Below are 196,225 nucleotides of genomic sequence, written 5' to 3' on the forward strand. Positions count from 1 at the left end.
GGGCACGAATGTTATCCGGCTGCAGGGCGTGCTGGTGGGCGAGGTCTGGCTGTGCTCGGGGCAGTCGAACATGGAGTACACCATGCGCAAGAACAGCAAGGCCACGGTGCCGCCCCAGCCCGAGCCGAGCCCCCTAACCGAGCTGGAGCGCGCCCACAACCCGCAGATCCGCATTTTTCTGGTGAACCGCAAGGAGCTGGTAAAGCCCGACTCCCTGCACCGCGGCTGGAGCGTGGCCCAGGATTCGGCCTTGCGTTCCTTCTCCGCGCCGGCCTACTTCTTCGCCAAAGAGCTGCACGAACGGCTCGGCGTGCCGGTAGGCGTCATCAGCTCGGCCGTGCCGGGCAGCCGCATCGAGCCCTGGATTCCGGAAGCCGCCTTCGGGGCCGACAGCTACTACCAGCCGCCCGTCGGCGGCGACCCGGGCAAGTTCTACGAGTCGATGATCCGGCCGCTGGCCCCCTTTGCGCTGCGCGGCTTCTGCTGGTACCAGGGCGAGTCGAACTGCTTTCTGGCCGAAACGAGCAGCTACTCGCGCAAGATGCAGACGCTCATCGGCAGCTGGCGCGGGGCCTGGCAGGATGCGCAGCTGCCCTTCTACTACGTGCAGCTGGCGCCGTTTAAGTACTCCGAGTCGAAAGAGCCCAAACAGCCGCTGACGCCCGAGACGCTGCCGCTGTTCCGCGAAGCCCAGGAGGCGGTGCTGGCCCGGGTGCCGCGCACGGGCCTCATCGTGACCACCGATTTGGTCACCAAGCTCGATGACATTCACCCGCCCTACAAGTGGCAGATTGGCCGCCGCCTGGCCTACCTGGCCCTGGCCGATACCTACGGCCGCCGCGAGGTGGCCGCCCGCGGGCCGGTGTTCCAGCGCCTGAAACTCAAAGGCCACCGGGCCGAAATCAGCTTTGAGCCCCTGCAGGGCCGCCTCATCAGCCAGGACGGCCAAGCCCTGACCGGCTTCACCGTGGCCGGCGCCGACGGCCGCTTCGTGCCCGCCGAGGCGCGCATCAAGGGTCGGAAAGTGGTGGTATCGGCGCCGGGCGTACCGCACCCGACGGCCGTGCGCTTCGCCTGGCACGAGGCCGCCCAGCCCAACCTGTTTTCCGACCGCGGCCTGCCCGCCCGCCCCTTCCGCACCGACAAGCCCGCCGAGGCGCTAAGCCACGCGGCGCGGTAGCGCGAACCGCAGGTCAGCGGAGCTAACTTTCAGTGCGCGCGTCGTTGAACGTCATCGTGGAACGATAATCGTGCGGCCTTTCATCGTCCAGACATCAGCAACGATACGCGAACTGAAAGCTCGCGCTACGACGCGCACGACGCAGATGGCGCAGCAGCCCACATTTCCGCTCATTTCTCACATTCCGCCCATTCGATAGCCATGCTTTCCCGCCGCGACTTTCTTTCCGCTTCCCTGCTGGCCGCCGGTGGCCTGCTGCTGCCCGGCTCGCTCACGGCCCTGGCCAAGCCCAAAAAGCTGCGCTACAAGATTGCCGTCGTGGATTTGATGATTCTGAAGCGCCAGAAGCTGGGGGCCTTGCAGCTCACCAAGGACATCGGCGCCGACGGCGTGGAAGTGGACATGGGCGGCCTGGGCAACCGCGACACCTTCGACAGCCAGCTCAGCAAGCCCGAAATCCGCCAGCAGTTTCTGGACAAGGCCAAGGAGCTGAACCTGGAAATCTGCTCCCTGGCCATGACGGGCTTCTACGCCCAGTCGTTTGCCACCCGCCCCACCTATGAGCGCATGGTGCAGGACTGCATCGATACCATGGTGCAGATGGGAGTAAAAGTGGGCTTTCTGCCCCTGGGCAACCAGGGCGACCTGGTGAAAAACCCCGAGCTGCGCCCGGCCATCGTGGAGCGGCTGAAGGTGGTGGGCAAGATGGCCCAGAAAGCCGGCGTGGTCATCGGCATCGAAACGGCCCTGGACGCGGCCGGCGAGGTGCAGCTGCTCAAGGACATCGGCTCCAGGCACGTGCAGATCTACTTCAACTTCAGCAACCCGCTCAAGAACGGCCGCGACCTGCACCAGGAGCTGCGCACCCTGGGCCGCAAGCGCATCTGCCAGATTCACTGCACCGACGACGACGGGGTGTGGCTGCAGAACAACACCCGCCTCGACATGAACCGCGTGAAGCAGACCCTGGCCGACATGGGCTGGGAAGGCTGGCTGGTGATTGAACGCTCGCGCGACGCGGCCGACCCGCGCAACGTGAAGAAGAACTTCGGGGCCAACACGGCTTACCTGAAGTCCATCTTCCAACCTATATAATATAGAAGAGCACGATCTTATTCGCCGGGTGGGGAACCTTCGGCCGGCCGCGGTGCCTTTGCACAGCCAGTGAGTAAGCACTTACCGGCAAAACCCGCCCCTGCCATGCCAAGCGTTGCTTTCAGCACGTTCCCGCGGGCGTCTACCCAGGCCGCAGCGGCTATAAAATCCCTGACAATCAACAGTACTACTATACCACCGGCCCGTTCGGCGCATGAGCGGTAGCCGCCCCGGTTTATACTCGTGCGCACTCACGACAGGAGCCGGCCGGCGGGCAGTTATGGCGGATATTATCCCGCATTCCGGCCGTGGCCCCAGGGCATGATAATTTAGTACAATAAGTTGGTCAAAAGGTGCATTCTGGCCTTTCTAACTGCTTGTAATTTGCTTCCTGTACAGAAGTTACAAGTCGTTCATGCCCACGCTCCTCAAACGTTTGTTGTTCGCCGGCCTGCTGGCCGCCGCCCCGGCCCCGCTGGTGCTGGCCCAAACGGCCCCCGCCGAATCGAAAGAAGCGGCTTACACCCGCACCATCACCGAGCGCGCCGACAAGATTGTAGCCAAAATCGAGGGGCTGAAGCCGGGCAAAACCACCAAGGTGCGCGACATCATCGTGGCCCAGTACCGCACGCTGAACGACATCCACGAGGCCCGCAAAACCCGCTTGGCAGCCCTGAAAGCCCAAAACCCCGACGAGGCCACCAAAAAAGCCGAAACGGAGAAGATTGAAGCCGAAACCACGGCCGCCCTCGACAAGCAGCACCCGAAGTTTCTGGCCCAGCTGGGCCGCCACCTCTCGGCCCCGCAAGTGGACCAGGTGAAGGACGGGCTGACCTACGGCGTGCTGCCCATCACGGTGCGCGCCTACAACGACATGCTGCCCAACCTGACGGCCGAGCAGAAGGCCCAGATTCTGGCCTGGCTAACCGAGGCCCGCGAAAAGGCCATGGACGCGGGCAATTCCGAGCAGAAGCACGCCTGGTTTGGCAAGTACAAAGGACGCATCAACAATTATCTGTCGGCCGCGGGCATCGACATGAAGCAGGCCGGCAAAGACTGGCAGGCCCGCCGCACGGCGGCCGAGGCCCAGGGCGGCAAGTAAGCAGCAGATTCCTAGCATTCCCACACACCAACCTCATATGAAAAACCTTTTACCCACGCTTCCCGCTGCCGGCGCTCCGCGCCTGGCCGGGGCCCTGCTCAGCGGCTTGTTGGTAAGCGCCGGCGCGGCCACGGCGGCCACGCCCGGCACGCCCACCCCCCCGCCCGCGTCGGCCGACGCGCAGATTAACGTGAACGTGACCGGCACGGTGCGCGACGCCAAGGGCGGCGTGATTCCCGGCGCCAGCGTGGTGCTGAAAGGCACGACCACCGGCACCTCCACCGACGCGGAGGGCGTCTTCCGCATCAACCTGCCCACCGGCAACGAGACGCTGGTCATCAGCTCCGTCGGCTTCAAGAAGCAGGAAGTAGTGGTCGGCGGGCGTACCACCGTGGACGTGACGCTGCAGGATGAGATGTCGGCGCTGGATGAGGTAGTGGTGGTGGGCTACGGCACGCAGACGAAAATCAGCCTGACCGGCTCGGTGGCCCCGGTGGACATGCAGAAGGTGCAGGATCTGCCCGTCGGCTCGCTCTCGACGGCCATTCAGGGCCAGCTGCCCGGCGTGGGCGTATCGGGCGGCAACGGCCGCCCCGGCGACCCGGGCCAGATTACCATCCGCAACCCCCAGCTGCTCTCCAAGGACGGCGGCACGCTGCGCCCCCTGTTCGTCATCGACAACGTGGTGCGCACCGAGGAGGACTTTAACCTGCTCGACGCCTCGGAAGTAGAAGCCATTTCGGTGCTGAAGGACGCGGCCGCGGCCATCTACGGGGCCCGCTCCAGCCAGGGCGTGGTGGTGGTGACGACCAAGCGCGGCAAGGCCGGCGCGCCGAAATTCAACTACAACACCTCGCTGGGCTACACCGACGCCGTGCGCCTGCCCGACATGATGACGGGCCTGCAGCACGCCACGTACCTGAACGACATGAACCAGGAGGGCGGTAAACTGCCCACCGACCCGGTGATGTACACGCCCGACGAGCTGGAGCACTTCGCCAACAACAACTACAACTGGCTGAAGGAGGCCTGGAAACCCTCGCTGCTGATGCGCCACGCCCTGAACGTGAGCGGCGGCACCGACAAGGCCACCTACTTCGCCGGCATCAGCTACACCGGCCAGGACGCGAACTTCGAGAACATCAAGTCGAACAAGTGGACCTTCCGCGCCAGCGCCGACGTGACGGTGGCCCGGGGCCTGAAAGCCGGCCTCTCGCTCAGCGGTGACCTGTCGCAGAAGCGGATGTACTACCTCAAGCAGGGGGGTGAAAACCCCGAAAACGACATGAAGTCGCTGCTATACTCGCCGCAGTTCAGCCAGCCCTACGTGAACGGGCTGCCGGTGCTGCTGAACCCCGTCAGCAACCCCAGCAACGACTTCGGCGCCTTCCACTTCTTCGAGGTGCAGCGCTCCAACAACTACACCGCCACCCGCGGCACGGGCCTGAACCTGACGGCCAACGTGGACTACGAGGTGCCTTTCCTGAAGGGCCTGAAGCTGCGCGGCCTGTTCGGCAAGACGATGGATAACACCTTCGGCAAGCAGTACGGGACCAAGTACAACGTGTACCAGTTCTCGATGCTGGGCCAGAACAAGCACATCTACGGCGGCGACGTGCAGAAAATCGTGACGCTGAACAACGGGGACCGGGTGCGCATCAACCCCGGCTTCTACGACAGCTACCAGCTGAACGGCTACCTGACCTTCGACCGGGACTTCGGCAAGCACCACGTTTCGGCCATTGCCTTCTACGAGCAGTCGGAAGTGCACCGCGACGAAGTAGCGGCCATGGCCGAAGGCGTCATCATCGGGGGCCTGGACAACATGCGCTACGCCACGGGCGCGCAGACGGCCAACGAAACGGAGTCGGAAAACGGGCTGGTGTCCATGGCCGGCCGCCTGAACTACGCCTACGACAACAAGTACCTGCTGGAGTTTGCCATCCGCCGCGACGGGTCGACCAACTTCGCGCCGGGCCTGCGCTGGGGCACCTTCCCCTCGCTGTCGGTGGGCTGGGTGATGTCGGAGGAAGGCTTCTTCCGCGACAACGTCCACTTCGTCAACCTGCTGAAAATCCGCGCTTCGGGGGCCCGCATGGGCAACGACGCCACCAAGGCCTACCAGTGGCTGACCAGCTACAACATCCAGACGGGCAAGGCGCCCGTGTTCGGCGGCAACACCGACCGCGGCCTGGTCATCAACCCGGCCACCGCCATGGCCAACCCCCTGGTGCAGTGGGACGACGTGAACAAGTTCAACGGGGGCCTGGACATGGCTTTCCTGGAAAACCGTCTCTCGTTTACGGCCGACGCCTACTACAACCACCACTACAACATGCTCACCAATCTGACCAGCGGGGTGCCGCTGCTGATTGGGGCCACGGTGCCGTCGGAAAACTTCTCCACCGTCAACGCCTTCGGCTACGAACTCTCGGTGGGCTACAACGGCCGCGTCGGCAACGACCTGAGCTACAAAATCAACTCCTTCTTCACCTGGTACGACAACAAGAACATCAAGGTGGACGTGGAGAAGGGCAAGATTGGCACCTACCAGGACCCCACCGGCCGCTCCAGCGACATGGGCGTGCTGGGCTACAAGTACCTGGGGATGATCCGTACGCAGGCTGATCTGGATGCCTGGATAGCGGCTACCGGCTACACCCCCACGAACGGGCGCGGCACCATCTTCGGGGCGCAGCCGAAGCTGGGGATGCTGACCTACGAGGACGTGCGCGGCCCCAAGAACCCGCTCACGAACGAGTACGCCGGTCCGGACGGCAAAATCACCGAGGAAGACCTGCAGTACCTCACCAAGAAGGCCAGCAACCACTACTCCGTGGGCCTGAACCCCTCGATTTCGTGGAAGGGCCTGAACGTGTCGGTAACCATGGGCGCCTCCTTCGGCGGGCAGGACGTGATTGAGTCGACGGCCCGCTCGCAGGCCACGGCTACGGCCAACCGCCCGGCCTTCTGGGCCGACCACTGGACGCGCGAAAACCCGGACGCGAAGTACCCGAGCCCCTTCTACAAGGACAACTACAACGTGACCTCGGACTTCTGGTTCCGCAGCTCGTTTACGGCCGGCATGCGCAACGCCAACGTGTCGTACACCTTCCCGACCACGCTGACCAGCAAGGCCGGCATCGGCAGCCTGCGGGTGTACTTCGTGGCCCTGAACCCGGTGAACTTCTACAACCCCTACGACTTCAAAGTCTACTCGGGCGCTTACGACGCCTACCCCACGCTGCGCTCCATGTCGCTGGGCTTGAACATTGGCCTGTAATTCCCCGTCCCACCCATGAAACGTACCTATTTCACCGCGCTGGCCCTCGGGGCGGCCCTGTTCACCACGCTGACCGGCTGCGAAGACGCGCTGGATAAAACCAACCTGGGCTCGATGAGCGAGGACCTGGTTTTCAACGACTCGACCCTGGCTCAGCTCAACGTCGACTTCATCTACGACCAGAACCTGCCGAACTGGGGCGGGCAAACGACCATTGGCCTGGGCAACGTGAACCCCAGCACCCTGTCGGAGGAAACCAGCGGCGACACCAAGTACTTCGAGGGCACGCTGACCACCAACGACGTGCAGGACTTCGGCACGGCGCTGAACGCCAGCAACAACTACGGCAAGATCCGGAACATCAACATGTTCCTGGCCGGCATGCGCAAGGGCAGCGTGGCGCAGCGCTCCAAGAACCGCCTGATGGCGCAGGCTTACTTCTTCCGGGCCTTCCGCTACTTCGACCTAGTGCGCATCTACGGCGGGGTACCGCTGGTGCTGACGCCGCTGGAGGCCGTGGGCGTGGAGGCCCGCGAAAAGGCTTACCTGCCGCGCAACACCACCACCGAGACGTTTGCCCAGATTGTGAGCGACCTGGACTCGGCCGCCATGTTCCTACCCGGCAAGTGGGCCTCCACCAACGACTGGGGCCGCATCACCCGCGGGGCCGCCGCGGCCATGAAGGCCCGCGTGCTGCTCTACCAGGCCAGCCCGCAGTTTAACCTCAGCGACGACGCCAGCCGGTGGCAGGCGGCCTACGCGGCCAGCGTAGATGCCAAGAACAAGCTCTCGGCCGCCGGCTTCGCCCTGCACGCTTCCTACGACCAGCTGTGGTTTCAGGAAGTAAACAACCCGGAGGCCGTGTTCCTCACCGGCTTCAACACCGCTACCGGCGACCAGAGCAAGCGCAACAACAGCTACGACAACTCCACCCGCCCCCGCTACACCGGCACCGGCGGCGGCTCGAACCAGCCCACCTGGGATTTGGTGAAAGCCTACCCCATGCTGGACGGCAAGAAGCCCACCGAAGCCGGCCGCTACACGTTTAACACCCAGCTGTTCTACAAGAACCGCGACCCGCGCTTCGCCAAGACCATTGCCTACAACGGGGCTACCTGGCCGCTGAACGGCAACACCTCGTACAAAATCTGGACGTACTTCCAGACCAACGGTACCACCAGCACCGAGCAAACGGCCAGCAACACCGGCTTCTACACCCGCAAGGCCATCAATCCCACCGTAGCGGCCGGCGACGCGCAGTTCTCGGGCACCGACTGGATTGAAATCCGCTACGCCGAGGTGCTGCTGAACCTGGCCGAAGCCGCCGCCGGCGTGAACAACCTCACCGAGGCCTACACCCAGCTGAAGGCCATCCGCCAGCGCGCCGGCATCGAGCCCGGGGCCGACGGCAACTACGGCCTGCAGGTGGGCATGAACCGCCAGCAGATGTTCGACGCCATCCTCTACGAGCGGCAGATTGAGTTTGCCTTCGAGGGTAAGCGTTTCTGGGACCTGCGCCGCTGGCGCAAAATCGAAAGCACGCTTAATGGCAAGCGCCGCAAGGGCCTGATCATCAAGCTGACCGCCGCCGCACCCAGCAACTTTGCCACCACCCGCGACGGGGTAGATCTGGACCTGGCTTACAACACCTACTTCACCTTCCAGGAAAAAGACCTGGAGCCCTCGCGCTACACCAACGGCATCAACTGGAAGCCGGAGTACTACTTCTTCCCCATCCCGCAGTCGGCCATCGACAACAACCCGCAGCTCCAGCAGAACAACGGGGTGTGGGGCGGCACGTTCAACCCGCTGCAGTAAGCGGGTAGCCGGCTGGCCCGTTGCCAACCGCCCGCTTACTTCTTCCAACAAAACGCGGCTCCGGCCGGGTGGGCTCAGGAGAGCTGCCCGAGGCCGGAGCCGCAGCTTTGTGGGGTAGCCGGAGCCCAGCGCCCGGCCGCTCCCACTAACGACCGACTACCCATGAACACTCTGGTTTGCCGCGAGCCGGGCCAGCTGGCCTACGAGCACCGCCCCGCCCCCACTGCCGCGCCCGGCCACGCCCTGCTGCGCATCCGCCGCATCGGCATCTGCGGCACCGATCTGCACGCCTACGAGGGCACGCAGCCCTTCTTCAATTACCCTCGGGTACTGGGCCACGAGCTGGCCGGCGAGCTGGTCGACGCCGGCGGGGCCGAGGGCTTCCGGCCCGGCGAGGCCGTCACGTTTATCCCCTACTTCAGCTGCGGCCACTGCGTGGCCTGCCGCAACGGCCTGCCCAACTGCTGCACCCAGATCAACGTGTGCGGCGTGCACGTGGACGGGGGCATGACCGAGCTGATGGCCGTGCCCGCCAGTACGCTGGTGCACGGGCAGGGCCTGAGCTACGACGAGCTGGCCCTGGTGGAGCCGCTGGCCATCGGGGCCCACGGGGTGCGGCGCGCGGCGGTGCGGCCGGGCGAGTTTGTGCTGGTGGTGGGCGCCGGGCCCATCGGGCTGGGCGTGATGGAGTTTGCCCGCATTGCCGGCGGCCGCGTTATTGCCCTCGACCTGAACCAGCAGCGCCTTGATTTCTGCCGGGAGCGGCTGGGCGTGGAGCACGTCATCAACGCCGCTTCGGCCGACGTGGCCGAGCAGCTACGGCAGATAACCGGCGGCGACATGCCCACGGTGGTCATCGACGCGACGGGCAGCCTGCGGGCCATCAACGGGGCTTTTCCGTACCTGGCCCACGGCGGGCGGTTCGTGCTGGTGGGCCTGCAGAAGGGCGACATCAGCTTCGCGCACCCGGAGTTCCACAAGCGCGAGGCCACGCTGATGAGCAGCCGCAACGCCACCCGCGAGGACTTCGAGCACGTCATCCGCTCGATGAAAGCCGGGCTGGTGCAGCCGACCACCTACATTACGCACCGCGTGGCCTTTGGCGACGTGCAGCAGCAGTTTGCCGGCTGGCTCGACCCGGCTACGGGCGTTATCAAGGCCATGGTGGAGCTGAGCTGACGGTGCAGGGGCCATTTCCCGCAGAGGTTCGCTGAGGTTCCGCGGAGGTGCGCAGAGGCGGCTGGTTGTAGGAAGCTTGCATGTGGCCGGCAGTGCGGCCACGGGCCCGGTCCCGGCCACCACGCGGCGGCTCGGGCTGATTAAAGCTTTTTCATCGGATTGGACGGAATCAGCCCTGGTAGAACGCCCGCTGGCCGGGGCCGCAGGACCGTGCTAACATCCTACAACAACTTGCCAAACGGCGCCAACGGGTGGGAATCGGGGCGGTTACTTTTGTAAAGGCTCCAACTCCGCCGACGCGGCAAACGCGGCCCGGCGCCGGCGCTTCGCCCCCAACGCCCCTCCCACCCGCCTGCTCATGCCCCGTTTTCGCCCGCTTGTTGCCGCTTTGCGCCCGCTGCCTTTGCTAGCCGGGGCCCTGCTGGGCGGGCCGACAACGGCCTGGGCCGGCGCCCCCACAGCCGGCAACCTGCGCTGCGGCTACCGGCTCAGCCCGCTGGGCGTGCAGCAAGCCGCCCCGAACCTGAGCTGGGAGCTGACGGCCGACCACCGCAACGCCCGCCAGAGCGCCTACCGCGTGCTGGTGGCCGACGACGAGCAGTTGCTGCGCCGCAACGTGGGCAACGTGTGGGACTCGCAGAAACAGGCTTCGGCCGCTTCCATCCAAGTGCCCTACGCCGGCCCGGCTTTGCAGGCCACCAAGACCTACTACTGGAAGGTGATGGTGTGGGACGAGCGGCAGCAAGCCTCGGCCTGGAGCCCGGCTGCCCGCTGGCAGATGGGTCTGCTCACGGCCGCCGACTGGCGCGGCGCCCAGTGGATTGCCTACGACCAGCTGCCCGCCGAGCACGTCACGGTGCTGCCCGTCGACGGCAAAAAGGACATGTACCAGGGCAGCAACGTGCTGCCGCTGCTGCGCAAGGATTTCCGGGTAGCCAAGAAGCTGCGCCGGGCCACGGCCTACGTGTGCGGGCTGGGGCAGTTTGAGCTGCGCCTGAACGGGCAGAAAGTCGGGGACCATTTCCTCGACCCGGCCTGGACCAAGTACGACCGGCACGCCCAGTACGTGAGCTTCGACGTGACCGAGCAGCTGCGCAAGGGCGACAACGCGGTGGGCGTCATGCTCGGCAACGGCTTTTACTACGTGCCGCCGGTGAAGGGCCGCTACCGCAAGCTCAAAACCGCCTTCGGCTACCCCAAGCTGCTGTGCCGCTTCGTGCTCGACTACACCGACGGCACGCAGGAAAACGTGGTTAGCGACGCCTCGTGGCAGACCACGGCCGGCCCGGTAACGTTCAGCAGCATCTACGGCGGCGAGGACTACGACGCGCGTAAGGAACAGCCCGGCTGGGACGCCCCGCGCTTCCGCCCCGCGCAACCGTGGAAACCCGTGCTGCTGGTGGACGGCCCCGCCCGGCTCGACGCCGAGCAGGCCGAGCCACTGAAGGTGCACGAGACGTTTCAGCCCAAGCAAATCAGCCAGCCCCAGCCGGGCCGGTTCGTGTACGACTTCGGGCAGAACGCCTCCGGCATCGTGGAGCTGCGGGTGCAGGGCCGCGCGGGCGACACCGTGCGCCTGGCGCCGGCCGAGCTGCTGGGCCCGGATAAGCTGGTGAGCCAGAAAAACAGCGGCCGGCCCTACTACTTCACCTACGTGCTGCGCGGCGCGGGCGTGGAAACCTGGCGCCCGCGCTTCAGCTACTACGGCTTCCGCTACGTGCAGCTCGACGGCGGCGTGCCCGCGGGGGAAGCCAATGCAAAAAGCCGCCCGACGGTGCTGGGCCTCACCATGCTGCACACCCGCAACGCGGCGCCGCCGGTGGGCACGTTCAGCTCGTCGAGCCCGCTGCTGAACCAGACCAACACGCTTATCGACTGGGCCGTGAAGAGCAACATGGCCAGCGTATTTACCGACTGCCCCCACCGCGAAAAGCTGGGCTGGCAGGAGCAGAATCACCTGATGGGGGCCTCCATCCGCTACGGCTACGACATTGCCGCCCTCTGCCGCAAGGTTATTCGGGATTTGCAGGTGTCGCAGCTGGAGAATGGGCTCATCCCGGAAATTGCGCCCGAGTTCGTGAAGTTCGAGTGGGGCGGCGACATGTTCCGCGACTCGCCCGAGTGGGGCAGCAGCGCCATCCTGCTGCCCTGGTACGCCTACCAGTGGTACGGCGACCGGCAGGCGCTGGTGGAAAGCTACCCCATGATGCAGCGCTACGCGGCCTACCTCGCCACCAAAGCCAACGGCCACATCCTCACCCAAGGCCTCGGCGACTGGTACGACCTCGGCCCCAAGCCACCCGGCGTCTCCCAGCTCACGCCCATGGGCGTGACGGGCACCGCCATCTACTACTACGACCTGGTTACGCTCAGCGACATTGCCCGCCTGCTCGGCAAGGCCGACGACGCCGCGAAATACGCCCAGTTGGCCGCCGAGGTGCGCACCGCTTTCAACGCGAAGTTCTTCAACCCCACCACCAAGCAGTACGCCAGCGGCAGCCAGGCCGCCAACGCCGTGGCCGTGTACATGGGCCTGGTGGAACCGCAGCATAAGGCAGCCGTCATCGACAACCTGGTGCAGGACATCCGCCAGCGCAACAACGCGCTGACGGCCGGTGACATCGGCTACCGCTACGTGCTGCGGGTGCTCGAAGACGCGGGCCGCTCCGACGTCATCTACGCCATGAACAGCCGCGCCGACGTGCCCGGCTACGGCTACCAGCTGGCCCAGGGGGCCACCGCCCTCACCGAAAGCTGGGCCGCCCTGCCCACGGTATCGAACAACCACCTGATGCTGGGCCACCTGCAGGAATGGCTGTACGGCGGCCTGGCCGGCATCCGCCCCGCCGCCGGCTCGGTGGCTTTCAACCAGATTGACATCCGGCCCGAGCCGGTGGGCGACGTGACCTCGGCCCGGGCCACGCACCTGTCGCCCTACGGCCCAATTGGCAGCGAGTGGCAGAAGACGGCCGCCGGCTTTGAGCTGACGGCTACCATCCCGGTAGGCACCACGGCCACGGTGTACCTGCCGGCTTCCTCAGCCGCCACCATCACCGAATCGGGCCAGCCGCTAAGCCAGCACCCGGAGCTACGGCTGCTGGGCGTGGAGGGTGGCCGGGCGCGCATTGCGGTGGGCTCGGGCACTTACCGCTTCGCGGCCCAACCTCTGGAATAGAACGTCATGCTGAGCTTGTCGAAGCATCTCTACCGCTTCGTTGAGTTTACTATCTGACAAAGCGGTAGAGATGCTTCGACAAGCTCAGCATGACGCCCTTCATTACTTTTTCTGACGTCCGCATGAAACTCAAACTCGCCAGTCTGCTACTGCTGGGCCTGCTCGGCCAGCAGGCCCACGCCCAATCGGCCAAGCGCCGGGAGGTATCGGCCCAGGTGATGCAGCGGGTGTACGAGGAGGTGAAGACGCCCCACAAGTACGGCCTGGTGCTCGTCACCGACGACAACAAGAAGAAGATGGACTGCCCCAGCGTGTTCCGTAAGGGCAAGCAGTGGTACATGACCTACATCATCTACGACGGCCGGGGCTACGAAACCTGGCTGGCGCAGAGCAAGGACCTGCTGCACTGGGAAACCAAGGGCAAGCTCATGGCCTTCACCGACACCACCGACTGGGACACCAACCAGAAGGCCGGCTACGTGGCCCTGCAGGACTACAAGTGGGGCGGCTCCTACGCGTGGCAGCCCTACCAGGGCCGGTACTGGATGTCGTACTTCGGCGGCAAGTCGCGGGGCTACGAGAAGGGCCTGCTCTCCATCGGTATTGCCTCCACTGACAAAGACCCCAGTACGGTGCACCCCTGGCAGCGCCTGCCCCAGCCCGTGCTCCGCCCCGACGACAAGGACGTGCGCTGGTGGGAAAACCACACCATCTACAAAAGCTCCGTCATCTGGGATAAAAGCAAGCTTACCGGGCACCCCTTCGTGATGTACTACAACGCCAACGGCGACTCCGTGGATGCCAAGCGCGGGGCCGAGCGCATCGGCATGGCCGTGTCGGACGACATGGTGCACTGGTCGCGCTACTTGCGCAATCCGGTGCTGAACCACCACAAGGGCATCACCGGCGACGCCTACCTGCAGAAGGTCGACGGCATCGACAAGGACCTGTGGGTGATGTTCTACTTCGGCGCCTTCTACCCCGGCATCAAGGGCGCGGTGAACCGCTTCGCCTGCTCCTACGACCTGGTGAACTGGACCGACTGGACCGGGCAGAACCTCATCGAGCCCTCCGAGTCCTACGATGAGCTGTTTGCCCACAAGTCCTTCGTGGTGAAGCACAAGGGCGTGGTGTACCACTACTACTGCGCCGTGAACAAGCCCGACCAGCGCGGCATTGCCGTGGCCACGTCGAAGGATTTGGGCAAGAGCAAGGTGTCGTTCATCGCGCCGCCGGAAAAGAAGAAAAAGGAAGCCAAGGCATCCACGAACTAGAAAACTAAGGCTAGTTCCCCGCCTCAGCTGAGGAGGGGCCAGGGGTGGTTGGCCCGCTAGCAGAACGACAGCTAGCTCTTACCCTTTTTTAGCTCTAGTCTTTCAACCACCCCTAGCCCCTCCTTATCCAAGGAGGGGAACTAGCCCTAAATCTAGCAATAGCATCAGTCCTGCCAACCCACCCGCCATGCGCCAGCTTCTCCCCTTTCTGCTGCTCCTGCTGCTCAGCCTCGCCCGCCCCGCGGCGGCGGCCCAGCCACCGGGGCGCGGGGTGGAGAACTTCAACAAGGGCTGGAAATTCTACCTCGGCGACGAGGCCCAGGCCAAGGAAGCTGGTTTTAATGACGCCGGCTGGCGGCCGCTCACGCTGCCCCACGACTGGAGCATCGAGGGCCGGTTCGACGAGAAAAATCCCGCCAAGCCCGAGGGCGGCGGGCTGCCGACGGGCATTGGCTGGTACCGCAAGACGTTCACCGCCAAGGCCACCAAAAACCAGCGCGTCTACATCGAGTTTGACGGGGTGTACCAGCAGAGCGAGGTGTGGCTGAACGGGCAGCTGCTCGGCCGGCGGCCCAACGGCTACATTTCCTTCCGCTACGAGCTGACCCGGCACCTGCGCCCCAACGGGCAGCCCAACGTGCTGGCCGTGCGCGTCGACAACTCGGCCCAGCCCAACTCACGCTGGTACTCCGGTTCGGGCATCTACCGCAACGTACGGCTGGTAACGACTTCGGCCATTGCCGTGGACCACTGGGGCACTTTCGTCAGCACCATGCGGCTAGCGCCAGTAACCAAGGAATTGTCGCCCATCGGCATCGACATTCAAGTAAGCAACGCTTTCGACCGCTCGATACTTGGGAACATCGAAACCGTTATTCTGGACGCGCAAGGGCGAAAAGTGGCGCGGGACTTGAAGAGAGAAGTCAGTCTGTCCAGTGGCAACGCTAACTCATTCGGCCAGTTGCTTTACGTCAAGCAGCCGCAGCTGTGGTCGGTGCAGCGGCCGTATTTGTACCGGGCCCAAACCCGCATTATCGTCGGCGGCAAGGTTTGGGATGAGTACGAAACCACGTTCGGCATCCGCACCTTCGCCTTCGATGCGCAGACGGGCTTTTCGCTGAACGGGCAGCCCCTGAAGATTCTGGGCGTAAACCAGCACCACGATTTGGGGGCCTTGGGCGCGGCCTTCAACCTGCGGGCGGCCGAGCGGCAGCTGCAGTTGCTGCAGCAGATGGGTTGCAACGCCATCCGCATGTCGCACAACCCGCCCGCCCCGGAGCTGCTGGACCTGTGTGACCGGATGGGCTTCCTCGTCATGGACGAGGCCTTCGACATGTGGCAGAAGAAAAAGAACGGCAAGGACTACCACCAGGACTTTAAAGCCTGGCACCGCCGCGACCTGCAGGACATGGTGCGGCGCGACCGGAACCACCCCAGCATCATCGTCTGGAGCATCGGCAACGAAATCCGGGAGCAGTTCGACAGCACCGGCGTGCGGCTGACCAAAGAGCTGGTAGCCACCGTGAAGCAGCTGGACTCCACCCGGCCCGTGACTTCGGCGCTGACCGAGCAGGAGCCGGAGAAGAACTTCATCAGCCAGGCCGGCGTGCTCGACATCCTGAGCTTCAACTACAAGCACGAGGGCTACCCCAAGCTGCCCCAGAGCTTCCCCGGCAAACCCTTCCTGGCCACCGAAATTGCCGCGGCCTTCGAGACGCGCGGCCACTACGACTTGCCCTCCGACAGCGTGCGGGTGTGGCCCCTGGATGGCAAAACCAAGCTCACCACCGGCAACGCGGACTTCACCGCGTCGTCGTACGACAACGCCCGGCCCTACTGGGGCTCGACGCACGAGCCGGCCTGGCTGGCCGTCAAGCGCAGCCCGTTCATCGCCGGCACCTTCGTGTGGTCGGGCTTCGACTACCTCGGCGAGCCGCTGCCCTACCCCTGGCCGGCCCGCAGCTCCTATTTCGGCCTGATCGACCTGGCCGGCTTCCCGAAGGACGCCTACTACCTCTACCAGAGCGAGTGGACCGACAAGCCCGTGCTGCACCTGCTGCCGCACTGGAACTGGCGCGCGGGCCAGACCGTGGACGTGTGGGCCTACTACAGCCAGGCCGACGAAGTGGAGTTGCTGCTCAACGGCAAGTCGCTGGGCACGAAAAAGAAAAGCGCCGACCAGCTGCACGTGATGTGGCGGGTGCCCTACGCGCCCGGTACCCTGCAGGCCGTGTCGCGCAAAGCCGGCAAAACCGTGCTGACGCGCACCATCAAAACCGCCGGGGCACCCGCCCGCATCGAGCTGACGGCCGACCGCAGCGCCCTGCGCGCCGACGGCCTGGACCTCTCCTTCGTGACCGTGCGCGTGCTCGACGCCCAGGGCAACCTGGTGCCCGACGCGGCTAACCAAGTGAAGTTCGACCTCAGCGGCCCGGCCAGCATTGCCGGCGTCGACAACGGTTACCAGGCCAGCCTGGAGCCCTTCAAGGCCACGGAGCGCAAAGCCTACAACGGCCAGTGCCTGGCCATCGTGCAGACCTCGGAGCAGGCCGGTACCATCACGCTGAAGGCCTCGGCCGACGGTTTGCAGCCGGCCACCATCACCCTGAAAAGCGGCGCCAGCAGCTCCGCTTCCACCAAGAATAACCCGGCCACCTCGGTAGCTACGGGCAACTAAGTACCAGCATGAGTCAGCAGAACCACCCCACATCCAGCAGCCGCGAAAATCGTCTGGCTCCCCCTCTCCATTTTCGGAGTGGGCGCCGGGGGGTGAGGCGCACCGCTTGGGCGGCTATGCTCGGCTTAGCGTCCCTTACCGCCCAGGCCCAGGAAGCTAGCGTGTACTTTTTCCCCGGCGTCTCGCACCCGCCGCAGGTGTACCAGGGCCCGGAGGCCGACGGCTGGCAGGTGCCGCAGATAACGGAGCTGAACCGCGACCGGGCCCGGGCCACGGCCTATTCCTTCGCCTCGGAGGCTGCCGCGCTGGAAGGTAACCGCGAGAAATCCGGCCGGCTGCTGAGCCTGAACGGCCCCTGGGACTTCAGCTTCGCCCAAAAGCCGAGTGACGCGCCCAAGGACTTTCAGCGGGGCCGCGTGCAGGGCTGGAAGCAGCTCACGGTGCCCTCGAACTGGGAGATGAACGGCTACGACCTGCCCATCTACAAATCGGCCAAGTACCCTTTCCGCCCCGTCGACCCGCCCTTCGTGCCCCAGGACTACAATGGCGTGGGCTCGTACCAGCGCAGCTTCTCGGTGCCGGCCGATTGGCGCGGCATGAACGTGACCCTGCACTTCGGCGGGGTCAGCTCGGCGTTTAAGGTGTGGGTGAATGGCAAGTTTCTGGGCTACGCCGAGGACAGCTGCCTGCCCTCGGAGTTCAACGTGACGCCCTACCTGCAGGCCGGCGAAAACACGGTGTCGGTGCAGGTCATGCGCTGGTCGGATGGCTCTTACCTGGAAGACCAGGACCACTGGCGCCTCTCGGGCATCTACCGCGAAGTGCTGCTGCTGGCCGAGCCCAAGCTCCGCCTGGCCGACTTCCACTGGCAGGCCAAGCTCGACAAGCAGTACCAGGACGCGACGTTGAGCATCCGGCCCCGCCTGGAAAACTTCACCGGTGACAACGACCTGAAGGGCTACGAAGTCAAGGCCCAGCTCTACGACCGGGCGGGCAAGCCGGTGCTGGCCCAGCCCCTGCAGCGCACCGCCGAAAGCATCATCAACGAGCCCTACCCGCGCCTGGATAACGCCAAGTTCGGACTGCTGGAAGCCAAGATTCCGAACCCGCTGAAGTGGAGCGACGAGGCGCCCAACCTCTACACCCTGGTCTTGACCTTGACCGATAAGGCGGGCGCGGTGCTGGAAAGCAAGAGCTGCAAGGTGGGCTTCCGGGCCATCGAGTTCGACAAGCAGACGGGCAAGCTGCTGATTAACGGCAAGCTTACCTACCTCTACGGCGTCAACCGCCACGACCACCACCCGACCAAGGGCATGGCCGTGAGCCGCGAAGACATCCGCAAGGATGTGGCGACGCTCAAGCAGTTCAACTTCAACTGCATCCGCACCTCGCACTACCCCAACGACCCGTACTTCTACGACCTCTGCGACGAGTACGGCATCCTGGTGATGGACGAGGCCAACCTGGAAACCCATGGCCTGGGCGCCAAGCTCAGCAACGACCCGGCCTGGACCACCGCCTACCAGGAGCGCAGCATGCGCATGGCCCTGCGCGACAAAAACCACCCCTCGGTGGTGTTCTGGAGCCTGGGCAATGAATCCGGCCGGGGGCCCAACCACGCCGCTATGGGCGCCTGGCTGCACGATTTCGACATCACCCGCCCGCTGCACTACGAGCCGGCCCAGGGCGACCCGCACCTCGACGGCTACATCAGCCCCTCCGACCCGGGCTACCCGAAAAATCACGCCTACCGCATCCAGGTGCCGCGCGACCAGGCCTACGTGGACATGGTCAGCCGCATGTACCCCGGCATCTTCACCGCCGAATTGCTGGCGAATCAGCAAAATGGTGACAACCGGCCCATCTTCTTCTGCGAGTACGCCCACTCCATGGGCAACGCCACCGGCAACATCAAGGAGTTCTGGGACGCTTGGCGCGCCACCAAGCGCATCATCGGCGGCTGCATCTGGGAGTACCGCGACCAGGGCCTTTTGAAGCGCGACTCCGTGGGCACGGCCTACTACGCCTACGGCGGCGACTTCCAGGAGAAGTACTACGACGACTTCACCATCAAGGGCATTGCCGACTCGGAGGGCAATCCGAAAGCGGCCCTCTACGAGTGCAAGCGGGTGAACCAGCCGCTGGAAACCACCCTGGCCGACGCCGCGCAGGCGCTGGTGAAGGTGCAGAACCGCCACGCCAGCAAGTCGGCCGCCGACTACCAGCTGACGCTGACCCTGCGCGAAGACGGCCGCGTGGTGGCTACCAAGCCCCTGCCCCGCCTGCGCCTGGCCGCCCAGCGCGACACCGTCATCAGCCTGCGGCCCTACCTGCCCAAGCTCAAAGCCGGCGCCGAGTACCTGGCTACTGTTTCGTTCACCCTGCCCGAAGCTACCATGTGGGCGCCGAAGGGCCACGAAGTAGCCGCCAACCAGCTGGCCCTGACCGGCCTGGCCCAGCCTGCAAAATCCGCCAAGAGCTTCCCGGCCGTGGCCGTACGCGACGACGCTAAAGCTTATACCATCAGCGGCAAGGGCTTCGCGGTAAGCATCGATAAGGCCACCGGCGCGCTGACCAGCTACCAGCAGAACGGCGCTGAGCAGCTGGCCGCCCCGCTGCTGCCCCACTTCACCCGCCCGCTCACCGACAACGACCGGCGCGGCTGGAAGGCCCCCAAAAAGCTGAAACCGTGGTTTGAGGCCCAGCCCAAGCTCGAAAGCCTGACCCTGGATAAATCTGCCGGCCTGGCCAGCCTCACCAGCACCTACAGCCTCATCGACGCCACCACCAAAGTGCGCGTAACCTACACGGTAAACGGGGCCGGGGTGCTGAAAGTGGACTACACCCTGACGCCCACTGCCGGCCTGCCCAACCTGCCCCGCGTGGGCCTAAAGGGCGGCATCCGGCGCAGCTACGACCAGCTCAGCTACTACGGCCGCGGCCCCTGGGAAAACTACCTGGACCGCCGCTACGGCATCGACGCGGGTATCTACAGCCACGCCCTGCCCACGGCCGCCGACTCCTACGTGGTGCCCCAGGAATTCGGCACCCGCACCGATATCCGCTGGCTGCAGCTGGCCGATAAGCAGGGCCGGGGCCTGCTGGTAGTGGCCGATTCGCTGTTGAGCATGACGGCTCTGCCCTTCACCGAGCAGAACATCCAGACCGCCCGCCACACGAACCGCCTCAAGGACGCCGGCTTCATCGCGCTGAACCTCGACCTGGCCCAGATGGGCGTGGGCGGCAACACCAGCTGGGACGACCAGGCCGCCCCGCTGCCGCAGCACCAGCTGCCCGCCAAACCCTACCGCTACAGCTTCTACCTGCTGCCGGTGGACGGCAAGAAAAAGCCCGGCGAACTGGCCCGCCGCATCCAGTTCCCTACGCCGACTGCCCGGCCGACCACCATGCCGCCCGCGGGAGCAACTGGCTCCCTGCGCTGAGTTCCTACAATTCATTTCATCAAAGCCGCTGAATCCTGCGTCTGGCCCACCTCCCCATTTTCGGAGAGGGGGCCGGGGGGTGAGGCGCAACGTCAGCACGCGAGATGCTTCGGCTGCGCCTTTGCATGACGTTCTGTATTGACTTCAACCGCTCGGAAATAACCCGTCCTCAATGTCCGCCGACCACATTCACCTGAAAGGCATTACCTGGAACCACAGCCGCGGCTTCGTGCCCATGGCCGCCACCGCGCAGCGCTTCTCGGAGCTGCACCCCCACGTGAGCATCACCTGGGAAAAGCGCAGCCTGCAGCAGTTTGCCGACGAGTCCATTCAGCAGCTGGCCGAGCGGTTCGACCTGCTGGTCATCGACCACCCCTGGGCCGGCTTCGCGGCCCGCACCGGCTCCATTCTGCCCCTCGACGAGCACCTGCCCGCCGCCTTTCTGGCCGATCAGCAGCAGAACACCGTGGGCCACTCCTACGAAAGCTACAGCTTCAGCGGGCACCAGTGGGCCCTGCCCATCGACGCGGCCACGCCCGTAGCCGCCAGCCGCCCGGACTTGCTGGCGAAACACGGATTAGCCGTTCCGCAGACGTTTGACGAGCTGCTGCAGCTGGCCGACCGGGGCCTGGTGGCCTTCGCGCTGATTCCCATCGACACGCTGATGAGCTTCTACATGTTCTGCTGCTCGCTGGGCGAAGACCCCTGCCAGCGCGAGGACGAAGTGGTGAGCGAAGCCGTGGGCGTGCGGGCCCTGCAGATGTTCCGCGAGCTGGCCCGCAAAGTCGATCCGGCCTGCTTCCAGCGCAACCCCATCCAGGTGTACGAGGCCATGACGCAGACCGACTCTCTGGCCTACTGCCCCTTCGCCTACGGCTACAGCAACTACGCCCGCCGCGGCTACGCCCGCCAGCTGCTGCACTTCCACGACCTGGTGAGCCTGCAGCCCGGCGGCCCCGGCATGCGCAGCACCCTCGGCGGCACCGGCCTGGCTATTTCGGCCCAGTGCCAGCACGTGGAAGTGGCCGCTCAATACGCCGAGTTCGTGGCCTCGCCTGCCTGCCAGCAGACCCTATACTTCGACAACGGCGGGCAGCCCGGCCACCTCGCCGCCTGGCAGGATGCGCACACCAACGAGCAGAGCCACGACTACTTCCGCGCCACCCTGCCCACCCTGCAGCGCGCTTTCCTGCGCCCGCGCTACCACGGCCACATGTTTTTCCAGGACCACGCCGGCGAGCCGGTGCGCCAGTACCTAATGCACGGCGGCGACGAGCGGGCCCTGCTGCAACAGCTGAACCAGCTCTACCGCGAGTCGCGGCAGATGCAGGCAGCTGATGCCACAGCCACCGAAGCCGCTGCGCAACGCTAACAGAACCACCTAAAAAGAACGTCATGCTAAGCCCCGCGAAGCACCTCTACCGCTTTGCCTGAACGGAAAAAGAAGAGCCTCATGTCGAGCTTGTCGAGACATCTCGCGTGCTGACGTCCGATAGTAGACTCCACACCAGAACAATACTCCCAGGCGTCAGCACGCGAGATGTCTCGACAAGCTCGACATGACGACCTAGCGAAGACCGAATACACTCCTATGTCACTTCCCCTGGAAGGTCTGCTAGTCATCGAGTTCAGCCAGTTTCTGGCCGCGCCCTCGGCGGGCCTGCGCCTGGCCGACCTCGGCGCCCGCGTCATCAAGATCGAGCGGCCGGGCGCGGGCGAGGCAGGTCGGCAGATTGCCATCAAGAACCTGTTCGTCGACGGCAGCAGCCTGGTGTTTCACACCATCAACCGCCACAAGGAATCCTACGCGGCCGACCTGAAAAACCCCGAGGACCTGGCCCGCGTGAAGCAGCTGCTGGCCCAAGCCGACATCATGACCCACAACTTCCGGCCGGGCATCATGGAGAAAATCGGGCTGGACTACGACGCCGTGCGCGCCCTGAACCCGCGCATTGTGTACGGCGTGGTGACGGGCTACGGCCCGACGGGCCCCTGGGCCACCAAGCCGGGGCAGGATCTGCTGGTGCAGTCCATGTCGGGCCTGACGTGGCTGAGCGGCACCGCCCAGGACGGCCCCACGCCCTTCGGCATTGCCGTGGCCGACATCATCTGCGGCTCGCACTTCGCCCAGGGGCTGCTGGCCGGCCTGCTGAAGCGCGGCAAGACGGGCCGCAGCGTGCTGGTGGAAGCCAGCCTGCTGGAGTCGGTGCTGGATATGCAGTTTGAGCTGCTGACCACCCACTTCAACGACGGCGGGCAGCTGCCCCGGCGCGGGGCCGTGCGCGGCACCGCCCACCCCTACCTGAGCGCGCCCTACGGCATCTACCCCACCCAGGACGGCTACCTGGCCCTGGCCATGGGCAACCTGCCCCAGCTCGACGCGACGCTCGGCTGCGGCATCCTCGAAGCCTATCCAGAGCCAGCTTCCTGGTTTGAGTTCCGCGACGCCATTGCCGAAAAGCTAACCGCTGCCCTGCGCGAGAAGCCCACGCAGGAGTGGCTGACCGCGCTGGAGCCGCTGGGTATCTGGTGCGCCGAGGTGCTGAATTACCAGCAGGCTACCAGCAGCCCCGGCTTCCAGGCCCTGGGCATGCGGCAGCGGGTGACCTTGCCCGACGGCCAGCAACTGGCCACCACCCGCTGCCCCATCCGCATCGACGGCCAGAAGCTGTACTCACCCCAGGCTGCCCCGCGCCCCGGCCAGCACACGGCCGAAATCAACGCAGAATTTCACCTGACCAGCCACTAATTCACCGTCTCAGAACGCCCCCACAAAAGGCCTCCCGCGGTCATCAGGCTCCCCCTCTCCTTTTTGGAGAGGGGGCCGGGGGGTGAGGCGCCACGTCAGCACGTTCTAAAGCAAACTCCCCATGAAGCCGCTCGAAGACTACTTAGTGGTTGATTTCAGCCAGTTCCTCTCTGGCCCCTCGGCCGCCCTGCGCCTGGCCGATTTCGGGGCGCGGGTCATCAAGATTGAGCGGCCGGAGACGGGCGACATCTGCCGGCACCTGTACACCTCCAACGTCATCATGAACGGGGAGTCGTCGGTGTTTCACGCCATCAACCGCAACAAGGAAAGCTTCGCCGCCGACCTCAAAAACGACGCCGACCGCGCCCGGGTGTGGGAGTTGGTGCGCCGCGCCGACGTGGTGATGCACAACTACCGCCCCGGCGTGATGGAGCGCCTGGGCTTCGACTACGACTCAGTACGGGCCCAGAACCCCACGGTGGTCTACGGCGAAATTTCCGGCTACGGCCCCGACGGCCCCTGGCGCGACAAGCCCGGCCAGGACTTGCTGTTGCAGTCCGTCTCGGGCCTGACCTGGCTGAGCGGCAACGAGGGCAGCGGTCCGGTACCCATGGGCCTGTCCATCGTGGATATGCTGGCCGGGGCGCACCTGGCGCAGGGGCTGCTGGCCTGCCTGCTGCGGCGCAGCCTGCGCGGCGAGGGAGGTTTGGTGCAGGTGAGCATGCTCGAATCGGCCATTGATTTCCAGTTCGAGACGCTGACCACCTTTTTCAACGACGGCGGGCAGCTACCCCAGCGCACCCGCCACAACAGCGCCCACGCCTACCTCGGCGCACCCTACGGCATCTACCAGACCCAGAACGGCTACCTGGCCCTGGCCATGGGCTCTATTCCGAAGCTGGGCGAACTGCTCGGCTGCCCGGCCCTGCTGAATTATCCCGAGCCGAAGCAGGCCTTCGAGCAGCGCGACGACATCAAAGCCACCCTGGCCCAGCACCTGCGCACCGCTACTACCGAAGCCTGGCTGGCCGTGCTCGAACCGGCCGACATCTGGTGCGCCAATGTGCTGACCTGGGATAAGCTGCTGCAGCACGAAGGCTTCCGCGGCCTCGATATGGTACAGACCGTGCAGATGACCGACGGCTACCAGTACCAGACCACCCGCTGCCCCATCCGCCTCGACGGCGAGCTGCTGACTTCGCCCATTGGCTCCCCGCAGCTGGGTCAGGACAACGCCCGCCTGCAGCGGGAATTTATGACCACCAACGCCCGCCAAGATGCCTGAGCAACAGCCTTTCCGCGTGGCGGTGCGCAAGTTCGCACCCTTCGAAGCCCATCTGCAGAAGCTCTGGGCGGCCTACTGCGCCCACTCCGGCTGCACGCTGCCCGCCGAGTTCGTGCCCATGGACCTGCACCCGCTGCACCAGAGCCTGCTGACGGATAAGGGCCTAGCAACCGGCGCCTGGGACCTGGCCCACATCAACACCGACTGGCTGCCCGAAGCCCAGGCCGCCGGCGCGTTGCTGGATCTTGCCTCGCTCATCCAGCAGAACCCGCCGGCCGATTTTCCGCAGGGCTGGAGCCCGTCATTGCGCCAGATGCAGCAGTACGGCGCCACTACGCTGGGTCTGCCCTTCCACGACGGCCCGGAGTGCCTGATTTACCGCCGGGACCTGTTCGACAGCCCCGAGGAACAAACTGCTTTTCAGCAGCAGCACGGCCGCCCCTTGCAGCCGCCCGCCACCTGGGCCGAGCTGCAGGAAGTAGCCCGCTTCTTCCACCGCCCCGCGCAAAACCTCTACGGCTTCGTCGCCGCTGGCTACCCCGACGGGCACAACACCGTCTTCGACTTCTGCCTGCACCTCTGGACCCGCGGCGGCCGGTTGCTCGATGAGCAGGGCCGCGTACACATCGACTCCGAGGCGGCGCGGGAAGGGCTGTCGTTTTACCGCCAGCTGCTGCGCGACGCGGGCGCCATCCACCCGCAGTCCATGCAGTACGAGTCGGTGCAGGCGGGGCAGGCTTTTGCCCGGGGCGAGGCGGCGCTGATGATCAACTGGTTTGGCTTCGCGGCCGTGTGCGAGGTGGACGACGCCTGCCCGGTGCGCGGCAAAGTGGATATTACCGCCGTGCCGCGGGGCGAAGGGCCGCTGGGCCGCTCCGCCTCGCTGAACGTGTACTGGCTGTACGCCATAGCCGCCGGCAGCCGGCATCAGCAACTGGCCTACGACTTCATCCGCTTCGCCGTCAACCAGGAAAACGACAAGCGGCTGACGCTGGAAGGCGGCATCGGCTGCCGGCTTTCCACCTGGCACGACGCGGGCATCAACGCGCAGGTGCCCTACTACCACAAGCTGGCCGCGCTGCACGAGCAGGCTGAGACGCTGCCCGCCAAGGCTAATTGGGCGCAGCTGGCCTCGGTCATCGACGAAGTGGTCCTGCAAGCCATCAATACCGAAGAGCCGGTAGCCGGGCTGCTGGCTGCCGGCCAAGCCAACATCAACGCCCTGGAAAACACCCTGGACCATGTTTAGCATAGCCGACACCCCGATTCCCTACCAGCCCCAGCGGCCCGCCCGCCCGCTGCCCATCGTCATCATCGGCGCCGGCGGCATCGTGGGCGACGCGCATTTGCCGGCCTACCGCAAGGCGGGTTTTGAGGTCGTGGGCATCACCAACCGCACCCGCGCCCGGGCCTCAACGCTGGCCGCCGAGTGGAACATCCCGCACGTCTACGACTCGGTAGCCGAGGCCGTGCGGCACGCCCCCGCCGACGCGGTGTACGACGTGACCATCATGCCCGAGCAGTTCGTGGCCACCCTGGAGCAGCTGCCCGACGGCGCGGCGGTGCTCATCCAGAAGCCCATGGGTGACTATTTCTGGCAGAGTCAGGAAATTCTGGCGGTCTGCCGCCGCAAAAACCTGGTGGCCGCCATCAACTGCCAGCTGCGCTTCGCGCCCTACGTGGCCGCCGCCCGGCACATGCTCGCGCAGGGGCTCATCGGCGAGCTGTACGATCTGGAAGTGCGCGTGACCCTGGAGACGCCTTGGGAGTTGTTTCCGCACGTGATGGTGCACCCGCGCCTGGAAATTCAGTACCACAGCATCCACTACATCGACCTCGTCCGCTCCTTTCTCGGGGAGCCCAGACGCGTCATGGCCAAGACGCTGCGGCACCCGGCCAAGGCGCTGTCATCATCGCGCTCCACCATCCTGTTCGACTACGGCGACACCGTGCACGCGGTCATCAACACCAACCACGACCACTCCTTCGGGCCGCACAACCAGGAAAGCTTCATCAAGTGGGAAGGTACCAAGGGCGCCATCAAAGCCCGCATGGGCCTGCTCATGGACTACCCCCACGGCGTGCCCGACAAGTTTGAGTACTGCCTCGTGCGCGAGAATGAAGCCCCAACCTGGCACACGGTAGCGCTGGAAGGCTCCTGGTTCCCGGACGCTTTTATGGGCACGATGGGCACGCTGATGCAATTCAAGAATGGTGAAACCAGCGTGCTGCCAACCAGCGTGGAGGACGTCATCAAGACCATGGCCGTGGTAGAGGCGGCGTACGCGTCGAGCGACGGGCAGGCGGGCACCCCGAACGCAACGGCGCCCGCCGCCGCGGCAATTACCGGCGAAAAGCGGTAGAGAGCAGGAGACTTGCCCGACTTTACGGCTGCATCTTACCCGCTCAACAACCTTTCAACCCCACTTAGCAACTCCCTGCCAACCCGAGCCGGTAGCAGTTAAAGCGGCCCGCACCGCTTTGACTGCGCTGCGTCATCAGGCTCCCCCTCTCCACGGGAGAGGGGGCCGGGGGGTGAGGCCACTCCGCATGTACTTCAAATCCACCTTCTTCGAAGACTACACCCTTGGCGACAAGCGCGTGACGCTGGGCCGCACGCTCACCGAAACCGACTTCGTGGTCCACGCCGGGCACACGGGCGACTTTTTTCCCCACCACCTCGACGCGGAGTGGTGCAAAACCCAGCCCTTCGGCCAGCGCATTGCCCACGGCACCATGGTGTTCAGCATCGGCATCGGGCTGACGGCCTCGGAAATCAACCCCGAGGCCTTTTCCAAGGGCTACGACCGGCTGCGCTTCATCAAGCCCGTGTTCATCGGCAACACCATCCGCTCGGAAGTCACGATTTCGGAGAAAACCGAGGGCAAGAAGCCGGGCTACGGCCAGGTGACCGAGCACGTGGAAATATTCAACGAGCAGGGCGAAGTGGTGCTGGCCTGCGACCATCTGCTGGTGGTGAAGCTGCGGCCGGTCTAAGCGCCTATTTGCCCGTCATGTCGAGCGAAGCCGAGACATCTCGCTCGATAGTAATTCCCTCGTTGAACTGTTGAGTTACTATCTGACGTCAGCACGCGAGATGTCTCGGCTTCGCTCGACATGACGGCCTGAAGTCCGTTCCAAACCCAACTCTGCCCCCACTCAAACCCGCCCCTGCCCGATGGCCCTTGCCCCCGCTCCCACCCCGCCGCCGGTTGCCACCGGCCCTGCCGCCAGCGCCCGCACCTACTTGCTCCCGTTCATCCTGGTGGTGGGCGTGTTTTTCCTCTGGGGCATGGCGCACAGCCTGGATTCCATCCTGATTCCGCACCTGCAGAAAGCCTGTCAGCTCAACAACCGGCAGTCGACGCTGGTGGATACAGCCGTGTTCCTGGCTTACTTCCTGATGGCCATTCCGGCCGGCGTGCTGCTCAAGCGCCTGGGCTACAAGACCACCATCATCCTGGGCCTCTTGGCCTTTGCGGGCGGGGCCTTCCTGTTCATTCCGGCCGCCGATGCCCGCTCCTACGGCCTGTTCCTGACGGCCCTGTTCATCATCGGCTGCGGGCTGACCACGCTGGAAACGGCCGCCAACCCCTACGCCGCCGTGCTCGGTCCGCCCGAAGGCAGCACCAGCCGCCTGAACCTGGCCGCCTCGTTCAACGGGCTGGCCGTGTTCGTGGCCCCGATCATCGGCGCCAACATGATCCTCTCAGGTACGGAATACAGCAAGGCGCAGCTGGCGGCCATGCCCGCGGCCGAGCGCATTGCCTACCTCAACCACGAAGCCGCCGCCGTGAAGCTGCCCTACCTGGTGCTGGGCGCGGTGCTGGTGGCCGTGGCGGTGCTGTTCTTTTTCAGCCGGCTGCCCGAAGTGAAGGCCGCCGAAGCCGAGCCCTCGGAGGGCGGGGGGTTCTTCGCGGTGCTGCGGCACCGGCACCTGGCCTGGGCCGTGGTAGCGCAGTTTTTCTATGTGGGGGCGCAGGTGTGCGTGACGAGCTTCTTTATCCGCATGGCCAAGCAGGGCGCGGGCGTGGATGAGAAAACGGCCGGTTACTACCTGGCCGTGTACGGGCTGCTGTTCATGCTCGGGCGCTTCGCCGGCACGGCCCTGCTCAAGTACGTGGCCTCGCAGCGGCTCTTGTCGATTTACGCCGTCGTGGCCGTGGCCTTGTGCGCGGTGGCCGTGTTCGGCGACGGAGCCTACGTCATCTACGCGCTGGGCGGCATCGGCTTTTTCATGAGCATCATGTTCCCGACCATCTTCGCCCTAGGCCTGGTCGGCCTCGGCGACGACACCAAGCCGGCGTCTTCGTGGCTGGTCATGTCCATCGTGGGTGGGGCCATCATGCCCTACCTCATGGGCACGCTCATCGATATGCGCGGCGACAATATCCAGATCGGCTACCTCATCCCGCTGGGCTGTTTCCTGGTGATTCTGCTGTTCGGCCAGTACGGCTACCGCATCCGCCACAAGCTGGTGTGATACAGCCTGCATTCATTTCGAACGTCATGCTGAGCCTGCCGAAGCATCTCTACCGCTTCGCCAGATAGTAAAATTCTCAGCCAGGTAATCTGAACCGAGCCCAACGAAGCGGTAGAGATGCTTCGACAAGCTCAGCATGACGTGCTAGCAAAACGCATACAAAACCATGCTCCACCGGCGCACTCTTCCCCTGTCCCTGCTGACCCTGGCGCTGCCCGCCCTGAGCTGGCTGCTGCCGGTACCGGCCTGGGCGCAGTCCGGGGCGCCGCCTACCGCGGCAAACTTGCAGGCCGCTTTCCAGAACTCACCCGACGCGGCCAAGCCCTGGGTGTTCTGGTACTGGATGAACGCGGCCGTGACGCCCGAAGGCATTACGGCCGACCTGGAAGCCATGCGGCAGGCCGGTATCGGCGGGGCCTACCTGATGCCCATCCGGGGCGCCGACGACAAGCCGCTCGTCACGCCGCCGGCTGAGCAACTCTCGCCCCGCTGGTGGCAGATGGTGCGCCACGCCATGGCGGAAGCCGACCGCCTGGGCCTGAAGCTGGCCATGCACGTCAGCGACGGATTCGCCCTGGCCGGCGGGCCCTGGATTACGCCCGAGCTGGCCATGCAGAAGGTGGTGTTCAGCGAAACCCGGCTGACCGGCGGCCGCAAGCAAAGCATCCAGCTGCCGCAGCCGGCGGCGGTGAAGGGCTACTACCGCGACATTGCCGTGTACGCCTACCCCACGCCCACCGGCGGCGGGGTATCGACCTACACCACCAAGCCCACCGTAACGAGCAGCGCCAAGGAGGGCAAGCCCGAGCGGCTGACCGTGGCCGGCAACAAGGACGGCTTCAAGCTCACCGAGCCGGGCTGGATTCAGTACGCTTTCGACAAGCCCTTCACGGCCCGCTCGCTGCGCATCCGCTCCAACGGCTATAACTACCAGGCCAACCGCCTCATCATCGAAGCCAGCCAGGATGGGCAGACTTTCCGGCCCGTGCTGCGCCTGACACCGCCGCGCAGCGGCTGGCAGGACAGCAGCGCCGTCACGCACGCGCTGCCGACCACCACGGCCCGGTTTTTCCGCTTCCGCTACGACCCGGCCGGCTCCGAGCCGGGCGGCGAAGACCTGGACGCGGCCAAGTGGAAACCCTCGCTGAAGGTGTCGGAAATCCGGCTGTCGGCGGAGGCGCGCATCAACCAGTACGAGGGCAAAAACGGGGAAGTCTGGCGCGTGAGTCCGCGCAGCACCGCCCGGCAGTTGCCCGACTCCTTGTGCGTGCCGCTGGGCAAAGTGCTCAACCTTACCGACAAGCTGGGTGCCGACGGCCGCCTGAGCTGGACGCCCCCGACCGGGCGCTGGACTATCCTGCGCGTGGGCCACACCGCCACCGGCTACACCAACTACACCGGCGGCGGGGCCCTGGGCCTGGAGTGCGACAAGTTCAACCCCGTGGCCGTGCAGCTGCAGTTCGACAGCTGGTTCGGCGAGGCCCTGCGCCAGGGCGGCCCCGAATTGGCCGGCCGGGTGCTCAAAACCCTGCACGTCGACAGCTGGGAGTGCGGCTCCCAGAACTGGTCCCAGAACTTTGCGGCCGAATTCCAGCAGCGCCGGGGTTACGACCTGCTGCCCTACCTGCCGGTGCTGGCCGGCGTGCCCCTGCAGAGCGCCGAGGTGTCGGAACGCGTCCTGTTCGACGTGCGCCAGACCATTGCCGAGCTGGTCAATGACAAGTTTTACGTGACGCTGGCGGCCGCCGCCAAGGCCAAGGGCGTGAGCTTTTCGGCCGAAGCCATTGCCCCCACCATGGTCAGCGACGGGCTGCTGCACTACCAGCACGTGGATGCGCCGATGGGCGAGTTCTGGCTGCGCAGCCCCACCCACGACAAGCCCAACGACATGCTCGACGCCGTGTCGGGCGCGCACATTTACGGCAAGCAGGTGGTGCAGGCCGAGTCGTTTACCGAGCTGCGCATGGCCTGGGACGAGCACCCGGCCATGCTCAAAGCGGTGCAGGACCGCAACTACGCGCTGGGCGTCAACCGGCTGGTCTACCACGTCTTCGCCCACAACCCCTGGCTGGACCGCCAGCCGGGCATGACGCTCAACGGCGTGGGCCTGTACTTCCAGCGCGACCAGACCTGGTGGCGCCCCGGCCGCGCCTGGGTTGACTACGCCCGCCGCTGCCAGGCGCTGCTGCAGCTCGGCCGCCCGGTGGTCGATGTAGCGGTGTTCATCGGCGAGGAAACCCCGCGCCGCGCCGTGCTGCCCGAGCGCCTGACGGCCACTTTGCCCGGCATTTTTGGCCCCGCGAAGGTGCGTAGCGAGCAAAAGCGCCTGGCCAACGCCGGCGTGCCCATGCGCGAAATGCCCGAGAAAGTATCGGCCACGGCCGGCAGCTTCACCGCCGACATGCTGGTGGACCCGCTCCACGGCTACGCCTACGACTCGTTCAACCCCGACGCGCTGCTGCGCCTGGCCCGGGTGCGCAACGGCCGCATCGAGCTGCCCGGCGGGGCCAGCTACGGCCTGCTCGTCGTGCCCGGCGCCACCTCGCTCTGGCCCGACAGCACCTCCATGACGCCGGCAGTGGCCCGGAAGCTGCGGGAGCTGGTGCAGGCCGGCGCCACCGTGCTGCTCGACCGGCAGCCCGCCCGCTCCCCGGAGCTACGCAACTTCCCGCAGGCCGACCAGCAGGTGCAGCAGCTGACCGCCCAGCTTACCAGTGCAAGCGGCGCCCAGGCTTCCGCCTCGTCTGGCGCCCCTTCGGCGGTTGCGGCAACGAAACCGGGAACGGAGGCGCCCGGTCACCTGCTACGCGGCCCCTATACCGTCGACTCCTTCGAGCCGCTGGGCCTGCCGCGCGACGTGACGGCCCACTACGCCAGCGGGCAGCGCGCCCGCGGCCTGGCCTGGACGCACCGCACCGCCGAGCAGTTCGACCTCTACTTCATTTCCAACCAGCTCGACTCGGTGCAGACCGTGGAGCTGTCGTTGCGCGTGGCGGGGCGGCAGCCGGAGCTGTGGGACGCGGTAACCAGCGAAATCCGGCCGGCGCAGGACTGGACGCAGGAAAACGGCCGCACCCGCCTGCCGCTGCGCCTCGAACCCAGTGGCTCGCTGTTCGTCGTATTCCGCCAGCCGACCGCGCAGACAACGGTGCACAGCGGCCCGAACTGGCTGACCACCGCGCCTGCGCAGCCGCTCGGCGGCCCCTGGCAGGTGCAGTTCGATACTAAAGCCGGCGGCCCGGCCCAGCCCGTTCCGTTCCCGCAGCTGACCGACTGGAGCAAGCACGCTGACGCGGCCATCCGCCACTACTCCGGCACCGCTGACTACACCCAGAGCTTCCGCTACAGGGCGAAAAAACGGCCCGGCCAGCGCGTGTACCTCGAACTCGGGCAGGTAAACAACCTCGCGGAAGTCGAGCTGAACGGCCAGCCTGTCGGCACGGCCTGGACCGCCCCCTACCGCCTCGACATCACCGCCGCTGTGCGCAAGGGCGACAACCAGCTGCGCATCCGCGTGACCAACACCTGGGCCAACCGCCTCATCGGCGACGCCGCTTTGCCCTTGGAGCAGCGCCGTACCAGCCTCACCACGGCCCCCGCCCCGGCTGCCACCAAGGCGCTGTTGCCGGCCGGGCTGCTCGGGCCGGTGGTCATCAGCACGGCTACTGAAACTGATTCAAAGACCTCAAAATAGAACGTCGTGCAGAGCGCAGCGAAGCATCTCGCCGGATAGTAATTTCTACCTGGCATCAGCACGCGAGATGCTTCGCTGCGCTCTGCATGACGACTTGGTTTTCTCCGCAAACGCCATGAATTTCCCCACCCATAAGCTTCTCACCGCCGCCCTGCTCACCGGCCTGGCCGTGGCCGCCCGCCCGGCGGCGGCCCAGGACAAAGGCCTTGTCAATACCACCGCCAGCAAGCACGCCCGGCTCAGCGCGGTGGACCTGGGCGGCGTGCAGTGGCAGCCCCAAGGCTTCTGGGGGGAGCGGTTTCAGGTCTGCCGCGAGTCCATGATTCCGACCATGTGGGCCCTGTACCACGACCCGGTGCGCAACCACGCCTTCCGCAACTTTGAAATTGCGGCCGGCCTGGAGAAAGGCACGCACATGGGCCCCTCCTTCCATGACGGCGACTTTTACAAGCTGCTGGAATCGGTGGCGGCTACCTACGCCCAGACCAAGGACCCGAAGCTCGACCAGATGATGGACGAGGCCATCCGCGTCATTGCCAAGTGCCAGCGGCCCGACGGCTACCTGAACACCCAGGCCACCATTGCGGCCATCAATACGGGCCAGAGCACCGCGTTTCAGAACCGGCTGAACTTCGAGAGCTACAACCTGGGCCACCTGATGACGGCCGCCTGCGTGCACTACCGCGCCACCGGCAAGACCTCGATGCTGGACCTGGCGAAGAAGGCCACCGACTACCTCTACGCCTTTTACAAACGCTCCTCCCCCGAGCTGGCGCGCAACGCCATCTGCCCCTCGCACTACATGGGCGTGGTGGAAATGTACCGCACCACCAAAAACCCGCGCTACCTGGAGCTGGCCCGGCAGCTGATTGACATCCGCGGGCTGGCCGGCGACATCGGCACCGACGACAACCAGGACCGCCTGCCCTTCCGGCAGATGCAAAAGGCCGGCGGCCACGCCGTGCGCGCCAACTACCTCTTCGCCGGGGTGGCCGACGTGTACGCCGAAACCGGCGACGCCACCCTGCTCACGACCCTCAACAAGATGTGGGACGACGTGACCCAGCACAAAATGTACGTGACGGGCGCCTGCGGGGCTTTGTACGACGGCGTGTCGCCCGACGGCACGGCCTACAAGCCCGACACGGTGCAGAAAATCCACCAGGCCTACGGCCGCGACTACCAGCTGCCCAACCACACCGCCCACGGCGAAACCTGCGCCAACATCGGCAACGTGCTCTGGAACTGGCGCATGCTGCAGCTCACCGGCGACGCCAAGTACGCCGACGTGCTGGAAACCGCCCTCTACAACAGCGTGCTCAGCGGCATCAGCCTCGACGGCAAGAAGTTTCTCTACACCAACCCCCTGGCCTACTCCGACGCGCTGCCCTTCCACCAGCGTTGGAGCAAAGACCGCGTCGACTACATCAGCCTCTCCAACTGCTGCCCGCCCAACGTGGTGCGCACCGTGGCCGAAGTGGGCAACTACGCCTATAGCGTGTCTGACAAAGGACTGTGGCTGAACCTCTATGGCGCCAACGACCTGACCACCAAGCTCAAAGACGGCGCGGCCGTCAAGCTCCGGCAAACCACCAACTACCCTTGGGACGGCGCGGTGCAGCTAATGATCCAGGAAGCCCCGGCCGCGGCGTTTTCCGTGTTTCTGCGCGTGCCGGGCTGGGCCGAGGGCGCGAAGGTGCTGGTCAACGGCAAAGCGCAGCAAGTGGCCCTGACGCCCGGCAGCTACGCCGAAATCAACCGCAGCTGGAAAGCCGGCGACCAAGTGGAGCTGCAGCTGCCCATGCCGGCGCAGCTGGTAGAGGCCAATCCGCTGGTGGAAGAAACCCGCAACCAGGTAGCCGTGAAGCGCGGCCCCATCGTGTACTGCCTCGAAACCAAGGACTTTCCAGCGGGCCAGCCGCTCTCGGCCCTCACCATCCCGGCCGGTACCAAGCTCACGCCCAAACCCATTACCATCGAGGGCAGCCGGGTGATGAGCCTGACCGGCAAGGGGCTGCTGAGCGCCGAGGGAAAATGGTCGGGCAGCCAGCTCTACCGCCCGGTATCGGCGCGCAAGCCCACTGCCGTGCCGCTGACGCTGGTGCCCTACTACGCCTGGGGCAACCGCGGCCACGCCGACATGGAAGTGTGGATTCCGCTGAGCCGGTAACGTCTACAGTTAGAGCTAGAATTAGCTCCCCTCCTCAGATGAGGAGGGGTTGGGGGTGGTTGATCCGCCATCCGAACATCATCTAATTCTAAATTTTAGCCCTAACCTTTCAACCACCCCCGACCCCTCCTCATCTGAGGAGGGGAGCTATTCTTAGCTCCCTTTCCTGCATGAACACCCGACCCTTCCTGCTTTCCGCCGCCCTGCTGCTGGCCCCGCTGCTGCTGCGGGCCGAGCTGCGCCTGCCGTCCATCTTCACCGACAACATGATTTTCCAGCAGCAGGCCGAGTGCGCCGTCTGGGGCTGGGCCCGGCCGGGCAGCAAAATTACCGTGGCGCCCTCCTGGGCCAAGCAGAAGTACCAGGTCCAGGCCGACGACAAGGGCCGCTGGAAGCTGCGGGTGAAGACCCCGGCGGCCGGCGGCCCTTATACGCTCAGCGTCAGCGGCGACGACAAGCCGGTGACCCTGCAGAACGTGCTGGTGGGTGAGGTCTGGATCTGCGGGGGGCAGTCGAACATGGAAATGCCGATGAAGGGCTTCAAGGGTCAGCCCATTCTGGGCTCCAACGAGGCCATTCTGCATTCGGCCAATCCTAATATCCGCCTCTACAACGTGCCGCGCTCCTCCCGCACCGCGCCCAAGGACAACAGCAAGCCTTTCGCCTGGAAGGTAGCCGAGCCCGAGGCCGTATCGAACTTCAGCGCTACGGCGTACTTTTTCGGGCGGCTGTTGCAAGAGCAGTTGCACGTGCCGGTGGGCCTGATCAACTGCAGCTACGGCGGCTCCACTATCGAGGCGTGGATGAGCGAAGAAACCCTGCGGCAGTTTGCGGGCGTGACGATTCCGCCCCGAACCGACTCCATCAAGGTGGTGAACCGCACGCCCACCACGCTCTACAACGGCATGCTGCACCCGGTGGCCGGTTACGGCATCCGCGGGGCCTTATGGTACCAGGGCGAGTCGAACTACGAGCACCCCGACGAGTACCCGGACCGGCTGCAGGCGCTGGTGAAGCAGTGGCGCGCCGAATGGGGCCAGGGCGAGTTTCCGTTCTACTACGCCCAGATTGCGCCCTACAACTACGCCCAGCTGCCGCCCTACAACAAGGGCGGCAAGTTCAACTCGGCCTTTATCCGCGACGCCCAGCGCAAGGCGGAAAGCCAGATTCCGAACGCGGCCATGGCGGTGCTGCTCGACGTGGGCGAGGAAGCCGGCATCCACCCCATGCGCAAGGAGCCCGGCGGGCAACGGCTGGCCTTGCTGGCCCTGCAGAAAACCTACGGCCGCAAGGGCTTCGGGGCGGTGAGCCCGGCGTATGAGTCGCTGGAAATCAAGGAAGGCACGGCCGTGGTCCGGTTCCGCGACGCACCCAACGGCATGACCAGCTTCGGCGAGGCGCTGACGGGCTTCGAGGTGGCCGGCGCTGATCAGCGGTGGTACCCGGCCAAAGCCAGCATCGACGGCAGCGTGGTGAAGGTGTCGGCTGAGCAGGTGAAGCAGCCGGTGGCGGTGCGCTACGCGTTCCAGGATTTTACCCGCGCCACCCTGTTCAGCACCGAGGGTTTGCCGGTGTCGTCGTTCCGCACTGACGATTGGGCGCAATGAGGGTTCCTGACGTCATTTCTCGCAGAGGTTCGCGGAGGTTTACGCAGAGGTGCGCAGAGCTGTTCTGGCACGTCCTCTGCGAACCTCTGCGTCTCTTCTGCGGACCTCTGCGAGAAACCTGTATCTGGGCATTCCTGCTCCTGCTGACCAGCCTCCAAGCCGCTGCCCAGAGCCCCGAGCTACCGAGCAACAACATCACCTGGACCAGCCCTAGCCGGAACGCCGCCGAATCTATGCCCTGCGGCGGCGGCGACGTGGGCATGAACGTGTGGAGCGAAGCCGGGGACGTGCTGTTCTACGCCGCCCGCAGCGGCACCTTCGACGAAAACAACTCCCTGCTCAAGCTTGGCCGCGTGCGGCTGCGCCTCACCCCGAACCCGTTCGACAACGGCGGATCCTTCGCGCAGACGCTGAACCTGCAGCAGGGCGACGTGACGCTGACCGGGGAGAAAAACGGCTTAAAAGCCCAGGTGCACATCTGGGTGGAGGTGTTCCGGCCGGTCGTCCACGTCGAAGTCAGCAGCAATAAGCCCCTGACCGCCGAAGCCCGCTACGAAAGCTGGCGCTACCAGGACCGCGTGCTGAAGGGCAAGGAAAACAACCAGAACTCCTACAAGTGGGCGCCGCAGGGCGAGGTAAAGACGCGTCACGACAGCCTCAGCTTCCGCAATAACGCGGTGGAGTTCGTGCACCAGAACCGCCCCGCAACGGTATTCGACGTGACCGTGCGCCAGCAGGGCCTCGAAGCCGTCAAGGCGCAGCTCTACAACCCGCTGCAAAACCTGATTTTTGGCGGCGCGCTGACGGGCACGGACATGCAGCCCGCCGGCACCACCGACGCCCAGTACCTCGGCACGCCCTACCGCGCCTACGCGCTGAAAAGCCGCCGGGCCGCCCGCAGCCACAGCCTCACCCTGGCCCTGCACACCAGCTACGCGCCCAGCCTGCCGCAGTGGCAGCAGCAGCTGCTGCAGACGCAGAAAGCGGCCCAGCAGAACCCCAAAGCCGCCCGGCAGCAGACTTTGGCCTGGTGGCGCAGCTTCTGGCAGCGCAGCTTCGTCCACGTGCAGCCCGGAAAAGCCGCGCAGAACCGCCCCGAGTGGCAGGCCGGCCGCAACTACCAGCTGATGCGCTACCTGCTCGGCTGCAACGCGCTGGGCCAGTGGCCCACCAAGTTCAACGGCGGCCTGTTCACCTACGACCCGGCGCTGACTGACAGCACGCTGAAGTTCACCCCGGATTTCCGCAACTGGGGCGGCGGCACCCACACGGCCCAGAACCAGCGCCTGGTGTACTGGCCCCTGCTCAAAAGCGGCGACGCGGCCCTGCTGAAACCGCAGTTCGACTTCTACCTGCGCATTCTGCGGAACGCCGAGCTGCGCAGCCAGACCTACTGGCAGCACCCCGGCGCCTGCTTTACCGAGCAGCTCGAAAACTTCGGCCTGCCCAACCCCGCCGAGTACAACTGGAAACGGCCGCCGGGCTTCGACAAGGGCCTGGAGTACAACGCCTGGCTGGAATACGAGTGGGACACCGTACTGGAATTCTGCCTGATGATGCTCGACGCGGAGCAGTACGCCGGCCAGGACGTGCGGCCCTACCTGCCCTTCATCGAAAGCTGCCTGACCTTTTTCGACCAGCACTACCAGCAGCTGGCCCGGCAGCGCGGCGCCAAGGCCCTCGACGGCGAAGGCCACCTGGTGCTCTACCCCGGCTCGGGCGCTGAGACGTACAAGATGGCCTACAACTCCACCGCCACCATCAGCGGCCTGCGCACGGTGCTGACGCGCCTGCTGGCCCTACCGCCACAGACCGGCAGCGAGGAGCAGCGCAAAGCCTGGACGGCCATGCTCGGCCGCCTCCCGGCCATCAGCTTCCGCGAAATCGACGGGCATAAGCTGATTTCACCCGCCAAAAGCTGGGAACGAGTCAACAACGTGGAAAGCCCGCAGCTGTACCCGGTGTTTCCCTGGGACCTGTACGGCCTCGGCCGGCCCGACCTCGAAACGGCCCAAAACACCTACCGCTTCGACCCGGACGTGCAGAAATTCCGCTCCTACGTGGGCTGGAAGCAGCACAACATCTTCGCCGCCCGCCTCGGCCTTGCCGACGAAGCCGCTCTGCTCACCGTGCAGAAGCTGCAGGACTCGGGCCGCCGCTTCCCCGCCTTCTGGGGCCCCGGCTACGACTGGGCCCCCGACCACAACTGGGGCGGCTCGGGCATGATTGGCCTGCAGGAAATGCTGCTGCAGACCCACGAGCGGAAAATCTACCTCCTCCCCGCCTGGTCCAAGAGCTGGGACGTGCATTTCAAGCTCCACGCGCCGTATCAGACCACCGTGGAGTGCACCGTGAAAGATGGCAAGGTGACGCAGCTCCAGGTGACGCCCGAGGCGCGGCGGGCGGATGTGGAGGTGCTGCTAAAGTAGCCCCACGCCCCCCCATTTTGCTCATCTCCAATCGTTCACAGCCGCATAGCGGCGCTACGTCAATAGCTTAAGCGAGTATGCAAAATAACCGAGCTCCGTAGGAGCGGCACCCGACCTGCGCGGTCAAGGTGCCGCTTCTACGGAGCTCGGTTGTTCAACGTATTTCTCGTTCTATTGACGTGGCGCCGCTACGCGGCTGTATCCCCGCTCGTTCTGACAACTATTCGCTAACTCACCACTTCACCATCTCATCATTTCACCGCCTCAGTGCCCGTTGAACACCAGGTACAGCGCCACCATTACCACGGCCAGGGCGGTCCAGAGCAGCTTCACCCGCGGCGTGGTGGCGGGCAAGGCGGTGCGGTCGAAGGCGGGCCGGGGCTGGTGCGTGCCGTCGAGCAGGGAAATGACGACGGCGGCCAACAGCAGCACCGCGAACAGCAGGAACGAGAGGACCAGGTAGTGCGGCCAGAACGTGTACTTGCTCGGCGGCAGCACCCAGAGGTAGACGACGCCCACGCCCAGGCTGAAGGCGGAGCCGAAAGAGAGCGTGAAATTGACGGCCCGGCGGGTGGTGCGCGGCCAGAATACCGTCAGCAGGAACACGGCCGACAAGGGCGGCGCGATGAAGCCGAGCACGGCCTGGAACACGTCGAACAAATTCAGGCCCTTCACCGCGTCGATGGCCAGGGCCATGAGCACGGCAAAGGCGCAGCCCACCAGCACCGTGAGGCGGCCGATGCGCACCACGTCTTTCTCGGAGGCGTCGGGGTTGATGCGGCGGGCGTACACATCGAGGGCGAAGACGGTGCTCAGCGCGTTCAGCGAGGAGCTGATGGTGCCCACCAGCACGGCAATCAGCACGACGATGACCAGGCCCTTGAGGCCGGCCGGGAACAGGCTCGTGACCATCGTCATGTAGGCCTGATCGGGGCTGGCCAGATTGGGAAAGAGCACGAAGCAGAGCACGCCGGTAAGGATGAACAGCGGCAGCGACAGGATTTTCAACCAGCCGATGAAGTTGACTCCCAGCTGGCCCTGCTCCAGGCTGCGCGCGCCCAGCACCGACTGTACCATGGCCTGATCGGTGCAGAAAAAGGCCACGGCCGACACGGGGTAGCCCAGCAGGATGGCGTACCAGGGGTATTTCGGGTCGGCGGCGGGCTGGATGAGGTTCCAGTAGTGGCCCGGCACGCTGTGCCAGAGCTGAGGGAGGCCGCCCACTTTCAGCACGCCGATGATGGTGAGCGTGAGCGAGACGCCGATGAGCAGCAGCATCTGGAACACGTTAACCTTGGCAATGGCTTTCAGGCCGCCGGCGAAGGTGAAAAAGCCCGCGAACAAGACCAGCACAACCACCGACTGCCACATCGGGATGCCCAGAATCTGGCGCACCAGCACCCCGCCGGAGAACAAACCCAACGACAGCCAGGAAATCAGAATCTTGATCAGCGCGTACCAGGCCAGGATATTCTGCGTCGAGCCGCCGTACTGCTGGCCCATGAAGCCCGGCATGGTGCTGACGCGGGCCGCCAGGTAGCGCGGGGCAAACACCGTGGCCAGCAAAAACAGGAACACGAAGGCGTACCACTCGAAATTCACCGCCACGATGCCGGTGCTGTAGCCGATGCTGGCAAACGCCAGCAGCATGGACGGCCCCACGTTGGTGCCCCACATATTGAAGCCGATGCTGGCCCAGCCCAGCGACTTGCTGGCCAGAAACTGAGAGTCCTCGGTCTGCTCCTTCTTGGAGGCGCTGGCCCGGTAGCCGATGCCCACGAGGATGACGACGTAGGCGGCCACGATGGCGTAGTCCCAGGGGCTCAGGTGGCCGAGTAGATTGTTTGCCATGCGGAGGAACCCCACCCCCGGCCCCTCCCCTCCGGGAGAGGGGTGCCAGACGCAAGGCTAGAATTTCAGGGTGATTATTCTTGGTGCATCAGAACGCACCCCTCTCCCGGAGGATTCCGCGCATCAAGCGGAGAAGGGCCGGGGGTGGGGTCACAGCCCGTGCTCGTCGAGCAGCTCCTGTACCTTCACCGGGCGGCCGGTTTGCAGGGAGCGGTCCATGGCTTGCAGCAGGGCGATGGTGCCGATGCCCTCGCGCACGTCGGGGTAGGCGGTGAAGCCCTCGGTGATGGAGTCGGCGAAGTATTCGAGGTAGTTCTGGTACTCGCCGGCGTGGTGGCTTTTGCCTTCGAAGCGGAAGTAGTGCTTGAGCTTATGCTCCCAGGTGACGATGCGCTCCTCGCCGGTGCGGTCCGTTATGGCGTAGCGCAGGTCCATGTAGTCGCCCTGGCTGGCGCCCTCGGTGCCGCGCAGCACGCAGCTCATTTCCGAGTCGCGGGTGACGGGCTGGACGGGGCCGGTGTAGCAGCCGCTCACGCGGGCCACGCGGCCGTCGGTGGCCCGGAAGATGAAGTGCATGGTGTCCTGGTGCTTGAGGCCGCCTTCGCGTCCGTTCGAGCTGAGCATGCCGTAGCCCATGACTTCCTCGATGTTGGGCAAATACCAGCGGATGAAGTCGACGGGGTGGCTGAGGCCGCCGTAGAGCCATTTGAAGCTTTCCTGCAACGACCAGCCTTTGGCCAGAAACCAGCGGTGGTCGGCGTGGTAGTAGCTTTCCACCGTTATCAGCTCCCCGATGAGGCCGGCTTCGTAGTCGGCGCGCTGCCGCTTCATGGGCTCGAAAAAGCGGGAGCTTTGGCCCACAAACACCTTTTTGCCGGTCTGCTCCACCAGCGCCAGCAGCTCCTTGGCCTGGCTCAGGTCGTCGATGAAGGGCTTGGTGCAGACCACGTGCTTGCCGGCCCGCAGGGCCTGGCCCACGTGCTGAGCGTGCAGGTGGTCAGGGGTGTAGATGGCAATGATGTCGATTTCGGGGTCGTCGAGCAGGTCCTGGTAGTCGGGCGTGACGCGGCCCTGGAACTGAAACTCGGCCACGCGGTGGCGGCACAGCTCCTCGTTACGGTCGCAGATGGCGCGCAGCTCCAGCTTCTCGCTCTGCAGGGCGGCCGACATGGTGCTTCTCCCCTCGCCCAGACCCAGAATGGCAATTTTCAGCATTGATTGGTAGTTGATTGTAGCACGGGCTTCAGCCCGCGTCCGCCCGAACGGTTGCCGCGGCACGAATCCCGGGCGGATGATTGAGGTTACTATCTGAGGGACGCAGGCTAAAGCCCGCGCTGCTTCCGGACCGGTTTCGGCTGGGCCAGCGGCGGCACGGGCTGCGGAAACACCCAGACTTCGCCGGGTCTGGTGCCGGGCAGCCCTTCCTGGTACTGGCTCATGCGGCGGTTCCATTCGTCCACGCGCGGGTTGTTGCGGGTGGTCAGCGGGTTCAGCTCAGCCAGCGTTGTGCCCTTCGGAATGCTGATGACCAGCAGCAGGCGCCGCCCCTGCCGAAACAGCAGCAGCTGCTGAAACCGGGCATTGCAGAAGCCCTGCGACACTTCCGGCCACTGCTCAAACTGGGTGGCGTGGTACTGCATATACTCGTTCTGCTTGACGGTATCGGCTACCAGCTGCGCGGTCAGCAGGATGTTGGTCCACTGCCCGGCGGTGCCCTGGTCCGTGCAGCGCCGCCGGTCGAAGCGGTAAAAGGGAGCCGCGTAGAGCTTGATACCGGCCTTGGGGTACGCTTCGTGCAGGGCACGTGGCAGCTTGGCTACCCCGGCGGCGGGGCCGTACACGTACAGGTGGTTTTGCCAGCGGTAGAGGCTGCATCCAGCTACGCCCTGTTGCCGGCAGGCGGCTTCCACCACGCTGCTGCTGGGTAGCTTGTGGTCGAAGGTGGTCAATACCAGCACCGAGGTTTCGCCGGGGCTCTGGGCGGGGGCAAGCAGCGGCAGCAGCCACAGCAGGAGCACTGCCAAGACGCGCGGGCGGCGTTTCTCGCAGAGGTTCGCAGAGGGTTGCGCGGAGGTTCGCAGAGGTCGTTCCATCTTACATGGCCTGATAGGTCACCACGTACTCGCGGCCGGGCTGCAGCTGCAGCTCGTAGTTGCCGTTGCCCTTCGCCTGGATGTTGGCGCCTTTGCACTTCGGTTTCGATTTGCTTTTGAAGCGCAGCGTGCCGGTGCCGCTGGGGCCTTTCACTTTCAGCTCCCTGGTGGTGGCCCGCACGGCAATGTCGCCCTGGGGCGTGGGCACCGAGCCTTCCATCCACTGCAGGCCGCCGAGCTTGGGCACCACTTCGTAGGTGGCGTAGCCGGCCGAGAGGGGCTTCACGCCGAGGTAGTACTTGCCCAGCAGGTAGATCGGGCTGGCGCCCCAGGCGTGGCAGAGGCTTTTGCCGAAGGGCCGGCCGTACATCGTCAGGTGCTCAGTGCCCTTCTTCGTGGGGTCGTATTCTTCCCAGAAAGACGTCGCACCTTCGTTGAGCATCCCGCCCCAGTAGTTCTTCATTTCCTTGAGCACGTAGGGCTGCTCGCCGAGGGCGCAAAGGGCTTCCAGCTCGTAGAAGCGCATGTAGGGCGTGGTGATTTTGGCCACCTCGGGGTTGAGCAGCACCGATTTTTTCACCTGCTGCTCCTGCTCCTGACTGAGGTAGTCGAAGAAGATGGCGAACATGTTGGCGTAGCGCGTCACGTTCTCCGTCGGCTGCCCATTCACGCGGCTGTGCACCAGGGCGCCCTTGCTGGGGTTCCAGTAGGTAGCGAAGATGTTGGCTTTGAGGTCGGCGGCCAGCTGCTGGTACTTCCGGGCGCCAGCCTGGTCGCCCACCAAGTTGGCGCACAGGGCCATGCTTTCCAGGCTGCGGCACAAGAGCAGCTGCTCGAAGCTGACTTCGCCCTTCTTGCTCAGCCCGTCGGCCCAGTCGATGAATACCCAGTCGCCGGCCAGGCCCTCCATGTAGCCATCCTTGTTCCGACGCGCGAGGCAGTAGTCCATCAGGCTTTGCATGCGCGGGTAGAGCTGCTGCACCACGGTTTTGTCGCCCGAGTACTGGTAGGCGTCGTAGATGCCAATAAACCAGTAGAAGGTGTAGTCCATGATGGTGTTCACGTGGCTGGTCACCGGGTCCTTGCCGCGCAGGGCGAAGGTGGTGCGGTTCACGGTCGGCGTGTCGAAGTACAGGTAGTAGTTCATCAGGTAGCTCTGGTAGGCGTCGCCCGACCACACCCACCGGTCCCGCTTGATGCCGTCGATGAAAAACTCCCGGCTCGTCAGCTGCATGGTGTAGGCGGCCACGTCCCAGATCTTGTTCAGCTGCTCATCCGAGCACCGAAACCGGCCCCGCTCGGTCAGCGGGGCGTACTCGTAGAGCATGGACACCGAATCCAGGGTCACGCCCTTTTCCGGCCGGATGTTCACGAAGCGGAAGGCCTTGGTCAAGGTCGTGAGCTTGTCAGCCTTTTGCGGCTGATTCACCTCCAGGCGCTCCAGCGTCTCGCAGCCCTCCACGCTCAGCGCCTCCTCCTTGGATTCGCCGAAGTACAAGGTGGCCGGCCCCTGCCCCTGCAGCCCGTGCAGGCGCACGTAGCCGAAGGTTTCGCGCCCGAAATCCACCAGCATACTGCCGTCCGGGTTGCGGGTGACTTTGGCGGCCCGGCGCGGCGCGGTCTTGAGCTTAAAAGCCGAGGGCAGCGCCTGGGCCTCGTTGAAGTTCCAGGAGCCGGCCGTCAGCCACGTAGTGCCCGACTGGTCCGAGACCTTGCCCGAGGCGTCAATCCACTCCTTGTCCTCGTAGGTCACCAGCCACTTGCCGTCGGTGGCTATGGTTTTGCCCTGCACGAACACGGCCGGCACGTACTGCTGGTTGTAGACCTTGATGTTGAGCCGGTGCTTGCCGGCGGGCACCGTCAGGCGCGTGGGGTAGCCGGTAATGAGCTTGCCGTCGAGCTTGACGTTGTACTGGCCCTCGGCGCGCAGCTCTACCTGCTCGGCTTCTTTCAGGTCGAAGTCCTGGTGGAAGTCGATGAGCGGGTAGTGGCTGTCGAGGCGCCAGAAGGGCGGGAAAAAGGAGCCGCGCTCGGTGCGGCGGTTCTGCATCTGGTTGCTGAGCCAGATTTCGTAGTCGCCGGGGTACCAGATCCAGGTGGCTTTGGCGGCCTGCTGGGCCTGGGCAGTTTCGGCGGCCAGCATGGCCAGCGCGGCCCAGACGAAGCGCCTCACCCCCCGCCCCCCTCTCCGAAAAGGAGAGGGGGTGCCAGACGACTTGGGGGCTTGTTTCGGCTTTCTATTTTCTTGAGGCGGAGTGGCGGACGTGTTGGGAGGGAGCAGTTGAAAAAGTCTTCTCATAAGATCGTTCTGTGTATCGACTGGCTCCCCCTCTCCTCTTTCGGAGAGGGGGCCGGGGGGTGAGGCGCACGTCAGCGGGCACCGCGCAGGTCGCGGAAAGCCGGCTCCAGCCCGGCGGCCTGCTTGATGGCCTCGGCCACCATCGGGCCGTTGTTTTTCCAGACGTTGTTGGGGCCGTTGGCATTGGCTAGGAACTTCTCGGCCGGGCACCAGTTGTCCTGCACCGTAATGCCGGAGGAGCCCTCGTCGAGGTAGAGGTAAAACCAGTGGTCCGGGTCGTGCACGTAGGCCGCCCGGCCGATTTCATCGACGCGGTTTTCGCTGATGACGGTGCCGGGCTGGGCCGAGAGGGTGTACACGCCGGCCACGTCGTAGGTGTGCTGGGCGTAGTGGTGGATGTAGTTCTGGCTCACGCGGTTGCCCTGCATGGCGTTGGCCGTCTTGGTCCAGCCCCAGCCCAGGCTGATGCCGGTGTAGGGCACCTGGCTGATTTCGTTGTGGCGGATGGTGGTCTGGCGCACGTAGCCGGCCGCAATGGCGCAGGCGCCCCAGTCCTCGTTGCCGCAGTCGGTGAAGAGGTTATTCTCCACCAGCTCGCTGCTGCAGATTTCCCGCTCGTCCTTAGGGTTGTAGGGCAGGTGGGTTTCGATGCCGGGGTCAGAGAACTTGCCCAGCTGCAGCCCGTTCACGGCCACGTCGCGGAAGGTGCAGCCGACGATGGCGTCGTCGTGGGTACCCTGCTGGTAGTCGAGGCCGGCGGCACCCAGGTGCTCGAAGCGGCAGCGCTCGAAGCGGGTGTGGTCGGCCCCCGAGAGCTGTACCGCGCCGGGCGGGCGGCCAATCCAGGCCTGGTTTTCGAGGCCGGCTTTGTCGGGTGTGCCGGGCCGGGCCAGGGAGTAGCCGTCGAGCAGGTACATGCCGGCCTGCAGGGGCACGTGGCCCTGCTCGGAGGGGCGCAGCCAGGTGGTGTGGGCGAAGGTCAGGCCCTTGAACTGCACGTGGCTCACCGGCGCATCGAGCGAGCCGGCCACCTGCACCAGGGTTTCCAGCGCGGGCACGGTCACCTGGGCCGTGCTCATGGTTTCGCCGGGACGGGGCCAGTACAGTACCTGCCGCCGGGCCTGGTCGTAGTACCACTCGCCGGGCTGATTGAGCAGTTCCGCGGCATTCGCCAGGTAAAAGGCCGAGCTGCCGTTTTTGCCGTTGATAATCGGCCGGGGCCAGGGGTGCTCAAACTGCACCCGGCTTTCGGGCTCGTAAAACGTCACCCGCGCTTCTTTGCCCTGCACCAGCACCGACTTTACGCGCAGTACGTTCACGGCCCACATCTGGTGCAGCACCATTTCCAGCTGCCCGGCCCGCGTCACGCCGCTGAGCGCCGCGGCCGGAATCCAGGCTTCCCGCTTGTCGGTGTCCCAGCGCAGCAGGCGGGGCAGGTTGTCGTCGGTGGCCGTGCGGGCGCGCAGGGCCTTGCGGCCGTTCACCCAGAGCTGCCGAAAATCGAAGCCGCGGCCGCTCAGCAGCGGTGCGTCGGCAACCCACACCTGGCCCTGCGCCGCTTTGGGCAGACCGGGCACCGTAGCCGCAGCTTTTTTCCAGCCCGTTACCGCTACGCCGCCGCTGAGCACCGGCTGTTCCCCGGGCTCGGCTTCGATGATGGTCGGGCTTGTGGCCGTGCCGGCGTCCTCGGGGCGGAAAAGCCAAGGCTCCGTCAGCCGGTACTCGCCGCCGCGTACCCAGATGTGCACGCCGTTCTGCACCGAGGCGTCGCGGAGGCGGCGCAGGTCGCGGGCCTGGCGCAGGGCCATGTTCAGCGTGGCCAGGGGCTGGGCGGCGGTGCCGGGGTTGCGGTCGGAGCCGGTGGGCGCCACCCAGATGTCGGCGGCAACGGCTGGGGCGCTCAGCAGGCTGACGGCGAGAAGTAGGCTGGCGGAAATCGAGCGGGTCATTAAGCGGGTTTGAGTGTAGCGCTGAGTGGTACTCGGCGCGCTGCGGAACGCGGCAATGCAGTTCTGGGTAGTTGAAAAAGTGCGAGCGGCGCGGTTCCGCCTCGGCGCGTGCCGCGCCGGCGCCGACTGGAAAGTCAGCGCTACTCGCGGACGAGCCTAGTTCTTTTGGGCCTGTCCTTGCGGCGCGCTTTGATTAAACAGGGCCTGCAACGCCTCGAAGCTGCGGATGGCATCAGCCGGCAGCCCCTCCCCTTTCGGGCCGAATACCAGCTGCTGCTCCTGCTTCTCCACGGTTACTTTCGACTCGTCCAGCTGGCCGGCGGCGTCCTGGGCCATGCGCAGGTTCAGGCCCAGGTGCTGGGCCATAAACTGGTACATGGCCTGGCGCTTGGAAGCCCCGTAGTCGTGGCCTTCTTTCGGGAAATGGGCATTTTGCACCAAGTCAGGCTTACCGTAGTAGCCATAGATGTTCTTGAGGTAGGGCAAGGCCACGTCGGGCGTCTGGGCGGTCCAGTCGCCGCCGTCAGTGACGGCCAGCAGGGGGCGCGGGGCGGCCATGGCGGCTATTTCGGCGTTGTTGGTGCCGCCCCCGCAGAGGTGCACCGGCATGCCGCTTTCGCAGGGGCAGCCCCCGCTGTGGTAGGTTGAGAGCATGACCACCGGCACGCTGACTTTGATGCGGTTATCCAGGGCAGTCAGCAGCATGGTCTGGCTGCCGCCGCCCGAGCCGCCGGTCACGGCCACGCGGTCCTTGTCGGCGTTTTTCTGGGCGAGCAGGAAGTCCAGGGCCCGCAGGCCGTTCAGAGCCTGCACCGTCATGGCCAGGCTGCGGCGGTGGTCCTCGCTTTTAAACTGCAATTGCGACTCGCCCCAGGCAAACAAATCGTAGCTGTAGACCATGGCGCCCATGCGGGCCAGCGTGGCGCAGCGCTTCTGGGCATCGGCCCGGTAGCGCCCGTCGCCGAAGTGGCCGTCGGGGCTGATGATGACCGGGATTTTGCCCTTGGACTTGAGCGGCCGGTACAAGGAGCCGGTGACGTACACACCGGGCAGCGTCTCTAGGGCCACGTTTTCCACCGAGTACCCGTCGTACTGCCGCTTGTTGGTCACGATATGCTTGCTGGCGGGCTTGGCGGGCATCGGCGAAAGGCGCAGGGCCGACCACATGCAGCTGCGCAGCTCGGCCCGGCGCTGCTCCCAGCTGGCCTGGTCGTGGTAGCGGGCGGCCAGCTCCCGGAGCTGCGCGGCGCCTTCCTCGGGGGTTTTGAGGTGGTACTGGTAGGTTTTAAGCTTGTAGGTTTTATCCCCGGTTTTGGCGGCCTGGTAATCGAGCGGACCGAGCACGTTGCGCAGGGTTTCGTCCACGTCGGGGCGGAAGCGCCACTGGGCATAGGTCACGTACTTGTCCTTCACCATGGCCGCATCGGGGCGGATTTTCACGCCGTAGCGCTGCTGAATCTCGTCGAGCACCTGCTGCAGCGGCTCCCGGTACTGCTCGTCGGCCGTCTGGGCCTGGGCGGCGCCGGCGACGGTCAGCAGCAGGCCGGCGGTGAGAAGGCAGAGTTTGTTGAGCATGAGCGTAGCGCGGGCTTCAGCCCGCGTTGGTCCGGACGGTTGTCGCAGAACAATTGACGCGCGGACGATTATGGATTACTATCTGGCGGACGCGGGCTGAACCGAAGGAAGGCGTAGCCAAGCCCGCGCTACATGCTGGCGTCAGTCCTTGGTGATTTCCGCCGTGCCCGTCGGGGCGGTGTAGCCCTTCAGTGCCGGCCACTGGCCGTTCTCAATCTTGACCAGCTTGAGTTTCTTGAGGTCGATGACGGCGTGCTTGATGCTCTTGCGGCGCCAGGTGTAGACGAAGTGCACCTTGCCGTCCTTGGTCTGAATCACCGAGGGGTAGGAATACTGGCTGATGGGCGAGTCTTCCAGGATAGCGGCCGCGTACCACTCCTTGCCGTCCTTGGACACGGCCACGTTCAGCGGGGTGCGCGGGCCTTTAGCCAAGGTACCGGGCGGCAGCACGTGGTTGTAGACCAGCAGTTGGCGGCCGTCCTGCAAGGTCACCGCGTCGGTGCCGGAGTTGTTGTTGGGCAAGTTGGTCTTGGCCAGCGGCGTCCAGGTCTGGCCCTGGTCCGACGACCACGACTCCAGAATGGCCCGGTCGCGGCTGCGGCAGAGCAGCTGCAGGCGCCCGTCCTTGTGCTTCAGGATGCTGGGCTGAATGGCGCCCTGGGTCTGGCCGTTCTCGATAGGCCCGATCATGCTCCACGTCTGCCCGTTGTCCTTCGTGGCTTCCAGGTGCACGCGCCAGCCACCGCTGCCCTCGGTGCTGGTGGGGCTGAGCAAGGTGCCGTTCGAGAGCAGCACCGGCTTGTTCTTGACCGGCCCGATGTAGCCCTCCGGCAGCGCCCGGGCTTCCGACCAGGTCCGGCCGTTGTCCGTGGAGCGGCGCAGGTAACCCTTCCATTCCGCCGGCTTCGGCCCGATCTTGTAGAACAGCAGCAACTCGCCGCCGGGCACCTGGTAGAGCACCGGGTTCCAGGTCGGGTAGCGCAGCGTCTCGCTCTGCACGCCGTTGGCCACTTCCACCGGGGCGGTCCACCGGCCATTTTCCTGCCGGCTCACCCAGATGCCCACGTCGGGGTTGCGCTCCTTGGTGCCGCCAAACCACGAGGCCACCAGCCCCGCCGGCGTCTCCACGATGGTGGCGGCGTGGCTTTCCGGGAAGGGCATCTTTTCCTGGATGAATTCATCCACGATGACGGCCCGCTGCCAGGGGTTGGCGGCCAGCTTCGGATGGTTCTGGGCAACGGAGCAGCCGACCGTCAGGCCGCTGGCGAGTAGTAAGGCAAGCGTGTGCTTCATGTTCGGTGACCCCACCCCCGGCCCACCTCGCTTGATGCGCGACATCCTCCGGGAGAGGGGTGGGTTCTGGAATGGATTATTCTGGTTTGTAGTGGAACCGATAAAATCAGTGAATCTCGCGGTGGGCCAATTGCCCACCTTTGCTGATGTCTGGCTCCCCCTCTCCCGGAGGATGTCGCGCATCAAGCGAGTGTGGGGTTGGGGGGGTGGGGTCACCGAACCACGAAAGCATAATCCCCGGAGCCGACTTCAAACACCGCCCGGTCGCCCTCCTGGCGCAGAAACTTCACGCCGGGCGCCGACGCCGCTTTCTTGCCGCCTTCCTGCACCCGCTCGGCGTCCTTGGCCGGGAGGTAGACCAGGGCCTTGGTGTTGCCGGGCACCGTCAGGTTCCAGCTGAAGCGCTTGGCGTCCTGCTTCCAGCTGCTCTTGATCAGGCCGCGCACCGACTGGTAGGAGGCCTGCACCGAGGTCAGGCCAGCGGTGGGTGTGGGCTTCATTTCCAGGCGCTGGAAGCCCGGCGCGTCGGGGGCGGACTTGATGCCGGCCAGGTTTTCGTACTGCCAGATGAGCAGGTCGCCGAGCAGCATCACGTGGTTTTGGGAGTTCATGGCCGGGTCGGCGGTGTTGCCGTTCCACAGCTCCCAGATGGTGGTGGCGCCGTTGGCGGCCATGTAGCCCCAGCTCGGATAGTCGCGGTTGGAGGCCAGGCGCAGGGCCACGTCGGGGCGGCCGTGCCGGGTGAGGCCGCGCATCAGCCACTGCGTACCGATGACGCCGGTGCTGATGTGGCCCTGGTTTTCGACCATGATTTTATCCACGATGTTCTGGAACACCTTAGCCTCGACCTCGGGCGGCACCAGGCCGTAGGCCAAGGGCAGCAGGTTGGCCGTGACGGTGTTATTCGAGTATTGGCAGCTTTCGAGGTTCAGGAATTTCTGGTTGAAGGCCGTTTTCAGCGCGGCCATCTGCTGGGTGTACTCGTCGGCGTCCTTGGTCTTGTTCAGCGTGCTGGCGAAACCGCGCATGAGGTCCAGCATATGATAATAGGTGCTGCTGGCAATGAGGCCCCCGTCGGTGTTGCGGGCGGGGTCTTTGCTATGAATCAGCTCTTTGGACTCCGGCGGCACGCACCAGTCGCCGTACTTGTCCTTGGTCACGAGGCCGTTTTCGGAGTAGTTCTGGCCCATGTAGACCAGCCAGCGGCGCATGGAATCGTAGTGGCGGGCCAGCACCTGCTCGTCGCCGTACTGGCGGTAGAGCATGTCGGCCACGGTGAGGTAGGTGCCGGGCCAGGTCACGTTGTCGCCGTAGTAGCGCCAGAAGGCGGGGGCCACGTCGGGGATGCTGCCGTCGGCTTTCTGGGCCTGCTCGATGTCGCGCAGCCACTTGGCGTAGAGGCGGGAGTTGTCGAACACGAAACTCTCGCCGTAGGCCCCGGTGGTCCGGTCGCCGAGCCAGGGCTGCCGCTCGTTGCGCTGCGGGCAGTCCACGGGCATGCCCTTGTAGTTGCTGCGGATGCCCCAATAGGCGTTGCGGTACACCTGGTTGATGGTGGCGTCGGAGGTGGTCAGCGCGCCGGTGGTGGGCAGGTCGTCGTACACCACGCGGCCGTCGAAATCGGCCAGGGTGGGCACCGGGCCGGCGGGCCAGCCGCTGATTTCCACGTAGCGGAAGCCGTGGTAGACGAAGCGCGGCTCCCAGGTTTCGGGCGCGCCGCCTTTTAAGGTGTACACGTCGGTCACGCGGGCGTCGCGCAGGTTGCGCACGTACAGCTCGCCGCTGGGCTGCAGGGTTTCGGCGAAGCGCAGCGTCACCTTGTCGCCGGCTTTGCCCTGCACGCGCAGGCGCAGCCAGCCGGCCAGGTTCTGGCCCATATCGAGGATGTACTTGCCGCCGGCCAGGGGCTTGATGGACACCGGTTTCAAGGTTTCCATCACCTTCATGTTCTCGTTCATCTGCGCCTCGTAGGCGCCGCCGGGCTCCTGCACCAGCTCGGCCTTGAGCCAGTTTTTGGCGTCGAAGCCGGCCGAGGCCCAGCCGGGCATTTCCTTGGTGGCGTCGTACTCCTCGCCGTCGTACTCGTTGTTGGTGCGGATGGGGCCGTCGGCGGTGCCCTGCCAGCTCTCGTCGGTCTTGACGATGTCGCGCGTGCCGTCGGCGTAGGTTACCTCGATCTGCATGAGCAGCTTGGGGTAGCCGAAGGTCTTGATCTTGTAGGGCTTGTAGTGCTGGCGCATGGCGTAGAAGCGGCCGTTGCCCAGGGTCACGCCCACCGCGTTGGGGCCGGCTTTCAGCAGGCTGGTCACGTCGTAGGTGTTGTACTTCACGCCCTGGGTGTAGTCGGTGGGGCCGGGGGCCAGCACCTGCTCCCCTACCCGCTGCCCGTTCAGGTGCAGCTCGTACAGGCCCAGCCCGATGATGTAGGCCGTGGCCTGGCGGATGGGCTTGTCGGCCTTGAACTCCTTGCGGAAGTAGCGGGCCGAGAGGCGGGCGTGGCTGGTTTCGTCGTCGCCGGGAAAGGCGCGGTCGAAGCCGATCCAGCGGCCTTTCCAGTCGAGGTAATTGAGCAGGCCCATGCTCCAGCGGGCGGGCGCGCTCCAGGCCGAGGGGCCCTGGGTGGTCCAGGTGCGCACTTTCCAGTAGCAGCGGGTGCGGCTGCGCAGCGGGGCGCCGGCATAGGCCACGTGCACCGATTGGGCCGAGCTGACCTGGCCGGAGTTCCACAGGTCGCCCTCGTCGGCGGCCAGCTTGTCGGGGGTGGAGGCCACCAGCACCTGGTAGGCGGTTTGCTCCAGGCCGCGGGCGGGGCCGCTCAGCTCCCAGCTCAGGCGCGGGGCGGTGGCGTCGATGCCTTCGGGGTTGGTGAGCAGCTCGCAGCGCAGGCGCCGCAGCTGCACGGGGGCGGGCTTATCGGCGCGAAAGGCAGTGAGCAGCAGGGCGGTGAGAAGCGAAGAAAGTACAATGCGCAGGTTCATCGGGACGGGCAGCCGCACCCCGCGGCCCCCGCTACGACAGCAGCGGGGAAGCCGGCCGCTACACGGGCCGGCGCCACGGGGCGGTGCTAGGCACTTTTGGCGTCCACTAGTTCACCATTTTTCCCGTGCCAACATTCTACGATCTTAGCATAAAGCTTTAGGATTTGGGCATGGTAGGGAGAAGATATGCTTTGTTGTGGCAAGCTCTCAGCATCGCATATAAGCAAATATCTAACTACCAGAATTTTATCTAAAATCCATCTTCAAAATCACGATAGAAGTTTCTGAAATTTTCTCTATACTCATCTTTCTTTCTATTATATGTTATTAATTCCAGTGTTTCAAGTCTGTATATCACGCTTGTATATGTCGTTTTAAAGAACTTAGATAAGTACGTAGTTATGTCACCGAAGTCCTTTCTGTTAATCGGTTGATCATCCAAATAGATGTGACCAGCCCTACTGATACCTAAGTATCTTTGAACATGAACTAACCTGTTGTAAAAAGACACGCTAGGCATAACCAGATTTGATGCAAATTCATTAGCCTGCCATTCGATCCAGTTTTTATAATTATTTAAAACATACTTATCTGACATAAAATCGTATTCTGAATCTTGAAAGCTTTCGTATACTTGTTGATTTATCTTTAGCTCGCTATGCAACACAAGGTGACCAATCTCGTGGGCTAACAAGAAGTAGAACCTTTCTGTACCCACGACACTTCTATCAATCGTTATTATTCTCTCTGTTACATCGTAGTAACCAAGAACGCTCCTATTCGCTGATCTTTGGATATAGTTATCAAAGTCAAATTTCACTTCATACTCTTTCTTCAAAAACTCAACAACTCTATCCAAAGGCGTACTCAAGGCACCTTTAAGAACGGATTTATCCACTAGATTCAACAGATTGATTACTACATTTTCAATATCCTTCTTACTGTATTTTTTCAATCCCTGGACTTTGGTTAAATCAAAAACCTTAAAAAGAAAAGCCTCTATTTCTTTTTCTTGCTTTGAAACTTCATCATTCTCAACTCTATCAGCTTTATGCAGCTTTATCATTAACTCATTTTCGCTGTTCACTTCAATAAGCATCAAGCCAGTCTCTTTAGCTATTTCTAGACCACCTTCTTGAAATGAGTTATTAGAAATAAACACACCCTTTGCACCTTTAGCGTCATTACCATGCGAATTATTTATCTCCCTAATTTTATATAGAAAATTCTCTACATCACCAACAGGAACTCTCTTTTTAGAATAATCCTTACATTCAATTAAGTATAATATTGCATACCTAGTCGCATTTGGCGGCCATACTTCAATAGATAAATCAAAAATTATGTCCTTCTTCCTTATATCTGAATAATAACCTTTCTTTTGAAAGACCTTAGCATATTTGGGCGAGATTCCAAAATCATCGTTCTCTATCGACTTTTTTATCAGATCATAAGAGTTATCCTCGAAAGTATCTCCTTTTAAGACAGTATTCATTAGCTGAGTCAACTAGGTTCCACATGAAATTATCTAAAAATGCTGAAGTTGTAAACATCAAGTTCCGGTACATACAAACAGCGGGCAGCAAACCTCCTCGGTTCACTACCCGCTGCTGCATTCAAGCCCGAAGCGTCTACCGCTGCCCGACCGACTTCTCCGGTGCCTGCTGGCCGGAGAAATCGAAGTACAGGGTCATTTCCTTGGCGTACGGGGGGTCTTTGCCGTAGTCGTAGTACATGTTGGTTTTGCCCATCAGGCCCATGTTCTCGGCTTTCTGCGCGGTTGCCCCACTCCTATTGCTGCTCCGGTTCCTTGGGAAACTTCGGGATGCCGAAGGTTTGCACGAGGTCGTTGGCCCGGTTGGTCTTCGCCTGGAAATACGGGTCGTGGTCGTATTTGCCTGTCAGTTCGGGCACGATGGTACAGTCGGCGGCTGATGGGTGCGCGGGCTGCTTCGTGGCGGCTACTTTTCGCATAGCTGATTCACTGCCGGCCGGCCTTTGCCGCGCTGCTTGTTCTGCTTGATCCACTCGCTGATGCGGGCAAAGTCCTGCTCCGAGGGTTGCCGGCCGGTGGTGCGGAAATCGACTTCTTTCGGTGCCTTGCTCATGGCGTGACTTTCACGCGGCCGGTTTACTCGATGGACAGAACCACCGCCAGGCCTTTGCGAATCTTGTCCATCGTGCGGCTATCGACCTGGCCCAGCTTCTTCACGCAGCGTTCTTCCGCCACGGAACGCACCTGAAAGCAGTCGGCCGACGATTCTTTGGCGAGCTTGTTCTGCGGATCGGGCGTCAGCTTCACCATCCAGGGCGCCACGGCGTAGCGGTCCTTCCAGTCGGTTACGGGCACAATAATCTTGAGCGGCAGCCGCCCCAGGTTGTTGTCGTTGACGATGATGGCGGGCCGGGTTTTCTTGATTTCCGCGCCGATAGTCGGGTCCAACGAAACCAGCCAGATTTCACCTTGCTTCATAGAACGACTCGGCGTCGAGTTGAGTGAAAACCGTCAGTTCCGCGTCCGACTTATAATCGTCGTACAAGCTGTCGGCGGCCGTCTTCAGCGCCTTTTCCCTGTTGGTGCGGATGGATTTCAACGTGCGCTCCACAACGAGCAGCTTTTCCGTGAGCGGCAGCGCTTCGATTTCCCGGATGATGCTGGCGGCAGTCATAAATGAAGGTGAGTGAAAGTTGGGGTTCTGGCTATTCGAGGCCGCGGCAAGCCGCAGGAAAAGAACTGCGGATAGCCGCAATGAGTTCTTCGGCGGTTTCTTCGCCCTGGTAGGCACCGAACAAGGCCTGCAAATCGGTGGGGGCGGCGGGCTGCTGCTCCTGCTTCAAGGATTGCGACAGGCGGGCAATCAGGTCCAGCTTGCTGTCGGCGCTGAGGTTGCGCAGCACGCCGAGGTAGTAGTCGGCAATGCTGGCGGATGGGTTTATCGGCTGCATGGCGTTTTTTCGAAGGTTACGTGCAAATCAGCTTGGCAGTCGTCAGCTGGTTCTGCGGGTCGGAGTTTTCGGTTTAGCCGCAGAATATAACGCTGATGGCTTACTGCCTTGTTTATCCTGCTTGATCCACTGGCTGATGCGAGTAAATTCCGGCTCCGACAGTTGCCGGCCGGTGGTGCAAAAATCAACCTCTCTTGGCTCCCAAATCATTTCACTGGAGTTAACCAATCTACCGTTTAGCCGCTCACCAATCCCGGGTTGCTATCAGTTCTTCTATATCAGCTTCAAACCCGTATGCCCCTGCTACAAAGGCAAAATCTACCGCTATGCACTCCCGCGCACCTGTTTCTATTTCGCTATCAGCTTCATAGAAGTCGCTTTGCAAGTCATTGAACTTGTCGGTAGCGGCGTGAGTGAGCTTATATAGCTCATCCAGAGTCTTGGGCTGCTTCTGCTCGATTTTAAAACAGAGTCCTACCAGAATTGCCTTGCCCTTGTCGACCAGCTTGTTGGGGAAGTACGAATCTTCGTACATCTCCTTCAGGAAGGCATAATTCCTAACCGCTTCGTTTGTAAGCTCTTCTTGTTTCTTAGCCATATCAGCTACGTTGATGTTGGTGCTCAAATAACGGGCATCTGCTTCAGTACCTAACTAAACAGTGGGTAGCAAACCTCGTCGGTTCACTACCCGCTGCTATCATTTTCGTGTCACGCTCCAACAACGTCAGCACGCGAGATGCCTCGACAAGCTCGGCATGACGTGCTTTTTGCGTTGTTCAACCAGCTGCTCCCCTACCGCTGCCCGACGGCCCCGGCCGGAGCCTGCTGGCCGGAGAAATCGAAGTACAGGGTCATTTCCTTGGCGTACGAGGGGTCTTTGCCGTAGTCGTAGTACATGTTGGCGCGGCCCATCGGGCCCATGTTCTCGGCTTTCTGCGACTTGGTGCCGATGGCCGGGATGCCGTGCATGAAGGAGAGCTGGCCGCCGGGGAAGGCCGGGGCCGTGTTGTAGGGCGTGGCCGAGAAGCGCGGCGTGAACAGGCGCAGGTACACGTCTTCCTGGTCGCAGACTATGGTGAGGGGCTGGCCGGTGGTCTGCAAGGTGAGCCAGTAGAAGTTGGAGTAGTAGCCCTTGAACTCGGGGTACTCGGGGCCGCGGGTGCCTTCCATTTCGCCGGTGCTGGTGTTGTTGTAGGCCTTGGTCCACACGCCCAGGTTGGTGCCCTTCAGGCGGTCTTTCCAGACGCGGTAGGGCCCGTCGCCGCGCCACTGAATGCCTTTGACTTCCTTTTCGGGGTAGTTGAAATTGAGGCCGGCCAGCTGGAAGTCGTAGTCCTTGGGGAAGTACTTGGCGGTCATCTTCACCCAGCCCGAGGGGTACACCGTCCACTGCAGCGACTGGTAGCGGCTCTGCTTGCCGAACTTGGCTTCGATGACCACGCTGGCGCCGTCCTGGCGCTGCGTGAGGCCCTCGAAGGCGGTTTCGCCCTCGGCCAGCACGGGGCCGTGGGAGAGCGGGATGATACCCTTGGCGTTGCGCACCTGGCGCAGCAGGCCGGAGCGGCGGCTGAAGGTCAGTTCCACGCCGTTGGCCGCTACGGAGTAGAGCGAGTCGGTTTCGGTGAGGTGGGCGGCGCCGGGTCCTTCCGTGCGCACGAGTTGCCGGGCTACGGCGCCGGGGCGGGCAATGGGCCAGCTCCAGGTGTAGATTTCGCGGCCGTCGGGGTAGTGGGCGGTGATGTAGAGCACGTCGTGGCGTTGCCAGTCGGCGGGCAGGTTCACCTTCAGGGTGCCGTAGGTGCCGTTCGGGGCGATGCTGGGGGCCGAGAGGGTGCCGGTGGCCGCGGCGGGGGCGGCTTTGGTGCCGGGGCCGGGCAGCTGGGCGAGCTTCCAGGTGAACTTACACTGGTTCAGGTCGGTGAAGTGGAAGCGGTTTTGCACGCGGAAGGTGCCGTCGAAGGCCGGGGTGATGTCGCGGCGCTCGAAGAACACGGGGCTCCAGACTTCCTTGATGGTGAAGAAGCTGCCCTCCTTTTCGCGGTAGGGGCCGAGGATGCCGTCGGCGCCGTGGTTGCCGTCGGTGTCGAGGATGCCGCCCTTGTCGGTGCGCACCACGCCGGCATCGGAGAAGTCCCAGAGGAAGCCACCGGCCGAGCGCGGGTGGGCCCACATCTGCTCCCAGTAGTCTTCGAGGCCGGCGCCGTGGCCGCCGTCGTAGAGGCCGTGCAGGAACTCGGTGGGAAACACCACGTTGTGGCCCTGCAGGTGGGTGCCGTTGCCGTAGTCGTAGTTGATGTAGTGCTGGGTATCGGTGCCGCGGAACACCTGCCAGGCGTGCACGACGGGGCGCTGCTGCAAGTCCATGCGGTCGAGCACCGGGTCGAGGTCGAAGTTGTGGCCGCCCTCGTTGCCGTTGACCCACACCACAATGCTGGGGTGGTTTTCGTCTTTGCGCACCATCTCCTCGGTGAGCTTGGTGCCGGTGGGCGTGTCGTAGTTGCCGTGCCAGCCGGCTATTTCGTCGAGCACCATGAGGCCCAGCGAGTCGCAGGCGGCCAGGAAATGGTCGTCGGGCGGGTAGTGGGCCATGCGCACGGCGTTCATGTTCATCTCGCGCATCAGGTTCACGTCCTGAATGCTCAGGGCCTTGCTGGTGACGCGGCCCGAGGTGGGCCAGAACGAGTGGCGGTTGACGCCCTTGAACTTGATTTTGACGCCGTTGAGGTACATGCCGTCCCGCTCGCGCACTTCCATCGTGCGGAAGCCGATGCGCTTATCCACGGTGTGCACCGGCTGCCCGCCCTTGCGCAGGGTGAAGGCCACGCGGTAGAGGTTGGGCGTTTCGGGCGTCCAGAGCCGGGCCTGATTCAGCGAGGTTTGCAGGCGGGTGGTGGCCCCGCCGGCTACGGCCGCGCGGAACTCCCCGCCGGCCTTTTGCCCATCCAGCGTGTAGAGCTGGCCCACGACTTCGTCGGCCCCGCTGCCCTGGGTGTACACGTCGGCGCGCAGGCTTCCGTCGGCCTTGGCATCCACGGCTACGCGGCTGATGTGGGTGGCGGGCAGGGCCTCCAGGAACACCGGGCGGAAGATGCCGCCGAACAGCCAGAAGTCGCCGCGCCGCTCCGCGTCGTTGACCGACTCGTTGGCTGAGTGCTTGGCCACGGTGGCTTCGAGCAGGTTGGTTTTGCCCGGCTTGAGCAGCCGGGTAATGTCGTACTTGAAGCGGTAGTAGGAGCCCTGGTGCATCGGCCCGGCCGACTGGCCGTTAATCTTCACCTCGGTGTCGGTCATGGCACCGTCGAAGACGATGTTCACGGTCTTGCCGTCCCAGTTTTTGGGCACCTTGAACTCGTACTGGTACTGGCCCACTTCCTTGCCGCGGGCGGTATCCTTGGCGTGGCCGTAGTTGTACTTGCCGAAGCCCTGCAGCTCCCAGTTGGAGGGCACCGGAATGGTGGTCCACTTACCGGCGTTGCGGCCGGCCGAGCAGTGGAATTTCCACTTCACCGTGTGGTCTTTGTCGAGGCCGGAGAGGTACTGGATTTGCGTCTGCTGGGCGTGTGAGGCTAGGGGCAGCAGGGCGAGGAGGTATGGGAGGAAACGTTTGGGCATGTGGTGGACCTCACCCCCCGGCCCCCTCTCCAGAAGAGAGGGGGAACCACGGCGGCGCGGGTTGGTGGTTTTGCGGGGCAGCAAAGGCTGGGTCCAGCCTGCCTCCGGGTTTTCAATACAACAAAAATTCGTCAGGCTCCCCCTCTCTTTTGGAGAGGGGGCTGGGGGGTGAGGTTCACGGCGTCACCGCCGGCCCCGACGTCTTCAACGACTTCAGGTAGAACACCGCCAGCTTCTCCGACTCGCCGGCGCGGGGCAAATCGTAGGCCTGGTCGGCGGGCGTGTCGGGCGTGGGGAAGTGGCGGGCGGGGCCGGTGCGCAGCATCACCCGCTCGAACGAGGCCACCGGGGCAAAGAAGATGAAAGTGCTGGTCTTGCCCCCGTTCACCGTCACCGTGCAGGTGCGGTTGGGCGCGTCCAGGGTCACTTTCAGGTCGAGCTGCTGGCCGGCCTGGTACTTGGCGACGCCCTTAAATCGGGCTCCGGCCTTATAGCTGAGCGTGCCGGTGGAATCGAAGCTCAGCTGCACGGCGGGCATGCCCTTGGCATCCTGAAACTCAATCTGCAGCAGGCCGTGGCTGTTCTGCGCGGGCACTACCGACAACTCGGCCGTGAGCTGCTTGCTTTCGGGGATGATGCGCTCGGCCTTGCCGTAGTCGAAACGGTCCGAGTCTTTGAGGACGAGGCCCTTGCTCCCATCCGGCAGCGGGCCGATTTCCACCGGCGCCTGCTGGAGGCTGTACGTATTCCACTGCTCCAGCTCCTGCCCGGCGGGCAGTTGGGCGAAAACCTCGTTGGCGTGGCTGCTAGCCGTGGCGCGCACGGGCACGGGCACCGAGGCAATCCAGAGGTCCTCCTTATTCACGCTGTAGCTCACCCACATTTTCTTGTCGGGCGGCGTGCCGTCGCCTTCCTGGATGCCGCGCACGTACTGCGGGCCGTAGCTTTTGTAGTTGCCGCCGTAGCGCATGGGCGTGATTTCGCCGTGCACCAGCCAAAGGTCGGTGTAATCGAGGCCATTCTGCGAGGTCGACACGGCCAGCGGCCAGCGGAACTCCGAGGGGTTGTACACCGTGGCGTAGCGGCCGTCACTGGTGCGCTGCCCCCAGATTTTGGCGTTGCTGTTGACGAAGTGCGGGGCGCGGATGACCGGGTTGGGCCAGGTCTTGCCGCCGTCGGGGCTGATGCTGGTCAGCGCGTGCTTCCAGAGGCCCACCACGCGGTTATCGGGCAGGTGGTAGTAGCTGAAGGCCTTGTACTCCTTGCGCAGCGGGATGAGCTGGTCGTCGCGGTCCTGCTCCTCCACCATCTGCTGCATCATCAGCGGACTGGCCAGGATTTCCTCGCAGGCGGCCACGAAGCCCTTGTCTTTGCTCTTGGTGTAGAACGGATAAGCTGACTTCGACTGGTCCCAGGTCTTGTTGTAGCGCAGAAAGTAAATCGGCCCAAACTTGCCGTTCGGCAGCACCTCGCGCACCACCCGGCCGATGCCCTGCCCGTCGTTGGGGTCGTCCTTGGCGTCGAGGGCAATGCCGTAATAGCCGAGGGTCAGCAGGCGGTTTTTCTTCGACACGTAGAAGCCCACGCGCTGGTGCATCACGGCCTCTAGGTTCCGGGCCACCTTGCCGGGCTGGTCGGGCTTGGTGAAGCCGTCGGGCACCTTGTAGGGCGGGAAAATGACCACGGGGTTGGTCCAGGTGTAGCCGTCCTTGGAAGTCAGCAATAGCGTGCGGCCGGGCGGAATATGCTCGCCCACCGGGTTGCTCAGGTACTGGTAGTAGAACTGCCCCTGCCAGTAGGCCAGCATGGGCGCGTGGTTGTAGGTCCACCCCTCCCCGTTGGCGGCGCTGGGCTGCTCCCGGTTGGCGCGCAGCACCTGCCGGCAGTGCGTGCCGATGGCCGGGCGCAGCTGCCCGTGGTGGTAGTCCACGTTGCTGAGCGTGGTGCCGGTGTAGCGGACGGTTTCCGGCGCCGTCTGGGCCTGGGCCGAGACGCTGCCGAGCGTGGCCGCTGCTGCCGCCCAAATTCCTATCTGCTTACTCATTGATTTCCGCTCGTCGTGGTCGTTGCCGGTGCCGCCGGGGCGCTGCGCAACAGGTGTTTCAAGGTCTTGCGCGGCGCCATGAACACGGTGCCGTGCTTGTGCCCCTGCGGCACGCTGGTCTGGTTTGAAACGTCCGTGAACGTCTTGAAATCGGCCGTTTTCATCACGCCGTAGCGCTTTTCCTTGTAGGCGTCGTAGTAGATCAGCCACTCTTTGTTCGGCAAGGCCAGCACGCTCGGCCCCTCGGTAAAGTTGCCGGTGAAAGGCTCCGACACATTCGGGAACGGCCCTAGTGCCGATGGTCCGAACGCCACTTTGATGTTGCGCATGGGCCGGGTGTTGTCCTTCACCACCAGCACGTAATCCTGCGGCCCGCGCGGCACTACCACGGCATCAATGGCGCTCCAACCCGGGTCCAGGAATAGCTTTGCGGGGCTGAAAGTCTGGAAGTCCTTGGTCGTGGTGTAGTAGAGTCGGTGGTTGTTGTCCTCGTCCTCAACGCCCTTCGGGAACCGAAACGGAATCGTCGAAGCCCAGACGATGAGGTATTGCTGCGTGGGCGCATCGTAGAAGATTTCCGGGGCCCACACGTTCACCGTCGTCGGCTCGTGGCTCATCACGTCGATGAAGCGCTGCTGTGACCAGTGCACCAGGTCTTTCGACGAAGCGTAGCCGAAACCCTTGTCGCCCTTCCAGCCGCTGGTCCACACAAGGTGGTAAGTGCCATCGGGCCCGCGGGCAATGCTCGGGTCGCGCATGATTTTGCTCGGGCCCACCTGCGGGGTGAGGAAGATGCGGTTCAAATCCTGCCACTTATACCCATCGTAGCTGTAGAGCAGGCGCAGCCCCTCGTTGGCCGGCTCGTGAAACGACGTGAACATGTACACGTCCAGCGAGCAGGCCGTGAGCAGGGCGGCGCCGAGCAGCGGGGCGAGGAAGCGGACGGCGTTGGTTTTGAGCATCTTGTTTGTCAGGCCGTCATGTCGAGCTTGTCGAGACATCTCGCGTGCTGACGTCAGTTACTATTCTTTTCTTCAAAACATTCCTCCCGGATGTCAGCACGCGAGATGTCTCGACAAGCTCGACATGACGTTCTTATTTGTTGGTTTACACCGCGTCCAGCACCAGCACCCAGTCGTTACCGTTTTTCGGCTCCCCGGGGGCGTTGAATTCCTGGGTGCCCTTGTTCGGGAAGGTGCCGATGGGGGTGGTTTTGCCATTCCGGGGGTCAAACCACGATGCCTTTACCTTGCTGCCGCTGATTTTGCCCAAGGTCACTTTGAAGGTGCGGCCAGTGTAGGTGTACACGAAGGCGTAGCTTTTACCCCGCGTGGCCATGAGCCGCTCGTACTTCTCCCCTTCCCCGCCGGCAATGATGGACTGATCCGGCACCCGCTCGAAGAAGGGTCTCGACAGCATCAGGTTCTTCAGGTGCACCATCTGGGCGGCGCCCGGCGCGTTGATGGCCGAGGACCACAGCTCCGACGAGCCGTAGGCGCTGCCCTTGTCGTAGCTGCTGTGCATCTGCATCACCGAGTTCTGCCCGTAGGTGTAGCCGAAGGCGCCGGCAAACACCGACCAGTAGCCGTAGCGGCGCACGTCGGCGTCGGTCCAGCGGGGCTGGGTGATGTCGTGCAGGCCCTGCGGAATGCCCTCGTACGAGGGCTCCCCGTCGATGCTGGGCTTGGTGGGCTTCAGCTTATTATCGACCACCTGGTAGCGCCAGTTGTCCTCGCCGTAGAGCTTTTTCTCCTTGCGCGAAGTATCCTGCTCGTAGCGCCGGTGCCCCGACTGGTACATGTTGAAGTCCAGCCACTTCGCGTTGTGAAACCAGTCCGACGACTGCGTCCGCCCCCGCGGGTGGTAAGTCACCAGGTGGTTCGGGTCGACGGCCTTGAGCGTGCTGCCGATGGTATTCCACACCTTCAGCGAGTCGGAGCCGGCAATGTCGCCGCCGTTCAGCCAGATAATGTTCGGGCGGTTTTTGTAGCGCTCCGCCAGGAAGGTAGCGTAAGTTTTGGCCTGCTGCTGGTTCACCTTGCCCGCCTTCACGTTGGTGCCCCATACCGGCACCAGACCCATGTACAGGCCCTTTTTGGCCGCCAAATCCACGATGTAGTCGACGTGGTCCCAGAAGTCGTACTGCGCCGGGTCCGAGGGCGAGCTGCCTTTGGTGACGAGCGGGGTGGCCACGTTGCCGCGCACCAGGGCCGAGTCGCCGTACACGTTCACGGCGGGTACCTGGTGCAGCACCATCACCTGGATGACGTTGAAGCCCTTTTTGCGGCGGTCTTCGAGGTAGGTTTCGGCTTCTTCGCGCTTGAGCTTGTTAAACAAGAGCCAGCCGGTGTCGCCCAGCCAGAAGAAGGGCTTGCCGGCTTCGGTCTGCAGGTAGCGGCCGTTGCCGGATACTTTGAGCTGGCCCAGCGGCTCACTCGGCGCGGCAGCTACTGTTAGAGCTGAGATAGTGAGAACAGAGAGCTTAGAAAGCCAACGATTTAGCTTATAGGCCGTCCGGTGTTCAGGCTTGCGCCACGTATGCTCCTCGCCCGGTTTATTCTCTTGGTTCATTCGAATCTGGTTTCTCGGTTCTTCAGTCTAAGCTCTCAGTTCTCACTTCTAAGCTCTACCCTTTGTCTACCCACAGAATGGCGGGGGCGGCCTGGGGATTTTTGAGGTCGAGCACTTGCCCGCCCTTCACTTTCTGGGCCTTGCCGAGCAGTTGCCCGTTGCGGGCGTCGAGCCACTGCACCCGGAAGGCGCCGGATTCCTTGCTGAGGTCGAGCTGGGTGGCGGCCGTCGGCTCGCAGTAGCGGATGTAGCCCTGGCCGGGCGCCACCAGCTGCCACTGTTTCGCCACGGCGGCTTGTTCGGCGGGCTTCATCCGGGCCACGGTGGCCAGGAATTCCTGGCTGGCTACGGCCGGCACGTCGGGCAGGGAGCCGCCGGCCAGCAGCACGGCCCAGCCATGCTTGTCGGCCCCGTCGCCGGAGTAGAGCACGGCTTTGTCGGGAAACCGCTGGCGGTACTCGCGCACGGCCCGGTACACCTGCTCGAAGGAGGTGGCCTTGGGCTTCAAAAGGCGGGCGTGCTGGCGCGGGGCCAGGTTCTGGCCGCCCGCCGGGGCGTAGGCCGAGCCATCGGCCTGGTAGTGCCAGTAGCGGATGTCGATGATGTCGACGGCGGCGGCGCGGACGGGGTCGGCCAGAATGGCGTCCTGCACGTCCTTGGTGGTGCTCAGGCCCACCAGCGCGTTCTGGCCGGTTTCCTGCTCCCATTCCTTGATGGTGTCGAGCCAGAACTGCACGAAATGCAACGGGCCGGTGTACTCCTCGCTCAGCAGCTGAATCACCCCGCTCTGCCCGGCGAAGTTGCTCAGGCACTGGCGGATGTAGGCGCGGTGCAGGGCGCGGCGCGTGGGGTGCGTCACGTCGTAGAACTGCTCGGCCATGAAGATGCGCTTGTCGCCGGCGTAGTTGGGCGGCTCCGGGAAGCCCGTGTTATTCACGTTGTTAGCCGGGCGCCAGGGAAAGTCGGCGTAGTGCGCGCCGGCCTCGATAATGTTGTGCTGGAAGTAGTTCTGGTGCACCAGCACCAAGCCCTTCTGGTCGGCCAGCTGGGCAAACTCGCGCAGGCGGCCCCAGTACCAGGGGTTGTACTTGGTCAGGTCGTACTTGCTCAGCCCGTCGTAGCCGGCGCCCTGCCCGCTGCGGGCGAAGGGCAGCTCGTAGAACGGGGGCCACACGTCGCCGTCCATGCGCCGGATTCGCTCGTGGTCGTCGCGGCGGCGCTCGTACCAGAGGGCATAGTTCTGCTCCATCCCGACCTGGTGGCGGGCCTGCATGGAGTCAGTAAGGGCCCCGAGGTCGTCGGTGAGGCCGCGGCCGGTGCGGCCGGGCACGTAGCGGGTAATGGCGGGCTTGGCCTGGGCCAGGCCGTAGGGCCGCGAGGAGCCGCTCCACCACGGCACCTGGCCGCGGCTGCCGGTCTGTACCACGTTGCCGCGCACCAGCACGCCGTTCTGCACCCGCAGCGGCGCCTGGGCCGGCGCGGCGGCGGGCTGCTTGATTTTCAGCTGGTCCAGGCTCTTCGCACCGCTGGTCGAAGTTGAAATCGGCTGGCGCTGCGGAGCCTGCCGGATCCAGTCGATAAGCTGCGGGGCGGGCTGCCGGGCTTCGGCGGTGAGCTGCTGGGCCACCGCGACGCTGGGGCTGCTGGAAGCTTCGGTCGGCACCGCCAGCAGCTGCGGTTGAACGGCCATTTTCTTGCCCAGGCGCTCGGCCAGCTGGGCGTAATACAGGCTGCGCGGATTGATGGCGTTGTTCGACTCGCCCCAGTACCCGTCGCCCTGAAACTGGGCCCAGTTGCCGAAGCCCCAGTTCTGGGCCGTGGGCGGCTTGGGCAAATCGATGCGGGCGGCGGTGCTTTGGTAGACCACGCTGTTGGCGGCCGTCCAGCCCGCGCCCTGCCCGTCCTGTCCGCGGTTGGCCAGGCTCAGCGCGTGGCCGTCGATGTTCACAATGTCGAACAGCAAACCCGAAGCCCAGCTGTCGGTGGCCCCGCTGAAGCCCAGCGAGCCGCTCGACTGGCACTGCACGAAGGCATTGGGCCCGGCGGCGCAGAAGCCCGCGGCGAAGTCGTGGTAGCCCTGCTCGGAGTACAGGCGCTGAAACAGGGTCTGCTGCCCAGCGGTGAAAAATGCGTTGCGCCGCTGCCCGCCCACTTCCGACACCGGCGCGAGGCTCAGGCAGTCCTCCACCGTCACGCGCCGGGCCGATTCAAACGCGGCCACCGCCGAGCCGGCGAAGTGCTCAAACGTCACCTGCCGCACCCAGGCATCGGCCACGTTTTCCAGGGTCACGCCCATCCAGCGGTGCGCCTCGTCCTTGGGATTCTGCGCGTCGAAGGTGGAGCGGCAGCGCAGGTTTTCTACCCCCACCTGGCTGATGCGGCCGGCCCAGCGGTAGGGCCGCACCGCGCCGCCGCCGTACTGCGCGTCCAGCGCGGTAGTCAGCGGGGCGTCCAGCGTCACCACGTCGCCCTGCACGCTCACCACCTGCCGGTCCCAGTACAGGTCGCGCTGGCCCGGTTTCCAGCCCAGGGCCGAAATACCGCCGCCGAAAGCTTCGGTACCCAGGGCCTGAATCCACTCCTTGGTTGAGGGCCGGTGCACCAGCACCATATCCCCCGCTTTCAGCGTGTGCGCGGCCAGCCGGAGCTGATTGGCGCCGACGGGCACGTAGCTGTCCGTCACGGCTACGGCTTTATCTAGCTGTCGGTCGTCGCGGCCCACGATGCGGATGAGCGTCTGCCGGTCCAGACCGCTGCCGAGCAGCGTGGTACCATCCTCGCCCATGCCGCTGCCGCGCAGCACCACGCCGGAAGCTTTTATCACGAGGCCGCCAGCCACGTCGTAGCTGCCTTTTTCGAGCAGCACGGCGCCGCGCAGGCCGGTGTTTTTATCGGCGGGCAGGGCGGCCACATAGTCCAGCGCAGCCTGAATGCGGGCGGTAGCGTCGCCCTGCTTCACGGGCACCACCACGCGCACCGGGGCCAGCGGAATAGCTTTTTCGCTGGCCGCGTAGCCGCAGGTGGAAAAGTCCGGCACCCGGTTGCCCTGCGCGTCGGCCACGTACACCAGCCGGTGGTCCTTGCCCTCCGACAGCGGCGGCTGGGGCCGCTCCACCTTGGGCTTCTGGGCGTAGACGGCCGCCGGCCAAGGCGCGGCGCTCAGGGCCAGGCCCAGGGCCAGACCGAGCAGGCGCGGGTGAAAGCGGAAAACCAGGTTGGGGGCGGGCGGGGTCAAGATCGGGGTACTTTATTGGGTAGACGCCGGGCGTCTGAACGTCAGTGTAGCGCTGACTTTGGCTACGCCGACCTTCGGTTGTAGTCGGCGCCGGCGCGGAACGCGCCGAGGCGGGGCCGCGCATGTAGGCTACAAGCGCCACCAGAGGCGCGGTTCCACATTGCGGCGTTCCGCCGCAGCGCCGACTAGAACCGAAGGCCGGCGTAGCCAAAGTCAGCGCTACGACGCGGACGACGCGTTTACGACTTGCGGACGCCGGGCGCGGCGGGCTTTACTTTCTGCGGGTCCACCACGCTGTTGAGGTACTCCTCGATGTTGGTGTAGCCGTCGTTGTCGCGGTCCTTGGCGGCGTCGGAGGGGTCCTTGGGGTTCAGCTTGTTTTTCTTTTCCCAGTCGTCGGGCATGCCGTCCTTGTCGGTATCCTTATAAGGAGTGCCCTTGTACTCGGGGTAGCCGCCCACCTGCTGCGGGTCGGTGATGATACCCTGCTTGTAGGAGTCGGCCGGCAGGCGGCGCTTGATGTAGGGGTTGACGGGCGTGTCCTTGGCGTCCTTGGCGTAGGTGATGCGGCCGGTGCGCACTTCCTCCACCACGCGGGCGTCGACGGCGTCGCGGCGGGGCAGGGTGGCGCCCACGTTGGCCAGCACGTACTGGTAGGCGTCCGGGGCCGAGAGCAGCGGGCCTACGCCGGGCATGGCGAAGGGCTTGTCGGTGCGGATGCCGGCTAGCACTTTCTCCGGTTCGGCCACGTCTTCGAGCTGCACGCCGCCGGCCCAGTTGTCCTTGGTTACCTTCTCGTTGCCTTCGATGACGTTGCCCGAGACGTAAGCCTTGCCGAACACGCCTTTCAGCTCTTTCTCGCGGCTGCCCTCGGCCTTGAGGATGCGGAAGCTGATGGGCTTATCGAGCGGCGTAATCGGGCCGGGCTTGTAGTAGTTGTTCACGAAGTTGTACTCCGAGCGGTTGTCGCCGCCGTCGGCCGAGCGGTTCCACCAGTTGAACACCACGTTGTTGGCGAAGTTGAAGTCGCCGTACATGCCCACCGAGGGGTTGCGGCTGATGTTGTTGGCCCACAGGTTGCGCACGAAGGTGCTGTTCAGCCCCCCGATGGTGCTGCCGAAGGCGTGGTTGTAGGTGTCGAGCCCTTCGGAGAAGATGCTGTTCTGAATGGTCACGTTCACCGTCGGCAGCTTGTCGGCCTTGCCGGTCTGCGGGTTGTGGTACACGTGCCGGTACATCGACATGTTCTCGTCCAGCCCCCAGGAGGCCGACACGTGGTCGATGATGATGTTGCCCACGCCGTTGCCGCCCAGCGCGTCGTCGCGGCGGCCCACGTCCTGCCCGCCGCGGCGGAAGCGCAGGTAGCGGATGACCACGTCGTGGGTATCAATCCACAGGGATTCCCCAGCAATGCACACCCCGTCGCCGGGGGCCGTCTGGCCGGCAATGGTGATGTAGGGCGCGCGGATGTCGATGGGCGACTTCAGGCGGATGATGCCGGCCACGTTGAACACCACGGTGCGGGCGCCCCCCTGCTCACAGGCCTCGCGCAGCGTGCCGGGGCCGCTGTCTTCCAGGCTGGTCACCACGAATACCTTGCCCCCGCGCCCGCCGAAGCTGTGCGCGCCGCCGCCCTCGGCGCCCGGAAACGCCAAAATCTTGGCCTGGGGCAAATCCTCGGGCTTGGCCGCCCACGGCACGTAGGGCTTGCCCTGCTTGGCCTCCTTCTCCACGATGGGCAGGGCCTTGGCCCACATATCGTCGGCGTGCTTCTCGGCCGCAGCCAGGAAAGCCTCCGACTGCGCCTTCACGTCGGCCGGGATGGTGGGGTACTGGGCCCAGGCCGGGCGGGCGGCGCCGGCCGCGGCGGTGGTCAGGGCCAGGAAGAGCAGGCGGTTATTCATGGTTTTTGGGAAGGCAGAAGGAATGTGAGGTCGTCATGTCGAGCGAAGTCGAGACATCTCGCTCGGGTGCTCATCTTCTCGTTGAACAGTATTTACTATCCAGTGTCAGCACGCGAGATGTCTCGGTCCCTCGCTTGATGCGCGACATGCTCGACATGACGTTCTTTTCGTCGGCGACTAGTAGCCCGGGTTCTGCTGGAAGTCGCCCTTGTTGGTCACCGCGTCGATGTCGCTCTGCGGGATGGGGCGTAGCACGTGGAAGTCCTGGATGCCGGGGCGGGCGTCGGGGTTGTAGGCGCGCACGCGCTCCACCAGCTTGCCGGTGCGCTTGAGGTCCAGCCAGCGCACCTGCTCACCGGCCAGCTCGCGGGCCCGCTCGTCGAGCACGAAGTCCAGCGTCATCTGGGCGGGCGTGACCTGCATGGCGGCGGTGCGGCCGGGCAGGGCGGCGCGGGTGCGCACCAGGTTCACGTAGTAGGCGGCCGAGTCGGGGCGGCCGAGGCGCACCTGGGCTTCGGCGCCGATGAGGATGATGTCGCCCAGGCGCAGCATGTTCGCGTCGCGGGAGCTTTCCGTGACGGTGGCCGTGGCGCGCGTCGGGTCGTCGAACTTACGCAGCGAGGGGTAGTAGCGCCGCTCCCCTTTCAGGGAGCCGTCGGCGTTGTACAGGTCGTCGATGTCGTAGGTCTTGTAGCGGTAGCGGCGGGTGTAGCGCTGGTCAAAATCAGGAATGCTGCGCTTACTGGTCAGCACGGCCGTGTCGCCGACGGCAAACTTGGGCTGGTTCAGCAGGGGCGCCAGGGCCGGGTTCTGGGCCACTTCGGCCGCCGACCAGCGCGGAATGTTGGTGCTGGAGTTGGCAATCCAGGCCTGCTTAAACGAGCCGAGGTAGCGCGCGTCGTTCTGCTCGTTGTAGAGGTCGAGCAAAAAGCGCGTGGGCATGTAGCGCACGCCCGGCAGGCCGTTGGCCACGTCGCGCACCATGCCGGGCTGGTCGTCGTACTTCATCAAAAACCACTGGTGGCCGGTGTGGCTGCCCGCGTTGAAGGTCAGGTTGGTCGAGTAGTTCACCGCCCACAGCACCTCCGAGTTGCGCTGGTTGCTGATATCCCAGAGGCTGGCGTAGCTGGCGACCAGCCGGATGCCCTGGCCGGAGTAGGCCGTCGTCACCTTGCGGGCGTAGGCGGCGGCGCGCTGGTACTGCCCGTTCGACAAATACGCTTTGGCCGCAAAGGCCTCGGCGGCCGGCCGGGTGATGCGGCCGTAGTCGTTGGCCGTGGCCGGGGCCGGAAATTGGCCCAGCGTCACCGGCAGATTGCGCACGGCAAACTCCAGGTCGGCGAAAATCTGGGCGTACACGTCCGGCACCGCGGCGCGGGTGGCGGTGGTGACCACGCCCTCGGTGGGCTCCAGGCGCAGCGGCACCGCGCCGAAGCTTTCCACCAGGTGGTAGTAGTACCAGGCGCGCATAAAGCGCAGCTCGGCCTCGGCCACCGGGCGGCGGGCGGCGCTCAGCCCGGCCTGGTCCACGTACTTCAGGGCCTGATTCACCAGGTTGATGCCCTGGTAGCAGGGCGTCCACAGGTTGTTTTTCACCCACACGTTGTCGGTGTTCAGGGCCTGGTAGCTCATCAGCGAAGGCTGCGGGCGCACGTTGCTGGAGGCCGTCTGGTCGTTGGAGGCGGCGGCGGTCCAGATGTCGGTGCCCATTTCCAGCAGCGCGTAGCCCGATTCCTTGCCGTAGATGACGCGGTTGTAGGTGTAGGCGCCGTTGACGGCCGTTTCGAAGCCCTCGGGGGTGGTAAACACGGCTTCGGCGGTGGCGCCGCTGGGGTTGTATTCGTCGAGCTGGTCTTTGCAGGCCGAAGCAGCCAGAGCGAGCAGCGCGAAAGTCAGGGGGCGGATGATCTTATGCATGACGGTCTGGTCTGGTTTAGAAGCCCACGTTCAGGCCTACCACGTAGGCGCGGTTCAGCGGCCGGTCGATGACGCCCTCCCCTTCCGGGTCAAAGTCCTTCAGGTTACTGAGCGTGTACAGGTTGCGGCCCGACACGTACACCCGCACGTTGTCGATTTTGGCCTTGCCCACCACGCCTTTCGAGATGGTGTAGCCCAGGGTCACGTTGCGCACCTTGGCCCAGGAGGCCTCGCGCTCGGTGAGCGTGGTGATGTAGCTCAAGGTGCGGGTGGCGTGGGGGCGCGGGTACTCGTTGGTGGGGTTTTCGGGCGTCCAGTAGTCCACGCGGGCCCCGTTCACGTTGCCGGTGCGCGAGTACTTGGCGTAGTAGTCGGAGCTGATCCACTGGCCCACGCGGGCCACCAGCAGCATGTTCAAATCGAAGCCCTTGTAGCGCACGTCGTTGCTCAGGCCGCCGGTCCACTTGGGCACCCGCGAGCCGATGACGCGGCGGTCGGCGGCGGTGATGCGGCCGTCGGGCACGCCGTCGGGGCCGGAAATGTCGGCCACCTTGATGTCGCCGGGCTGGAAGACGCCGGCGCCGTACTGGGCCGCCTCGGCCTCTTCGCCCAGCTGCCAGATGCCGGTTTTCACGTAGTCGTAGTACACCTGCGCCGGCTGGCCCACGATGAGGGAGTTGCGGTAGTCATCGGCAATAACGTTGCCGTTGGGCAGCTCCACGATGGTTTCGCGGTTGCGGGCGTAGGTCAGCGTGGTCGACCACGACAAACTCTCGCCCCGCAGGTTCTGCGAGGTCAGGGACACTTCCCAGCCGCGGTTGCGCGTGCGGCCGATGTTGCGGTTCACCGTCGTCACGCCCGTGAAAGCGGGCAGCGTGTAGGGGAAAATCAGGTCGCGGGTCTGCGCGTCGTAGTAGTCGACGGTGCCGGTGAGGCGGTTGTCGAAGAAGCCAAAGTCCACGCCCACGTCGGTGGTGTAGGTTTTCTCCCAGGTCAGGTCCTGGTTGCCGATGGTGGGCGAAATCGTGTAGGTCGGCGCGGCGTTGGCGTCGAGGTAGGCGAATTGCGTGGCCGTCAGCGAGTTTTGGGTGCCGTAGGGGTTGATGCCGTCGTTGCCCGACACGCCGTAGGAGCCGCGCAGCTTCAGCTCGGTCATGAACTTCAGGCCCTGCATAAACGACTCGTCGATGAGGCGCCAGCCCAGGCCGGCCGAGGGGAAGTAGGCCCACTTCTGGCCCGGCGCCAGCTTCGAGGAGCCGTCGGCGCGGGTGGTGAAGGTGAGCAGGTAGCGGCCCTTCCAGCTGTAGTTCACGCGCCCGGCAAAGGAAATCAGGTTGTTGCGGGTGTAGCCCGAGCCGAAGAACGGGTTCTGGTTGGCCGCCCCCAGGTTGTAGAACGACTGCGAGGGCAGCACCTGGTTCTGGCCGCCGGCGAAGCTGCTGGTATTGACGAACACCAGGTGGCTGCCCACCCCGGTGAGGGTGAGCGAATGGTCGCCCACGTCCTTTTTATAGGTCAGGATGTTTTCCCAGCTCAGGTTGCGGCTCTGGTTGTTGGTAATCGAGGCCTGGGAGCGGTTGCCGGCCCCGTCGATGGTGTTCAGGCCGAAGAAGTTGCCGGCCTCGGAGGTGGCGTAGTTGGCCGCAAACATCGAGCGGAAGCTCAGCCCGTCGAGCGGGGTCAGCTCCACGTAGGCGGCGGCGGTGAAGCGGTTGGTCTTGGTGTTGCGGTCGTACACGCCGGGCTGCTCGTCGGCCAGCGGGTTGATCTGGGTGCTGCCCAGCAGGCGGAAGTTCAGCCGGCCCTCGTCGTCGTAGGCGCGGCCCAGCGGAATGGCCTGGGAGGCGAGGTTGAACGGGTCGCGGCGGATGTCGTTGTTGATGTAGGCCAGCTGCGTCTGCACGCCCACTTTCAGCCACTTGTTCACCGTCTGGTCGATGTTGGCGCGGGTGGTGTAGCGCTTGAAGCGGTCCAGCTTCATCAGCCCCTTCTCGTCGTAGTAGCCCAGCGAGAAGTACACCTTGGTATTCTCCGAGCCGCCCGAGAGGCCCACCTGGTAGTTCTGCTGCATGCCGGTGTGTAGCAGCTGGTCGGGCCAGTTGATGTACTCCTGGTTGGCAATGGCCTCGCGCTGCTGCGGGGTGAAGGCCACCGCGTCGTCGGCGGGCGAGTTCCAGGTGCCGGCGGCGCGGAAGGCCTCGCGGCGGAAGTCCACCCACTCGGGCCCGCTCATAAACTCGCCGTACCCAGCCACCTTCGTGATGCCGCTGTAGGCGTTGAAGTTGATTTTGGGCTTGCCGGTGGCCCCGCGCTTGGTGGTGATGATGATGACGCCGTTGGCCCCGCGCGAGCCGTAAATCGAGGTCGAGGACGCGTCCTTGAGCACCTCGATGCTCTGCACGTCGTTCGGGTCGATGTCGGCCGCGTTGACGTTCTGCACCCCGTCGACGATGTAGAGCACGTTGTTGGACGAGCCGGGGTTGGCAATGGAGCGGTTGCCGCGGATGCGGATGCTGGCGCCCTGGCCGGCGTAGCCGTTGGCCCGGCTGATGTCGGCGCCCGGAATCTTGCCCTGCAGCGCCTCGGTGATGGTCGTCACCGGCAGCTTGGTTACCTCCTCCCCTTTCACCGACGTGACGGCCCCGGTCAGGTCGCGCTTTTTCACCGTGCCGTAGCCGATAACCACCACGTCTTCCAGCGACGCCGTTTCCGGGGCCAGCTTGATTTCCACCCGCGTCTGGTCGGGGCGCACTACGAGTTCCTGCCGGGCGTAGCCGAGGTACGAGACGATGAGCGTGGCCTCCTGCTTGTCGGCCACCTGCACCGTGAAGTTGCCTTCGGTGTCGGTGCTGGCCCCGTTGGTGGTGCCCTTCACGACCACCGTCACGCCCGGCAGCGCCTCCGCCTTATCGGCGCTGACAACTTGCCCGGTGACGGTCCGCGTCTGCGCCTGCGCGGCCGAGACGATGAGCAGCGAAGCCGCTGCCAGTGGGAATAGTGGTTTCATTGGCTGGGATGCAAGAGGTGTAGGAAGCGGTGCGGTAGTCAGTGGGGCGGAGGTACGGGCCCGGGAGGTCGGGTTATAGCGCGGCCAGCTCGGCGGTGCGGGCCGGGGTGCGGGTTTCGAGGCCGGCTACGTCGCCGCAAAAATGCACCTGCAGGCCCATTTCGGCCAGCGCGGCGGCTTTGATGCGGCAGGCCTGGTGGGCCTGGGCTTCGTCGGCGGCGTACACCACCTGGATATGGTTGGCCTTGTGGCGGGCCATCATCTGGTCGCGCGAGACACCTTTAAGAGTAGCGTGCATGATGGGCCACTGCGGGGTGGTTTCCTGCCAGCGGCGCTGGGTTTCGGCCTCGGGCAGCTGCACGGCCTGGCCCACGCCCAGGTCGCAGTGCAGCTGGTTGTCCTGCACGTACACCCGGCTCCAGACGATATGGCCCGGCCGGCTCACGCCCTTCAGGCTGCCTCCGCCGAGGCGGAAGTACATGGGCGGCTGCCGCTCGGAGCTGGCGCCCCGGTAGCCGCCCTCGAAGTGGGCCGGCGGGGCAGCGCCCGAAATCAAAAACACCCACACAAACTCCTCGCCCTGGCCGGCGTCGAAGCTCTGGCCCCAGCGCAAATCGTGCAGGGTGGTTTCCCCGCTCAGCCCTAGCTGCTGCCACAGGCCGTAGGTTACCAGCGCGTCGAGGCCCGCGCACTCGTCCACTTCGTTGAAGTGCGGCAGGGCCTGGCCGGCGTACAGCTCGCGGCCGTCGGCCGCGTACACGGGCGGGCGGTCCTGGTTGTTCAGGAGGCCCTCCACCAGGTCGGAGGCCACGGTGAGGTCTTTCAGGCCCTGCTGGTACTGAATACCGATGGTGGCGCAGCCAAACTCGTCGGCGAGGCGCACGGCGGCCACGTACATCTTGCACTGCTCCAGGGTCTGGGCTTCGGTCAGCTCGGTGGCCTCGTCCGAGCCCCACTTGAAGGTCATGCCTTTATTAAGGAGCCAGTCGAGCACCTGCCGGGCTTCCTGGTCCGCGACGGTGCGCATAGCGGCGTAGAGGGTGGCCTGGCTGAGGCGCTCCTTGAAGAGGCCGGTGGCGTGCAGCAGCTCGTCGGGCACAATGGCGTTGTACATGCCCATGCAGCCCTCGTCGAACACGCCCATGATGGCCTTGTCCCGGCGCAGCCGGCGGCCGAAAGCGCGGCCCTGCTCCTCCTCGGCGGCGGGCAGCTGCACCTGGCCCAGGCTGCGCACGTGGCTGTGGTCGTGCTCAATCTTGCCAGTCGTCAGCCACTGTTGCAGGCCCTGTTCGAAGAACTCATCGGTGAAATCCTCGCTCCAGAGGGTGCTGTACTGCACGCCGGCTTTGGTGAGGCAGCCGTTCAGGTTCAGCATGCCCACCAGGCCGGGCCACTGCCCGCTCCAGTTGGCCACCGTCAGGATGGGGCCGCGGTGGGTGGTCAGGCCAGCCAGCACGTGGTGCGAGTACTGCCACACGCTCTCGGCCACGATGAGCGGCTGCTCGGGGTCCAGGCCACGGAACACTTCCAGGCCCATTTTCTGCGAGTCGAGGAAGCCGTGACGCTTCTCGGGGTCGTAGGCGTGGGCGCGGCGCACGGCGTAGCCCTGGCGGGCCAGGGCGGCGGTGAGCTGGGCTTCCATGGCCTGCTGGGCGGGCCAGCAATCCTGGTTGGCGGCCAGGCGCAGGTCGCCGCTGGCGAGGAGGAGTACTTCGTTGCGGGGGGTGGTAGCGGCCACGGGCAGTGGAGTTTGGGGGTGGTTAGATGCGCGACTTTAAGGAAGCGCGGGCGGCGGCCGGGGGCCAGGCGTAGTGCCAGGGGCTGGACCGACGGGCGCCCGTACACTCTTCCTTGGCAAATATGGCGGCTGCCCACGCGGCCCCCCTGCCGGTTATTATCTACTTAGTATAGGATGTTAGCATAGCCCGCCGGCTACCGAAAACGATACCGTCCAGCCTTGTTTGCGGCGTTTTTTCACTCTCCTGCTCCGTGTTTTTTTGCCCGGCCCGGCCGGCCGCCGCTGGCCCATTTTGCGGCTGAAAATGAAGGTTTTTTAAGATAAAACTCCCCCGAATAGCGGCTCCCGGCGGCTAAAGCGGCTCAGAAAAAAAAACCGGAGCAGTACTCTACAGGAGAGTACCGCCCGGGGGGTGCTCTACTTTAGTGAGTACGCACTAACTGGGACGCCATCGATTGCGCCGTTGCCACGGCTAAACGAGGGCAGGATAATATCCTAGAGTGCCGGAGCCGGAGCCGCCGGCTACCGTTCCGCTCCCGCCCCACCCGCGGCCTGTCGTCCCACCGCAGGCCGGCCGTTTCTCACCATTCTGCTCACTGGTTCCTGCTCACCCGCATTCCCATGAAGGCTCACTTTCACAAAATTCCGATCAGCTCCCACAGCTCCTTCAGCATCCGCCACGACGTGAAGCCCAACTTCGGCACCATGTGGCACTACCACCCCGAGCTGGAGCTGGTGTATAACATCCGCGGGGAGGGCGTGCGGCTGATCGGCGACAACATCAGCAACTTCTCGGCCGGCGAAATTGTGCTGCTGGGCCAGAACCTGCCCCACTCCTGGCGCTGCCACGAGGAGTATTTTCAGCACAACGAGGACCTGGAAGTCGAGGCCATCGTCATCCAGTTCATGCCCGAGTGCCTGGGCCGCTACCTGCTGGGCTTGCCCGAGGCCTACCTGGTGCCCAAGCTGTTCGAGAAGGCCAAGAGCGGGCTGCTCATCACCGGCGAAGCCCGCGAAAAGCTGGCCGAGCTGATGGTGAAAGCCGTGAAGGCCACCGACCTGGAGCGCATCATCGTGTTTCTCTCCATCCTGAAAATCCTTTCCGAAACGGAGGAAACCGAAACCATTGCCTCCAAGCACCACGCCTTCACCCAGTCGAGCGAGGCGGATGCGCAGCGCATCAACAAGGTGTGCAACTACACGATGTCGAACTACCGCAACGACATCACGCTGGAGGAAGTGGCCAGCATCAGCAACCTGAGCGTCACCTCGTTCTGCCGCTACTTCAAGCTGATTACCAAGAAGACCTACTACGATTTCCTGATCGAAATCCGCATCAGCCAGGCCTGCCGCCTGCTCATCGAGGACAAGCTGCCCACCGAGGTCATCTGCTTCGACTGCGGCTTCAACAACGTGTCGAACTTCTACCGACACTTCAAGAAAATCACCAAGATGACCCCGCTGGAGTACAAGCGCAAGTACCTGCGCGGCTACCGGGAGCTGGTGGCGGCGTAGTGTACAAGCAACGGTAAAATCAGCACGTCATCCTGAGCTTGCGAAGGACCTTCCTCGTACCCCGCACCAACGGAAAAGCGCAGCCACTAACCGAATCGGTAGTGGCTGCGCTTTTGTCGTTCCGATGGAGCAGCGTCTGCACGTTGGCATCAGCGGCGGTGCAGGGTGCGAGGAAGGTCCTTCGGCTACGCCTCAGGATGACAGCTAAAACAACGCCAGCGGTTTACGCCGCCCACTCCAGCTCCCGGCGCAGGTTGCTGTAGTCGTGGCAGAGGGTATCGACGCCCTTGCGGACGCTGCTGGACAGCGTGCCCACTTTGCGGCGGGTGAAGGTGGAAATGTCGATGCCGCGCTGCTTGAGCGAGTATTTGGCCACGATGGGGTACACGTGGTGCATCACGTTCATGTTGCGCACGAAGAAGCTCTGCACTTCGGCCACCTCCGCCGTCAGGTAGGGGTTGTCGTAGTTGTTGCAGAGCCACACGATCAGCTCCGGAAAGAAGTTGCCCTGGATGCACGACAGGCCCGCGGCGCCGGCCTTGAGCGAGTCCACCGCGTGCACCATGTAGGCGTCGTAGAGGCCGAAGTTGTGGCCCTGCACGGCGGCCAGCTTCTCGCGCACGCAGTCGATGTCGAGGCAGGTGTCCTTGTGGTAGATGACGCGGCCGGTCTGCACGAAGCTGCGCAGCTGCTCGGCCGAGAGCAGGCGCTTGTAGGGCTCGGGGCACTCGTAGAAGCCCAGCGGGATGCCAGAGGTCTGGTCCAGCAGCTCGAACACCCGCTCGTTGAACACCTCGTCGGACTCCTGCTGGGTGGCCAGCAACCCGGTAATGGCAATGACGGCCTCGGTGCCGGCGCCGTACACCTGCTTCACGAAATCGGCCTGCTCGGTGATGCTGCCGCCGAAGGTGCCGGTAGCCACCACGGGCACTTCGCCGCCCACTACGTCGACGACGTGGCGGATGGTTTGCAGCCGCTCCTCGGCGCTGAGCTCGAACATCTCACTCGACAGGCAGTTGGCGAACAGCCCGGCGGCGCCGGCCTTTAAGTACAGCTCCGTCAGGCGGGTAAGGGCGGGGTAGTCGACTTGCCCGTCGCTCTGAAAAGGCGTGAGCATGACCGGGATAAATCCCTTGCGCGATTTTTCCATTTTCTTGGTGACCAAACTTATGAGGGCGGCCGGCGTGTGTGTGGTACCGGCCCGGTTGTGGAATGACAGCGTCAGGCGGGAGGCCGGCTAAACCACCGAGTGGTGGGCCGGCGCCGGGTTTTCTTGTAGCGTTTTGTGGCGGCGCAGCTTGCCCAGCAGCAGGCCCACCAGGAAAATCGTGAGCGTACCCACGACGATAATCATGCTCTTGTGCAGCGGATTGCGCAGGGCGGCCAGGTCGGCGGGCAGCCGGTCGGAGAAGGTCATCCACAGAATCACCAGCACGCCGATAATGGTGGCGGTGAGGGCCTCCGCGTTGCCGGTCTGCCGGCTGATGACGCCCAGCAGGAACAAGCCCAGCATGCCCGCGGCGAAGATGCCCGACAGCTCCCACCACACATCCAGCACGCTCTTGACGCCAATCATGGCAATGCCCACGCCCATGCCGGCCAGGCCGACGACGACCGTACCGAGGTGCAGCAGGCGCAGCATCTGCCGGCCGGTCAGCTCGGGCTTGAAGTAGCGCTGGTAGATGTCGGCGGTGAAAACGGTGGCCGAGGCGTTCATGCCCGAGCTGATGGTGCTCATGGCCGCCGACAGAATGGCCGACACGATGAGGCCCACGAAGCCGGCCGGAATCTTGGTGACCATGAAGTGGGGCATCACCTTGTCGCCGTAGTCGGCGGGCACGAGGGCGGCGGCGGCGCGGGCAATTTCGGCGGCCGAGGCGCCGGGGGCCAGCTTTTCGGCGGCCACTTTCAGCTTCACGGCCTCAATCAGCTCGGGGTGCACCTGGTAGTAGGCAAACAGGGCCGAGCCGATGACGAAGAAGAGCAGCGACGCCGGCACGTACAGCCATACGCACAGCCAGATGGACTTCGAAGCCTGCTGGGCCGAGGCCGCCGTGTGGTAGCGCTGCACGTAGTTCTGGTCGACGCCGAAGTTGTTCAGGTTGATAAAGAAGCCGTAAAGCAGCACCACCCAGAACGTGGAGGTGGTGAAGTCGGGCGCGAAACCGCCCAGGCTGAACTTGTCGTGCTGCTGCCCGATGCGGGCCACCGCGGCCACGCCGCCGGGCAGGTTGTCGACGACCAGGTACAGAATCAGCAGGGCGCCGAAGGTCTTGATGACGCCCTGCACCACCTCTGTCCAGATAACGGCCTCGATGCCGCCCAGCACGGTGTAGACGATGATGCACACGCCGGTGATGAGCATAATCCACTCCATGGAAAAGCCCGTCAGCGCCTGCAAAGTGAGGGCAATGCCGAAGAAGATGGAGCCGATGCGGGCCAGCTGCGTGAGCAGAAAGCAGATAACGGCGTAGGTGCGGGCCCAGCTGCCGAAGCGGTGCTCCAGGTGAGTGTAGGCCGATATTTCGCCGGTGCTACGGTAAAATGGTACAAAGTAGCGGGCCGCCACCCAGGCCGCCAGCGGCATGGAAAGGCTGAAAACAAAGGCGTTCCAGTTGGTGCCGAAGGCCTTGCCCGGCACGCCCAGAAACGTGTTGCTGCTCAGAAACGTCGCGTAGATGGACAGGCCGATGGCCCAGCCCGGAATCAGGCCCGAAGCCGAGGAATATTGCTCCGGATTGACGTTTCGGCGGGAAAAGTACACTCCCACGGCCACCATACCCACCAGGTACAGGGCAATGATGACAAGGTCGAGGACGCGCAGATTGCTCATGGTACAAGAAGGGCAAAATGCCGCGAACCGGCGCTGCAAGAGGAGCTTGGTGACTTATACAAAGCTAGGTTCGCGCTGAGCCCCTGCCGTGTATGATGTTCCCCGAGTATTGTAGAATATTGACGTATAGGCTACCTCCTGGGCCTCCCCCCCGGCGGCCGATGGCCTCACCCCCCGGCCCCCTCTCCCATGGAGAGGGGGAGCCAGACATCAGCAGAGTCAGCAACGACGCGGGGTGGCTGAGCGCGGGCTCAGCCACCCCGCCGCAGAAGACATCATTCAACGACGCGGAAACACAAAGCGGGAGCCATGAGCATCAGGCTCATTGGTCCCGCTGCCGTTGCTGACGTCAGGCTCCCCCTCTCTGCGGGAGAGGGGGCCGGGGGGTGAGGCCATCGGCCGCCGGGGGGGAGGCCCCTACTGCACGTCCAGGCCCGACACGCTCAGGCCGGCCGCGTCGGTGGCCGTGAGCCGGATGCGGTAGCTGCCGGCGTTAATCATGGTGCCGGTGGAGGAGGCCAGGTAGTTCCACTTGCCGGGCTTGGAGGGCACCAGCTCCACCGTTTCCTCGCGCAGCAAAGTGCCATCGGCGGCCGATACCGTGAGCTTGCCGGTGAGCGGACGGCCCACCGGATTGGCGTAGCGCACCGTGAGCGAGTACACGTCGGCCACGCCGGTCTGAATGGTCCACTCCAGGGCGGCGCCGCTGGCTTCCTTGAAGGTCACGCTTTCCTTGCCGTTGACGGTTTCGCGTGTCAGGCCGGGGCCGCTGAGCCGGGCCGTAGCGGGCTTGTAGCCGGTGGTGGCCTTCAAATCGTAGGCCGGCTCGATGTTGCTGGTGCGCCCGACGGCCACGAAAGCGGGCAGCAGACCGGGCGCATCGGGGCCGAGCGTAACGAGGCCGGCGGCCGGGAAGCGGCGGCGGTACACGCGCAGCGCGCGGGCCGCCTGCTGGTTGATGTCGACGGTGGTTTTGGTGTCTTCGTAGTCTTTCAGCCAGGCCGGCCGGCTGCTTTGCCGGGCATCGACGGCCACGTACACGTCGGCGGCCGTGGTCAGCTGGAACGTGGCGGCGTTCGGGCCCGCAGTAGCCGGTTTCAGCGGCCGCCGCAGCCACTCCGCCCCGTACAGGGCCGAGGGCAGGCCGCTGAGCGTAGCCGGGGCATCGGTGTAGGGCTGCACGCCGGTATCCAGCCAGGTTGCGGCCGCCCACTGCCCGGCTTTGGGGTCATTGATTAGCAGGCTGCCGATAACGGCCGGGGCTGCCGGAGCGGGCTTTGCGTTGGCATCAGCACTGGCCACGGCAATGGCCGAAATCAGCGCCTGCCCGGAGGCTACGCGGGGGAAGGACACCACCAGTTCCCCGCCCGTCACGCGGGTCCGAACGGTCTTTTTCAGGGCGGCATCGTGGCCGGCTTCGCGCCAGATATCGAGGTCTTTAAGCACAGTCTGCCCGTTGATGGCCACGTCGAAGAGGCGCCAGCCGGTGCAGTCCAGGCCGCCGCCGGTGCCCAGCCAGGGCTCGGTGAAGTACAGCTCCACCTGGTACTCGCCGTCGGGCAGCGGGAAGTGGTAGCGCAGCTTGTCGCGGCCGTAGCGGAAGGTCTGGAACAAGGCCCAGTCGCGGGTGCCCCGAATTGGGTCGAAGGTGCGGCGCTGGCTGGCAAAGAAGGGCGCGAGGCCGGGAAAGTCTTCGGTCCAGGACGCGGAGCCGGCCGTGCCGGGGCCGGTGCGCGGGCCATCGGAGCTCCAGCGGCTGCCGTGCTCGTCGACGTATGCCGGGCCGCCGCAGTTCACGCGGTAGAGGTAGTTCAGGCCGGGCTGCGGGGCCGTCAGCGGCTTTGCCTCCACCAGCAGCTTAGCGAAGTTCGGCGCCTGGGGCAGGTGGTGCAGCACAATAAGGTCGCGCGCCACCTCTTTACCGGCCACGTAGCCCACGGCCTGCAGCACGTTGTAGCGGATGTCGACTTGGTCCCACTGAAAGTGCGTGCCGAAAGCGCCCTGCTTTTTCCGGCCGAGCGACACGGCGTCCACGTCGTTGAACAACTCCACTTCATCGCAGTTGGAGTACACGATGAGGCTGTCCTGGCGGCCGGGCGTCAGAAACCGGTCGGGCCAGGTGTGGGAGGCCAGGTACACCATCGGCTCCTTGTCTTTGCGCGCGTAGTGCGAGCGGAACATGTAAAAGGCGTCGGTGGGCTCTTCCCAGGGCGTGAGCAGGCCCTTGTAGTTCACCGGCCCGATGCGGTCCAATTCCCGCTGCCCTTCGCCGCCCTGCACCCGGCCGGGGTTGTCGTGGGAGGTCAGCAGCCAGAAAAAGTGGCCGGCCGTCTTGTCTTTAGCCGCTTCCGCCAGGCGCACTTTCAGCTGCATGAGCTGGGCAAACCGGTCTTCGCTGTAGGGCCCGGCGTTGATGGCGGGCGGCCCTGAGCGGTGCAGATCGAGGGTGCGCCAGGCGCCGTACTCGCCGATGAGCACCTGCCGCTCCACGTCGGTGCCGTAGAGGTTCGGGTCGCCGCCGTAGGTGCCGGTCCAGTTCTGGGGCACGTCCCAGTCGGTGCCCTGGCCGCCGTTACAGGTCGTCACTTTCCGCTCCCGCGAGGCCGTGGGGTCGAGCTGGCGGATAAGCGCGGTGCACTCCCGAGCGAAGTCGGCCGGCAGAGTGCTTTCGTTTTCCAGGCCCCAGAGCACGATGGAGGGCGAGTTGCGCCGCTCCTTGATCCAGTCGACGAGCAGGGTCTTGAAGTTCTGGCGGAACTGCGGGGTGTCGTACCACACGTGGGCGGCCATCTGCGGCCACCACAGCCAGCCCAGGGAGTCCCAGTTGGCCTGGTAGCGCAGGTTGTGGGGCTGGTGGGCGTCGCGGAAGGCGTTGAAGCCGGCCGCCTTCATCTGCCCCACCCGGGTGCGAACCTGCTCCGGCGTAAAGGCGTGGCTCTGGCCCAGCAGGTGTTCGTACTCGGCAATGCCATTGATGAACACGGGTTTCCCGTTGAGCAAAAACTGCTTCTGCCCGGCCGCGGCCGCCTTGCCGATGGGCCAGCTGATCCAGCGGATGCCGTAGGGCGTCGTCAGCTCGTCCAGCGCCTTTTTGCCGGCGCTGATGCGGGTGACGAGCCGGTACAGGTACGGGTCCTGCAAGGACCACAGGTGCGGCTGATTCAGCGGCGGCAGCTGCTGGCGTAGCTCCAGCGCGGCGCCGGCGGCCAGCTTCTGCCGGCCTTTTACTTCGGCCACTACCCTACCCTGCCGGTCCAGCAGCTGGTTGAGCACCGTCAGCGTCTGGGTTTTGGCGCCGTAGTTTTTCAGCTCGGTCGTCACGTTCAGCCGGGCGGCTTGGGCGGTCAGGGTGGAGTCGGCCCAGATGTGCACGCCGAAGGGCTGGATGCGGGTGGCGCTGGTGGTGACGAGGGCCACCGGGCGGAAGATGCCCAGCGGTTGGGAGCCTTCTGAAAAGCCCCGCTCCTCGGAGCAGCCCCCGCAGACCCAGGGCAAATCCTGAATGCCGGCGGGGTGGTCGGCGCGCACGGCCAGCAGATTCGCGCCACCGTCGCGGCGCAGCGCCTCGGTCACGTCCAGCGTGAAGGTGGTGCGCCCCCCGGCGTGCGTGCCGACTTGCCGGCCGTTCAGCCAGACGGTGGCGTAGGAGCCCACGCCCTCGAAAAACAGGAAGCTGCGCTGCTCCTTGCCCGGCGCAGGGGCCGTGAACGTTTTGCGGTACCAGGCATAGCCGTGGCGGTTGCCGTGGCGCTGCCGGCGGTAGCCCTCGTAGGCGTCCCAGTTGTGGGGCACGGCCACCGGCTGCCAGCTCTTGTCGTCGTATTCGGCCCGCTCAAAGCCGTTGTGGGCCTGCTGATTCCGGTCGTCGGCCGCCGTGCGCCAGCCGTCGAGTAGCGGCAGCTCGGTGCGCAGCGCAGTTTGGGCCTGTACTCCGGCCGTGGTCAGCAGCAGGAGCAGCAGGAAGAGCGGACGGGGTAAGAAATGACTTCGCATGAGGCTATTTGAGGGCTACCGCAGCTAGACTAGAATCAGCTCCCCTGCTCAGCTGAGGAGGGGAGCTGATTCTAGCTCTAGATCTTCCGAAGCTCACCATTGAACTGGTAGGTTTTACCGGCTTTCGTGTTCAGGCTGAGCTTTTGGTCGCCGTAGCGCAGCTCGCAGGGCTGGCCGGCTTCCGATTTTATTTCCACCGCGCTCAGCTTACCGGCCTGCCAGCGCAGGTTCACGATGAAGCCGCCGCGGGCGCGCAGGCCGCGCACTTCGCCGCTGGGCCAGGCCGCGGGCAGAGCGGGCAGCAGGTCCAGGTAGCCGGCGTGGCTTTGCACGAGCATTTCGGCCATGCCGGCTGCCCCGCCGAAGTTGCCGTCGATCTGGAAGGGCGGGTGGGCGTCGAACAGGTTGTGGTACACCCCGCCCCGCTCGCTGCCGGTGCCGGTTTCGGCCGGAGCCAGCAGGTTTTCGAGGATGCGCAGGGCGTGGTTGCCGTCGCGCAGGCGGGCCCAGAGGTTGACTTTCCAGGCCAGGCTCCAGCCGGTGCCCTCGTCGCCGCGCTGCAGCAGGGAGGTGCGGGCGGCCTGGGTCAGCCGCTGGTCGGCCCATGGGATGTCGGTGCCCGGAAACACGCCCCAGAGGTGCGAGACGTGGCGGTGAGTGTCCTTGGGGTCGTCCTTATCCTCCAACCACTCCTGCAGCTGCCCGTGCCGGCCCACCTGGTTCGGGGCCAGCTGCCGGGCTTTATCGGTGAGCTGCTGACGCAACTCCGCATCCACGCCCAGGACTTCGGCGGCGGCGCTGGTGGTCCGCAGCAGCTCCCGAATGATCTGGTGGTCCATCGTGGGGCCGGCCACCAGCCCGCCGTGCTCGGGCGAGTTGGAGGGCGTGCTGATCAGCCAGCCGGTACGCTCGTCCTTCACCAGGAAGTCGAGAAAAAACTGACTGGCCTGCTTCAGCACCGGGTATTGCCGGCGCAGAAATGTTTTGTCCTGCGTGAACTGGTAATGCTCCCAGATGGGCTGCGTGAGCCAGGCCGCGCCCGTCACCCAGATGCCGTGGTTCGAGGCGTTGATGGGCGCCGTGCCGCGCCACAGGTCGGTGTTGTGGTGCAGCACCCAGCCGCCGGCGTTGTAGTGCTCCTTAGCCGTGACTTTACCCGCTTCGGCCGCTTCCTGAATCAGCCCGAACAGCGGCGCCGTGCAGGCCGACAGGCCCAGCAGCTCGGCCGGCCAGTAGTTCATCTGCAGGTTGATGTTGGTGGTGTACTTGCTGCCCCAGGAAGGCGTCAAGGACTCGTTCCACAAGCCCTGCAGGTTGGCCGGCTGCCCGCCCGCGCGGGAAGAGGAAATCAGCAAATAGCGGCCGTACTGCAGGTACAGGGCCAGCAGCGCGGGGTCGGCCGTGGGGCTGAACTGCCGGATCCGCTCGTCGGTGAAGAGCAGCTTTTCGTTCGGCCCGTGGCCCAGGTCGACGGCGAAGGTGTTGAACAGCTGCTGAAAATCGCGCTGGTGCTCCCGCTGGAGCTTGCCGAAGCTCTGGCCGCTCACGCCGCGCATGAAGGCGGCGGCGCGCTTTTCGGGGTCGGCGGCCGTGTGCTGGTAGTCCTCGAAATTGGTGGCGGCCGTCAGGTACAGCGTCACTTCGTCGGCACCTTCCACCTGGATTTGCTGGTCGGTAACCGTCACGCGGCCGTTTCTGGCGGCCACGCGCAGGTAGCTCACGCCGCGCAGCACCCCGTCGCGCACCTGCACGGCCAGGGCCAGCGTGTGGTCGTCCACGCGGTAGCTGCGGCGCTGCTGGTGCGGGCTGTCGAAGCGGGCCGTGAAGGTCAGGCTGCCTTTCAGCCCGGCGCTTAGATGACCGATGATGGCGTTGCGCGGGTGGCTGGCAAAATACTCCCGGATGTACGGCACGCCGTTGTGCTTGTAGGCCGTCACGGTTTCCGCCCGATCAATATTCAGCCGCCGGACATACGCGCTGGCTTCGGCGTGCGGGAAGTCCAGCAGCACGTCGCCGAAGGGCTGGTAGGCAGCCTGAAAGGTGGGCGTCAGCGGCGGATTCTGGTCCTGCACCCAGTACTGCCAGCCGGGGTTCAGGGCTACGCCGGTGGCCGGGTCGGCGCCCTCGGGGTAGGCCACGAACACCGGTTGCTGCTCCTTCACCCCGATCAGCCCGCCCTTGTCGTAGTAGTTGATAACCTGGATGAGCACCTCGTTGTGGCCGGCCTTCAGCGCGGCTGCGGGCACCCGGTAGCGCCGCTTCTTGGTCGTGCCCTCGTCGGTACCGACGAGCTGACCGTTGACGTAGGTCAGGTCCTGGTCGCGGATGCGGCCCAGGCTCAGCGTCAGGTCTTTGCCGGCCCAGGCGGCGGGCAGCTCGAAGCTCGTGCGCAGCCACACGGCCCCGTCGAGGCCTTCGAGGCCGGCGGCCTCCCAGCCGTTGGGCGTGGGGATGCGGATGGGCTGCCAGCCGGGGGCAGCCGCGGCCTGCGCGGCACCCACGGCCTTGATGCGCTGCAGCCAGGCGGCTTTTTGCGGCTCGTAGCCTTCTTCGTGGTCTTTCAGGCCCATGAAGTGCTCCGCGGCCAGGGCTTCGGCCTCGGCCTGCTTGCCCTGGGCCAGCAGCTGCCGGATTTGCGGCAGGTACCGGGCGGCACCGGGGCGGGCGTAGGGGCGCGGGCGGCCGGTCCAGAAGGTGGTTTCGTTGAACTGCAGCCGCTCCTGCCCCACCCCGCCGAACACCATGGCGCCGAGGCGGCCGTTGCCCAGGGGTAGGGCGTCGGTCCACTTCTCGGCGGGTTTGTTGTACCACAGCGTCAGCGGCTGCTGGGCGGCGGCGGTGAGGCTGAGGAGCAGCGTCAGGAGGAGGATGGGCAGGCGGATCATACGATTGGTTCCCGCAGAGGTGCGCTGAGGATTTCGCGGAGGTTCGCAGAGCTGTTCTAGCGGCGTTCAGGAGCCGCCGGCACTTCAGTAGCAGTTACTTCCACCGGCTGCTTTACTTCCTCACCCTTGGTAATCGGGGTTTTCAGCGCCTTCAGGTAGTTGTTCTGCAGCACGATGCCGCGGGTGTCGGCGCCTTTCAGCTTCAGGAAGGTGTCGGTGCCGAGGGCCGGGAAGCAGTTGTACACGAAGGCTTCGGCCACGTTGCCCAGCTCCACCAGCGGGGCGCCGGCGGGCACCTGGCCGCGCAGGCCGTCGAGGCGGAGCTGCTGGGCGTTTTCGGCGCGCACGGCCGGCCCAATCTGGGTGTTGACCTGCACGTTGTGGAAGGCTACGTTGCGGGCTTCGCGCACGGTGAAGCCCTGCTTGGCGTCGAGGTTCAGGTTGGAGAAGGTCACGTTTTCGATGGGCATTTCGCTCAGCCCGTTCAGCAAACCGGCCTGGTTGCCCTCGGCGGTAATGTTGCTGAAGTGGATGTTGCGGAAGCGCGGCGTGCGCTCCGACACCGGCTCGGGCTGGGAGTTGGCGTACTGCATGTCGAGCACGATAATCTGCTCCCGGATATTCTTCATCACCACGTTATCCACGCGAATGTCCTCCACCACCCCGCCGCGGCCGCGGGCCGTCTTGATGCGGATGCCCCGGTCGGTGCCGTCGAATACGCAGTTCGAGATGGTGATTTTCTTCACCCCGCCCGACATTTCCGAGCCGATAACCACCCCGCCGTGCCCGCTCAGCATGGTGCAGTTGGTGATGGTGTAGTTTTCGGCCGGCACGTTCATCTGCCGCCCCGCCCGGTCCTTGCCCGATTTGATGGTGATGCAGTCGTCGCCGACGCTGATGTGGCAGTCGGAGATGTGCACGTTGCGGCAGGACTCGGGGTTGATGCCATCCGTGTTCGGCGACTTGGGGTTGTTGATGGTCACGCCCGTCACCGTCACGTTGTCGCAGAACTCGGGGTTGACGGTCCAGAACGGCGAGTTGCGGATGGTAATGCCCTCGATGCGCACGTTCTTGCAGTACATCGGCTGGATGAAAGGCGGACGCATAAAGCCGCGCTCAATCACGCCCGGCAGATCGGGCTTCAGAATATCCTTGTTCAGCCGGAAAAACTCCTGCTGCCACTTCGAATCCTGGCTGGCCCTGGACTTGCCCTCCGCGAAGTCCCACCACTTCTTGCCCTGCCCGTCGATGATGCCCCGGCCCTTGATGGTGATATTCTCCGCTTTGTAGGCGTAGAACAAGGGCGAGAAGCTGGTAATGTCGATGCCCTCGTAGCGGGTGGGCACCATCGGCAGGTAGTCGTCGAAATTGTCGCTGAAGTACAGAATGGCCCCGGCGTCAATGTCGATGGTGATGTTGCTTTTCAGGTGAATCGGGCCGGTGCGGTACTTGCCGGCCGGGAAATACACCGTGCCCCCGCCCGCCTTGCTGGCCGCCGCAATGGCCTTGCGGATGCCCTCGGTGCTGAGCTTGGTGCTGTCGTTGCGGGCCCCGTACTTGAGCACGTTGTAGTACTGCTGGGCCTGGGCGGCGGAGGTGCCGAGCAGCAGAAGCAGCAGACCGAGGAAGGAGCGGCGCAAGGAAGCAGGGAAAGTATGAGTCATGGTAAGAGTCGCTTTAAGCTATGGCTGGCCTGCTCAATCAGGCCGTCATGCTGAGCTTGCCGAAGCATCTCTACCGCTTCGTTGAATAGTACCTGACGAAGCGGTAGAGATGCTTCGGCAAGCTCAGCATGACGTTCTTTTCTCAGTCGGTCAACGTCAGCACGCGAGATGTCTCGGCAAGCTCGACATGACGTTCTGGGTTCCTTCCTGTACTACCCCGGTAGCTTGGCCGTCAGGCGCTGCAGCTTATCCGCCCGCCCGATTTCCTTACCGTCGGCAAACACGCGCAGGCCCGGGCCTTTGCCGTACTTCTGGCCGGTTTTGTCCCAGATAATGGTAAGGGTGCGGCCGTGGTAGCGCAGCTCGTCGAGGCAGAAATAGTCCCACTGGCCCTCGGGAACCAGCGGCACCAGCTCCACCACGTTGTCGGCGCGGGGCTTCAGGCCCACCAGGCCGGTGATGATGAGGTCGGCGAAGCCGGAGTGGTTGTAGTAGCTGCTGCGCGGGTTGTCGCCCTTCAGCCACTCGCCGTTTTTCTCGTCCTGGTATTCGCCGAGGTAGGGCTGGCCGTTTTTGCGGTGCGAGAGGGCGTATTTGCGCAGCTCGTCGTAGTACACCTGCCGGCTCATGCCGTCCTGGTGCTTGTAGGCGGTGAGCAGGTTGGCCAGCCCTTTTAGCGTCTGGGTGGTGGCGTAGGGCCACACGGCGCCGTCCCACTCGCAGCCGTGGCCCGAGCCGTGGGTGCGGAAGCCGGGGGCGCGGCGCTCGGCCGTGGTCAGGCCCCAGGGCGCCTTGAAGCCGCCCTCGTCGGTGAGCTGCGCCCACTGCCGGGCATACTTGGCCTTGTCGGCGGGCAGGGAGAAGTACCACGGGATGTAGCCCAGCTCCTCGCGCCACTCGCAGAGGCCGCCTTTCTCGTACTGCACCTTGAAAAACGCGTCCTCGTCGTCCCAGAGCACGCGCTGCACGTCGGCGCGTAGCTGCTTGGCCTTAGCGGCGTACTTGCGTTGCAGCGAGTCGGTGCCGGTCAGCCGGGCCATTTCCACCAGGGCCTTGGCGTTGCCGTACATGTAGCTGTTGATGGTCGGGCGCACGTTTTTCACCTTGCGCCCCCCGCTGATGGATTCCTCCATGGCGTCCTTCACGTCGTACTGCCAGAACATCTGGCTGGGCAGCATCCGCTCCTTTTCCCAGAGCTTGTAGTCGGCACTAAGCGCGGGCAGCAGCTCCTGCACGAAGGGCTTGTTCGGATTGACTAAGTGGAAGTTCCACACCGCGTCCTGCAGCCAGCTGCTGAAGCCGTGCAGGCGCGGGGCCGTGCGCTTCGAGTCCACGTACAGCCAGAACTTGGTGTACTGCTCGATGTACTGCGGATTGCGCAGCCAGCGGCCCTCGTAGATATGGTGCCCCAGCGCGCTGCTGATGGTGTTGTGGGTGCCCGCGTGCTTCATCGGGGTGATGAACTCGGTGAACACGTAGCCGTCGGGCGTCTGCTTGAGATGCTTGCGCAGGCACCACCAGCGGTAGTAGTAGGTATGCTGCAGGGCCGAATCGGGGCACTCGAAGCGCGGCACCTGCTGGCTGAGCCAGTCGGCCGCCTGGGCGTTGGGCACCAGATTGATGACGTCCTCCTTTTCCAGCTCGTTGAAGCGGGCCACGTCGGCGCGCAGCGTGGCGTCGCTGAGCACGAAGCCGGTTTGGGCCTGGGCGGCGGATCCGGCGAGCAGGCCAAAGGAAAGCAGAAGCGCGGTGGTATGGCGGAAAGTCATGCGGGTGGATTCGGATTCAGAAGCGGGCGGCGCGGACGTCGGTTCCCGCAGAGGTGCGCAGAGGGTGTCGCGGAGGCACGCAGAGGCAACGACCTGTCACGTGTTACCTGTCACCTCATCACCTAAGATTACTCAAACAGCCAGTCCAGCTCCCCGTCCTTGTTAGTCACGCCCAGGCCGGCGTTGTAGGTGCGGATGGGCTGCTCGGCGGGCACGAAGCCCAGCAGCAGGGCGGCGCCCTTGCCCAGATTCAGGGTGTGGGTGCCCGGCTTAAAGCTGAAGGTGTGCACGTTCAGGGTCGGCAGGCCGGCCACCGTGGCGGCGTTGCTGATTTTGATGTCGGCCTGCCCGTAGTCGTTGGCCGTAGCGTCGATTTCCAGGGTCGGCACGGGCAGGTAGCGCGGGTTCTTCTGGTTGAAGTAGCCCACCAGCAGCTTTACCGGCTGCTTGGTGGTGAAGCGCAATTCCGTGCGCTGGCTCTGCATCTGCGCTTTGGCGAGGCGGATGCCTTTCAGCCCCAGCAGCTCCGGCGCCACGGCCGTCAGCTGGGCGGTGGTGTCGGCGAAAACGGGCTGGCCGGGCGCCACGGTGTAGGTCTGGGCCTTGCTCAGCAGCGTGACGGCAGCCGGGGTCAGGCGGGTGGTTTTCTGGCTGGCGGGCAGCGGACGCACTTGCTTGAGCGAGTCGAGGTTGTGGCGCAGGTTGGCCAGCTCCTTCTGGTACACCGGCAGCATTTCGGCCCAGGTAATGTACGTGGCGTCGACGCCGCGCATCGGAATTTTACGCTGGGCGGTCTGCATGCTGTTGGCGTACAGGTAGGTGTCCTTGGTCAGGGCCACCATCCGCTCCCAGTGCTGCACGCTGCGCTGCAGGAGGGGCACGGCGGCTTCCAGGTCGGCCACGTTGTGGGAGTACTTGTAGCGCAGCACCTGCAGAGCGGCGCGCACCTTGTCGGCGTAGAAGTTGGCCAGCGCCTGCTGGCAGTACATGTCGTTTTTGATGCGCTGAAACTCGGCCTGGTTTTGCGTCACGCCCGGTGCGGCCCGCTCGATGGCCGCCACCGCCGCCCGGCCGTGGGCCAACACTTCATCGGCCACCCGCGGCGGCGTCTCGCCGATGTGCGGCTGCCCTTTGGCTTCCTTTTCGGCGTAGTCGATAATCATTTCGCCCTCTGGGGCTTCCGACTCATACAGCAGGGTAAACAGCCCGTAGCGGCGCGGATTGATCAGTTGCGTCATCAGCATGCCCAGCGTCAGGGTCTGCCGGTTGCCGTCGGTGATGCCGTAGCGGCGCAAGAGCTTGGGCTCGATTTCGCCGGCCGCCTCGTAGGCGTCCAGAATGTGTCGGCCGGTTTCCGCCGTGCCGAACTGCCCGCCGATCTGCCGGCCCCAGTACTCAATTTCTTCGGGGCGCGGGCGGTTGGCTTTCCAGGCGTAGCGGGCCCACTGCTTGTACCAGAGCCAGTCCCGGTCAATTTGCAGCTGCCGGGGCTCCACCTTGTCAGCCGTGTAGGGCCAATCCCAGTACGAGGCCTGCGGGTAGAGGTGCAGCCCGTTCGAGCCGTAGATGTTGTGCATGGCCTGCACCGATTTCTGGATGAAATCGGCCGAGGCGTAGCGGAAGGGCTCCAGGTTCGCGAGGATGTGCACGTTCTGAATGTGCACCGAATTCATGCTGCTGAGCTTGCGGTGCAGCTCGGCCCAGCTCCCGCGCGGGGTGTAGGTAGTCAGCGCTTCGCCGTTGAACTTGGCCTCGGTGTACAGGTTCTTGTACAGCGGCAGCGCGGCGTTGATGACACGCGGCGCATCGGTGTCGTGGGCGCGCAGCACGATGGGCGGCAGCTCAGTCTGCTTCAGCGCCTTGAGGCCGTCGAGCACGCCGGGAATGATGGTCTGGGTCATCCAGTCCACGTCGTCCTGGCCCACGCCTTCCATGGCCTCGCCCAAGGCCAGCATCAGGCCCACGTTGGGGTATTTCTCCACGAAGGCGGCAATGGACTTGCGGGTGTAGTCGGACAGCAGCGGAGTGATGGGCCGGTTGCGGTCCTGGGTCTTAATGCCGTGGTGCTCGGCGAAGGGCTTCGAGACGAGGATGTTGTAGAACATCTGAATCACCCAGATGCCGCGCTTGTCAGCCTCCTCGGTGAGGAAGCGGAACATTTCCTCGTTTTTCCGGAAGGTCGCCTCGTCCACTTCTACCGCGTACGGGTACTCCTTCAGCCGCACCAGGGAGGCGAAGGGGTGCCCGTTCCAGAGGTAGAGCGAGTTCATGCGGTTTTCCACCAGCATGTCGAGGTAGCGCACCCAGAGCTGCTTGTCGTAAAACCAGGGAAACGACTCGGGCGTGTAGGGGTACTCGTACACGTTGCGGCCCGGCAGGTAAGTCGGCTTCTGCACCCCGATGCAGGCCCCGCGCATCACCATTTCGGGCTGATCCACGAGCTGAATCTTCTCGGCCAGCCGGCCCTGAGCCTGTACCTGCTCGGCCAGCTCCAGGCAGCCGTAGAGCGCGCCCGAATCGTCGGCGCCGCTGACGACGACCGTGTTTTTGTCGCCCGAGGAAATGGCAAAGCCCTCCTTGCCCGGCGCCTTGTCGGCGGAGGCGTGGAAGGCAGTAGCGGCTTGCTGCAGCAGCGCATCAGTAGCGCGGCCGACGACAATCAGGTCTTTTTTACCGCTGAGCTTGTCCTGCTCACTGATGCTGACGCGGTAGCCGGCCCGTTGCAGGGCGGCGCTGAGCCGCTCGGCGCCGAAGCGCAGGCGCGCGTGGGCACCTTTGGGCAGCACGATGGTACGGGTGCCGGGCTTGGCGGCGGCAGCGGCCGGATCGGCCGCGGTGGCGCGGCTGGTCAGCAGCAGGAAAACGGCGAGGAAGCAACCGGCGGCGAGAAGTTTCCAGAGTCTCCGGTTCATGGGCGGCGCGGGGGGTAAGCGGGCGGCGCGGCCGGGGTAGTCGGGCGCGGGGCCGTAGGTCCCAGGCGGGCCGACAATCGGGTGGACGGGTGGATTGCGGGCGGATGGTAGCGGCGAGGTCGGCCGAGGGGGCGGCGCGATGATTCCCACTCTTGCGCGCCGCCCCTACCATGCCCCGGTGCGCGTGCAGCCGGGCTTGGCCGATTCACCGCTTCCTGCTCGAAGCGAGTGATTCAAAAGTAGAGCCGCCCCGCCCGAAGCGTGTATACCTTTTTCCCCAATCATTGTACAATCTTGCCTTTTGGGCAAAATCCGGGGATTTTCGCCGCTCCAGCCCGGTCCGGGCGCGGGGTGGTTTTCGGCGGCAAGTCGGCTTGTTTCGGCCGGGGCCCGGCCATTAGTACCCCCAGGTTACGCGCCGCTGGCAGCCGAAAAAGGGTTTGATCCAACGTTTTTCCGTCCCCGATACCAGAAAGTACTTACATCGGCCGATGCGCATATCCTACAATCCATGCATGCGCAGCACCCATTGGCGCTAGAGGTTCTTTCGAGTTTGCCGGGAAATGCCCGTGCGTTATTCCGCCTACCGGCTCAGTACTTCTCTACTTGATTACTTCTTCGAACAAGTCCAGCCAAGTGCTGCGGGGGTCTTCTTTGGCTACGGCCGGGGCTTCTCCGGGCAGAGTCTGATTTGGGTCGGGGAATATGATGGCGTGGCGCTGGTTGTCCCGGATTTTGTAGAAGCACGTTTTGCCTGGCGTATACACCCCAATCAGGTAAATCATGCCATGCGAAGAGCTGTTGGCTGGCCGGGGCATTTCGGGTAAATCAGCAATGCGCTGCTGGCGGTAAAAAGAGAAGAGCGTATCCGGTGGCAACCGTGTTTCAAGTGTCTTGGATGGCTTGCAGTCCTGAAAGGATCTACCAAACGTTCTGCCACTCACCTGCCAGAATATAGTCGCAGATTCTGCCGTCCCATTGTCGTAGTAATGCTGGAACGTTATAACCGCATCTGCCCGGTAGCGCAGTTTGCTTATTGCCTGCTTGAGCGAATCAGCCAGGCAATAAGAAGTTGGCACGGTCGTGGTTTTTACAGGATGCTTGATCTGCTGTCCTACACAGGAGTAAGCAGAAAGCAGCATCAGCGCGTAAATAATCAGCCACTTGAATTTCATTATTTCTCTCCTCTGGTGCAGCAATAACGTCCGTTTAGGAATCTGATATACTTTAGCCCTTGCCCAAACTTCTTCGCCGCACTCTGGTCTGCACAGTCTTGTCCCTACAGCGACTTGGTGAAGCTGACCTTGATTTTCAGCTGGAAGTCGCCGATGACCTTGAAGATTTCCTTGAGCGTGACCTGCTCCACCTGGGTGAGCGTCTTCGGGTCGAGGTAGTTGGTGGGCGCGCGCCGGTCGTCGATGAGTTGGCGGGCCTGCTTTTTCAGGCGCATGCCCATCAGGTAGTAGTAGGCCTGCAGCAGCTCGTGGTACTCCTGCTCGCGCAATACTCCCCGCTCGCGCAGCCGGGCCAGCCGCTCGCCGGTGTTCGTCACGCCCAGAATCTGATGCTTCAGGGCGTACACCCGCACCAGATCCACGATGGGCGTCATAGTTTTTTTCAGGTCGAACACCTGCTGGCCTTCTTGGGCGAAGGTGCGGAAGTTGCGGAAGAAGGTCAGCGGGGCCTCGTACTGCAGGGCGTTGCGGGCCATGTAGAACAGGAAGCGGTCCAGCGGCTGGCTCAGCTCCTGGGCCAGGAAGCTCTGCAGCTCGTCCACCAGCGTGAAGTCGCCGTAGAGGGCGCGGCAGTCGAAGAAGGTGGCCATCTGCATCACCGTTTCGGGGCTGGCCTCGCCCATCCACTCGCGGTACTGCCGCTTCCAGTACGAGAGCGAGTGCGTCCACTTGGGGTTCTTGGCCATGAAGCCGCCCGAGCAGTAGTGCAGCCCGATGTGGTTCAGCTCATCCGACACGGCGGCGGCGAAGCGCAGGAAGTAGGCCCGCACCAGCTCGCGCTGCTCGTTGGCCTTGTCCTCGTAGATGATGGCGTTGTCCTGGTCGGTAACGAGCGTCTGCTCCTTGCGCCCTTCGCTGCCCAGCACCATGAACACGAAGCGCGCCGGCGCGGGCCCCTGCTCGGCCAGCACGTTCTCGATAACGCGCAGGGCAATGGTGTCGGCCACGGTGGTGATGACCTGGTTGACAATTTCGGGGCGCACGCCGCGGGTCAGCAGCTGGTTCACGATGTCGGGCACCATTTCCCAGCGCCGCTTCAGCTCTGGGGTGCCCTGGGCCAGCCGCACCGCCTGGATAAACATAAACGGCGACTGGGCCAGGTCCGAGAGCAGCTTGTTGCGGCTCAGAAAGCCCACGAAGCGCCCGTCGCGCTCCACCAGCAGGTAGCGCGTCTTGGTCTGAAACATGAGCAGAATTGCCTCGTGCACGAAGGCCGCGCCCGAAATGCTACGGATGGGCCGGGCCGTCACCTCCCCCACCGGCCCGGCAGCGTCGCGGCGCTGGGCAATGACGGTGTCGCGCAGGGTAATGTCGGTGCAGTAGCCGATGATGCGGTCGGAGCCGGGCTCGGTCACGAACAGGCAGCTGACCTTGTGGGCCGCCATGCGCCGGGCGGCCTCGAAAATGGGCGTATCAGCCGGGCAGGCCACGATTTCGCGCACTTCCAGCGAGTCGACGCGGCGCGAAAACAGCGCGTCGGCGACGAGGAAGTTGGCCTCGGGCGGGTTGACGGGCTTGACGAAGTGCGCAAACTCGTCGTTGAGCATGCGCTGCCCGAACTTGTGGGTGAAGTACTGGAAAAACTGCTCCGAGGCCAGGCACAGGGCGCGGAAGTCGCGGCGGGGCAGCTGCCACACCCGAGTGCCCTTGCGGGCCACCACCGTGCGCAGGCTGCGCTTCTTGTTCAGCAGGATGCTCATGCCCCCGTAGCAGGTACCCGGGCCGTACACCTCGGGCAGGCGCTGCTGGCCGGCGCTGTCGAGGAAAAACGTGTCGTAGGCGCCTTCCACCACGATGTCGAGCGTGCGCACCTTTGATACGTCCTGCTCGTGCAGCTGCGTGGGCTTGGCGTAGGTGACTTCCTGGAGCAAATCGACCACGCCGGCCAGCACGTCGTCGGGCAGCACGGTGAAGGGCGCGACGGTGCGCAGAAAAGCTAGGCGGTTATCCATAGAAGGGCTAATAACGCAAGCAGGAGCAGAACGGCTACCAGCAGCCCGCGGCCGAGCCGGCGCCCGGGCTTCGGGGCGAGGCCCGGCAGCAGCAAGGGCGGCTGCCCCGTCAGCACCGCGGCCGGAATCTGGCCCTGCCGCCGCAGCTCGTAGAAGCAGCGGGCGGTAGCGGCGGCGTCGGAGCGGGCGTCGTGCAGCTCGGGCATGACTTCGCCGAACAGCTGCTCGTGCAGCTCGGAGAGGCGCTGGTAGCGGCGGTAGGTGCCGTCGTCGGGGCGGCGGGTCACGCGCATCAGGCAGAACTGCGGCAGCACGGGCAGCGGGTTGGGCAGCCCCGCCCGGTGCAGGCTGGCCCCGATGACGTGGAAATCGAGCTGCAGGAAGTAGCCCACTACGCGCGGGCGGTAGTGGTCCAGGTCGGCCAGCAGGCGCCGCAGCGGGCCCTCGGGCGCCTGTCCGTGGGCGGCCAGAAAATCGGGCGTGATGCCGTGGATGCGCACGGCGGCGGGCGTCATGCGGCCCGCGGGCACCTGCAGGAAGTAGTTTTCCTCCTTCACCAGCGTGCCGTCGGGGGCGTAGAGCTGCCAGGCCAGCTGGGCCACGTGGGGCCAGGGCTCCTCGGCCGCGTACGGCAAATCCCAGCGGGCGGGCAGCCCGGTGGTTTCCGTATCAACGAAGAGCAGGTATTCGGCGGGCATGGGCGTAGCGCGAAGCTCTGCTTCGCGTATTCAGATAGTATTGTTCTCGTTGGTCGTTCGACGATAAACGTGCTGGATACGCGAAGCAGAGCTTGACTTCGTCGACCTTCGGTTCGCGCTACGACGCGGACGGCGCGGCAAAAATAACCGCCGGCCCCGGCCGCTCCCGGGCGGGAGTCAGCCAAGGCCGGCGGCACTGATTCAAGCAGGCAGGGCCTACCAGTAGATCGTGTAGAGGGCCGTCAGCAGCACGATGATAACGGCCGAGCCGATGGCGAAGCTGCGGTGCGGACGGAACATCGAGGCGTCGACTTCCAGGCCCTTGGGCTGCACGCCGCGGCCGGTTTCGAGCAGGCTGATCAGCACCATCATCACCACGCAGAACACGAACACGATGCCCATGCGGTCGAGGAAGGGAATCACGTACATGCCCTTTTCGGCGGCGTCCTGGCTGGGGGCCGAGAAGCCAATGGGCGCCAGAAACTGCAGGTCCACGAAGCGGGGCAGGAACTTCAGGAACACCGACGCCGCGAAGCCGCCGATGGTGGCAAACAAGGCCGCCGAGGAGGTCGTTTTCTTCCAGAAGAAGCCCAGGATGAACATGGCGAAGATGCCCGGCGACACGAAGCCGGTGTACTCCTGGATGAACTGGAAGCCGCCTTTCTTGTCGATGCCCAGGAACGGGGCGATGAGCACGCCCAGCACCATGGCCACCACCACCGTAATCTTGCCCACCGACACCAGCTTCTTCTCCGAAGCCTCGGGGTTGATGACCTTCTTGTAGATGTCGAGGGTGAAGATGGTGGCAATGGAGTTGGCCTTACCGGCCAGCGAGGCTACCACGGCCGCCGTGAGGGCGGCGAACGAGAGGCCTTTCAGACCCGCCGGCAGGATGTTCAGCAGCACCGGGTAGGCGCGGTCGGGGTTCAGGTCGGCACCGGCGCCAAACTCGGCCGGGCCGAATTCGCCGGCCTGGTAAAGCACGTAGGCGGCAATGCCGGGCAGCACCACGATGACGGGCATCAGCAGCTTCAGGAAGGCGGCGAAGAGGATACCGTTGCGGGCGGTGGGCAGGTCGGCACCCAGGGCGCGCTGCGTGATGTACTGGTTGCAGCCCCAGTAGTTCAGGTTCACAATCCACATGCCGCCGAGCAGCACCGTCAGGCCGGGTAGGTCGAGGTAGTGCGCGTCGTCGCGCTTGAGGATCATGTGGAAGTGGTCATCGGCCAGCTTGGTCATCTGCGAGAAGCCCGCCAGCACGCCCGACTGCCCGTAGTGCTCGGCCACCAGGTTCAGGGCCAGGTAAGTGGTGGCCAGACCGCCCAGAATCAGGAAGAACACCTGGATAACGTCGGTGAAGCCGATAACCTTCATGCCGCCCAGGGTGATGATGACGGCGAAAATGGCCAACGCACCCATGCAGAACGTCAAACTCAGGCCCGAAATGCTGCTTACGGCAATGGCGCCCAGGTACAGAATCGAAGTCAGGTTCACCACCACGTACAGGGCCAGCCAGAAGATGGCCATAATCATGGCCACCGTGCCGTTGTAGCGCTGGTGCAGAAACTGCGGCATCGTGAAAATCTTGTTCTTCAGGTATACCGGAATGAAGAACGTGGCCACGATGACCAGCGTGAGGGCCGCCATCCACTCGTAGGTGGAAATGGCCAGGCCGATGGCGAAGCCCGAGCCCGACATGCCCACAAACTGCTCGGCCGAGATGTTGGAGGCAATGAGCGAGGAGCCGATGGCCCACCACGTCAGCGAGCCTTCCGCCAGGAAGTAGTCCTTGGAGTCGCCCTCCAGGGTGCCGTCATGGCCGGTTTTGCGGCGGTACACCCAGATACCGTAGCCAGCTACGATAAGGAAGTAGACGAAGAAAACGACGTAGTCGAGGGTGGAAAGTTCGTGCACTGGCAGAAGATTGGAAGTAGGCAATGGCGGTAAAAATGGGCACTGCCGCCGAGAGTATCATCCTGTCAGGTCAGGAATTCTCGGCGGCAGCGCGCATTTTGTCACTAGATGTAGCGGTTCAGCAGGTTTTCCAGGTACTCCTGGCGGCCGCTGCGCACCTCCGGCTCGCCGTTTTCGGCGGCGTAGTCGCGCAGCTGCTCCAGCGTGAGCTGGCCCTGCTCAAAAGCCTGACCAGCACCGGAGTCGAACGAGGCGTAGCGCTCCTGGCGGATCTTTTTGTAGTCGGATTTCTGCAGGATGTTGTCGGCCGTGATGAGGGCGCGGGCAAACAGGTCCATGCCGCCGATGTGGGCGTAAAACAAATCCTGCGGGTCGGTGGAGTTGCGGCGGATTTTGGCGTCGAAGTTGATGCCGCCGCCCTGCAGGCCGCCGGCTTCCAGAATCACCAGCATGGATTCCGTCAGCTCGTAGATGTCGTTCGGGAACTGGTCGGTGTCCCAGCCGTTCTGGTAGTCGCCGCGGTTGGCGTCGATGCTGCCCAGCATACCCGCGTCGGCGGCTACCTGCAGCTCGTGCTGGAAGGTGTGGCCGGCCAGGGTGGCGTGGTTGACTTCCAGGTTCAGCTTGAAGTCGTCCATCAAATCGTACTGGCGCAGGAAGCCGATGACGGTGGCCGCGTCGTAGTCGTACTGGTGCTTGGTGGGCTCCATCGGCTTGGGCTCGATGAAGAAGTTGCCCTTGAAGCCCTGCTTGCGGGCGTAATCCTTGGCCGTATGCAGGAAGCGGGCGAAGTGCTCCTGCTCACGCTTCATGTTGGTGTTCAGCAGGGTCATGTAGCCTTCGCGGCCGCCCCAGAACACGTAGTTTTCGCCGCCGAGGGCAATGGTCGCGTCGAGGGCTGCCTTCACCTGGGCCGCGCCGTGGGCCAGCACGTGGAAGTCGGGGTTGGTGCTGGCGCCGTTCATGTAGCGGCGGTGCGAGAACAGGTTGGCGGTGCCCCAGAGCAGCTTGATGCCGGTTTCCTGCTGCTTCTGCTTGGCGTACTCCACCATGGTCTGCAGGCGCCGCTCGTTGTCGGCCACGTCGTTGGTGTAGTCCACCACGTCCACGTCGTGGAAGCAGTAGTAGGGCAGCCCGAGCTTGCTCATGAACTCGAAGGCGGCGTCCATCTTGGCCTTGGCGCGGCCGATGGCGTCCGAATCAGCGTCCCAGGGAAACAGGTGGGTGGCTTCGCCGAAGGGGTCGGCGCCGGAGCCGTTGAAGGAGTGCCAGTAGGCCCCGGCGAAGCGCAGCCACTCGGCCATCGGCTTGCCGGCTACCACGCGCTGGGCGTCGTACCAGCGGAACGCCAGCGGGTTGTCGGATTCCAGCCCTTCGAACGGGATGGTGGGGATGGTAGCGAAGAACTGCTTTTCGCTAATCAGCGTGCTCATCAGAGTATGGGTATTGTGGGTGAAATGTTTCGGGTTTTGGGGGATGGCTCAACGCCGGCTAATCGTTTGTCATCCTGAGCAAAGCGAAGGACCTTCCTCGCGCCTTGCACTGGTGGTCAAGTCCAGGCTTCGGCGCTTTGATAGGTGGACGTTGTTCGCTGCGCTTGGTCGTTGGGGTAGCTGAGCGTCTGCACTTCGTAGGTAGCGGCGGTGCGGGGTTCGAGGAAGGTCCTTCGGCTTTGCCTCAGGATGACGTTCTTATTACCCTTTTTGCCCCGCTCCTTGCCGTGCTACTGCAGTTGCGCCTGCAGCTTCTCTTTCCAGCGCTGGTACACGGCCTCGTAAGCTTCAGCGTCCGCACCCGGCTTCACCTGGCGCAGGGGCTGCACGCGGCTGAAGGCTTCGTCGGCGGTGGCGAAGGTGCCCGCGCCGATGCCCGCGCCCAGGGCCGCACCCACCGAGCCGTCGGTCTGGTACAGCTCCACGGTGAGGCCGGTCACGTCGGCAAAGGCCTGGGCAAAGACTTCGCTCAAAAACATATTGGTGTGCCCGGCCTTGACGACGGTCGGGTGCAGGCCGCCGGCGCGCATGAGGTCCAGGCCGTAGCGGAAGGCAAAGGCCACACCCTCCTGCCCGGCGCGCAGCATATGGGCCGGCGTGTGCACGTTCAGGTCGATGTCCACGAACTGCGCGCCCACCTGCTGATTCTCCAGCATGCGCTCGGCGCCGTTGCCGAAGGGCAGGCACAAGAGCCCGTCCGCGCCCACCGGCACGGCGGCGGCCCGCTCGTTGACTTCGGGGTAGCTCAGGGCGGGGGCGGCCACGCTGCGCACCCAGCGGTTGAGGCTGCCGGTACCGTTGATGCACAGCAGCACGCCCAGCCGGGTTTTGTCGCGGGAGTGGTTGACGTGGGCGAAGGGGTTGACGCGGGATTTTTGGTCCACGAACAGCTGGTCCGTCACGGCGTAGATGACGCCCGAGGTGCCCGCCGTGGCCGCCACCTCGCCCGGCCGCAGCACGTTCAGCGACAGGGCGTTGTTGGGCTGGTCGCCGGCCTTGTAGGTGACGGGGATGCCGGGCGTGAGGCCCAGCTCTTCGGCCACTTCGCGGCGCACCACCCCGTGCGGGGCAAACACCTCGCGCACCGGCGGAATCAGCGCCCGGTCGAAGCCGAAGAAGCGGAACACATCCTCCGACAAGCCGTGGCGGGCGAAGTCCCAGAACACGCCTTCCGACAAAGCCGAAATGCTGGTGGTGGCTTGCCCGGTAAGCTGCAGGGCCAGGAAGTCGCCGGGCAGCATAATCTGGTCGATGCGCCCGTACACTTCGGGCTCGTGCTCCTTCACCCAGGCCAGCTTGGCGGCGGTGAAGTTGCCGGGCGAGTTCAGCAAGTGGGCCAGGCACTCCCCTTCCCCGATGGCCTCGAAGGCCGCCTGCCCGTACGGCACCGCCCGCGAGTCGCACCAGATGATAGCGTCGCGCAGGGCGTGCTGGTCCTTGTCGACCACCACCAGCCCGTGCATCTGGTAGGCAATACCGATGGCGCTGATCTGCCGCGGGTCGTACAGGTGGGTAGCGTGGGCCTTGAGGATGGCCTGCTTCGCGTCCTGCCACCACTGCAGCGGGTACTGCTCGGCCCAGCCGGGCTGGCGGGCAATGATTTCCCGCTCCGTCTCGGGGTAGCTGACCGAAACGAGGGTTTGCCGGGAGTCGGCGTCCACCACTGAAACTTTGATGGACGAGGTGCCGAGGTCGATACCGAGAAGGAGCATAAGTTAGGGGCTTGGGGACTTGGGGTCTTGGGGGCTTGGTTTTTCGGAGTGGAGTCCGTTGATATGGGGCTGGCAGTTCAACAGCTGAACGTCACCAAGCGCCCAAGACCCTGCTATTCAATTCTAAACCAGTCGATGTCGGCGTTGCCGCTGTCGTTGAATTTGGTGGGGCGGGTGCAGAACAGGCCGACTTTGGCGCCGATCCACTTGCCTTCCTTGGCCTGAAACTCCTGGCCCACGGGCTGGAAGGTCTGCCCGTCGAGGCTGTAGCTGAACTGGCATTTGGCCCCGGCCTTCACCGCCACGCGCAGGTACAGCGGCTGCCGGGCCTGGGCCGCCGGGATGGTGAGGGGCGCGGTGCTGGTTTCGGCGGTGAGCTTTTCGGCGTTCAGGCAGACGTTCTGGCTGACTTGCAGCTGCCCGCCGGTGTAGCTCAGGCCCAGGTAGGCGTAGTCCTGGCCCATCATCACCAGGCCCAGCTTTTCCCCTTCCAGCCGCGGCGCGAAGGTGAGCTTGGTGGTGGCGGTGAAGACGTCGGCCGGGAGCTTCTGCAGCAGTAGGTTGGGCAGCTGCCAGAGGTTCTTGTAGCCCTCCGGCGTCTGCATGGCGTACAGGCGCAGGTAGCCCTGCGGACCGTTCAGGAAGGCCCAGTAATCCTGCGGGTTGGCGTGCCACTGCCACTGCAGGCCCAGCTGGTTGCTGCTGAACTCGTCCGAGGTCGGTGGGGTGGCCAGGGGCTGGGTTTTGGCCTTGATTTTGGGCTTGCGGTAGGTCAGTACCGGCTGGCCTTTGCCGTCCCCGTCGGGGTCTTCGCCGATGACGGGCCAGTCGTTTTTCCAGACCATGGGCTGCAGGTGCACCACGCGGCCGTAGGGGCCCTGATCCTGGAAGTGCAGAAACCAGTCCTCGCCCGCGTCGGTGTCCACCCAGGCGCCCTGGTGCGGGCCGTTGATGGCGGTTTTGCCCTGGTCCATCACGATGCGCTCCTCGTAGGGACCGTACACGTTCCTGGAGCGCAGCACCAGCTGCCAGCCCGTGGGCACGCCGCCGGCCGGGGCGAAGATGTAGTAGTAGCCGCCGCGCTTGTAGAACTTCGGTCCTTCCAGCGTGGGGTGGCCCTGGTGCCCGTCGAACACCAGCGCGTCGTCGCCGGTGAGGCTGAGCCCGTCCGGGGCCATGGGGCTGACGGCCAGGATGGTCTTGATGCCGGCCCGCGAGCCGGCGAAGCCGTGCACCAGGTAGGCCTTGCCGTCCTCGTCCCAGAGCGGGCAGGGGTCAATCCAGCCCTTGGCTTCCTTGATGCACACCGGCGTCGACCAGGGCCCGGCCGGGTTCCTGGCCTTGGTCACGAAGATGCCCAGGTCCGGGTCGGGGTAGTAGATGTAGAACTCCTTGTTGTGGTAGCGGATGGCCGGGGCCCACACTCCGTTGCCGTGCTGGGGCACCGCGTAGCGCGCCAGCGGGGGCTGCTGCCGAAATACCGCGCCGATAATCGACCAGTTCACCAGGTCCTTGGAGTGCAGAATCTGCAGGCCCGGCACCGCGTTGAAGCTCGACGAAGTCAGGTAGAAGTCGGATCCTACGCGCACTACGTCCGGGTCGGAGTAGTCGGCGTAGAGCACCGGGTTCTTGTAGGTGCCGTTGCCCAGGTCGGGCACCCACACCTTCGACACGCCCGGCTGCGCCAGGGCTCCGCTTAGACCCGCGCCGGCCAGCACCAGGCCCATGACCAGGCGGAGCAGCAAGCAACAGGGCGCGGAGGAACGGAGCACGGAAAACAGCGGAACTGAGGAGCGGAACGTAGGCCGCCAAGGCCCTTCCGGGAAGGAAAGATACTGCAGCATTGAAATCATATGCAATTCGGAAACCTTTCCGCTAAGTAAACCCAACTTGCTTTCATTACCGATTATTGACGTGATAATCAGCGTTATTTAGCGCGCAGTTTCGCGTTTTAAGCAGATTATCAAGGCAATAAAATAACTTATCGGTATCGTTTCCGAATATCTTCAACCAATCATACCTTGCTTATCACTCAATCCTATTTCGTAGCTTTCCGCTCCCCGTTTTCCGGAACCGTTTCCGGCGCAGTTACAGGCGCAATCCGCGCCCGACTTCTCTCCTCTTCCAATGGCCAAAGGCAACAAGCGCATTTCCATTGCCGACCTCGCCGCCGAGCTGGGCCTGGCCATTTCTACCGTGTCGCGGGCGCTGAACAACGCCCCGGACGTGAGCGGGGCCACCAAGGCGCAGGTGTGGGCGCTGGCCGAGAAGTGGAATTACCAGCCCAACAGCCTGGCCGCGTCCTTGCGCCGGGGCCGCAGCAACATGCTGGGCGTCATCGTGCCCCACATCAACGGGGCGTTTTTCCCGGCCGTGGTGCACGGCATCGAAAACGGGGCCAGCCAGGCCGGCCTGAACGTGCTCATCTGCCAGTCGAACGAGGACGCGCGCCAGGAGCAGAAGCACGTGGAAGCCCTGCTCAAGGCCCAGGTCGACGGCATTCTGGTGTCGGCCTCCAATACCACCGAGGACCTGGCCCACTTCGAGCGGATTCGCGCCCAGGGCACGCCGCTGGTGTTTTTCGACCGGATGCCGGCCCTGCCCCAAGCCTGCGGGGTGGTGGTCGACGATTACCGCGGGGCCTACCAGGTGATGGAGCACCTCATCGGGCAGGGCTGCCGGCGCATTGCCCACCTGGCCGGCCCGCCCCACCTGAACACCACCGCCGAGCGGCTGCGGGCCTACCGCGAGGCGCTGCTGGCCCACGGCCTGCCCTTCGACGAGCAGTTGGTAGTACCGCTGGACAATTCCACCACCGACGCCGGGGCCGCGGCCATGCGCCGCCTGCTGGGCCTCTACCAGCCGCCCGACGCGGTGTTTTCGGCCTACGACTTCCCGGCCGGCGGGGCCCTGCAGCTGCTGGAGGAGCGCGGCATCCGCGTGCCGCAGGACGTGGCCCTGGTTGGCTTCAGCAACGAGCCGTTTACGACCATGGTGCGCCCGCGCCTCAGCTCGGTCGACCAGCGCGGGGTGCTCATGGGCGAGGCGGCGGTGCAGCTGTTTCTGCAGCTGCTCAAGCGCACGGAGCTGTTCAGCGGCCGGCGCATCGTGCTCAAGCCCCAGCTCGTCGTGCGCGAGTCGTCGGTGCGGCGGTAGGGCTTAGGTAAGCACGCCCGTGCCAACCGGGGAACGACTTTCCGGCCAGCGTGGGTTACCTTTGCGGCCGTGAAAACTCCCCGTAGCACCAATCTGCTGGGCTGGCGGCAGGCGCTGCCGCTGCTGGCCCTGCTGGCGGCCGGCTGCCTGCAGCTGCAAAGCGACAAAGAGCAGCGCGAGGCTGCCCGCCAAAAGGTAATGGACCGCCACAACGAGCTGATGGACCGCATGGACGAGCTGACCCTGCTGCGGCAGCAGCTGCGCCAGGTGCCCGATACCGCCGAGGCCGGCCGCCGCAGCCGCGCCCTGCTGGCCGCCGACGCCGCCATGATGGACTGGATGCACCAGTACCACAACCCCGCCGATACCATGCGCCAGGAACGGGCCCTGGCCTACCTGGCCGCCCAGCAGCGCCGCATCGACTCGGTGGGCACGCTCATGCAGCAGAGCGTCGACGCGGCGCAGGCGCTGCTGAAGGGCCAGTAGCCCGCCCTACCCCGCTTTTTACCGCTTGCCATGCCCCGATTTTCCTTTCTGCGCACCGTGCTCGGCCTGAGCGCGGCTTCCCTGCTCCTGCTGTCGGCCTGCCAGTCGACGCCCGATAAGCCCCTGCCCATCTACGGCGGCGAAGAAATAGCGCCCGGCGACACGGTGTACCCGCGCATCCCGGACTACACGCTGCTCAACCAGGACCGCCAGACCGTCACGCCCGCCACCTTCGCGGGCAAGGTGTACGTGTCCGACTTCTTCTTCGCTACCTGCCCCGACATCTGCCCCGTCATGCAGACGCAGATGCTGCGCGTGTACGAGAAGTACAAGGACGACCCGCGCGTGGGCTTTATCTCGCACACCATCGACCCCTCCCACGACTCCATCCCGGTGCTGCGCGACTACGCCCAGCGCCTGGGCGTGCCCACGGCCCGCCAGTGGCACTTCGTGACGGCCCCGCGCGACACTATCTTCCACTTGGCCCGCATCTACATGGCCGGCGTGCAGCTCCACCCCGACGCGCCCCGCGGCGTGCTGCACAGCGGGGCCTTTGCTTTGGTCGACCCCCAGCGCCACATCCGCGGCGTGTACGACGGCACCGTGCCCGACCAGGTCGATAAGCTGCTGGCCGACCTGCCGCGCCTGCTGGCCGAGCTGCCCGAAGCCCCGGCTGCGGCCGCCAAATAGCCCGCATGAGCACCCGCGTGACGTTTCGGCCGGCCCTGCTGCGCCTGCTGGCGGCCCTGGCGGCGGTGGCCCTGGTGCTGCCCGGCTGCTTTACCGACCGCCAGAACGAGGGCCAGCGCCTGTACGCGGCCCGGTGCGCGGGCTGCCACGGCGCCAACGGGCAGGGCCTGCGCCGCCTCATGCCGCCCCTGGCCGGCTCCGACTACCTGCAGCGCCACCGCGCCGAGCTGCCCTGCCTGATCCGGCGCGGGCAGCAGGGGCCAATTACCGTCAACGGCGTGCTTTACGACCAAGTGATGCCCGCCCACGAGGACCTTACCGACTCGCAGATTACCAACCTGCTGAACTACGTGCACAACGCTTGGGGCAACCGCGCCCCCAAGCACACCATCCGCGAAGTCAGTGAGCTGCTGCGGGCCTGCGACGGGTCGGACGGGCGCTAGTAGGCGGAGGCGGGCACAGTTTGCGGCGGCCGGGGCTGGTTGTTCGGCCAAACATCCTTAGTTTGCATCTTCATCTGCTTACCGCATCATGGGTCTGTTCGACTTTCTAAAGAAAAAACCCGGCGACGAGCCGGCTGCTACGCCTCCCGCCGCCCCCCAGCAAGCCAATCCGGCTCCGGCCGCTGCTCCCACCGAAGGCGCTCAGCCCGCCGCGGCCAAGCCCGAGGGCGGTCCGCGCTACCAGCGCCCGGCTTTTGCCGCCAAGAGCGCCGCTGAGATTCAGCCTTCCTTCTCGGCCCAGGCCCCGGAATCCATCATTCCGCCCATGCCGGAGCCCCCGCCCCTGCCCTTCGAGCCCTCGAACAACCTGGAGCAGGTGCTGCTGCTGGCCGCCCAGGACCCGCAATACCGCCTGGCCTTCTACCACGAGCTGCTGCAGGCCCAGCTCATCGTGCTGACCAACGCCCCCGAGGGCGCCGAGCCCGGCGAAGTGACCGTGGAAGAAGGCACCGAAGTGCAGCTGCACGTGCTGCACGATGGCCGCATTCCGGTTTTCTCCTCCGAGGAGCGCATCTACGACGGCGGCACGGTGCAGGGCGAGGTATCCTTCCTGCGCGTACCGGGCGAAGGGTTCTTCCGCATGACCCAGGGCGCCGAGTGCGTGCTGAACCCCTTCTCGGGCTTCGGCAAGCTGCTGGTAGCCCCCGAAATCGAAGACCTGCTCACCGGCCGCATCTTCTCGCAGCCCGCCGAAGGCGCTGAGGGCGACGCGGCCCAGCAACCGCAGGCCCACCTGGTGCCCCTGGCCGACGTGCCCGCGGACCTGACCGCCGCCCTGCAGGAATTCAGCGGCCGCCAGCCCAACATCGAGGCGGCTTACCTGGCCGGCGTGGTTATCGAAGGCGACGAAGCACCCTCGCGCCTGCTGCTGGCCTTCAGCATGGACGACGAGAACATGGAGTTCCTGCAGGAGCTGGGCCCCGTAATTCAGGGCCATCTGCAGCAGGAAGCCATTGATGTGGCCCGCCTCAGCCCCGACCCGAGTGAGCCGCTGACCCAGTTCTTCAGCCAGCAGACCCCGCTGTACCAGCGCCAGCAGGCCTAAGCGGGCTATTCTGCCGATAACACCAGAACGTCATTCCGAGCGAAGCCGAGGAATCTCGCGTGTTTAGTCAGATAGTATAAACCTCGTTCGACGAGAGGAATACTATCCGGCATCAGCCCGCAGGATTTCTCGGCAAGCCCGGAATGACGTTCTTTTTGCTTGGTTAACCCTTTGGCGCCTACTCCGCCGCGCTGATTTCGGCTTGGGCCTGCTGGCGCCGGGCCACGCGCCGGAACAGCGGCACCAGCAGCGCGTACAGGGCCAGGCCCACCGGTATCGAGCCCACCAGCCAGAGCAGCAGGGCCCCCACCTCGGCCCGCCAGAACAGCTGCAAGGCCGCCTGCCAGTCGTGGCTGAGCAGGTACTGCAGGCGCTCCAGGCTGATGTGGGCCGGGCCGCCGAGCAGCCGGGCGCCGTAGCGCAGCAGCGGCAGCAGAATCAGCAGCTGCACGGGGCTGAGCAGGTGGCTGACCAGCAGCAGGGCGCCCACGTTCAGGCGCAGCCACACGGCCACGGCGGTGCCCAGCACGGTGGTCACGCCCAGCAGCGGCACCAGCCCGAAGGCGGTGCCCAGCGTCACCGTCAGGGCCAGCTGGGTGGGCGAAAGGCCTTGGCGCAGCTGCCCCAGCAGGGGCTCCACGACGCGGCGGCGAAAAAATCCAGGGCGGGGGGCGGCAGTATCAGTCGACATCTATTCAGCAGGAGCAGCGCGGGGCCCCGAAGGTGGCATCGGGGCGGGGGCCAGCCGGGCAACGGGCCGGGGCCGCGCCGCGTTTCACTCAACACTTCTACGGCCCGCCGGGTTTAGCGGGCCGCCCATTCCGGGCTCGGCATGACAAAAATACGCCCCACCGGCCGGCTGCACCACCGCTGGCCCGATTTCTTCACCCTGCTGCGCCGCGCCGGCCGCGAGCTGGCCGCCCACGACCCGCTGCGGCTGGGTGCGGCCACGGCATTTTTTACCACGTTTGCCCTGCCGCCCATTCTCATCCTGTTTATCAGCGTGCTGGGGGCCATTTACCCGGCCTCGCAGGTGCGGGCGCTGCTGCTGGAAAAGGTGGCCGACCTCATCAGCAGCACCGGCGCCGACTTGCTGGCCCAGATTGTAACCAACGTCACCAACGTGCAGCGCAGCCACTGGGTCACGGCCGCGGGCTTCGGGTTCCTGCTGTTCGTGGCTACTACCCTGTTCGTGGTTATTCAGAATTCGCTGAACGAGCTGTGGCAGGTGCGCCCGCGCCGGCAGACGGGCCGCCTGAGCCGGGTGCTGCGCGAACGGACGCGCTCGGGCTCGGCCCTGCTGGCCACCGCCGTGCTGGCCGTAGCCGCCATCCTGGCCGACTCCATCCTGCACGTGTTCGGGGAGCTGGTGGGCGACTTCGACGTGACCCTGATGCTGGTAGCCATTCAGGTGCTCAACAACGCCGTGTCGCTGCTGATTCTGACGGCCTGGTTTGCCCTGGCCTTCCGCAACCTCAGCCACGCCCACGTGCCCTGGCCGGCGCTGTGGCGCGGGGCCCTGCTCACGGGCCTGCTGTTTGAGCTGGGCGAGCGGGTGCTGCACCTGCTGCTGGTGCCGCGCAACCTCGGCCCCATCTACGGCCCGGCTTCGTCCATTGTGCTGCTGCTGCTGTTCGTGTTCTACTCGGCCATGATGTTCTATTTCGGCGCCAGCTTCACCAAGGTGTACGCCCAGTACGCCGGCCAGCCCCTGCGGCCCAAGCCCTCGGCCGTGCGCTACCGCCTGGTGAACGTGCCCGAGCCCGATGACGACGCGGACGCGCCGCCCACCGCCGCCCGGCACCGCCGCGCCACCGGCCGCAAGCAGCGCCTCACCCGGCCCCTAGGCAAAAACCGGCGCTGATACGTTGGCGGCGGCGCGCCGGGCACTACCGGCCGAGGCGCTACCCGAAACTAGAGCCCCACGAACCCGCAAGGCCCCGACTCGCCCGGTCCCGCGCCGCCGGCCCCACTCCCGCTGAACGTGTCACGTGTCACCTGTCACCCACTGCCCGGGCTGGCTTTCGTACCTTCGCAGCCCGCTTTTCATTTCCGCTGATGTCCGACGCCGCCCATACGCCCGCTCCCGCCGCTGCCCCCGCCCCCGATTTCACCGCTCTTGGCCTAAACGAACCGCTGCTGCGCGCCCTGCAGGAGCTGCGCTACGAGCAGCCCACCGCCATTCAGGCGCAGGTGGTGCCGCTGGTGCTGGCCGGGCAGGACATTGCCGGGCAGGCGCCCACCGGCTCGGGCAAAACCGCTGCCTACGGCCTGCCCCTGCTCCAGCAGCTCGACACGGCGCAGGACGCGGTGCAGGCCCTGGTGCTGGTGCCCGCCCGCGAGTTGGCCCTGCAGGTGCGCGACGAGCTGAAGCGCCTCGGTAAGTTTTTGCCCAACCTGCGCGTGGCGGCCTTCTACGGCGGCCACAGCTTCCAGGAAGAAACCCGGAGCCTCAAGCAGGCCCCGCACGTGGTGGTGGCCACGCCCGGCCGCCTGTTCGACCACCTCGACCGCCGCACCATCGTTCCCAACAAGCTGCAGCTGCTGGTTATCGACGAGACGGACAAGCTGCTGGAGCTGAAGTTTCAGGAGGCGCTGGCCAACATCGTGCAGCGCCTGCCGCGCCGCCGCCAGACCCTGCTGTTTTCGGCCACCATGCCCGAGAAAGTGCTGGAGCTGGTGCGCAAAAACCTCACCCGCCCCCGCCACGTGCAGGCCGAGGGCCAGGCCGAAGCCCTGCCCGAGTCCTTGACGCTGCTGGGCCACGTGGGCACGGCGGAGAAGAAGCCGGCGGCTTTGTTTCACATCCTGCAGAAGCCCGAAACCGGCCGCACGCTGGTGTTCTGCAACACCCGGCAGCGCTGCGAGGAGCTGGCCCGCTTCCTCACCAGCCGCGGCCTGACCGCCGAGGCCCTGCACGGCAAGCTGCCCCAGCCCGAGCGCGACAAAGCCCTGCTGAAGCTGCGCAACGGCTCGGCCCTGGCCCTGGTAGCCACCGACGTAGCCGCCCGCGGCATCGACGTGACGGACCTCGACACCGTGGTGCAGTTTGAGGTGCCCGAAAAGGCCGACACCTTCCAGCACCGTGCGGGCCGCACCGCCCGCGCCGGGGCCGCCGGCACGGCCCATATCCTGGCCACACCCGCCGAGCAGGCCCTGGTGCAGCGCTGGGCGGTGGCCAAGGACATCAAGTGGACGCCGCTGCAGGCCCCGGCCCTGCCCCCGGCCGCCAAGACGCCCAAGCCCACCACCGTGACCCTGCACGTGTCGGCCGGGCGCAAGGAGAAAGTCAGCGCCCACGACCTGGTGGGGGCCCTGGTGAACGTGGCCGGGCTGGAGCGCGAGGCCATCGGCCGCATCGAGGTGTTCGACCACTACAGCTACATCACCGTGCCCCGCGAGGCCGGCCGCGCCGTGCAGGACAGCATGGCCGGGGCCCGCATCAAGGGCAAGAAAGTGCGCGTGACGGAGGTGCGCTAAGCCCGCCAAATGCGCCGCCTGCTCCTGGTACTAGCCCTGCTGGCCAGTACGTCCTCCCTTCACGCTCAGCGCCGTCCCATGCGTACGTTGTCCGAACTTGTCGATACCGCCGACCCGGGCTGGCCGCTGGTGCAGGGCTGGCTGGCCGAGGCCCGCAACCCGGTGGACGTGCTGCCCATCGTGAGCCGGGCGCAGGCCGAGCAGGCGCTGCTGGCCGTGCAGGTCACCACCCGCTCGCCCATGGGTGCCCTCGTGTACGAAACCGGCGGGCTGCTCATTGACTCGGGCTGGCTGCGGGTGCTGGGCTCGGGCCACCCGCGCCTGAGCCGCAGCCTGCCCGGCTGGAACGAGGGCCGCACGAGCCCGCAGCCGGACGGCTTCCTGCTCGTCGCCGACGACGTGCTGGGCGGCTTTTTCGCCCTGAACGGCGGCGCGCTGGGCCCCGACCTCGGCCACATCTACTACTTCGCGCCCGACCGCCTGGCTTGGGAGCCGCTGGAGCTGGGCTACTCCGACTTCCTGAATTTCTGCCTCAACGGCGACCTGGACCAGTTCTACGAGGGCCAGCGCTGGCCGGGCTGGGCCGCCGAAACGCGCCGGCTCGACGGCAGCCAGGGCTGGGGCTTCGTCCCGTTTCTGTGGCTGCAGCCCGATGGCAGTGCCCCGCGCCGCCGCCAAGCCGTGCCGCTGGCCGAGCTCTGGACGCTGGAGCAGGATATGGCCCGCCAGCTCGGCCCGCCGCCCAAATAGCCGGCTGCGGGCCCGTTACCGGCCGCAGCTGGCCCGTTGCCGCTGGTTGCATCCGTCGCGTGGCAGCCGGCCCGGCTTATCTTGCAGCGCCGGCCCTGCTACCGCCGGCCCTTTTCTTCTGCCCGTTGCCCGATTCCTCGTCTTCGCAGCCGCCCCGGCAGCTGCTGTTTATCTGCAGCCAGAACCGCTGGCGCAGCCTTACCGCCGAGCGGCTGTTCGATGAGCACCCGCACTACGAGGCCCGCTCGGCCGGCACCGAGCCGGGGGCCCGGGTGCGCGTCACGGCCGGGCACCTGGGCTGGGCCGATGTCATCTTCGTGATGGAGCGGCGCCACACGGAGCGGCTGCGCGAGAAGTTTGCCGAGGAGCTGCGCGGCAAGACCGTTATCTGCCTGCGCATTCCCGATCAGTACCAATTTCAGGACCCGCGGCTGCTGGCGCTGCTGCGGCAGCGGCTGGCGCCGCACCTGCCCGAGGCCGGCTTCTGAGGTGGCGGGCGGAGGGGGCGCAACCATCCGGCGCGCCTGCCGTTCTTGCGCCCTATGAATTACCTCATCGGCCTGGCCGTACTGGCCCTGGTGGCTTTCCTGATTTACCGCCTCGTCACGGCCGGCACGCGCCGGCGCGCCCGCATTCTGCGCCAGCCTTTTCCAGAGGCCTGGCGGCAGCTGCTCACCGACCGCGTGGCCTTCTACTCGGCCCTGACCGACACCGAAAAGCCGCGCTTCGAAAAGCAAATCCAGCTGTTTCTGGCCCAGACGCGCATTACGGGCATCAAAACCAGCATCGACGACGCGACGCGGCTGCTGGTGGCGGCCTCGGCCGTCATTCCCATCTTCGGCTTCCGCGGCGGCTGGGAGTACGACAACCTGGGCGAGGTGCTCGTCTTCCCCGACGCCTGGCAGCTGCCCCGCGACGAGTCGAAGGAGGTGGCGCCGCTGGAGGGCACCCTGCTCGGCTCGGTGCAGAACTTCCAGTCCGACCACTACATGCGCCTCTCGAAGGCCGCGCTGGAGCAGGGCTTCCGCGACGCGAAGGACAAGCAGAACGTGGGCATCCACGAGTTTGCCCACCTGCTCGACGAGGCCGACGGGCAAATCGACGGGGTGCCGCTGCTGCTGCTGCCCCGGGAGCTGGTACCCGAGTGGCAGCGGCTGATGCACGAGGAAATCGAGCAGATTCGGGCCGGCAAGTCCACCATCGGTGACTACGGCGGCACGAGCACGGCGGAGTTTTTCGCGGTGGTGCTGGAGTACTTTTTCGAGAAGCCCGAGCAGCTGGAGCAGCACCACCCCGCCCTCTACGAGCTGCTGACGCGCACGTTCCGCCAGGACCCCGGTATGCGCTTCGCCCGCTTCGACCCGCGCCGCCTGCTCAAGAAAGCCCCCAAGCGCCTGGGCCGCAACGACCCCTGCCCCTGCGGCTCGGGCGAGAAGTTTAAGAACTGCTGCCAGCGGGAGCAGGCAAGCGCCGCGGCGTAGGGGCTTCGGCGGGCGCTGCTGCCTGCTATAACTGTCTGCGTGCTTGCTACCGTTCAGCAAACAGGATTACGTATATTCCTCCTATGACTGCTGCCCACCTTCTCCGAACGTATGAGGCGCTGCCGCCCGAGCTGCAGCGTGAAGCCACGGATTTTATTGAGTTTCTGCTCTTGAAATGGCAGCAGCAGCTAGGCCAGCCACTTCCTTCTGGCTCCGATTCTTCTCCCAAATCCGAACCGGAGCTGGCAAAGATTGCCGCCGGCCGCCGGGCTACTCTCGGCGCTTTGAAGGGCCAAATCTGGCTGGCTCCGGATTTTGATGAGCCCCTGGATGATTTTAAGGACTACATGTAATGGCGCGTTATTTACTCGATACCCACACCTTGCTATGGCATCTGGAAGAAAGCGCGGAACTGCCGATAATGGTGCGTGAACTATTGCTTCAGCCCACCAATCAAGTGTTTATCAGTGTAGCGAGCTGGTGGGAAATGGCCATTAAGCTCAGCATTGGTAAATTAAATACGCGCGCCCCGCTGGCACAACTCATGCAGCTGGCCGATCAGGGCTATTTTAAGTCGCTTGCCATCGAGCCGTCCCACCTGCTGCAGCTGGCCCAGCTGCCATTCCCCGCCAACGGCCACCGCGACCCGTTCGACCGGCTGCTGATTGCCCAGGCCCAGGCGGAAAACCTCACCCTGCTGAGCCGAGACGCCAAGTTCGACGCGTACTCCGTCCAGCGCCTCTCTTGATAGGGCCGCCCTGGGGTGCGCCCGGCCCGGGCTGGAAGTACAAGTCCCGCTTCCCGACTGCCGCCCGCCCGGCTGGCCCCGCAGCGGCCCGCCGCTGCCGCGAGTCTGCTGCCAACCGGCCGAAACGCGCTACTTAGCACAGGAAACATACTACTGGTCGCCGGAAACGGACTACTATCCAACGGAAACCGTTTACTTCCCGCCGGAAACGGACTACTGGCCACCGGAAACCGACTGCTGGGCACCGGAAATCATCTACTACCCGCCGGAAACCAACTACTCGGCACCGGAAGCGGATTACTAGCCGGTAGAAACGGACTACTCGGCCCCTGCGGGCAACCGCGGCTTGCCTGGGCTGGCTTTACGAGCTGCCCGGCGCGGCGGCGAAGCAGGGCGGCCCGGATGTTTGGCCGGGGTGCTACATTTGGCTCCCAGCCTTATTCCCGCCTCATCGTCATGCACAAACACCTCCTGCCCCTGCTCGCGGCCGCCTTGCTGGCCGGCTGCGCCCAGAAAGCTTCCGCTCCCGCGGCCACGACTACGCCGCCACCGGCTTCATCTGAACCGGCCACCCAGCCCATCGGCCACAACTGGCCCCGCGAAGCCGAGGAGTTTCTGGCCAATTACTCCAAGGAGTACCAGCGTCTGTACACCGCGTCGGCGGAGGCGGAGTGGCGCTCCAACACCCGCATCGTGCCCGGCGACACCACCAACTCGGCCGCCACGGCCCGCGCCAACGAAGCCGCCGCGGCCTTCAACGGCAGCACCGAAAATATCAACCGCCTGCGCGAGCTGCTGGAGCACAAATCGGAGCTGACGCCCCTGCAGGTGAAGCAGCTGCAAACCGCCCTCTACAACGCCGCCTCCTCGCCCCAAACGGCCGCGGAAGTGGTCAAGCGCCGCATCAAGGCCGAAACCCAGCAGACCGAGAAGCTCTACGGCTACGAGTATAAGTACCAGGGCAAAGCGGTGACGACCAACGACTTGGACCGGGTGCTGCGCGAGGAAAAGAACCCGCAAAAACGCCTGGCGGCCTGGGAAGCCAGCAAGGCCGTGGGGCCCACGCTCAAAGAGGGCCTGCTGAACCTGCGCGGCCTGCGCAACCAGGTGGTGCAGGCCCTGGGCTACCCCGACTACTTCAGCTACCAGGCCTCCGACTACGGCATGACCCGGGAGGAAATGATGACGCTGGTGCGCCGCATCAACCAGGAGCTGCGCCCGCTCTACCGCGAATTGCACACCTACGCCCGCTACGAGCTGGCCAAGAAGTACGGGCAGAAGCAGGTGCCCGACTACCTGCCCGCCCACTGGCTGCCCAACCGCTGGGGCCAGGACTGGAGCAGCATGGTGGACGTGAAGGGCCTCAACCTCGACCCCATACTGGCCAAGAAGGGCGCCGAGTGGCAGGTGAAGCAGGCCGAGCGGTTTTACCAAAGCCTGGGCTACCCTGCCCTGCCGCCGGTGTTCTGGGAGAAGTCGAGCCTGTACCCGCTGCCGGCCGGCGCCACCTACAAGAAGAACAACCACGCCTCGGCCTGGCACATGGACCTGCAGAACGACGTGCGCAGCCTGATGAGCGTGGAGCCCAACGCCGAGTGGTACGAGACGACCCACCACGAGCTGGGCCACATCTACTACTACCTCACCTACACCAACCCCGACGTGCCGGTGCTGCTGCGCGGCGGCGCCAACCGCGCCTACCACGAGGCCATGGGCAGCCTGATGGGGCTGGCGGCCATGCAGAAGCCCTTCCTGGCCGGCCTAGGCCTGGTCGACGCCAACGCCAAGACCAACCAGACCCAGCAGCTGCTGAAAGAGGCCCTGAACTACGTGGTGTTCATCCCCTTCGCCTCGGGCGTGATGAGCGAGTGGGAAAACGCGTTCTACGCCGACAACCTCTCCCAGGACCAGCTCAACGCCCGCTGGTGGGAGCTGGCCAAGCAGTACCAGGGCGTTGTGCCGCCCACGGCCCGCGGGGAAAACTACCTCGACCCCGCCACCAAGACCCACATCAACGACGACCCGGCCCAGTATTACGACTACGCCCTCTCGTACGTCATCCTGTTTCAGCTGCACGACCACATCAGCAAGCAGATTCTGAAGCAGGATCCGCGCGCCACCAACTACTACGGCAACAAGGAAGTCGGTAAGTTTCTGCAGAGCATCATGTACCCCGGCGCCTCGGCCGACTGGCGGCAGCTGCTGCGCGACAAAACCGGCGAAGACCTCTCCGCCCGCGCCATGGTCGACTACTTCCAGCCGCTGATGGCCTACCTCAAGGAGCAGAACAAGGGCCGCAAGTATACGATGTAATTCCGGCTCGGCGGCGTACCTTGAACGGGCGAAACCACGTGGTTTCGCCCGTTTTTTATGGCTGCGCGCTGGTCTGCGTCCCTCCCCCTGCTGCTCACGCTGGGTTGCCTGCTGACGGCCGGCTCCTGCCTGGCTCAGACTTCCTACGCCCGTATGTCGGCCGAGCAAAAGCGCCTGTACACGCCGGCCCCACTGCCCGCCGATTTTCAGCCCGCGGCGCTGGGCAGCTTGCCGGCGGGCAAGATCAGGCGGCTGAGTCCGGGCTGGCTCGACCACCTGCGCCGCGCAATCAGGGCCGGCTGCTGGTGTACGTCGCCCGGTTCGACTGCCAGCAGAGCGTGCGGGAGCTGGTGGCCCTCGATTCGCTGGCCCGGCAGCAGCCCGCCCTGCAGCTGCTGCTGGTGTCGGCCGACGACTGGTACCTGCTCGGCGGTGTTCAGGACTCGTACCAGGCGCACCGCATCGAGCGGCCGATTTTCACCCTCGACATGCTGGCCTACGACCAGGCTTATCGGCCGGATAAGCGCCTGCGGCAGTTTGCGAACGAAGTGCCCGGCCCGCCGGCCACGCCGCCCCGCTCCGTAAAGTTCGTGCTGCTGCAAAACGACCAGATTGTGTACACCGGCCCCAGCACCGCTACCCTCGCCTCGGTGCCGGGCCTGCAGTAGCCCCGGCAGCTTTATCGAAAACCACTCCCTCAAGCAGCTGAGCGGCCTGCTGGCCAGCGCCGAGCCGCCGACGAAGCTGCGCAGCTACTACGAGCCCCTGCCCGCCGAAACGCACGCTACCATTTACCACCCGGCCGCGCTGCGTGCTTTTCGCCAGGTGTTCAGGCCCACCGCGGCGAAATAAACCTACCCGCCTTACGCCCCGCTCCCGTTCTACCATGAGTTACCTCCGCCAGCTTGACTGCTAACCCCACTATCATCCTGCTTATCTGCGCTTCGACCCGCTTGCTCAGCGCCGGCACGGCCGCCAGCAGCGCGGAGCCGCCGCGGCCGCCGCTGACCCTGCGCTGGAAAACCCTGGCCGACACCGCCCGCTATTCCGTCAAGTACGTGTCGCTCAACTTCGATGCGGCCCCCAGAACCACGGGCGGCGACGTGCTGAGCTTTCTGAACAACCCGCAATACCCGGCCATCCAGCTCAGCAACCGGCAGGAATGGCAGCTCTACCGGCTGGCCACCACCCCCGCCTTCTACTCCGAAGGCGACTGTGGCACCTTCCACCTGAACGCCGGTTTTGTGGTGTACCAGGGCAGCCGCATCGTGGGCACAATCAACGTGGGCTGCGGCTTCAACCAGTGGAACTACGCGCCCCACAACCCGCAGGCGAAATGGGGCGGGCTGAACGACCAGGGTTTCCGGGCCATGCAGCAGCTGCTGGACGATATTTACGCCCACTCAAAGCCCTGATTCCAGCCCGTCGCGTATGTCCGTAGCTACCGAGTACATTATCCGCTGCCCGCGGCTTGATGAGCACGCCCTGCGGCAGTTTTTGCGCCGCCAGTTCGTGGTGGCCGGTATGGCTTCGCATCAGCTGCGGCTGGCGCTGCCGGTGCCGGGCATGGAAAACTGGCGCGTCACGACGCTGCCTACCTGGCCCACCGTCACGCTTTATCTGCATCCCTGGAGTATCTACTTCTGCGACCAGCTGGCGGCTCCGGCCGAAGCCTCGCATATACTGCGCCTGCTGCTGGATTTTCTGCTCACCACGCCCCAAAACCTACGCCTCCCGCCCCCGGCAGCTGCCGAAGCGTAGCGCAGGCCGTTTTTGCCCGCCCCGGCTTAGCCCAGCTGCCCCAGGCGGCGCTGCAGCACCTTGGCCAATCCGTTCAGCCGCCGCTCAATCAGCTGCGCCACCTCGTCGTCCTCGAAGTCGATGTGGCCGTTGCGCGAGTTCAGGTAGCGGGCCAGGGCCGAGTTTTCGTCCAGGGTGTCGGCCAGCTCGGCCTGCGCCGCTTCCCACTCCTCCGTCTGCTGCGCTTCGAGGTAGCGCGCCCGCAGCTCGATGGTCTGGCTGACCAGCCCGGCCAGCCGCGCCAGCACGGCCTTTTCCTTGTCCGTCACCGTCCGAAACTCCCGCCCGATGACGGCCAGCATGCCCACCCGCTCACCGTTCGGCATCTGCAGAGCCGCGCCGGCGTAGAACTTCAGCCCGATGGCCTGGGCCACGTCGGGCTTGATGAGGGTACAGCTTTCGGGCTTGTAGTCCGACGTTACCACCGGCTCGTCCAGCAGAATGGCGGCCGAGCACATGCTCTCAGCGCGCGGCAGCCCCGGGATGCCCGCGTGCCCCGCCACCGATTTAAACCACACGTAGTCGTCGTCGACGAGCGAAACCAGGGAAATCGGAACGTTGAAAAGCTGGGCGGCCCAGGCCGTATAGGCGTCGAAAATGGGCTCGGGCGTGGTGTTGACAATGTGGTACTGATGCAGCGTGCGCAGGCGCGCGGCATCGTGAACCGGAATCAGGGAGGCAGGAAAAGGCGTGCTCATGCGGCGGGTAAGCAGTCCTTTTGCTTAGTAGTTGGCCTCGGCGGCCGGCAGGTCGATGAGAATAAACTGCGCGTCGCGCTCGGCCCGGATGTGAATCACGTGCTCGTCGGTCATGCGGGCCTGGTCGCCGGGGTTCAGCTTGCTGCCGTTGATGAGGATGGCCCCCTCGCGCACGTAGATGAACGTCAGGCGAATGGGGAAGGTCTTAAATTCCAGCTCCTTATCGGCGCGCAGGTTACTCCAGTAAATGCTGGTGTTGGAGTTCATGTACACCACGTCCTCCAGCACTTTCTGGCCCGACACCAGCGGCACTAATTCATTTTTGGAGTCCAGGAAGTCGATGTCCTTCTGCTCGTAGCTGGGGGCCAGGCCCTTCTGATTCGGAATAAACCAGAGCTGGTACAGCTCCAGCGGCTTGTCGGTACGGTTGAACTCGGAGTGGGCCAGGCCGGTGCCGGCCGTCATGCGCTGCACCTCGCCGGCCGAAATGGTGGTTTTGTTGCCCATCGTATCCTCGTGCGACACCTCGCCCTCCAGCACGATGGTCACGATTTCCATCTCGTGGTGCGGATGCTGCGGAAAGCCCGCATTCGGTGCCACCGTGTCGTCGTTGAACACCCGCAGCGGCCCGAAATGCATGTTCTTCGGGTCGTAGTAGCCGGCGAAGCTGAACAGGTGGTAGCTGCTGAGCCAGGCGACGGGCTGGGCGTGAAATCGGTCGTTGGCGGAAATGTAGGAGAGCATAGTCGTCGGGCGTGAGGTCGAGGGCCGGCGGAGCCGGCGGTGCTGCCCCGCATACGCTTCGGGGCGCCCGAAAGTTAAATCACGGACCGCAGATGCAACGGATGAACGAGCGGATTGAAACGGATTTGCCCTGGCGCCTCGATTCCCCAATATGGATCAAGCAAAACAGCCATACTCCGGCGAGAGTATGGCTGTTCGATTTAATCGGGGAAACGCGGAAGAAACCGTCAGAACGAATCCGTTTCAATCCGCTCGTTTATCCGTTGCATCTGCGGTCAGGCTTTCTTCATCGTCGTCACCTGCTTCTGCAGGTCGAGCACGATGCTGGCCAGGCGGTTCAGCGAGAGGTCGGCAATGGGGAAGGTGCTGCTGATAAAGCTCTTGGCTTCCCAGATTTCGAGTACGTCTTCCACGTCGATGTCGTAGGGCGAGTACACGGGGTTGTCGGAGTGCAGCGTCAAAATGGCCGCGTCCTGCAGGCGGTTGAACACGCGCTTGAACACGATGCCCTCCTTCTTGCTCACCACGATGCAGGGCGTGCCGTCCTTCACCTCGTTCCAGTCGGCCACGTAGCGGCCCACGATGGTGGTACCCGAGGCAATGGGCAGCATGGAGTCTCCGGCAATTTCGAAGGCGCGGAAAGTGCCCGTCTGGCCCAGCATGGGCAGGCGGAACTTGGGCAGTTCCTCAATGTATTCCTGGTCGGCGTAGCCGTTGAGGTAGCCGGCAGCAGCCTTCAGCGGCACCAGCTCGATGTTCTCCTTCTCGTCTTTGCCCACGGTGAAGGCCAGCACGCGCAGGTTTTCGCCCTTGGCGCGCTCGGGGTCCGTCACCGAGGCCCCGTCGGAGCCGGCGGCTTCCAGGGCGGGCGCGTTCTGCAGCTGGCGCATCACGGCCGCGGCCTGGCGCTTCTTGCTGAAGTCGATGGTCACCAGCGCGTCGAGCGAGATGCCAAACAGGCGGGCCATCTTGACCAGGGTGGTCAGTTTCGGCTCGGCGCGGCCTTCCTCGTAGGCACCGATGAGGGAGCGTTTGATGCTCAGTTTATCAGCCAGTTGTGCTTGGGTCAGGCCCAGCTCACGGCGCCAGAATTTCAGGTTGGTATTGATCATGGGGCGGGGTGGCCGGCTAACGTAATTCGCCCTCAACGGCTTACCGGCTCGTGAAGGTACTAACGGCTCTTTGCTTTTACTAATTCATTTAGCAGAAAGTTTTTTTTGAACCGCTGGTTTTGCTGGATTTCGTTGATTGCACTGATTTTTTTGGTTTCGTGGCTGATAAAATCAGCCGCAAAACCGCTGAAATCTGTTCTGCCGCGAATCTTGCCCAGAATTAAAATGAGGCCCCAACGCCGGCAGAAATGGCGTTGGGGCCTCGCAGTTTACGTCGGCAAGTAGTAGTGGCAGACCGGCGTACCGGAAGGCCGCTACAGGCTGGCCGTTTTGGGCGCATCAGCCCACCATTCGTCGTTTTCCCAGTACGAGTCCCAGCCTAGCTTGGCGTATTTGGGGTTGAAGTCGACGTCCCGCTCCCCTACCACAAACTCGGAAAACACCTCGCGGCCGTAGCTAAAGATGTCGGATACCAGCACCAGGGGCTTGCGCTGCCCGGTGGCGTAGCTGGTCCAGTTGCCGGTGAGCAGCACGTTGGCCTCCTTACTGGGCGTATTCGCATCCACGGCGTAGGGCTGGATTTTGCCGTCCTCGTCCACGCGGAAATCCAGGGCTACGTCGCCGCGGAACTCGCCGGCCTTGCCCTGGCTGGCGTCCTCGCGCAACACGAAGTGGCCGATGGCGCTGTAGGAGTTGGGGTAACCGGTAAAATCGTATCCGTGCGCGGCGTATTCCTTTTTCTTGGCCTCCGACAGCGCCGGCTGGTCGGCCAGCTGCTCCAGCACGATGACGCCCTCAAACGGCGTGATGACCTTCTTGAAGCGGTCCTTCCCGCGCACCCGGAACACGTGGGGCTGCAGCGTGTCGCGCTCCACGCTGGTAAAGACGAACTCGATGCGGTACTTATCGGGCCCGAAAAAGCCGTTCAGCACCTCGCCGTAGGGGCTTTCCTCGGGCTCCAGCGTCCAGAGCGAGCTGACGTCGTATTTTTTCAGGAAGGCGGTCATTTCCGGCGCGGGCGCGGCGGCCTGCACCAGCGCTTCGTCGGGAGTCGGGCGCGCCGGGGTCGGGGCGGGCGTAACGGCCGCGGTACGGGGCGCAGCGGCGGCGCTGACCGAGGGCTTGTTGGCGTCGGGGGTGCGCTGGCAGGCGGCCAGTAGGCCGAGGCTGAGCACGAGGGCGGAAACGGGTTTCATTGGATAAGCAGCCATCAGTGGGGTGTAATACGAAGCGAAGTAAGCAGAAACGGGCGGGGCTACAAGCTCACGCTGCTGGCCGGTGCGTCGGCCCACCACTCGTCATTGTCCCAGATGCGGTTCCAGCCCAGTTTGGCGTACTTGGGGTTGACGTGCGGCATCCGCTCCCCTACCATAAAGTCGCTGAACACCAAGCGGGCTACGGCATTGAGGTTGTTGCCCCAGAGCACCGGCTTGACGGCACCGGTCTGGGCGCTGACCCACTGGCCCTCAAACTTATAGCCGCAGCCCTTGGTGGCGCTGTTTTCGACCCAGCCCAGCTGCACTTTACCCGCCGCATTAATAACAGCATCAGCAGATAAGGTGCCCTTGAATACGCCGTGGCCAGCAACCGCCGCATCTTCGCGAAGCTCAAATTGCCCTTTAAAGGTGTAAGTCGCGTCGGTATTAGTGTCGGTGCTGGCTTGGCCGGGTAGTACTTGCTGCAGGGTGATGGTGCCGCTGAACGGGGTGATACGCTTCTTGTAGCGGTTTTTGCCGCGCACGTGGTACACCTGGGGCCGCTTGGCGTCGCGCTCCACGCTGGTAATGGCAAACTCGATGCGGTAGTGGTCGGCGCCGAAAAAGCCGTTCTGGCTGGGCGCCGGCCCGTAGCCGCTGCTGCCCCAGCCGCCTTCCTCTTCCTGCTGGCCGGGCAACCAGAGCGTTTTCAAATCGTGGCCAGCGAAAAAGGCCTGCGCGGCGGCCGGGCTCAGGGCCGCGGCCTTGCTCCCATCACCGGGGCCAGCGGCCCAGCCGGTCGGGGCGGCCGTACCAGTAGAAACGAGGGCCGGCGCGGCCAACAGGCCAGCAACGACGGCGGAGCAGCTGAGCAGGCTCAGCCAGGGCAGGTGCTTGTTCATGCGGGTACGGCTTGGGGTTTGGGTTGTTTGGAGGCGTAGAAGTCGCGCAGCAGGCGGCGGGCGGCACCGCCCTGCACCAGCACTTCAGCTAGCAGCAGGTTGCCGGTCCACGACAGCCAGGTGACAGTCAGGTAAGTTTCGATGGGCTTAGTACCGAGCCAGTGAAACATGGCGTAGCTTTCCAGGCGCAGGCTCATGGCGGCCAGCGTCACGGCGAAGGAGCGCAGCATCCATTCGGTGTGCTCGGCCCAGCGGCGCTGCCGGGCCAGGCGGTAGGCCTGCCAGGTGGCCAGCCACCACACGAAGCACTGCAAGGTGAAGCCGACTTTGGCGGCCAGCCCACCGTTGGCGTAGCCGGCCAGAATCAGCCCCGAGGGTGCGGCCAGGGCCAGGATGGTAGCCACGTATACCTTGCCCAGCGCGCGGTGCAGGGCCGGCCGGCGGCGCAGCAAAGCCGGGAAAAACTGCGGCAGCCCGGCGGCCAGCACCACCAGGCTGCTGGTGATGTGCACGTAGAAGCCCAGCCGGAACAGGCCGCTGGCGTTGGTTTCGTCGGATTTAGTGGTCAGGAAGTGGATGCCCGGCTCGAAGCTCAGGTAGGGCAGCACCATCACGAGCATGCGCCCGGTGAACAGGACCACGGCGAGGCCAAAGAGCACTTGGGCTACGCGAATCACGGATTCGACGGATTTTTCGGATTTCACGGATTTTGTGGACGATTCGGTCAATTATTGCCGGTAGAAGTGCTGCCGCCACCGCATGAGCGGCTTATGACCGCTACCGGGTTCCTGTCCGTCAGGCTTGGATTGACCCGGCGACGAAGACAACGCTGGGCAGAACTAAAAATATACAAATACGACGATTTAATTGTCACCACTTGCTGCTCGTTCCAAGGCCGACGGTGTCCCGCTAGCTAATCCCGTAGGTGCTTGATGGCTTGGACACTGGCGTACAAAAAATTGCCCCGACCAGGAGCCGGGGCAATGCTTCGAAGGACAATCGTCCACAAAATCCGTGAACCGAAGGAAGGCGAAGCCAAATCCGTCAAATCCGCCTAAATCCGTGATTTACTCGGCCGGCGGCTGGTTGGGCAGCTCCCCGCGCAGGCGCTTGTCGTAGGTCAGGGCCACGCGCAGCTGGAAGTAGTCGTACCGCTCGCGCAGGTGGTCGAATAGGTCGCGCAGGCGGAAATCGGGGCCCAGCTCCTGCACGGCGGTTTTGATGCGGGCGTAGTCGTCCTGGCTGATAAACTCCTCGGTGCGCAGCTGGTAGCCCCGTTCGTACAGGGCCTCCAGGTGCGACTTGATAGTGCTGACGGCCAAGCCGCGCTGCTCGGCCACCTGCTCCACCGTCAGGCCCTGCCGGTGCATTTTCCAGCTGTCGAGGGCGGTGCCGCTGGGCGTGCCGGCGGCGCGCTTGCGGGCGGGGGCCGGGGTCTCGTCCTCGTCGGCGGGCACGTCGGGTACGTCGTCGGGCGAGGGGGCGCCGGCGTGCTGGGTGATGAGCTCGATAAACCGCTCCCCGTAGGTTTCAAACTTCTTCATGCCTACGCCCGATACGGCCAGCATGGCCGTGCGCGTGCGCGGCCGCTCGATGGCCATTTCCTGCAGCGTGGCGTCGGAGAAGACCACGTAGGGCGGCACGCCCTGCTCGTCGGCAATCTGCTTGCGCAGCTGGCGCAGGCGGTCAAACAACTCGTCGGTAACCGAGGGCAGGCGCTGGCCCGCGGCGGCTTTGGCGGCGCGGCCCTTGGGCGCTTTTTCGGCCTTCTGCGGCACCTGGAACTGCTTCAGGGCCTGTTTCCGCTCCCCTTTGAGCACCTGCCAGCCGAGGTCGGTGAGCTTGAGCGCGTAGCCCTGCTCGTAGGCAATGTAGAGCAGGCCGTCGTTGAGGAGCTGGTGCAGGTAGCTTTGCCAGTCGAGGAACGAAAGGTTAGCGCCGGCGCCGAAGGTCTTGATCTGGTCGTAGCCGCGGCTGATGACGGCCTGGTTGCGGCGGCCCAGCAGCACGTCGCAGATGAGGGTGAGCGGGGCGGCCTCGCGGGTGCGGGCCACGGCCGACAGCGCCTTCTGGGCCAGCTCGGTGCCGTCGAAGGTTACGGGCGGGTTGCGGCAGATGTCGCAGTTGCCGCAGTCTTTTTCCAGCACCTCGCCGAAGTAGGCCAGCAGGATGCGGCGGCGGCAGGAGGCCGCTTCGGCAAACTGCTGCATGCGCTCCAGCTTGGTGGAGTTGAGCTGGGCCAGGCGCGGGTCGGCGTCCTTGGTAATCATGTCGCGCAGCTGGGCCACGTCGGCATAAGAATAGAACAGCACGGCCTCGGCGGGGGCCCCGTCGCGGCCGGCGCGGCCGATTTCCTGGTAGTAGCCCTCGATGTTCTTGGGCAGGTTGTAGTGCAGCACCCAGCGCACGTTGCTCTTGTCGATGCCCATGCCGAAGGCCACCGTGGCGCAAATCACCTGCAAGTCGTCGCGCAGAAACTGCTCCTGCACGTCGGAGCGGGCTTTGTCGGTCATGCCCGCGTGGTAGAAGCCGGCGCGGATGCCCTTTTCCTTGAGCTTGCCGGCCAGCGTCTCGCACTGCTTGCGCGAGAGGCAGTACACGATACCGGCCTCGTTTTCGTGGCCTTTCAGAAAGCTGACCACCGAGTTGACGCGGTCCTGGCCCGGGCGCACGCTTAGGCTCAGGTTGGGCCGGTCGAAGGAGGAGAGGAAGACCTTGGGCTCCTTCAGGCGCAGCTGCTGCTGGATGTCGCGCTGGGTAAGGCGGTCGGCAGTGGCGGTGAGGGCAATGATGGGCACCGCGGGAAACTGCTCGCGCAGCACCCGCAGCTGGGTGTATTCGGGGCGGAAGTCGTGGCCCCAGGACGAGATGCAGTGCGCCTCGTCGATGGCAAACATGCTGACCTTGAGCCGGTGCAGAAACGCCAGAAAGCCCTCGGACAAGAGCTTTTCGGGCGAGACGTAGAGCAGCTTGAGCAGGCCGGCGTGGCAGGCGCGCCCGATGCTGTTCTGCTCGGCCTGGCCGATGCTGGAGTTGATGCAGGCGGCGGATATCCCGTTGGCTTTCAGGGCCTCCACCTGGTCTTTCATCAGGGCAATGAGCGGCGACACGACCACGCACACGCCTTCCTGCACCATGGCTGGCACCTGGAAGCACACCGATTTGCCCCCGCCGGTGGGCATGAGCACGACGGTATCCTGCCCGCCCAGGATGCTCTGGATGATATCCTGCTGCATGGGCCGGAACTGGTCGTAGCCGTAGTACTGCTTCAGAACGCGCCGGGCGGATTCGAGCGTGGGCGTGAGGGGCTGGGTAGCTGCTAACATGGGGGGTAAAAATACGGCGGTTTGACGGGAGTTCTAAGCTAATGAAACTAGAGAAAAGCTAAAATGGTGCGCCTGAAAACCCTGGAAGTTGCGGGCCGCCGCCGCTTATCTTGCGCGGCCGGCTCCGGCCAACTACGCTCCCGGCCGCCGCATTAGTTATTCTATGAACTTCGACCTGGTGCTACGGCACATCGAACAGCGCCTCGGCCCGCCGCCGCGCCGCTTCAATTTCTGGGACCGGCTGACCTGGCTGCGGCTGCGCAAGCCCGACTGGGACTGGCGCCGCGACGAAATCCGCAGCACCGTCTTCAACTGGGAGCGGGCCTTCCTCTACGGCAAGCTCACCTGGGCCCACCTGGTGCAGGCCAACTACCTGATGTTCCAGAAAGTCCCCGACAACTGCCCGGGTGGGGTGCTGATCTGGCGCGAGGCAACCCGCCCTTTCGACCCCGACGCACTGGCCGAGGCCGCCGCCCAGCTTTACCGCCTGAAAGGCCATTCCGCCAAGCTGCGCGACCCGGCGGAACAGGCTTTTGCCGCCCTGCTCGAAGACGAGCTGACCCGGCCCTACGGCCTGGCCGTCCCGCCGCGCCTGGCCCAGGGGCTGGATTTGCGCCTGTCGACCGTCTTTTTCCAGCGCCAGCACCTGCCCGGCGGCGTGCTGTCCGGCTCCCTGTTCCCGGTGCTCTACCTCGACGAAGACCCCATGGTGACCGTGCTGGTGCCCGAGCGGTTCTGGCCCGCAGATTTCCGGGCCAGCTGGTAGCGGCCTGCAGCTCCCACTGAATTGCTTCTCCGCATGGATTTGCCGCTTTCCTCCATAGACAATACCAACCTGGCCGAGCTACTTGTCGATGCCCGCGTTATCAGCACGCCGGCCGACGGGGCCGAGCTTGCCGGCAACCTATACTTCCAGGGTTTCGAGGGCGTTATCCTGCGCACCGAGCAGCTGGCCCCGGCCTTTTTCGACCTGAAAACCGGGCTGGCGGGCGAGGTGCTGCAGAAGTTCTCGACCTACCGGCTGCGGCTGGCCATTATCGGTGACTTCAGCGTCTACCCGGGCCGTAGCCTGCAGGATTTTATCCGGGAAAGCAACGCGCGCGGGCAGGTCAGCTTTGTTGATTCGCGGGAGGCGGCCCTAGCCCGGTTTTCCGGTTAGCCCTCAGATTCCAAGTTCCTTCTATCCCACCCGCATGGACCGTCACCAACTCACCATTGCCGCCTTCGACCAGCTGGCCGAGGCCTACCAGGCCAAGTTTATGGACCTGGACCTCTACGACGACAGCTACGATAGGCTCGCGCAGCTGCTGCCGCCCGCGGCCCGGGTGCTGGAGCTCGGCTGCGGCCCCGGCAACCTCACCCGCGCCCTGCTCCGGCGCCGCCCCGATCTGCAGCTGCTGGCCACCGACCCGGCCCCCAACATGCTGCGGCTGGCCGCTCAAAACAACCCCGCGGCCCGCACCCGGCTGCTCGACGCCCGCCACCTCGACCAGCTGACGGAGCAGTTCGAGGCCGTGGTGGCCGGCTTCTGCCTGCCCTACCTCACCCCGGCCGAAACCGCCCAGTTGGCCCACGACGCGGCGGCGCGGCTGGCGCCCGGTGGCGTGCTCTACCTCAGCTTCATCGACGACGCGGCCAGCCGCTCGGGCTTCGAGCTGGCCAGCAACGGGCAGACCGGCGCCTACGTGTACTACCATCCGGCGGCAGCCGTGCGCGACGCCCTGGCCACGGCTGGTTTCGGGGAGCTGCAGGAGCTGCGCAAGCCCTATCCGCGCGGGGCGGAGCAGGTGGATACGCACTGCATCCTCATTGGGCGCCGAGCGTAGTCCCGCTGATTTTTAGCGCCCTTCCCGCCTTGTTCCCGGCCATGCCCGCTTCCGTTTCATCCCCTCCGCCGCGTCGCCTCCCCTTTGGTCTACTGGCCCTGGCGGGCCTGTTCGTCGCAGCTGGGGTCTTCCACTTTCTGCGGCCCCGGCCCTTCGTGCGCATCGTGCCGCCGCTGCTGCCCGTGCCCAAGGCGCTGGTGTACCTAAGCGGCGCGGCCGAAATTGGGCTGGGGCTGCTGCTGCTGCCGCGGCGCACGCGCCGGGTAGCCGCCTGGGGGCTGGTGGCGCTGCTGCTGGCCGTATTTCCGGCCAACGTGTACATGGCCCGGCTGCCCGGCGGGGGCGTTGGCGCGCCGCAGTGGCTGCTGTGGGCGCGCCTGCCGCTGCAGCTGCCGCTGATGTTGTGGGCGTGGCGCTACACGCGGCCGGGCAAGCAGGTCTGACTGGCTGGTTTTCTGCCGCCGGAGCTTAAATCCGGCCGGCTGATTCTGCAAGTTGGGCGGACCATTGCCTCATCCGATTCCCATGCGTTTGTGTATCCGCTGGTTTACCAGCGCGCTGTCGTTGCTGGCGGCCTGTGAGGCGGATTCTTCGGACTCTGCCGCCCCGGGCGCTTTTCAGGCCGACCGTTGGGGTGCAATGCCCCCAACGCTTTGAGGCGGCCCGGGTGCAGGCGCTGCGGCGGGCGGCGGCGCACCTCCCCGAGGCGGCTTTCCGGGACACGTTCAGCCTGCCGGCGGTGGGCCAGACTCCGGGCATCCGGACCAGCCTGCAGCTGGAACCGGGCGGCCACCGGCGGCTTCACCCACTGCTTCGACTTCATCAACCCCACTTTTCGCCGGCTGAGCAAGTAGTGCGCGGCCTGCTGTACGACCACCCGGAGCGGGCGCCCCCCATACAAATTCCGCTGGCGGGGCTTGGTGCTAAATACCGTCGAATACATCTATCCGCCTGATTCCGCCCAGCGCAGCTACCAGCGCGTGCTGCCCGGCCGCTGCCCCCAGCCCGCTCGTCAGCAGCTAGCGGCCCTGCCGGCCGAGTACCAGCGCATCCGGGGCATAGCCTGGTTTTTGAACCGCTAAGCCCGCCGCCCAGCAGGAAGCGTAGCGGGCCCCTGCCGCGTTTTCCTATCTTTAAAGCCCCGTATTCACCTCCTACCCGCCTCGATGGCCGCTCCCACTACTTCCTCCTCCGCCACCGCCGTGGCCGCCGGGCCCGCCCGCAGCTACGCGCTGCCCATGGCGGCCATGACCAGCCTGTTCTTCCTGTTCGGGGCCGTCACCAACTTCAACGGGGTACTGATGCCCTACCTCAAGGACGTGTGTCAGCTGACGGATTTTCAGTCCTCACTGGTGCCGTTTGCCTTCTTCGCGGCTTACTTTCTAATGTCGTTGCCAGCGGGCTACCTGCTGGAGCGCCTGGGCTACCAACGCGGCATTGTGCTGGGGCTGCTCATTATGGCCGGCGGGGCGCTGATGTTTATTCCGGCTGCCAATGCCCGGGCGCTCAGCCTGTTTCTAGCCGGCTTGAGCCTGCTGGGCGCTGGCGTGACGCTGCTGCAGGTAGCGGCCAACCCGTACGTGTCGGTGCTGGGGCCGGCGCGCCGGGCGGCCAGCCGCGTCAGCCTGGTGGGCGTGGCCAACAACCTGGGCGGCACGCTTTCGCCCCTGGTAGGCGGCCTGATTCTGTTCGGCAGCACGGAGGTACTCAAAGCCCGCCTGGCCCAACTGCCGCAGTCGCAGCGTCTGTTGGAGGAAGCCGCCCTCGTGAAGGCCCCCTACCTCGGGCTGGCTGCCTTCCTGGCTGTCCTGGCGGGCGTGTTCTTCCTGTTGCGCCTGCCCGAAATCGACAGCATTCCGGCCGATGAAGAAGCCGTGGCCGCCGACGCTGCCCTGCTGCAAGGCCGTCGTTCCGCGCTTGATTTCCGCCACCTCGTGCTGGGCGTCGTGGCCATCTTCATGTACGTTGGGGTCGAGGTCGGCCTGGGTGACTTCCTGATTCGCTACGGCGAGGCCCAGGGCATCCGTCAGCTCAGCGACTTCACCCAGCAACTCGTGCGCGGCCTTAACGCTGTAACCAACTACGGCCTGGTCGTCATCGGCCAGACGCCCCTGCCCATCGACACCGCCAGTGGCTTCACCAAGGCTGTAGGGGCCGTGCTGGTGGCCTCGTACTGGTTTGGCTCCATGATAGGCCGCATCGTGGGCATTCCGCTGCTACGCCGCTTCCCCGACCGCCCCATGCTGGTGGCAGTCTGCGCGCTGGGCACCGTGCTGGTGGTGGCCTCCGTGGCCCTGCGTGGCGAGGCGGCACTGTGGCTGATTGTGCTCTGCGGGCTGATGAATTCCATCATGTGGCCGGTCATCTTCCCGCTGGCCATCAAGGGCTTGGGGCCGTTCACCAAGCAGGGTTCCTCCTACTTGATCATGGCCATTGTGGGCGGCGCCCTGATTCCGCTGCTCATGGGTTGGGTAGCTACCCACGGGGGTGGCCTGCGCGTAGCCTTCCTGCTCCCCGCCCTCTGCTACGCCTACCTGCTCTACTACGCCCTGAGCGGCTACCGCGTGCGCTAAGCCCGGCCGCCCTTCTGACTTCGCCCCGCCACCGCTTGCCGGTGCCTTCCCCCAACGACCGGGAGGCCCCTGCAGCCGGTGGCGGTGCTTTTTCGGCCGGACGAACCCTGGCACAACCGATTGTAAAGGGTTCCGGCGCCCGTCGAAGGGGATTACAACCGGTTGGTGCCGGCTCCAACCCGCATTGAAGGCCTTTACAACCGGTTGTAGTCGGGTTAGACGGGCGTGAACGGCGGCTACAACCGGTTGTAATCCCCTTCGACGGGCGTTGCAGGCCCTTGCAGCCAGTTGGGGTACTTCTCGCTCCTCGCCAGGCGCCTCCCCAGCACCGGGGGCGGAAGGAGTCGGCGGCCCCGCGGCCGGCTACCTTGCCGCCCGGCCGAGCGGCCGCGCTATCTTTGCCCCATGTCTACCGCTTCCCCTGCCCTGCTGCGCGACGTGTCGCTGCGCGCCTACAACACTTTTGGCATCGACGCCAAGGCCCGGCTGTTTGCCACCTTCACTTCGGTGGAGGAGCTGCGCGCGCTGCTGCGCCAGCCCGAGGTGCAGGCCGCCCCCAAGCTGGTGCTCGGCGGGGGCTCCAACCTGCTCTTCACCCAGGACTTCGACGGGGTGGTGCTCAAAAACGAAATCCGCGGGCTGGACCTCCTCCCCGACGGCCCTGCCGACGACACCGTGCTGGTGCGCGCCGGCGCGGGCGAGTCCTGGCACGGGCTGGTGGAATACGCCCTCAGCCAGAACCTGGCCGGCCTCGAAAACCTCTCGCTGATTCCGGGCACGGTGGGCGCGGCCCCGCTGCAGAACATCGGCGCTTACGGCGTGGAGCTGCAGGACGCCTTCGAGTTTCTGGAGGCCGTCGAAATCAGCACGGGCGAGCTGCGGCGCTTCTCGCGCGAGGAGTGCGGCTTTGGCTACCGCGAATCGGTGTTTAAGGGCCCGCTGCGCAACCAGTACATCGTGACGGGCGTGGTGATGCGCCTGCACCGGCAGCGGCAGCCGGCCAACACCAGCTACGGGGCCATCCGCAGCACGCTGGAGGAAATGGGCGTGACCGAGGAGCCCACCCCGCAGCAGGTCAGCCAGGCCGTCATCAGCATCCGTCGCAGCAAGCTGCCCGACCCGGCCCAGGTGGGCAACGCCGGCTCCTTTTTCAAGAACCCGGAAGTGTCGCAGGCCAAGTTCGACGCCCTCAAGGCCCAGTACCCCGAGCTGCCCGGCTACCCCGTGCCCGGGGGCGTGAAGGTGCCCGCCGGCTGGCTGATTGAGCAGTGCGGCTGGAAGGGCCACCGCGCCGGTGAGGGCGGCCGCTACGGCGTGCACGACCGGCAGGCCCTGGTGCTGGTCAACCACGGCGGGGCCACGGGGGCCGAGGTGCGCGCCCTGGCCGAGGAAATCATTGCCTCCGTGCGCGAGAAGTTCGGTATTGAGCTGCACCCGGAGGTAAATATTCTCTAGACCGGCCAAGCATTCAGATATTAAAATTTGATAATACCATCCACTCTCATTGCAATAGTATCAGGAACTACCGCCAAATTTGTATAGAGTTTGCCCCCCTATACCTGTTGCCGCCCTTCGCCCTCAAATGAAAAAATTGACTCTGTTGGCCCTGCTCTGCAGCGGTACTTTCCTCTCGGCCCAGGCGCAGACCCGGACCACCAAAAAGCGCACGACGACCACTACGACGACGACTACCACCCCGGCCAAGTCGCAGCCCGAAACGGCCGCGGCGCCGGCGGCCCCGGCCGGCCCCCTGACGCTGGCGGCGGTGCGCACGGCCGAACCCGGCACCACCGTGACGGTGCGCGGCGTGGTGGTCAACGGCGGCGAGCTGGGCAACATCCGCTACATCCAGGACCGGGAGGCGGGCCTGCCCATCTTCTCCAACACCCTGGACGACCTCAAGAACCTGGTGCCCGGCGACAGCGTGGAGGTGCACGGCACGCTGAAAAACTACAACAGCCTGCTGGAAATGGACCCGGTGCAGTCGGTGAAAAAGCTGGGCTCGGGGCGTAAGTACGCCATGGTAACGGTGCCCGCCGCCGAGCTGACCAAGGTGCTCAACGAAACCCACGAGGGCCGCCTGGTGAAAATCACCGAGGTGGAGCGCCTGACCACCACCGGCGGCAACCCCGCCTCCGCCCTGGCCGGCAACGTGAACTACCTCATCAACGGGCAGGCCGGCGCCATCGTGCGCATCTCGGCCCCCTCCAACGGCCCCGACGGCTTGGTGGGCTTCACCCCGCCCACGGAGAAGTTCGACCTGGTGGGCGTGGTAGGCCAACACTCGCCCTCGGGTACGCCCACCGGCTACCAGCTGCTGCCCCGCCTGAGCACCGACTTCGTGGTGGCCGGTGGCCTGCCCGTCATCAAGGGCGAGCCGGTGCCCGTGGCCGTGACCAAGAACAGCATCACGGTGGACTTCTCGACCATCAACCCCGGCACTACCAAGGTAGAGTACGGCGCCACGCCCGCCCTGGGCGGCATGGTGGAAGACAAGACGCCCACCAAGCAGCACCAGCTGACGCTGACCGACCTGCAGGCCGGCACCACCTACTACGTGCGCGTGTCGTCGGCCAACAGCATGGGCATCAGCACCCAGCCCGCCGTGCCGATGATTACCCGTAAGAAGTAATTCGGCTCGCCCGAAAGCCAAGCGGCCGGCTCCTGCTGTCAGGGGCCGGCCGCTTGGCTTTTGGAGAAAATGTCTTGTCCGTCGTGCAGCGCACTCTGCTTGACGGGCCAAATGCGCTGCCTGCTCCCGGAGGTATTACGCCTCCACGTCCTGCCACCACTCCGAGAGCCGGGCCAGCCGCTCCCGTTCGCGCTTGCTGAGGCTATCCACGCCGCGGGCGCTGATTTTATCGAGTAGCTGGTTCATTTCCTCCTGCCGCTGCCGCTTGGCTATGTTGCTGCGGTCGTCGAGGGTGTAGAGGCCGCGCTCCTGCGAGAAAATACGGGCCCCGGCCAGCACTTCGGGGCGCCACATCACCAGCGCCAGGAAGGCCGCGGTGGGCAGCAGGGCCAGCAGGATGGTCACGTAATTCGCCTGCACCACCCAAGGCTCGATAGCCGCCGCCACCACGAGGCCCGTAATGGCTCCGCCCAGGTGGGCGGCGTGGCCTACGCCGGTGTCCTTGGCGCGGATGCCGTAGATGGAAATCAGCACGTAGAGCAGGCCGTAGGCCCAGCTCGGCAGCGTCAGCAGGCCGAAGACCGTCAGCTCGGCGCCGGGCAGCAGGGCAATGCAGGCGAAGACCACGCCCGCCACCGCGCCCGAGGCCCCCACGGCGCTATAGCTCAGCTGCCGGCGGTGCAGGTACAGGGCCAGCAGGTTGCCGCCCACCAGGCTCAGCAGGTACAGCCCGGCGAAGCGGCCAGCGCCCAGAAAGCCCTCCAAGCCGAAGGCGAAGTTGTAGAGCACCAGCATGTTGAAACCAAAGTGCAGCCAGCCCACGTGCAAAAAGCCCGCGCTCAGGAGCCGGCCGTACTGCCGCAGGTTCAGGATGGCCCCCACCTGAAACTTGTAGCGCTGCAGGTAGCTGTCGTATTTCAGCCCCTGGTAGGTAACCACGGCGCAGCCCAGGCAGATGAGCAGGCCGATAATGCCAAAACCGTTCATAAATGGCCCGCCCGGGCGGGTAGTGCGGATAAAAAGAAGGAGTTGATAGCGCGGCCGCACGCCCGAAGCCCGGCCCGCCGCATCGGGCAAATATAGAGCAAGCGGGGTATAAGCCCAAAGGCCCACGCCAGGGCTATCGGCCACGAAAAAAGCGCCGGCTGCTGCAAAGGCAACCGGCGCTTAAACACTGAGAATCAAGCTACTTATTTGAGTACGGCCACCGTCACGCCGTCGCCACCGCGGTCGGCGTGCTCGTCGGCCACGCTGGCTACGGCCCGCTGGGAGTAGAGGTAGTCGCGCACCACCTGCCGGAGCACGCCGTTGCCGCGGCCGTGGATGAACTTGATTTCGGGTACGCCGAGCATCACCGCGTCGTCCACGTAGTTCATGATGCGCTGCAGGGCGTCTTCGGCCCGCTCACCGCGCAAGTCCAGGGTGGTGCTGAAACCGGCCATGCGGCCGGTCACGTCGAGGCCGCCGGTGGCGCGGGCTTCGGCGGCCGGGGCCTGGCGGGCGGCCTGCTTTTCCCGCTCCCGGATTTCCGAGCGCGTCACCTTTTCCAGCTGCTTCACCTTCACGATGGTTTTCAGCCCCCCGAACAGGACCTCGGCGGTGTTGCCCTTCAGGCTGACCAGCTCGCCGTAGCCTTCCTGGCCGATGAGGGCCACTTTGTCGCCGGGCTTGAGGGCCTTGGGGTCGACCACCTCGCGGGTGCCGCGGGGCTTGGGCAGCTCCTCCTTCAGCTCCTTCTGCACGAAGGTTTCCAGCTTCTGGCGGGCCTGCTTGGTTTGCTCCTTCTCGGCCCCGGCGGTGCGGATTTCCTTGATGGTGGCCTCAATCTGGGCGTTGGTGTCCTTGAGCAGCAGCTTGGCTTTCTGCTTGGCCTCGCGCAGCACGTCCTGGCGGGTTTCCTCGACGTGGTTCTTCAGGTCCTGGTACTCCTGGGCCACCTTTTTCATGCGCCGCTCGTGCTTTTCGGCCTCGGCGTTGCGCTTTTCGAGCTGGGCTTTTTCGGCTTCCAGCTCTTCCAGCAGCCGGTCGTAGCGCACCTTTTCCTTGCCCACCAGCTGCGAGGCCCGCTCCACGATGTTCTTGGGCAGGCCGATTTTGCGGGCAATTTCCAGCGCGAACGAGGAGCCCGGCTTGCCCGTCTCCAGGCGGTAGAGGGGCTGCAGGTGCTTCGGGTCGTAGCGCATGGCCCCGTTGACGAGGCCGGGCGTACGCTCGGCCAGGTTTTTCAGGTTGGTGTAGTGCGTGGTGATGACGCCGTAGGCCCGCACCCGGTTCAGCTCGCTCAGCACGGCCTCGGCAATGGCGCCGCCCAGCACCGGCTCGGTGCCAGTGCCAAATTCGTCGATGAGCACCAGGCTGCGCTTGTTGGCCAGCAGCAGAAACTGCTTCATGTGCGTTAGGTGCGAGGAGTACGTGCTCAGGTCGTTTTCCAGGCTCTGCTCATCGCCGATGTCGAGGAAAATGTCGTCGAACACGCCGGCCTCGGAGTCCTCGCGCACCGGGATGAGCAGGCCGCACTGCAGCATGTACTGCACCAAGCCCACCGTCTTCATCGCCACCGACTTACCGCCGGCGTTCGGGCCCGAAATGACCAGGATGCGCTGCTCGGGGTTGAGGTCGAGGTCCAGGGGCACCACTTCGCGCTCCTGCTCCTTGAAGTTCAGGTACAGCAGCGGGTGCCGGGCCTGGTTCCACTTCACCAGCGGGCGGGCCGACAGCTTGGGCAGCACGGCTTCGAGCTGGCGCGCGAAGCGGGCCTTGGCGCGGATGAAGTCGAGCAGGCCGAGGAAGTTGTAGGCCCGGCGCAGGTCCGGAATGTGGGGCCGGATCTGGTCGGTCAGCGCAATCAGGATGCGCACCAGCTCCCGGTGCCAAGCGTTTTCGAGGTCCTTGATGTCGTTGTTCAGCTCGAACACCGCCTCGGGCTCGATGTACACCGTCTGGCCCGTGGCCGATTCGTCGTGAATCAGGCCCTTGATGCGGCGCTTGTGCTCGGCCACGATGGGCAGCACCAGACGGCCGCCCCGAATCGTGGGTTCGGCCCCCTCGGGCGTCCAGCCCTCGGAGCGGGCCCGGCGCAGCACGTCGGCAATGGAGCGGCGCAGGATGCCCTGGCGGTTGATCAGCTCCTGCCGTATCTGGCGCAGCAAGGGCGAGGCGTCGTCGCGCACGTGGCCGTCATCGTCCACCACCTTGTCCATGCTGGCCAGCAGGTTGCGGTCGGCCTGCACGCCCACACCCAGCAGGCGCAGCGTGGGGTAGAGGCCCTCGGGCGCCTGCACGAAGAAGGTCAGCGCCTCGCGGATGGTGCGCAGGGACATTTTCAGCTCGTACACGGCCGCGGCTTCCAGGTAGGCGCCCGGAATCTGGGCGCGCAGCAGGTGCGGGCCGGCGTCGTGGTAGTACTGGCTGGGGAAATCGGCGCCACTGCTGAGCAGCTGGCGGAATTCGTCGGTCTGCAGCAGCAGCTTGCGTAGCTCGTCGGCGCGGGGCTGAAACTGCATCTTCTGCACGTACTGGCGGCCCAGGGCGCTGAGGCACAGCTCGGCCAGCCGCTCACGCACCTGCTGGAAGCCGATTTTCTGCTCGAAGGTGTTGGGGTAAATCAAGTGGTACTAGGTACTGAGTAGTCGGTAGTTTGGAACCAGGGCTGGCCGCGGACGGCGGCAGCCAGCCTTCTTTAACAGCCAACGCGGCCAAAAGATTCAGGCAAAGCTATACCAGCAGCGCAGGATAATGCGCAGAATGTAGGGCGCCACCACTTGAAAATCAGCCCGGCGGCCTTCCGGGCACCCCGGCGGACGGCCGCTACCGGCCGCCGCAGCCGCCCACCAGTGCGGTTTGCCGTCCCCAGATTCGGTAACTTGCGCCCTTCTGCGCCGTCTTCAAGCCCGTCCCGCAACGGCCCGCTGATTTCTTTTTTTCTGTATGCGCATTACCCTTACGCTATTGCTGCTCGGCTCGCTGGCCACCCGGCAGCCGGCAGCCGCCCAGGCCCCGCAACCCGCTCACACCCTGCAGCTGCCCGAAAAGGAATTTATCCTGGGCGCGGTCCGCCTGGCCAACGGCAGCCCGGTGGTGTGGACGCGCGCCGGCGGCACCTACCAGTGCCAGCTGCGCGCCTTTACCGCGGCGGGCCAGCCAGCCTGGGAAGCTACCGTGCCGCGCGCCTCTCTCACCTACGCCTACGAGGCGCAGCTCATGGCCTGGGGCAACCGCCTGGTGCTGCTGGAGCCGGTGGAGCGGGCCAACCCGACGCTTAAGCTGCAGCCGGGCCAGCTGCTGCTCCAGGTAATCGACGAGCAGGGCCGCGTCACGCCGCACGCCCTCGACGCGCCCCCGCTGGCCGCCAATACCGAGCGCAGCGTGGTGGGCAGCTACCTCGAAAACGACGCGTGCTACGTGCTGGCCGAGCACCGCGCCAAGAAGGCGGGCCCCGACGAGTGGTTTGTGGAGCGCTACGATCTGACGAGCAAGACCCTGCAGCGCAGCAAGCTGGCCTTGCCCGCCCGCTACGACCAGCAGCCCGACAAAAGCCGGTTTACCGACTGGGTGTACGGCGGCCACCGCCCCGACCGCACCTACTTCTACCGCTACGCCGGCACGCCGGGCCAGCCCAACGACTACCCCAAAAACGCCGGGCCGGAGTTCGACGTGTGCATCCTCGACAACGCCGGCCGCTTGGTGAGCAGCTTCACCACCACCCTGCACCAGCAGCTGCAGCCCGGCACGTTCAGCTACTACTCCGGCCGCATGCCCCACGCCCCCGCGCAGGGCCACACGCCGGTGGAGCTGACGCAGTCGTCAATGGGCTCCGGGGGGCGCACCAACTTCGATTTCCCGGACCTCTATAACCTGACGATGGGCGGCACCGGCGACTTGTACCTCGACCCGGCCACCGGGGAGTGCTGGTTCTGGGGCGAATACGCCAGCGCGCCGTTCACCACGCTGCGGGCGTTTCTGAAGCCGACGGAGGGCACTTACCTGCAGCGGTACTCGGCGGAGGGCAAGCTGCTCTCGACCGCGCAGGCCCCCTACCCGGCCGGTACCTCCACCGGCCTGCGCACCCCCTCCCCCGAGCGGCAGGCCCGGCTGCTGCGCGCCCCGGATACCGGGGAGCTGACGATGCAGTTTGCTCCCCGTGGCTCCTGGCAGCTGCTCTTTGCCACCTACAATGCCGCGGGGCAGCTGCAAACCACCGGCGCCTGGCCCGGCACCAGCAAGCAGGAGCTGGGGCTGCCGCTGGCCCTGCTCTCGGAGCAGCAATCCACCTTGGAAGGCAGCGGCTACAGCCAGCTGTCGGCCGCCGGTTTCCTGGCGGCCGATAAGGCTACAACCGGGCTGCTGCCGCGCGTCAAGCCCGTGGTGGAGAAGGCCACGGCGGGCCGGGCCGAAATCGACGTGCTGTACCTGGTGCCCCAGGACGGCAGCCGCGGCCTGCTGCTGCAAACGCACTTTGAGCGGAAGGGCAGCGTCCTGACGCTTTACCAGCTGCCGTAGCGGCCTGCGCTTAGGCGGCGTCGGCCCGGGGGCGGCGGTTGCGCCAGTACACGCCCAGGTAAATCGAGGAGAAGGTGAGCAGGCGCAGGGCCTGCGTCCACTCCACCCCGGGTACAAACATCAGCACCAGCCCGGCCACGAAGCACAGCGCGCAGAGGCCAGCCAGCAGCTGCCCCCAGATGCCCTGGAAAAAGTTAGGCCGGGCCTGGGCCGCGGAGCCGGTTTCGGCCAGCCGGGTCTGCAGGGCCGCGCTCAGCTCGGCCAGGGGCACGAAGCCGGGCTCCAGCTCCTTCAGGACGGAGCGGGGCCGGTCGGCCAGGGTGAGCACGCGGCCATCGGTGCGGTAGAGCTTGAGCTGCAGGCTGTTGTACTGCTCCATACTGGAGTAGCCGCCGATGCTGCTGAGCGGCACGGTTTCGGCGGGCACGCCCTGCTTGAGGGCGCGGCCCAGCGGGGTGAGCTGCAGGCCCGCGGGCGTCAGGGCCACGTCGACGGGAAACTGCCCGCGGCGGTACACCAGCACGGCCGCTACCAGCAGCACCGGTGCCAGGGCCAGCAACACCCCGCCGGCTACCGGCAGGTTTTCGCTCAGCAATACGCCGCCGATGATGCCGCTCATCAGGCCTCCGACGAAACCCAGCACGGCCAGGTATACCAGCCCGTAACGAACCTGAATGCAGTGGCTTTGCAGCTGAGTGGCGGCGGCAGTGGAGGTGGTCATGGCGCGGAAAAGCGGGACGTGGGCGAAGCCGGAACCTACGCTAAAAAAAGCAGCGCCGCAACGGCTACCGCCCCGCTCTATCCACCGGTTGACATGAGTTATCCGCTACGCGGCCTCGTTACGGTTACCGGCGCGCTTGTTAGCCGCTGCCGGCCAGCAGCCAGCGACTAATCCCCCGCCCTCACGATGAAGTAGGCGGGGCTGTTACGGGTCGGTACCGCCCATGCAAGCCCTAGGCCTGCAGGGCGGGCATTTTCGGATTACCCGCTGCCCCTCAGAACTTCTCGTCGATGCCCAGCCCGAACAGGGCGAAGTCGTACTTCACCGGGTCGTGCGCATCGAACTGCCGCAGGTTGTCGGTCAGCTCCGTGGCGGCCTGCCAGTCGGTTTGCTTGCGCCGGAGCAGGCCCAGGCGCCGGGCCACGCGCTCCACGTGCACGTCGAGGGGGCAGACGAGGTCGGCGGGCGAAAGGCGCGTCCACAGGCCGAAGTCGACGCCATACTCGTCGCGGCGCACCATCCAGCGCAGGTACATGTTCACCCGCTTGCAGGCCGAGTTGCGGGCGGGCGTGGCCACGTGCTTGCGGGTGCGCTCGGGCGCGTCGGGCAGGGAGAAAAACAGGTTATGGAAGTTTTCGAGCCGTTCCCGCTGCGTGGCGCCGTTCAGGAAAGCGTCCTCCAGCGAGTCGTGCTGCCCGTAGTACCAGCTGAGCCAGTGCACGAAGTACAGCAAATCGGTGTCGCAGAAGGTGCGGTGGCAGAACTGCTCCAGGCGGCGCAAATCGGCGTCCTGGTGGTGGCGGACGAAGTCGTAGGGCGCGTCGTCCATGCGGGCCAGCAGCTCCCGGCCTTTGTTGAGGATGATGCTGCGCTTGCCCCAGGCCAGCAGAGCCGCAAACAGCCCGCTGATTTCAACGTCCTGCCGCCGGCTGAAGCGGTGGGGCAGGCTGATGGGGTCGGGCGCGATAAACGAAGGCTGGTCGTAGCGCCGGTACCGGTCGTCGAGCAGGACCTGGATTTCCTGGTGGGTCACTTGGTGATAGTAATTAGAACGTCATTCCGAGCGCAGTCGAGGAATCTCGCGTGCTGATGTCCGATAGTAAAATCCTCGTTCAACGAGCAGATTACTTGGGGAAGTCAGCACGCGAGATTCCTCGACTGCGCTCGGAATGACGTGCTTATGATTTCCGCTCTACTCCGGCAGGTAGGACGTCTCGACGCGGAAGCGCTGGTCGGGCGTGCCGAGCACGGCCACGGCGCGCTTGGAGAGGCGCAGCAGCACGGAGGCGTTGTCGCCGGTATCGGGCAGCTTGCCGATAACGCGCACGTACACCACGCGGCCGTTCATAATGTTGCGCACCATCATGATGGTGCCCACCGGGGCGGTTTTGTGCAGGGCCAGGTACTTCTCGGAGTTGCCGCCTTCGATAACCGAGGCCACCCCGCTTTCCGTCACTTTGCGCACAATCTCGCTGGCGCGGGCCGGCTCCGGCTCCTCGTCGGCCGTGGCAACCGGGCTGCTGGCCGGCGTGGTGGCGGCTTCCTTGGCGGCGCGCTCTTTTTCGCGCTCGGCTTCGCGGGCCCGCTCCTTTTCGGCTTCGTCGTCGCGCTCGGGGCGGCCGGTGGGCGGGGCCGTTTTGGGGGTGGCGGCTACGGGCGCCGGCTCCGGGGCCTTGGCAGCGCCCCCGGCCGGCACGATGATGAGCGTCTGGCCCACCCGCACCGCGCCACTGGCGGGCAGCTGCTTGCTGTTGTAGCGCTGCAGCGCGCTCGGGCTCACGTCGAACTTGCGGGCAATGGCGAAAAGCGTCTGCCCGGCCTGCACTTTATACACGCGGTTGCCGGCCGCATCGGTGCTCAGGCCTTTGGCGGCGGCGGAAGCCGCCGGGGCGGGTTTGGCGGCCGTGCTGCTGGCCGGCACCACGGCCCGCAGGCGCGGAATCAGCACTTCGGTGCCTTTTTTCAGCTCGCCTTTGATGCTGGGGTTGGCCTCCATGATTTGCTCCACCTTCACGTCGTAGCGGCGGGCCAGGCCGTAGAGGGTTTCGCCGGAAGCCACGCGGTGCCGCACGAAGGTCTTGCTCTGGCGCACCACCACGCCGACGGAATCGGGCGGGGCCACCGGGGGGGTGTGCGCGGCGGCGGTGAGGGGAAGCAGAAAAAAGCAGAGCGCGGAAAACGCGGGGAAAGTCGGGGTATTACGGGGCATACGGAGGGTAGCGTACGGCACAGCACGCGGCGTTGGAGGGAGGACAAACGAGTCCCGCAGGCCGCGCTACATTGGCGAAAGATACGGAAAGTTGCCTGCGGCGCAGGATTTTGGCCCGCCGCGTGCCAATTTTGCCGGGCATAATCCACACCCGCCGCCCCGGCCGCATTCCCCCGCTCCTGCCCCTATGCACAGCATTGGCATCATTCCCGCCCGCTACGCCTCCACCCGCCTGCCCGGCAAGCCGCTGGTCGACCTGGCGGGCAAATCCATGATTCAGCGCGTGGTGGAGCAGGCCCGCCGGGCCGACCTCGACCGCGTGGTGGTAGCCACCGACGACGCGCGGATTCTGGACCACGTACTAGGCTTCGGCGGCGAGGCCGTGCTTACCCGCCCCGACCACCCCAGCGGCACCGACCGGGTGTGGGAGGCCTACCAGCAGCTCGGGCAGCCGGCCGACTGCGTGGTCAACATCCAGGGCGATGAGCCGTTCATCCAGCCCACGCAAATCAACGCGCTGCTGGCCCTGTTTACCGAGCCGGAAACCCAGATTGCCACCCTCGTCAAGCAGGTTATCAGCCAGGAGGAGCTGTTCAGCCCCCACTTGCCCAAGGTGGTGCTGGGCGCGCAGGGCGAAGCCCTCTACTTCAGCCGTCACCCCATCCCCTACCTGCGCCAGTACCCCTCGATGTCGTGGCTGGAGCACCACCGCTTCCTGCGCCACATCGGCCTGTACGCCTACCGCCCCGCCGTGCTCCGGCAGCTCACCCAGCTGGCCCCCGACGCGCTGGAGCTGGCCGAAAGCCTGGAGCAGCTGCGCTGGCTGGCCCACGGCTTCCGCATCCGCACCGCCGAAACCGATTTGGCTACCCACGGCATCGACACGCCCGACGATGTGCAACGCGCCCTGCGGCAGCTAGGGGCGCAATGAGTGATTGAGTGATTGAGTGATTGAGTGAATAGGTCATACTTGGTTTGGAACCGAGAGTAGCCTGATTCCTTAATTCTTAATTGATTCTCCTTCCGCCTTGGCGTCTACAACTTCTTCGGCGGCGGAGGCTTGCTCCTCCTTCATTTCGCGGGTGAGGAAGAAGTTCAGCGCCGTACGGATAACGGCAATGGCGCCCAGTTGCCCAATCTGCTGCCAGCTGGGCGCTATGGCCGTGGAGAGGATGTCGGCGCCCAGCTGAAACTCCAGCGCCAGGGCCAGGTAGCGGGCCAACGACAGGCGCACGGCCGTGAAATTGGCGGGTCGGCGCCGCAGCAGCATGGGCAGCAATTGCCCCAGGGCCGTCAGGATGCCAATGCCGATGACACCTGCGCCCACCGCCTCCACGCCCAGCTTCAGCCACTGCACCAGCCCGCGCACCGAGCCTTCCACCAGCTCGAACCGCCCCGGAGCGGGCACCGACAACAGCAAGGGCAGCAAAACGGGACAGCGCATGGGCAAGGTGTAAAAACGACCAAATATGGCCTATACGGTCCCGCGGCCCTACCCGCCGATTTTCTTGGCCTTGTAGCCCAGCTTGAGCAGCTCGGCCAGCACTTTCTCGCGGAAGTCGCCCTGGATGAGGATTTCACCGTCCTTGGCGTTGCCGCCCACCCCGCACTTGGTCTTGAGCGTCTTGCCCAGGGCCTGCAGGTCCTCGTCGCGGCCCACGAAGCCGGTAATCAACGTCACCTGCTTGCCGCCGCGCTGCTTCTTGTCGAGCTGCACGCGTAGCTGCTGCTGCTGGGGCGGCAGGGTGCTGGCCTCGGGCTGGTCGTCGTTCTGGTACTCGAAGTCGGGGTTGGTGGAGTACACCACCCCGGTGCGGTTCTGCTTGCTCATCTTGTTGAATGGCTAAACTGTTAAATGGCCAAATGGCTGGCCGGTCTGGTTTGATTCCTAGTCAAGTGGCTGGATGGCTAAATAACTGGCCAGTCTGACCTCAGCACGATCAGCCATTTAACAGTTTGACCAGTCAGCCATTTGGCAATTTAGCCATCCGACCATTTGACAACTTACTTAAACTCCTCCCCTACTACCACCGGCAAAGCCAGCGCCTCCAGCTCCACGGTTACGTCAGCGGCTTCGCCGGCAAAGTCGCCGTCGAGGTGGAAGCCCAGGGGCTGCGGCGACGTGACGCGCACGGTGCGGGCCGTGTGGTAGACCACCGCCCCGGAGGCGGGCAGGGTGCCGGCGGCCAGCCCGTAAGCTACGCGCACGGCCCGGCTCAGCGGCATCTGGTCGATGAGGCAGAGGTCGAGCAGCCCGTCGCGGATGTCGGCCAGCGGGGCAATGTAGGCGTTGTTGCCGTACTGCGCCGCGTTGGCAAAGGCCAGCATGTAGCAATCCGAGGTCAGCTGCTGCCCGCCCAGCTCGATGGTGACGGGCACGGGGCGGTAGCGGCCGTACTCGCGCAGGGCCACGCGCACGTAGGTGGCCAGCCCGCGGGTGCCGGCTTCGGCAAAGCAGCGGCTCACGTGCGCATCGAAGCCCAGGCCGGCGGTGCAGAAGAAGGGCCGCCCGTTCAGCCGGCCCACGTCGATGGGCAGCACCCGGGGGCGGCGCAGCAGGTTCACGGCGGCCGTAGCGTCCATCGGGATGCCCAGGTGGCGGGCCAGGCCGTTGCCGGAGCCGCGCGGCAGCACGCCCAGGGCCGCGCCGGTGCCCAGCAGCCCGCGGCCCACCTCGTTCACCGTCCCGTCGCCGCCCACCGCCACTACGATGCCGAAGCCCTCCGCCGCGGCCGCGCGGGCCAGCTCCTCGGCGTGGCCGGCGTACTCCGTGGGCCGGATTTCGTAGTTCAAAGCGTACTCTTTACCCAGCTGCCGGTTCAGCAGCCCCCGCAGGTCGAAGCGCCGGTTGGTGCCCGAAATCGGGTTGAAGATGAAACACAGACGGGACAGGTTGGCGGGCATAGAGGGCAAAGATAGACCGCGGATAAGAACGGATGGTTGAACGGACAGGAACGGATTTGTTCAGGCGGTTCGGGCGGGCATTGGCCGCATCCACTTCTATCCGTTCAAGCATCCGTTCCCATCGGTGGTCAACAAAAAAGCCAGCCCCGCCGAAACGGAGCTGGCTTTCCTGGTGAGTCAGCCGCAGCTTACTTCACCATGTTGCCGAGTTTCTCGAGCAGGTCGGCGGTGCGAGTCGAGTAGCCAAACTCGTTGTCGTACCAGCCCACCACTTTCACCAGCGTGCCGTTGGCCGAGGTCAGCTCCGAGTCGAAGATGCAGCTGTGCGAGTTGCCCACGATGTCGATGCTCACCAGCGGGTCGGTCGAGTACTCCAGGATGCCTTTCAGCGGACCTTCGGCGGCTTTCTTTACGGCCTCGTTGATCTGCTCCTTGGTTACTTTCTGCTTCAGGATAACCGTCAGGTCGGTCGTGGAGCCGTCCGGAATCGGCACGCGCATGGCCACGCCGTCGAGCTTGCCCTTCAGGTGGGGCAGCACCAGGCCCACGGCCTTGGCAGCACCCGTCGAGGTCGGGATGATGCTGTAGGCAGCGGCGCGGGCGCGGCGCAGGTCTTTGTGGGGCGCGTCCTGCAGGTTCTGGTCGGAGGTGTAGGCGTGCACCGTGGTGATGTAGCCCTTCTCGATGCCGAAGGCGTCATCCAGCACCTTGGCCATCGGGGCCAGGCAGTTGGTGGTGCAGGAGGCGTTGGAGAGGATGGTTTCCTCGCCGGTCAGGATGTCTTCGTTGACGCCCAGTACCACGGTGGGGATGTTGCCGGTAGCCGGGGCCGAAATAACGACCTTCTTGGCGCCGGCGGTCAGGTGCTGACCAGCACCCGCTTCGTCGGTGAAGCGGCCGGTCGATTCCAGCACCACGTCCACGCCCATGTCGCCCCAGGGCAGCTGCTTCGGGTCGCGCTCGGCCAGGGCCGCAATGCGCTGGCCGTTGACGGTCAGGCTGTTCTCGTCGTACTCCACGGTGCCATCGAAGCGGCCGTGTACCGAGTCGTACTTCAGCAGGTGGGCCAGCGTCTTGTTATCGGTCAGGTCGTTGATGGCGACTACCTCCACGTTCGGGCGGCTCAGCAGCGACTTGAACGTCAGGCGGCCAATGCGGCCGAAGCCGTTGATGGCAACTTTGATTTTAGCCATAAAGGGGAAAGGAAACGGTTTGGGCCCCAAGCTCCGGGCCGATGGAGAGAATGCGCGGGCGAAGGTACACGGCTTAGGGAGAAATGCCAACCCGACCCTCCTGTACTGCCCCGACCCGGTGCGGGCACGGGGCCGGGAAGCTGGCGGCCCGGCCAAGCACCGGCGTTTTCGCCCCTACCCTTCGCCATACTATAGGTTGGTGCGCCGGGCAGCCGGCCCGGAATTTCAGCACCTAAACCGCCCGGCGGCCCGGCTTGTTTGCCGAAACCTGTTTTCCCCGTCTTCTTACGAACATTTGTTAGAGAAAATCAGTACCTTTCCTGCCCCGAGCTGTACTCCCCGCCCACCCTATGCTGACGACCAAGAAAACCATTCGCCGCCAGGTGATACTGGACGAGGCGGCCAAGCTCTTCAAGGAGAAGGGCTACGGCGGTACTTCCATGCGCGACCTTGCCGGCAACGTGGGCCTGGAAGCGGCCAGCATGTACAACTACATCAAGGGCAAGGACGAAATCCTGGAGCTGATCTGCCAGCGCATTGCCGGCATCTACATCTCCCAGCTCCACGACATCGAGCAGACCGAGGCCACGTACGCCGCTAAAGTGGAGGCGCTGATCCGGCTGCATATCCGGCTGATGGTGGAGGAAGGTCCGGCCGTATCGGTGGCCAACCACGACTGGAAGTACCTGCCCGAGCCCCAGCTGACCGAGTTCAAAGATGCCCGCAAAAGCTACGAGCAGGGTTTTGCCCGGCTGGTCGAAGAGGGCATCCAGGCCGGCGAGTTTCAGCCCCTGCACCCCTCGGTGGCCTTGTTTACCATCCTCTCGGCCGTGCGCTGGGTGGAGCTATGGTACCGCCCCGGCCGCGGGCTGTCGGCCGAGGAGCTGGAAAATGACATCGTCGCCATGCTGCTGAAAGGGCTGGCGAAGTAGTGCGTAGTTGGTGGTGCTTGGTGCTTGGGCCGTTCTGGCGTCAGCACGAACCAAGCACCAGGCACTAGGCACCAAGCACTAAACACGACATGAGCCGTTTTCATAAAGTCAAAGTCAAGAGCATCGTGCGCGAGACGTCCGACTGCGTATCGGTGGCGCTGGACGTGCCCACGGAGCTGCGCGAGGCGTTCCGGTTTACCCAGGGCCAGTACCTGACCTTTCGGCGCGAGCTGAACGGCGAAGAAGTGCGCCGCTCCTACTCCATCTGCTCCTCCCCGCTCGATAACGAGTGGCGCGTAGCCATCAAGCAGGTGCCGGAGGGGCGGTTTTCCTCGCACGCGGTGCAGCAGCTGCGCGTGGGCGAGGAGCTGGAGGTGATGCCGCCGATGGGCCGCTTCTACACCGAGCTGCACCCCGCGCAGCAGAAGCTGTACGTGGCCTTTGCCGCCGGCTCGGGCATTACTCCGGTCATGTCCATCGTGAAGACCATCCTGCTGACCGAGCCCCAAAGCCAGGTGTATCTGGTGTACGGCAACCGCGGGCGCAACTCCATCATCTTCAAGGAGCAGATCGAGGCCCTGAAGAACAAGTTTGTGGACCGCCTGAGCGTGTACCACATCCTGAGCCGGGAGCACGGCGACACGGACCTGTTCTTCGGTCGCATCGACAAGCACAAGGCCGAGCAGTTTCTGCAGAAGATTATTCCGCCCCGGGAAATCGACGAGGCCTTTATCTGCGGGCCGGAGGAAATGATTCTGGGCGTGAAAGAGGCCCTGACCGAAGCCGGCGTGGCCCCCGAGAAGGTGCACTTCGAAATGTTTACCTCGGGCGAAGCGGGCGAAAAGCGCAAGGCCGAGCGGCAAACCCAGCGCCCCGCGGGCGAAGACGACAAGCACAGCCGCGTGACGGTGCAGCTGGAAGGCTCGCAGTACCCGCTGGAAATGTCGTACTACGGCGACACGATTCTGGACGCGCTGCTGGAGCGCGGCATCGACGCGCCGTACTCCTGCAAGAACGGCATGTGCAGCACCTGCCGCTGCCGCGTAACCGCGGGCACGGTGGAAATGGACGTGAACTATTCCCTCTCCGACACGGAAGTGGCCAAAGGCTACGTGCTCAGCTGCCAGGCCCGCCCGACTTCGGAAATGGTGTCAGTGGATTTCGACCAGTAAGCGTAGTCATTGAACGAACGAAAAAGGCCGTCATGTCGAGCGAAGTCGAGACATCTCGCTCGGTAGTAATTTCTTCGTTGAACAAAAGTTACTCTCGGCCATCAGCACGCGAGATGTCTCGACTTCGCTCGACATGACGTTCTAGAGCGTCAGGCGTAAGCTCCGCAGAAAAATTTCCCACTTTTGCTAACGCTTGTTAGTAAATCGTTGTTAGCCCCTCATGGAAACGGCTGAACTCACCCAGGAAGAACAATTCCAGACCCGCATCGACGCCGACGTGCGCATCGAGCCCAAGGACTGGATGCCCGAGGCGTACCGCAAGACGCTGATCCGGCAGATTTCCCAGCACGCGCACTCCGAAATCGTGGGCATGCTGCCGGAGGGCAACTGGATTACCCGCGCCCCCTCGCTTAAACGCAAGGCCATTCTGCTGGCCAAGGTGCAGGACGAAGCCGGCCACGGCCTCTACCTCTACTCCGCCGCCGAAACCCTGGGCGCCTCGCGGGACCAGATGCTGGCCGACCTGCACTCGGGCAAGGCCAAGTACTCCAGCATCTTCAACTACCCCACGCTGAGCTGGGCCGATATGGGCACCATCGGCTGGCTGGTGGACGGGGCGGCCATTCTGAACCAGGTGCCGCTGTGCCGCACCTCGTACGGGCCCTACGCCCGGGCCATGGTGCGCGTGTGCAAGGAGGAAAGCTTCCACCAGCGCCAGGGCTTTGAAATCATGCAGACCCTGAGCGAAGGCACGCCCGAGCAGAAGCAGATGGCCCAGGAGGCGCTGAACCGCTGGTGGTGGCCCACGCTGATGATGTTCGGCCCCAAGGACGCCGACTCGCCCAACACCGAGCAGTCGATGAAGTGGCGCATCAAGCGCTTCACCAACGACGAGCTGCGCCAGAAATTCGTGGACATGATGGTGCCGCAGGCCGAGTTCCTGGGCCTGACCGTGCCCGACGAGAAGCTCCGGTGGAACGAAGCCAAGCAGGGCTACGACTTCGGCGAGGTGGACTGGGCCGAGTTCTGGGACGTGGTGAAGGGCAACGGCCCCTGCTCCCGGGAGCGGCTGCAGGCCCGCGTCGACGCCTGGAACGAGGGCGAGTGGGTGCGCGAAGCCGCCCTGGCCCACGCCGCTAAAAGGAGTGCAAGAGGGAAGGTTTAGGGTATGAGGGTAAGGGGGTGTGAGGGTAGGAGTTGACAAGGCAAAACGTTCGTACGACTTTCCGTAACCCAACTCCGATACCCCAACCCTCTTCGCCCTTTCAACCTTAAAAACCTCACCCCTCCTAAACTCCTACCCTCCTACCCTCACCCCCTAATTACATGTCCCAGAAAGAATGGCCGCTGTGGGAAGTTTTCATCCGCAGCAAGCAGGGCCTCGACCATAAGCACGTGGGCAGCCTGCACGCCGCCGACGCCGAAATGGCCATCCAGAACGCCCGCGACGTGTACACCCGCCGCCTCGAAGGCGTGAGCATCTGGGTGGTGGAATCGAAGCACGTGCACGCCTCCAACCCCGACGACGCGGCCGCCTTCTACGAGCCGGCCAACGACAAAATCTACCGGCACCCCACGTTCTACACCGTGCCGGACTCCATCAAGCACATGTAACCCGGGCCAATTATGCAGGACACGCATACCATCCTATTGCCCGAGGTGACGCCGGAAGTGCGACAGCAGCTGTTTGACTACGTGCTCCAGCTGGCCGATACCAGCCTGATCCTGGCCCACCGCCTCTCGGAGTGGTGCGGGCACGGCCCCATTCTGGAGCAGGACCTGGCCATGGCCAATATCTCACTCGACCTGCTGGGCGAGGCCCGCAGCTACTACCAGTACGCCGCCGAGCTGGAAGGCCAGGGCCGCACCGAGGACGACCTGGCCTACCTGCGCAGCGCGGTGCAGTACCGCAACCCGCTGCTGGTGGAGCAGCCCAACGGCGACTTCGCCCACACCATCGTGCGGCAGTTCCTCTACGACGCGTTCCACTACCACCTGCTCGTGCAGCTGCAAACCGGCCCCGACCGGCAGCTGGCCGCCATTGCCGAAAAGTCGGTGAAGGAGGCGGCCTACCACGTGAAATGGAGCGCCGAGTGGGTTATCCGCCTCGGCGACGGTACCGACGAAAGCCGCCGCCGCGTGGAAACGGCCATCAACGCCCTCTGGCGCTACCAGGGTGAGCTGACCACGCCCACCCCTACCGAGCAGGCCCTGCAAGCCGTCGGCTTCGTGCCCGGCTACGCCGCCATTCAGCAGCAAATCGACCAGCACGTGGCGCGGGTATTCGAGGAAGCTACGCTAGCGGTGCCGCAGGGCGTGTTTGCGCAGAAGGGTGGCAAAACCGGCCGCCATTCCGAGCACCTGGGCTACCTGCTCACCGAGCTGCAGTACATGCAGCGGGCCTACCCGGGCATGAAGTGGTAGGGTTTCTCGACGCATATTTAAGAACGTCATGCTGAACCTGTCGAAGCAGCTCTACTGCACGATTTCAACGCAGCGGTAGAGCTGCTTCGACAGGCTCGGCATGACGGCCTAACCGCCGTTCAACGCTACGCCGCATGACGCCTACCCCCCCCCCTACCATTCCCACCGAGGACCGCATCTGGCAGCTGCTGGAGGAGGTAGCCGACCCCGAAGTGCCGGTGCTCAGCATCCTGGACCTGGGCATCGTGCGCGGGGTGCGGGTGGCGGATGGCGAGGTGCACGTGACCATCACGCCGACCTACTCCGGCTGCCCGGCCATGGGCGTCATTGCCACAGAAATCCGGCTGCGGCTGCTGGCCGAGGGCATTACCAGGCTCCACATCCACAATCAGCTCAGCCCGGCCTGGACGACGGCCTGGATGACGGCAGCCGGCAAGCAGAAGCTGGAAGCCTATGGCATTGCCCCGCCCAAAGACGTCACCGGCCACGTGCTCAACCTCTTCGGCCAGGACGAAGCCATCCGCTGCCCCCACTGCCAATCGGCCAACACCCGCCTGGTCAGCCAGTTCGGCTCCACCGCCTGCAAGGCCCTCTACCAGTGCGACGACTGCCTGGAGCCCTTCGACTACTTCAAGTGCCACTGATGGGCCATTAGGCCGTCATGTCGAGCGAAGCCGAGACATCTCGCTCGATAGCAATTCCTCTCGTTGAGTTTACTATTGGGCATCAGCATCAGCACACGAGATGTCACGACTTCGCTCGACATGACGGCCTAACTTCTCTCCTACCATTTAGCGCCCAACTACTCCTTCCAAACATGGACAAGATTACCATCGGCATCATCGGCAGCGGCGCCATGGGTGCCGGCATTGCGCAAGTGGTGGCCCAGGCCGGCCACCCCGTTTTCCTGTTCGACCTCAACGCGGCGGCCCTGCAGCGCGCTACCGCCGGCATTCAGGCCAACCTGCGCAAGCTCGCCGAGAAGGGCAAGCTCAGCCCCGAAGAGGCCGAAGCCGCCATCGGCCGGGTGCGCTACTGCAAGGATCTGCAGTGCTTTACCTCCTGCGGGCTGGTCATTGAGGCTATTGTCGAGGAATTGGGCGTGAAGCAGGCCGTGTTCCGCGACGTGGAAGCCGTGGTGCCCGCCGACTGCGTACTGGCCTCAAATACTTCGTCCCTGTCCATTGCCTCCATTGCCAGCGCCTGCCAGCGGCCCGAGCGGTTTATCGGCATCCACTTCTTCAACCCCGCCCCGCTGATGCAGCTGGTGGAAGTCATTCCGGCGGTGCAGACGCGCGCCGGGCTGGCCGCCGAAATCCGGGCGCTGGTGCAGAGCTGGGGCAAGCTGCCGGTTATCTGCCAGGACACGCCGGGCTTTATCGTCAACCGCGTGGCCCGGCCCTACTACGGCGAGGCCATCCGCCTGCTGGAAGAGGGCGTGGCCGACGCGGCTACCATCGACTGGGCCCTGACCGAGCTGGCGGGCTTCCGCATGGGCCCGTTTGCGCTGATGGACTTTATCGGCCACGACGTGAACTACCGCGTCACCGAATCAGTCTTCACCGCCTTCTTCTTCGACCCGCGCTTCAAGCCCTCGTTCACCCAGAAGCGCCTGTTCGAGGCCGGCTACTACGGCCGCAAGTCGGGCCGCGGCTTTTACGACTACCGCGACGGGGCCACCATGCCCGAGCCGACGCGCGACGAGGCGCTGGGCCGGCAGATTGTGCAGCGGGTGCTGGCCATGCTCATCAACGAAGCCGCCGACGCGCTACACCTGCGCGTGGCCTCGCGCGAGGACCTGGAGCTGGCCATGACCAAGGGCGTGAACTACCCCAAGGGCCTGCTGCGCTGGGCCGACGAGCTGACGCCCGCCGCGGTGCTCCAGACCCTCGACGCGCTCTACGAGGAGTACCGCGAGGACCGTTACCGCGCCAGCGTGCTGCTGCGCCGCCTGGCCCGGGCCGGGCAGACCTTCTTTCCGGCTCCGGCCGAAGTGGCTTCGTAAGCAGCCGTAGCGCGGGCTTGGCTACGCCTTCCTTTGGTTTAGCCCGCGTCCGTCAGATAGTAATTCAAATCCGCCGACGCAGTAGTCGTTCAGGCAAACGCGGGCTGAAGCCCGCGCTACTACCATGATTTACTCCTTCAACGGCATCGTCCCCGTGGTGCACGAATCGGCCTTTGTGCACCCGCAGGCTACCGTCACCGGCAACGTCATCATCGGCCGCAACGTGTACGTGGGGCCCGGCGCGGCCATTCGCGGCGACTGGGGGCAGATTATTATTGAAGATGGCTGTAACGTGCAGGAAAACTGCACCGTGCACATGTTTCCGGGTACCACGGTGCGGCTGATGGAAATGGCCCACATCGGCCACGGCGCCATCATCCACGGCGCCACGGTGGGGCGCAACGTGCTGGTGGGCATGAATGCCGTCGTGATGGACCGCGTGGTCATCGGCGACGAAAGCATCATCGGGGCGCTGGCGTTTATCAAGGCCGACGAGGTGATTCCGCCGCGCAGCCTGGTGGTGGGCAACCCGCACAAAATCATCCGGCAGGTAAGCGACGACATGCTGGCTTGGAAAACCGAGGGCACCCGCATCTACATGCAGCTGCCGGCCGATTTGCACGCCTCGCTGCAGCCCTGCGAGCCGCTACGCGAAGTGCCCGCCGACCGCCCCGTGCAGGCCGGCGGCTACGCCACCTGGGCCGAGCGTAAGGCGCAGAACGAATAAGCCGGGCCCTCCACTGCGGCCGGCTACCGCCGCGGGGCCGCCGCGGCCGTATAGCGCGGGTATGAAAAAACCCCACGTCATCTGCCACATGATGTCCTCGGTCGACGGGAAGATTCTTTCCGCCAACTGGCAGGACCAGCAGCTCACCGATACCTTCGCTGGCTACTTCGAGAAGTACCACGACACCTTTACCAGCCAGGCCTGGATGTGCGGGCGCGTCACGATGGAGCGCGACTTCTCCGGCGGCGTGCCGCCCCGGCCCCAGACGCCCCCGCAGCCCATTGCCCGGGAGCCGTTTATCGGCAACCCCGACGCTACTTCCTTCGCCATTGCGGTGGACGCGCACGGCAAGCTGGGCTGGGACGCGAACGAAACCGGCGGCGACCATATCATCGAGGTGCTGACGGAGCAGGTCGGGGACGACTACCTCTACTACCTGCAGCAGCAGGGTATTTCCTACTTGTTTGGGGGCCAGACGGAAATCGACTTCGCCATGGTGCTGGAGCAGCTGGCCGAGCTGTTTCCCATCGAGACGCTGATGCTGGAGGGCGGCGGCCACCTCAACGGCTCCCTGCTCAACGCGGGCCTCATCGACGAGCTGAGCCTGCTGCTGCTGCCCATTGCCGACGGCACGCCCAAGTCGCCGACCACCTTCGAAGTCAGCGAGTACCTGGCCAAAGGCCCGGCTACGCGCCTGCACCTGACGCAGGTGGAGCAGCTCGACAACGACGTGGTGTGGCTGAAGTACCGTTTCCGCCCCTAACTGCTGGCGGCCGGCGCGCATTCCGCCCCGCCCTTTGAAAAATGTAGTAAGCCGTTTGAAAGCAGTAGGCGGGAACGGGCGCGCCTACGGCTAGCTTTGCGCGACATCAACTCCCGACCTACCAAACCAGACCATTCATGATTCAGACCAAAGGCTACGCCGCCCAGACCCCGTCTGCGGACCTCACCCCCTGGACCTTTGAGCGCCGCGACGTCGGCCCGCACGACGTGCAGATTGACATCCTCTTCTGCGGCGTGTGCCACTCCGACCTGCACCAGATTCGCAACGAGTGGTTTCCCGGCATCTTCCCCATGGTGCCCGGCCACGAAATCGTGGGCCGCATCAGCCGCGTGGGCGACCATGTAAAGAAGTTCCAGGTTGGTCAGCTGGCCGGCGTGGGCTGCATGGTCGACTCCTGCCAGGTGTGCTACAACTGCAAGGCCGGCGAGGAGCAGTACTGCGTGGAGGGCAACACCCAGACCTACAACAACCTCGGCCGCGACGGGCAGCCCACCTACGGCGGCTACTCCACCACCATCGTGGTGCGCGAGGAGTTCGTGGTGAATGTGCCCGAGAAGCTCGATCTGGCCGCCGTGGCCCCGCTGCTGTGCGCGGGCATTACTACCTATTCGCCCCTGAAGTACTGGAAAGTGGGCCCGGGCCATAAGCTGGCCGTGGTGGGCCTCGGCGGGCTGGGCCACATGGGCGTGAAGTGGGGCGTGGCCTTCGGGGCCGAAGTGACCGTGCTGAGCACCTCGCCCGCCAAGGAAGCCGACGCCAAGGCCCTGGGCGCCCACCATTTCGTGGTGACCAAGGACGAGGAGCAGCTCAAAGCCGTGCAGGCCTCCTTCGACTTCATCCTCGACACCGTGGCCGCCGACCACGACATTCCGCTGTACCTGTCGCTGCTCAAAACCAACGGCACGCACATTTTGGTGGGGGCGCCGCCCAAGCCGCTGGAAATTCCGGCCTTCGCGCTGATTCCGGGCCGCAAGAGCGTGTCGGGTTCCACCATCGGCGGCATTGCCGAAACCCAGGAAATGCTGGACTTCGCCGCCGAGCACAACATCGTGTCCGACATCGAGCTGATCAACATTCAGGACATCGAACAGGCCTATGAGCGCATGGTAAAAGGCGACGTGCGCTACCGCTTCGTCATCGACATAGCCAGCCTGTAGGCCCGCCCTGCGGTGCCCCGAGCGGCCCCGCCGCAACGCGTCAACCCGCGTTGCGGCGGGGCCGCTTTGTTGTTGGCAGCTGCCTTCACCCCACCGGTACCGGCTGCCTCCAGACGGGCATAGCCTCGTCGTTGCGTTACTTTGCCGCCCGCCGGGGCCGCGGTACCGCCCCGGCCGCCACTCCTTCCCCCGCTGCCCATGTCCGCCGGAACCGTACTCCTCATCGACGACGAAGCCGATTTGCGGCAGCTGCTGGCCCAGGTGCTGGAGCTGGAAGACTACCACGTGCTGCAGGCTCCGGATGCCCGCCGCGGGCTGGAGCTGCTGCGCCAGCACGCCGACGAGGTGCTGGTGGTGCTGTCGGACGTGAAGCTGCCCGACGGGCACGGCGTGGACCTGCTGCCGCGCTACAAAGCCCTGGCCCCGCTGGCCGAAGTGGTGCTGCTCACCGCCTACGCCCGCATTCCCGACAGCGTGCAGGCCATGAAGCAGGGCGCCTTCGATTACCTGGCTAAGGGCGACGCCGACGAGCAGATTGCCGTCATCGTGGAGCGGGCGGCCGACAAAGCCCGGCTGCAGCAGCGGGTGGCCGAGCTGGAGCGACAGGCCGGTGCGCAGTTTTCGTTTGAGTCTATGGTGGGCGCGTCGGCGGCGCTGCGCGAGGCCCAGGCGCTGGCCCGGCAGGTGGCCACCACCGACGCCACGGTGCTGTTGGAAGGTCCCACCGGCGCGGGCAAGGAGCTGTTTGCCCAGGCCATTCACCAGGCCAGCCCGCGCCGCCCCAAGCCCTTCGTGGCCATGAACTGCTCGGCCTTCCCGAAGGATTTGCTCGAATCGGAGCTGTTTGGCTACAAGAAGGGCGCCTTCACCGGGGCCACCGTCGACAAGAAGGGGCTGCTGGCGGAGGCCCACGGCGGCACTTTATTCCTGGACGAAATCGGGGAGCTGGAGCTGGGTGCCCAGGCCAAGCTGCTGCGCGTGCTCGAAACGCAGACGTTTATCCGCCTCGGCGACACCAAGCTCACGCAGGTGAACGTGCGCATCGTGGCGGCCACCAACCGCAACCTGCGCCAGGAGGCCGACGCCGGCCACTTCCGCGCCGACTTGTACTACCGCCTGTCCGTCTTCACCATTCCGGTGCCCGCCCTTAGGGAGCGGGCGGCCGACATCGAGCCGCTGGCCCGGCACTTTCTGCAGCACTTCGCCGCCAAGCTGCGCAAGCGCCTGCCCGGCCTGGCCCCGGAGGCGCTGCGGCAGCTGCAGCGCCACGACTGGCCCGGCAACGTGCGCGAGCTGAAGAACGTGCTGGAGCGCGCCGCCATCCTCACCCCCGACGGGCAGCCGGTGGACCTGGCCCAGCTGCCCGCCGAGCTGCGCCTCGCTCCCGCCCCCGGCACGCCCGCCGCCGACGCCACCGACCAGCGCCTGAGCGCCGTGGAAGCCCGCCACATCCTGCTGGTGCTGCAGCAGGCCGGCGGCAACAAAGCCGAAGCCGCCCGCCGCCTCGACATCGGCGTGGCCACGCTCTACCGCAAGCTGCAGGAGTACGGACTGTAGCGCGGGGCTCGACCTCTCAAATCAATAACTGAGCCTCTCAATTTGATAGGCTACCCGCTGCGGCGCTGCTTCCCGGAGGCAGCGCCGCAGCTTTTTTCAGCTTGTCTGACAAGTACATACACCCGTCGCAGCTCATCAGCCGCCGAACCGGGCGCGGGAATTGGCCCTGGGCCGCCGTCACCTTACGGCTTACGCCCATGCTTCACCCCCTCGTTGATTTCGTCCTGCTGCTGGCCGCCGGGCTGGCCTGCTTCGGGCTGTTCTACCGCTCCCTCGACTGGTTTGACCGCCTCTAACCCGCTGCCCCATGATGACCGCCCTGTTTGTCCTGGCCCTGGCCACGTTCGGCTACCTCGGCTACGCCCTGCTGCGCCCCGAGAAATTCTAACGAGTGAATGAGTGATTGAGCGAATGCGTGAAGTAGCCATACGGCACCTCGCATTCCAGCCAATCCGGGACGACAATCACTCATTCACTCCGTCACTCACTCACTGATTATCCATGACCTCCCAATACCTCGGCGTCGCGGTGCTGTTCGCGTTTGCGGTACTGACGGCCGTACCGCTGGGCCGCTACATCGCCCGCGTCTTCCAGGGCCAGCGCACCTGGACGGACTTCCTCGCGCCCCTCGAAAACCTGCTCTACCGCCTCAGCGGCATCGACCCCGCGAAGCAGATGAGCTGGAAACAGCACCTGCTGGCCCTGCTGAGCATCAACCTGGTGTGGTTCGTCTACGCCTTCGCGCTGCTCTTCACCCAGGGCGCGCTGCCGCTCAACCCCGACGGTAACCCCTCGCAGTCGGCCGACCTGGCCTGGAACACGGCCGTTTCCTTCCTGGTCAACTGCAACATCCAGCACTACTCGGGCGAAACCGGGGCCACCTACCTCACGCAGCTGGTGGTGCTGATGTTCCTGCAGTTTGTGACGGCCGCCACGGGCATTGCGGCGCTGGCGGTGGTGTTCGAGGCCCTGCGCCAGCGCACCACCGAGCAGCTCGGCAACTTCTGGTTTTTTTTCGTGCGCAGCATCACCCGCTTGCTTCTGCCCTTGTGCCTGCTGGTAGCCACCATCCTGGTATTCAGCGGCACGCCCAATACGCTGCAGGGTAAAGCGCAGTGTATCAGCGTGGAAGGCGACACCGTAAACGTGTCGCGCGGGCCGGTGGCGGCGTTTGTGGCCATTAAAGAGCTGGGCACCAATGGCGGCGGCTTCATGGGGGCCAACGGCGCGCACCCGCTCGAAAACCCCACCTACTTCACCAACCTGGTCGAAACCTGGGCCCACCTGATTATCCCGTTCGCGGTGGTTTTCGCCTTGGGCTTCTACCTGCAGCGCCGGCGCCTGGGCTGGATGATTTTTGGCACCATGACGGTGGGCTTTTTGATGCTGCTCGGGCCCACACTCTACTACGAAACGCACGGCTCCCCGGCCCTGAGCAGCCTGGGCGTCGACCAGAGCCTGGGGGCGCTGGAGGGCAAGGAAATCCGCTTCGGCGCGGTGGCTTCGGCCTTCTGGGGCATCAGCAGCACCATCATTTCGGTGGGCTCCGTCAACTCCATGCACGACTCCTGGATGCCCGTGTCGGGCGCCATGGCCCAGCTGGGCATGATGATTAACGCCTTTTACGGCGGCTGCGGGGTGGGCGTGCTCAACTTCCTGGTCTACCTCATCATTGCCGTGTTCATTGCCGGGCTGATGGTAGGCCGCACGCCGGAGTTTCTGGGTAAGAAAGTGGAAGCCGCGGAGGTCAAAATTGCCATCCTCATTGCCCTGCTGCACCCCTTCCTGATTCTGGCCGGCACGGCCCTGGCCACCTACGGCTACAACCACGACCCCGCCGGCCTGAGCGGCTGGCTGGCCAACCCCGGCGCCCACGGCTTCTCGGAAATGCTCTACGAGTACACCTCCGCCGCGGCCAACAACGGCTCCGGCTTCGAGGGCCTGGGCGACAACACGCCCTGGTGGAACGTGAGCATCGGCGTGGTGCTGCTGCTGGCGCGCTACCTGCCCATCATCGGCCCGGTGGCCATTGCCGGCCTGCTGGCCCGCAAGAAGCTGGTGCCCGAATCGGCCGGCACGCTGCGCACCGACACCGGCACCTTCGCCGTGATGATTCTGGCCGTCATCTGGATTATCGCCGCCCTGGCCTTCTTCCCGGCCCTCACGCTGGGGCCCTTGGCCGAACATTTTGCGCTGTAGTCGCCTCACCCCTAGCCCCTCTCCGAAAAAGGAGAGGGGGACTAGCCTAGCCTTTTAGTCTTAGCCTTTTCATGCGCAAAGCCTCCCGAACTAGTATCTAGGGTTAGAAATCTAGAGCTAGTTCCCCCTCTCCTTTTTCGGAGAGGGGACTAGGGGGTGAGGCGCCCTTCCCATGAAAACTCAATCCCCTTCCCTTTTCCAGCCCGAGCTGGTGCGCGAGGCCCTCAAGCAGAGCTTCGTCAAGCTCGACCCGCGGCTGATGGTCAAAAACCCGGTGATGTTCACCGTGGAGCTGGGCACCGCGGTGATGCTCATCGTGTCCGTCATGGTGCTCGTAACGCCCGGTGCCGAGCGGACGCAGGGCTCGGCCGGCTACAACGTGGGCATTTTCCTGCTGCTCTTTGCCACCTTGCTCTTCGCCAACTTTGCCGAGGCCATTGCCGAAGCCCGCGGCAAGGCCCAGGCCGATTCGCTGCGCAAAACCCGCCAGGACACGCCCGCCAAAGTCCGCCGCAAGGACGGTAGCTTCGACGTCGTCAGCTCGGCCCAGCTGCAACGGGGCGACGTGTTCGTGGTAGAAGCCGGCGAAATCATTCCCACCGACGGCGAAATCATCGAGGGCCTGGCTACCATCGACGAGTCGGCCATTACGGGCGAGTCGGCGCCGGTCATCCGCGAGGCAGGCGGCGACAAATCCTCCGTCACGGGCGGGACCAAAGTGCTGTCCGACCGCATCGTGGTGCTGGTGACCACGGCCCCGGGCGAGTCGTTTCTGGACAAGATGATTGCGCTGGTGGAAGGCGCCTCGCGGCAGAAAACGCCCAACGAAATTGCCCTTACCATTCTGCTGGCCGGCTTTACGTTGGTGTTCCTCATCGTGTGCGTGACCTTGGTACCCTTCGCCAACTATGCCAAAGCCACGCTGACGGTGGCCGCGTTGGTGAGCTTGTTCGTCTGCCTGATTCCGACTACCATCGGCGGGCTGCTCTCGGCCATCGGCATTGCGGGCATGGACCGCGCCCTGCGCGCCAACGTCATCACCAAGTCGGGCAAGGCGGTGGAAACGGCCGGCGACATCGACGTGCTGCTGCTCGACAAAACCGGTACCATCACCATCGGCAACCGCCGCGCCACCCACTTCTGGCCCGCGCCGGGCGTGGCCGAGGCCGCCTTCGTGGAAGCCGCCACCCTGGCCTCCCTCACCGACGACACGCCCGAGGGCAAGAGCATCGTGGAGCTGGCCGCCCAAGCCGCCGACGGCAGCCGCCTGCGCCAGCGCATAGAGGGCGCCCAGCTGATCCGATTCACGGCCGAAACTCGCTCCTCGGGCGTTGACCTGCTGCCGGCGCACGGCGGCCTGCGCCTTCGCAAAGGCGCCACCGACGCCATCCGGCGGCTGGTGGAGCAGGCCGGCAACCCTTTCCCCACGGAGATGCAGCAGCGCGTGGAGGCCGTGGCCAGCAACGGCGGCACGCCGCTGGTGGTTAGCCAGAATGAGCAGGTGCTGGGCGTGGTGGAGCTGCAGGATATCATCAAGCCCGGCATCCAGGAACGCTTTGAGCGCCTGCGCAAAATGGGCGTGAAGACGGTGATGGTGACCGGCGACAACCCCCTCACCGCCCGCTTCATTGCCGAAAAAGCCGGCGTCGACGACTTCATTGCCGAGGCCAAGCCCGAGGACAAGATGCACTACATCCGGCAGGAGCAGCAGGCCGGCAAGCTGGTGGCCATGATGGGCGACGGCACCAACGACGCCCCCGCCCTGGCCCAGGCCGACGTGGGCGTGGCCATGAACTCGGGCACCCAGGCCGCCAAGGAAGCCGGCAACATGGTGGACCTCGACAACGACCCCACGAAGCTCATCGAGGTGGTCGAAATCGGCAAGCAGCTGCTCATTACGCGCGGCACGCTCACCACCTTCAGCATTGCCAACGACGTGGCCAAGTACTTCGCCATCGTGCCGGCGCTGTTCGTGGCCTCCATCCCGGCCTTGCAGGGGCTGAACATCATGCAGCTACACTCCCCTGAATCGGCCATCCTGAGTGCGGTGATTTTCAACGCCCTCATCATTCCAGCGCTGATTCCGCTGGCCTTGCGCGGGGTGCAGTACACGCCCGTAGGCGCCTCGCAGCTCTTGCGCCGCAACCTGCTCGTCTACGGCCTGGGCGGCGTGGTGGTACCCTTCGTCGGCATCAAGCTGATTGACTTGCTGGTCAGCGTGTTCGTGTAAAGCCCCCGTAACCCACGCTGGCGCCGGTTTAGCAACGCCAGTTGCGTAACCGGTGCCCAAAATAAAGCAGGCTTTCAGCCTGCGTGACCAACCGAACGGGCCCGTCGAGCGGCCGATAACGCAACGCAGGCTGAAAGCCTGCCCGATTACAGGCACCGGTTACGTCGCTGCGCGACTAAACCGGCGCCAGCCCCACTACTGCCATGAAACTCTTCCGTCAATCCCTGATTCTCACCCTGCTGCTCATTGTGCTGTGCAGCGTGCTGTACCCGCTGGCCATCCTCGGCATTGCCCGCCTGGCGCCCGGCGCGGGCGAAGGCCAGACGCTCAGCCGCCACGGCCGCGTGGTTGGCTACGCCCGCCTCGGGCAGCGCTTTCAGCGGCCGGAGTACTTCCACTCCCGCCCCTCGGCCGTGGACTACAACGCCGCCGGCTCGGCCGGCTCCAACAAAGCCCCCTCCAACCCCGAGTACCAGGCCCTGGTGCGGGCCCGCCTCGACACGTTTTTGCGCCAGAACCCGGGCGTGCAAGCCGCCGAAGTGCCCGCGGAGCTGCTCACCGCCTCCGGCTCGGGCCTTGACCCGGACCTCTCGCCCCGGGGCGTGCTGGTGCAGGTGGCCCGCATTGCCCGCCTGCGCGGCGTGGAGGCCGAAAAGCTGCGCGCATTGGTGCAGCAGCAAACCGAAAGCCCGCTGCTGGGCTTGCTGGGCCCCGCGCGCGTGAACGTGCTGCGCCTGAACCTGGCCCTGGACGAGCTGGCCCCGCTGCGCCGCTAAGCCCCCCATGCGCCCAAACCCGGCACCCCGCGTCGGCTACGGCTGGCTGGTATGGCTGGCGCTGACCGCCGGCCTGCTGCTCGCCCTGTACTTCTAATGCCATTTTCTCCCGCTTTTGCGTAGTGCGGCTAAGCCCGACGGTGGCCCGCCGCGCTGACCTGTCTTCTCCCCCATGAAAGCTCTTATTGCCCTGCCCGTGGGCCTGCTGACGGCCGCCTCTGCCCTGGCCCAAACCACCGGCGCTCCGGATTCCGCCGCCGTAGCCGCGCCGACGCCTTCCCCCCTGACCGTGTACGGCTTCGCCGACGGCTACTACGGCTACGACCTGACCGGCAAAAGCCAGACGCGGCCGGGCTTCCTGTACTCGCACCACCGCGCCAACGAGTTTGCCCTGAACAACGCCGTGGTGGGCCTACGCTACGACGACGAGCGGGTACGCGGGGCCGTGGGCCTGCACGCGGGCACCTACGTCGAGGCCAACTACGCCGCCGAGCCCCAGGTGCTCAAGCACGTGTACGAGGCCTATGCCGGCTTCCGGCCCTTCGCCAAAGCCTGGCTGGACCTGGGCATTTTCGGTTCCCACATCGGCTTCGAGTCGGCGCTGAGCAAGGACAACTGGACGCTGACCCGCTCCCTGATGGCCGAAAACTCGCCCTACTACGAAAGCGGGGCGCGCCTGAGCTACGAGGCCGATTCGAAGCTCACCCTGACCGGGCTGGTGCTCAACGGCTGGCAGAACCTGCGCGACAACAACCGCGCAAAGGCCCTGGGCTGGCAGATTCAGTGGAAGCCCACCGCCAAGCTGCTCATCAACAGCAGCGCCTTTTACGGCAACGAGCAGCCCCAGGACTCGGCCCGCCGCCGCCGCTACTTCCACGATTTCTACGTGAGCTACGCCGCCACCGACAAGCTCAGCCTGGCGGGCGTGTTCGACGTGGGCAAGCAGGAACAGGCGGCCCGCGGCACCAAGGCCGATACCTGGCACACCGCCGCCGCCTTCGTGCGCTACAAGCTGGCTGCTAAGTGGAGCGCCACCGCCCGCTACGAGTACTACTACGCCGACCGCGGCGTCATCATTCGCAGCATCATGCCCACCCCCACCGACGCCAATTTCCGCGTGGGCGGCGGCTCCCTCAACCTCGACTACGCCCCCACCAGCAACCTGCTTTTCCGGGTGGAAGGCCGCGTGCTGCGCAGCCGTGACGCGCTCTTCCCCGACGACGCCGGCCAGCCCGCGCAGACGTACGGCAACCTGACCAGCAGCATCGCGCTGAGCTTCTGATGGCCGGTGTAGCGCGGGCTTTAGCCCGCGTTTATGGGGCCGTGTCGGGCGGGAGGACGCGGGCTAAAGCCCGCGCTACACCTTCCTCCCCATCCATTTCCCACCAGAAAACACCCCGAGTCGTCAGGCTCCCCCTCTCCCGGGGGGTGGGGTCCATCCGATGAGCGAACCGGAACAACAGCAGCGCGACCAATCGGCCGAACGGTTTCTGCGCCTGGTGCAGCAGAAGCGCCGCGGCACGCTCAAGGTGTACCTGGGCCTGGCCGCCGGCGTGGGCAAAACCTACCGCATGCTGCAGGAAGCCCACGACCTGCTCCAGCACGGCGTCGACGTGGTTATCGGCTACGTGGAGACGCACCGGCGCCGCGAAACGGAAGCCCAGCTGCCGGGGCTGCCGCAGCTGCCGCGCAAGAGCGTGTTTTACCGCGGCCGGGCCTTGGAGGAGCTCGACGTGCAGGCCGTCTTGCAGCGCCGTCCGCAGGTGGTCATCGTCGATGAGCTGGCCCACACCAACGTGCCGGGCGCCGGCAACGAGAAGCGCTGGCAGGACGTGGAGCAGCTGGTGCAGGCGGGTATTTCGGTGATAACCGCCCTGAACGTGCAGCACCTGGAAAGCCTGCACGACCAGGTGCTCAAAATCACCGGCCAGGACGTGCAGGAGCGCGTGCCCGACCAGGTGCTGCGCCAGGCCGACGAGGTGGTGAACGTGGATCTGACCGTGGCCGAGCTGCGCCGCCGCCTCGAAGAAGGCAAGATTTACGACGCGCAGAAGGTGCCCACGGCCCTGCGCAACTTCTTCCGGCCCGAGCACCTGGCGCAGCTGCGCGAGCTGGCCCTGCGCGAAGTAGCCCAGCAGCTCGGCCAGCAAATCGACCGGGGGCAGCAGGCCATGGTGCAGCCTGAGCGGCGCAACCAGGACCGGCTGCTGGCCTGCATCAACACCAACGCCCCGGCCGCCCGCGAAATCATCCGCAAAACCTCCCGCCTGGCCGCCCGCTTCGGCGCCGCCGCCTGGTACGTGCTCTACGTGCAGACGCCCGCCGAAGCCGCCGACCGCATCGGGCTGGCCCGGCAGCGCCACCTCATCAACAACCTGCAGCTGGCCACCGAGCTGGGCGCGCAGATTCTGCGGGTAAAGGACGCCGACGTGGCGGCGGCCGTGCTGCGCGTGGCGGCGGAGAAAAACGCCAGCCTGCTCGTCTGCGGCGTCAGCGGCGCCCCGCGCTGGTGGCAGCGCCTCACGGGCCGCGGCGTTACCTTCCACCTGGTGCGCGCCGCGGCCCGCGCCGGCCAGGATTTGGACTTGTTTCTTGTTAGTCATTAGAAGCGGTGCTGTATGGCTTCTTTCTGGTCCGACAACCTGGCTGAAATGCCCTGCATAGAACATCAACTACGCCGCAGTTTTTATGCACCACCCCTGCATAATCTTTTAACATCTAAGGATTCTTTATGCAGCACCTCTGCATAAATCTTTGATACCGGATAGTTTTTTATGCAGACCCAGCCGCACTTTCAAACCAGCGCCCAGGCGTCATTGCAGGGCCCGGGGGCCAGCTTCTACCGGCACTAAGTACCCACATGTACCTCAAAACCAAGATTACGCTGGGCTTCGTGGCCATGCTGCTGCTGCTGCTGGCCATCGGCGGCTACGCTTTTTACACCGTGCGTCAGCTGGACCGCTCGGCCCGCGCCGTGCTGCAGGCCAACTTCCACTCCGTGGAGTACGGCCAGCGGATGCTACGCGCCCTCGACGCGCTGGAGCGCAACCCCTGGACCGACACCGCGGCCACGGCCCAGTTCGAGCAGGCGCTGATTGACGAAACGGCCAACGTCACCGAGCCCGGCGAGCAGCGCGTGGTGGAGCGGCTCGGGGAGGTTTTCGGGCAGCTGAGGCAGTACCAGGCCGACCGCGTGCGCGCTGCTGCGCCGCCTGGCTCCGCGGGCGCGCCGCCCACAGCCAACCCCAAGCTGACCGCGGAGCTGCGCGCCCTCACGCACCGCATGATTGAGCTGAACGTGCAGGCGCTGACGGCCAAGAACTCGGCCTCCAACCGTGGGGCCGAGCGGGCCAGCCACTACCTGCTGGCCGCCGCCGCGCTGGCCGTGCTGCTAGGCCTGGGCCTGGTGCTGAGCGTGCCCGAAGCCGCCGTGCAGCCCCTGCGCCAGCTCACGGCCGCCATCGGCCACGCCAGCCAGGGTCACTACCGCTCCAGCATCCCGGTAGAAAGCCGCGACGAGTTTGGCGTCGTGGCCAGCGCCTTCAACCAGCTGCTGACGCAGCTGCGGGACTTCCGCGCCAGCACCACCGCCGAGCTGATTACCGAGCGCAACCGCATGACCAGCCTCGTCGACAGCCTCGACGAGGGCCTGCTGCTCATCGACCAGCACGGGCGCATCCTGCTGGCCAACCCCACCGCCGCCGAGCTGCTGGGGCTGCCGGCCGCCCAGCTCGTGGGCCAGCCCGCCGCCGAGCTGGCCCGGCAAAACGATTTGCTGCGCGCCATGCTGGCCCCGCTGAGCGCGCCGCGCCGCCAGCAGGCCGTAGCCGAGCTGCCCCTGTTTACCATTGCCCAGCAGGGCGAGGAAGCCTATTACCGCCTTACCGTGCACGACATCGTGTCGTTCAACGAGGCGGTGGACGAAATGCAGTTCGTGGGCTACATCCTGGCCCTGCGCAACGTGTCGGAGTTCAAGCGCCTCGACCAGGTGAAATCCGACTTCCTGGCTACCGTCTCGCACGAGCTGAAAACGCCGCTGGCCAGCCTCAACCTCAGCCTGAAGCTGCTGCAGGACGAGCGCACCGCCCCCGACAAGCGCCAGGGCCTGATGCAGAGCATGCGCCAGCAGACGCAGCGCCTGCAGCGCATGGTGGGCGAGCTGCTCGACGTGTCGCGCCTCGAAGCCGGGGCCGGCATTCAGCTCGATGTGCGCCCCACCGACCTGCGCGACGTGGTGCGCTACGCCACCGATACCGTGCGCGCCCAGCTCCACGACAAGCACCTGCAGTTGCGGGTGGAGCTGCCCGCCGACTTGCCGCCGGTGGCCGCCGACGTGGAAAAAACCACCTGGGTGCTCATCAATCTGCTGGCCAACGCCATCCGGTATTCGCCCCTGGATGCCCCGCTCACCGTGCGGGCCCGCCCCCTGCCCGACAGCATCGAATTGAGCGTGCAGGACCAGGGCCCGGGCATCGCGCCGGCGTACCACGAGCGAATTTTTCAGCGCTTCGCCCAAGTGCCCAACCATACGGAATACCGCGGCGGCTCCGGCCTGGGGCTGAGCATTGCCCGGGAATTCATTACTGCCCAGGGCGGCCGGCTGTGGGTGGAAAGTGAGCTGGGCAGCGGCAGCCGGTTCGCGTTTACCCTGCCCCTGGCGCCCGGCCACGCGCAGTAGCCGCGCAACTACGAGCCACCGCCTGAAAAGCGAAACGCCTTGCTGGTCGATGACCGGCAAGGCGTTTCCGATTGTTGTACTCCGTAGGGGAATCGAACCCCTGTTGGCAGAATGAAAATCTGCAGTCCTAACCCCTAGACGAACGGAGCGGGTTTCAAACGACAGCGGCTTAGTACTCCGTAGGGGAATCGAACCCCTGTTGGCAGAATGAAAATCTGCAGTCCTAACCCCTAGACGAACGGAGCGGATAACAGGGCCGTTGTCGTTTGATGGTGCAAAGATAGTAGGCGGTTTTTTCCTGGCAATGCCCCAAACCTAAAAAAAGCCTATTCAATTAAAATAGGACTGATTTTCAGGCCTAAATATTTCGCAATTGTTACGGGCAGCCCGCTTGCAGCGGCTCGACAGGACAAAAAAAAGCAGGCTGCCTGTCACGACGTAACACCACACCTGAGGTTACGTCAGTTGCCGCATTTGACAGGCAGCCCACTCTGACAAATGTAGATTACCCGTAGCGGCGGGCGCCCCGCACAGATACGTAATTACGCTTGCGTGAAATACGGATTTTCCCCTGAGCTACCCGGCGAAAAATTGAGTAGAAATCGGCGCGGTGTGGGTGGGGCCGGGCCTCATCTTTTCCGCGTTGGGCTACGTATTAGGTGGTGGCCGGGCTCCCGCGTCCGGCCGTACTCCGCCCCTTCCTACCTCCCGCTCCTTCCCACCCGAACTCATGGACGTTTACCACGAAATCCTGCCCGACCGCTACGTCCTGCTCCTAGCCGACGGCACCTCCCCGGCCAACGACTCGGCCTCCGACACGCTGGCGCGCTGCCTGCTGCAGGCCTACCGCAGCGGCAAAACCAGCGTCTGGATCGACTGCAGCCGCCTGCATCACCTGCCCGCCGCCGCCCGCGACCTGCTGATGCGCTACCAGAAGCGCCTGGGCCGCCGCTCGGTGCGCCTGGTGCTCAGCCTGGCCTCGCCCACCGTGCGCCAGGCCTTTGCCGACGTGGCCCCCGATGTGCGGCCCGAAATGGCCGACGAAGATCCGGCCTGACGCCCCGCTGCGGGGCCGCTAAACTTCTGCTGGGGTAGGTGGTTGTTGGGGGACTCTTCTCCCCTACCCTCTTCTGCATGAAACTGCTGTTTGGCTACCTGCGCCAGTACTGGGGCCTGCTCGCGCTGGCCCTGCTGCTGGCGGCCATCAACCAGATATTCTCCCTGCTCGACCCGCTAATTCTGGGCAAAATAATCGACCGATACGTGTCGCCGGCCTTGAAAACTGCCCAGACGCCCACGTTCTGGCAGTTCCTCACGGGCGGGGCGGGCCTGCTCGTTCTGCAGGCGCTGGGCGTGGCCATGGTGTCGCGCATCGCCAAAAACTTCCAGGATTACTACACCAACGTCATCACCCAGCGCCTGGGGGCGGCCCTGTACTCCGACGGGCTGCGGCATTCGCTGGAGCTGCCCTACCAGGTGTTTGAGGACCAACGCTCGGGCGAAACCCTGGGCAAGCTCCAGAAGGTGCGCACCGACGTGGAGCGGCTCATCCAGAGCTTTATCAACGTGCTGTTCATCACGCTGGTGGGCATCGTGTTTGTGACCTGGTACGCCCTGAGCGTGTACAAACCTATTGCGCTGGTGTACTTTCTCACCATCCCGTTGCTGGCCACGTTGAGCCTGTTTCTGAGCCGGCGCATCAAAGCCATCCAGAAAACCATTGTGGCCGAAACCACCGCCCTGGCCGGCTCCACTACCGAAAGCCTGCGCAATATCGAGCTGATCAAGAGCCTGGGGCTGGCTCAGCAGGAAACCCAGCGGCTGAACGCCACCACCGACAAAATTCTGAAGCTGGAGCTGAAGAAAGTGCGCTATCTGCGCTCCTTATCGTTTGTGCAGGGCACGTTCGTGAACCTGATGCGCAACGTGATTCTGCTGATGCTGGTGTTTTTGGTGGTGCAAGGCGTGATTCTGCCGGGTAAGTTCATCACCTTTTTCTTCTACTCCTTCGCCATTTTCGGGCCGCTCCAGGAGCTGGGCACCATCATCAATGTGTACCGCGAAACGGAGGCGTCCCTGAACAACTACCAGCAGATTCTGGCGACGCCCAAGGAGGTGAAGCCCGCCCACCCACGCGACATCGGCCAGATTCAGACGCTGGCCTTCGATGACGTGCATTTCCAGCACCTCACGGCTGCCTCACCCGCCCTCGACGGCATTTCCTTCCGCACCGAGCTGGGCCAGACGGTGGCCTTCGTCGGGCCTTCGGGTTCGGGCAAGACCACGCTGGTGAAGCTGCTGGTGGGCCTGTACCCACCCGCCCAGGGCCGTATTCTGTACAACGACGCGCCCGGCAGCCAGCTCGACCTCGACGCCCTGCGCGAGCAAATCGGCTTCGTGACCCAGGACCCGCAGCTCTTCGCCGGCACCATCCGCGACAACCTGCGCTTCGTGGCCCCCCACGCCACCGACGAGGAGTGCCTGCGCGCCCTGCGCGAAGCCGCCGCCGACTCTTTGCTGCGCCGCGCCCCGCAGGGCCTCGATACGGTCATTGGCGAGGGGGGCGTGAAGGTGTCGGGTGGTGAGAAGCAGCGCCTGAGCATTGCCCGCGCCCTGTTGCGCCGCCCCACCCTGCTGGTGTTCGACGAAGCTACTTCGGCCCTGGATTCCCTCACGGAGGAGGAAATCAGCCGCACGGTGCGCGACCTGTCGGCCACCCGCCGCCACCTGACCATCCTCATTGCCCACCGCCTGAGCACCATCCTGCACGCCGACTGCATCTACGTGCTGGAGCGCGGCCGCATCGTGGAGGCCGGCCGCCACGACGAGCTGCTGGACCGCAAAGGCCTATACTACGCCATGTGGCGCCAGCAAATTGGGGAGCGGCAGCGGCCGGCCTCGTTGACGGCGGCTCCAAGCGGCGCCCCGGCCGCCAAGCAGCCGGCGTAGAGCAGACTGACGCACAAACCAAGGGCCCCGAGCGGTAATTCCGCCCGGGGCCCTTGGTTTTCCTGACCAACTTAGTGCTGCACCAGGATGCGCTGGCGCTCGGGCTTGCCGCTGCCGGCCTGCCACTGCAGCAGGTACACCCCGTTGCGCAGGCTGGCTACCGGCACTTCGGCCGTCAGTGCCCCGGCGGGCACCGGCTGCTGCCACACGCTGCGGCCGGCGGCGTCGAGCAGCGTCAGGCGGCCCAGCGTGGCGTTATCGGCGGCGGGCAGACGCACCTGCAGCACGTCGGCCACGGGGTTGGGGAAGGCCTGCAGCCCGGCCGCGGCCCCGGCTCCGGTCACGGCTACCGACTGCGAAAAGTGCTCCGGGCCATCGGTATCCACCTGGCGCAGGCGGTAGTAGCGCGTCTGGCCGGCACTGAGGGGGCGCGCATCGGTGGCGGTGTAGCTGCGGGCCGTGGTGCTGGTGCCGGCCGCGGCCACCCGGGCTACTTCCTGCCAGTTGTCGGTGGCCGGGTCGTCGGTGGCCTGCACCGCGAAGTAGGCGCTACGCTGCTCCTGGGCCGTAGCCCACTCCAGGCGCGTGCCGGGCAGCCCGGGCTCGTAGCGGGCCACGAAGCTGGTCAGCTCCACCGGCAGCGGGGTGGCGGCCAGCAGCCGCAGCAGCGGCGAGTTGCAGGGGTTGGCGCTGTTCAGGCTGAAGTCGATAACGGCCAGGCCGGCGGCCACGTCGCTGTCGAGGCTAAGGGTGCGCGACTGTTGGCCGTTGGCAATGGCGTAGTGCATCACGGCCCCGGGCCGGATGATGTGGCCCAGCTGGTGGGCGTGCCCCTGCTCGTGCACCGCCACGCTTTCAAAGTCGTACTGCGCGGACGAGGGCGCCGTGGCGGCGAAGTTCCAGTTAGTGGTGTTGCTGAAGCTGTAGTCGGTTTCCGCCACGCGCCAGTACGTGACGCCGCCGCTGGTGCAGCCGCTGTAGCGCGAGGTGGTGCGCCCCAGCACGTTGGCCGGCAGTTCCCCGTTGGTGTCGAAGCGCACGATGTTCACCCCGTCGTCGGCCACGGCGCTGCTGGTGGCGTTGGTCCCGATCTGCAGGTTCAGGCCGGTAGCCGCTTTCCAGGTGTTCAGGCCGCGCTCAAACGCCGCCCGGGCCGGGGCATTAGCGGCGAAGCTGGCGTCGTACTGCAGGGTGTAGCCGCCCTGCCCGTCGTCGTTGACGAGGCGGGCCCGGGCCGGCGGCGTGCCGATGTTGGAGTACGAGTAAATGATGGTCAGTGCCCCGGGGCTGGTAGCGGCGCCGCCGGAGGTGCTGACGCGAAACGCGCCCGAGCCAGCCCCGCCGCTGCTGGTGCGCGAAGGCACGCGCACCTGAATCTGGGTGTCGGTCCAGAGCACGTAATCGGTGCTGTTGGCCGCCACGTAGGACTGCCCGCCCTGGTCGGCGTTCAGAAACTCCACCTTGCTGTTGGCGTCCTGCGTGCCGAAGCCCGAGCCGGTGATGGTCAGCACGCTGCCCGTGCCGGCCGACAGCAGCGCCGGCGCAAACCCGCCGACAACCGGCGCGGCGCTGCCCCGGGCCGCCGTAGCCGGCGCGCTGGCCGCCCGCAGCGCCTCGTTGGCCTTTAGCTCGCGCGGGGCCTGCCCGGTGCTGCGCTGCACCGCGGGGTACAGCTCATCGGCAATGGACTGGTAGCGGCCGAAGGGCTCGGCGGCGCTGCCCGCGGCCACGTCGTAGCGCACGAAGCCCTGGGGGCCGGCCACGAGGCGGTAAGCCTGGGCGTCGGGCCCGTGCCGGTCGGGCTCCAGAAAGAACAGGCCCTGCTGGCCCACCGTCAGCTCGGCCGTGCCCGTGACCTCCTCCCGGCGCGCGCCCAGCGTACCGCCCGGCTCGGCCAGACGCAGGCCCGCAGCGGGCAGCTGCCCGTCAAACACTTTATATACTTCCAGCTGACTGAGGGTGTAGATATTGCCCCGGGCATCGGCCTGGGCCTGCTGGGCGGCCACCCGGGCTTCCACCACCACCACGGCCGCGGCGGCCCGCTGGCTCAGCGACATGGGCACCAGCATGCAGGTTTCCTGGGCCTGGGCGCGCGGGCCTGCAAACAGGCCGCCGGCAACAAGTAGTGCGGCGCGTAGGGAGCGTCGGAGCATATGAAGCAGCTTTGTATTTGTCCGGGAAAAGCCCACCGGAATCCGGGGGCTGCCATTGAACAAAACGCAGACCGGCATAATTCCCACCGGAAAATATGACCGTTGGCAGTAAACGAAAATCGGCCTTATTGACGTTCTATATCTGCAAGGCGGCTATTCCGGCCCGCGCCGCAGTTTGGCAGCATCTTTGCAAACCTTACCCGCAACCAAGAGGATTTTTTCATGACTCACACCCGCACCTTCCGCCGCCTGCTGGCCAGTATGCTCCTCTCCGTGGGGCTGCTGACGGGCGGCGCGGCCATGGCCGCTCAGCCAGCCCCGCAGCGTGATGTGCTGCGTGAAATTACCGACGTGGTGGGCCTGAAGCCCCGCTTCGAGCTGCGCGCCACTACCCAAGTTGAAAACGCGGCGGCCGTGGTGTACGGCGGCAAACGCTTCCTCTTATACAACCCCAACTTCGTGGCGGCCGTGAACCGCGCCAGCCGCACCGACTGGGCCGGCGTGAGCATTCTGGCGCACGAAATGGGCCACCACCTGAACGGCCACACCCTGCAGGGCGGCGGCTCCAACCCCTCCGACGAGCTGGAAGCCGACGAGTTTTCGGGCTTCGTGCTGCGCAAGATGGGCGCCAGCCTCTCGGAAGCCCAGACGGCCATGGCCGTGGTGTCGCAGGACTACGACTCGCCCACGCACCCGGGCCGCCCCACCCGCCTGGCCGCCATCGGCCGGGGCTGGCAGCAGGCCAACGGGCAGATTGTAGCCAGCGCCCGTACCACGGCTCCGTCGGCCCAGCCGGTGGCCATTACGCCCCGCCCGGCGCCGGTGCAGCCCGCGTCGCAGCAGGCCATTAGCTTCGTGGGTAAGCTCACCTTCCGCGACAACCCGGCCCAGCCGCTCTACATCACCAAGGGCCTGAACGTGGTGCGCCTCGACCAGGACGACCACACCGCCGCCGTGGTGGGCCGCCTCACCCGCTCCAGCAGCGCCGATTTCCCCTTCGTGCTCATCGACGGGCAGCAGCGCCGCCTCTACGTCAGCGCCCAGGGTGGTATTTTCAACCCGCAGGGCCAGCAAATCGGCCGCCTCTCTGATCCGTCGTAACGGGGTAGTCGATAGCTGGTAGTCAGTAACCGGACTACTTTTCTCTTACCGCCCGCTGCATTTGGTTGCAGCGGGCGGTTTGGTTTGGCGCCCGGCCCGGCGGTCTTTTCCGCTCTGCCCGTTATTTGCGGGCCAAATTCAAGCCGTCCTATGTCTGCGCCCTACCCTTTTCTGCTCGTCGATGCTTTCACGACGACCCCGCTCGGCGGCAACCCCTGCGCCGTGGTACTCGATGCCGACGACCTTTCGCCCGAGCGTATGCAGCAGCTGGCGCGGGAGTTCAACCAATCGGAAACGGCCTTTGTGCGCCGCGCCAGCCAGGGCGGCGACGTGAGCGTACGGTATTTTACCCCCGCCGAGGAAATTCCGCTGGCGGGGCACCCCACCATTGCTACCGCCGTGGCGCTGGTGCATGCCGGCCGCATCACACTGGCTGATACGCCCCGGGAACTGCAGTTTGAGCTGCGCGACGGGCCGATCAGCGTGGCGCTGACCCCGGCCACCGCCACTTCCCCGCTGCTGGTGACGATGACGCAGCGCCCGCCCGTCTTCGGGGCCATGCACGACGCGGCTACGGTTCTGCCCTTGTTTGGCCTAACCCCCGACGATCTGCTGCCCGGCGCGCCCATTCAGACCGTCAGCACCGGTACGCCGCAGCTGATGATGCTGCTGCGCGACCAGCACGCCCTGCGCCGCGCCCACCCGCCGCTGCCCGGCGCCTACGGCCGCTACCGCGCCGACAGCGACTTTTTCAGTCCGCACCTGTTCTGCCTTGGTGGCGCTACGGCGGCGGGCAGTACTTTTGCCCGGCATTTCGGCACGCCGCCGGATGTGGCCGAAGACCCGGTAACGGGCTCGGCAACCGGCGGTATGGCGGCCTACCTGCACCACTACGGCTACCTCACGGCCCCGGAGTTTGTGGCGGAGCAGGGCCATTGGCTGGGCCGGCCGGGCGCGGTGCGGGTGCGCGTAGAGTCAGGCGCCGGCGCCGGGCAGCGCGTGCAGATTGGCGGCCCCGGCGTGGTGCTAGTGGAAGGGCGGCTGACCTTGTAAAGCCGGTAGAAAGGTTTGGCTCCAGTGGGATTTTAGCTGGAGGATTGGTGTTGTCGTAGATACCAGGCCGGGTGCTTCCGTTGCATCCGACCTGTCACCTTTCGCCTGTACCCTTGCCCCCGAAATGCCCGAACTACCCGAAGTCGAAACCTACCGCCGCTTTTTGGATGAGTTACTGCTGCAGCAGACCGTTGCGCAGCTCGAAGTATTTGATGCCCACGTGCTGGCCGTGCCCGAGGCGGAGCTACGCCAAGCGGTGGTGGGCGCTACCGTGACGGGCACGCGGCGGCTGGGCAAGAACCTGTTCCTTGAACTCTCCACCGGCCCGGTGCTGGCCCTGCACTTCGGCATGACCGGCGACGTGGGCGCCTACCGCGACGAACACGACCGACCGCGCTTCACCCGCGTGGCCCTGGAACTGGCCGACGGCCTGCGTGTGGCCTTTACCGACCCGCGTAAGTTTGGCCGCATCCGGCTGGCGGACAGCGTGGCCGAGTTTCAGCGCCAGAAAAAGCTCGGCCCCGACGCCCTCGATTTGACCGTGGAAGAACTAGCGGCTTCGCTGGCCCGCAAGAAGACGCTCATCAAACCCCTGCTGCTCGACCAGCGCCTGACGGCCGGGCTGGGCAACTGGATTGTGGACGAGGTGCTGTTTCAGGCCGGGCTGCACCCCGAGCGCGTGGCCGGTTCGCTCACGCCGGCGGAGGTGGGGCGGCTGCACGCGGCCATCGGGCTGGTGCTGCGCACGGCCATCGAGCAGGAAGCGCACTACCGCCACTTCCCTACTACTTTTCTAATACACGCCCGGGAATGGGACACGTACCCGGTGGCGGGGTCGGATGCTTATAAGTACTGCCCCAACGACCAGGAAGCAATTGTAAAAAAGTACGTCGGCGGGCGCGCTACTTATTTCTGCCCGGTGTGCCAGAAAGAGCACTGAGAGCTTTCTTTCCTAATTTCAGCTAAACAAAAGCCGTTCTGCTAGTTACGCAAGCGGCTTTTGCATTATACCCACATACAAAAGTACAATACGAAATTGTATTGAATTTTTCAGATATAATGTTTGAATTATTGACTTTTTCCGCGAAACACTGAACCATACCGTCTACCTTAGCATTGTGACGACAACGCAGGGCTAGCCACCGTAGTACCGGGCGTGAAGTTGGATTGTGTAACGAAAGGACAAACCGCCAATCGAGCCAAGTGGCTCGGTTTTCTTCACCAAACCATTTACCCGTTTTCATGAAGAAACTGACCGTTTACCTGAGCCTGGCGCTGACCCTTGCTGGTCTGGCATCGTGTGAAAAAGAACTGGAAGAAGTAGCGCAGCCGGCCGCCAAGGCCGAAGCTGCCGCGCAACAAACCCCGCAACAGCTCCTGGCCGGCGGCCAGTGGCGCATGACCAACCTGACGACGACCAGCCAGGCCGCTGGCGCCTCGGAAGCCACTACGGTGAGCTTGTTCGGGCAGCTGAAGTCGACCATGCGGGACAACCTAACCCAATTTACCACCGACGGCCGCTACGTGCAGGACGAGGGGGCTACCAAGGTCAATCCGGGCCTGCCCCAGCAGAAATCCGGCTCCTACACGCTGAGCGAAGACGGCAAAGCCCTGGTGGTGAAGCTGCCCGAATACGAGCGCACTTACGCGGTGGAAGCCCTGTCGGCCAACGCCCTGACGCTGAAATTTACCGAGGGTGAAGGCGCCGCCGCCGTTACCTACACCAGCACTTTCGCGCACTAAGCGCACCTGATTTCCCAAATCCTGCCGGCTCCACCCGGCAGGGGCGCCCGGCCACCTCTGGTGGTCGGGCGTTTTTGTTGGCCCAGGCGTGGCTAGTACGTGGTCAGCGTACCCAGGCAGACGCCGAAGCCCACCAGCAGCACCAGCAGCAGGCCCAGCAGGAAGTCTTTGCGGTGCCCATCGGCCGCCACTACCCCGACCAGGTTCAGCAAAGCCAGCAGCCCGATGGCAAAGGCCATCATCAGCATAAAGCCCAGTCCGGCTTCGCGGCCCTGATTGAGCAGGCGCAGCAGGCCGGCAGCTAGTAGCAGGGCCAGCAGGTTGAGCAGCAGCACGCGGGCAGTATACTTTTCCATCGTTACCTGATGTGGCAGCCGGCACCAAAGCCAGCCGCGGGTTTAACCGCTGACAAACGCCAGCCCGCAGGCGCCCAGGCCAATAATTGGCAGGACGAGACAGGCCAGCAGGAAACCCTGAAAATACGGTCGGCTCTCGGGCAGCTTGAACAAGGTCACAATCCAGGCCAGCCCGTTGAGCAGCCACAGCGGCACGGCAAACCAGAGCAGCGTGAAAGCCGCCGCGACGGGGTCATGCGTGGTAGCCAAAGCCACCACGCCCAGCAGCAGGATGAGCCCGAAGTTGATACCGAGGATGGTCGCCGTGGTCCGGTGCATGGCAGCTCAGGGTTAATTAGCAGCTAGTGCATGGGGCCCAGGTGCAGGTGCGTGGCGCAGTCGCCGAAGCCGATGAGGAAAACCAGCAGGCCGGCTAGCAGGAAGCCCAGCCCCAGGCGCCAGCGGCCGGAGAACAGCAATACGAAAAAAGCCAGCAGGTCGCCGAAAGCCAACAAGAACAGCATAGGGAAGATACCCACGTCGTCGTTGACCAACTGCCGGACCAGGTGCAACAGGAGCACCAGCCCGAGGTGAGCCAGCAGCACCCAGCCCATACGGCTGGGCGGCGTTGGGGGCGGCTGGGGCGGCGGAAGAGGCGGCTGCATGGCTTAGAGCACCGGAATGTCGCGCAGCACTTCCAGGCGCTCCTGCTTGGGCTGGTCGCGGTAGAAGATGTTCATCGTTTCGAAGGGAATGATCTTGTTGTCCTTCGAGACGATGTGCACGCAGGACTTCTTGACGGCGCGCACGTCGAAGTTCCAGGCGTCCATGAACTGCAGGATGATGATGCGAAACAGGTTTTCGTAGCGCAGCGTGGGCGCCTGTACCAGCGGCAGGCAGCACAAAAGCTGGTTTAGCTCGGGCGTGACGGTATCGACGGTGTTGGCGGTGCTGAACATGCGCATCAGGTGGCCCTGCAGGCGCGGGTCGCGCTCAAACACGATGGTGTTGCGCGAGTTCTGCAGCAGCTCGGCGGGCTTGATGTAGCGGGTGAGCGGGTACACCTCGCCGTCGAGCTTGAGGGCGTAGGCCATGGCCAGCGCGTCGGGGTTGCAGGGCACGGGCAGCAGGTCGTCGGCCGAGAATACCGGGCTCTGCTCCAGGATGCCGGTGCGCACGTCGGTGAGCGAGATGCGGCCCTCGTCGGAGAAGTGGTCGAGGCGGCCGGCGGCCTGGGTGGGCTGGAAGGTGACGCCGCGCACGCACTTCTGCTTCAGGGCGAAGTCAATGATCTGGCCCATTTCATCGTCGTTCAGGCCCTTTTGCAAGGTGGCCACGAGCGTGGTGCTCAGGTTGTACTTGTTCAGGTGCGCCAGGGCATCGAGGCGCACCTGGCGCAGGTCGCGGCCGCGCATCTGGCGCAGCACGTCTTCGCGGAAGGAGTCGAACTGCAGGTACACCTCGAAGGCGGGCATGTAGGTAGCCAGCCGGGCCACAAACTCCTCGTCCTTGGCCAGGCGCACCCCGTTTGTGTTGACCATCAGGTGCTTGATGGGCTTGCGCTTGCACATGTCGAGGATTTCCCAGAACTGCGGGTGCAGCGTAGGCTCCCCGCCCGAAATCTGCACCACGTCCGGCTCGCCCTCGTTGGCCACCAGCGTGTCAATCATCTGCTCGACTTCCTCCAGGGTGCGGTGCCGGCCGTGGGTGGGGCTGCTTTCGGCGTAGCAGGTGGGGCAGGTCAGGTTGCAGCGGTCGGTTATTTCCACTACCGTCAGGCAGGAGTGCTGCTCGTGGTCGGTGCACAGGCCGCAGTCGTAGGGGCAGCCGTAGTGGGTGGCGGTGTTGAAGCGGCGCGGCACCTCGCTCTGCTTCACGTAGTTGCGAATCTGCTTGTAGTACTCGATATCGGAGGCAATGCGTACTTTCTGCCGGCCGTGCTCGGGGCAGCGCTTGAGCATGTACACGGCCTCGTCCTGGAAGACGATTTTGGCCTCCACGCGGCGCAGGCAGTGCGGGCAGAGACTCAGGGTGAAGTCGTAGTAGGTATAAGGACGTTCGGGCATGGCGCGGCGGCGAATCAGGAGAGAAAGACCGGCCGCAACCTAACAACTTTATTCGGGCCGCAAAACGGCGGCCGGCCCCGGCCGGCGCGCTGCCAGCAGCAGGTGCAGCAGGCTCAGGGCGAAGAACAGGCCGAAAAATAGTCCGGCCGGCCACGCCGGGGAGGCCGCCGGCCAGGCCCAGGGCGTGGTTTCGTTGCCGTCGGCGGCGTCGCGCAGCACGTGCGAGGCCAGGCTCAGGCCGAACAAGTACCAGAGCAGCCCCAGCGGGTAGCGGCGGCTGCGCGTACGCCACAAGGCGGCCAGCAACCCGCCCGCGCCAAGGGCAAACAGCAGGCTGTGGCTCAGCGGCCGCGCCGCCAGGCTAATCATGCGGGCCGGATGCAGGGAGCCGGCGGCCACGGCGTGGTCGAGGTCGATGAGCACGGCCGGGGCTACGGTGAACAGGGCCAGCCACCAGCCGATGCGGCCCAGCAGGCAGAGCGGCAGCACCAGCACCACGGCCACCAGCGCGTGCACGGCCGGGTCGCTGAGGGCAATAAGCCAGGGCCGGCCGGCGGCGGCGGCACGGCGTAGTAGTGGCCGAGCAGGATGAGGACCCAGCCGAGCAGCAGCAGGGCCAAGACGGACAGGGGCGAAAGAAGGCGGGGCGAGGTCGGCGCTAAGGACATGGGGTGAAGCTGCCACATTTTTGGCGGATGCCGCCGCTACTGCGCCGCGATGCGGCCGTCGGCCTGAATCTGGAAGTATTTTTTCCGGTTGGTCTGGGCCTGCACCTGGCCCGTGCTGCATTTTACCACCTTGCGCCAGTGCGTCTGGCTGAGGCGGCCCGCGGGCGTCAGTTCGGCGTCGATGCCGGTGTGGCGGGCCAGGCAGCTGCCTTTTTTCTGGTCCATCAGGTAACCATCCGGCATTATCTGGTCGACGGTCACGAAGTCAATCAGCGACAAATCCTCCCGCAAAGTGAGCAGATAGGCCGTGGTGGCCTGGCTTACCACGGCTACCCGTACGTGCGGCCCGGGCTGCCAGGCCAGGCGCGTAACCGGCGCCGCGTAAAACCGGAACCCGAGGTCGAACCGCGTGGAATCGGCGCCGACTATCGATTCCTGCTTGAGGTGGCGCCGAAATATTTTGGCCAGTAGCAGCGGGGTGTAGCGGTCCGGCAGCTGCAGCCCGACCATTTCTCCCCTGACGGTGTCGTTGGCGTGGTAGCGCAAGGCGTTCAGGCTGCGCAGGTTGATGGCGTAGACGGAATCCAGCAAGGTGTTGGTATCCAGACACTGCGCCCGGGCCCGATGGACACCAAGCCCTTCCAGCAGCAGCCCCAGCAGCGCCAGCCGAATCAGTACCACAGGCATAACCGGGCGTTATTGCCGGACCGGCAGCACGATTTCCCGGCTCAGGCTGGGCACCAGGCGCCGCACCGATTCCCAGTCCTTGCCGGCCGTATCGAGGAAGGCCCAGTGCAGGCCGCCGTCGGTGGAAATGGCCAGCAGCGTGGTGGGCAAGCTGCGGGCCTGGCCGCCCTGCTGCAGCTCCAGCGTTTGGGGCACGGTGCACTGCAGCTCCCGGTCGGCGCGCACGATGCGGGAGGGCGCCCCGTGCGTGAGGCCGCTGACCTTGCCGCCGCCGGCGCTGAGCTGCTCGGCGCTTTTGCGCAGCTTGCCGGCAAAGGCGTCGGCCCCGCCGGCCACGCGCAGCACGTCGGGGTGCAGGAAGTCGGCGTAGACCTCGAAGTCTTCCTGCAGAAACGCCTGCTCCATCTGCGTGAGCTGGGTTTCGAGGTTGGCGCGCCGGGTTTCCTCGGACAGGGGCTTGGCGGGGGCTTTCGACTGCGCGAAGCTGAGGGCGGGCAGCAGGCTCAGCAGCAGGAAAAACAACCGGATAGCGGGGCGCCGCAGCGGCGGGGGTACAAAGGTCATAGGTCCGGAAAGGTAATCAGCACGCCTGATATGCCGGGATTTGCGCAGTGCGCCAGCCGCCGGTGGCAGCCCGACCAGCCAGTGCCCAGCCCGTCAACCGGCTCAATAACCCCTTTCCAGGTATTCCCGCACCCGTTGCTGCTGGTAATCGGTGAGCTGCAGCTGCGCCTGCAACGGCTGCCACTGCGGGTGCGGATACTTCAGCAGGGCTACCTGCAGGTACACCAGCAGCCGCTCCCGCAGAAACTCGTCGGCCCGAAAGGCCTGCTGAAACAGGGTCACCGTTTCGGGGCGCGGGTACTGGGCCAGGGCCTCGAAAAGGGGCTGCCAGGTGTCTTCGCGGAAGTACTTCCAGGCGAGGTTGCGCCCGAACAGGCGCCGTAGTTTGGGGTAGTACGCCTCCCGGGGGAACTGGCGCACCACTTGCAGCGCCATTCGGCCCCGGCCGTTGGCCTGCGTGGCGCGGTAGCCCAGGCTGCGGCGAATCAGCGGAATATCCCGGGGCTGCTGGTAGCGCCCGAGCGGCAGCAGGGCCTCGGGGAAGTTCCAGGGCCGGTGGGCCAGGTGCCGCACCCGCGGGTAGTAGCGCGGCGCGGCGGGCAGCTCGCGCAGCAAGCGGCTTTTGGCGCTCAGCCAGATGCCGGGCTGAAACAAGAGCAGGCTGTCGATGCTGGCTTGCTGGCCGGGCGTCAGCGCGCAGTTGGCCCGCCCGGACGCCTCGCCGCAGGCCACTTCCAGCCAATAGTCGCCCACCCATTCGGGGCCGATGACGTGCACCTTGCGCACCGACAGGCGGCCCCGGTCGCGCAGGTGCCGCCGCAGCAGCGGAAACACCTCGGGGGCCCGCCGCCGCACCAGAATACCGAACGCGTAGGAACGCAGGGTGGGCCGCAGCCGATTGGCCAGCCGCGCCAGCTCGGCATTGCTGGCTTGGCACAGGCCGGAGCCGCCGGTGGTGTCCGGGCAGGGCCGCCCGATACCGGTGCCGACCAGGTGGCGCCGGCCCAGGCGCGAGTGCCGCAGTTCCGTTACCGCCCGGCGCGTAGCGGCCGACAGCCGCTGGGCCCGGCCCGGCGCGGCCAGGGCCAGCAAAGCCAGTAGCAGCAGAATCCCACCCGGTTTCATAACTGATGACGAAGCCGTTCAGGCCCGGGAGCCGGCCGTGGTGGTTCGGCCCGCCAGCGCCTCCCGCCCCCAGAGCCAGGCGTAGTACAGCAGCCCGCCCACGCAGGCCCACTGAATGCTGGTCAGCAGCAGCCCGGGCAGCGGCGCGGTGGGCTTGATGAACTCGACCAGCAGCCGAAACAGCAGGTACGTGCTCAGCAGCAGGCGGAAACGCCAGCCGTCGGGCAGCGGACGGCGGCGCTCCAAGAGCCACAGCCCGGCCCCGAGCAGCAGCCAGAACAGGATTTCGTAGAGGTTGGTGGGGTGGCGCGGCACTCCGTCGCCGAGGTCCATAGCCCAGGGCAAGGTGGAGGGCGTGCCGTAGGTGCCGTCTTCGAGGCCGGAGAGGAAGCAGCCGGTACGGCCCAGCACCATGCCCAGGATGATGGGAAACACCATCAGGTCGCCCGACGAGGCCGTCACGCCCAGGCGCTTCTTGGTCAGCTCCACGCCGATGAGTCCGCCGAGCAGCCCGCCCACGATGGTCTTGTTGGTGAAGTAGTACAGCGGCCCGCCGGGCGGGTGCAGCAGCTCCTGCGGGTGCTCCAGCAAGCCCAGCACCCGGGAGCCCAGCAAGGCTCCCGCGGCGGCCCCGATGAAAATCCAGAGCCGGTCGTCGGTGCTGATGCGGTCCTGCCCGGGGCGGCGCAGGTGCACGTAGAGGCGGTAGCCCAGGGAGTAGGCCAGCACCTCGAAGAGCAGGTGGGCCGGCAGCATAATGGGGCCGAGGTGGAGCTGAACGGGAAACGTCACGGCCGGGAAGATAGGCAGCCGGGTGCATTCGGACCGTGGCAGCCCGGCCGCCCCGCCTTTTACCAGCCAGTCCATTTCTTTCCCGATGACCGTCCTAACAGCTCACCGCTGTGCGCATTCAGCCGGACGTCACGCTCCAAGCGGTGGCGTAGTCGCACGGTGCCCCGCGTAACTCCCCAGATCATGGTGCCGGAGCTTTTCTGGTACGCCAGCTCCAGCTGCTGAAAGCGGCGGCCCCACCAAAACCGCCGCAGCCCATACTGCCGGGCCAGCTTCAGCGCCTGCTCCGGGCCGATAATGACGCCCTTGTCCGGTTCCCGGACCACGTCGGGCAGTTGGATTTCCTCTCCTACCTGCCCGAGCGAATCCAGCGCCATGCCCGACTTATACGGCCGCCCCTGCGACAGCACGTCGCGCAGGGCCAGACAGATGTAGTACGAGTAGACCGTCCAGTGCCGGCCCGTGGAGTGCTGTTCCGCATCGGCCCGGCGTAGCGCCGGCAAATCAACCCGGGCGCCGCCCACGAAGTCCAGCCGGGCCAGCAGCACCGGGCCGAGCCGCCCGCGCAGGTGCTGCAACAGGCGGCGCTGGATGCTGTCGGGCAGGTCCGTGAAGCGCCGGATGGGCTGCGGCTCGTACGTCGGGCCCAACCACGGCCGACCACACACGAAGCCCTTGTCCGGCCCCGGATTGGTAGGCAGGCTGTCCGGTAAGGCTACTTGCGCCCAGGCGCCCAGCGGCAGCCCGATGGCCAGCAGCAAGCTCAGCAGCAGTTGTTTCATCGGCCCGAAATAAGGGTATCCGAAGCAACTGCTGCCGAGCGTCGGCCTTCTACCCTACTTCCGCCGCGGCGGCGCGCAGCTGCCGCTGCAGCGCGGGCAGAGAGTCGAACAGCTGCTCCAGCGAATCCACCACGAAGTAGTCGGTCTGGAATACGTCCTTGCGGAAGGCGGTGTCGAGCACGGCGGCCACGTCGAAGGAATGACGCTTCGGCTCACTGCCGAGGCTGTAGCGCGTCTCGCCGGCCGAGGACAGAATGCCCGCCCCGTAGATGCGCGCCTGCCCGCTGCCCACGTCGCGGATGAGGCCGAACTCCACCGTAAACCAGTACAGGCGGGCCAGCAGCTCCACGGCGGCCGCATCGGAGGCGTGGCGCAGGCCGATGTGGCCGAGCTGGTGCAGAAAGCGGGCAAACGCCGGGTTGGTGAGCAGCGGCACGTGGCCGAACACGTCGTGGAACATGTCGGGCTCTTCGAGGTAATCCAGCTCGGCGAGCTTGCGCAGCCAGGTGGTGGCCGGAAACTGCCGGGCCGCCAGCAGCCCGAAAAACGCCGCGTCGTCGACGATGCCGGGCACGGCCACCAGCTCCCAGCCGGTGAGGCGGCGCAGCACCTGGTTGGTCTGGCGGAATTCGGGAATACGGTCGGCCGTGAAGCCGATGCGGGCCAGGCCCTCCATAAACTCGGGGGCGGCGCGGCCGGGCAGGGCCTGCAGCTGCCGCTCGAAGAGCAGCTGCCATACCTGGCGGTCCTCGGCAGTGTACTGGTCGTAATGTTGTTGGAGCGGAGTCATGGCTGACGAATGTTTGAAGAGGGTGAAAAACAAAAAGCCCCTCTCCGGCTGGCGGAGAGGGGCGTATGAAGCGGTTCTGATGAGCGACGCTACTCTGTCGGCTCGGGCATCAGCGCGCATACACGTCCACTGCCGAAGCCGGTGGGCGGGCAGGGGGCGTAATAATAATAGCGCGACTGAAGGCAGGGGAGCATGACGCAAAGATGGGAGTTTTTCGCCGAACCAGGCGGGTGGCACTTGGCCAGACAGAATTTTGGTGATTCGGCCCCTATTAGCTAGCAGGCGGCTGCGGCAATACGTTTACCGGCCGCGGCGGGTTGGCCCTGCGGCCCGTTCGTCGGGCGCGCGGGGGCGGCGGCTTTGCCCCGGTTGCCGGCCTAATGCGTAGCTTGTTGGCAGCCGGCCCGGGTGCCCCGCCGGCCAGCCCTGCGCCATGAGCCCCAGCTTTTTTCTCCCGCACCCGCTCCTGCGCCCCGCCGTCAGCCACATCATGACAGTGGACGTGCACCTGCCCGGCCCGGCGTACGGCCGTAGCGCCCCTTTTCCGCCCACGCCCCAGCACAGCCTCAACTTTTACCCCGGCGACGCCACCCGCAGCCGCAGCGGGCAGCAGGCGTATACCGAGCTGCCCGCCTGCGTCATCATCGGCCCGCAGACCACCAAGGTAGACCTCGCCATGGGCGCCCACCACCGCTTCGTCACGGTGGGCTTCCAGCCCGGCGGGCTGTTTCGGCTGCTGCGCCTGCCCCTGCCCGAGCTGCTCGATTACCCGCTCGATGCCGCCCTGGTGCTAGGCCGCGACATCCAGCAGGTGACGGAGCAGCTGCGGGAAACCCAGCACCCGCTGGCCCTCAAGAACATTGTGGAGACTTACCTGCTGCGCAAGCTCGCCCTGCAGACGGTCAGTCCGTTGGAGCGCAGCCTGCGGCTCATGCTCCAGCCGGGCCCCGCGGATAGCATCGAGCACATGGCGGCTTTGTCGTGCCTGAGCTTGCGGCAGTTTGAGCGCCGCAGCCGGGAAATCCTGGGTTACTCGCCCAAGTTCTTCGCGCGGGTGGTCCGCTTCTCGCAGGCCTACCGCCTGAAAGTGCGCCAGCCCCGGCTTAGCTGGACCAGCATCAGCCACCACTGCGGCTACTACGACCAGATGCACCTGATTCGGGACTTCAAGCAGTTCGCGGGCGCCACGCCCAAGCTCATCACCCGCGAAATCCTGGCCGCCCCGCTGACGCTGCAGGACGATTTGCGGCTCTGACAGTCGTCGTTTTTATACTATTTCCCGGCTGGCGGGGCCGGTAGCTTTGGCCCGAATCAACCCCGTACCGATGAAATTCCTGCTGATAAGCACCCTGCTGCCGCTGGCTACCACCGCCTACGCCCAAGTGGATACGCTCAGCTACCCCGCCGAGCGGCAGCAAATTCGGGCCATCCTGCACCAGCCCGGCGGCTACCGCCCCACCCCTGCTTGCCGCGACATGGTAGCCGTGGGCCCCAAGGGCGACATTTCCTTTTCGGAAGCGGAGTGGCGGGCCGCGCAGGCCAAGGAAAAAGCCGTCTTCAAGTCCATCCGCGTCGTGCCGGGCAGCGAAATTATCCGCGTGTATAACGGCACCTCCGCCGTAGCCAACTGGCTGGCCGACGTACGCCTGAGCGTGGCCGGCCAGGACGTGGCCCTGAAAGTGCGGCGGCTGGAAGTCTACATCAAGCAGGGCAGTACCTGGTGCCGGGTGGCCGGGCAGGGCACTCAGGTCGACGAGCAGCTGTTCCCCGTCAAGCCCTGAAGCAGGCTGCTGGAGTGCACCGGCGCCGGTTTAGCGAGTGAAACGAGCGTAACCGGTGCCGAAAATAAAGCAGGCTTCCAGCCTGCGGGCGGCGCCCGGACACAACTTCAGCGGCACCATTCAGCAACGTTCCACGCAGGTTGAAAACCTGCTTTATTTTCGGCACCGGTTACACTCGCTTTGCTCGCTAAACCGGCGCCAGCCCTCACGCCGGGTACGGCGGGTGGTCTTTCAGTTGGTTGTTTTCCCGCTCGGCCTTGCGCGTAAGGCCCGTCAGCCAGGATTCGGTGACGTCCGATTCGCTTTCGAAGCCGCGGCGGCGCACGTCGCCGGCGGGGCCGGTGGCGTCGGGCAGGGTGCGGTTCACCCAGCTCATCAGGTTGGCCACGGTTCCGGGCGCCACGCCGTGCAGCAGCGAAATCAGCTTGGCGGGCAAACCCAGAATCAGCTCGGCGTCGCCGCGGCGGGCGGCATTCCAGATCTGCCGGGCCGCGTACTCGGCGCTGACGGTGAGGGCCGGCAGCGAGTCCGAAATCATAAACCAGGCGAATTCGAGCACGTGCTGGCCCTTTACCACCGCGTGCCGGGCCGAGCCGGTGCGCATCAGCCCGGGGCACACCGTCGTCACGTACACGCCGTAGCGCAGCAGCTCGGCCCGGAAGCCTTCGGACAGGCCTACCAGGGCGAATTTGCTGGCGCAGTACGGGGCCAGGTGCGGCACCGATACCTTGCCGCCCACCGAGGCGATGTTGATGATGCGGCCCTCCCGGCGCTTTTTCATTTCGGGCAGCACCGCGTACATGGCGTGCAGGGCGGCCCAGAAATGGATGTCCATGGTTTCCTGGTAGTCGCGCACGTCCATGTGCTCCAGCGGGCCGCCGGTGATGATGCCCGCGTTGTTGATGAGCACGTCGATGGGGCCGAGCTGCTGGCGCACTTCCTGCACCAGGGTGCGCACGGCCGTTTCGTCGGACAAGTCGCGCACGAAGGTGAGCACCTGGGCGGCGCCTTCGGTCTGCACGTCCTGGCGGGCGCGCTCCAGCTCCTCGGCGTCGCGGGCGCAGATGGCAACTTTGGCGCCCTCGGCGGCGGCCTGCCGGGCCAGCACCAGGCCGAGGCCGCGCGAGCCGCCGGTGATGAGCACGACGCGGCCGCGCAAGTCGTAGGAGCCGCGGCGGTTGGCCCAGAGCGCGGCGGCGGCCACGGCGGCGCCGATGCCGGCGGCCTTGAGCCAGGTGGAACGGGAGGATTGCTGCTTCATGCTGCTTTCTATGACCAGAGCCGGCGAAAGGTTACACCCGCCGGCAGAAATGCGGCCCCCGCTGGGAATATTCCGGCCCGTTTCGGCGTTAGGGCAACACAAAGGCCGCCGGCCGTTAATTTCGCGCGGCCACTTTCCGCCGTCCCCCACCGGCCGAATCTCCCGCTTATGACTTCTCCTGCTCATTTCTTCCCGGCCCTGCTGCTGACCGCCGCCCTGCTGGCCGCCCCCGCCGCTACCCAGGCCCAGACCGCCAAGCCCAAAGCCAAGCCGGCCGGCGCGGCCAAGCCCCAGACCCCGCCGCCCGCCCCCGCGCCCAAGGTCGACGAGACCAAGATTCAGGCCCAGGCCCAAAGCCTGACCCAAAACCTGAAGCAGGCCCTGGGCCTCACGCCCCAGCAGGAAGCCAAGGTGCTCGACATCAACCAGCGCTGCATCCGGCAGGTGGAAGTGGCCCGCATTCAGTACCGCCAGGATTTGCGCAAGATGAACGAGGTGGTTGAAGACATCGGCTCCTCGCGCCTGACTTTGCTCAAGGATGTGTTGTCGCCGGCGCAGTTCAACAAGTACCAGCAAGCCCGCGAGAAGAAAATGGGCGTGCCGAGCCAGGCGGCCAGCCAGGGCAACGCCGTGCCCGGCCTGCCCCCCGGCCGCGGCGAGTAGTGAGTCCTCACTCCGACGCTTGCCAGTCAGAAAGAAATAGTTATATTTAGATGGAGCCCGGTTGGGGCTTCGTCTTTTTCACTTTCTAACGGCTTTCGGGTTATGCGCATGTTCCTACTGGGCGGTTTGCTGATGGGTTCCTTTGCGGGAATGGCCCAGACCATCGGCGATGATTACACCTTCGAAGCCATTGACAAGAAGGTGGAGGGCAAGGTGCTGGTGAGCTTCGTGCTGGACCGGCAGGGGCGCGTGCTGGCCGATTCGACCACCGTGTTTCAGCACCTGGGCCACGGCCTCGACGAGCTGGCGGTGCAGCGCGTGAGCCGCCCCGGCAGCTTATTGGTGCCCCCGGCCGCCCTGGCCGCCGCCCGCCGCAGCGACAAGCCCCTGCGCTTCACCGTGCCGGTGCCCTTCGCCCTGAGCACCCTCTCGCCCCGCGACTGGTCGACGTACTACGCCCTCAAGGGCGACCAGGCCCAGGCCGAGGGCAACGCCGGCCGCGCCATCAGCTACTACGATCTGGCGCTGGGGCGCTACAAGAAAAACGCGGCGGCCTGCACCGGCCTGGCCAAGGCTTACAGCAGCCAGGGCAACGCCGCCGAAGCCGCCAAGTACACCGAGCTGGCCAACAAGTACGCCGTATCGGCCCGCTGAGGCCATTTTCGTTGACTTTCAGAGCCCCGCCGGGCCGGTTGTGCAGATCGGTCCGGCGGGGCTTTTTGCGGCCTGTAACCAGCCGGGCGAAGCTCGACCGTGGCGGGCCTGGCGGGTGGCCGGGGCTCAACAAATTCCAGTGGTCGGAGTTAAATGCAGTACCGGCCCGTTTTGCGCGGCCCTTGTTCCACCTCATGTTCAGCCTATGCCCCCGGAACTCGACAGTTTGATTTTTGACCTCGACGGCACGCTTTGGGACGCCTCCGCCACCGTAACGGCGGGCTTCCGCCAGGCCCGGCAGCGCGTCAGCTACGTGCACAGCGACATTACCGAGGCGGCCGTGCAGGCCGTGACGGGCCAGCCCTACCCCGTGGTGTACGAGCGGCTGTTTCCGGAGCTGACCACGGAGCAGCGCGAGGAATTTCGGCAGATCTGCGCCCAGGAAGAACTGCTCAGCGCCCGGCGGCAGGGCGGGCAGCCCTACCCCGAGCTACGCGCTACCCTGGAATATCTGGCCGGCAAGTACCGCCTGTTCATCGTCAGCAACTGCCAGACGGGCTACATCGAGGCCTTTCTGGCCCACACCCAGACGGGCCGGTTCTTTGAGGGCCACCTGTGCTTCGGCACCTTGCACCAGCCCAAGGCCGACAACGTGCGCAGCATCATCCGGCACTTCGGCCTGCGCGCCCCCGCCTACGTGGGCGACACCGAGGGCGACTACCTGGCCGCCCGCGCCAACGGCATCGGCTTCATCTTCGCCGCCTACGGCTTCGGGGAAGTGCCCGAGTACGACGCCCGCATCGAGCAGCTGAGCGACTTGCAGGAGCTGGTGTAGGGTAATCTGGCGGTCATCCTGAGGCGTAGCCGAAGGACCTTCCTCCCACCCCGCACCGCCGTGTAAGTCATGGCGCAAACGCTCAATCGTCCGGGCGGTGATGGGCAGTTGTTCAAGAGCAATAGCTCCTGCACGTTGGCATCGGCGGCGGTGCGGGGTGGGAGGAAGGTCCTTCGGCTTTGCCTCAGGATGACGTTCTGTTTTGTCCTCCCCTACCGGCCGAACGTTTCCCAGCCCAGCTTGAGGATGATGGCGCCGACTACTACCAGGAACAGCACCCGCACGAAGCCCACGCCTTTCTGCAGGGCCAGCCGGGCGCCGAGGGTGGAGCCGAGCATGTTGCAGGCGGCCATGGGCAGGGCGACGTGCCAGAGGATGTGGCCGGTGTAGGCAAAATAGAGCAGGCTGGCCAGGTTGGTGGCCACGTTCACCAGCTTGGCCGAGGCCGAGGCGCTGAGGAAGTCGTAGCCAAACAAACCCACGAAGGCGAATAGCAGCAAGGAGCCGGTGCCGGGGCCGAAAAAGCCGTCGTAGAAGCCCAGCAGCAGGCCGATGCCCGCGCCGTAGAGCGGCTCCTTGCGCTCGGGCAGGCGCGGGGCGTGGATGGCGCCGAAGTCCTTGCGCCAGAAGGTGTACACGGCAATAACCACCAGCAGCCCCAGCACCAAGGGGCGCAGCAGCTCGGAGGGCAGCAAACTCACCACCCGGGAGCCCAGAAACGAGAAAATGCCCGCCGCCACGGCCGCCGTGCCCACCGCCGGCCAGCGCACCGGCACCTGCCCGACGTAGCGCCGCAGCGCCGCCGCCGTGCCCGCAATGGACGACACCTTGCCCGTGCCCAGGATGGTGGGCACCGGCACGCCCTTGAGCAGGAGCAGCATGGCCGGGAGCTGAATCAGCCCGCCGCCGCCCACGATGGCGTCGATAAAGCCGGCCAGAAAAGCAAAGGCGCAGAGCAGCGCCAACGTCGCGTCGAGGTATTCCATAAGATGGGCGGCGAAGATACGGCGGCTTCGGCGGCCGGCCGTTTTAGTGCGTATGCCCACTTTTGCGGCCTCCGCCGCCCCGCATCCATACCGCCTATGCCCCAAGCTTCCCCCGCCTCTCCTACTTCCTCCGGCCGCCTGGCGGCCCTGTTTCAGCGCGCCGGCCTCGACTGGTTTTTCTTTGGCCTGATGGCCGTGGTGCTGCTGGCCTACCTCGCGCCCGGCATCGGCAGCAAGAGTAGCCCGGTGCCCTGGGGTCCGATTACCACGGCCGGCGTGGCCGTCATCTTCTTTCTCTACGGACTGCGCCTGAGCCCCGACAAGCTCAAGGCCGGCCTGCGCAACTGGCGCCTGCACGCGCTGGTGCAGCTGACCACTTTCGGGGTATTTCCGCTGCTGGCCCTGGCCGTGCGCCCCTGGTTTGCGGGGGCCGACAACGAGGCGCTCTGGGCCAGTATTTTCTACCTCTGTGTGCTGCCGAGCACGGTGTCGACGTCGGTGGTGATGGTCAGTATTGCGGGCGGCAACCTGCCCGGGGCCATCTTCAACGCCAGCGTGTCCAGCCTACTAGGCATCGTGCTGACGCCGCTGTGGGTGAGCGTGGTGCTGCACACCGGCGGCTCGGGGCAGCTCGGCGGGCTGGTGCTCGACCTCTGCCTGCAGGTGCTGCTGCCGGTGGTCCTGGGCGTGCTGCTGCACCGGCGCTTCGGGGCCTGGGCCGAGCAGCACAAGGCCGGCCTGCGCGTATTCGACCAGAGCATCATCCTGCTGCTGGTGTACTCTTCGTTCTGCGAGTCGTTTGAGCAGGGCGTGTTCCGGGGCTACGACGCGGGCACGCTGGGGCTACTGGCCCTGGGCATGGTGGCCCTGTTTGCGGTGGTGTACGCGGTCATCATCCTGAGCAGCCGCCTGCTAGGCTTCTCGGCCGAAGACCAGATTACGGCCCTGTTCTGCGGCTCGAAAAAGTCCCTGGTGCACGGCACCGTCATGGCCCGGCTGCTCTTTGCGGGCACCGCCGCCACCGGGGTGCTGCTGCTGCCCACCATGCTCTACCACGCCCTCCAGATTCTGCTGGCCAGCGTCATTGCCCAGGCCATCGGGCGGCGGCAGGCGGCCGCGGCGGCCCGGGCAGCTTAGGCAACCAGCTGCTACAGGCCAGCCGGGCGCCACCGTACGCGGTGGTGACGCCGGGCCGTGCTCGTTGTGGCTGACTTGGCGGGAGTTACTGACTGGCACCGCGGCGGAGCTTGTACACCCCACGGTGTTTGGTACTTTTACATTCTTATCCGCTTGCCCTTCACCGCTTACTCATGAAGCATTACTTCCTGCTGCTGGCCTTGCTGCTGGGCCTGGCCGGCGCGGCCGCAGCCCAGACGCCGACCAAGGATTTGTTTAAGGCCGTGATGAAAAACGACGCGGCCGGGGCCCAAACCATCCTCCAAGCCGGGGCCGACGCCAACGCCCCCATCGAGGTGATGCCCGGCTTCCGCACCACCTTTCTGATTACGGCCGCTACCAACGGAAATTTGGATATTGTCAAGGCGCTCTTGCAGCACAAGGCCCAGATCAACGCCAAGGATGCCGGGCAGGAAACGGCCCTGATAGCCGCCGCCTCGCAGGGCCACATGGCCATCGTGCAGTACCTGCTGCAGAGCGGCGCCGACGTCAGGGCCGCCGACGGGCAGGGCGCCACGCTGCTGGCTGCCGCCAAGGCCGGGGGCAACAAGGACATTATTGCCCTCATCGAGCAGAAGCTGAAAGGCTAACCACCGCCCGCCCGACTTCGACCAACGCCGGCCCCGGCGAGGCCGGCGTTTTTATCTTGCCGGTATTCATCAATCTATCATCTGCCGCTGCTTACGGGCATGGATTACCACATTATTCCGGGGCAGGAAACTGACGGCCGGAACGAGTTTCCGACTGGCTTGTCATTTTTTTGAGCAGGTCAGTATTCGGTTCTTTCTGACTCAGCCGGAAAATCGTGGAGCCGCTGCGGCGGCAGGAGGCCGCAGGCCGGTGAGTCGGGCTTACAGCTTCGTTTTCAACCAAGCAGCCGAATCTGGTTTGTCACTGCGCGACAAGCTCCGGCAAGCCATGATGGCTACAGAGCCGTGTAAAATCAGCCAGGGTATCCCGACTGCTGGCTTCACCATGAAAAGCCAGCAATGGGTACGATTTGGTGAATAGCCTTCCCCCGGACTTTTGCCCGACGAAAGGCTTGGTGTTAGCGCCCTGATGGATGAGCGGGAATATCTGCTCGAAGTCACTTACCCAAGCATCTTGCCCCACCAGCAGATGAATGCGAGTCTGGCTCTGCTCGACCGGTGCGAAAAGCCCTATTTGCGTTCCTTCCGTGCCGGTGCCATCGTAGTGGCCGGTGTCAGACTGAATGACCGCCGAGAAGCGGATTCGTTCGCCCCCAACCACTTTCTCACGAAAGCGAAATTCGTAGTAGTACATATTGAGCCAGTCCCAAGCCCAGCTTTCGAGGTCGGCCCATTTTCCTTCGCGGGGGGTATTGTTGCTAAACCACGGATACCCTCCTTCGTAATCGAAGCCCATTCGTTCGCCAATGAACCGGACGGTGTTCAACACGCGGTTTTGATAGAGGTATAGCAACCGGTAAGCGCGGCGTACGTCCAACAGCACGCTTTCCATTTCGGCGAGGGAGAGGTCGGTATTCATTGCGGGGAGTTATGGCCCAAACCTAAGCATGCTGGGCAGTGTTCGTGGTCAGCAGCAAGCATAAACCAGCTTGCAGGCGCAGGGGGGCAAGGTCTTGGCGGGGCAACGTCGCAAACCAGTCCGTCACGGTGAATCCGTGCAGCTCAAATCCCCGGATGATATCAGTCAGCGTGTTGCTTACCGCCCATGAATCTACTGCTGTGAGTTGCGTCCGCAGATAGCGGGCGGCCGCCAGCAAATTACGCCACCGCCCCTTAAACACAGTCACTTGGGAATTGCCAGCACCTATTAATGAGGGAGCTTCGTCGCCCGCTTCAAAACCGCCAATTGCCAGTACAAACACCGGCCTAGCGCCAACCCCGAACTCGTTGAAGTATGCTTGCACTTCGTTTTCCCACTGCGTAGCATATTGCTGCGGCACGTCGTAGCGCTTGGCCTCAATAATGAGGTCGAAATCAGAGGTGCGGATAAACAGATCGGGCTCTACGTCACGGGCATTAGCCGTTCCCGCAGCATCCCAGCGGGGCCAGAACTGATAGCCCAACAGCTTGGTGTTGGTGTTGATGGGTAACTGCAGCTGAGAGAAAGAGCTCTGCAACAGTTGCCAGAACACCTCCGGCGGCAGGTGAAACAGTGGCCCAAACACGGCGGAGGTTAGAGTGTCTTCGCAGCCTTTAAAGACTTCACGCCAATTCAACTGCACATAGGTACCTCTCCCTGCTTTGTTCTGATGTATAGCGTGTAGCATCTTTTTAGCTCGTCCATAAGCGCTTCAATATAGCGCATACAAGGTCAGCATTGGAAAGCCAGGCCGCGTACATACTCCTCGACCAGACAGGCCTCTTGACCAATTCAGCGCCTCAGGTACCGCCCCAAATCCGACACCGTGCTGATGCCCAGCTGCCGGGCCTGGCGGCGGCGCATGAGCAGGGCGTAGGTGTTGTTGAAGCCCAGCGGCGGCAGCCACTCCAGCGCGTAGCGCCGCCGAAACTCCCGCTGCACGTAGCCGAATACCGCCGCCGGCCGCCCGCCCAGGGAATCGAGGGCGGCGGGCGGGGGCTGCAGCAGCACCTGCAGACCGGTACCGGTGTACTCCGGGTACAGGTCGATAGCGCCGGCGCGCAGGGCTTCGAAGCAGATGGTGGTGCCGCCCAGGCCGGTTTTGGTTTGCACCTGCAGATCGGTGTAGCCGCGGATGAGGGCCGCGTACATTTCCACCAGAATGTACTGCTCGGCGAAGATTTTGGAGCCCAGGCGCACGGTGGCGGCCCCCGGCGCGGCGGGCCGCGGGGGGCGCCACAGGCCGCGGCGGCGCAGCCAGCCCTCGGCCACCGCCCGGGGCTCCTGGTGCAGGTAATCCACGCGGTAGTTCAGCTCGGTCATGGCCGAGTCGGAAAGCTGCCCGCTGAGCAGCTGCAGCACCGGGCCCAGCTCGGGGTGGGCCCGCAGCAGGGCCGGGCGCAGCACCGGGGCGGCGTAGTAGGGCGGAAACACGCGCTTGTCGTCGCGCAGCACTTGCAGACCGTAAGCCCGGATGCGCCCGTCGGTGCTGTAGCCGTCGATGACGTCGACCTCGGCGGCGCGGGCGGCCTGGTAGACCAGGGCCGGGGCCAGCACCACGCCGGGCAGGCGGCGCAGACCGTAGGCGCGCTGCAGCCCGGGCAGCCCGTCGGCGCGGCCGATAAACTCGGGGCTGAAGCCGGCCCGCAGCCGCCCGGCGGCCCCCGGCAGCAGGTACAGCGCGCCCAGCAGCGGCAACAGGATCAGCAGCCCCGCGCCTACCCGCGGCAGCCGCCGCAGGCTCAGGCGCTGCAGGCCGGCCAGGGCCGCGTCGAAGGCCAGGGCCAGGGCGGCGGCGGGCAGGGCGCCGGCCAGAATCATCACGGGATTGTTCAGGGCAATGCCGCCGAAGATAAACTCGCCCAGCCCCCCGGCCGCCACGTAGGCCGCCAGCGTGGCCACGCCCACCCCGATAACCGTGGCCGTGCGGATGCCCGCAAACAGCACCGGCAAGGCCAGCGGCAGCTGCACCCGGCGCAGCACCTGCCCGTCGGTGAAGCCCAGGCCGCGGGCCGCCTCCACCACGGCCGGGCTCACCCCCTGAATGCCCGTGACGGTGTTGCGGATGATGGGCAGCAGCGAGTACAGCAGCAGGGCCACGATGGCCGGCGCCGGCCCGATGCCCAGCAGCGGAATCAGGAAGCCGAGCAGGGCAATGCTGGGCACCGTTTGCAGCACCCCGGCCAGGCCCAGCACGGCGGGCGCCCAGCGCGGGCGGCGGGTGAGCCAGAGGCCGGCGGGCACGCCCAGCAGCACCGCCAGCAGCAGGGCGGCAGCCGTCAGCCCGATGTGCTGCAGGGTTTGTTCGGCCAGCTTGCCGGCCTGCGCCTGCCAGAACGCCAGCAGCTCGGTTAGCATCTTCATTGGGCTTCGGCGTGGAGGGCGTGGTGGAAGGCTTGCATGAGGGCGCCGGCGGCTTCTTCGGCCCGGGGCGTGGCCGCCAGCTGCTCCAGGGCCTGCTGCACCGTAGCCGCGGCGGATAGCGCGGTCAACCCGGCCGGGGCAGCCCCGCGCAGCCAGGGCTGCAGCTCGGCCAGGGTGAGGGTGCGCAGCTGCAGGCTCAGCCGCTCGGCGGCGAAGAAGCGGCGCACGAAGTCGTTGGCCGGGCGCAGCAGCAGCTCGCGCGGGGTGCCCAGCTGCTGCACCCGGCCGGCGTCGAGCAGCATAATGCGGTCGGCCAGCTCGAAGGCCTCGGTCACGTCGTGGGTGACGAGCACCACGGTTTTGCCTTGCAACTCGGGCAGCTCGCGGAAGTCGCGGCGGATGCCGGCGCGTACCAGCGGGTCGAGGGCGCCGAAGGGCTCGTCGAGCAGCACGATGGGCGGGTCGGCGGCCAGGGCCCGGGCCAGGCCCACGCGCTGCTGCTGCCCGCCCGACAGCTCGTGCGGCAGCCGGGCGGCGTACTCGGCCGGGGGCAGGTGCAGGCGGGTGAGCAGCTCGTAGGTGCGGGCCGCTATGGCGGCCGGGGCGTGGCCGAGCAGGCGCGGCACCACGGCCACGTTGTCGGCCACCGAGTAGTGCGGCAGCAGGCCCACCTGCTGAATCACGTAGCCCATGCCGCGGCGCAGCTCTTCGGCGGGCTGCCGGCGCGCGTCCTGCCCGTGGATTTCCACCGTACCGGCGTCGGGCTCCACGAGGCGGTTGAGCATCTTGAGCAGGGTAGTCTTGCCGCAGCCCGAGGGGCCCAGCAGCACCAGCGTCTCGCCGGCCGGCAGTTCGAAGGATACGTCGTCGACCACCGGCCGCGGGCCGTAGCGCTTGGTGAGGCCGCGGGCGCGGATGGCGGGCGGCGGGGTAGAATGCGGCATAACGTCCCGGAATTAGCGGCTACTCATCAGCCGGCAAAATAGCCAGCCCGCCGCTTTTTGGGCCCGGGGCGGTCAATCCGAGTTGCGGACCGGAACTACGGCTAGCTCCCCTCCTCAGCTGAGGAGGGGTTGGGGTTGGTTGAAAAATCAGACTTAGAAATACTAGAGTTAGCTGACGTTCTGACGGAAGGTCAACCACCCCTTGTATGATTGCACTGCCCTATCTTCTGGGTAGCCAGCCAAGGAAGCGGAGTCACCTACCATCCCTAAATGCGGGGCTTCGGCCTCGACCTTGTGGGTTAGAGCCAGTGCTCCGCTTCCCGTTT

General features: G+C 65.1%; 152 protein-coding genes and 2 tRNA genes (1 of these 154 running past the window's edge). 79 read left to right on the forward strand and 75 right to left on the reverse strand.

The features are described from left to right. The 21 genes from EJV47_RS07345 to EJV47_RS07445 form a co-directional block, all read left to right on the forward strand. Nucleotides 1-1,180 carry the 3' portion of a sialate O-acetylesterase gene (locus EJV47_RS07345; protein ID WP_126692498.1) on the forward strand. It extends 272 nt beyond the left edge of the window, so only the last 1,180 of its 1,452 coding nucleotides appear in the window; the start codon falls outside the window, past its left edge; it ends in the stop codon at nucleotides 1,178-1,180. A gap of 201 nt (nucleotides 1,181-1,381) precedes the next feature. Further along, on the forward strand, nucleotides 1,382-2,275 hold the full coding sequence (locus EJV47_RS07350) for a sugar phosphate isomerase/epimerase family protein (RefSeq protein WP_126692499.1): 894 nt from the start codon (nucleotides 1,382-1,384) through the stop codon (nucleotides 2,273-2,275). A gap of 415 nt (nucleotides 2,276-2,690) precedes the next feature. Further along, entirely contained in the window at nucleotides 2,691-3,377 is a 687-nt protein-coding gene (locus EJV47_RS07355) for a DUF3826 domain-containing protein (protein WP_126692500.1), read from the forward strand. 37 nt (nucleotides 3,378-3,414) lie between these two features. Then, nucleotides 3,415-6,660 (forward strand): SusC/RagA family TonB-linked outer membrane protein, encoded by a 3,246-nt coding sequence (locus EJV47_RS07360; protein ID WP_126692501.1) that lies wholly within the window; start codon nucleotides 3,415-3,417, stop codon nucleotides 6,658-6,660. A 15-nt stretch (nucleotides 6,661-6,675) separates the two neighbouring features. Next, nucleotides 6,676-8,478, forward strand: coding sequence for a RagB/SusD family nutrient uptake outer membrane protein (locus tag EJV47_RS07365; protein ID WP_126692502.1), 1,803 nt, complete (start codon nucleotides 6,676-6,678; stop codon nucleotides 8,476-8,478). A gap of 162 nt (nucleotides 8,479-8,640) precedes the next feature. Continuing rightward, entirely contained in the window at nucleotides 8,641-9,657 is a 1,017-nt protein-coding gene (locus EJV47_RS07370) for a zinc-binding alcohol dehydrogenase family protein (RefSeq protein ID WP_126692503.1), read from the forward strand. Between the two features lie 358 nt (nucleotides 9,658-10,015). Next, nucleotides 10,016-12,832 carry a family 78 glycoside hydrolase catalytic domain gene (locus tag EJV47_RS07375; RefSeq protein WP_126692504.1) on the forward strand — a complete coding sequence of 939 codons (2,817 nt, stop codon included), beginning with the start codon at nucleotides 10,016-10,018 and terminating at the stop codon, nucleotides 12,830-12,832. A gap of 122 nt (nucleotides 12,833-12,954) precedes the next feature. Further along, nucleotides 12,955-14,106 carry a glycosylase gene (locus EJV47_RS07380; protein WP_126692505.1) on the forward strand — a complete coding sequence of 384 codons (1,152 nt, stop codon included), beginning with the start codon at nucleotides 12,955-12,957 and terminating at the stop codon, nucleotides 14,104-14,106. Nucleotides 14,107-14,293: 187 nt separating this feature from the next. After that, nucleotides 14,294-16,783, forward strand: a complete 2,490-nt coding sequence (galB, locus tag EJV47_RS07385) for a beta-galactosidase GalB (RefSeq protein WP_126692506.1) — start codon at nucleotides 14,294-14,296, stop codon at nucleotides 16,781-16,783. A gap of 116 nt (nucleotides 16,784-16,899) precedes the next feature. Further along, nucleotides 16,900-20,226 carry a glycoside hydrolase family 2 TIM barrel-domain containing protein gene (locus EJV47_RS07390; RefSeq protein WP_126692507.1) on the forward strand — a complete coding sequence of 1,109 codons (3,327 nt, stop codon included), beginning with the start codon at nucleotides 16,900-16,902 and terminating at the stop codon, nucleotides 20,224-20,226. Nucleotides 20,227-20,398: 172 nt separating this feature from the next. Continuing rightward, nucleotides 20,399-21,598 carry an ABC transporter substrate-binding protein gene (locus EJV47_RS07395; protein ID WP_126692508.1) on the forward strand — a complete coding sequence of 400 codons (1,200 nt, stop codon included), beginning with the start codon at nucleotides 20,399-20,401 and terminating at the stop codon, nucleotides 21,596-21,598. Between the two features lie 219 nt (nucleotides 21,599-21,817). Further along, nucleotides 21,818-22,975 carry a CaiB/BaiF CoA transferase family protein gene (locus EJV47_RS07400; RefSeq protein ID WP_126692509.1) on the forward strand — a complete coding sequence of 386 codons (1,158 nt, stop codon included), beginning with the start codon at nucleotides 21,818-21,820 and terminating at the stop codon, nucleotides 22,973-22,975. A 121-nt stretch (nucleotides 22,976-23,096) separates the two neighbouring features. Continuing rightward, on the forward strand, nucleotides 23,097-24,260 hold the full coding sequence (locus tag EJV47_RS07405) for a CaiB/BaiF CoA transferase family protein (protein WP_126692510.1): 1,164 nt from the start codon (nucleotides 23,097-23,099) through the stop codon (nucleotides 24,258-24,260). Continuing rightward, a complete protein-coding gene (locus tag EJV47_RS07410; protein ID WP_126692511.1) occupies nucleotides 24,253-25,509 on the forward strand; it encodes an extracellular solute-binding protein in 1,257 nt (418 codons plus the stop codon). The genes EJV47_RS07405 and EJV47_RS07410 overlap by 8 nt, the downstream gene beginning before the upstream one ends. Next, nucleotides 25,502-26,623 (forward strand): Gfo/Idh/MocA family protein, encoded by a 1,122-nt coding sequence (locus EJV47_RS07415; protein ID WP_126692512.1) that lies wholly within the window; start codon nucleotides 25,502-25,504, stop codon nucleotides 26,621-26,623. The genes EJV47_RS07410 and EJV47_RS07415 overlap by 8 nt, the downstream gene beginning before the upstream one ends. Before the next feature lie 187 nt (nucleotides 26,624-26,810). After that, nucleotides 26,811-27,257: a MaoC family dehydratase gene (locus EJV47_RS07420; RefSeq protein WP_126692513.1), complete on the forward strand. Its 447-nt coding sequence runs from the start codon at nucleotides 26,811-26,813 to the stop codon at nucleotides 27,255-27,257. Nucleotides 27,258-27,438: 181 nt separating this feature from the next. Then, entirely contained in the window at nucleotides 27,439-28,743 is a 1,305-nt protein-coding gene (fucP, locus tag EJV47_RS07425; protein ID WP_126692514.1) for an L-fucose:H+ symporter permease, read from the forward strand. A 166-nt stretch (nucleotides 28,744-28,909) separates the two neighbouring features. Continuing rightward, nucleotides 28,910-32,437 carry a glycosyl hydrolase gene (locus tag EJV47_RS07430; RefSeq protein ID WP_126692515.1) on the forward strand — a complete coding sequence of 1,176 codons (3,528 nt, stop codon included), beginning with the start codon at nucleotides 28,910-28,912 and terminating at the stop codon, nucleotides 32,435-32,437. Nucleotides 32,438-32,552: 115 nt separating this feature from the next. Then, nucleotides 32,553-34,607: an aceric acid hydrolase gene (locus EJV47_RS07435; RefSeq protein WP_126692516.1), complete on the forward strand. Its 2,055-nt coding sequence runs from the start codon at nucleotides 32,553-32,555 to the stop codon at nucleotides 34,605-34,607. A 170-nt stretch (nucleotides 34,608-34,777) separates the two neighbouring features. Next, nucleotides 34,778-36,214: a sialate O-acetylesterase gene (locus EJV47_RS07440; RefSeq protein WP_126692517.1), complete on the forward strand. Its 1,437-nt coding sequence runs from the start codon at nucleotides 34,778-34,780 to the stop codon at nucleotides 36,212-36,214. Between the two features lie 143 nt (nucleotides 36,215-36,357). After that, entirely contained in the window at nucleotides 36,358-38,643 is a 2,286-nt protein-coding gene (locus EJV47_RS07445) for a DUF5703 domain-containing protein (protein ID WP_279389058.1), read from the forward strand. A 264-nt stretch (nucleotides 38,644-38,907) separates the two neighbouring features. Here EJV47_RS07445 and EJV47_RS07450 read toward each other — a convergent pair whose 3' ends face one another. The 24 genes from EJV47_RS07450 to EJV47_RS07560 form a co-directional block, all read right to left on the reverse strand. Then, nucleotides 38,908-40,494, reverse strand: a complete 1,587-nt coding sequence (locus EJV47_RS07450) for an SLC5 family protein (RefSeq protein ID WP_126692518.1) — start codon at nucleotides 40,492-40,494, stop codon at nucleotides 38,908-38,910. Nucleotides 40,495-40,644: 150 nt separating this feature from the next. Further along, on the reverse strand, nucleotides 40,645-41,709 hold the full coding sequence (locus tag EJV47_RS07455) for a Gfo/Idh/MocA family protein (protein WP_126692519.1): 1,065 nt from the start codon (nucleotides 41,707-41,709) through the stop codon (nucleotides 40,645-40,647). A gap of 107 nt (nucleotides 41,710-41,816) precedes the next feature. Beyond that, nucleotides 41,817-42,512 carry an L-rhamnose mutarotase gene (locus tag EJV47_RS07460; protein ID WP_243651058.1) on the reverse strand — a complete coding sequence of 232 codons (696 nt, stop codon included), beginning with the start codon at nucleotides 42,510-42,512 and terminating at the stop codon, nucleotides 41,817-41,819. Nucleotides 42,513-42,588: 76 nt separating this feature from the next. Next, nucleotides 42,589-44,730, reverse strand: a complete 2,142-nt coding sequence (locus EJV47_RS07465) for an alpha-L-rhamnosidase-related protein (RefSeq protein WP_126692521.1) — start codon at nucleotides 44,728-44,730, stop codon at nucleotides 42,589-42,591. 227 nt (nucleotides 44,731-44,957) lie between these two features. Continuing rightward, complete coding sequence (locus EJV47_RS07470) at nucleotides 44,958-46,835, reverse strand: right-handed parallel beta-helix repeat-containing protein (protein ID WP_126692522.1); 1,878 nt, start codon at nucleotides 46,833-46,835, stop codon at nucleotides 44,958-44,960. Nucleotides 46,836-46,991: 156 nt separating this feature from the next. Beyond that, the gene (locus tag EJV47_RS07475; RefSeq protein ID WP_126692523.1) at nucleotides 46,992-48,410 is read right to left on the reverse strand and encodes an alpha/beta hydrolase family protein; all 1,419 of its coding nucleotides are present in this window, start codon (nucleotides 48,408-48,410) and stop codon (nucleotides 46,992-46,994) included. Nucleotides 48,411-48,551: 141 nt separating this feature from the next. Beyond that, nucleotides 48,552-49,703, reverse strand: a complete 1,152-nt coding sequence (locus EJV47_RS07480; protein WP_126692524.1) for a sialidase family protein — start codon at nucleotides 49,701-49,703, stop codon at nucleotides 48,552-48,554. Nucleotides 49,704-49,915: 212 nt separating this feature from the next. Further along, complete coding sequence (locus EJV47_RS07485; protein WP_126692525.1) at nucleotides 49,916-52,681, reverse strand: alpha-L-rhamnosidase; 2,766 nt, start codon at nucleotides 52,679-52,681, stop codon at nucleotides 49,916-49,918. Nucleotides 52,682-52,931: 250 nt separating this feature from the next. After that, entirely contained in the window at nucleotides 52,932-54,176 is a 1,245-nt protein-coding gene (locus tag EJV47_RS07490) for an ImmA/IrrE family metallo-endopeptidase (protein ID WP_126692526.1), read from the reverse strand. 296 nt (nucleotides 54,177-54,472) lie between these two features. Further along, a complete protein-coding gene (locus EJV47_RS07495; RefSeq protein ID WP_126692527.1) occupies nucleotides 54,473-54,655 on the reverse strand; it encodes a hypothetical protein in 183 nt (60 codons plus the stop codon). Beyond that, on the reverse strand, nucleotides 54,643-54,789 hold the full coding sequence (locus tag EJV47_RS27940) for a hypothetical protein (protein ID WP_165903656.1): 147 nt from the start codon (nucleotides 54,787-54,789) through the stop codon (nucleotides 54,643-54,645). The genes EJV47_RS07495 and EJV47_RS27940 overlap by 13 nt, the downstream gene beginning before the upstream one ends. A gap of 23 nt (nucleotides 54,790-54,812) precedes the next feature. Next, complete coding sequence (locus tag EJV47_RS07500; protein WP_126692528.1) at nucleotides 54,813-55,154, reverse strand: type II toxin-antitoxin system PemK/MazF family toxin; 342 nt, start codon at nucleotides 55,152-55,154, stop codon at nucleotides 54,813-54,815. Further along, entirely contained in the window at nucleotides 55,141-55,350 is a 210-nt protein-coding gene (locus EJV47_RS07505; protein WP_126692529.1) for a hypothetical protein, read from the reverse strand. Before EJV47_RS07505 ends, EJV47_RS07500 begins: the two co-directional genes overlap by 14 nt. 31 nt (nucleotides 55,351-55,381) lie before the next feature. Then, on the reverse strand, nucleotides 55,382-55,627 hold the full coding sequence (locus EJV47_RS07510; RefSeq protein WP_126692530.1) for a hypothetical protein: 246 nt from the start codon (nucleotides 55,625-55,627) through the stop codon (nucleotides 55,382-55,384). Nucleotides 55,628-55,871: 244 nt separating this feature from the next. Then, nucleotides 55,872-56,252, reverse strand: a complete 381-nt coding sequence (locus tag EJV47_RS07515) for a DUF5713 family protein (protein ID WP_243651049.1) — start codon at nucleotides 56,250-56,252, stop codon at nucleotides 55,872-55,874. Between the two features lie 167 nt (nucleotides 56,253-56,419). Then, on the reverse strand, nucleotides 56,420-59,239 hold the full coding sequence (locus tag EJV47_RS07520; protein WP_126692531.1) for a glycoside hydrolase family 2 protein: 2,820 nt from the start codon (nucleotides 59,237-59,239) through the stop codon (nucleotides 56,420-56,422). 175 nt (nucleotides 59,240-59,414) lie between these two features. Continuing rightward, entirely contained in the window at nucleotides 59,415-61,283 is a 1,869-nt protein-coding gene (locus tag EJV47_RS07525; RefSeq protein ID WP_126692532.1) for a sialidase/neuraminidase family protein, read from the reverse strand. Further along, a complete protein-coding gene (locus EJV47_RS07530; protein ID WP_243651050.1) occupies nucleotides 61,280-62,284 on the reverse strand; it encodes a glycoside hydrolase family 43 protein in 1,005 nt (334 codons plus the stop codon). The genes EJV47_RS07525 and EJV47_RS07530 overlap by 4 nt, the downstream gene beginning before the upstream one ends. A 106-nt stretch (nucleotides 62,285-62,390) precedes the next feature. Next, nucleotides 62,391-63,854, reverse strand: coding sequence for a glycoside hydrolase family 140 protein (locus tag EJV47_RS07535; RefSeq protein WP_126692534.1), 1,464 nt, complete (start codon nucleotides 63,852-63,854; stop codon nucleotides 62,391-62,393). Nucleotides 63,855-63,909: 55 nt separating this feature from the next. Continuing rightward, the gene (locus EJV47_RS07540; RefSeq protein WP_279389057.1) at nucleotides 63,910-67,089 is read right to left on the reverse strand and encodes a DUF6298 domain-containing protein; all 3,180 of its coding nucleotides are present in this window, start codon (nucleotides 67,087-67,089) and stop codon (nucleotides 63,910-63,912) included. Between the two features lie 239 nt (nucleotides 67,090-67,328). After that, nucleotides 67,329-68,993, reverse strand: a complete 1,665-nt coding sequence (locus EJV47_RS07545) for a pectate lyase family protein (protein WP_126692535.1) — start codon at nucleotides 68,991-68,993, stop codon at nucleotides 67,329-67,331. A 177-nt stretch (nucleotides 68,994-69,170) separates the two neighbouring features. Further along, a complete protein-coding gene (locus EJV47_RS07550) occupies nucleotides 69,171-70,910 on the reverse strand; it encodes a RagB/SusD family nutrient uptake outer membrane protein (protein ID WP_126692536.1) in 1,740 nt (579 codons plus the stop codon). A gap of 16 nt (nucleotides 70,911-70,926) precedes the next feature. Beyond that, a complete protein-coding gene (locus tag EJV47_RS07555; RefSeq protein WP_126692537.1) occupies nucleotides 70,927-73,917 on the reverse strand; it encodes a SusC/RagA family TonB-linked outer membrane protein in 2,991 nt (996 codons plus the stop codon). Between the two features lie 73 nt (nucleotides 73,918-73,990). After that, nucleotides 73,991-75,655, reverse strand: coding sequence for a fucose isomerase (locus EJV47_RS07560; RefSeq protein WP_126692538.1), 1,665 nt, complete (start codon nucleotides 75,653-75,655; stop codon nucleotides 73,991-73,993). A gap of 621 nt (nucleotides 75,656-76,276) precedes the next feature. Here EJV47_RS07560 and EJV47_RS07565 point away from each other — a divergent pair. After that, complete coding sequence (locus EJV47_RS07565; RefSeq protein WP_126692539.1) at nucleotides 76,277-77,170, forward strand: AraC family transcriptional regulator; 894 nt, start codon at nucleotides 76,277-76,279, stop codon at nucleotides 77,168-77,170. Nucleotides 77,171-77,393: 223 nt separating this feature from the next. Here EJV47_RS07565 and EJV47_RS07570 read toward each other — a convergent pair whose 3' ends face one another. From EJV47_RS07570 to EJV47_RS07635, 14 genes are all read right to left on the reverse strand, one after another. After that, on the reverse strand, nucleotides 77,394-78,320 hold the full coding sequence (locus EJV47_RS07570) for a dihydrodipicolinate synthase family protein (protein ID WP_126692540.1): 927 nt from the start codon (nucleotides 78,318-78,320) through the stop codon (nucleotides 77,394-77,396). 87 nt (nucleotides 78,321-78,407) lie between these two features. Continuing rightward, nucleotides 78,408-80,003: a sodium:solute symporter family protein gene (locus EJV47_RS07575; RefSeq protein ID WP_126692541.1), complete on the reverse strand. Its 1,596-nt coding sequence runs from the start codon at nucleotides 80,001-80,003 to the stop codon at nucleotides 78,408-78,410. Between the two features lie 417 nt (nucleotides 80,004-80,420). Beyond that, complete coding sequence (locus tag EJV47_RS07580) at nucleotides 80,421-83,996, reverse strand: malectin domain-containing carbohydrate-binding protein (RefSeq protein WP_126692542.1); 3,576 nt, start codon at nucleotides 83,994-83,996, stop codon at nucleotides 80,421-80,423. 77 nt (nucleotides 83,997-84,073) lie between these two features. Beyond that, on the reverse strand, nucleotides 84,074-86,881 hold the full coding sequence (locus EJV47_RS07585) for a glycoside hydrolase family 95 protein (protein ID WP_126692543.1): 2,808 nt from the start codon (nucleotides 86,879-86,881) through the stop codon (nucleotides 84,074-84,076). Nucleotides 86,882-86,937: 56 nt separating this feature from the next. Further along, the gene (locus tag EJV47_RS07590; protein ID WP_126692544.1) at nucleotides 86,938-88,545 is read right to left on the reverse strand and encodes a glycoside hydrolase family 28 protein; all 1,608 of its coding nucleotides are present in this window, start codon (nucleotides 88,543-88,545) and stop codon (nucleotides 86,938-86,940) included. Between the two features lie 212 nt (nucleotides 88,546-88,757). Continuing rightward, a complete protein-coding gene (locus tag EJV47_RS07595; RefSeq protein ID WP_126692545.1) occupies nucleotides 88,758-90,314 on the reverse strand; it encodes an MGH1-like glycoside hydrolase domain-containing protein in 1,557 nt (518 codons plus the stop codon). Between the two features lie 128 nt (nucleotides 90,315-90,442). After that, the gene (locus EJV47_RS07600) at nucleotides 90,443-93,226 is read right to left on the reverse strand and encodes an alpha-d-galacturonidase (RefSeq protein ID WP_207895852.1); all 2,784 of its coding nucleotides are present in this window, start codon (nucleotides 93,224-93,226) and stop codon (nucleotides 90,443-90,445) included. A 602-nt stretch (nucleotides 93,227-93,828) separates the two neighbouring features. Beyond that, nucleotides 93,829-94,401, reverse strand: coding sequence for a hypothetical protein (locus EJV47_RS07605; protein ID WP_126692546.1), 573 nt, complete (start codon nucleotides 94,399-94,401; stop codon nucleotides 93,829-93,831). Nucleotides 94,402-94,505: 104 nt separating this feature from the next. Continuing rightward, entirely contained in the window at nucleotides 94,506-96,413 is a 1,908-nt protein-coding gene (locus EJV47_RS07610; RefSeq protein WP_126692547.1) for a DUF294 nucleotidyltransferase-like domain-containing protein, read from the reverse strand. Beyond that, on the reverse strand, nucleotides 96,398-97,111 hold the full coding sequence (locus EJV47_RS07615) for a 3'-5' exonuclease (RefSeq protein ID WP_126692548.1): 714 nt from the start codon (nucleotides 97,109-97,111) through the stop codon (nucleotides 96,398-96,400). The genes EJV47_RS07610 and EJV47_RS07615 overlap by 16 nt, the downstream gene beginning before the upstream one ends. A 216-nt stretch (nucleotides 97,112-97,327) precedes the next feature. Then, complete coding sequence (locus tag EJV47_RS07620; protein ID WP_126692549.1) at nucleotides 97,328-99,025, reverse strand: sodium/sugar symporter; 1,698 nt, start codon at nucleotides 99,023-99,025, stop codon at nucleotides 97,328-97,330. Between the two features lie 104 nt (nucleotides 99,026-99,129). Further along, on the reverse strand, nucleotides 99,130-100,458 hold the full coding sequence (gene xylA, locus EJV47_RS07625; RefSeq protein ID WP_207895853.1) for a xylose isomerase: 1,329 nt from the start codon (nucleotides 100,456-100,458) through the stop codon (nucleotides 99,130-99,132). Between the two features lie 290 nt (nucleotides 100,459-100,748). Further along, a complete protein-coding gene (locus EJV47_RS07630) occupies nucleotides 100,749-102,230 on the reverse strand; it encodes a xylulokinase (protein ID WP_126692551.1) in 1,482 nt (493 codons plus the stop codon). Between the two features lie 113 nt (nucleotides 102,231-102,343). After that, complete coding sequence (locus EJV47_RS07635) at nucleotides 102,344-103,975, reverse strand: glycoside hydrolase family 43 protein (RefSeq protein WP_341539255.1); 1,632 nt, start codon at nucleotides 103,973-103,975, stop codon at nucleotides 102,344-102,346. 382 nt (nucleotides 103,976-104,357) lie between these two features. Between EJV47_RS07635 and EJV47_RS07640 the strand changes: the two genes are divergently transcribed. The 5 genes from EJV47_RS07640 to EJV47_RS07660 all read left to right on the forward strand — a co-directional run bounded on the left by EJV47_RS07640 (nucleotide 104,358) and on the right by EJV47_RS07660 (nucleotide 108,110). Continuing rightward, nucleotides 104,358-105,386 (forward strand): LacI family DNA-binding transcriptional regulator, encoded by a 1,029-nt coding sequence (locus EJV47_RS07640; RefSeq protein WP_126692552.1) that lies wholly within the window; start codon nucleotides 104,358-104,360, stop codon nucleotides 105,384-105,386. Nucleotides 105,387-105,455: 69 nt separating this feature from the next. Next, nucleotides 105,456-105,872, forward strand: a complete 417-nt coding sequence (locus tag EJV47_RS07645) for a hypothetical protein (RefSeq protein WP_126692553.1) — start codon at nucleotides 105,456-105,458, stop codon at nucleotides 105,870-105,872. Between the two features lie 30 nt (nucleotides 105,873-105,902). Then, nucleotides 105,903-106,562 (forward strand): SCO family protein, encoded by a 660-nt coding sequence (locus EJV47_RS07650; RefSeq protein ID WP_243651054.1) that lies wholly within the window; start codon nucleotides 105,903-105,905, stop codon nucleotides 106,560-106,562. Between the two features lie 5 nt (nucleotides 106,563-106,567). Then, nucleotides 106,568-107,005, forward strand: coding sequence for a c-type cytochrome (locus EJV47_RS07655; protein ID WP_126692554.1), 438 nt, complete (start codon nucleotides 106,568-106,570; stop codon nucleotides 107,003-107,005). A gap of 88 nt (nucleotides 107,006-107,093) precedes the next feature. Continuing rightward, nucleotides 107,094-108,110: an enhanced serine sensitivity protein SseB C-terminal domain-containing protein gene (locus EJV47_RS07660; protein WP_126692555.1), complete on the forward strand. Its 1,017-nt coding sequence runs from the start codon at nucleotides 107,094-107,096 to the stop codon at nucleotides 108,108-108,110. Between the two features lie 178 nt (nucleotides 108,111-108,288). Here EJV47_RS07660 and EJV47_RS07665 read toward each other — a convergent pair whose 3' ends face one another. Continuing rightward, a complete protein-coding gene (locus tag EJV47_RS07665; protein ID WP_126692556.1) occupies nucleotides 108,289-108,801 on the reverse strand; it encodes a DUF2062 domain-containing protein in 513 nt (170 codons plus the stop codon). Between the two features lie 141 nt (nucleotides 108,802-108,942). Between EJV47_RS07665 and EJV47_RS07670 the strand changes: the two genes are divergently transcribed. The 11 genes from EJV47_RS07670 (at nucleotide 108,943) to EJV47_RS07720 (ending at nucleotide 118,643) form a co-directional block, all read left to right on the forward strand. Beyond that, nucleotides 108,943-109,974: a YihY/virulence factor BrkB family protein gene (locus EJV47_RS07670; protein WP_126692557.1), complete on the forward strand. Its 1,032-nt coding sequence runs from the start codon at nucleotides 108,943-108,945 to the stop codon at nucleotides 109,972-109,974. Nucleotides 109,975-110,168: 194 nt separating this feature from the next. Next, the gene (locus tag EJV47_RS07675) at nucleotides 110,169-111,590 is read left to right on the forward strand and encodes a DEAD/DEAH box helicase (RefSeq protein WP_126692558.1); all 1,422 of its coding nucleotides are present in this window, start codon (nucleotides 110,169-110,171) and stop codon (nucleotides 111,588-111,590) included. A 78-nt stretch (nucleotides 111,591-111,668) separates the two neighbouring features. Then, on the forward strand, nucleotides 111,669-112,340 hold the full coding sequence (locus tag EJV47_RS07680; RefSeq protein WP_126692559.1) for a DUF2625 domain-containing protein: 672 nt from the start codon (nucleotides 111,669-111,671) through the stop codon (nucleotides 112,338-112,340). 125 nt (nucleotides 112,341-112,465) lie between these two features. After that, nucleotides 112,466-112,828 carry a low molecular weight protein tyrosine phosphatase family protein gene (locus EJV47_RS07685; RefSeq protein WP_126692560.1) on the forward strand — a complete coding sequence of 121 codons (363 nt, stop codon included), beginning with the start codon at nucleotides 112,466-112,468 and terminating at the stop codon, nucleotides 112,826-112,828. A 54-nt stretch (nucleotides 112,829-112,882) separates the two neighbouring features. Continuing rightward, complete coding sequence (locus EJV47_RS07690) at nucleotides 112,883-113,821, forward strand: zinc-dependent peptidase (RefSeq protein WP_126692561.1); 939 nt, start codon at nucleotides 112,883-112,885, stop codon at nucleotides 113,819-113,821. A gap of 83 nt (nucleotides 113,822-113,904) precedes the next feature. After that, nucleotides 113,905-114,174 (forward strand): type II toxin-antitoxin system VapB family antitoxin, encoded by a 270-nt coding sequence (vapB, locus tag EJV47_RS07695; RefSeq protein ID WP_126692562.1) that lies wholly within the window; start codon nucleotides 113,905-113,907, stop codon nucleotides 114,172-114,174. Continuing rightward, nucleotides 114,174-114,569, forward strand: a complete 396-nt coding sequence (locus EJV47_RS07700) for a type II toxin-antitoxin system VapC family toxin (RefSeq protein WP_126692563.1) — start codon at nucleotides 114,174-114,176, stop codon at nucleotides 114,567-114,569. The genes vapB and EJV47_RS07700 overlap by 1 nt, the downstream gene beginning before the upstream one ends. Before the next feature lie 456 nt (nucleotides 114,570-115,025). After that, a complete protein-coding gene (locus EJV47_RS07705) occupies nucleotides 115,026-116,882 on the forward strand; it encodes a M2 family metallopeptidase (RefSeq protein ID WP_126692564.1) in 1,857 nt (618 codons plus the stop codon). A gap of 305 nt (nucleotides 116,883-117,187) precedes the next feature. After that, nucleotides 117,188-117,550, forward strand: coding sequence for a hypothetical protein (locus EJV47_RS07710; protein ID WP_126692565.1), 363 nt, complete (start codon nucleotides 117,188-117,190; stop codon nucleotides 117,548-117,550). Between the two features lie 237 nt (nucleotides 117,551-117,787). Then, nucleotides 117,788-118,297 (forward strand): hypothetical protein, encoded by a 510-nt coding sequence (locus EJV47_RS07715; RefSeq protein ID WP_126692566.1) that lies wholly within the window; start codon nucleotides 117,788-117,790, stop codon nucleotides 118,295-118,297. Nucleotides 118,298-118,313: 16 nt separating this feature from the next. Next, nucleotides 118,314-118,643, forward strand: coding sequence for a hypothetical protein (locus EJV47_RS07720; RefSeq protein ID WP_126692567.1), 330 nt, complete (start codon nucleotides 118,314-118,316; stop codon nucleotides 118,641-118,643). 26 nt (nucleotides 118,644-118,669) lie between these two features. Here the strand turns inward: EJV47_RS07720 and EJV47_RS07725 are convergent, their stop codons facing one another. From EJV47_RS07725 to recQ, 7 genes are all read right to left on the reverse strand, one after another. After that, nucleotides 118,670-119,380, reverse strand: coding sequence for a GAF domain-containing protein (locus EJV47_RS07725; protein ID WP_126692568.1), 711 nt, complete (start codon nucleotides 119,378-119,380; stop codon nucleotides 118,670-118,672). Between the two features lie 24 nt (nucleotides 119,381-119,404). Further along, on the reverse strand, nucleotides 119,405-120,124 hold the full coding sequence (locus EJV47_RS07730; protein WP_126692569.1) for a pirin family protein: 720 nt from the start codon (nucleotides 120,122-120,124) through the stop codon (nucleotides 119,405-119,407). A gap of 275 nt (nucleotides 120,125-120,399) precedes the next feature. Beyond that, nucleotides 120,400-121,236, reverse strand: coding sequence for a LexA family transcriptional regulator (locus EJV47_RS07735; protein WP_126692570.1), 837 nt, complete (start codon nucleotides 121,234-121,236; stop codon nucleotides 120,400-120,402). A 314-nt stretch (nucleotides 121,237-121,550) separates the two neighbouring features. Then, nucleotides 121,551-122,432, reverse strand: coding sequence for a hypothetical protein (locus EJV47_RS07740; protein WP_126692571.1), 882 nt, complete (start codon nucleotides 122,430-122,432; stop codon nucleotides 121,551-121,553). Nucleotides 122,433-122,491: 59 nt separating this feature from the next. Further along, complete coding sequence (locus EJV47_RS07745; protein WP_126692572.1) at nucleotides 122,492-123,334, reverse strand: hypothetical protein; 843 nt, start codon at nucleotides 123,332-123,334, stop codon at nucleotides 122,492-122,494. Continuing rightward, nucleotides 123,331-124,038 (reverse strand): DUF2306 domain-containing protein, encoded by a 708-nt coding sequence (locus EJV47_RS07750; protein ID WP_243651055.1) that lies wholly within the window; start codon nucleotides 124,036-124,038, stop codon nucleotides 123,331-123,333. The genes EJV47_RS07745 and EJV47_RS07750 overlap by 4 nt, the downstream gene beginning before the upstream one ends. Before the next feature lie 363 nt (nucleotides 124,039-124,401). Then, nucleotides 124,402-126,660 (reverse strand): DNA helicase RecQ, encoded by a 2,259-nt coding sequence (gene recQ, locus EJV47_RS07755; protein WP_126692573.1) that lies wholly within the window; start codon nucleotides 126,658-126,660, stop codon nucleotides 124,402-124,404. Between the two features lie 163 nt (nucleotides 126,661-126,823). Between recQ and EJV47_RS07760 the strand changes: the two genes are divergently transcribed. From EJV47_RS07760 to EJV47_RS07790, 8 genes are all read left to right on the forward strand, one after another. Further along, complete coding sequence (locus EJV47_RS07760) at nucleotides 126,824-127,426, forward strand: hypothetical protein (RefSeq protein WP_126692574.1); 603 nt, start codon at nucleotides 126,824-126,826, stop codon at nucleotides 127,424-127,426. Between the two features lie 33 nt (nucleotides 127,427-127,459). Continuing rightward, nucleotides 127,460-127,819, forward strand: coding sequence for a DUF4180 domain-containing protein (locus EJV47_RS07765; protein WP_126692575.1), 360 nt, complete (start codon nucleotides 127,460-127,462; stop codon nucleotides 127,817-127,819). A gap of 34 nt (nucleotides 127,820-127,853) precedes the next feature. Continuing rightward, a complete protein-coding gene (locus tag EJV47_RS07770) occupies nucleotides 127,854-128,486 on the forward strand; it encodes a class I SAM-dependent methyltransferase (protein ID WP_126692576.1) in 633 nt (210 codons plus the stop codon). Between the two features lie 41 nt (nucleotides 128,487-128,527). Then, nucleotides 128,528-128,929: a DoxX family protein gene (locus EJV47_RS07775; protein ID WP_126692577.1), complete on the forward strand. Its 402-nt coding sequence runs from the start codon at nucleotides 128,528-128,530 to the stop codon at nucleotides 128,927-128,929. 477 nt (nucleotides 128,930-129,406) lie between these two features. Beyond that, nucleotides 129,407-129,568, forward strand: a complete 162-nt coding sequence (locus EJV47_RS27945) for a hypothetical protein (RefSeq protein WP_165903657.1) — start codon at nucleotides 129,407-129,409, stop codon at nucleotides 129,566-129,568. A gap of 84 nt (nucleotides 129,569-129,652) precedes the next feature. Beyond that, nucleotides 129,653-131,059, forward strand: a complete 1,407-nt coding sequence (locus tag EJV47_RS07780) for a sugar MFS transporter (RefSeq protein ID WP_126692578.1) — start codon at nucleotides 129,653-129,655, stop codon at nucleotides 131,057-131,059. Nucleotides 131,060-131,464: 405 nt separating this feature from the next. Further along, the gene (gene murB / locus EJV47_RS07785) at nucleotides 131,465-132,514 is read left to right on the forward strand and encodes a UDP-N-acetylmuramate dehydrogenase (protein ID WP_126692579.1); all 1,050 of its coding nucleotides are present in this window, start codon (nucleotides 131,465-131,467) and stop codon (nucleotides 132,512-132,514) included. 127 nt (nucleotides 132,515-132,641) lie between these two features. After that, on the forward strand, nucleotides 132,642-133,691 hold the full coding sequence (locus EJV47_RS07790) for a hypothetical protein (protein ID WP_126692580.1): 1,050 nt from the start codon (nucleotides 132,642-132,644) through the stop codon (nucleotides 133,689-133,691). 135 nt (nucleotides 133,692-133,826) lie between these two features. On the opposite strand, the gene EJV47_RS07795 is transcribed toward EJV47_RS07790, so the two are convergent. Then, on the reverse strand, nucleotides 133,827-134,678 hold the full coding sequence (locus EJV47_RS07795; RefSeq protein ID WP_126692581.1) for a rhomboid family protein: 852 nt from the start codon (nucleotides 134,676-134,678) through the stop codon (nucleotides 133,827-133,829). Between the two features lie 203 nt (nucleotides 134,679-134,881). Beyond that, on the reverse strand, nucleotides 134,882-137,299 hold the full coding sequence (locus EJV47_RS07800) for an endonuclease MutS2 (RefSeq protein ID WP_126692582.1): 2,418 nt from the start codon (nucleotides 137,297-137,299) through the stop codon (nucleotides 134,882-134,884). A gap of 319 nt (nucleotides 137,300-137,618) precedes the next feature. Between EJV47_RS07800 and EJV47_RS07805 the strand changes: the two genes are divergently transcribed. Beyond that, entirely contained in the window at nucleotides 137,619-139,190 is a 1,572-nt protein-coding gene (locus EJV47_RS07805) for a hypothetical protein (protein ID WP_126692583.1), read from the forward strand. A 10-nt stretch (nucleotides 139,191-139,200) separates the two neighbouring features. Here the strand turns inward: EJV47_RS07805 and EJV47_RS07810 are convergent, their stop codons facing one another. The 3 genes from EJV47_RS07810 to EJV47_RS07820 form a co-directional block, all read right to left on the reverse strand. Beyond that, entirely contained in the window at nucleotides 139,201-139,911 is a 711-nt protein-coding gene (locus EJV47_RS07810; RefSeq protein WP_126692584.1) for a hypothetical protein, read from the reverse strand. A 274-nt stretch (nucleotides 139,912-140,185) separates the two neighbouring features. Then, a complete protein-coding gene (locus tag EJV47_RS07815; protein WP_126692585.1) occupies nucleotides 140,186-140,944 on the reverse strand; it encodes a TIGR02757 family protein in 759 nt (252 codons plus the stop codon). A gap of 159 nt (nucleotides 140,945-141,103) precedes the next feature. Then, nucleotides 141,104-142,120 (reverse strand): LysM peptidoglycan-binding domain-containing protein, encoded by a 1,017-nt coding sequence (locus EJV47_RS07820; protein ID WP_126692586.1) that lies wholly within the window; start codon nucleotides 142,118-142,120, stop codon nucleotides 141,104-141,106. Between the two features lie 187 nt (nucleotides 142,121-142,307). Between EJV47_RS07820 and kdsB the strand changes: the two genes are divergently transcribed. After that, a complete protein-coding gene (gene kdsB, locus EJV47_RS07825) occupies nucleotides 142,308-143,051 on the forward strand; it encodes a 3-deoxy-manno-octulosonate cytidylyltransferase (protein WP_126692587.1) in 744 nt (247 codons plus the stop codon). Between the two features lie 69 nt (nucleotides 143,052-143,120). Here kdsB and EJV47_RS07830 read toward each other — a convergent pair whose 3' ends face one another. The 4 genes from EJV47_RS07830 to gap form a co-directional block, all read right to left on the reverse strand. Then, entirely contained in the window at nucleotides 143,121-143,564 is a 444-nt protein-coding gene (locus tag EJV47_RS07830) for a DUF1622 domain-containing protein (protein WP_126692588.1), read from the reverse strand. 48 nt (nucleotides 143,565-143,612) lie between these two features. Beyond that, entirely contained in the window at nucleotides 143,613-143,951 is a 339-nt protein-coding gene (locus EJV47_RS07835; protein ID WP_126692589.1) for a translation initiation factor, read from the reverse strand. 173 nt (nucleotides 143,952-144,124) lie between these two features. Continuing rightward, nucleotides 144,125-145,024: a diacylglycerol/lipid kinase family protein gene (locus EJV47_RS07840; RefSeq protein ID WP_126692590.1), complete on the reverse strand. Its 900-nt coding sequence runs from the start codon at nucleotides 145,022-145,024 to the stop codon at nucleotides 144,125-144,127. Between the two features lie 188 nt (nucleotides 145,025-145,212). Further along, entirely contained in the window at nucleotides 145,213-146,217 is a 1,005-nt protein-coding gene (gap, locus tag EJV47_RS07845; RefSeq protein WP_126692591.1) for a type I glyceraldehyde-3-phosphate dehydrogenase, read from the reverse strand. Between the two features lie 350 nt (nucleotides 146,218-146,567). Here gap and EJV47_RS07850 point away from each other — a divergent pair, with 350 nt between their 5' ends. From EJV47_RS07850 to EJV47_RS07935, 18 genes are all read left to right on the forward strand, one after another. Next, the gene (locus EJV47_RS07850; protein WP_126692592.1) at nucleotides 146,568-147,149 is read left to right on the forward strand and encodes a TetR/AcrR family transcriptional regulator; all 582 of its coding nucleotides are present in this window, start codon (nucleotides 146,568-146,570) and stop codon (nucleotides 147,147-147,149) included. Nucleotides 147,150-147,238: 89 nt separating this feature from the next. Beyond that, nucleotides 147,239-148,321 carry a 1,2-phenylacetyl-CoA epoxidase subunit PaaE gene (paaE, locus tag EJV47_RS07855; protein ID WP_126692593.1) on the forward strand — a complete coding sequence of 361 codons (1,083 nt, stop codon included), beginning with the start codon at nucleotides 147,239-147,241 and terminating at the stop codon, nucleotides 148,319-148,321. A gap of 220 nt (nucleotides 148,322-148,541) precedes the next feature. After that, nucleotides 148,542-149,486 (forward strand): 1,2-phenylacetyl-CoA epoxidase subunit PaaA, encoded by a 945-nt coding sequence (gene paaA / locus EJV47_RS07860; RefSeq protein ID WP_126692594.1) that lies wholly within the window; start codon nucleotides 148,542-148,544, stop codon nucleotides 149,484-149,486. A gap of 161 nt (nucleotides 149,487-149,647) precedes the next feature. Continuing rightward, on the forward strand, nucleotides 149,648-149,935 hold the full coding sequence (gene paaB, locus EJV47_RS07865; protein ID WP_126692595.1) for a 1,2-phenylacetyl-CoA epoxidase subunit PaaB: 288 nt from the start codon (nucleotides 149,648-149,650) through the stop codon (nucleotides 149,933-149,935). 12 nt (nucleotides 149,936-149,947) lie between these two features. Beyond that, a complete protein-coding gene (gene paaC / locus EJV47_RS07870) occupies nucleotides 149,948-150,745 on the forward strand; it encodes a 1,2-phenylacetyl-CoA epoxidase subunit PaaC (protein WP_126692596.1) in 798 nt (265 codons plus the stop codon). Between the two features lie 134 nt (nucleotides 150,746-150,879). Continuing rightward, nucleotides 150,880-151,389: a 1,2-phenylacetyl-CoA epoxidase subunit PaaD gene (gene paaD, locus EJV47_RS07875; protein ID WP_126692597.1), complete on the forward strand. Its 510-nt coding sequence runs from the start codon at nucleotides 150,880-150,882 to the stop codon at nucleotides 151,387-151,389. A 173-nt stretch (nucleotides 151,390-151,562) separates the two neighbouring features. Further along, nucleotides 151,563-152,750, forward strand: coding sequence for a 3-hydroxyacyl-CoA dehydrogenase NAD-binding domain-containing protein (locus tag EJV47_RS07880; RefSeq protein ID WP_207895854.1), 1,188 nt, complete (start codon nucleotides 151,563-151,565; stop codon nucleotides 152,748-152,750). A gap of 124 nt (nucleotides 152,751-152,874) precedes the next feature. Continuing rightward, nucleotides 152,875-153,477: an acyltransferase gene (locus EJV47_RS07885; RefSeq protein ID WP_126692598.1), complete on the forward strand. Its 603-nt coding sequence runs from the start codon at nucleotides 152,875-152,877 to the stop codon at nucleotides 153,475-153,477. A 61-nt stretch (nucleotides 153,478-153,538) separates the two neighbouring features. Further along, nucleotides 153,539-154,240, forward strand: a complete 702-nt coding sequence (locus tag EJV47_RS07890) for a RibD family protein (RefSeq protein WP_126692599.1) — start codon at nucleotides 153,539-153,541, stop codon at nucleotides 154,238-154,240. A gap of 137 nt (nucleotides 154,241-154,377) precedes the next feature. Next, on the forward strand, nucleotides 154,378-155,418 hold the full coding sequence (locus EJV47_RS07895; protein WP_126692600.1) for an NAD(P)-dependent alcohol dehydrogenase: 1,041 nt from the start codon (nucleotides 154,378-154,380) through the stop codon (nucleotides 155,416-155,418). A gap of 198 nt (nucleotides 155,419-155,616) precedes the next feature. Then, on the forward strand, nucleotides 155,617-156,975 hold the full coding sequence (locus EJV47_RS07900; protein WP_126692601.1) for a sigma-54-dependent transcriptional regulator: 1,359 nt from the start codon (nucleotides 155,617-155,619) through the stop codon (nucleotides 156,973-156,975). 310 nt (nucleotides 156,976-157,285) lie between these two features. Continuing rightward, nucleotides 157,286-157,363, forward strand: a complete 78-nt coding sequence (gene kdpF / locus EJV47_RS29125) for a K(+)-transporting ATPase subunit F (protein ID WP_126692658.1) — start codon at nucleotides 157,286-157,288, stop codon at nucleotides 157,361-157,363. Nucleotides 157,364-157,476: 113 nt separating this feature from the next. Then, the gene (kdpA, locus tag EJV47_RS07910) at nucleotides 157,477-159,174 is read left to right on the forward strand and encodes a potassium-transporting ATPase subunit KdpA (protein ID WP_126692602.1); all 1,698 of its coding nucleotides are present in this window, start codon (nucleotides 157,477-157,479) and stop codon (nucleotides 159,172-159,174) included. Between the two features lie 172 nt (nucleotides 159,175-159,346). Then, the gene (gene kdpB, locus EJV47_RS07915) at nucleotides 159,347-161,404 is read left to right on the forward strand and encodes a potassium-transporting ATPase subunit KdpB (RefSeq protein ID WP_126692603.1); all 2,058 of its coding nucleotides are present in this window, start codon (nucleotides 159,347-159,349) and stop codon (nucleotides 161,402-161,404) included. Between the two features lie 203 nt (nucleotides 161,405-161,607). Then, nucleotides 161,608-162,180, forward strand: coding sequence for a potassium-transporting ATPase subunit KdpC (gene kdpC / locus EJV47_RS07920; protein WP_126692604.1), 573 nt, complete (start codon nucleotides 161,608-161,610; stop codon nucleotides 162,178-162,180). A 172-nt stretch (nucleotides 162,181-162,352) separates the two neighbouring features. Then, nucleotides 162,353-163,462, forward strand: a complete 1,110-nt coding sequence (locus EJV47_RS07925) for a porin (protein WP_126692605.1) — start codon at nucleotides 162,353-162,355, stop codon at nucleotides 163,460-163,462. Nucleotides 163,463-163,622: 160 nt separating this feature from the next. Next, a complete protein-coding gene (locus EJV47_RS07930; protein WP_126692606.1) occupies nucleotides 163,623-164,786 on the forward strand; it encodes a sensor protein KdpD in 1,164 nt (387 codons plus the stop codon). A gap of 254 nt (nucleotides 164,787-165,040) precedes the next feature. Continuing rightward, entirely contained in the window at nucleotides 165,041-166,858 is a 1,818-nt protein-coding gene (locus EJV47_RS07935) for a HAMP domain-containing sensor histidine kinase (protein ID WP_126692607.1), read from the forward strand. 77 nt (nucleotides 166,859-166,935) lie between these two features. Here the strand turns inward: EJV47_RS07935 and EJV47_RS07940 are convergent. Beyond that, nucleotides 166,936-167,007: transfer RNA gene (locus EJV47_RS07940), tRNA-Glu, on the reverse strand. Between the two features lie 24 nt (nucleotides 167,008-167,031). Beyond that, nucleotides 167,032-167,103, reverse strand: a tRNA-Glu gene (locus EJV47_RS07945). Between the two features lie 485 nt (nucleotides 167,104-167,588). Here EJV47_RS07945 and EJV47_RS07950 point away from each other — a divergent pair. Both EJV47_RS07950 and EJV47_RS07955 read left to right on the forward strand, forming a co-directional pair. Further along, nucleotides 167,589-167,915 (forward strand): STAS domain-containing protein, encoded by a 327-nt coding sequence (locus EJV47_RS07950; RefSeq protein ID WP_126692608.1) that lies wholly within the window; start codon nucleotides 167,589-167,591, stop codon nucleotides 167,913-167,915. 77 nt (nucleotides 167,916-167,992) lie between these two features. After that, a complete protein-coding gene (locus EJV47_RS07955; RefSeq protein WP_126692609.1) occupies nucleotides 167,993-169,807 on the forward strand; it encodes an ABC transporter ATP-binding protein in 1,815 nt (604 codons plus the stop codon). 71 nt (nucleotides 169,808-169,878) lie between these two features. Here EJV47_RS07955 and EJV47_RS07960 read toward each other — a convergent pair whose 3' ends face one another. Further along, nucleotides 169,879-171,960, reverse strand: a complete 2,082-nt coding sequence (locus tag EJV47_RS07960; protein ID WP_126692610.1) for a matrixin family metalloprotease — start codon at nucleotides 171,958-171,960, stop codon at nucleotides 169,879-169,881. Between the two features lie 222 nt (nucleotides 171,961-172,182). On the opposite strand from EJV47_RS07960, the gene EJV47_RS07965 reads away from it, so the two are divergent. The 4 genes from EJV47_RS07965 (at nucleotide 172,183) to EJV47_RS07980 (ending at nucleotide 175,857) form a co-directional block, all read left to right on the forward strand. Beyond that, nucleotides 172,183-173,061, forward strand: a complete 879-nt coding sequence (locus tag EJV47_RS07965) for a M48 family metalloprotease (protein ID WP_126692611.1) — start codon at nucleotides 172,183-172,185, stop codon at nucleotides 173,059-173,061. 150 nt (nucleotides 173,062-173,211) lie between these two features. Then, nucleotides 173,212-174,114, forward strand: a complete 903-nt coding sequence (locus EJV47_RS07970) for a PhzF family phenazine biosynthesis protein (RefSeq protein ID WP_126692612.1) — start codon at nucleotides 173,212-173,214, stop codon at nucleotides 174,112-174,114. A 124-nt stretch (nucleotides 174,115-174,238) separates the two neighbouring features. Beyond that, the gene (gene mutM / locus EJV47_RS07975) at nucleotides 174,239-175,054 is read left to right on the forward strand and encodes a DNA-formamidopyrimidine glycosylase (RefSeq protein ID WP_126692613.1); all 816 of its coding nucleotides are present in this window, start codon (nucleotides 174,239-174,241) and stop codon (nucleotides 175,052-175,054) included. Nucleotides 175,055-175,356: 302 nt separating this feature from the next. Then, complete coding sequence (locus EJV47_RS07980) at nucleotides 175,357-175,857, forward strand: DUF5004 domain-containing protein (RefSeq protein WP_126692614.1); 501 nt, start codon at nucleotides 175,357-175,359, stop codon at nucleotides 175,855-175,857. 92 nt (nucleotides 175,858-175,949) lie between these two features. Here EJV47_RS07980 and EJV47_RS07985 read toward each other — a convergent pair whose 3' ends face one another. From EJV47_RS07985 to phhA, 11 genes are all read right to left on the reverse strand, one after another. After that, a complete protein-coding gene (locus EJV47_RS07985) occupies nucleotides 175,950-176,213 on the reverse strand; it encodes a hypothetical protein (RefSeq protein ID WP_126692615.1) in 264 nt (87 codons plus the stop codon). 42 nt (nucleotides 176,214-176,255) lie between these two features. Beyond that, nucleotides 176,256-176,531, reverse strand: coding sequence for a hypothetical protein (locus EJV47_RS07990; protein ID WP_126692616.1), 276 nt, complete (start codon nucleotides 176,529-176,531; stop codon nucleotides 176,256-176,258). A 23-nt stretch (nucleotides 176,532-176,554) separates the two neighbouring features. Next, nucleotides 176,555-176,857 carry a hypothetical protein gene (locus tag EJV47_RS07995; RefSeq protein WP_126692617.1) on the reverse strand — a complete coding sequence of 101 codons (303 nt, stop codon included), beginning with the start codon at nucleotides 176,855-176,857 and terminating at the stop codon, nucleotides 176,555-176,557. A gap of 3 nt (nucleotides 176,858-176,860) precedes the next feature. Beyond that, on the reverse strand, nucleotides 176,861-178,258 hold the full coding sequence (locus EJV47_RS08000; RefSeq protein WP_126692618.1) for a radical SAM protein: 1,398 nt from the start codon (nucleotides 178,256-178,258) through the stop codon (nucleotides 176,861-176,863). Nucleotides 178,259-178,306: 48 nt separating this feature from the next. Further along, on the reverse strand, nucleotides 178,307-178,774 hold the full coding sequence (locus tag EJV47_RS28380) for a metal-dependent hydrolase (RefSeq protein WP_207895855.1): 468 nt from the start codon (nucleotides 178,772-178,774) through the stop codon (nucleotides 178,307-178,309). Nucleotides 178,775-178,962: 188 nt separating this feature from the next. After that, the gene (locus EJV47_RS08010; RefSeq protein ID WP_126692620.1) at nucleotides 178,963-179,613 is read right to left on the reverse strand and encodes a hypothetical protein; all 651 of its coding nucleotides are present in this window, start codon (nucleotides 179,611-179,613) and stop codon (nucleotides 178,963-178,965) included. A gap of 9 nt (nucleotides 179,614-179,622) precedes the next feature. Beyond that, entirely contained in the window at nucleotides 179,623-180,177 is a 555-nt protein-coding gene (locus EJV47_RS08015) for a hypothetical protein (RefSeq protein ID WP_126692621.1), read from the reverse strand. A gap of 102 nt (nucleotides 180,178-180,279) precedes the next feature. Continuing rightward, nucleotides 180,280-181,302, reverse strand: coding sequence for a hypothetical protein (locus EJV47_RS08020; RefSeq protein ID WP_126692622.1), 1,023 nt, complete (start codon nucleotides 181,300-181,302; stop codon nucleotides 180,280-180,282). An 18-nt stretch (nucleotides 181,303-181,320) separates the two neighbouring features. Then, on the reverse strand, nucleotides 181,321-182,094 hold the full coding sequence (locus EJV47_RS08025) for a prolipoprotein diacylglyceryl transferase (RefSeq protein WP_126692623.1): 774 nt from the start codon (nucleotides 182,092-182,094) through the stop codon (nucleotides 181,321-181,323). 59 nt (nucleotides 182,095-182,153) lie between these two features. Beyond that, nucleotides 182,154-182,876, reverse strand: coding sequence for a hypothetical protein (locus EJV47_RS08030; protein ID WP_126692624.1), 723 nt, complete (start codon nucleotides 182,874-182,876; stop codon nucleotides 182,154-182,156). A gap of 49 nt (nucleotides 182,877-182,925) precedes the next feature. After that, nucleotides 182,926-183,666: a phenylalanine 4-monooxygenase gene (gene phhA, locus EJV47_RS08035; RefSeq protein WP_126692625.1), complete on the reverse strand. Its 741-nt coding sequence runs from the start codon at nucleotides 183,664-183,666 to the stop codon at nucleotides 182,926-182,928. A gap of 433 nt (nucleotides 183,667-184,099) precedes the next feature. Here phhA and EJV47_RS08040 point away from each other — a divergent pair, with 433 nt between their 5' ends. Further along, on the forward strand, nucleotides 184,100-184,921 hold the full coding sequence (locus EJV47_RS08040) for a helix-turn-helix domain-containing protein (protein WP_126692626.1): 822 nt from the start codon (nucleotides 184,100-184,102) through the stop codon (nucleotides 184,919-184,921). 70 nt (nucleotides 184,922-184,991) lie between these two features. Beyond that, nucleotides 184,992-185,447: a nuclear transport factor 2 family protein gene (locus EJV47_RS08045; protein WP_126692627.1), complete on the forward strand. Its 456-nt coding sequence runs from the start codon at nucleotides 184,992-184,994 to the stop codon at nucleotides 185,445-185,447. 205 nt (nucleotides 185,448-185,652) lie between these two features. Here the strand turns inward: EJV47_RS08045 and EJV47_RS08050 are convergent, their stop codons facing one another. Beyond that, complete coding sequence (locus EJV47_RS08050) at nucleotides 185,653-186,708, reverse strand: SDR family NAD(P)-dependent oxidoreductase (RefSeq protein WP_126692628.1); 1,056 nt, start codon at nucleotides 186,706-186,708, stop codon at nucleotides 185,653-185,655. A gap of 168 nt (nucleotides 186,709-186,876) precedes the next feature. Between EJV47_RS08050 and EJV47_RS08055 the strand changes: the two genes are divergently transcribed. The 3 genes from EJV47_RS08055 (at nucleotide 186,877) to EJV47_RS08065 (ending at nucleotide 188,860) form a co-directional block, all read left to right on the forward strand. After that, nucleotides 186,877-187,371 carry a hypothetical protein gene (locus tag EJV47_RS08055; protein ID WP_126692629.1) on the forward strand — a complete coding sequence of 165 codons (495 nt, stop codon included), beginning with the start codon at nucleotides 186,877-186,879 and terminating at the stop codon, nucleotides 187,369-187,371. A gap of 102 nt (nucleotides 187,372-187,473) precedes the next feature. Next, a complete protein-coding gene (locus EJV47_RS08060) occupies nucleotides 187,474-188,025 on the forward strand; it encodes a tetratricopeptide repeat protein (RefSeq protein ID WP_126692630.1) in 552 nt (183 codons plus the stop codon). 205 nt (nucleotides 188,026-188,230) lie between these two features. Next, nucleotides 188,231-188,860 carry an HAD family hydrolase gene (locus tag EJV47_RS08065; RefSeq protein WP_126692631.1) on the forward strand — a complete coding sequence of 210 codons (630 nt, stop codon included), beginning with the start codon at nucleotides 188,231-188,233 and terminating at the stop codon, nucleotides 188,858-188,860. Between the two features lie 212 nt (nucleotides 188,861-189,072). Here EJV47_RS08065 and EJV47_RS08070 read toward each other — a convergent pair whose 3' ends face one another. Continuing rightward, nucleotides 189,073-189,846: a sulfite exporter TauE/SafE family protein gene (locus EJV47_RS08070; RefSeq protein ID WP_126692632.1), complete on the reverse strand. Its 774-nt coding sequence runs from the start codon at nucleotides 189,844-189,846 to the stop codon at nucleotides 189,073-189,075. A gap of 96 nt (nucleotides 189,847-189,942) precedes the next feature. On the opposite strand from EJV47_RS08070, the gene EJV47_RS08075 reads away from it, so the two are divergent. Beyond that, nucleotides 189,943-190,983 (forward strand): bile acid:sodium symporter family protein, encoded by a 1,041-nt coding sequence (locus EJV47_RS08075; protein WP_126692633.1) that lies wholly within the window; start codon nucleotides 189,943-189,945, stop codon nucleotides 190,981-190,983. Between the two features lie 173 nt (nucleotides 190,984-191,156). Then, nucleotides 191,157-191,612, forward strand: coding sequence for an ankyrin repeat domain-containing protein (locus tag EJV47_RS08080; RefSeq protein ID WP_126692634.1), 456 nt, complete (start codon nucleotides 191,157-191,159; stop codon nucleotides 191,610-191,612). A gap of 301 nt (nucleotides 191,613-191,913) precedes the next feature. On the opposite strand, the gene EJV47_RS08085 is transcribed toward EJV47_RS08080, so the two are convergent. From EJV47_RS08085 to EJV47_RS08100, 4 genes are all read right to left on the reverse strand, one after another. Continuing rightward, nucleotides 191,914-192,531, reverse strand: coding sequence for a hypothetical protein (locus EJV47_RS08085; RefSeq protein ID WP_126692635.1), 618 nt, complete (start codon nucleotides 192,529-192,531; stop codon nucleotides 191,914-191,916). Between the two features lie 22 nt (nucleotides 192,532-192,553). After that, complete coding sequence (locus EJV47_RS08090) at nucleotides 192,554-193,279, reverse strand: hypothetical protein (protein ID WP_165903658.1); 726 nt, start codon at nucleotides 193,277-193,279, stop codon at nucleotides 192,554-192,556. Nucleotides 193,280-193,383: 104 nt separating this feature from the next. Continuing rightward, on the reverse strand, nucleotides 193,384-194,955 hold the full coding sequence (locus EJV47_RS08095) for an ABC transporter permease/substrate-binding protein (RefSeq protein ID WP_126692637.1): 1,572 nt from the start codon (nucleotides 194,953-194,955) through the stop codon (nucleotides 193,384-193,386). Next, on the reverse strand, nucleotides 194,952-195,899 hold the full coding sequence (locus tag EJV47_RS08100; RefSeq protein ID WP_126692638.1) for an ABC transporter ATP-binding protein: 948 nt from the start codon (nucleotides 195,897-195,899) through the stop codon (nucleotides 194,952-194,954). The genes EJV47_RS08095 and EJV47_RS08100 overlap by 4 nt, the downstream gene beginning before the upstream one ends. Nucleotides 195,900-196,225 lie beyond the last annotated feature (326 nt).

This window comes from Hymenobacter gummosus (assembly GCF_003970915.1).
Lineage (GTDB): Bacteria > Bacteroidota > Bacteroidia > Cytophagales > Hymenobacteraceae > Solirubrum > Solirubrum gummosum.

Excerpts from the sequence above, each read along its gene's own strand:
- EJV47_RS07350 (WP_126692499.1), top strand. The coding sequence starts at position 1,382 with ATGCTTTCCCGCCGCGACTTTCTTTCCGCTTCCCTGCTGGCCGCCGGT.
- EJV47_RS07355 (WP_126692500.1), top strand. The coding sequence starts at position 2,691 with ATGCCCACGCTCCTCAAACGTTTGTTGTTCGCCGGCCTGCTGGCCGCC.
- EJV47_RS07360 (WP_126692501.1), top strand. The coding sequence starts at position 3,415 with ATGAAAAACCTTTTACCCACGCTTCCCGCTGCCGGCGCTCCGCGCCTG.
- EJV47_RS07365 (WP_126692502.1), top strand. The coding sequence starts at position 6,676 with ATGAAACGTACCTATTTCACCGCGCTGGCCCTCGGGGCGGCCCTGTTC.
- EJV47_RS07370 (WP_126692503.1), top strand. The coding sequence starts at position 8,641 with ATGAACACTCTGGTTTGCCGCGAGCCGGGCCAGCTGGCCTACGAGCAC.
- EJV47_RS07375 (WP_126692504.1), top strand. The coding sequence starts at position 10,016 with ATGCCCCGTTTTCGCCCGCTTGTTGCCGCTTTGCGCCCGCTGCCTTTG.
- EJV47_RS07380 (WP_126692505.1), top strand. The coding sequence starts at position 12,955 with ATGAAACTCAAACTCGCCAGTCTGCTACTGCTGGGCCTGCTCGGCCAG.
- galB (WP_126692506.1), top strand. The coding sequence starts at position 14,294 with ATGCGCCAGCTTCTCCCCTTTCTGCTGCTCCTGCTGCTCAGCCTCGCC.
- EJV47_RS07390 (WP_126692507.1), top strand. The coding sequence starts at position 16,900 with ATGCTCGGCTTAGCGTCCCTTACCGCCCAGGCCCAGGAAGCTAGCGTG.
- EJV47_RS07395 (WP_126692508.1), top strand. The coding sequence starts at position 20,399 with ATGTCCGCCGACCACATTCACCTGAAAGGCATTACCTGGAACCACAGC.
- EJV47_RS07400 (WP_126692509.1), top strand. The coding sequence starts at position 21,818 with ATGTCACTTCCCCTGGAAGGTCTGCTAGTCATCGAGTTCAGCCAGTTT.
- EJV47_RS07405 (WP_126692510.1), top strand. The coding sequence starts at position 23,097 with ATGAAGCCGCTCGAAGACTACTTAGTGGTTGATTTCAGCCAGTTCCTC.
- EJV47_RS07410 (WP_126692511.1), top strand. The coding sequence starts at position 24,253 with ATGCCTGAGCAACAGCCTTTCCGCGTGGCGGTGCGCAAGTTCGCACCC.
- EJV47_RS07415 (WP_126692512.1), top strand. The coding sequence starts at position 25,502 with ATGTTTAGCATAGCCGACACCCCGATTCCCTACCAGCCCCAGCGGCCC.
- EJV47_RS07420 (WP_126692513.1), top strand. The coding sequence starts at position 26,811 with ATGTACTTCAAATCCACCTTCTTCGAAGACTACACCCTTGGCGACAAG.
- fucP (WP_126692514.1), top strand. The coding sequence starts at position 27,439 with ATGGCCCTTGCCCCCGCTCCCACCCCGCCGCCGGTTGCCACCGGCCCT.
- EJV47_RS07430 (WP_126692515.1), top strand. The coding sequence starts at position 28,910 with ATGCTCCACCGGCGCACTCTTCCCCTGTCCCTGCTGACCCTGGCGCTG.
- EJV47_RS07435 (WP_126692516.1), top strand. The coding sequence starts at position 32,553 with ATGAATTTCCCCACCCATAAGCTTCTCACCGCCGCCCTGCTCACCGGC.
- EJV47_RS07440 (WP_126692517.1), top strand. The coding sequence starts at position 34,778 with ATGAACACCCGACCCTTCCTGCTTTCCGCCGCCCTGCTGCTGGCCCCG.
- EJV47_RS07450 (WP_126692518.1), bottom strand. The coding sequence starts at position 40,494 with ATGGCAAACAATCTACTCGGCCACCTGAGCCCCTGGGACTACGCCATC.
- EJV47_RS07455 (WP_126692519.1), bottom strand. The coding sequence starts at position 41,709 with ATGCTGAAAATTGCCATTCTGGGTCTGGGCGAGGGGAGAAGCACCATG.
- EJV47_RS07465 (WP_126692521.1), bottom strand. The coding sequence starts at position 44,730 with ATGCTGGCCGCCGAAACTGCCCAGGCCCAGCAGGCCGCCAAAGCCACC.
- EJV47_RS07470 (WP_126692522.1), bottom strand. The coding sequence starts at position 46,835 with ATGACCCGCTCGATTTCCGCCAGCCTACTTCTCGCCGTCAGCCTGCTG.
- EJV47_RS07475 (WP_126692523.1), bottom strand. The coding sequence starts at position 48,410 with ATGCTCAACAAACTCTGCCTTCTCACCGCCGGCCTGCTGCTGACCGTC.
- EJV47_RS07480 (WP_126692524.1), bottom strand. The coding sequence starts at position 49,703 with ATGAAGCACACGCTTGCCTTACTACTCGCCAGCGGCCTGACGGTCGGC.
- EJV47_RS07485 (WP_126692525.1), bottom strand. The coding sequence starts at position 52,681 with ATGAACCTGCGCATTGTACTTTCTTCGCTTCTCACCGCCCTGCTGCTC.
- EJV47_RS07490 (WP_126692526.1), bottom strand. The coding sequence starts at position 54,176 with ATGAATACTGTCTTAAAAGGAGATACTTTCGAGGATAACTCTTATGAT.
- EJV47_RS07495 (WP_126692527.1), bottom strand. The coding sequence starts at position 54,655 with ATGCGAAAAGTAGCCGCCACGAAGCAGCCCGCGCACCCATCAGCCGCC.
- EJV47_RS27940 (WP_165903656.1), bottom strand. The coding sequence starts at position 54,789 with ATGAGCAAGGCACCGAAAGAAGTCGATTTCCGCACCACCGGCCGGCAA.
- EJV47_RS07500 (WP_126692528.1), bottom strand. The coding sequence starts at position 55,154 with ATGAAGCAAGGTGAAATCTGGCTGGTTTCGTTGGACCCGACTATCGGC.
- EJV47_RS07505 (WP_126692529.1), bottom strand. The coding sequence starts at position 55,350 with ATGACTGCCGCCAGCATCATCCGGGAAATCGAAGCGCTGCCGCTCACG.
- EJV47_RS07510 (WP_126692530.1), bottom strand. The coding sequence starts at position 55,627 with ATGCAGCCGATAAACCCATCCGCCAGCATTGCCGACTACTACCTCGGC.
- EJV47_RS07520 (WP_126692531.1), bottom strand. The coding sequence starts at position 59,239 with ATGCCCAAACGTTTCCTCCCATACCTCCTCGCCCTGCTGCCCCTAGCC.
- EJV47_RS07525 (WP_126692532.1), bottom strand. The coding sequence starts at position 61,283 with ATGAGTAAGCAGATAGGAATTTGGGCGGCAGCAGCGGCCACGCTCGGC.
- EJV47_RS07530 (WP_243651050.1), bottom strand. The coding sequence starts at position 62,284 with ATGTCTCGACAAGCTCGACATGACGGCCTGACAAACAAGATGCTCAAA.
- EJV47_RS07535 (WP_126692534.1), bottom strand. The coding sequence starts at position 63,854 with ATGAACCAAGAGAATAAACCGGGCGAGGAGCATACGTGGCGCAAGCCT.
- EJV47_RS07545 (WP_126692535.1), bottom strand. The coding sequence starts at position 68,993 with ATGAATAACCGCCTGCTCTTCCTGGCCCTGACCACCGCCGCGGCCGGC.
- EJV47_RS07550 (WP_126692536.1), bottom strand. The coding sequence starts at position 70,910 with ATGCATAAGATCATCCGCCCCCTGACTTTCGCGCTGCTCGCTCTGGCT.
- EJV47_RS07555 (WP_126692537.1), bottom strand. The coding sequence starts at position 73,917 with ATGAAACCACTATTCCCACTGGCAGCGGCTTCGCTGCTCATCGTCTCG.
- EJV47_RS07565 (WP_126692539.1), top strand. The coding sequence starts at position 76,277 with ATGAAGGCTCACTTTCACAAAATTCCGATCAGCTCCCACAGCTCCTTC.
- EJV47_RS07570 (WP_126692540.1), bottom strand. The coding sequence starts at position 78,320 with ATGGAAAAATCGCGCAAGGGATTTATCCCGGTCATGCTCACGCCTTTT.
- EJV47_RS07575 (WP_126692541.1), bottom strand. The coding sequence starts at position 80,003 with ATGAGCAATCTGCGCGTCCTCGACCTTGTCATCATTGCCCTGTACCTG.
- EJV47_RS07580 (WP_126692542.1), bottom strand. The coding sequence starts at position 83,996 with ATGCGAAGTCATTTCTTACCCCGTCCGCTCTTCCTGCTGCTCCTGCTG.
- EJV47_RS07585 (WP_126692543.1), bottom strand. The coding sequence starts at position 86,881 with ATGATCCGCCTGCCCATCCTCCTCCTGACGCTGCTCCTCAGCCTCACC.
- EJV47_RS07590 (WP_126692544.1), bottom strand. The coding sequence starts at position 88,545 with ATGACTCATACTTTCCCTGCTTCCTTGCGCCGCTCCTTCCTCGGTCTG.
- EJV47_RS07595 (WP_126692545.1), bottom strand. The coding sequence starts at position 90,314 with ATGACTTTCCGCCATACCACCGCGCTTCTGCTTTCCTTTGGCCTGCTC.
- EJV47_RS07600 (WP_207895852.1), bottom strand. The coding sequence starts at position 93,226 with ATGAACCGGAGACTCTGGAAACTTCTCGCCGCCGGTTGCTTCCTCGCC.
- EJV47_RS07605 (WP_126692546.1), bottom strand. The coding sequence starts at position 94,401 with ATGAAATTCAAGTGGCTGATTATTTACGCGCTGATGCTGCTTTCTGCT.
- EJV47_RS07610 (WP_126692547.1), bottom strand. The coding sequence starts at position 96,413 with ATGGATAACCGCCTAGCTTTTCTGCGCACCGTCGCGCCCTTCACCGTG.
- EJV47_RS07615 (WP_126692548.1), bottom strand. The coding sequence starts at position 97,111 with ATGCCCGCCGAATACCTGCTCTTCGTTGATACGGAAACCACCGGGCTG.
- xylA (WP_207895853.1), bottom strand. The coding sequence starts at position 100,458 with ATGAGCACGCTGATTAGCGAAAAGCAGTTCTTCGCTACCATCCCCACC.
- EJV47_RS07630 (WP_126692551.1), bottom strand. The coding sequence starts at position 102,230 with ATGCTCCTTCTCGGTATCGACCTCGGCACCTCGTCCATCAAAGTTTCA.
- EJV47_RS07640 (WP_126692552.1), top strand. The coding sequence starts at position 104,358 with ATGGCCAAAGGCAACAAGCGCATTTCCATTGCCGACCTCGCCGCCGAG.
- EJV47_RS07650 (WP_243651054.1), top strand. The coding sequence starts at position 105,903 with ATGCCCCGATTTTCCTTTCTGCGCACCGTGCTCGGCCTGAGCGCGGCT.
- EJV47_RS07655 (WP_126692554.1), top strand. The coding sequence starts at position 106,568 with ATGAGCACCCGCGTGACGTTTCGGCCGGCCCTGCTGCGCCTGCTGGCG.
- EJV47_RS07660 (WP_126692555.1), top strand. The coding sequence starts at position 107,094 with ATGGGTCTGTTCGACTTTCTAAAGAAAAAACCCGGCGACGAGCCGGCT.
- EJV47_RS07665 (WP_126692556.1), bottom strand. The coding sequence starts at position 108,801 with ATGTCGACTGATACTGCCGCCCCCCGCCCTGGATTTTTTCGCCGCCGC.
- EJV47_RS07670 (WP_126692557.1), top strand. The coding sequence starts at position 108,943 with ATGACAAAAATACGCCCCACCGGCCGGCTGCACCACCGCTGGCCCGAT.
- EJV47_RS07675 (WP_126692558.1), top strand. The coding sequence starts at position 110,169 with ATGTCCGACGCCGCCCATACGCCCGCTCCCGCCGCTGCCCCCGCCCCC.
- EJV47_RS07680 (WP_126692559.1), top strand. The coding sequence starts at position 111,669 with ATGCGTACGTTGTCCGAACTTGTCGATACCGCCGACCCGGGCTGGCCG.
- EJV47_RS07690 (WP_126692561.1), top strand. The coding sequence starts at position 112,883 with ATGAATTACCTCATCGGCCTGGCCGTACTGGCCCTGGTGGCTTTCCTG.
- vapB (WP_126692562.1), top strand. The coding sequence starts at position 113,905 with ATGACTGCTGCCCACCTTCTCCGAACGTATGAGGCGCTGCCGCCCGAG.
- EJV47_RS07700 (WP_126692563.1), top strand. The coding sequence starts at position 114,174 with ATGGCGCGTTATTTACTCGATACCCACACCTTGCTATGGCATCTGGAA.
- EJV47_RS07705 (WP_126692564.1), top strand. The coding sequence starts at position 115,026 with ATGCACAAACACCTCCTGCCCCTGCTCGCGGCCGCCTTGCTGGCCGGC.
- EJV47_RS07720 (WP_126692567.1), top strand. The coding sequence starts at position 118,314 with ATGTCCGTAGCTACCGAGTACATTATCCGCTGCCCGCGGCTTGATGAG.
- EJV47_RS07725 (WP_126692568.1), bottom strand. The coding sequence starts at position 119,380 with ATGAGCACGCCTTTTCCTGCCTCCCTGATTCCGGTTCACGATGCCGCG.
- EJV47_RS07730 (WP_126692569.1), bottom strand. The coding sequence starts at position 120,124 with ATGCTCTCCTACATTTCCGCCAACGACCGATTTCACGCCCAGCCCGTC.
- EJV47_RS07735 (WP_126692570.1), bottom strand. The coding sequence starts at position 121,236 with ATGATCAATACCAACCTGAAATTCTGGCGCCGTGAGCTGGGCCTGACC.
- EJV47_RS07740 (WP_126692571.1), bottom strand. The coding sequence starts at position 122,432 with ATGAAACCCGTTTCCGCCCTCGTGCTCAGCCTCGGCCTACTGGCCGCC.
- EJV47_RS07745 (WP_126692572.1), bottom strand. The coding sequence starts at position 123,334 with ATGAACAAGCACCTGCCCTGGCTGAGCCTGCTCAGCTGCTCCGCCGTC.
- recQ (WP_126692573.1), bottom strand. The coding sequence starts at position 126,660 with ATGTTAGCAGCTACCCAGCCCCTCACGCCCACGCTCGAATCCGCCCGG.
- EJV47_RS07760 (WP_126692574.1), top strand. The coding sequence starts at position 126,824 with ATGAACTTCGACCTGGTGCTACGGCACATCGAACAGCGCCTCGGCCCG.
- EJV47_RS07765 (WP_126692575.1), top strand. The coding sequence starts at position 127,460 with ATGGATTTGCCGCTTTCCTCCATAGACAATACCAACCTGGCCGAGCTA.
- EJV47_RS07770 (WP_126692576.1), top strand. The coding sequence starts at position 127,854 with ATGGACCGTCACCAACTCACCATTGCCGCCTTCGACCAGCTGGCCGAG.
- EJV47_RS07775 (WP_126692577.1), top strand. The coding sequence starts at position 128,528 with ATGCCCGCTTCCGTTTCATCCCCTCCGCCGCGTCGCCTCCCCTTTGGT.
- EJV47_RS07780 (WP_126692578.1), top strand. The coding sequence starts at position 129,653 with ATGGCCGCTCCCACTACTTCCTCCTCCGCCACCGCCGTGGCCGCCGGG.
- murB (WP_126692579.1), top strand. The coding sequence starts at position 131,465 with ATGTCTACCGCTTCCCCTGCCCTGCTGCGCGACGTGTCGCTGCGCGCC.
- EJV47_RS07790 (WP_126692580.1), top strand. The coding sequence starts at position 132,642 with ATGAAAAAATTGACTCTGTTGGCCCTGCTCTGCAGCGGTACTTTCCTC.
- EJV47_RS07795 (WP_126692581.1), bottom strand. The coding sequence starts at position 134,678 with ATGAACGGTTTTGGCATTATCGGCCTGCTCATCTGCCTGGGCTGCGCC.
- EJV47_RS07805 (WP_126692583.1), top strand. The coding sequence starts at position 137,619 with ATGCGCATTACCCTTACGCTATTGCTGCTCGGCTCGCTGGCCACCCGG.
- EJV47_RS07810 (WP_126692584.1), bottom strand. The coding sequence starts at position 139,911 with ATGACCACCTCCACTGCCGCCGCCACTCAGCTGCAAAGCCACTGCATT.
- EJV47_RS07820 (WP_126692586.1), bottom strand. The coding sequence starts at position 142,120 with ATGCCCCGTAATACCCCGACTTTCCCCGCGTTTTCCGCGCTCTGCTTT.
- kdsB (WP_126692587.1), top strand. The coding sequence starts at position 142,308 with ATGCACAGCATTGGCATCATTCCCGCCCGCTACGCCTCCACCCGCCTG.
- EJV47_RS07830 (WP_126692588.1), bottom strand. The coding sequence starts at position 143,564 with ATGCGCTGTCCCGTTTTGCTGCCCTTGCTGTTGTCGGTGCCCGCTCCG.
- EJV47_RS07835 (WP_126692589.1), bottom strand. The coding sequence starts at position 143,951 with ATGAGCAAGCAGAACCGCACCGGGGTGGTGTACTCCACCAACCCCGAC.
- EJV47_RS07840 (WP_126692590.1), bottom strand. The coding sequence starts at position 145,024 with ATGCCCGCCAACCTGTCCCGTCTGTGTTTCATCTTCAACCCGATTTCG.
- gap (WP_126692591.1), bottom strand. The coding sequence starts at position 146,217 with ATGGCTAAAATCAAAGTTGCCATCAACGGCTTCGGCCGCATTGGCCGC.
- EJV47_RS07850 (WP_126692592.1), top strand. The coding sequence starts at position 146,568 with ATGCTGACGACCAAGAAAACCATTCGCCGCCAGGTGATACTGGACGAG.
- paaE (WP_126692593.1), top strand. The coding sequence starts at position 147,239 with ATGAGCCGTTTTCATAAAGTCAAAGTCAAGAGCATCGTGCGCGAGACG.
- paaA (WP_126692594.1), top strand. The coding sequence starts at position 148,542 with ATGGAAACGGCTGAACTCACCCAGGAAGAACAATTCCAGACCCGCATC.
- paaB (WP_126692595.1), top strand. The coding sequence starts at position 149,648 with ATGTCCCAGAAAGAATGGCCGCTGTGGGAAGTTTTCATCCGCAGCAAG.
- paaC (WP_126692596.1), top strand. The coding sequence starts at position 149,948 with ATGCAGGACACGCATACCATCCTATTGCCCGAGGTGACGCCGGAAGTG.
- paaD (WP_126692597.1), top strand. The coding sequence starts at position 150,880 with ATGACGCCTACCCCCCCCCCTACCATTCCCACCGAGGACCGCATCTGG.
- EJV47_RS07880 (WP_207895854.1), top strand. The coding sequence starts at position 151,563 with ATGGACAAGATTACCATCGGCATCATCGGCAGCGGCGCCATGGGTGCC.
- EJV47_RS07885 (WP_126692598.1), top strand. The coding sequence starts at position 152,875 with ATGATTTACTCCTTCAACGGCATCGTCCCCGTGGTGCACGAATCGGCC.
- EJV47_RS07890 (WP_126692599.1), top strand. The coding sequence starts at position 153,539 with ATGAAAAAACCCCACGTCATCTGCCACATGATGTCCTCGGTCGACGGG.
- EJV47_RS07895 (WP_126692600.1), top strand. The coding sequence starts at position 154,378 with ATGATTCAGACCAAAGGCTACGCCGCCCAGACCCCGTCTGCGGACCTC.
- EJV47_RS07900 (WP_126692601.1), top strand. The coding sequence starts at position 155,617 with ATGTCCGCCGGAACCGTACTCCTCATCGACGACGAAGCCGATTTGCGG.
- kdpF (WP_126692658.1), top strand. The coding sequence starts at position 157,286 with ATGACCGCCCTGTTTGTCCTGGCCCTGGCCACGTTCGGCTACCTCGGC.
- kdpA (WP_126692602.1), top strand. The coding sequence starts at position 157,477 with ATGACCTCCCAATACCTCGGCGTCGCGGTGCTGTTCGCGTTTGCGGTA.
- kdpB (WP_126692603.1), top strand. The coding sequence starts at position 159,347 with ATGAAAACTCAATCCCCTTCCCTTTTCCAGCCCGAGCTGGTGCGCGAG.
- kdpC (WP_126692604.1), top strand. The coding sequence starts at position 161,608 with ATGAAACTCTTCCGTCAATCCCTGATTCTCACCCTGCTGCTCATTGTG.
- EJV47_RS07925 (WP_126692605.1), top strand. The coding sequence starts at position 162,353 with ATGAAAGCTCTTATTGCCCTGCCCGTGGGCCTGCTGACGGCCGCCTCT.
- EJV47_RS07930 (WP_126692606.1), top strand. The coding sequence starts at position 163,623 with ATGAGCGAACCGGAACAACAGCAGCGCGACCAATCGGCCGAACGGTTT.
- EJV47_RS07935 (WP_126692607.1), top strand. The coding sequence starts at position 165,041 with ATGTACCTCAAAACCAAGATTACGCTGGGCTTCGTGGCCATGCTGCTG.
- EJV47_RS07950 (WP_126692608.1), top strand. The coding sequence starts at position 167,589 with ATGGACGTTTACCACGAAATCCTGCCCGACCGCTACGTCCTGCTCCTA.
- EJV47_RS07955 (WP_126692609.1), top strand. The coding sequence starts at position 167,993 with ATGAAACTGCTGTTTGGCTACCTGCGCCAGTACTGGGGCCTGCTCGCG.
- EJV47_RS07960 (WP_126692610.1), bottom strand. The coding sequence starts at position 171,960 with ATGCTCCGACGCTCCCTACGCGCCGCACTACTTGTTGCCGGCGGCCTG.
- EJV47_RS07965 (WP_126692611.1), top strand. The coding sequence starts at position 172,183 with ATGACTCACACCCGCACCTTCCGCCGCCTGCTGGCCAGTATGCTCCTC.
- EJV47_RS07970 (WP_126692612.1), top strand. The coding sequence starts at position 173,212 with ATGTCTGCGCCCTACCCTTTTCTGCTCGTCGATGCTTTCACGACGACC.
- mutM (WP_126692613.1), top strand. The coding sequence starts at position 174,239 with ATGCCCGAACTACCCGAAGTCGAAACCTACCGCCGCTTTTTGGATGAG.
- EJV47_RS07980 (WP_126692614.1), top strand. The coding sequence starts at position 175,357 with ATGAAGAAACTGACCGTTTACCTGAGCCTGGCGCTGACCCTTGCTGGT.
- EJV47_RS07985 (WP_126692615.1), bottom strand. The coding sequence starts at position 176,213 with ATGGAAAAGTATACTGCCCGCGTGCTGCTGCTCAACCTGCTGGCCCTG.
- EJV47_RS07990 (WP_126692616.1), bottom strand. The coding sequence starts at position 176,531 with ATGCACCGGACCACGGCGACCATCCTCGGTATCAACTTCGGGCTCATC.
- EJV47_RS07995 (WP_126692617.1), bottom strand. The coding sequence starts at position 176,857 with ATGCAGCCGCCTCTTCCGCCGCCCCAGCCGCCCCCAACGCCGCCCAGC.
- EJV47_RS08000 (WP_126692618.1), bottom strand. The coding sequence starts at position 178,258 with ATGCCCGAACGTCCTTATACCTACTACGACTTCACCCTGAGTCTCTGC.
- EJV47_RS08010 (WP_126692620.1), bottom strand. The coding sequence starts at position 179,613 with ATGCCTGTGGTACTGATTCGGCTGGCGCTGCTGGGGCTGCTGCTGGAA.
- EJV47_RS08015 (WP_126692621.1), bottom strand. The coding sequence starts at position 180,177 with ATGACCTTTGTACCCCCGCCGCTGCGGCGCCCCGCTATCCGGTTGTTT.
- EJV47_RS08020 (WP_126692622.1), bottom strand. The coding sequence starts at position 181,302 with ATGAAACCGGGTGGGATTCTGCTGCTACTGGCTTTGCTGGCCCTGGCC.
- EJV47_RS08030 (WP_126692624.1), bottom strand. The coding sequence starts at position 182,876 with ATGAAACAACTGCTGCTGAGCTTGCTGCTGGCCATCGGGCTGCCGCTG.
- phhA (WP_126692625.1), bottom strand. The coding sequence starts at position 183,666 with ATGACTCCGCTCCAACAACATTACGACCAGTACACTGCCGAGGACCGC.
- EJV47_RS08040 (WP_126692626.1), top strand. The coding sequence starts at position 184,100 with ATGAGCCCCAGCTTTTTTCTCCCGCACCCGCTCCTGCGCCCCGCCGTC.
- EJV47_RS08045 (WP_126692627.1), top strand. The coding sequence starts at position 184,992 with ATGAAATTCCTGCTGATAAGCACCCTGCTGCCGCTGGCTACCACCGCC.
- EJV47_RS08050 (WP_126692628.1), bottom strand. The coding sequence starts at position 186,708 with ATGAAGCAGCAATCCTCCCGTTCCACCTGGCTCAAGGCCGCCGGCATC.
- EJV47_RS08055 (WP_126692629.1), top strand. The coding sequence starts at position 186,877 with ATGACTTCTCCTGCTCATTTCTTCCCGGCCCTGCTGCTGACCGCCGCC.
- EJV47_RS08060 (WP_126692630.1), top strand. The coding sequence starts at position 187,474 with ATGCGCATGTTCCTACTGGGCGGTTTGCTGATGGGTTCCTTTGCGGGA.
- EJV47_RS08065 (WP_126692631.1), top strand. The coding sequence starts at position 188,231 with ATGCCCCCGGAACTCGACAGTTTGATTTTTGACCTCGACGGCACGCTT.
- EJV47_RS08070 (WP_126692632.1), bottom strand. The coding sequence starts at position 189,846 with ATGGAATACCTCGACGCGACGTTGGCGCTGCTCTGCGCCTTTGCTTTT.
- EJV47_RS08075 (WP_126692633.1), top strand. The coding sequence starts at position 189,943 with ATGCCCCAAGCTTCCCCCGCCTCTCCTACTTCCTCCGGCCGCCTGGCG.
- EJV47_RS08080 (WP_126692634.1), top strand. The coding sequence starts at position 191,157 with ATGAAGCATTACTTCCTGCTGCTGGCCTTGCTGCTGGGCCTGGCCGGC.
- EJV47_RS08085 (WP_126692635.1), bottom strand. The coding sequence starts at position 192,531 with ATGAATACCGACCTCTCCCTCGCCGAAATGGAAAGCGTGCTGTTGGAC.
- EJV47_RS08090 (WP_165903658.1), bottom strand. The coding sequence starts at position 193,279 with ATGCTACACGCTATACATCAGAACAAAGCAGGGAGAGGTACCTATGTG.
- EJV47_RS08095 (WP_126692637.1), bottom strand. The coding sequence starts at position 194,955 with ATGAAGATGCTAACCGAGCTGCTGGCGTTCTGGCAGGCGCAGGCCGGC.
- EJV47_RS08100 (WP_126692638.1), bottom strand. The coding sequence starts at position 195,899 with ATGCCGCATTCTACCCCGCCGCCCGCCATCCGCGCCCGCGGCCTCACC.